Here is a 230,686-nt window from a genome sequence, read left to right as displayed (position 1 = left end):
GCATAGGGATCCACCAGCAGCTTGGAATCGTCAAACCGGTGACCTGCTTCTGGTTGCCAGGGACCTTTGGCGCGCAGCCCGTATCGCGCGCCTGCCATCATACCCGGCACGAAGGCGGAAAAACTCCCGTTGTCAGCGCTTTCAAGTTCGTGGCGGGCGATTTCGGTGTCGAGGTTATCGAACAGGCAGAGTGTGACGGATGAGGCCGAGGGAGCCCGTACCGTAAACCGGGCACCATCAACAGTCAGTACTGCGCCGGGAGTTCCCGGAATGCCGAGATCCATGGTTCCGCCCATCAAGTGATGACGGACGGAGCTTCGCGCCCAGTGCGCTTGCGGATGTCTGCAAGCGCTTCAGCGGCATCGATGAGCGGCCTGAGAGCGTCCTGGGTTTCCTCGCCAAGATGCGCGGGATCGGGTTCGTAGCGCTCCATGTAGATCCGCAATGTCGCTCCCGACGTGCCGGTGCCCGACAATCTGAAGACAAGGCGCGATCCGCCTTCGAAAAAAATCCGGAGGCCCTGATTGTGGCTGACCGATTGGTCGATCGGGTCGTGATAGGTGAAACTGTCGGCCTTCTCGATTGTCAGCGACCCGGTCTCAAGTCCCGGCAGACGATCGAGTTTTTCTTCAAGCGCCTGCATGAGAGCATGGGCCGTATCGGTCTCGATGGCCTCGTAATCATGCCGCGAATAGTAGGTCCGGCCATATTCAGCCCAGTGTTCCTGAACGATCTCGGCCACGCTCTGGCGCCGGACTGCGAGTATGTTGAGCCACAGCAGCACGGCCCAGAGCCCATCCTTTTCGCGCACATGGTCGGAGCCGGTGCCGGCACTCTCCTCGCCGCATATGGTGCAGCGTCCGGCATCAAGCAGGTTGCCGAAGAATTTCCAGCCGGTCGGTGTCTCGTGCATCTCGACACCGAGCTTGGCTGCGACCCTGTCGGCAGCACCGCTGGTGGGCATCGATCGGGCAATGCCCTTGAGCCCGTCCTTGTAGCCCGGTGCAAGATGGGCGTTGGCAGCGAGCAGGGCGAGCGAGTCCGACGGGGTGACAAATATGCCCTTGCCGATGATCAGGTTCCTGTCGCCGTCTCCATCCGAAGCGGCGCCGAAATCCGGTGCGCCTGGTCCCATCATCAGATCGTAGAGTGCCTTGGCGTGAACAAGATTCGGGTCGGGATGATGGCCACCAAAATCCTCGAGCGGTGTGGCGTTGAAAACCGACGCTCGATCTGCACCCAAACGCTGCACGAGGATTTCGCTGGCATAGGGCCCGGTGACGGCGTGCATGGCATCAAAGGCAATATTGAAGCCATCCTTCAACAGCGCGCGGATGGCGTCGAAATCAAACAGTGTTTCCATCAGTTCGGCATAGTCGGCGACCGGGTCGACGACTTCGATGGTCATGCCGCCTGCTTCAGATACGCCTATCTGATCGAGATCCACCTCCCCGAAATCGGCGATCTTGTACTGATCGATGACCTGCGAGCGGGCGTGGATTGCCTCGGTGATCTTCTCCGGCGCAGGGCCGCCATTTGCGATGTTGTACTTGATGCCGAAATCTTCCGTCGGGCCGCCGGGATTGTGGCTGGCGGAAAGGATGAGCCCGCCGAAGGCCTCTTTTTTGCGGATGAGATGCGAGGCGGCAGGCGTCGATAGGATGCCGCCCTGGCCGACCAGGACGCGGCCAAACCCGTTGGCGGCGGCCATGCGGATGGCGGTCTGTATGACCTCGCGGTTGTAGAACCGGCCGTCACCGCCGATGACCAACGATTCGCCTTCAAACCCGTCCAGACTGTCGAAGATCGACTGGATGAAAGCTTCGGTGTAGCCCGGCGTCTGAAACACAGGGACTTTCTTGCGCAGCCCCGAAGTGCCGGGTTTCTGATCGGGAAAGGGGGTGACGGAGACGGTCCGGTTCATGGCTTTTCACTCATTGGAACAAGAAGTTCGGCATAAAGATTGGCATAACTCAGGGCGCTGCGATCCCAGGACACATCGGCTTTCATACCGCGGTTCTGAAGCCGTTCCCACACCTTGGGTTCGCCAAAGGCCCGTATCGCGCGGCGCAACGCCTGGCGCAGGGCATCGGGTGAGACCGGAGAGAACTGAAAGCCGGTCGCCACTTCGGCAGCAAGCGCTGCCTCGTTGGCATCGATGATCGTGTCGGCAAGCCCGCCGGTGCGCGCCACCACCGGCACATTGCCATAGCGCAGCCCATAGAGCTGGGTGAGGCCGCAGGGCTCGAACCGGGACGGGACCAGAATCATGTCGCCACCGGCCTGCATGAGATGTGACAGCGTTTCGTTGTAGCCAAGGACCAGCCCGACGTCGTCCGGATGACGTTCCGCCGCCGCCTGCAGCGCGGTTTCGAGCGTCTGGTCGCCGGAGCCGAGTACTGCCAGCCTCGCCCCCATGGCGACAATATCGTCGGCAAGCTCGGTAAGGACATCAATGCCCTTCTGCCAGGTCAGGCGGCTGACTACGGTGAAGACCGGCTTGTCGGAGTCTGGGAACTTGAAACAGTCGGCGAGCGCCTTGCGGTTGGTCTGGCGCTTCTTGGGTTTCGCGAGGCTGTAACTGGCGGCAATGAACGGGTCCGATGACGGATCCCAAACGTCGGTATCAATGCCGTTGACGATGCCGTGCAGGCTGTCGGAACGGGCATTGATCAAACCTTCCAGACCCATGCCGAAAGCGGATGTGCGGATTTCCTGCGCATAGGTCGGGCTGACGGTGGTGATCGCGGTCGCCATTTGCAGGCCGCCCTTGAGGAAACTGACATCGCCGTAATATTCGATGCCGTCCATCGAGAAAACCGGGGCCGGCAAGTCCAGCTTCGGAAAGATATCCGGGCCGAACTGGCCCTGGAACGCAATGTTGTGGATGGTCATGACCGTCGGCATGGCTGCGGCCGGGCCCTGCTTCATGTAGACCGGCGTCAGGCCTGCCTGCCAGTCATGGGCATGCACGATGTCAGGCGTCCAGTCCTCCAGCGCGCCTTCGGCAATGTTGGCCGCCGCGCGGCACAAGGCAGCAAACCGAAGCCAGTTGTCGGGGTGATCGGCGTTGTCCGCGTCGGTGTAGGGGCCGCCCTTGCGGTCAAACAATTCCGGAGCGTCAAGGACGAGGTAATCCACACCGTCGAGAACGCTGGCGAGGATTGTTGCGCGAACGTCCAGCAGATCGTCAAACCTGGCATGCGGCACAGGGTTGCGGAGCTTCGCCATGACCTGCTGGTAGCCCGGAAGCAGCACCCGCATGTCCACGCCATGCGCCGACAGCGCCGCGGGCAGGGCACCCGCGACATCTGCCAGGCCACCGGTCTTGATCAGGGGATATACCTCGGAGGCGACGGAGAGTACTTTCATTCGTAGATCAGCCCCGCACGGTCCAGCATGTCCTGGGTGATCAGAGATATCCCCGATTCGGTGCGATGGAAACGGCTGGCATCGAGTTCAGGATCTTCCCCCACGACGAGACCTGCCGGAATCTTGACGCCCCGGTCGATCACTACCCTGGAAAGGCTGGCGTGACGGCCGATGACGCATTCGGGCAGAACAACCGCCTCGTTAAGGTTCGAATAGGAGCGGCACAGAACGCCCGAGAACAGCAGCGAGCGATGAATTTCCGAGCCTGAGATGATGCAGTCGCCCGATACCAGCGACGACAGCGCCATGCCGCGGCGCCCCTCTTCATTGTGCACGAATTTGGCCGGCGGCCGGATTTCGGCATAGGTCCAGATCGGCCAGGAGCGGTCATAGAGGTCAAGTTCGGGCAGGATGTCGGTGAGGTCGATATTGGCCTGCCAGTAGGCGTCGACGGTGCCGACATCGCGCCAGTAAGCTTCCTTGTCCGGCGTCTCGCGGACGCAGGATTCAGAAAACCGGTGGGCGACAGCTTTTCCGTGCTCGACGATATAGGGGATGATGTCCTTGCCGAAATCACGGCTCGAGCCAGGGGTGGCAGCATCGCGGCGCAGCTCGTCCATCAGGAAATCGGTGTTGAAGACATAGATCCCCATTGAGGCCAGAGCCATGTCAGGCTTGTCGGGCATGGCTGGCGGGTCGGCGGGCTTCTCGACAAAGGCGACGATCTCATCCTGGTCGTTGACATGCATGACGCCAAAGCCGGTCGCTTCCATGCGCGGCACTTCGAGACAACCGACGGTGACATCGGCACCTGAATTGACATGCTGCTGCAGCATCAATTCGTAATCCATCTTGTAAATGTGATCACCGGCCAGAATGACCATGAATTTGGGCTCATAGGCCTCGATGATGTCGATGTTCTGAAACACTGCATCGGCGGTGCCGTCATACCATTGGGTTTCGGAGACGCGCTGACTGGCGGGAAGAATGTCAAAGCTCTCGTTTCGCTCGGGCCGCAGGAAATTCCAGCCGCGCTGCAGATGCCGGATCAGCGAATGCGCCTTGTACTGGGTAGCGACGCCGATGCGGCGGATACCGGAATTGAGTGCGTTGGAGAGTGCAAAATCGATGATCCTGGTCTTGCCGCCAAAATAGACCGCAGGCTTGGCGCGACGATCAGTGAGCTCCTTGAGGCGGCTGCCGCGACCGCCGGCGAGAACATAGGCCATGGCGTCTCGCGCCAGTGGCTGAACCCTTTTATTCTCCATTTTTCCCTCCCGTTCTGCGTCGATCCGGACTAGCCGGGTATGAACATCAGTGTGGCAAGCGGCGGCAGCGTCAGTTCGGCGATCGCGCAGCCATCCTCCTGCCGCGTCGTCACCTTGCCAAGGTTGCCCTTGCCGGACCCTCCGTAAATGGTGGAATCAGAATTGAATATTTCAAGCCACGAGCCATCCTCGGGCATCGGGACCCGGTATCCGGTCAGAACCATTGGGGTGAAATTGGATATGACAACGACAGGCTTTTCACCGGGGGCACTGCGAACCCAGGCGAAAACCGAGTTGGCGTCATCATCGGCGATCAGCCACTCAAAACCTTCCGGTTCGCAATCCCGGGCATGCAGGGCAGGTGTCTTGGTGTAGAGACGGTTGAGATCCCGCACCATGTCCTGCATGCCATGATGGCGCAGATCATCGAGATGATCCCAATCGAGCTGCCGCGCCTCGCTCCATTCACCGCGCTGGGCAAATTCCTGGCCCATGAACAAAAGCTTCTTGCCCGGATATCCCCACATGAAGCCGTAATAGGCACGAAGATTGGCAAATTTCTGCCATTCGTCGCCGGGCATCTTGGTCAGCATCGAGCCTTTTCCGTGGACGACTTCGTCATGTGAGATGGGCAGAACGAAATTCTCGGAAAAGGCGTAGAGCAGGCCGAAGGTCAGATCGGTGTGGTGGTGCTTGCGGTAAATCGGGTCACGCCGCATGTAGGCCAGTGTGTCATGCATGAAACCCATGTTCCACTTGAACCCGAAGCCGAGACCTCCCTCGTGGACAGGGGCCGAGACCTTGGGCCAGGATGTGGATTCCTCGGCGATGGTGACTATGCCGGGATGGCTGCCATAAACTGCCTTGTTCATTTTCTTGAGGAAATCGACAGCGTCGAGATTTTCCCGGCCACCTTCCCTGTTAGGGATCCATTCGCCTTCCTTGCGCGAGTAATCAAGGTAGAGCATCGAGGCCACCGCATCCACCCGCAGGCCGTCAATGTGATAGGTCTCGGCCCAGAACAGGGCGTTGTTGACCAGGAAGGAGGAGACTTCCCGGCGGCCGAAATTGTAGATCGCGGTGTTCCAGTCCGGGTGAAAGCCCTGGCGCGGGTCGGCATGCTCGTAGAGCGCGGTGCCGTCGAAGTGCGATAGGCCGTGGGCATCTGTGGGGAAATGTGCCGGCACCCAGTCGAGAATGACACCGATACCAACCTGGTGCGCGCCGTCGACAAAACGGGCAAACCCTTCCGGCTCGCCGAAGCGGGCGGAGGGGGCGTAGAGTCCGGTGGTCTGGTAGCCCCAGGACGGGTCGTAGGGGTGCTCGGAAACCGGCAGGAACTCGATATGGGTAAATCCCATCTCGACGCAATAGGGGATCAGCTCACCGGCCATCTGGTCCCAGGTCAGGAAGGTGCCATCGGCATGCCTGCGCCATGATCCGGGATGCACCTCGTAGATCGACACCGGCTGGCGGCGGGCGTCGACCTTGCTCCAATGGGCCCGGTGGGCGCTGTCGCCCCAGTCATGATCAAGGGTTGATGCCACGATAGACGCGGTCGCCGGCCGCAGTTCCGCCCGCCGGGCAAAGGGGTCGGCTTTCAGCGGCAGCCTGTCGCCGTTCGGTCCTATGATTTCATATTTGTAAGCCGCACCGGCGCTGACGCCGGGGGCAAAGATTTCCCATATGCCAACATCGCTGCGCAGGCGCATGACGTGGCGGCGTCCGTCCCAGTCGTTGAAATCGCCAACCACCGAGACCCGGCGGGCATTGGGCGCCCAGACAGCAAAATGGACGCCTTCGCTGCCTTGATGCTGGATTGGATGCGCGCCCAACTTGTCAAACAGCCGCAGATGCGAACCTTCTGCGATGAAATAGTCATCCATCGGCCCCAGCACCGGTCCGTAGGAATAGGGATCACCGACTTCCCAAGTGTTGCCATCGGAACTTGCCGCCTTGTACCGCAGCGGCTGGCGTTCGGTTAAGGCTACCAGGCCCTCGAACAGGCCGGCCGCGGCACCGGGCTCGAGCCGGCCAGCGGACTGACCGTCCAGCGTCACGGCAATAAGGGTGTCGGCACCGGGAACAAAGGCGCGGGCCAGAAAGTCGCCATCAAATTCCTGCAGGCCCAGAACGGAAAAGGGATTTGCATGCGTACCGGAAGCTATCGCTTCTGCTTCTTCAGCCGAAAGGAGAGGTACCCTGTTGTCGGCGTCTGGCACGTTTCCCTTTTGGGTCATGGGCCGGCTTTCCAAATTTCCTTTGCATACTGGCGTATGGTGCGGTCCGAGGAGAACCAGCCGACGCGCGCCGTATTGAGGATAGTACGGCCATACCACGCCTCTTCGTCAACCCACAAACTGTCAACCTGGCGCTGGGCCCTGGCATAGGCATCGAAATCGGCAGCGACCATGAACCAGTCGTGGTCATAGAGCCCGGCAATGAGATCGCTGTAGCGATTGCGGTCCTCCGGGCTGAAGACGCCCGAGGAAATGGCGCTCAGGGCCTGGGAGAGTTCCGGCGACGCCTCGATGATGCCGCGCGGATTGTGGCCGGTGGCACGCCGTTCGGCTACTTCGGACGCGGTCAGGCCGAAGATGACGATGTTGTCGTCGCCGACGCATTGCTTGATCTCGACATTGGCGCCATCGAGCGTGCCGATGGTCAGTGCGCCATTGAGCGCGAACTTCATGTTGCCGGTTCCGGATGCTTCCATTCCGGCTGTAGATATCTGCTCGGAGAGATCGGCTGCCGGAACCATCACTTCGGCGAGCGAGACATTATAGTTCGGGATGAAGGCGATCTTCAGAAGCCCGTGCACGGCCGGGTCGCTGTTGATCACCCGGGCGACGTCATTGGCAAGCTTGATGATCAGCTTGGCATTGTGATAGCTCGGCGCCGCCTTGCCGGCGAAGAATTTTACCCGCGGTACCCAATCGCGTTCGGGGTGCGAGCGCATCTGGTCATAGAGCGCCACCGCCTCGATGATGTTGAGCAGTTGCCGCTTGTATTCATGGATTCGCTTGATCTGGATATCGAACAGCGCCGAGGGGTCGACCTTGATGTCCATGCGGTGCGCGACCAGATTTGCCAGCCTGATCTTGTTGTCGCGTTTGACGGCCGCGAAACGGGCGCGGAACTCGGAGTCGGTGGCATAGGGAACGAGGGCTGAAAGCGCCTCGGCATCGTCCATGAAATCATCACCGATGGCTTCGCGGATCAGAGAGAACAGGCCAGGGTTGCACTGCATCAGCCAGCGGCGCGGGGTAATACCATTGGTCTTGTTGTTGATGCGGTCGGGGTAAAGCCCATGCAGATCGGAAAACACCGTCTGCTTCATCAGGTCTGTGTGCAGCGCCGAGACGCCATTGATCGAATGGGAGCCGATGAAGGCCAGGTTTCCCATTCGGACTCGACGTTCGCCGCCTTCGTCGATCACCGAGACGGACCTGATCTGGTCCTCGTTGTAGCCGCGTTCCTTGCGTGCCTGGCGCAGAACCTTGGCATTGATGGCATAGACCAGCTGCATGTGACGCGGCAGAAGGCGTTCGAACAATGGCACCGGCCAGCTTTCCAGGGCTTCGGGCAGAAGCGTGTGGTTGGTATAGCCAAAGGTTGCGCGCGTAATGTCCCAAGCTTGATCGAACTCCACGTGGTGAACGTCGATCAGAAGCCGCATCAGTTCTGCCACGGACACTGCGGGGTGGGTGTCATTGAGCTGGATGGCCACCTTGTCGGGGAGGGTGGCAAGGTCTCCATATTGCTGAATATGGCGGCGCAAAATGTCCTGCAGCGATGCCGAGGAGAAGAAATACTCCTGGCGCAGCCGCAGTTCCTGGCCTGCCGGTGTTTGGTCGGCAGGGTACAACACCTGTGTCAGGGCTTCAGCCTTGTTGCTTTCGTGCAGCGCGCCGATGTGATCGCCGGCATTGAAAGCGTCGAGCAGAATTGGATCGATCGGCTGGGCGGTCCAGAGCCTGAGCGTGTTGACACGGTTGGCGCGCCAGCCGACGACCGGCGTGTCGTAGGCCACGGCCATCATGCGTTCCTGGGGTTTCCAGACGAATTGCTGAGCCTCGCCGGTCTCCGCGCCGATGGTCTCCACCGTTCCGCCAAAGCCGATTTCATAGGCGCTTTCGTGGCGGGGGAATTCCCACGGATTGCCGTGGCTGAGCCAGGTTTCGGGCAGTTCCACCTGCCATCCATCGCTCATCTGCTGCTTGAACAGGCCATGGACATAGCGGATTCCGTAGCCATAGGCTGGGATGTCCACCGTTGCCATCGACTCCATGAAGCAGGCGGCGAGTCGGCCCAGTCCGCCATTGCCGAGGGCCGCATCCGGTTCGAGCGCGGCAACGGCATCGAAATCGACACCGAGTGAGTTCAGGGCCTGCTGAACCTGTTCCAGCAGGCCGAGATTGGTCACCGCATCGCGGGTCAGCCGCCCAATCAGGAATTCGAGCGACAGGTAATAGACCCGCTTGGCGCCTTCCTCGTAGGTCTTGCGGGTCGACGCCATCCAGCGGTCGATCACACGGTCGCGGATAACCAGGATAGTGGCTGTCATCCAGTCGTGCGGCTTGGCGACCTTTGCATCCTTGCCGATCGAATAGGTCAGACGGGTGATGATGTCGGCAGCGAGGGTTTCAGGATCATTGCCGAGAGGGGCCGGGGCGGGAAGGTTGGCAGTGGCGGACTTGGATATCATCTGATGTCCCATCAGGCTTGGGGCGGGACCCGGCGGCGGAAAGGGCGCAGCGAGTCATCATGAAAGCGCGTGTATTCCAGCAATGAATGATATTGGCGGCAATTTCCAGCAATTAAATCCATTAGAATGGCAGATGTCGTCATTACATTTGTCAAGCAGCCAATTTGGCTCGTGCAGATCGTGACCGTCCAAGTGTGAAGTATTACCGTTTGCCGCGACAGCTAACGGCTTTCGACGGCACCTGCATCAGGGTCTAGGATGACTTTGCCTATCTGGCCGTGGTCATTGATCTGTCCCAACGTAGAGTTATCGGCCCCCTCTCGGCCTTGCAAGGCAATGACTGCCGGGCAGTGGGTCAATGCAGAACCGCCAGATAACCGATGTCGTGTTGCAGGCAAAATTCATGGCTGTGGGGCGTCAAAACCCGAGCGCAAGGACCTGATCCATTCCGATCAGGGGCCCCAGCTCACCAGCATGGACTGGGCAACACTTCCTCATGCATCCCAAACTTGGACCTTCTTAGCCATCCTACGCATCGCTCACCGGGCAACGAATGAGCCGATGAGGGAACTGCCACCACATCGCTGTGGTAGAAAGCTTCGTCAATCTGCTCAAGCGTGAGCGGGTATGGCGCAGTGCCTGGCGAACACTTAAAAAAGGCGAGGCAAGACGTGGTCGACCACATCGAGATGTTCTGCAACCCAAAACGGAAGCACGTCAGGAAAGCGCTGCTGTCGCCCGTCGAGTTCGAACGGCGGCAGGAAAATTATCCCGAGGGTGTCCACAAAAAATCCGGGCTATTCAGGCCAGTGGCGCTGAGCAATCGCGGTTGCGGAGCATGACCAACACGAAGGTTTGTTCGCTTTGGTCGACATATTGTGTTATCCGCTCGAACATCTGGTCGATCATGGGCCGCGGACAAGCCTTTTTGAGTTTTTGTCGAAATGGACAAGCTTTCTGTTATGCGGGCCTTTCGCCGAATCGTCGAACGCGGCAGTTTTGCACGGGCGTCGGAGGATCTCGGCGTTTCGCCGGCGCTGCTGAGTCGCGAGATCAAGCTGCTCGAAGAAAGCCTGGGCAGCACGCTGCTCACCCGCACCACTCGATCGATGTCACTCACCGATGCTGGACAGCTCTACTACGATGAAACCAGCGGTATTCTAGACGCTGTTACCAATATCGAGAATCGCATTCGAGACGGGGCAGGAGCCGTGCGCGGTCACCTGAAAGTGAACGCTTCCAACTCCTTCGGCCAGATGGTCATTGCGCCTCTTCTCCCTGGGTTTCTCGACGCGTATCCCGACCTCAGGCTCACGCTCTCGCTTGACGATCGGGTCGTCGACATGGTCGAGGGCGGTTTCGATATTTCGATACGCATCCGCGCCACGATGCCGGACTCAGGTCTGGTCGCGCGCAAGGTTGGTAGAATGAGCCAGCGGATATTTGCTGCACCCGCCTATTTGGGACGGGCTGGAGTGCCAGCGACACCAAATGACATCTTGCATCACCGCGTGATTGGCTTTTTGTTGGCGGACCATCTGACCTCCTGGTGCTTGAAGGGCCCATCAGACACGGTCACTCTTGAGCTCGACCCGAAGGTTCGTGTTGGTAACAGCATTGTCTTGCGCGATCTTCTGATTGCGGGCCAGGGCATCGGCACGCTTCCGGACTTCGTCTCGAACGAGGCCGAAACCCGCGGCGACCTGGTGCGGGTCTTGCCAGGCTGGGAACTCCCGGCGCCGGAGATTTTTGCGGTTACCGCCTCCCGGCTGGGCATGGACGCAAAGGTAATTGCGTTTTTCGATTATCTCCGCGCGGCGCTCCGCCGCTGACATTCTTCAACCAGCGTAAAGAATGAAATCAAATCGGGCCGGTTATTCCGGCACGTTGCATACGCGATCCTCCGAGGCATTGAAATCCACAGCCCCAAGAGGATCCCATGACCCGCGTTCTTGTTCTCTACTACTCCAGCTATGGCCATGTCCGCGCTCTTGCTCAGGCGGTGGCCGACGGCGCCCGCAGCGTGCCCGGCACGTATGTCGAGTTGCGCCGCGTTCCCGAAACTGTCCCTGCCGACATTCGTGCAAAGGCGGGCTTTGTGGCCGACGATACTCCCGTCGCGACGGCTGCCGACCTGGAATCCTACGACGCAATCATTTTTGGCACGCCGACCCGCTTCGGCATGATGGCCGGGCAGATGAAGTCCTTCCTTGATCAGGCAGGCGGGCTCTGGGCAAGAAACGCACTGGTCGGAAAGGTGGCTGCTGTCTTCGCCTCCACCGGGTCGCAGCACGGCGGCCATGAGGCGACGCTGTTATCTACCCAAATCCCGCTTCAACACTTTGGGATGATCATCGTTGGCATGCCCTATACCTTCGCCGGGCAGACTAACGCCGATAGTATCGTCGGTGGTGCCCCTTATGGTGCCGGTACCATCGCCGGTGCGGACGGATCGCGTGTGCCTTCTGAAACGGACCTGGCCGGTGCGCGCTTTCAAGGAGCACATGTGGCGCGGATCTCCGCGCGACTCGCAGGAATCAACCTGCGTGGGGAGGCCGCGTGATGGCGTCCCTCACCATCGACTTCTTTCACGACGTCGTCTGCTGCTGGTGCTTCAACATCTCGTCGCGGATGCGCGGTCTTTCCGGCGAGTTCGACCTCGACGTGCATCATCGCACCTTCGTGTTACAGGAGAGCCGTTCCGAAATGGCTGCGCGTTGGGGCGCTCCCGAGGAAGCGCGGGACACCATCCTCGGGCACTGGTCAGTCTGTCGGCAAGTGAGTGATCGCCCCGAACTCATCGACGTCGATGCCATGCGGGTAGCTCCGTTTGACTATCCGCACGGAATGACAGCTGCGCTTGGTTGTAAGGCCGCGGAACGGCTCGGCGGACAGGTCGCTCACTGGGACATGTTCGACCGGCTGCAGCGCTCGCACCTTACAGAAGCCCAAAACATTGCTGACCCCGACATCGTGCTGCGGATCGCTCGGGATCTGGGCTTTGGGGCTGCGGCCTTCGCAAGAGCTTTCGACGACCCGTCCACTGCAAGTGCCGTTGCAGCAGATCGGCAGCATGCCCGTGCGCTCCAGGTTCGTTCAGTCCCCACTCTCATCGTCCGCGAAACAGGTGCCCGTCTCGTCAATGGACCGCGCGAGGACCTTGCTGCGCAGTTGCGCACGGCTGTCCGGCTTGTTGCCTGAAAGAAAGTCCCATGTCGTTCCCGTACTTCCGTTTCCTTAGCGAGCGACCTCACATCCGAGACGTGCCGCAGGAGCTATGGCCCCACCTAATGCGGGATATCGGCCTCGATCCCTGGTCGAGACTCCCGCCCATTCCCCCTTGGCGACTCTGGTGAGCCAACGGAAAGGAGATGCATTATGCACGACAAATCGCCCTTCCTTTGGATGCCGTGCGGCAAGACAACAGCGGATGATGCGGCTCTACCCAGCCGATGCCGGACGCGCGCTCGTCGTTCCTTCATCTTTTCCAGTCCCCTAAGAATGCGAAACGCCATGTCACGCACCACCGATATTCTTCTCACGTCGCTCGCCCCGGCGATCTGGGGCAGCACCTATCTCGTTACGACCGAGATGCTTCCTGCTGGCCATCCCCTTACTCTTGCGATGCTCCGCGCGTTGCCAGCAGGGTTGGTCCTACTTGCCTTCACACGGTGTTTCCCTCCACGCGCCTGGCTTGGCCGCGCATTCTTGCTTGGGAGTTTCAACTTCGCACTGTTTTGGGTGCTGCTATTCGTGGCTGCTTATAGACTACCCGGAGGTATCGCGGCGACACTGGGGGCGCTGCAGGCGCTCATCGTCATCGTTATGGCGCGGGGATGGCTCGGCACACCGATAAAGGCGGGGGCGGTCGCTGCTGCTGCGACCGGCGTCCTGGGCGTTGCGTTACTGCTCATCGGCCCGGAGGCCACTATTGATCCGGTCGGTATAGCTGCCGGATTGGGCGGCGCCGCCTCTATGGCGGCCGGCACCGTGCTCAGCCGGAAGTGGCAACCGCCGGTTTCGGCGCTCAGCTTCGCCGCGTGGCAGTTGACGGCCGGAGGCTTGATTCTCTTGCCGCTCGCCCTCATCGTCGAACCTCCGTTGCCAGCCCTCTCGGCTACGAACCTCGCCGGTCTTGCCTGGCTCGGTCTTGTTGGCGCCGCTGTGACCTACGCCATCTGGTTTCGCGGTGTTGCCCGGCTAGAACCCGGGGCGGTTTCCATGCTCGGAATGATGAGCCCGGTGACGGCGGTAACGCTCGGCTGGCTCTGGCTAGACCAATCCCTTTCACCGCTACAGCTTCTCGGCGCCGCCATCATCCTTGGCTCGGTTTGGGCCGGTCAGCGCGTGAACCGCCCTCGCGCGGAAAGCACTCTTGCGCGTTCTGTCACACAGCAGGCGAATGCCGCCCGAACCCATTCAGGAAAGGTGGCTCCTCAATAGCGAGATCATGTTTCTTGCGGCCCGTTCAAGCCAAGCCAGCTAACTGCTCCGCAGTTTCCGGCATCCTCCTCAGGCTCGCATCGATCCGCTCCCGCCATCCACGCGACAGCGCATCTTCATAGGCTTCTGCAAGCTCATGCGGCCGGTCCTCGACCAGAACCCTTACAAGAAACTCGGCCTGGGCCCGGTCCTTTCTTGCTTTTAGCTGATCGGGGCCGCCTTTGCGCCGGACAGCCACGATCAGCTTGTGGATGGCAAAGCGCTCGGGTCGAGGCACCTGGATCAGAACGCCCGAACGGTAAAGAGCCACGGCCTGGATCGGGTCGGCTATCAGGAAGTTGAGATAGTTCAGACCCTGCGCGCTTATCCCCAGAGCTGGCAGTGGCTTGACGGTTTCATCGCCGAAGGCCGGCGTCAGGAATTCGACCATCGCTTCGGAATGGCTTTGTCGCCATCTCCAGACCTGCCGATCGTTAACACCGGGAACGGGATCGAACTTGAGCGACTTGAGGTTCTCGTCTGGGTTTTCGTCGGCCTGGTCTTCCAGAGCGACGGAGAGTGGTTCGAAGCTGGCGAGATCCATGTCGCCGGTCTGGGCCAGCTCCTCGTAATCCATGCGGACGCCGAGCTCGCCTTGATAGAGGCTGTACGCCGATGTGCCCACCAGGGTGCCACCAAGCCGGAACACGCCGGCCCGGGAGAACGCCAGAAGCAGTGAACCTGTTTCGCGGTCGGTCGTGATGAAGCCCTCGGCGCGCAGCACTCTGGCGAGCCTGGTCATCTGTTTCTGCCGGTTTTCGGATTCGGCCTTTGACGCCTCGGCGCGGTCCAGGCGTGCCCGCAGCTCCGGCTTTTCCTCGCCGAGGTATCGGCTGACCATCTCGGTGCCGATACGAAACTTCTCATAGAGATAGGTGCGTCCGTTGCGCTTTCGCTCTTCAATGGTGCCAATCAGACGGGATGCCCTTTCGTCGAGATGAAGGCGCAGCAAGTCCTGGTAGGCGACGACGGCAGCTCGGCTTTGAGCGACGTTTTCCATCTGCTTCGTCCCCAGCATTGTGTGCATCATTTTAGTTTTTGCTGCACATCAACGCAAGTGTGCATCGGAAAAACAATGATGCACACACTAGAAATAGGAGAAGCCACGCAGCGGGCTCGGCCGGAAGCTCATGGACAAGCGAAATCGCAGGGCATCAAAACGTCCGGGAAATCCGTTCGGTTCGTGAATTGAGGAGCTTGCCGTAATTATGGGAGTAGTAAGCGAATCTAGCCAAGGTTCAGTGAACCTGTCGCCCACTACGTAAACCAGGCCTAAGTGCTTGAAAGGATGGTGGGCGTAACAGGGATTGAACCTGTGACCCCTACAATGTCAATGTAGTGCTCTCCCGCTGAGCTATACGCCCATCCGATGGGCCGCATACACCACAGAACCCCCAGTGCCGTCAATACGCAAATACCGGGTTTTTTCATGCGCCTTGCCGATGCGGTGCGGAGCTTGGCTGCAGGAGTGAAAAATAGCGGTTGCAACGACAACAACCCGGACAAATCTGTCCGGGTTTTGGCAGGCTATCGGCTCGCTGAGGCTGCCCAAGGGCAGGGGGAATGTCAGGCGGCGAGAATCATCTTGTTGACCTCGTCGACGAGGTCGCGGAGATGGAAGGGCTTGGAGAGGACCTTGGCATCCTTGGGGGCCTTCGAATCCGGGTTCAGCGCGACGGCGGCAAAACCGGTGATGAACATGACTTTAAGGTCGGGATCGAGCTCAGTGGCCCTGCGGGCCAGTTCGATGCCATCCATTTCCGGCATGACGATGTCTGTCAGCAACAGCGAAAACGGCTCTTCGCGCAGCCGGTCATAAGCGCTGGCGCCATTGTCGAAGGAGCGGACCTCGTAGCCGGCTTTTTCAAGCGCCTTGACCAGGAACCGGCGCATGTCGTTGTCGTCTTCAGCGAGGAGGATTTTCGGGTTCATTCGTTTTCCAGACCTGTCAGCGTGCTCTTTGAGCTATATCTGCCCTATCTATGGATTGCGCCAGTAAATATCAGGTGAATATAGACGATTTTGCGACGGCTTTTGTCCCGGTCTGGACAGGTGTGGGGGCAACTGGCAAGGTGATTCAAGCTGTTGCGTGGATAGAGGGATAAATATGCACGAAGCCGAAAGGCCCGGCACGAAAGGCACAGAAGATGCCGGCGCCGAGGCGGTTGCTCCATTCGAGATCCGTCGCCCGTTGCAGCAGACAGAGCCATTCGTGTTCAACTCACCGCATTCCGGCCGGATATACCCCGAATCGTTCCTGAACATGTCGCGGCTTGACCGGATGGCGATTCGGCGTTCGGAAGACCATTATGTCGATGAATTGTTCGCTGATGTGGTGCAAATGGGCGCGCCGCTGCTCGCGGCGCAGTTCCCTCGTGCATGGCTCGATGTGAACCGCGAACCCTATGAGCTCGATCCGCGTATGTTTGACGGCCCGTTGCCGCCGTTCGCCAATATCGGCTCGATGCGGGTGGCCGGAGGGCTGGGGACGATTCCGCGGCTGGTGGCAGAGAACATGGACATCTACCGGGGACGGCTGAGCGTCGAAGAGGGGCTTTCGCGGATCGAGCGGGTTTACCGCCCCTACCACGCAAATCTGCGCCGGTTGATCGCCCAGACCCATGTCCGGTTCGGCAAGGCGTTCCTGATCGATTGCCATTCGATGCCGGCCAATGTGCGGGTGGCCGGCGGCAATCGCAGGCCGGATATCATTATCGGGGATCGCTACGGTGCAAGCGCCGCGCATGACGTCTCCCGGGCCGCGGTTTCGTTCCTGTCGGGGCTCGGCTACCACGTGGTCCGCAACAAACCCTATGCTGGCGGCTTCATCACCGAGCACTACGGCCGTCCGGGGCGTGGGCTGCATGCCCTTCAGATCGAGATCAACCGCGGTCTCTATGTAGATGAGGCAAGCCTCGTGAAAACGCGGGGTTTTGAGCTTCTCAAGGCAGATCTGGCCGCGTTTGTCGGTGAGATGATGGCCTATGTTCGCGATGGAATGTCCGACGATCGCCTGGCCGCGGAATAGAGTGCCGTGCTTTACCCAAGGCGCATTGCGCAATCGCTGCTTGAAAGGACTGCGTGGGGCAACAGCGGCAAAAAAAACCGCGCTCGTGGCGCGGTGAAATCTAGGGAGGAAACGCCCAAGGAGGGCATTTACAGTCCGGAGACTGCAAACAAAGACTAATGCTGCATTGCACAAAAGTCAACCGCCGCGTTGTTTGCCCTGTGTGTATTGCAACGGGACGATTGCCGACCCTTCTATTGCAATTCGGGTGCTGCCGGGTCAGGACTCTGTGAAATCTGGAATCGACCATCCCGCCATCCTTGTTGCCCACGGAATTTCCCATGCTTCCTGACATCAGTTTCCTTGACGCCATCGCGGAAGCGGCTGCCGCTGAAACGCTTCCCCGCTTTCGCATGTCTGTTGCCGTCGATAACAAGCAGGCAAGCGGATTCGATCCGGTGACCGAGGCGGACCGCGCTGCCGAAAAGGCGATTCGTGAGCTCATTTCCGAGCGTTATCCCGAGCATGGCATTCTGGGCGAAGAGCATGGTGATGTCGGCCTCGACCGGGACTATGTCTGGGTCATCGATCCGATCGACGGCACCCGGGCCTTCATTTCCGGCCTGCCGGTCTGGGGAACGCTCGTGGGGCTCTATCACAAGGGCAAGGCGGTGATGGGAATGATGGATCAGCCCTTCACCGGCGAACGTTTCATCGCGAAGCCCGGCGAGGCCATGGTCAGGCGCCACGGCCTCAACTCGGGAATCAGCACTCGAAAAGGTGTCTCGCTGGGCCAGGCGATCATGATGACCACTTCCCCCAAGATATTCTCCGAGGCCCTGGCGCCTGTCTATCAGCGGGTAGAAGACCAGGTGCAACTGGCGCGTTACGGCTGTGATTGTTACGCTTATGCAATGGTGGCTTCCGGGCACATCGATCTGGTCGTGGAGGCTGACCTGAAGCCCTATGATGTTGGCGGACTGATCCCGCTGGTCGAGCAAGCGGGTGGCGTTATGACAACCTGGACAGGGGATAGCGCGGAAATGGGCGGCACCATTGTTGCCAGCGGATCCGCCGCGCTGCATGAGGAAGTTCTCGAACTGCTCAACCGGAACTGACCGCAGCCTCCGGTTCCCATGCCTGATCCGGCGGTATGAAGGCATCTATTGCAGCCAGAGTGGGGATGCGGTGGCGGTCGGCTTCCTGCAGCAACTCGTGACGTGCGCCGTCAATGATAATTGCGCGGCCGGCGCGAAACCGGTTGCCCAGCCTTTCGATCGCCTGCGCGGCCACGATACTGTCGTTGCCGGCGCCGATCAGTAATGTCGGAACCTTGATCTGGTCGAGATGCTCGAAGCGGTTGACCCGGGCGATCGCATTGAGCATCTCATTGATCCAGCTGGCGCTGGGCGTGCCCAGCCTGAGTTCGGGGTGCGCCGCGTAAAGAGCCTGATTGCGGGCATAACGCTCGAAATCTGTCGTCAGAGGATTGCCGGCAAAGGGTTTGGGGAAACTGTCCCTGCCGGAGCCGACCCAACCCAGGCCGGTGAGCCGCAGGATCCTTGTCGCCAGACGGATGACCCAGGACGGCAAGGGCTGGTCGGACAGTTCGACAAAGGGAGCCACCAGTGCCATCCGCTCAATGCGGTTGGTAAGCTTCGGCGCCAACGAAAGAGCGACCAGCGCTCCCATCGAATGGGCTACTAGGCAGAACGGCAGCCGCGCCTCGGGGAGGACAACGGTCTCGAGGAAAGCGGACAGGTCTGCTTCAAGATCACGAAAGCGCCGGACGTGCCCGCGCAACGGGTTTTTGGTCAGGCGATCGGAAAGTCCCTGGCCGCGCCAGTCGAAGGTCGCGACCCATAGACCCCGGTTGGTGAAATGGCGGATGGTCTCGTAGTATTTTTCGATACTTTCGTTGCGGCCCTGGAGCAGCACCACCGTGCCGCGCGCCACCGGCACGTGAGATTTGAAAATCGCATAACGCAACCGCTTGTCGCCAGCGCTCTTGAACCAGCCGGTGACATGATTGCCCGGGACCGGATTGCCATCCGTTTCGATCAGCAGGGGGAGATCATCGCTCATGGTAACCGGGATTAGTGCTTCGGCCTTATTTGGTCAAAAGGAAAAAGACCGGAGCCACATAAGGAGCGGCTCCGGTCAGGCGCCTGGGAGCAGAAGGGACGGGATGCCCCCGGCAGGTTCAGACTGTTTGTGTCTGATGACCAGGAGCATAGGCGGGTGCAGCTGAACCAGCGCCGAACGGGCAATTCATCTGCAGTTCAGGCGCCAACACCCGCGTTTTCGGTGCGGATAAAGGTCTTGAACAGGCTTGAAGCAATTCCCACATTGTTGCTGCAGGCGCCAGAAACCGGGTCTGCTGGCCGGGATGCCGCCCAATGCGGGGCAGCCCAATCGCCACAACGCAAACACCAGTCGCTCTGAAGGAGGACACACATGCGTCACGTTGATTTTTCACCCCTGTACCGTTCCACTGTCGGTTTCGACAAGTTGCTGACCATGCTCGATGGTATGGCACCTACCGATCAGTCGCAGTCCTATCCGCCCTATAATATCGAACGCACCGGCGAAAGCACCTACCGCATCACCATGGCGGTGGCGGGCTTCGACGAAGCCGAGATCTCGATCGAAGCACGGGAACATGTGCTGACCGTCAAGGGCGAGAAGGCTGAAGACACCGAAGCCGAGACCACGCAGTATTTGTATCGCGGCATTGCCAAGCGCGCCTTCGAGCGTCGCTTCCAGCTCGCAGATCATGTCGAAGTGACCGGCGCATCGCTGCGCAACGGCTTGCTGCATATCGACCTGGTTCGCGAGATCCCCGAGGCGATGAAGCCGCGGCGCATCGCCATCACCAAGGATGCCGGCGCCAGCACGAAGCAGATCGAAGCCACGCAGGCCTGATCCTGCCCTCCCGAAATGGAGCAGGCCTTATGGCGCCCAGGAAACTGGGCGCCTTTTTCGTTCCACACAAGGAGGTGCCGATTACCGGCTCAGGCCCTGTGTTTGACCGGTTTAAATCGGCTCAGCAGGGCATCAACGGAGAGCAGTCCCGGGCCCTTGAGGATGATCACGGTCAAGGGCACGAGCCAAAGCAATCGCTGGTCGGCGATGACGGCGTCGGGAAACCTGTCAAACCAGCCGCCGATGGCCTCGGCCCCGATCTGGTGAACCGTGATGTCGACGAAGGTCTGCACGGCGATAAATCCGATCATGCCGAGCGCTGCCAACCGGGAAAAGAGGCCAATGACGATCAGCAGCGGCAGAATGAATTCAGAATAGGTGCCCATCGCCACAATGAAGCCCCAGGGCAGGAAGGCCACCGCATCGACATCCCCGCCGGCTGCTTCAACCGCCGGAAGTGCGATCTGGTAATAGGCGCCGGGCGAGATCGAGAAAAACCCGAGAATCCCTTCCCCGACTTTCGTCCTGGCCGAATTGAGGAAGTAGATCCAAAGTACCGCGGCAAATGCGAACCGGGCGATCAGCCCGAGCAACCAGGCGTCACCGATCCGTTCGAAAAAGGCAAAGACACGGTCGTGGAGGCGGGTCAGAAAATCAACGGCTGATCTCATGGGGTTTGCTCCGTGGTTGGCTGGCCGGCAAAACAGTCAGAAAATGCACCGGCCTCCAGCATGGCTGAAATCGCCGCCGGCAGATCGAAATCGGGATAGCCGGTCATGGTCAGGCCGGCGGCCTCTCCGAATGTTTTCCCCGCAATCAACGCGCTCAGGAAGCTCGCTGCGCCCGGCGGAAGTTGCCGCACCTCGACCGCGTCGAAGGGACGGGTGATGAGGCCGTCTTCGGCGATGGCCGGTCTGATTCCGTCGAGTGGCCGTTGTTCGCGGCTAGCGGAAAAGATCGATACGGCGGCAAATCGACTTCGAATGATGCGTGTTGCCGGGTGGGGGGTGAAGCGTGTGTCGGCAAGCTGTTCGGCCGGGATCGCTGCAAGGGTGTCGGGCGGCAAGGGGGGCGCATCGGCTGCATGAAAAGCTGCAAGCCAGGCCTTTTCCATGCGCGCAACATCCGCCAGGTAGGGGTAGCGGGAAAGCGGTTCGAAATCTTCGAGGAAGGTTGCAAATCCGCCGCCATATTCGAAGATGACTGCTGAAACCGGCGGCTCCTTGGCGACGTAGAACCTCGCCATATCCCGGAAAAATCCCTCGCAGACCAGCCGCTGCACAGCCGGGAAAATATCGGCGAGCGCATTGACGAGGCTGACAGTGACATTGTTGCGGTAGACTGCAAAGCGCTTTTGCGCTTTCTTGCCGTGCGGGCCGACGATGCCTTCGGGCAGCGGCAGGTCCGGATTTAGCAGGGCTGCACCGAAATAGTGCTGCTCGCCTGCGGTCGATGTATCACTCCGCGGCATGACGGGATCCGAGCAGAGAGGTAGGCCCGAGCCGGGCCAGAATGGCGTCGGCGAGGCGTGCCTCGCGACGCAGCACCGGCCATTCGGGCACGTCATTGTCCCATTCTACCAGTGTCGGAAGCGCGCCGGCCTGGCTGATGACGATCTCATAGAGTTTCCACACTGCGTCAGAAACCGGGCGGTCGTGGGCATCGATCAGCAGCGGATCGCCTTCGTCGTCGGTGTCTTCGGCGTGGCCCGCAAGATGGATCTCCTCGACCAGTTCCAGCGGGAAATCGCGCAAGTAATGCAACGGCTTCCAGCCATGGTTGGTGGCGGAGACGAAGACATTGTTGACGTCGAGCAACAGGCCGCAACCGGATTTCTGCGCGATTTCGCGGATGAAATCGGTCTCGCTCATGGTGGTCTGTTCAAAGGCTACGTAGGTAGACGGGTTTTCCAGCAGGATTGGCCGCTTCAGACGATCCTGGATCTGACCGATATGGGCCACAACGCGGTTGAGGGTCTGGTCGTTGTAGGGTACCGGCAAAAGGTCGTTGAAATAGCCTGCGTCATGGCTCGACCAGGCGAGGTGCTCGGACACCATTGCCGGCTCGTAGCGCTCGACAACCCTGGCGAGGCGTTCGAGATGGTCCGGATTGATGCCGCTTTCGGATCCGATCGACAGGCCCACACCATGGACGGACAGGGGGAATTCTGCCCGAATGGCTTCAAGTCCGCGGTGCGGAGGGCCACCGTCGCCCATGTAGTTTTCGGCATGGACCTCGAGAAAGCCGATACGGTAGTCGTCGGCCAGGATGGCATCAATGTGCTCGGTCTTCAGGCCCGCCCCCGCTCGGGGCGGAAGCGGACCATCGGGGAAACGGGACGCCGCGACAATCGGCGATGTGGGGGCGGACTGCGTCATCTTCAGGGTCCCGTTTCCTGGTGTTTCTTCAGATCAGGCCGGCAGGTCGCGGTCCAGCGGCTCGAGAGAACCCATGCGGCCACCTTCAACGCTCATCGTGGTGCAGGTGCCCGCATCAACAGTTTTCCAGGCGTTGCCCTGGTAGTCGACCGTGGATGTACCAGCACAAGTGGTGCCGGGCCCGGCGGCGCAATCATTCTTGCCTGCCATGGCAACACCATAGCATTTTTCCGTGGCGGCTGCTGCGCCTTGTGTGGAGCCGAGGAATGCGGTGCCGGAAATAGCCATGGCTACTGCGCCTGCAAGAGCTGACGCGCCGACAATCGTTTTATGTGACATGATGTTCTCCTTGGATGTTCTGAGACCTTGTTCCGAACTATTCCCGTCCGGCAGAACAACCATGACAACTTCAACCATCACTTGGAAATCAAGCGCACGTTATCCCGCATCACTTGAGCGTGAGCCAGGTGTGAAGCAGATTTGTCTTGCTGGGGAAGGCAAGGCGCTTCCCTGCGCTGTCAGCCAAGCATGGCTATGAACTGGTCGACGTGCTCCTGAGTGGTGGCGAAGCTTGTCACCAGCCTGATCATGGTCTCGTCCGGGCCGACCAGGTGGGCTGCCGAACGCGGCGCTGCCCATTCATAGAACATTGCTCCCTTGTCGGCGAGCTGCTTGGACAGTGCTTTCGAGATAATGGGGAAGGTCTCGTTTGCAGGGCTCTGCCAGGCAAGGCGCGCATTCGGCGAACTGTTGATGCCCGCTTGCAGACGCGCCGACAAAATGTTTGCGTGCCGCGCGATGTCGAGCCAGAGATCGCCCTCGAAATAGGCGTCGAACTGGGCAGCGATAAAGCGGCTCTTGGAAAACAGCTGCGCTGCACGCTTGCGCAGGAAGGGTGCCTGCTCGGCCATCTCGGGCTTGAGAAAGACCAGGGCTTCGGCACACCAGCATCCGTTCTTGGTGCCGCCGAAGGAAACCATGTCAATGCCCAGATCCACCGTCATCTGCGCCGGGGTAAGGTCAAGGGCGACAAGGGCATTGGCGAAACGGGCGCCATCCATGTGCAGCGGCAGGCCATGGGCCCTGGCAATGGCGGAAATCGTACGGATTTCGTCCGGGCTATACACAGTTCCCGATTCAGTCGCCTGGGTGAGCGTGATCGCCATCGGCTGTCCGGCATGGACAAAGCCTGCGGGGAAACGCGCGATCTGCGCTTCCAGACTGGCTGGATCCATTTTTCCCTCCGGCCCTTCCACCGGTGCAAGCCTCGCGCCATGGCTGAAGAATTCAGGTGCGCCGCATTCATCGGCAATCACGTGGGCTTCGCTGTGACAGAAGGTCACGCCACCTGGCCGGTTGACCGCAGACAGGGCGAGCGAGTTGGCGGCAGTCCCGGTGCCGACAAAGAACACTGCTACTTCTCGTTCGAACACCTCGTTGAACCTCTGCTCGACCTTGCGATCGAGATCGCTGGCACCGTAGGCCGGAGCGAAGCCGGTCGAATGGGCTGTCAGCGAGGCAGCGATTGCCGGGTGGGCGCCTGCCCAGTTGTCCGAAGTGAAGATCATGAAGGGGGTCTCCGATAACGTATGGAACTGTGTCGGCTATTGCATGATTTTGCAGGCATTCAAAGGGGAAGCCCTCGTGAGCATCGAAACTGAAGCCGCGGTAGAGGAAAAGTCTGAAAAGAGGGCTCTGCGCTGACTCCGCACCGCCGACAGCAAAACACCGGAAAGGGATTGGTAGGCGTAACAAAGTTGCGTTGAGTGGACCCATTCGATCATTTTAGGTCGTGAAGGTGTGGTTTTTTGAGTCGGGCATCTTGCGCAACGCCCTGCATTCTGTCATAGAACAATCGAAATAGGACAGCCTTGCTGTCCTATTTGTGTCTGACATGCTCGACTGGCAAAGGCCTGATTGGACGCAAGGGGCTGAGAGCGGTATCTGCCGCATTTGCGATGCGGCGGTTCAAGGTGACCGTACTACCCCTTCATGATACAAACCACGCTGCGTGCCCGCACACACCGGGTGAACCTGAGAGGCGCGCATGGCCAGACGACAATTGTATCCGGAACGCAAGGCGCCGCCGCACCCGGCGGGGGCGTAGGATGGGCCGGGATCAACCGCTACGGCGGCCATGAAGGAGGAATGAAGATGGCAGACCTTTCACCATCTCTGACGGACGTTACCGCTTGCGAGGCTGTTGCCGTGCGCAAGGCGACCACCGCGCAGACCTTTGGATTGCCGCCCAAACAGGGGCTTTATGACCCCCGCAACGAGCATGATGCCTGCGGCGTCGGATTTGTTGCGCACATGAAGGGCAAGAAGTCGCACCAGATCGTGCGCGACGGCCTGTTCATGCTTGAGAACCTCACGCACCGTGGCGCGGTCGGCGCGGACCCGCTGATGGGCGATGGCGCCGGTCTGCTGGTGCAGATTCCCGATCGCTTTTTCCGCGAAGAGATGGCCGAGCAGGGCGTCACCCTGCCTGCTTCCGGCGACTACGCAGTGGGTTTCATCTTCATGCCGCAGGACGATGCGCTCTGCGATCACCTCAAGGGAATCATTGCCGAGGTTGTTGCCGACGAAGGCCAGATCTTGCTCGGCTTCCGCGATGTACCGGTCGACAATTCGTCGCTGTCCAAGGCGCCCGAGATTGCCGCAACCGAACCGCGCCATGTCCAGGTGTTCATCGGCCGGGGCGAGGGCGTCGACGACCAGTCCGATTTCAAGCGTCAGCTGTTCGTGCTGCGCAAGGTGATCTCGAACCGGGTCTACAACGAGATCGATGATGGCGATGACGGCTTCTATTTCGTCTCGCTGTCGACGCAGACCGTGGTCTACAAAGGCATGTTCCTTGCCTACCAGGTCGGCGCTTATTACAAAGACCTCAGCGACCCGCGGTTTGAATCTGCCGTCGCGCTGGTTCACCAGCGGTTTTCGACCAACACGTTTCCGTCATGGAAGCTTGCCCACCCCTACCGGATGGTGGCCCATAACGGCGAAATCAACACGCTGCGCGGCAATGTCAACTGGATGGCAGCGCGTCAGGCGTCGGTCTCGTCTCCGCTGTTCGGCGATGATATTTCAAAGCTTTGGCCGATTTCCTACGAAGGCCAGTCCGATACGGCGTGCTTCGACAATGCGCTCGAATTTCTAATCCGCGGCGGCTACTCGATGGCGCATGCGGTGATGATGCTGATCCCGGAAGCCTGGGCCGGCAACGCGCTGATGAGCGAGGACCGCAAGGCTTTTTACGAGTATCACGCTGCCCTGATGGAGCCCTGGGACGGGCCGGCCGCAGTTGCCTTTACCGATGGCGTCCAGATCGGCGCGACGCTCGACCGCAACGGGCTTCGTCCGGCGCGCTACATCGTCACCGATGACGACCGGGTAATTATGGCCTCGGAAGCCGGTGTCCTGCCGGTGGAGGAAAGCTCGATCGTCAAGAAGTGGCGGCTGCAGCCTGGCAAGATGCTGCTTATCGACATGGAAGAAGGCCGGATCATTTCCGACGCCGAAGTCAAGTCGGGCCTGGCCGCCAAGCACCCCTACCGCGAATGGCTCGAGCGGATACAGCTGATCCTCGAGGATCTGAAGCCGGTTGAACCGCGGGCGCTGCGCAAGGACGTCTCGCTGCTCGACCGCCAGCAGGCGTTCGGCTACAGTCAGGAAGACACCAAAATCCTGATGGCGCCGATGGCGACCACCGGACAGGAAGCCATAGGCTCAATGGGCACGGATACGCCGATTTCTGCCATGTCGCAGAAGTCGAAGCTGCTCTACACCTATTTCAAGCAGAACTTCGCCCAGGTCACCAACCCGCCGATCGACCCGATCCGCGAAGAGCTGGTGATGAGCCTGGTCTCGTTCATCGGGCCACGGCCGAACATCCTCGACCATAAGGGGGCTGCGAAGAAGAAGCGGCTCGAAGTGCGTCAGCCGATCCTTACCAATGGTGACCTCGAGAAGATCCGCTCGATCGGTCATACCGAAGACCGTTTCGACACCAAGACGCTCGACTTCACCTATTCGAGCGACAAGGGCTCGGATGGTATGAAGGCGGCCCTTGACCGGCTGTGCGACCGGGCCGAGGAGGCTGTGACCGGCGGCTACAACATCATCATCCTGTCCGACCGTCAGCTCGGTCCGGACCGGATCGCGATCCCGGCATTGCTGGCGACCGCCGCCGTCCATCACCACCTGATCCGCAAGGGGCTTCGTACATCTGTCGGCCTCGTGGTGGAATCTGGCGAGCCGCGCGAAATCCATCATTTTGCCTGCCTGGCCGGTTATGGGGCGGAAGCGATCAACCCGTATCTCGCTTTCGACACGCTGCTCGACATGCATGCGCGCGGCGAGTTCCCGCCGGAAGTCGACCGGTACGAGGTCGTCTCGCGCTACATCAAGGCGATCGGCAAGGGCATCCTCAAGGTGATGTCCAAGATGGGGATCTCGACCTATCAGTCCTATTGCGGAGCGCAGATTTTCGACGCGATCGGACTGTCGAGCGAGTTCGTCAAAACCTACTTCACCGGCACGGCAACGACCATCGAGGGTGTCGGACTGGCCGAGGTGGCATCCGAAACCGCCGAGCGCCACCGGCTGGCGTTTTCCAGCGATCCGGTGCTCGCCACCTCGCTGGAAGTGGGCGGCGAATATGCCTACCGGATGCGTGGCGAGGAACATGCCTGGACTCCGGATGCGGTTGCCACCCTGCAGCATGCCGTGCGCGGCAATGCCAAGGACCGCTATCGCGAGTTTGCGGACATGGTCAATGAGTCGACCCTGCGGATGAATGCGATCCGTGGCCTGTTCGAAATCCGCACCGCCGAGAATCTCGGCCGCAAGCCGGTTCCGCTCGACGAGGTAGAACCCGCAGCGGACATCGTGAAGCGGTTTTCCACCGGTGCGATGTCGTTCGGATCGATCAGCCGTGAAGCGCACACCACGCTGGCGATTGCCATGAACAAGATCGGTGGGAAGTCGAACACCGGCGAGGGCGGCGAGGAGCCGGATCGCTATCTGCCGCTCTATGGCGGTGGCCGCAATCCCGAGCGCTCGGCGATCAAGCAGGTGGCCTCAGGCCGGTTTGGCGTGACGACGGAGTACCTGGTCAACGCGGACATGATCCAGATCAAGGTCGCGCAGGGCGCTAAGCCGGGCGAGGGTGGTCAGCTGCCAGGCCACAAGGTCGATGCGACGATCGCGAAGACACGGCATTCAACACCCGGTGTGGGCCTGATCTCGCCGCCGCCGCACCACGACATCTACTCGATCGAGGATCTGGCACAGCTGATTTTCGACCTGAAGAACGTCAATCCAGAAGCCGACATCTCGGTCAAGCTGGTTTCGGAAGTGGGTGTGGGCACGGTTGCTGCCGGCGTCGCCAAGGCGCGTGCAGACCACATCACCGTGTCCGGCTATGACGGCGGAACCGGCGCATCGCCGCTGACTTCGCTCAAGCACGCCGGCGGTCCATGGGAAATCGGGCTGGCCGAGACCCACCAGACGCTGGTGCTCAACGGCCTGCGCTCGCGTATCGCGCTGCAGGTCGATGGCGGTCTCAAGACCGGCCGCGACGTGATCGTGGGTGCCCTGCTGGGTGCCGACGAGTTCGGCTTCTCGACCGCCCCATTGATCGCGGCGGGCTGCATCATGATGCGCAAGTGCCATCTCAACACCTGCCCGGTGGGTGTCGCCACGCAGGACCCGGTTCTGCGCAAGCGTTTCAAGGGCACGCCTGAGCATGTCATCAACTACTTCTTCTTCATCGCAGAGGAAGTGCGCGAATGGCTCGCTGCCATGGGCTACCGCAATCTCAATGAGATCATCGGTCAGTCGGAGCTGCTGGCGAAGGATGGCATGATCGAGCACTGGAAGGCCAAAGGCCTCGATTTCAGCCGGATCTTCTACAAGCCGGATGCGCCGAAGGAAAAGATCTACTGGACTGAACGCCAGAACCATCCGATTGCCGATATTCTCGACAGACAGCTGATCGAGAAGGCGATGCCCGCACTCGAAGCCAAGGAAAAGGTCGAGTTCGACGTCGAAATCAAAAATGTCGACCGTTCGGCCGGCGCAATGCTGTCGGGCGAGGTCGCCAAGCGGTTCGGCCACAAGGGATTGCCGGAAGACACCATTACCGTGAAAATGACCGGCACTGCGGGGCAGTCTTTCGGGGCCTTCCTTGCACATGGCGTCACCTTCGATCTGGCTGGCGACGCCAACGACTATGTCGGCAAGGGGCTTTCGGGTGGCTGCATCATCGTGCGCCCGCCGGAAAACTCACCAATCATGGCGGAAAACTCGATCATCGTCGGCAACACCGTGCTTTACGGTGCGATCGAGGGCGAGTGTTATTTCCGCGGTGTCGCCGGCGAGCGCTTTGCCGTGCGCAACTCGGGTGCCATCGCGGTTGTCGAGGGCGTTGGCGATCACGGTTGCGAATACATGACCGGCGGCCTCGTGGTGGTGATCGGCGAGACCGGCCGCAACTTCGCAGCCGGCATGTCCGGCGGTGTTGCCTATGTGCTGGATGAGGCAGGCGACTTTGCCACCCGCTGCAATATGGCGATGGTCGAATTGGAGCCGGTGCCCGAGGAGGACGATATTCTCGAGAAGCTGCATCACCATGGCGGCGATCTTGCCCACAAGGGCCGGGTGGATGTCTCGGGCGACATGACAAGGCATGACGAGGAGCGGCTGTTCCAGCTGATCTCCAACCACATGCACTATACCGGGTCGACCCGCGCCAAGGAGATCCTCGACAACTGGGCTGATTACCGTCCCAAATTCCGCAAGGTGATGCCGGTGGAATACCGGCGTGCGCTTGAGGAGATGGAGCGGATGCGCATGGGCGTGGCGGCGGAATGAGATCGATGATCACATCCACCACACACACCATTGAAGGCCGTGAAATCGCCGAGTACCGCGGCATTGTCACCGGCGAGGCGATTCTCGGAACCAATATCTTCCGGGATCTCTTCGCCGGAATTCGCGACATCGTCGGCGGACGCTCGGGTGCTTACGAGAAAGCATTGCGTGAAGCGCGCGAGATCGCGCTCCAAGAGATGCAGGATGAGGCTGCGAAACTGGGTGCGAATGCCGTCATCGGCGTCGATCTCGACTACGAAAATATTTCAACCGGATCCAGTGGTTCGATGCTGATGGTTTCAGCTTCAGGGACTGCGGTCGTCATCCGGTGAGGGAGTAGAATATGGGTAAGGTAACGGGTTTTCTCGAAATCGACCGGCAGACGGCGAAATATCAGCCGGCGTCTGACCGGATTCGCCATTTCCGCGAGTTCACCATCCGGATGAGCGACCAGGAAGTCCAGAAGCAGGCGGCGCGCTGCATGGATTGCGGCATCCCCTATTGCCATGGTCCAACCGGCTGTCCGGTCCACAACCAGATCCCCGACTGGAACGATCTGGTCTACAACAACAACTGGGAAGAGGCGATCCGCAACCTGCACTCGACCAACAACTTCCCCGAATTCACCGGCCGCATCTGTCCCGCGCCGTGCGAGGAAGCCTGCACGCTCAACCTCGAGGATGCGCCCGTCACCATCAAGACGGTGGAACAGGCGATCGCCGACAAGGCCTATGAGATGGGCTTCATCGTGCCGCAACCGGTAACAAGCAAGTCCGGCAAGACGGTCGCCATCATCGGTTCGGGACCGGCCGGTCTGGCAGCGGCACAGCAGCTTGGCCGCGCCGGACACGAGGTTCATGTTTACGAGCGGGAAAGCCGGCCGGGCGGTTTGCTGCGTTACGGCATTCCGGACTTCAAGATGGAGAAGCACTTCATCGATCGCCGCATCGAGCAGATGGAAGGCGAAGGCGTCACCTTCTTCTGCAACGTCAATGTCGGCGTCGACAAGAGCATGGACGAACTGCTCGCAGCCTATGATGCGGTGCTTTACACCGGCGGCTCGGAGAAGCCGCGTGACGTGGGTATCCCGGGTGCGGACCTTGTTGGCGTGCATGATGCGATGCCTTACCTTGTGCAGCAGAACAAGCGGGTTGCGCGCGAAAGCATCGACAATGTCGGGTGGCCGTCCGATCCGGTGCTTGCCGGTGGCAAGCATGTGGTCGTGATCGGTGGCGGTGACACCGCATCCGACTGTGTCGGCACCGCATTTCGCCAGGGCGCGGTCAAGGTCACCCAGCTCGACATCCGGCCGCAGCCGCCGGAGAAGGAAGACAAGCTCGCCGTATGGCCATACTGGGCCACAAAAATGCGCACCTCCTCCTCCCAGGCGGAAGGTGCTGTTCGCGAGTTCCAGGTCGGCACGCTCGAACTGGTCGGCGAGAACGGCATTCTGACCGGCGTCAAATGCTGCCATGTGGATGAGAAGCGCCAGCCCCTGGCCGGCACCGAATTCGTCATCAAGGCAGATCTGGTGTTCGTGGCGATTGGCTTTAACGGGGTTCTTGAAACCGGCGTGGTGAGCGATCTGGGCGACAAGCTGAAGATTGATATTGACCGCCGTGGTTCGACCAATGTCGCGGCCAATGATAAGGACTATCGCACCTCGGTGGACAAGCTCTGGGCAGCTGGCGATGTGCGCCGGGGGCAGAGCCTGGTGGTCTGGGCAATCCGGGAAGGCCGTCAGGCCGCACGCGAAATCGATCTGAGCCTGATGGGTGCCACAGATCTGCCGCGGTAAGTATCGGACATGAACTGGCCGTGCTCAGTCAAGTGTATCTGAGCACGGCGCCAAGCGGGGATCAGGGCTCAACACGTGGCCAGCTGAAATTGTCCACCCGCCCCTGGGGCGCCTCAGGCAACAGGCCATCTATCACCAGCTTATCGCGCGGGGAGCGGACCAGCCCCGCCGTTGCCGGCATCTCACCCAGCAATGCCGTTCCGCCGTCAAGAGCCGGATCTGTCATGGCCACCGGCAACGTTCGCTGGATCGCGGCAGCGTTTTCACCCGGTGCGGGGGGCATGAATATCTCCGGGAAATTGGCGGAATCGAGCGCCGAGATGCCTTCTGCAGCGGCGTCACCCAGTAACCTCCGGATCGATTTTTCGGCATAGAACGCGATCTTGCGGCGACCGGCCTTGGTCACGTTGATGCCGTCGGAGCCACGAAGCCTGACCTGCTGTCCATTGATGTCGGACCCGGTGTAGATGAATTTGCCTTCCTCATCGACAAAACCATCCCAGATGTCGATAAATTCGCCGCCGGCCATTTCGACCTGCTTGCGGACGATACTGTTGAGGGCGACCATGTCCGTAGTCATGGATGGGGACTTGAAGGCTGGAAGCCCGATCCACAGCAGCGGGGTCTTTCCACCCCCCAACGCGTCGATCAGCGCGCGGGTCCGGCGCTCATATTCTGCGACCCAGCTCGGCGATCGGACGGGCTCACGATTGCCGTCAACAAGGAGCTGCTGGCGGTCGTTGGAGCCGAGCTGGACGACAACGATGGAGGGTTGCACCTCTTCAAAGATACCACGGGCCTGTTCCGGCCAGTTGTAGTAATCATCGCGCACCAGGCCGGATGACCCGTTCGTGCGTTCAATGACAACAACACCGGGAGCTTGAGCAAACGCCTCGGAGAGACCGTCAGCTGTCCCGTTTGCAAGGAAATCGCCGACGACGAGGATCTTGCGGGCGTTGTCCAGCTTTTCGACGACCGGCTCCGGTGGTGGCGCAATGGCTTTGGGCGAACGAGCCCTGTTAACCCGGCTTGTGCGAGCCGGCGCCGGCGCAGAAGCCGAAGCTTCCTCCTTCTTGCTGCTTTGCTTGCTGCCAAACAACAACTGCAGAAACGACTTCCGTTCCACCCGTTCCTCAGCTTGTGCAGGCTGAACCTGCTGCAAAACAGCTAATCCGCACATCGTCAACAGGACTGTGAGTGCAGCCAGGCGCAGCAGGTGGCGTATTTGGAACGCACCGGTGCACTCTCCCGGGGAGCACTTCGTCCGGGAGAGGCGGTGGGTGTCTTGGATTTTAATTTCGGCGGATCGCATCCAGTATCTTCTGCGATGGAACTGCCTCGCCGGTCAAGCCGGTGCGCGATTGAAAGGCTGCGATGGCTGCTTTGGAGCCCGATCCGAAATTGCCGTCGATGTCACCATCGTAATAGCCCAGTTGCTTGAGCCGGGTCTGCAACTCGAACTTTTCCTTGACGTCAAGGGTACCGGCCGGCCGCGGCCAACGCTGATCCACACCGCCATATCCGGCGATTTCATCGGCGAGAACACCCACACCGAGGGCGTAGGAATCGGAGTTGTTGTAGCGCTTGATGACGAAGAAATTCTTGGTCATGAGGAAGGCCGGTCCATTCGCGCCACCTGGCATTTTGAGCTCGGCACGGCGGCTGCCGACCGGGAAGCTCTTGCCGCTGGGGCGGGTGAAGCCAAGTGCTGCCCATTCCGCCAGCGTTTTGGTCTGGCCGTTGTACTTGGCGCCACCCCTGGGTGCCACGGATTCGTAGCCCCAGGTTTCGCCGGTTCTCCAGCCATTCTTCTTGAGCAGATTTGCAGCGGTTGCCAGTGCATCGGGAATGGAATTCCAGATGTCGCGGTGGCCGTTGCCGTCGGCATCGATCGCATAGGCGAGATAGCTGGTGGGAATGAACTGGGTATGCCCCATGGCGCCGGCCCAGGAGCCGGTCATTTCGCGGGTGGAAATGTCACCTGTCTGCAGGATCTTGAGTGCAGCCACCAGCTGCTGGCGGGCAAACTTCGCCCGCTTCGGGTCGGCATAGGCAAGCGTTGCAAGCGCTTGGGGTACATAGTGCAGCCGGTCGGTCTTGGTGAGGATTTCACCGTAATTGGACTCCATCGACCAGATCGCCAGGAGAACCGAGGCGTCGATGCCGAAGTGACGTTCGATCGCCTCGAGAGTCCTTTTGTGCCTGGCCTGCATCTCGCGGCCCTTGGCGATGGTGTAGGGATTGACGCGCGAATCGAGATAGTCCCAGACCTTGGTGGTGAATTCGGGCTGATAGCGTGCCTTTTCCAGCACCACCGGATCCGGTGCAGTGACGCCACTGAATGCCTTTTCATAGGTCGAACGGGAAATCCCCGACTTTGCGGCAGTGCTGTAAAAGCCCGAAACCCATTTCAGAAAACCTGCATCGGCCTGGGCCGGCAGCGGAGACAACACTGTTGCAAAGAGGCAGAGGCTGGCGGCGCGGACGAATTTGCTGGGTGATCGGATCATGTTCCAAGCATCCTGTTGATGAGGGCTGTTTCGGGTGACTGATCGGCAATCATATCCCGGAGCCGTCAACAAATCGTTTACCATAATCTATCCCCTGACGGTTGGATCGAAGGGCACGGCGGGTTACGCTAAGGGCTGTAAGCGGTACTGATTTCGGTCCGTGAACCGCTTACCGGACATACGGAAAGCGGGATATTCACCGCAGCGCCGCGCCCGTATTGTGGACCGGCTGATTTTTGCCGCCGATTTGCAGTCGACTGATTGAACGATACACTGGCAACTGCGTTGGTCCGTTTCTAACAATCGGTGCCTGCTGATCCGCGATCGACTGAATGCACCGGGGCGATAATCTATCAGAAATGAGGAAAATACATGACGATGACGATACGCAAGGTCAGAAAAGCGGTGCTGCCGGTTGCGGGACTGGGAACCCGTTTTCTCCCCGCAACCAAGGCCGTTCCCAAGGAGATGCTGACCGTGGTCGACAAGCCCGTGGTTCAGTATGTCGTTGAAGAAGCCATGGCAGCGGGTATCGAGCATTTTGTGTTTGTCACGGGCCGCAACAAGGCGGTCATCGAGGATCATTTCGACATTCAGGTTGAGCTCGAAGCGACGCTGCGCGAACGCGGCAAGACAGTCGAACTCAAATCGCTGGAAGACATGCTGCCCAAGGCCGGCGCCACCAGCTTCACCCGGCAGCAGGCACCGCTCGGCCTCGGTCATGCAGTGTGGTGCGCACGCGACATCGTCGGAGACGAGCCCTTCGCCCTGTTGCTGCCCGACATGGTGATGCATGACGAGACCGGCTGCCTTGCCGGCATGGTCGACCTTTACGAAAAAGTCGGCGGCAACATCGTTGCGGTCGCGGAATGTGATCCCGAACTGGCGCACAAATACGGTATCGTCGGCAAGGGCGAGGAACTCGACGGCGGATTTCGCATCACCGAGATGGTTGAAAAGCCGGAAAAAGGCACCGCACCGTCGAACTATTACATCAATGGCCGGTATATTCTGCAGCCGGAAATCTTCGACATCCTGGCGCGGCAGGAGCGCGGTGCCGGCAATGAAATCCAGGTCACCGACGCGATGCTGAAACTGGCGGAAGACCAGCCATTCTCGGCCTATGCCTTTTCTGGAGAGACATACGATTGCGGCTCCAAGGAGGGTTTCATTCTCGCCAATGTCGCCTTCGCACTTGGCCGTTCGGACATCAAGCCACTGGTTGCCGACGGGCTGAAAAACCTGATCTCACAGGCTTGAGGCGATCAGGAGCAGACAGAGACACGGAGGACGGGCTTGATCCCGTCCCCTATCTGCGGAGCTTGAGACCCAGTCCGAGGCGCATTGTCTCCTCGTCGGTGCCGCCGGTTTCCCTGGTTCGTTCGTAGCTCGCATCTGCTTCCAGGTCGAGATAGCGGTTGACGCTCCAGGTCAGGCCGGCTGAGGCACCGTAGCTGCGCTGGTTGCTGCGGCCGCTGCCGGGATCATAATCCCGGAGGCTTGCCGTCGCGCCAAGGCGGGCGACGAGATTATTGCGGATCTGCTGCGTCAAAGTGGAATCAAGCTCATAGACAATCGCGCCCGACTGGCCTGCCGTGGTTGCGGATTCGAGTGTGGTGGCCAGACCGAGATTGAGATCGGTGCCCCGCAAGGGCGACCAGTTGAGCTCTCCGTCGACGGTCAGTCCGGATATGTCGGAAAGGTTGGCGTCATCAAGCTCGCGCAACACGTAGCCCGCTGCGAACTCGCCCGAGAGTTTCTCCCCCAGGTCTACCTCCGCGCCGGCGCGGACGCCCCAGGTCTTGGAAGACCTTTCGGCTCCAGTGGAGTCCAGTCGCTGATCGTATTTTTCACGACCGACATAGGCTTCGAGAAATGGAACCAGGGCTGGGGAAATTTCGTAGCCGATCCGGGCGGTGACCTGGGTGCCCAGCGTGTCACGGTCATCGAGCTGCACGCTGGTGCCATCGGCGAGCGTGGCGTCACCATAGAGGGTGCGGGTGATGTCGAGTGTGGTCGAGCCGCGGAGCAACCCCAGGCTTTTCTGCAGCCCGGCACTTGCCCGAAGTTCGTGGATGCCGGCCTGGGTTGTGGCCCCGGAAATGGCATTCGGATCGGTGCGGCTTTCCTGCGAGTAACTGTAGCCAGTGCCGAACAAGGCGGTGATGGCATTGACGAGGTCGAGGTTGAGCTGCGCATTGAAATCCGCACTTGGGGTCTCCGTACCGGTGCCGGATAGGTTTTTCTGCAGGGTGCCCGTTCCGTCGGCACGAAACTGATGCCGGGACCAATCGGACTCGAGCGTCCCGGACAAAGTGGTCTGGCTGTAGGTGCGCCGGGGCCGGTCGCTGCCATAGCGGACCGATTCATGCACCACTCTCTGGTCAAGAGTGGGGCGCAGCGTCAGGGTGCCCAAGGAAATCCCGGGCACCGCAGCCTCGTCGGTCGAGGTGTCGAGAGGCAGATCATCAATTGTGCCGACGCGGGCGTTCTGGCGTGCAAGACCTGCGGCATAGTCCTGGTCTGCCTGGCTGAGATCGGAGGGTGACGGGATGGTTCCGGTGATGTCTTCCCCGGTCTGCAGACCGAATTCCGTGGCAGAACCTGGCTCGCCTGTCGCAACTGTTGTTCCGAAAGTTCCCGTACCGCTTGCCGGAACTGTCCCGCCCGTGGCAGGGCCTGGAAGCGCGCCATAAAGTGTCGAGGCGGCGGGCTGGTTGGCGGGGAGAGGCGCTTCGGAGGTGCCGCGAAGCTGGTAGAACCCGTCCGAGGAGCTTGAACCGGATGCCGATTGTGCATTTGCTGCGGGAAACGCTGCCAACAGGCAGAACGCCGACACGGTGAGACGAAGTCCGCCACGACGCACAGCTATACGTGTCTGTATGGTCTCAATGGGGTCGCGCATGCGGCTTGGGTTCCGGCCTCGTCCAAATCTTGTCAAACCGTAAACACTTGTGGTTAACGCAAGGTTTCGATCTGCCGTTTTGCGCTTCCGAGATGTGGTTGATGGACATGGGCGCAGCAAAGCGATATTGCCGCCTGATGAAGAAGATTTTGCCAGATTACCCACGCAGCGAGATGCTGAGTTCGGCGGGGCGAACGATCCAGACCGAAAAGGCCGGCTTGGACGCGCTGGCCGCAGCTCTGGAAAACGGGTTGGCGGACCCTTTCACACGGGCAGTGGAGGCCATCGGAGCCATATCCGGACGCGTCATCGTCACCGGTGTCGGCAAGAGCGGGCATATCGGGGCCAAGATCGCCGCAACCCTGGCGTCCACCGGTACCCCGGCGCATTTTGTCCACCCGGCAGAAGCCAATCATGGCGACCTCGGCATGATTGCCAAGGATGATGCGATTGTCGTTTTGTCCTGGTCCGGTGAGACCGCCGAACTCAAGGGCATCCTCGCCTATTCCCGGCGCTTCAGCATTCCGCTTGTCGCCTTCACGGCGGGCGGCGAGTCCGCGCTTGGACGGGAGGCCGACATCGTGCTGCTGCTGCCGCGCGAGCAGGAGGCCTGTCCGCATGGGCTGGCGCCAACGACCTCGACGCTGATGCAACTGGCGCTTGGCGACGCCCTTGCGGTGGCGCTGCTCGAGGCCAAGGGTTTTACCGCCGGCGATTTCCACACGTTTCACCCGGGCGGCAAGCTGGGAGCCACCCTGGCGCATGTGTCAGATGTGATGCACACAGGCGAATCTGTTCCGCTGGTTCCCTCGGGCACGCCGGTACCTGAAGCGATCATGACGCTGTCGTTGCGCAAGTTCGGCTGCGTCGGCGTGACTTCGCCGGACGGGCGTTTGATCGGCATCGTTACGGATGGCGATGTCGCTCGCAATCTGGGGCGAAACCTGGTCGATCAGCCGATCGATGCAATCATGACCAGCCAGCCCAAGACAATTGCACCGACCGCCCTGGCCAGCACCGCAATGGCAATCCTGAACAAGAACTCCATCGGCGCGCTGATGGTCACCGATCAGAATCTCTCGCCGATCGGGATCGTGCACTTCCATGATTTGCTGAGGATCGGGGTGGCCTGAAATCAGGCGCGTTCGACCGTCAAGCCGCCGGCCTTGGCGGTCGTGATGCGAACCTTTGCACCCGCCGGCATGTCCGGACCCTGGACAATCCATGTGGTGTCATCAAGCCTGACACGCCCTCTGCCGTCGACGATGGGATCTTCGAGTGTCGCCGTTCTGCCCACCAGACCTTCGACGCGCCTGTTGAGCATGGGCTGATCGCTCTCGGCGCTGGACGCGGTTAGCCGGCGACCGAGCAGCGCCATTGCAACGGCCAGCACGGCGAAGACCAGCAGCTGCACCTGCCAGCCCCAGAAAGCGGTGCCCCAGAGCGGAATAGAGACCGCGCCGACGACAATCGCGGCGAGCCCGATCCACAACAGGAAAACACCCGGAATCAGGATCTCCAGGCCGAGAAACAGCAGCCCCAGGATCCACCAGCTCCAGGGGCCGAGTTCGGTGATCAGGGCGGCGATCATGAATCCTGCTCTCCCCTGGCTTCGGGCGTATAGCCCGGTGTCGTACTGGTGCGCGGCGGCTGGCTAGGGACGCGTTTCTGCGCCGCCGGGCCATTGCTGCCGTCCTTGCCGAAGACCTCCTGTGCGATGGCGCCGATGCCGCCCAGCGAACCGATGAGCGACGAGGCTTCCAGTGGCATCAGGATGACTTTCTGGTTCGGTGCGGAGGCGATCTGGCCGAGAGCTTCGGTGTATTTCTGCGCGACGAAATAGTTGATTGCCGAGGTGTCTCCCTCGGCAATCGCGACCGACATCATCTGGGTGGCCTTGGCCTCGGCCTCGGCGAGACGCTCGCGGGCTTCGGCATCTCGGAATGCGGCGTCGCGGCGGCCCTCCGCTTCCAGAATGGCGGATTGCTTGGCGCCCTCTGCTCGCAGGATCTGCGAGTTGCGTGCGCCTTCGGCTTCCAGGATGTCGGCGCGTTTCTCACGCTCGGCCTTCATCTGGCGGCCCATGGCCTCGACCAGGTCAGTGGGCGGTGCAATGTCCTTGATCTCGATACGAGTTATCTTGATGCCCCATGGCGCAGCGGCCTGGTCGACAACCTTGAGCAGGCGATCATTGATCGCGTCGCGGTTGGACAGGAGTTCGTCGAGGTCCATCGAGCCCATGACCGAGCGGATATTGGTCATGGTCAGGTTGAGCAGCGCCTGCTCGAGATTGGAGACCTGATAGGCCGCCTCTGCGGCGTTCAGCACCTGATAGAAGGTGACTGCGTCGGCGGCAACGGATGCGTTGTCGCGGGTGATGACCTCCTGTGTGGGAATGTCGAGCACCTGCTCCATGATGTTGATCTTGCGGCCGATGCGGTCGATGAAGGGGACGATGATGTTCAGCCCCGGCGTCAGCGTCCTGGTGTAGCGGCCAAACCGTTCAACCGTGAAGGCGAACCCCTGCGGCACCGTCTTGATGCCGGAAAACAGCAGCAAGATCGCAATGACGACAATGACAACGACCGTGACGTCCAGTCCCAACATGGCCAGTGGCCTCCTCAACCCGCCTTAAAGATGCGGAGTTTCACCGCCTGCCTGAAAACAGGTAGTTGGTCTTAAGTGGGCATGCAATCGCCGGGGCGTATTATCTGCGCCCTCGGCTTGAAGAATCGCTGCTTCGAAAAGCCGGGTTCATACCCAGCCCTGGAGTTCGCGGCGGACGATGGTCTCGAGCACCTTCATCCCGCCTTCGCTGTCGTTCAGGCAGGGAATGTGGGTAAACTTCTCGCCGCCATGCTCGTGGAAGATTTCGCCCGCTTCGCCGGCAATTTCCTCAAGCGTTTCGAGACAGTCGGAGACAAAGCCGGGATTGATCACAGCGATGCGCTTGACGCCGTCCTTGGCGAGCTTCTCGACGGTCTTGTCGGTGTAGGGCTGGAGCCATTCCTCCGGACCGAAGCGGGACTGGAAGGTCGGCATCAGCTTCTCCTTCGGCCAGCCCAGCCGCTCACGCACGAGGCGTGCGGTCTTCATACACTGGCAATGATATGGATCACCCTTGAGGAAATAGGATTGCGGGATGCCGTGGAACGAGGCAAGCACGATCTCCGGTTCCCAGTCGAGGCTTTGGAGATGGGTTTCGATTGACTGCGCGATGGCCTCGATATAGGCGGGATCGTCGTGATAGGGCGGGACCGTGCGCAAGGCCGGCTGCCAGCGCATGTCCATCATCGCCTTGAAGGCCTTGTCGTTGACGGTCGCGGTGGTGGCTGCCGCATATTGCGGGTAGAGCGGGAACAGCACGATGCGATCGCAGCCGGCGTCTTTGAGCGCCTGCATCTTGTCGGGGATTGAAGGCTGGCCGTAGCGCATCGCCCAATCGACCATGACCGAGGGGTGATCGGCGAGGATGGCGCCAAGCCTGTCGGACTGGTTGCGGGTGTAGGTTCTCAGATAGCTCTCATCGAGATCCTTGTTCCAGATTTCCTCATAGGCCTTGCCGACGCGGCCGGGGCGGGTGTTGAGAACAATGCCGAACAGGATCGGATACCAGAAGACGCGCGACCACTCGATCACCCGCTTGTCGGTGAGGAATTCCTTGAGATAGCGCCGCATCGACCTGAAATCTGTGCCGTCGGGGGTGCCGAGATTGACGAGCAGCACGCCGACTTTCTGGATCTTGACCGGCGGATGTTCGGCGGGCAGTTCCCCCACAGGCCGGCAGGTTTCATCAGTCAGGGGCATGGTTCTGTTCACGGGGCGCGGTCCAATCCGGTGTTCATCTGCTCAATCTGTCGGCGGAGGCTATAGGTGCGTTCTTGCGGCCTGTGCGCCGTCTGCTCAACCGTCGAACGGAACATAGAGAACTCAATCGACAAATCAATCTTCTGCGGATGCGGCCTTTTGCCAGCGGCCGAAACAAAAAAGGGCCCGGTGAACCGGACCCTTTTTCTGTTCAAGACGGTTTCGACATCACTTGGCCGGGATGGTCAGTGTTTCTCCAACCACCAGGTCCTTGGGGTCCATAGAAGGATTGGCTTGTGCAATCTTGTTCCACATTGTCGCGTCGCCGAGATAGGTTCTGGCGAGATCCCAGAGCGTATCACCGGAGGCCACGACATGTTCCTTGCCGGCCATGGCGGCAGTGTCGGACGCCGGGGCTTCCTGTCCCATCTCCGCCTCGCCGCTCGCGGCGGCTTCTTCAGCGATCATCGGTGCCGAGGTGGTCAGATCCTTGAAGCCGGGCAGCGGCTCGGGAACTTCGACTGCGGCTTCCGCTGCAGGCGCAGCTTCGGCGGCAGGTGCGGTTTCCTCTGCTGCCGGTGCTGCGTCCTTGGTGGCCGCTGCGGATTCGGCCATCGGCTTTTCAGCTGCAGCCATCACGCGCCCGTCTGTGTAGGGCGTGTAGGGATTGTTCTTGGCCAGGTAGTCGGCGACAACCTGTTCGAGACCGGGACCGTAGTCGTAGGCGTTCATGCCGGCAGTGTTGAAGACGGAATAGCCGTCACCGCCACCGCGCATGTAGTTGTTGGTTGCAACCATGTAGGTTGCTTCCGTGTCGATCGGCTCAAAGCCGTCGCCCTTCTTCACCTCTACCGAGACAATGCGCGAACCGGGTTCGGCATTCTTGTCGAATGTGTAACGGAGGCCTGCGACCTGTGCGAAGCGACCTGCACCTTCCTCGATCTTGCTGGCGCCGTTTTCAAGGGCTGCAATCACATCGGAGCCCTTCAGCTCGAAAGTGGCAAGCGTGTTCTGGAATGGCAGGACGGTCAGCACCTCGCCCATGGTGATTTCACCGGCGTCGATGGATGAGCGCAGGCCGCCGCCGTTCTGGATGACAATGGAAACACCCTGGCTGGCCGTCCGGTCGAGCATGGCATCGGCGACCAGATTGCCCATGGAGCACTCGCCTGCGCGGCACACATCGCGGGAGCCGTCAATGATGTCGGTCGACGCGGAGACGACCTTAGTCTTCAGCTCCTCGATCGGGGCGCCGAGTTCGGTCACCCGTGCAGCAAAGGCTTCATCCGGGGTCACCGACGCATCGAGCAGGTGAGGGTCGCCTTTCGCGCTGATCACCTTGCCGTCATCGTCAAAGGTGACCTGAACTTCGCCGACATATTTGGAATAGGCGTAGGCCTGGACGATCGGGACCTCGACGCCAGATGGATTTGCCACCATAGTCGGATAGGGGCTGGCCGCGTTTTCGTCGGTGTTGGAGAGGAGCGTATGGCTGTGCCCGCCCACGATCACGTCGATGCCGTCGACCTGTGCGGCAATCTCTTCGTCTTTTGTAAGGCCGACATGCGAGATCAGGATGATCTTGTTGACGCCTTCGTCTTTTTCGATCTGGCTGACCGCACCCTTGAGATACTCGATCTCGTCGAGAATGAGAACCGAATCTCCTGGCGAAGAGGTTTCAACCGTGTCTGCGGCGAGCACAGACAGAAGGGCAATCTTTTCACCGCCGACTTCCTTGATGACATAGGGCTTGATCCGATCGCCGAGGACGGAATTGGCGCCGGCGATGGTGTTGCCGGAAATCACCGGGAACTCAACCATGTCGATGAAGTCGCGGAGCCCTTCGGGGCCGTCGTCGAATTCATGGTTTCCAACAGCCATCGCATCGAAGCCGATACCGTTCATAAATTCGGCCGCAGCCTCGCCCTTGTAGGTCGAGTAAAACAGCGAACCCTGAAACTGGTCGCCCGCGTCGAGCACCAGCACATTCGCGTTCTCGCCAGTCAGAGCCTCGCGGCGTTCGTCGATCTTGGTCTTGACCCGTGCAATGCCGCCGAAGCACTTGTCTTCGGCCTCATCCTCCGCCGAGCAGGTGGAATCGTACTTGTTGATGGATTCAATGCGCGAATGCAGATCGTTGATGTGCAGAATGTTGAGTGTGTAGTCGGCAAGAGCCGCTCCTGAAGTCAGGCCGAGAACCGACACTGACAACAAAGCGCGCTTTACAAATATGTTCATGGAATAGCTCCCTGTTTCGCTGCTCACTGCGTGCCTCGTGACGAATTCAGAGTGCGTCCGGGCAGGCTTGAACGAATGGTTTCACTAACCGCGGGGAACTTCAAGTGCAGGTTTCGCGTCGCACTGAAAATAGACAGGAATCAGGCGGTGTAGTCGCGTTCGTCGGCGATTACCTTGCCATCATTTGGCAGGCTGCCGGGAGGCGCAAGCTCCACCGTTCCGCGCAATTTCGCGATCGCCGCAAGCGTTGCCTCGATATCGTCGACCTCAAGACCCGCTCCTGCGGCCGGTTCAACCTTCAGCGTCATCACGTCGGCATCAGACGCGCGGCTGACAACGAGCCGAGCCCTGGCGATTCCGGGGTGCGCCCTGAGGATTTCAGCAACCTGTTTGGGGTCGACGAACATGCCCTTGATCTTGGTGCGCTGGTCGGCGCGGCCCATCCATCCCTTGATGCGGAGGCCGCTGCGGCCGCAGGGAGACTGGCCGGGCAGGATCGCAGAGAGATCTCCGGTCCCGAAACGGACCAGCGGATAGCCCGGATTGAGCGTGGTGACCACCAGTTCGCCGACTTCACCTTCGGGCACGGGGTCATCTGTTCCGGGGCGGACGACTTCGACAATCATGTCCTCATTGACAATCATGCCGGGGTGCGGCGCGCCCTGTTGATCAGCACTTTCATAGGCAATCACGCCAAGATCGGCGGTGGCGTAGCATTGCAGAACGGACACCCCGCGGTCGGTGTAGTACTGACGCAAGGAGGGAAACAATGCCCCACCCGATACCAGGGCCCGCTTGATACACGACAGATCCCGGCCCATCTCATCGGCCTTTTCAAGAATGGTCTTGAGGTAATCCGGCGTTCCGGTGAAGCCCGACGGCTGCAGCTTTGCGGCGGCGTCAACCTGGGCTTCGGTGTTGCCGACACCGGCCGGAAATACCAGGCATCCCAGGGCACGGGCGCCCTCGTCGAGAATGAAGCCGCCAGGGGTCATGTGATAGGCAAGGCTGTTGTGGACAACGTCACCGGAGCGAAACCCGGCCGCAAACAGCGCGCGTGCCGAGGCCCAGGGATCGATACCCAGACCCTGTGGTTCCCAGACCGGACCGGGCGACATGAAGACCCGGTTGCCGGTCAGTGCGTCCGGGTCGGCAAGGCCGCCGAACGGTGGATTGGCTTCCTGCATCTGCATCAGGTCGGGTTTTCGCAACACCGGCAACGCAGCGAGCGCCGTGCGGTCCGTCAGAGCGGCGGGATCAGGATGACCAAGCCAGGAATCGAGTGCCGGAAGCCGTTTGAGGCTGCGGCTCAGCAATGCCTGCAATGCCCCGAATGTTTCCTTCTCGCGAGCCTCGGAACCCCGCGTCTCGCGCTCATCGAAATGGCTGGTCATGGTCGTGCTCGTGCTTGCTTAGATGCGGCGTACCAGGGTGAACTGCGACCCGCTCGAAGAGGTGCAGTTGAGCTGGGACTGGGTGACAAGCGCGCAATTGACCCGTGACTGTGTCTGCCGCAGCAACGAGGTCAGCTCGATTTCGACGACTTGAGGCGAGACCTGGGTATAGGTGCCTTCGGCCAGCAATGAATTGGTGTCCGTGGTGCGTGTTTCAAAACGCCCGTTTGCAAAGCTTGAAATGATGCCGTTGGGATCGGTCCACTGGCCTTCGATGCCCTGCGGCTGTGGCACGGCGATCGGGCGTGGGGAGTAGGTTGCCGACTGGCAGGCAGCCAGCAGGCTGGCGAATGCGCCAATGGCGATGATGCGGTGGAGGTTCATGGCGCGGTGGTCCCCTTGAGCCGACGTCGATAGGATTCTGATAGTGAAACAATGCAGTGCCAGCGCGGCGAAAGCAAGGCAGCTGCATCCCGGCCGGCGCGGACGCCGGTCGGGTTTGGTGCAAGTGTTGTAAACCTAGCGCACAAGAACGTTGCGGAACTGCCAGGGGTCGCTTTCGTCGATATCCTCGGGAAACAGGCCCGGACGTCCGGTCAGCGGTGTCCAGTCGGTGTAGTGGCCTTCCACCGGACCAAGGTAAGGTGACTGCACCTCGAGGCAGCGCTTGTAGTCGACCTCGTCTGCTTCGACGATGCCAGCCTTCGGGTTCTCCAGTGCCCAGACCATGCCGGCCAGAACTGCTGAGGTCACCTGCATGCCGGTGGCGTTCTGATAGGGCGCGAGGCGGCGGGTTTCCTCCAGCGAAAGACGCGAGCCGTACCAGTAGGCGTTCTTGTCGTGGCCGTAGAGCAGCACGCCGAGTTCGTCGAGTCCCTCGACCAGCTCGTTTTCGTCGAGCACATGCTGGACAGGTTGCGCGTTGCCACCATTGCCGAACATCTCGTGCAGCGACAGGACTGCGTCGTTGGCCGGGTGATAGGCGTAATGGCAGGTCGGGCGGTAGCGGACATCGCCCTTCTTGTCCTTGACGGTGTAATAGTCGGCTATCGAAATCGACTCGTTGTGGGTGACGAGAAACCCGTATTGAGGACCCGGTGTCGGGCACCAGGTGCGCACGCGCGTATTGGCACCAGGTTGCTCGAGATAGATCGCCGCCTTGCAGCCCTTCTTGTGCTTCCTGGCGTTTTTCGGCATCCAGTTTTCGTGGGTGCCCCATCCGAGTTCGGCTGGCTGCAGGCCTTCGGCGATGAAACCTTCGACAGACCAGGTGTTCCAGAACACGTTGAGCGGCTTGGGGTTTTTGGTCAACTGGGTGTCTCGCTCGGCGATGTGAATGCCCTTGACGCCGACCTTCTTCATCAGCTTCGCCCAGGCCTCGCGGTCGTGCTGGTCCGGCTCTTCGAACCTGATGCCAAGGTCGTTGGCGAGGTTGACCAGCGCCTGCTTGACGAACCAGGACACCATGCCGGGATTGGCGCCGCAGGTGGAGACCGCGGTGGTGCCGCCTGGGTTCTTCCTTTTCTCAAGGCGGAGAGTCTCGCGCAGCGCGTAGTTGGTGCGCTCGGAATTCTTCATGTCCTTGTCGAAATAGAAACCGAGCCAAGGCTCGATCACGGTGTCGATGTAGAGCACGTCGAGCTTGCGGCAAAGCTTGATCAGATCGACCGAGCCTGTATCAACAGAGAGGTTGACGCAAAAACCCTGTCCTTCGCCTTCCGACAGAAGCGGCTTGAGCAACTCCTTGTAGTTTTCCTTTGTGACATGCGCCTTGATGTGGCGGATGCCGTGCTGGGCGAGGATTTCCATGTCCGCAGCATCATCGCGCGGATCGATGACGACCATCCGGCTCTTGTCGAACTTGAAGTGCCGCTCGATCAGCGGCAACGTGCCGCGGCCGATCGAACCAAAACCGATCATGACGATCGGGCCGGTGATGTCGCCATAGACTGGATAATCCTGCTGTGTCATGTCTTTCGCTCCGTAAAGGCGCTGCAGCCGTCTGCGGCGTAGCGGCGCTAAACCATACTTCATTGTTACAATAAAGCGAAATCAGACGCTCAGCTCTCCATGGCCTCCAGTTCGTCAATCAACCCTTCGATCATTGACAGGCCCTGGTTCCAGAATCCCGGATCCGAGGCGTCAAGGCCGAAAGGGGCAAGCAGTTCCGAATGGTGCTTGGTGCCGCCGGCCTTGAGCATGTCGAAGTAGCGGTCGCGGAAGCCTTCGGGTGTGTTCTCGTAAACGGAATAGAGCGAATTCACGAGGCAATCGCCGAAGGCATAGGCATAGACATAGAACGGCGAGTGGATGAAGTGCGGAATGTAAGCCCAGAAGGTTTCGTAGCCTTCTGACAGCTCGACCGCGGGCCCCAGGCTTTCCGATTGTACCTCGAGCCAGAGCGTGCCGAGCCGTTCGGATGTCAGTTCGCCTTCCCGGCGCGCGGTGTGCACACGGCGTTCAAACTCGTAAAATGCAATCTGGCGGACAACCGTGTTGATCATGTCCTCGACCTTCTGGGCCAGCATGGCCTTGCGCTCGCGACGGTCGGTGGTTCGCTCGAGCAGGGCGCGGAAAGTCAGCATTTCGCCAAACACCGAGGCAGTCTCGGCCAGGGTCAGCGGTGTCGACGACATCAGCGTGCCTTGCGCGCCCGCCAGCACCTGGTGCACGCCGTGCCCCAGCTCGTGCGCCAGGGTCATCACATCGCGCGGCTTGCCGAGATAGTTGACCAGGACATAGGGGTGAGCCGACGGGACCGTCGGATGGGCAAAGGCGCCGGAAATCTTGCCTGGACGGCTCGGTGCATCGATCCAGCTGCGGTCGAAGAAACGCCGGGCGATATCGGCCATTTCCGGAGCAAAGCCGTGATAGGCTGACAGGACGGTGTTCTTGGCTTCGTCCCAGGCGATGGTCTCACGCGGGGTTTCGGGCAGGGGGGCGTTGCGGTCCCAGAACTCGAGCTTCTCCAGACCCAGCCAGCGGGCCTTCATGGCGTAGTAGCGATGCGAAAGCCGCGGACAGGCTTCGCGCACCGCCTGGGCCAAAGCGTCGACGACGGGCCGCTCGACCCGGTTGGCCAGGTGACGGCTGTCGGCGATATCCTCGAACCCGCGCCAGCGATCGGAGATTTCCTTGTCCTTGGCAAGCGTGTTGGTGATCAGTGTGAAGATGCGCAGATTGTCCTTGAAGGTCGCAGCCAGTGCCTGGCCGGCCTTCTTGCGCTTTGCCCGGTCGGCATCCTGCAGCATCGACAGTGTCACTTCGAGCGAGAGTGTCTCGCCTTCGACATCGAATTCGAGGCTGCTCATGGTCTCGTCGAAGAGCCGGTTCCACGCAGCGTGGCCGGTCATCGATTTCTCGTGGAAAAGCTGTTCGATCCGGTCCTCGAGCTGAAACGGCCGGTCGAGCCTGAGGTCGTGGATCCAGGGAGTGTAACGCGCCGCGCGCGGATCGCGTTCCAAGCTGTCTTCGATCACCGCATCGTCAATGCGATTGAGTTCGAGGGCGAAAAACAGCAAATGCGCGCTGGTGTCGGTCATCTCGCTCTGGACGTCGCCGTAGAACTTGGCAATGGCGGGATCGGTCGTATTGGTGAAGTAGGAAAGGCCTGCATAGGAGATAATGCGGCCGAGCAGTTCCTCAAGTTTTTCATAGGCTTCGACAGCAGCACCGAGGCCGTCGTCGCCGCTGCTTTTGGCCGCTTCGGCAAGCCGGCCTTTCCAGCGTGTTTCGAACTCCTGTGCGCCAGCCCGCGCAGCGGCGAGATCAGCATTGAATTCGGCAGAATCCCTGCCGGGATAAAGGTCATCGAGGTTCCAGCCTGGCAGCGTCCCGAGATTCTTGTCGGGCCCCGGGGCGGTTGCAGGTGCGCAAACAGCTGCGTGGTCCAGAATTGATTTCGGCATCGGGGCACTCACTTTCAAAAACGGAACGGCCTTGGCAAGGCAGGCGAAGCGACAGCCCGTTTTACTGGCAGCTACGATTAAAATGCAATCATTTCCCGCAATCCGATTTTCAGCCTTTGCTGGCAGTCTCCGGCAATGACAAAAAGTCTTCTCCGCACCACCGGAAACGAGGGAACAAGATCCGTGTCCAAACGAATTTTGATTGTCGATGACGACCCTGTTCAACGCCGCCTGCTCAAAGCGGCGACCGAAAAGGCCGGTTACGAAACTGAAATGCTGACCGAGGGACGCTCAGCCCTTGCCCGATTGATCGAGCCGGATCACGATATCAGTGCGGTGGTGCTTGACCTGATGATGCCGGAAATGGGCGGACTGGAAGTGCTTGAGCGGCTATCGGCAGCCGGAAGCTCGGTTCCCGTCATCGTCCAGACCGGACAGGGGGGGATCGAGACAGTGGTTCAGGCGATGCGTGCCGGAGCTTTTGACTTCGTCGTCAAACCGGTGTCGCCGGAACGGCTGACCACGGCGCTTGGCAACGCGCTCAAGGCCGCCCGCGCCAAATCATCTCCCATCCCCGTAACCCGGCATGCCGGCTTTAGCGGCATCGTCGCCGCCAGCCCTTCCATGGAACGGGTAATTTCGCTCGGCAAGCGCGCCGCCGCCTCTACAATTCCGGTGGTTCTCGAAGGCGAGTCCGGGGTTGGCAAGGAGATGGTTGCGCACGCAATCCAGGCCCAAAGCGCGCGCCGCAACAAGCCCTTCGTTACGGTCAATTGCGGGGCGATCCCGGAGAACCTGGTCGAGAGCATTCTGTTCGGCCACGAAAAGGGAGCGTTCACCGGCGCGAGCGAACGCCATGCCGGCAAGTTCACCGAAGCCGATGGCGGCACGCTGTTTCTTGACGAGGTTGGCGAACTGCCTCTTGAAATACAGGTCAAGCTGTTGCGGGCGGTCCAGCTGGGCGAGATCGAAACCGTAGGATCGCGGATGCCCAAAAAGGTGGACATCCGGCTGATCTCGGCCACCAACAAGGACCTGATCCAAGAGGTCAAGGCAGGCCGGTTCCGCGAAGATCTTTATTACAGGCTCAACGTCTTTCCGATCCATGTCCCCGCGCTGCGCAAGCGCAAGGAGGATATCCCTCAACTCGTGCGCCATTTCACCGAGCGCTATGCCAGCGTGATCGGAGGCAAGCGTGTGCGCAGCATTGCACCGGACGCGATGGCATTGCTGACGGCCCATGACTGGCCCGGCAACATCAGGGAGCTGGAAAACGCAATCCATCGGGCCATCGTGCTGTGCGATGGCGACAAGCTGACCAGCGACCTGTTTCCTCAGATCGCAGCGCAGATTCCCGGTTACCGTCTTGAGGCGGCCGAACAGGTGGACACGGCAGGGTCCGGTGCGGAGCTGACAGATACCGCGCTCGACCTTAGCCCCGGCCCGGAGGCTGCCCCGCCGCACCATGCTGCCGGATTTCCTGCGGAGCAGCCTGGTTATCCGGTCGAAAACAACCTGCCTGCGGTTAACGCGATCACGGCCGAGGGCGAGGTGCGACGCCTCGCCGAAGTGGAGGAAGAGTTGATCCGTTTTGCCCTGTCATTCTATCGCGGGCAGATGAGCGAAGTGGCCCGGAGACTCGGGATTGGGCGGTCTACGCTTTACCGCAAGCTCAAGGACTATGCGATCAATCCCGACGATCCGGAACGTGAAGCAGCATGAGATCACGATTCACCCAGTGAGAGAAAATATTGTTTCTTGCCTGATCTGCTTCATTCCCTGTTAAGGGAAGATTCACTATAAGTGTCCCTGCGGCGATACATGGCACCGGTTGCCATTGTGTCACCGCATTTGAGCACCAAATGGTGTTCAACAACGGTTTTCCGGCGTCCGGGGACAGCATTGGCGACTTTGAACACAGTTTCAGCACTGGCATTTGCACAGGTCACCCGAAACACTGGTGTGCGTTTCTGGCACATGTCACGTTTGGCCGTGGTCCGGATTTTCTTGCTGGCGATCATCACCGCATCCGCCGGGCTGCTGACAGCAGCTGAAGCGGTTGCAGAGACGCGCTCTCTCAAGCTCTACTACATCCACACCAAGGAAAAAGCCGAGATCGTCTTCAAGCGCAACGGTCGTTATGACCAGTCGGGCCTGAACAAGCTCAACCGTTTCCTTCGCGACTGGCGCCGCAACGAGCCGACCAAGATGGACCCGAGGCTGTTCGATCTGGTGTGGGAAGTCTACAGGCAGGTCGGGGCGCGGGACTATATCAACGTCGTCTCGGCCTACAGATCGCCGGCCACCAACGATATGCTGCGCCGCACCCGTGGTGGCCAGGCCAAGAAAAGCCAGCACACGCTCGGCAAGGCGATGGATTTCTACATTCCGGGCGTGAAACTCAGCAAGCTTCGCGCCGTCGCCATGAAGCTGCAGGGTGGCGGGGTCGGCTACTATCCGAAATCCGGATCCCCTTTCGTACATCTTGATGTGGCCGGTGTGCGTGCCTGGCCACGCATGAGCCGGCAGGAGCTGGTGAGCCTGTTTCCCGATGGCAAGACCCTGCATCTGCCGCCGGACGGGAAGCCCTTGCCCGGCTACAACACCGCAATGGCGGAATATAAGAAGCGCGGCGGAGCTATTGTCTCCAGCGGCGGTGGTTCCAGCTCGAGCTCGAAACGTTCCGGCGGATTGCTGGCCGCGCTGTTCGGTGGCGGGGACGAGGATGAAGAATCAGTTGCAATCGCCGCTGCTCCAGTACCCAAGGCCGCACCCCCGCAGACTGAAATCGCCGCCTTGCCTGGTGTGCTCGACGCGCCGGCAGAGCCTGCTGCACCAGCTTTTGCCTTGCCAGCGCAACCGCCGCTTCCAGTCGCCCGGCCCGTGATCGAACCACAGCAACCCATTGTTGTGGCAGCGCTTGCGCCGCCCGAGCAGGTTCTGCCGGCGCAAGGTGAAATTGACGCCTTTGCCGCCGCTGCCAATGCCGAGGTCGTGGAGCCGGCCTCTGCAGGGATCAGCCTTGAGAACATTCGTGCGCCAATCCCGCAATTGCTTGCCGAGCGGTCTATGGAGCAGCCCGCCGAGACGGAAGCCGCTGCCGTGGAAGTGGCCGCATTGCCGGTTCCCAATCTGATAAAGGCACGCATGCAGGTGGATGCTGCGGAGCAGCCCGAACAAGATCTGCAGATTGCTGCCGCACTGGTCGATCGCGCTGCCGAGGCCGCGTCGAGCCTGGCCGCACAGACACCGCTGCCAGACGGCAATTCCGTAAACTTGCCAACGGCCGAGGACTTTGTCCCGTTGCCGATCCGCAGGCCGGGTGACAGGGCCAGCGACAAGGCGCCGACACTCCCCGCGCAGGAGAAGGTGGAGCTGGCCTCGCTGGGGGCACCACAGCGTGGTGGGCGTGTTCCGGCCTTTTCGATGAGCAGTTCGGCGTCACGCAAGGGCGACCGGCCGACGAAGTCTTCGGCAGCAGAGCAGGCTCAGCCCAGTTCAACCCGTACGGAACCTAAGCTGACGGAAACGATCATCTCGAAATGGGCCCTGGCCCAGAACAGGGTGAAGACAATGGCGACCCATCCGGGACAGGCGCGGAAATTCGTCGGTGCGCAACTGCGCGAAGCTCCAAAAACGGTCTATGCCAATGCGTTTGTGCCCGGTGGCGACCTGCCGCACAACCAGTTCACCGGGTCGGCAGTGAATTTCATAAACGTCGCGCGCTTTGGTAACTGAAACTGCCGGTGCTGATCTGAACAGATCTCCCGGAAATGCCGCTCAAAATGTCATGAAAATGCCGCGCGTCGGATAGACGCGCGGCATTTTGATTTTCGCTGGAGGCGCCAGTCTTGCTTTTGGACAGGCAGCCCGGTTGCGGCGCTCAGCTTGCGTCTTCGGGTTCCGGCGCCATGCCGAGGGCATGAAGGTAGGTGTCGAGAATGGCCTCCTGCTCGAGACGGTCGTTCTGGTCCTGCTTGCGGATGGCAATGATCTTGCGAAGCACCTTGACGTCGTAGCCGTTGGATTTTGCTTCGCCGTAGACATCCTTAATGTCGTCAGCGATGGTTTTCTTTTCTTCTTCCAGCCGTTCAATGCGTTCGACAATCGAACGAAGCTGGTCGCGGGCAACTGCACCGGAATCAGACATGAGGTCTCTCCTACAAGGACATTGGGGGTAAAATGCGTGAGGCTCCAAGTGCCCAAAGCCAGGCTTCGGGTCAAGGGCATAAGCGCGATGGGTGGGGATTAATCCCGGCTGTCGACCGCGGTCAGATCACACGGGAGCCGTGGAGCTCGACTTCGTGCAGTTCCGGTTGAGCAGCCATCGTGGCAAGGATCGGTGCGAGCCGGTTGACCCAGTCATCGACGCCGGCGGCGTCCGCAATCAGGTCCTGGCGGATCTCAAGCAAGGCATGGGCAAGGCCCGTCGTCGAGCAATGCCGGTGCATGGTGTCGCCCCGTAGCGCACCGTCATAGGGTTCGTTGTCGCCCACAACCAGGGCCGGATCCGCGCCCAATGCCTTGAGCAGGGGCTGGACCGCCCTGGGGTCGGTGTCCCAAAGGACTCCTGCATGCCACGGCCTGGCGACACCTTTCCAGGCGTGGGTGAAGGAATGCAGCGAAATGACCAGCGGAGGCTTGCCGGATTTGCGCCAGGTCTCTGCGATGGTCGAGGCGACGGCATCATGGTAGGGCCTGTGGAAGAGTTTGAGCCGGCGCTCGCGCTCCTCCTCCGTGAGAGGGTGATTGGCGGGGATCACCATTCCGTCCGAAAGCTTCATGATCAGGGTCGGATCGTCTTCGCCACGGTTGGGGTCGATCAGCAGACGCGAGAAGCATCCCATCACCGCCGGGACGCCCAGGCGCGCGGACAGCTTGCGGGTCACATCCTCGACACCAATGTCATAGGCGATGTGACGGGTGAAGGCAGAAGCCGGCAGACCCAGATCACCATATTCAGATGGAAGCCGGTTCATGGCGTGATCGCCAAGGATGACCAGGGACTGGCTCGGATCGCCGGGGATGATTTCGAAGGGCTGAAAGCCGGACATGCGAGTTCTGGTGCCGATTGGAAGATCGTTCTTGGACCCGGATCAATTGCATAGGCGCGCTTTATGAGCAACCATTCGAATCGGGCTGTTCGTCACAGATGAGGGCTTTCAATGGCGTTGCCTCGTTAAAGCTTGCCTTTGGACCGGTGTCTTTCGTTGACTTTCATGGCCCCCCGGCGCAAAAAGCAAAGCACAAATTGAAAGCGGAGACTGACCGAAATTGTTGTTTCGCAAGTTGCCAAATTCCTGTTTTGCCATCGTTAGATCTGTCACGTTCACCGCCCTGGCCACCGGGGCGTTGATACTTGTCTCGGCCCCGGATGCGAAAGCGGATTTTAGGGTCTGCAACGGGACGCAGTCACTTGTCGGCGGCGCTATCGGATACCGGACGGCGGAAGGCTGGGTGACGGAAGGCTGGTGGCAGATTCCGGCAAATTCCTGCGCCACGCTGATCGAGGGACAGCTCGGCTCCCGATATTATTACCTTTACGCTGAGGATGCCGGTGGCGGTGGCCGCTGGGCTGGCAACATCAACATGTGTGTCGCCGACAATGAATTTCGCGTTGTCGGGGTTGACGACTGTTTTGCTCGCGGTTTCCAGCGCGTGGGGTTCAAGGAATACGATACCGGGAGACAAGGCAGCTGGATGGTCCAGTTATCGGATGCCCCGGAAACGCCAGAAAGCCAGAATTGATGAAGCGGCAACGCAATGTAAAAATCCTCGCAACACTCGGACCGGCGTCGTCGGAGGAAGCGATGATCCAGAAACTGCATGAAGCGGGCGCCGATCTGTTCCGTATCAACATGAGCCACTCGAGCCATGAGCTGATGCGTACGCTGGTTGGACGGATCCGGGCGGTGGAGAAGAGATGCGGGCGGCCGATCGGCGTTCTCGCAGACCTCCAGGGGCCCAAACTGCGTGTTGGCAAGTTTGCGGAAGGATCGGTCACGCTCAAGGCGGGGCAGACCTTTACGCTCGATGACCAGGATACCCCGGGTGACGCGACACGGGTATACTTGCCGCACCCCGAAATTCTCGAGGCGGTGCAGCCCGGGCACCGGTTGCTGATCGATGACGGCCGGCTGAACCTGCTTGCGGTCAAGTCCAACAAGACCTCGATCGAATGCACCGTTGTCAGCGGGACCAAGATTTCCGACCGCAAGGGCGTCAGTCTTCCCGACACCACGCTCGGCGTCAGCGCGCTGACCGAGAAAGACCGCAGCGACCTCGAGGCGGTTCTCGCCGTCAATGATGTCGACTGGGTGGCGCTGTCATTCATCCAGCGGCCCGAGGACCTTGCCGAAGTGCGCAAGATTGCCCGTGGCCGCGTTGGTCTGATGTCGAAAATCGAAAAGCCGCAGGCGCTCGAGTGCATCGACGAAATCATCGAATTGTCGGATGCGCTGATGGTTGCGCGTGGTGACCTCGGTGTCGAGATGCCGATCGAATCGGTACCCGGCATACAGAAGCAGCTGACACGCGCCTGCCGCAGGGCCGGCAAGCCGGTGGTCGTCGCAACCCAGATGCTGGAATCGATGATTTCCGCACCGGTTCCGACCCGTGCGGAGGTCTCTGACGTAGCCACGGCCGTGTTTGAAGGTGCGGATGCCGTGATGTTGTCAGCGGAGTCAGCAGCCGGAAATTACCCGGTGGAAGCGGTTGAAACGATGGCGGCAATTGCGCGCAAGGTGGAGCGGGACCCGAATTATCCCGGCATCATCTATTCCCAGCGTCCCCAACCCGATGCCACCGGCGCAGACGCGATCTCGCTGGCTGCGCGCCAGATTGCCGAGACGCTCAACCTGTCGGCGATCGTCTGTTACACCTCGTCGGGCAACACCGGCCTCAGGGCCGCGCGCGAGCGGCCGCAGGTGCCGGTGATTGCCCTCTCACCGGTGATCCAGACAGCGCGACGGCTGTCGGTGGTCTGGGGGTTGCACTGCGTTGTCACCCAGGACGCGACCGATCTTGACGACATGGTCGATCGCGCCTGCCGGATTGCGTTCCGCGAGGAATTTGGCAAGCCGGGCGACCGCATCATCATTTCAGCAGGGGTTCCGCTGGGTACACCCGGCTCGACCAACATGTTGCGGATTGCCTATATCGGTTCCGACGGTATGACGGGCATCTGACCTTATGCTCTGCGTGTTAGCCTTGGCAGACGGCGTTGTCGTCTGCCAGGGAAGCTTCCGCCATATCTGACGCGGATTTCAGATCAATTTCGAAGCCGGCAACTTTCTCAATGGCGCGGACGGCCAGATCTGTTGTCACATGGTCGGGCTTGTGGCCGAGATTGCGGATCCAGAGCAGTTCCGCACCATCGATGTCGCGGGCCAATCCTTCCGAATGGATGTGGGCGAGAACCACCGAATCACTGTCGCCGGTGACAATCACTGTCGGGGCCTTGATCTCCGGATAACGTGATGCGACGCGGCTCACATAGGGCTTGAGATTCGCAACGTCGATGGCGTTGTTGCGGAACGCGCCGGGCCTGAGCACCAGTGCAGGCGCCGTGGACGTAAGGTAGTCTTCGGGCTTTGGATTGGGTGCAAAGACGCAGGCCGATCCGCTTTCGAGCCGGGTCAGACCGGCAGGCAGGGCAAGTGTGTTGGCAAACAGCGAGCCGATTACCGGCATCCGGGTCAGGCTGTAGTACCAGGCTATACCACCGGGCCAGGAGTGGGTGGCGGGAGCGAGGAAAACCAGACCGGATGTCATTTCTGGGTGAGCGAGCGCGAAACTGGCAGCGATCGCGCCGCCGAAGGAATGGCCGATGATGATGGCACTGGAGATACCCTTGGCCTTCATCGCCGCGGCAATCGCATCGGCCTGCCCGTCGGGTGTTGCATTGGCCTGACCGCCGCGCTCCGACCAGCCGTGACCGGGCCGGTCGATGAACAGCATTTCGGCACGGCCTTGGAACTTGGGGCGGAACGGGACAGATTGATCGAGCAGATTGCCACTGGCGCCGTGGATGAACACGAGTGCCGGCAGATCGGCATCGGCCGGGCGCGGAACGTGCACGGCATGAAGCTTGTAGCCGCCGACATCAATCATCTCTCCGCTCGGCGGGAAGCGAGCTTCGATCTCGCGGGTTTTCAGGCTGGTCCAAATGGCCAGGCCTCCAAGCACCAGAACAAGGATGATGATCAGATAAAGCATGACAGTAAGGACCGGTCTTTGAGCGAGCATGAGGACTGATTGCCAACGGGTTGCCAGGTAGCAGGGCCAGCCTGCCATCTTCTATACGGAGATGGTCCGGGAAAGTTTCAGATTCTGCGGCCGGCCAGTTTGTCTGCCAGTTCCCCAAGCCTCGTCTGGGCCTGCCGGTTGGCGGGGTAGATCTCGAGCACCTGTTCCCAGGCCCGCATTTCCAGTTCGTCGTTACCGGATGCTGCAAGGATCGCGGCCATGCCCGAGATCGCCCCGAAATGGCGCGGTTCGAGCGCCAGGACACGGCTGATGTCAGACATGGATTTGGCGTGCCTGCCCATGGCGTAATTCAGCGTCGCCCTGCGATTCCAACCTTCTGCATAATCGGGCATCAGCACCACGACCTGATCCAGCAGATCGAGCGCCAGTCCGTTGTTCTTCTCGGAAACGGCCTTGTCGGCCCACTGCATCAGCAGGTTCGCTGTGGCGCTGCCGGAATCGCGCCACTTGGCCCAGATGCGTTCGCTGATTCGCCTGGCCTGCTTCTCATCGCGTTCCCGCTTGAGGTCGGCGAACAAGGAATCAAGAGTGTTGGTTGATTGGGTGGAGGCGGCCGGGCTTGCAGGCGAGGTCTCGGCAACAGCCGGGGCCGCCGCGGCGCTGCCGCAGATGAACGCTGCAACAAGGCCGGGAAGTAATTTGAAATACGAAAAATGGCGCATAACGGAAAACTAGTCCGCCTGCGCCAAATATCAAATGCAAATTTCGTTGAAGGCCAGGCGGCCTTCGGCTTCAGCCCTGACGAGCCTTGAAGCGTGGGTTCTGCTTGTTGATGATGTAAACCCGGCCCTTGCGACGAACCAGACGGTTGTCACGGTGACGAGCTTTGAGCGCCTTAAGCGAATTCTTGATCTTCATTGTTCTGATCCGCGAGTTTCGGGCGACGAAGCCGCCTATTCAGTCAAAAGCGCGCCAGCCATGGGGCGCGCTCATCGGTTGGCACGGCATGTACCGTTTCGGGCATTTGCTGTCAACTCCGGGACCGCTTTTTCCCGTCTCATTCCTGCTCAGGGCAGCTGTGAACGAGCGCTTATCCGGGTGATGTGGCCCATTTTGCGTCCGGGCCGGGCTTCTGCCTTGCCGTAAAGGTGCACAACCGCATTTGGTTCGGCGGCAAGATCGGCGACCTTGTCAGCTTCCGAGCCGATGAGATTCTCCATGACGCAATCGGAATGCCGCTCAGTGTTGCCCAGCGGAAGCCCGGAAATGGCGCGTATATGCTGCTCGAATTGAGATATGGCGCAGGCAGCCTCGGTCCAGTGGCCGGAATTGTGAACCCGCGGCGCAATCTCGTTGACCAGCAGCCGGTGCTGATCTCCATCACGGACGGCAAAGAACTCGACCGCGAACACACCGACATAATCGAGGTGTGCCGCGATGGCGGACGCAATTTCCAAGGCTTTTGACTGCGCCTCGGGCCCTAGGCCCGAGGGGACTGTGGAGGTGTGCAGGATGTGGTTGCGGTGGACATTTTCCGAAACCTCAAAAGCGCGCACTTCACCCGACAGGCCACGCGCTGCGATCACCGAAACCTCGCACTCGAAATGGACAAAGGATTCCAGTATCGCCATCTTGCCCTGCATGGCGGCATAAGCCGTGTCGGCATCTTCGGGCCGGACCAGCTTTGCCTGCCCCTTGCCGTCATAGCCGAGGCGAGTGGTCTTGAGCACTGCCGGCAGGCCGGTGGTCCTGATCGCCGCGTCGAGATCGGGCCGCCTTGCGACGGCAGAAAACAGCGCGGTTTCTGCACCGAGCTCGCGCGCCATGGCCTTTTCCATCAGGCGGTCCTGGGCGACTTCCAGCGCCTTCGAGCCGGGCCTGACGGGAAGACGGGATTCGAGCCACTGAACGGCCTTCACCGGAACATTCTCGAACTCGTAGGTGACGACGTCACAGAGATCTGCCAATTGCTGCAGCGCGGCCGGGTCATCATAGTCGGCAACGATCTGGGTGTTGGCGACCTGGGCTGCCGGGGCATTGCTGTCCGGTTCCAGAATGATGGTTCTGTATCCGAGCCGGGCGGCGGCCATGGCGAGCATGCGTCCCAGTTGACCGCCGCCGATGATGCCGATGAAGGATCCAGGTGCCAGCGCTTCGGTGTTCATGGCTGGTCCACCGGCTGCTCTGCGACCGCGTCGGTGCGGGCCTGGCGCCAGGCATCGAGGCGCTCGGCCAGGGCATCGTCTGTGAGCGCCAGCACGCTGGCCGCAAGAAGGGCTGCGTTGATGGCGCCGGGCTTTCCGATGGCGAGGGTTCCGACCGGAATGCCGCCCGGCATCTGTACGATCGAAAGTAGGCTGTCCTGCCCCGAAAGCGCCTTGGATTCAATGGGGACCCCAAACACCGGCAAGGGGGTGAAGGCGGCGGTCATGCCTGGCAGGTGGGCTGCGCCGCCGGCGCCTGCGATGATGATCTTGTAGCCTTTGGAGCGGGCCGATTTGGAAAAGGAAACCAGACGGTCTGGAGTCCGGTGGGCCGAGACGATGAGCGAATTGTGCGCAATCCCCAGCTCGGACAGGATCTCGGACGCATGCTTCATGGTTGGCCAATCAGACTGGCTGCCCATGATAACCGCGACCTTCGGTGATTCGGAGTGGCTCATGGGTCGCTCCCTGATCAGGCAATGATGTCCGGTATAATCTGGTCTTCGATCTCGATGATCTTGTCCTTGATCGCCAGTTTCTTCTTTTTCATCCGCTGGATGCGCAGTTGGTCGCAGCCAACTTGAATCATTGCATTGATGGCGGCGTCGAAGTCTTCGTGCTCATGGCGTAGACGCGCCACCAGCATGCGAAGCTCCGCCTGTTCCTGATTGGACATGCAGTTATCCCCGTTAAATGCACCCGGCCGGCGCCTCGCCCGACCAGGTGTCTGGGCGGGCTCGTAGCATAAAAACAGGTGTAACGGGAAGTTATCCCTGTTGAAGAAATGATCTTCGACAAATCGGAAAAGCCGTGGCACACTCATTAGCGTCCACTAACGATTTGCACCGGCGTTCCGGCGCCGGCGCATTCCAACAAAGGAGTCGCTTATGTCGATTGATGCTCACCTTGCCACACTTGAGAAAAAGCATGGCGAACTGGAGGCCGAACTCCGCACGGTGCAATCCCAACCCTCTGCTCATGACGAGATGATTGTGGATATCAAACGACGCAAGCTCCGGCTCAAGGATGAGATCAATCGCCTGAGAGCCGAGACCCAACACTAACCGGAATTGCGTGACACGAGGATGACAGGCGCGGGAACCTTTCCCGCGCCTTTTTCGTTCGGCACGGCCTGGCTACGGGAACAGGGGGCAGATGCAAAGGGCAAAAGGTACAGGAGCGGACGCGCGACGGTTTTCAGGCGTTTTTCAGACGCCATCGCCGCATCACCACGATGATCAGGACCAGAACTGGTCGACCCAAAGATTGAGATGCGTGAAACCATCGGTCCGAACCGTGTAGATCCGCCGGGTTCCCTGGGTCTCAACGCTGACGAGCCTGCTTTCCAGCAGCGCCTTGAGATGCTGCGAAACCGCGGGCCTGCTGATCGGCAGGCCTTCCGCCAATTCGTTGACCGTTCGAGGCTGGCGGCGCAACTCTTCGAGAAGGTAGCGTCTGTTGGGATCGGCAATGGCCTGAAAAGCATCCATGGTCATGCTGGAAAGCTAGTTAAAATGTTTCAGAGCGGCAAGTCTTTTGTCTGTACTGCGACCGCCAGGTTGCTACTGCTCTCCTGCACCTGTTGCTGAGTCCGGGTGAGGAATATTCAGTACTCTTCCTCGGGTCCTGAGCGCCATATGTGTGCAATGCCTGTCAGGATGATTTAAGGGTCTTTGCCTGATCGCGGAGCAGGAATTTCTGGATCTTGCCGGTCGATGTCTTGGGAATGTCGTGGAAAATCACCGTGCGGGGACATTTGTAGCGTGCCAGCAACGTACGGCAATGCTCGATCACCTCGTCTTCACTCAGGTCGTAACCGGGCCTGAGTTCGACGAAAGCGCAAGGGGTTTCACCCCATTTGTCGTCCGGCTTTGCCACCACGGCAGCAGCCACAATGCCGGGATGCTTGTAAAGAACATCCTCGACCTCGATCGACGAGATGTTTTCGCCACCCGAAATGATGATGTCCTTGGACCGGTCCTTGAGCTGCAGGTAGCCGTCGGGATGCATAACGCCGAGGTCGCCGGAGTGGAACCAGCCGCCGCGGAAGGCTTCGCGACTGGCGGCAGGGTTCTTCAGATAGCCCTTCATGACAATGTTGCCGCGGAACATGACTTCGCCGATCGTTTCGCCATCGGCCGGCACCTTCTCCATCGTTTCGGGGTTCATAACGGCCAGGTTTTCCAGTGCCGGGTAGCGCACGCCCTGACGCGCCTTCTTGGTTGTGCGGGCGCCGGGATCAAGGTCCGACCATTCCCTTTTCCACTCGTTGACAACGGCGGGACCGTAGGTCTCGGTCAGGCCGTAAAGATGCACCACCTCGAAGCCCGCATCGGCCATGCCCGCGAGAACCGCTTCCGGCGGGGGGGCGGCCGCAGTGTTGAAGCTGACGGTCTGGGAGAACTCGCGTTTTTCGTCGTCGGGCGCGTTGAGAAGTGTCGACATGACAATCGGCGCGCCGCACAAATGGGTCACGCCGTGATCGGCTATGGCGTCATACATCGCCTTGGCGCGGACCCATCGCAGACAGACATGGGTGCCTCCCACCACTCCGAGGGTCCAGGGGAAACACCAGCCGTTGCAGTGGAACATCGGCAGTGTCCACAGGTAGACCGGATGACGGCCCATACCCGACGCAATCACATTGGAATAGCCCATCAGCGCTGCACCGCGATGATGATAGACCACACCCTTGGGATTTCCTGTGGTGCCGGAGGTGTAATTCAGCGACACTGCCTCCCACTCGTCATCCGGCAGGCTTCGCGTGAAATCCGGGGAGCCCGACTGAACGAACTCTTCGTAGTCATGCTCGCCGATGCGGTCGCCCTTGGGGAACGGCGCGTCGTCGGGATACTCGGTGTCGTCATAATCGATCACCACCGGCGCGACCCTTGCAAGGCTCAACGCTTCGGCGATAACCGCCGAAAACTCGCGGTCGACAATCAGCAGCTTGCAGTCGGCGTGATCCAGCTGGAAGGCGATGGCCGGGGCATCAAGCCTGGTGTTGATCGAATGCAGGACCGCGCCAATCATAGGCACCCCATGATGGGCTTCGAGCATCGCCGGGGTGTTCGACAACATGACCGAGACGGTGTCTCCCTTGGCGAGGCCTTGATTCGACAAGGCATTGGCCAGTTGCTTCGAGCGCTCGAGAAACCGGCCATAGCTCATCCGCATGGCGCCATGAATAATGGCCACATGATCGGGATGGATCAGGGCTGCGCGCTCGAGATGAGCAAGAGGTGTCAGCGGCTGATAATTGGCAGGGTTAGGGTCGAGGTCGGTTTCGTAGGGGTTGGCGCTCAAGGTCGAATTCCCATGCAGGATGTCTCACATACTATCCGGCATCAAACCACCTGAATGCGAACTTGTCATCACGCCATTAGGTGAACAGCCCCATCCCAGATCAGCTTCAACGCCGCCAGCAACACCATGAAATACATGAACGGGTAGAAGACATCGGGTTTCATGCGCCGGACAATGTAGGCCCCGGCGAGGGTCGCGACCGGCGCCAGCGGCGCAAGAGCCAACGAGGTGGACAGATTGGTCGCGTCGAACTGGCCAAGTGCAAAATAGGGCACCAGCTTGATCGCATTGATGATGGCGAAGAAGCGGACGCTGGTTCCGGTGTAGGTTTTGGGATCCTGGCGCAGTGGCAGAGCATAGATCTGGTAGGGCGGCCCACCGGCGTGAGAGACGAAGCTGGTGAAGCCGGCAAGGGTGCCCCAGAACATGCCTCTGGTGGTGTTGTGGCCATGCGGTTGCCGCTCGCCGCCATTGCGGGCATCGGCGAGGCGTTGCACCACATAGCGCCAGACGAACCAGAGCGCGACGGCACCGACGACGAGCCGGATCATCGGGGCAGTCACCCATGCGGCTGTCGCCCAGCCGATGGCGATGCCGATCAGGGCGCCCGGTACCATGACGGTCAAGGTGCGAGTGTCTGAATGGCTGCGCCAGGTCCAGAGGCTGACAATGTCCATGACGATGAGAATCGGCAGCAGAATTGCCGCGGCCTGAACCGGAGATATGGTCAGTGCCATCAATGGCACACCCATCAACGCCATGGCACCGCCGAAGCCTCCCTTGGAGAGGCCAACCATGATGACAGCCGGGATGGCGGCGGCATAGAAGATAGGGTCTGTCATCATCGCGGCTGTTGATCCTTGTGCCGCGCCGGTCTATCCCGTTTGCAGCGAATTGGCCATATCGGCTTTCAGCGCTGGCCCTGACAGGAAATCTTCCGATGACTGATCCGATCGACCGTTGCCGTCTTGTCCTCGTGACACCCGATGTTTCAGACGCGAGCCACCTTGCCGCGGTGGTGGGAGACGCGCTTCGCGGCGGCGATGTGGCATCTGTCATCATTCCCCAGCACGGCCTAGACGACAAAAGCTTTCAGAAGCGTTGCGAGGCGCTGGTCCCGGTGGTCCAGCATGCTGGCGCTGCGGCTCTGGTGGCGGGGGATTCGAGGGTTGCCGGACGGGCGCGGGCTGATGGTCTGCATCTCGAGGTTGGCCCCGCGGCGATGGCTGAAGCGATCGGCAAATACGCTCCCGGCCTGATTGTCGGGGGCGGCAATGCGCGTGAACGTCATGCGGCGCTGTCGATCGGTGAAGCCCAGCCGGATTACGTGATCTTCGGCTCGATCGATGGCGACATCAAACCGGAGCCGCACGCCAAGAATGTGGCGCTGGCGGAATGGTGGGCCGACATGATCGAGATACCCTGTGTGCTGATGGGCGGTACAAGCACGGCATTTGTCGAAGAAATGGCCGAGACGCGGGCAGAATTCATCGCGTTTTCCAAAGCCGTTTTCGCAGATCCGGCGGACGCAGCGCGAATTGTTGCGGAAATCAATGCCGTGCTCGACGAAAAAGCGCCACGGTTAGGACAATAATCGGTCGAGATCCGAGTCCGACATATTGATGCGCTGGAGCATGGTTCCCTTGATTTTTCGATCATCCCGATTGTTGTCCCTGATACTGCTCCTTGCATTGCCGGGAGAAGCTGTCCTGGCGCAAAGCGCAAAGAGCGAAACCGGAACGACCGTTGAAGCAGCGGATGCTGACGCAGCCAATGACGCTACCTTGAGGGCCTTCGGCGCGTTTCAACGCGGGTATTACCTCACGGCAATGGATCTGGCGGTGCCACGCGCACAGCTGGGCGATCCTGCCGCACAGACCTTGGTGGCGGAGCTCTTTGCCAATGGCCTCGGGGTGGCACGGGACATGGACAGTGCAGCCTTCTGGTACAAGCAAGCGGCGGAAGGCGGAGACGCTTCGGCGCAGTTCAAATACGGGCTGATGCTTCTTGAAGGGAAACATGTCGAAGCCGACCAGGAGAAGGCCGGGGAACTGATGAAGAAGGCCGCGGATGCGGGCAACGCGTTTGCGCAGTTCAATCACGCCCAGTTCCTGGTCTCGCAAAAGCCTGGTGATGCCGGGATTTTCGAAGCGCTGCCTTATTTCGAAAAAGCTGCTGAGCAGGGCGTCGCGGATGCGCAGTATGCGCTGGCCCAGATCTACGCCAACACGGACGGGGTCTCGGACGCGAAGCGGGCCCGGGCACGGGAGCTGATGGAGAAGGCGGCGCGGGCGGGGTACGACACCGCGCAGCTCGACTATGCCATCTGGTTGATCGACGGCATCGGCGGCCCGAAGGATTATGAAGCCGGGTTTCGCTGGATGGAGGTTGCCGCGACTAGGGGCAATGTAGTTGCGCAGAACCGGATGGCTGTGCTGCACATCAACGCGATTGGTACGAGCGGTGATCCGGTCGAGGCGGGCAAGTGGTACGTTCTGTCCCGCCGGGCCGGGTATGATGACCGGGCGCTTGACGATTTCTACCAGGGTCTGACTGAAGACGAGCAAAAGCAGGCGCTCGAGGCCGCAAACAGGTTTGCAAAGCAATGATTCGGCGCATTGAGGCGGCTGGGCTGCGGCTCAGACTTGAAAAGCTGCGCCATTTGTGGTCTTGAGGCCGCCAAGCGGGGCCGAATGCCGGCCCCGGACAAAGCTTGACGCGGAACGCTCTCATGAAAATCAACGGAAACGAAATTCGCCCTGGCAACGTGCTTGAGCACAATGGCGGCCTGTGGGCAGTGGTCAAAACCAACGCTGTGAAGCCCGGCAAGGGCGGCGCCTTCAACCAGGTCGAGATGAAAAACCTCATCGACGGCACCAAGCTCAACGAGCGCTTCCGGGCCTCGGAGACGGTTGAACGCATCCGGCTCGAGCAGAAGGACTTTCAGTTCCTCTACGAGCAGGGTGAAGCCCTGGTGTTCATGGATCTGGAAAGCTACGAGCAGCTTGAACTGCAGAAGGACTTTGTCGGCGATCGCCGCGCCTTCCTGCAGGATGGCATGATGGTCACTGTCGAGCTGCACGAAGAGCGGCCGATCGGTATCGCCCTGCCGGACCACGTCACACTGGAAATCGCGGAAGCCGATCCGGTGGTCAAGGGCCAGACCGCTGCGTCGTCCTACAAGCCCGCAACGCTGGAAAATGGTGTTCGTATTCTGGTGCCGCCGTTCATTTCGGCCGGTGAACGGGTGGTCGTGGATACCAACGAACTGACCTATCTGCGCCGGGCTGACTGAGCTTGATGCACGTCGCGGTTCGTTTCGAGCCCTGAGACACCGGCGCGGGTCGGCCATGGCCGCCGCGCAACCGACACCAAGGAATAAGACAGATGGCGCGTTCAGCCCTTCTCAATGTAATGGTTCAATCGGCGCTGAAAGCCGGTCGTTCGCTCGCGCGCGATTTTGGTGAAGTGCAGAACCTGCAGGTCTCGCTCAAGGGGCCAGGCGACTATGTCAGCCAGGCGGATCGCAAGGCTGAGACCATCATCAAGACCGAATTGATGCGGGCACGCCCGACCTATGGCTTCATGGGCGAGGAGAGCACCGAAGAGAAGGGCACCGACGGCGCGCACCGGTGGATCGTCGATCCGCTGGACGGCACCACCAACTTTCTGCACGGAATGCCGCATTTTGCGGTGTCCATCGCGCTCGAACGCAATGGCGAGATCGTGGCTGGCGTCATCTACAATCCGTCGACAGATGAACTCTACACCGCCGAACGCGGCGGCGGGGCGTTCCTCAATGACCGCCGTCTCCGGGTCGCCGGCCGCAAGGCCATGTCGGATGCGGTGATCGGCACCGGTGTTCCGCATCTCGGACGCGGTCATCACGGCAAGTTCCTGGTGGAGCTGCGCCACGTCATGGGAGAATGCGCGGGCATCCGCCGCATGGGCGCCGCGGCGCTGGACCTGGCTTATGTGGCAGCCGGAAGGCTTGACGGGTTCTGGGAAACACCGCTGGAGCCATGGGACATGGCGGCGGGCATCCTGTTGATCCGCGAAGCTGGCGGCTTTGTTTCCGACACCAAGGGCGGGACCGACATGTTCGGCAGCCGGTCGGTCGCGGCGGGCAACGAATATATCCTCAAGGGCCTTCTCGAGCTTGTTCAAAGGCCTGTCCCGAAAGCCTGACACCAAGCTCACTGCGTTGTTTTGAAAGCACGCTTTCATTTCCGCTATATTATCGGTTAGTCTCCGCCTGACCTTATGATTTGGAACCTGATTTGGATCAGGAACAAGGGCCGGGACGGATAACGCATGGCAAAACTGACGATGTCTGGTTGGGGTATTTCTGAGGACGGCAGCGGTGCGGATCCGCACAAGCTGTCCAGCCCGCTGGTCTTCTTCTGGAGCATGATGATCTTTCTCATCCTCTCCGGATTCGTGGCAGCCATCCTCTACCGGCAGATCCAGACGGCGTTCCTCGCCAATCCTGGTCTGAACGGGCTGATCGTCGGTGTTCTGGCCGTTGGTGTTTTGCTGGTCTTCACCCATGTGCTCAGGCTGCGGCCGGAAGTGCGCTGGGTAAATTCCCTGCGCGCGACGGGTGATGCCGAAAAAGTCGGGCGCGACCCGGTGCTGCTTGCGCCGATGCGGGCGCTGATCGGCCGCCGTCAGGAAATGGCGCTGTCGACCTCGTCACTGCGGTCAATCCTTGATTCGATCGGGACACGGCTCGACGAATCCCGGGACACCTCGCGCTATCTGATCGGACTGCTGGTGTTTCTCGGCCTGCTTGGCACCTTTTGGGGCTTGCTTGGCACGATCGGTTCGATCAACCAGGTGATCCAGTCGTTGGATCCGGGCAGCGGCGGCACGGAGGATGTGCTGTCGACCTTGAAAAGTGGGTTGTCGGCACCGCTGGACGGGATGGGTACGGCCTTCTCCTCATCGCTGTTCGGGCTTGCCGGTTCGCTCATCCTCGGTTTCCTCGACCTGCAGGCGGGCCGGGCGCAGAACAGGTTCTACACTGAACTTGAAAACTGGCTGTCGACGATGACGGATCTGGATTCGGGCGTCGTGGTGCCGACCGAGAGCTCCGGTACGACGGAAGAAATCCGGATGCTGGCCGAGCGGATGCAGACCCTTTCCCAAGATTCGGGCATGACTCCGAGAACCACGGCGGCGATGGCCAGCCTGGCGGAAGGTATTCAGGGCCTGGTTAAGAACATGCGCAACGAGCAGCAGATGCTCAGGGACTGGATCGAGGCGCAGCAGGTCGAATCGCGCCGGCTGCGCGAGACGCTCGACAAGCTTGCCGACAAGATCGAGGGCAAATAGGCCATGGCGCTGGCACGCAACCGGCGGCGGGAGCGCTCGGTCGATTACTGGCCAGGATTTGTCGACGCGCTGTCGACCCTGCTTCTGGCGATCATGTTCCTGCTCACCGTGTTCGTGCTGGCGCAATTTTTCCTGTCGCGCGAAATCTCGGGCCGGGATCAGGTGCTCAACCGACTCAACAGCCAGATCAACGAGCTGACCGAGCTTCTGGCGCTTGAGCGGTCGGGCAATCAGGACCTCGAGGATACGCTGGCCAATCTGCAGGCCTCGCTTGCGGAGTCGGAATCGGACCGCTCGCGACTGCAGGAACTGCTCGCCAGCGGATCGGGGGCCAGCAGTGCGGCGGAAGCCAGGATCGGACAGCTCACCGACACTCTTGATGCAGAGAAGAAGGTTTCGCAGCGGGCACTCAATCAGGTCGACTTGCTGAACCAGCAAATTTCTGCGCTGAGAACGCAACTTGCCGCGCTTGAGGATGCGCTCGATGTGTCGGAGAAAAAGGACCGCGAGACCCAGGCCAAGATCGCCGATCTCGGACGGCGGCTTAACGTGGCGCTGGCGCAGCGGGTGCAGGAGTTGAACCGCTATCGTTCCGACTTCTTCGGCCGCCTGCGTGAGATCCTTGCGAGCCGTGAAGATGTCCGGGTGGTAGGGGACCGCTTCGTGTTCCAGTCGGAAGTCCTGTTCCCGTCCGGTGGCAATGAGCTTAATCCTGCCGGCAAGGAACAGATGACCAAGCTTGCTGCCGCCATCATAGAGCTCGCACGCGAGATTCCTGACGAAATCAACTGGGTGCTGCGTGTGGATGGCCATACCGACAACGTTCCGCTGTCGGGAACCGGCCGCTATGCCGACAACTGGGAGCTTTCGAGCGCGCGCGCCACATCTGTGGTCAAACATCTGATCGACGAGGGAGTGCCGGCCAACCGGCTTGTAGCAGCAGGCTTCGGCGAGTACCAGCCGATTGCGGAAGGCGATACCGACGAAGATCGCGCCACGAACCGGCGAATCGAACTGAAGCTGACCGAGCGCTGAAGAGAAGAAGCCAGTCCGGATGGCTGCCGTATCAGGCGAGGGCCGGGAAGACTTGCCTTACAGGGAGCGGTGCTGCCAGCGGTGTGTAATCCTGGGGCCTTGAGCGCCTCATTCCGGTGACCAGCACGGCATCGCGGGTCTGTTGGTCCAGTCCTGCGATAGCAGCCTCGAAAGCATCTGCGATGATATCCGCCCGGCCGGCATGTTGAAGGCTGGTGATCAATGGCAAGGCCGGCGTTTGCGGCGTTGTGGCAAAGACCGTCAGGTGCCGTAACGCCGGCTCGTGACGCTTGGCCAGTTCCCAGGTCACGGCGTCAATCGCAGCCCAGTCTGCCTCGCCCTGCGCAACAGCCCATATGGAAGCGCGGTGCGCACCGGTTTCGAGCGGCGCGGGCTGGGATGCCTGACCCGCTTGGACAAGAAACCGGACCGGGGCTGCAAAGCCGGATTGCGAGTGGCGCATGTTGAAGGCGAAGCGCTTGCCTGGCAGGTCGGCCAGATGCCGTGGCGCTTCATTTTTGCGCGCCACCAGCACGCTGAAATATCTGCCGGGGTCCGCGCGGGTGACAGCATGCGCAGGGGTGCCGACGAGGGTCACTTTGTCCGCCAGCATGGTGGCATAGGGATAGCCGCAGGTCTGGGACAGCAGCAAGTCGGGCGCTGTCCACAATGTTTCGGGATCGGCGTGCCGGTCGAGAGCTTGGGGGGCTTCAACTCCCCGTTCCCTCAATTGCTGATGCACTGCCTGCCACAGGCTGTCGGTGGCTTCGCGGATTTCCGGCCAGTCATACATGGGCAGCGAGGCGGCGCCAGTGGCAGCACCGCCCGCGCGTTCTGGAGGTGGCGTCACGTGGTGTCGCCACGCCGCCTGCGCACGGCTTCAATCGGCCAGGCCACCGGCTCCTTCGGCCGGAACGCAAATCGGCGGAACACCTCCCAGTAGCTTTCATAGCGGTAACCTCCATTCATGCGCAGGAAGCGGACCCTGTTTTCGCGGAAGAAACCGGGGATGCGGTACCAGGCGAGCGACGGATAGGCGTGGTGCACGGAGTGATAGTTGTTGTTGAGAAACAACCAGCTCAACGGTCCCCGTGTCTCGATGATCACCGAGCGCTGGTTGGCCTTTTCCACCGCCTGATGTTCGATAAAGGACCGCACCATCAGCAGTCCCATGCCGAAATAGGCGGCAACAAAATAGGCCCATGCATCAAGGTTGCCGCAGGCGCCGATCAGCCAGAACAGCACGGCTACGGCCAGGAGATGACGCAACCATGTGGCAAGAATGCCTTTGTCACCGCCTCTGATACGACGAAGCTCACTGCGGAGAAAACCGATCGTGGCCAGAGCCGGGCCCAGCGTGACGCGGCCCGTGAGCGTGTTGTTGGCGACCAGCAGCTGTTTCAGCCAGGCTGGAACGGCTGCCCAGACGTTGCGGTCGAGGTAGTAGCTCTCCGGATCGTCATAGGGATCGGTAATGTTTTCGTTGATGTGATGGGTAAGATGGCAGTATTTGAAGCGCAGATAAGGCACAAGCACTCCAATTGGCGGTGAGATCAAGAGATCGTTGAGATTTTGGTTCCTGAATGGATGGCCGTGCAGGAATTCATGTTGAAGAGAGGAATGCAGTGTGATCGCGGGGATCAGCAGCAGGACACGTAACATATCCGGCAAGTCAGCCCATCCGAACACCAGCAACAACCACACAGCATAGCAAACGCCTGCCAGAAGCAGGGTTCGCCACTCCGCGTCATTCCGCATTGTGGATACACCTTCTGAATGTTCCCGTTATAACCCGCGGACAGAGGTCCCACCCCCCGCGTGGCTTCCAGACGAACGCCGGATAATTACTCCGATTTGGCGGTTTTCACAATATCGCAACCGGCAACGCGTGAATTTTCTGCCGGCTATCAATCAGAGGCCAGCCGCGGTTAGCGCTTCGGCCCCGTGCTCGAATTGCAGCCGCGCAAGGCGGGCATAGAGCCCGCCACGGGCGACCAATTCGGCGTGGCTGCCTTCCTCGACAATGCGTCCCTTGTCCATCACCAGAATGCGATCGGCACGCAGCACGGTTGCGAGACGGTGGGCGACGACGATTGTGGTGCGATCGAGCATCAACCCTTCCAGCGCCTTCTGCACCAGGGTTTCGTTCTCGGCGTCGAGCGCCGAGGTGGCTTCGTCGAGCAACAGGATCGGGGCATCGCGCAAAATTGCGCGTGCAATTGCTACCCGCTGGCGCTGGCCGCCGGACAGGGTGATGCCACGTTCGCCGACCGGCGTGTCGTAGCCGTAGTCGAGCGCCATGATGAAGTCATGCGCCTGGGCAGCCTGCGCGGCGGCTTCAATGTCAGCCTGGCTGGCACCGTCGCGTCCGAAGGCGATGTTGTCGCCCACAGTACCGGCAAAGATGGTGACATCCTGCGGGACCAGTGCGATGCGGCTGCGAACCTCGGCGGGATCGGCTTTCCGGACATCGACATCATCGACGAACACCGTGCCGCTGGTGGCGTCGTAAAACCGCAGGATCAGCGAAAACAGGGTCGATTTCCCGGCCCCGGATGCCCCGACCACAGCAACCGTTTCACCAGGGCGGACGTGGAAGCTGGTGCCGTTAAGCGCGGATGTTTCGGGCCTGGCGGGATAGGCGAAATGCACATTGTCGAAGCGGATGTCGCCAATCGCCGGCGATGGCAGTGACTTGGGAGAGTCTGGTACCCGGATCTCCGGGATCTCGTCGAGCAGTTCGCTCAGCCGTTCGGCGGCGCCGGCAGCCTGGGACAGCTCGCCCCAGACTTCGGAAAGGGCGCCGAGGCTGCCTGCGGCAAAGACCGAATAGAGCACGAACTGGCCCAGAGTACCCGGCGTCAATTCGCCAGTCAGCACCGATTGTGCGCCATACCAAAGAACGGCGACCACAGAGCCGAAAGCCATCGCGATGGCGAAACCGGTGAGGACCGAGCGGGCGAGAATGGACTGACGCGTGGCGGAGAAGGCGACTTCCACCGCGTGGCTGAAGCGGGCGCGGGCGCGGGGTTCGGTGTTGAACGCCTGTACCGTGCGGGTCGCGCCGATGGATTCGCCGGCAAAGGTCATGGCTTCGGCCAGCTTGTCCTGTGCCTTGCGGGATCGTGCCCTGACCTTGCGGCCGAAACCGACCATAGGGAACACGATGACGGGGATTGCGATGAGAACCAGCGCGGACAGCTTGGGTGACGTGATGAACATCATCACGCCGGCGCCGATGCACAGGATCGTGTTGCGCAAGGCAAGCGAGGTGGTGGCACCAACGGTCGACTTGATCTGCGTTGTGTCGGCAGTCAGGCGCGAGACAATCTCGCCGGAGCGGTTGGCATCGTAGAATGCGGCGGACAATCCGGTGACATGGTCAAAGACGTCGCGGCGGATATCGGAGACCACGCGCTCGCCCAGCGTGATGACGAAGTAGTAGCGGCAGGCCGACGCCAGCGCCAGCATGATGGCAATGGCTGCCAGCATCGAGAAATAGGTGTTGATAAACCCGGCATCCTGGGCCGAGAAGCCGTTGTCGATCATCCGGCGCACCGCCATGGGCAGCGTAAGGGTCGTCACGGCCGCCAACGAGAGAAAGGCGAGAGCGCCGATCACCAGATGCGGGTAGCGTCCAACATAGGGAAAAAGACGTGCCAGGGGGCGCATAGAGAAGCGGGCCTTTTTGGGGGTATCTGTTGGTTTGGCCACGTCTACTCCTGGCACGCGCATCCCAAGTCATGGGCAATGAAGCCGCGATGCTGCAAAAACCGCTGCAGCCCTTGTTATCAGTCATGCCTTCATGTATAGGCTCGCCATCGAATTGGGAAGTCGTTGTTCCTGGGGACATCGGCTTCATTTACGTGTTTGGCCAAAATGCCGCATGCTTTGCAGCGCAGGGCCTCCCAAAGGCAGGACAAAGAAGATGAAGTCGAACATCCACCCCGACTACCACATGATCAAGGTCGTCATGACCGATGGCACAGAGTATATGACCCAGTCCACCTGGGGTGCCGAAGGTGATACCATGAACCTCGAAATCGATCCGAAGTCGCATCCGGCTTGGACCGGCGGCAACCAGCAGATGCTGGACCGTGGCGGTCGTCTTTCGAAGTTCAAGAAGCGCTTCGAAGGCCTCAGCCTGTAAGTTTTGCGGCAATCGCCGAAACTTGGAACCCGCCGGCTCCGGCGGGTTTTTTGTTGCCAGCGGACTGTGCCACCAGCGGAGCTTACGAATAAGCCCGCGGTTCTGTTCCCGCGGGCTTTTCAAATCTGGTGATTTCAAAAAGGGATCAGCGCTTGCTGAACACCGTCTGCAGAAGATGTTGCTGGGCCTGGACGGAGTTTTCATTGTCAGGCTTGAGGGCTGCAGCTTCTTCGGGGCGATAGATCTCGCGGTCAAGCAACGCCACCCGGTTCTGAATGCGCAGCGAGCGTTCGACAAGGTCCTTGAACTCGTCCGGCAGATCACTCCAGCCTTGGGCGCTGCGATCGCACTGGAAACTGTCGAGGCGCACCTTGTTTTTTTCGGCAAGGACCTGGTCGCGGTTCATTTCGCCGTTGTTGACGGCGCGCTGCAACAGCAACCATGACGCCATCTGCATCAGGCGGGTTGTCAGCCGCATCGATTCCGCAGCGTAGAGTACACCGGCCAGGCGTGGCAGGTCTTTCGAGGCAGCCCGGCCCGGTCCATCAAGATAGTTTGCAGTTTCCTCAACAAGCCCCATTCCCTCGGCGTAAAGTGCCTTGAACTGGCTCGAGTTGGCCATGCGGTCCGCGAGGTTGATCGGGTTGAGACTTGTTTCAGACATGGCCGGATATTCCTGGTTACAAACTACTGAGTAGGCGGCATTCGTTGGCGGCGGGTGTCCCTGCCAACGGGCGCAGAATGAACCGGAGCCCTGGTTCCGGCAAGACTATTCTTAAGAAAGGGTTAACGTCAAAAACCTGGTGAAAACGCTGGTTTCGCGCACCGGAATGACCGGCTGCGTGAGCGAAATCAACACTGGTCAGTCAGGTCACTGACGCCATGCTCCCAAGGGCACTTGCGTATATGAGATATAGCACAGAGCACGCGTTCGGACAGGAGCCGGCTCAAAAAAAAGAGCCGCATCAGCGGCTCTCAAGAGTTTAACAGGGAGGCGTCAAACAGTCTGGCCGAGGGCCAGGCTGTCAAATCCAGCAATCCTGGATAACTTTAGTAATAACTCGTAAAGCTTAACTGAGGCTTAACAGTAAAGTCCAATTTAATAAGTTGTTGTCTTGCTTGTTTTATTTCGACTTGAAAAACTGCTCGGCGGCGTTGCGGCTTGAGGTTTTCGACAATTTGTCTGCTTCCAGGCGCTCGATTTCTTTATGCAACAAGGCGATTCGTTGCTCGATTTCAGCGACGGAAAGGAACGACAGATCACAGCCGATCTCATGCAGCTTTTTCGGCGTCGGGCGATCATCATCTGCAAACATGGTCTTGCTTTCCTTATGTCCAATGCTCACGGCGCGCTGTGCCGGCCAGAGCGACTCGGGCTGTTTCGCAATGATGCAAGCGGTCAACCGGCATTGCCGTAATCCTAGCGTGTCCCTAAGTTGTGGAAAAGTGTCACGAGGAGAATGATCAGATGCGCAGTATTGAAATTCGTCAGCCCGGCGGTCCTGAGGTTCTGACACTGACCACCCGCGACAAGCCTGCTCCAGGTGCCTCCGAGCTGCTGATCAAGGTGGCGGCTGCCGGCATCAACCGGCCGGATTGCCTGCAAAGGCAGGGAGCCTATCCGCCACCGCCGGGCGCATCGGATATTCCCGGGCTTGAAGTTGCCGGTGAAGTCGAGGCCGTCGGTGCAAGTGTCGAGAACTTCAAGCCGGGCGACCAGGTCTGTGCCCTGGTTCCCGGAGGCGGTTACGCTGAATATTGTACCGTGGACGCATCCAATGCGCTCATCGCGCCGGCTTCCCTGACCATGACCGAGGCTGCGGCGATTCCCGAGACGTTCTTTACCGTCTGGCACAATGTGTTTCAGCGCGGTGGCCTCAAGGCTGGCGAGACATTCCTGGTGCACGGCGGAACATCTGGCATCGGAACAACTGCGATCCAGCTGGCCAAGGCGTTTGGCGCGAAGGTATTTGCGACGGCCGGCTCGGAGGCGAAATGCGCAGCCATGCGCGACCTGGGAGCTGACCTGGCGATCAATTACCGTGACGCGGATTTCGTCGAGGCTGTGAAGGAGGCTACAGACGGAAAGGGTGTCGACCTGATCCTCGACATGGTGGGTGGTGACTATATCACCCGCAACTACAAGGCAGCGGCAGTCGAGGGGCGGATTGTCCAGATCGCGTTTCTGAGAGGGAAAAAGGCCGAGGTTGATTTTTCACTTCTGATGATGAAACGGCTGACGCATACTGGATCGACGCTGAGGGCGCGGGACATCGCGTTCAAGGCCGGAATTGCCAGGGAGCTTCGCCAGCATGTCTGGCCGTTGCTGAGCGAGCGCAGGGTGCTGCCGGTGATGGATTCGATCTTCCCGCTGGAGCAGGCCGCAGCAGCACATCGCCGGATGGAGGATGGCGATCATATCGGCAAGATCGTGCTCGACATGAGCTGAACGGCCCCCAGTTGCGGCAAGGCCGCGAACAGGACACTCGTGATTTGCACACCAACGCCCGCTTCCAATTGGAAGCGGGCGTTGGTGTATGCTGACAGGCCGTTCATGCACAGACAGCGGCGCTGTTGATTTAAAGAGCGGTCAATTCTCCGGTGCGGCGCGTGGGTCGAGATTGATCGATTCCGGCGTTGCTGCGCGGGCCGAGGGAACGGAGGCAAAATTTTCGCGCTCTTCAGCGGGAATAGCGGCCCGCATGCGGGATCGTATCAGCGCATAGCCCGCGACGGCCAAGTGAGCGATTGCGGTGACTGCGAACAGGAGATAGGGGCTGTAGCCCATGGTGATGCCGCCTACCAGCGGGCCGATGATCGTGCCTACACCATAAAGAAGCAGAAGACCGCCGGACACGGTGACGAATTGATCGCTGTCGGCGTAGTCGTTGGCGTGGGCGACAATGATTGAATAGAGCGTGTAGGACATCGCGCCGTACAAAGCGATCAGTCCGTAGAGAACCGTGATGCCTGAAGGCTTGAGCAGGGCGATGGCAAGGCCCGAAACGCCGGCGATGGCTGCCAATGCAGCGAGAACGTAGCGCCGGTCCATGCGGTCGGACATGCGGCCTGCCGGCAGTTGCATGACTGCGCCGGAGAAAATGGTGATCGACATCATCGTCGCAATCGTGAATGTCGTCAGGCCGACATCGGCGCCAAAGACGGGGGCGAGGGTGCCGAAGGCGCCATTGGCAATCCCGATCAGCAGCATCGCGACGAAGGAGACCGGCGAGTTGCGGTAAATCATCTTGAGATCAAGCTTGACCTCCTTCAACGGAGCTGGGCTGGAAGCGGTGGAGACCGCGGTGGGCAGCAACGCCAGACAATAGAGAATACCGGCGATGATGAAGAAGGTCGGTTGGGTGACGTCCCCGGCTGCGATGCTCATCTGCCCGGCGACGATGGCAACATAGGTGACTGTCATGTAGAGCGAGAAAATGAGGCCGCGGGTCTCGTTGGTCGCGCGCTCGTTTAGCCAGCTTTCGATAATCATGAAAGCGGCGGCCAGCGAGAACCCGGTGACCACGCGCAGCAGAATCCAGCTGATCGGATCAACCAGCAAGCCTGTCAGCAGCGCGATAATGGCAATCGTCGCGGAGAACGCTGAAAATGCGCGGACATGGCCGATGCGCCTGACCAGGCGCTGCGAGAAGACGCAGCCGAGCACGAACCCCGCCGCCCAGGCCGTCCCCAGAAGACCCAGCGATGTGGGCGAAAAGCCTTCGGCCGACCCACGCATCGGCAGCAAAAGGCCATGAAGCCCATTGCCGGCCAGAAGAAACGCGGTGCCCAGGAGCAATGACAGGACGGGAAGGAGATTGCTGCGCATGAGGAACCGGTGTGCAAAAGTGTTAAGGACCAAGCTTGCCGGGAATCATCGCCCGAACCTCGATAAGCCTAGCTGATCGGTCAGGATCATGACAGGTATGTGGCCAAAAGCAAAAAAGGCGTGACGAATGTCGACTAAGATACTGCTGGTCCTGGTCCTGGTGGCCATGGTGCTGCATCTCATCAAGCCGTTTGGCCTGCCCGGGCTGAAGCGGCGCAGCGATGTCTGGAAAATTGCGTTCATTCTGGTGTTTGCGATGATGATGGCACTGGTACTGCGTCCGGAATGAAGCGGGCGACATGTTGGGCCCAGTGATGGTAGCCGGCGGCATTGGCATGGAAACCGTCGACGGCAAAACCCTCGGGACCTACCACGGGCAGCGGGTCTATTGCAGTGGCATTGCGTTCCCGGCACAGCTGAACGCCCATGGAATTGATGATCTGTGCGCGCAGGCCGAGGATGTAGCCGAGTGAGCGGGGCAGCGCGGGCACATCCGGCAGGGCCACGACAGGTGACCAGAAGACCGCGGCATCGGGCCAGCGGGCGTGGACGGCGTAAAGCAGTCCACCGAAACCTTTCTTGAAGGCTGAGCGGGTCTTGAAATTCTTCGCGTCATTGGTGCCCACGGTGATGACCACATGGGTGAAATCGCGCTCTTCGATATGCGGAACCACGAAATCGCGCACCTGGGAGGCGATGGCGGAATTGGCGCCGGCACTGCGCCAGGCGACCGGCTTGCCTGTGGCCTGGTTGATGCGTTCGGCGAGCTGGGGGCCGAGCGTGTCTTCAATCCTGTCGGCACCGACACCGGCGGCTGACGAATCGCCGATGACCAGCAGGCGTGCCTCGGCTTCGCCATCCCCGACCTGGCCCTTTGGCCGGCCACGCGGTGGCGGCAGGCGCGGCACGATTCTGCGTACGCCAAGTCCCTTGAACAGTGCGATCGGCACCAGCATCCAGCTGATGAGGCCGGCAAGTGTGTTGTTCATGGCAGCTATCGTCTCTACGTGTCCGGGTCGTCGGTGCTTGGGTACGCGGCCCACGATAAAGCGAAACCCGCCGTGGTGCCACGGCGGGTTGATGCAGTTTCAACAGCTTGATCCTGTTCAGCCTGCGCGCGAGGCCTCGAAAATGCTGTCGATTGTCGCGGCAAGCGTCGCATCGAAGTCAGCATCGCTCTGGCCGTGCGACAGACCCTCGGTCAGCGCGCGCGAGAAGGATGCAATCACGCCGGCATTCGCGCCGAGCAGGCGGTTGGCTTCCTCACGCGAATAGCCGCCCGAAAGCGCGACGACGCGCATGACACGGGGATCGTCCACAAGCGGCTTGTAGAGATTGGCGGCAGACGGCAGCGACAGTTTCAACATCACCTGCTTTCCGGCCGGCAGGGTGTCGAGATGGCGCTGGATTGCCTCAAGCAACAGCTCTTCCGCCTCGGCCTTGTCGGCGATCTTGATGTTCACTTCCGGCTCGATAATCGGCATCAGGTCATGGCCGAGAATCTGTTTGCCGATTTCGAACTGCTGGGCGACGATGGCTTCGATGCCGTCCTTGCTGGCGGCATTGATGACCGAGCGCATCTTGGTGCCGAAAATGTTCTTAGCGACGGCGCGTTCGAGCAGCGCATCGAGATCGCCCATCGGCTTCATCAGCTGCACGCCGTTTTCTTCCGCCGCCAAGCCCTTGTCGACTTTCAGAAAAGGAACGATGCTGCATTTGTCCCAGAGATAATCTGCAGTCGGGATGCCGTCGATTTCACCATCCATCGTGCGCTCGAACAGGATGGCGCCGATCACCTTTTCTCCGGAAAATGCCGGCGACTTGATGATGCGGGCCCGCATTGCGTGGATCGCCGCAAACATTTCCTCATCGCCGGAATAGGCATCTTCGGCAACGCCATAAAGGGCCAGCGCCTTGGGCGTGGAACCGCCGGACTGGTCGAGCGCGGCGATAAAGCCGTCCTTGTCCGCCATCTGTCGCGCCATGGTTTCGTTCATCATGCCATAATCCCCGTTGTCTGTGTCTCGCCGGCTGCTTTTACAGATGCGGCAAGGCGGAGAAAATAGGCATCGGCCCGCTTCAATCGATTGAAAATCTTTCAATCGATTGAAGATTCAGGTGTTTTTTCGTCATGCTTAACAGCGACCAGTAGCGGGCAATGCAGCCCTCGTCCCAAAGGCATTTCGCCAGAATGGTCCTTGGCCGCGGCCTTCGTCATCGAGTATGCCCCAGCATGCCCTGCTTCCTCAGGCCACGGCAAGAAACCATTCTGACCAAACCAGCACCACGACACTTATCCGTCCACAGGACCTAGCGCTTGAGAACGTCGACGCCGGGCAGGGGCTTGCCTTCCATCCATTCCAGGAACGCGCCACCGGCGGTCGAAACATAGGTGAAGTCGTCTGCTACATCGGCATGGTTAAGCGCTGACACGGTGTCCCCCCCGCCGGCGACTGAAACCAGCAGGCCTTCACCGGTGCGCCGTGCGGCGTGCTGGGCGGCGGATACCGTTGCTGCATCAAAGGGCGGGATTTCAAAGGCGCCGAGCGGGCCATTCCATACAAGGGTGTCGGCCTTGGTGATCCAAGCGTTGATATCTTTAATGGATTCAGGCCCGACATCGAGCATCATGGCGTCGGCCGGGATGGCGGACACAGCCACGGTCTCGTTGTCGGCGCCGGCCTTGAATTCCCGTGCCACGACACCGTCTACCGGCAAGACGATGGTGCAACCTGCTGCAAGGGCCTCGGCTTCGATCGCCTTGGCGGTGTCGGACAGATCGTGCTCGCACAGCGATTTCCCGACATCGATACCGCGGGCAGCGAGAAACGTGTTGGCCATGCCGCCGCCGATCACCAGCGCATCGACCTTTTTCACCAGGTTCTGAAGCAAATCGATCTTGGTCGAAACCTTGGCTCCGCCGACAATGGCGACCACCGGTCGGGCCGGATTGCCGAGGCCTTTCTCAAGCGCCACCAGTTCCGCCTGCATGGTGCGTCCGGCATAGGCCGGCAACAGATGCGCCAGTCCCTCGGTGGAGGCATGGGCGCGGTGGGCTGCAGAAAATGCGTCATTGACGAAAATGTCGCCGTTCTCAGCCAGCGCTTTGGCAAAGTCGGGATCGTTCTTTTCCTCGCCTGAATGAAACCGAGTGTTTTCCAGCAGCAGGATGTCGCCATTGACCATTGCCCCGACTGCCTTTTCTGCCTTGTCGCCGATGCAGTCAGCGGCAAAATGGACGCGATGGTCGAGGACGCTTTCGACAATTCCGGCAATCGGATCGAGCGACATCGAGGGAACAGCCTGGCCTTTCGGACGGCCGAAATGCGCCAGCAGGATCACCCGTGCACCCTTGCCGGACAGTTCCATGATCGTGGGGGCGACCCGTTCGATGCGGGTGGTGTCGGTCACCTTGCCATCCTTGACCGGCACGTTCAGATCGACGCGCACCAGGACGCGCTTGCCGGAAAGGTCGGTGAGATCATCAAGTGTCTTGAATGAGGTCATGAGGTGTTCCGTTCGTCAAGTTGATGCTGCGCGGTTTTGCCTGCGCTAAGATGGTAGCGCTGTTGTAGCGAGGCAAGGCGGTGAGGGAAACTGGCAACCGGCTCTTTCATCACTCATTTTCGCCGTGCGCGGGCAAAATCGCGGATCATGTGAACGATCTCGCGCAGATTGAGGAACAGCGGCAATCTGGTCGCCGGGGCGACGGGTTCGAGCGAAATCCCGACCATCTTGATGAGGCCGTGTTCGTCGGTCTGGCGCACGATCAGGACAATGCGCCCGATCTTGACCCGGTCCGCATAGTCGGGCTTTCCGCCCAGGCGCTGTTCCATCAGTTCGGCGATGGTCAGCGACTTCTCCGTCTCACTGAGCAGGCCGGGACCATAGGCACTTTCGAGCTCCTCACAGCTTCTCGACGGGTCGATGGTGAAGGTGCCGAAGAACTCGTTGTCGTTTTCGTCGACGGCCAGCCTGGATGCAAACAGCCGGTCGAGAAGGCGCGAAAACCCGGGCGCGATGAACAGATAGACCTGATCGTTCTCACGCAGCCGTCCGGCGTATTGATAGCGCATGGAATTGCCGTCGCGAATGACCAGCGAAGGGCGTGCCCAGCGCGGAATCCGCTCGCCGCGCAGGACCGGGCTGTCGGCGACCACGCGGTAAGCCAGCAATTCATGGTTGGCGGTACCAGGCAGATCGACCTCGAGCTTGTCGATTGCGCCGATCTGCGGCGGGATGATCAGGCCCAAACGCTTGGCCACCGGCTTGACGGTCCAGCCCTGAATGGCAAGCGAGACCATCACAACAATGAAGGTGGTGTTGAAATAGAGCTGGCCGTTTTCAAGATTGCCGAGGATGGGCAGGATGGCGAGCAGAATCGAGACGGCTCCCCGCAAGCCGACCCAGGCGACGAAGCCGGTTTCACGCTGCGTCAGGTCGAAGGGCAGCAGGCAGAGCCAGACCGCCAGCGGGCGGGCGATGAACACAAGAAAAATTGCGAGGCCTACGGCGGGGAGCACGATCTGCGGAAATTGCGATGGCGTTGCAAGCAGGCCGAGGACGAGAAACATGATAATCTGTGCCAGCCAGGTCATGCCCTCCTGAAAGCGGTTGATCGATGTCTTGGCCTGGATCTTCTTGTTACCGGTGTAGATGCCGGCGACATAGACCGCCAGAAACCCACTGCCGCCGATGGCCGAGGTATAGGCGAAGACCAGCAGCGCCAAGGCGAGAACGAAGATTGGGGCAAGCCCGCGCTCGACGGGAACCCGGCGCATGATCTGGACAATGAGAACACCGCCGATAAGGCCGAGCAGCAGGCCGAGTCCGATCTGCTTGATGAACAGCAGCAAGAGCTCCACGCCGGCACTGTCGAGGGCCTCGCCACTGGCCACGATGCCGACCAGGGCAACGGTGAGAAAGATCGCCATCGGGTCGTTGGTGCCGGATTCGACTTCCAGCGTCGAGCGGACCTTGTCGCGGATATTGATGCCGCCTGTGCGCAACAGGAAGAACACGGCTGCGGCGTCGGTGGAGGCAACGATGGATCCCAGCAGGAAGCTTTCGAGCCAGGTAAAGCCGAGCAGAAAGCGGGCGGCCGCGCCGAACAGCACCGCTGTCAACAGCACGCCGACGGTGGCAAGCGTCAGCGCTGGGACGGCCGCCTGCCGAAAGGACTGCAATGACGTGCCAAAGCCGGAATCAAACAGGATGATGGCAAGTGCGATCGAGCCCAGCATGTAGGCGGCGGAATTGTTGGAAAAATCGATGCCCAGACCATCGACACCGGCAACCAGTCCGATGAGCAGGAAGAGCAGCAGCAAGGGGGCGCCAAAGCGCTCTGCCAAGAGACTGGAGAAGGCAGCAATGAGAATGAGTGACATTGAAGCCAATGTCACGACGTAGAATGTGTCCAACCGTCGGCCCTTGTCCGGATCGCTAAATAAAACAGCCGAATATGCTTTGACTGCAAGTATGGGAGGCGGCTGCGATCGGATCAATGATCGCAAGGCCGCGAAGCGATATTTTCCTTAAAACAAGGTGACAGTTGGACCAAAACCGGCGGCAAGGCAGACAAGGAAAGCCCGGTAGCATCGGTACCGAAAACAGCAACGCCACCGCTCGTTAGAACGGTGGCGTTGCCGTATTGCGCGGTCTTTCACATGCCCGCCGGCAGGCGGGCTCGTGCCAGGAACTAAATGAGCTTTGCCATCGCCACGGCGGTGTCGCCCATGCGGTTGGAAAAACCCCATTCATTATCGTACCAAGTCAGGATCGAGCACAGGGTGCCTTCCATGACCTTGGTCTGGTCCATGTGGAAGACCGAGGAGTGCGGGTTGTGGTTGAAGTCGATGGAGACATTCGGCTCGTCGGTGAAGCTGAGAACGCCCTTCAGCGGGCCGTTTGCGGCGTCGCGGATGGCTTGGTTGATCTCTTCAGCCGAAGTCTCGCGCTTGGCAATGAACTTCAGGTCGACAACCGAGACGTTCGGGGTCGGAACACGGATCGACATGCCGTCAAGCTTGCCGTTGAGCTCGGGGAGCACGAGGCCAACAGCCTTGGCGGCACCGGTCGAGGTCGGGATCATCGACATGGCGGCGGCACGGGCGCGATAGAGATCCTTGTGCATCGTGTCGAGCGTCGGCTGGTCACCCGTGTAGGAGTGGATCGTGGTCATCATGCCCTTTTCAATGCCGATGGCGTTGTGCAGGACATGGGCGACGGGAGCCAGGCAGTTGGTGGTGCACGAAGCGTTGGAGACCACCAGGTCGTCCTTGGTCAGCACGTCGGTGTTGACGCCATAGACGATGGTCTTGTCGGCACCGGCCGAAGGCGCCGAGACGAGAACCCGCTTGGCGCCGGCTTCGAGATGGATGGCAGCCTTTTCCCGCGCGGTGAAGATGCCGGTGCATTCCATCACGATGTCGATGCCGAGATCGCCCCAGGGGAGGTTCTTCGGATCGCGCTCCGAGAACACCTTGAAGGAATCGCCGCCTTCAATGCGGATCGTGTCGCCGTCGACCTCGACGGTCTTGGGGAACTTGCCGTGCACCGAATCCCAGCGCATCAGGTGAGCGTTGGTATCGACCGGACCGAGATCGTTGATGGCAACGATGTCGATGTCGGTGCGCCCGGATTCGTAAATGGCGCGCACAACATTGCGGCCGATGCGGCCAAATCCGTTGATGGCAATCCTGGTCTTCATTCTATTCCCTCCGTCCTGGGTCCGATTGCGCCTGTCTCTGCGAGTTCAGGCTTCGTCATGTAACCTGGCTTCGACCGCTTTCACCGCAGCCTTTGCAGTGATGCCGAAATGCTCATAGAGCTCCTTGTAGGGTCCGGAAGCGCCGAACCCGCTCATGCCGATGAACAGACCGTCAGTGCCGATGAAGCGATCCCATCCCTGCCGTATGCCGGCCTCGATGGCGATCTTGACCCTGGAGTCTCCGATGATGGCCTTCTTATACTCCGGGCTTTGCTCTTCGAACAGTTCGAAGCTGGGCACGGAGACTACGCGGGTGCTGTGACCATTCGCCTCAAGCATCCGGCGTGCCTCAAGAGCGATCTCGATTTCCGAGCCGGAAGCAAAGATCGTCACCTCTGCATCGCTTGCCGAAACCAGATCATAGGCACCATAGGCGCAGAGGTTTTCCTCGGTGAAATCGGTGCGTACCGTCGGCAGGTTCTGGCGGGTGAGGGCGATGCCGCTCGGGCGCTTGCCCTGTTCGAGCGCAATCTGCCAGCATTCCGCAGTTTCGACCGTATCGGCCGGCCGGAACGTCAAAAGATTGGGAATCGCGCGGAGTGCAGCCATATGCTCCACCGGCTGGTGGGTCGGTCCGTCTTCCCCAAGTCCGATCGAATCATGGGTTAAAACGTGAATGACACGGATGCCCATCAGAGCTGCAAGGCGGATCGAAGGACGGCAGTAATCTGAAAAGATCAGGAAGCCGCCAGAGTAGGGGATCAGGCCACCATGCAGCGCGATGCCGTTCATCATTGCCGCCATGCCGTGTTCGCGAATCCCGTAATGGATGTAACGGCCTGAGAAATCGTCCGGCGTGATCGCCTTGGTCTGGCTGGTGCGGGTGTTGTTCGATCCGGTCAGGTCGGCGGATCCGCCGAGCGTTTCGGGGGCAACGCCGTTGATAACCTCCAGCGCCATTTCGGATGCCTTGCGTGTGGCGACCGTCGGCTGGTCATCGGCCAGCTTCTTCTTGTAGGCGGTGATTGCCGGTTCCAGTTCACCAGGCAGGTCGCCGTTCATCCGGCGTTCGAAAGCCATGCGGATGTCATTCTCGGCCTCGGCAAGGCGGGATTCCCAAGCCTTGCGGTCCTTGACCGAGCGCAGGCCCGCCAGGCGCCAGGCGTCGAGAATATCGGACGGAACAACGAAAGGTTCTTCGTTCCAGCCGAGCGCTTTCCGGGTGCCGGCAATTTCCTTGTCGCCGAGCGGTGAGCCGTGGGCGCCGCTGGTTCCGGCCTTGTTGGGTGCGCCGAAACCGATCACGGTCTTTGCGGCGATCAGGGTCGGGCGGTCGGATTTCTGCGCCGTCTCGATGGCCTGGGCGATCGCATCGGGGTCATGACCGTCAATGTCGAGCGTGTTCCAGCCCGAGGCTGCAAAGCGGGCGAGCTGGTCGGTCGAGTCGGTGAGCGACACCGGACCGTCGATGGAGATCGAATTGTTGTCCCAGAACACGATCAGCTTGTCGAGCTTGAGATGACCTGCCAGCGAGATCGCTTCCTGGCTGATGCCCTCCATCAGGCAGCCGTCGCCTGCCAGCGCATAGGTGTAATGCTCGACCAGATCGGAGCCGAATTCCTGGGCGAGCTTGCGCTCAGCAATTGCCATGCCGACCGCATTGCCGATGCCCTGACCGAGCGGGCCGGTGGTGGTCTCGATGCCTGCGGCGTGGCCATATTCGGGATGCCCGGCAGTGGGGGAGCCCAGTTGGCGGAAATTCTTGATGTCTTCGAGCGAGATATCGTCATATCCGAGCAGATAGAGCAGCGAATAGATCAGCATCGAGCCGTGGCCGGCGGACAGCACGAAGCGGTCGCGGTCGGGCCAGTCCGGTTTCTTGGGATCGAAGCTCAGATAGCGCGAAAACAGCACCGTGGCGATATCGGCTGCGCCCATTGGCAGGCCGGGATGCCCGGATTTCGCTTTCTCTACAGCATCAATGGACAGAAACCGGATTGCATTTGCCATCCGGTCGTGTTTTTCGCGTGAAATCATGATGGTTCCGCCTGGTCGCGTTCATGTCAGGTCCGGGCTGGATATAGTCCGGATCGAAGGCCGCGCACACATAGCAGTTGCTAGGCGGGAGTCAACAAATGCCTTGGCTGCAAACGCCTGGGGATGCACATCTGGTTTTGTTGACGGCCGGTTCGGCTAATGCGTAAAGTCGCGCCCACAAGTGTCCGGAATTCAAGCGATTCGGCTTGTGGTACAGATCCAGGGAAGCTGACAATGCCGGTTGAAAGAACAGCACAATCCGCACTTGAGGCGTTGAAAAAAGCCCTGAATCAACTCGACAATGAAGTCGATCGTCAGGTCGAGACGAGCCGCAGTTCGACCGAAGCGACGGCTGAACTGAGCCGGATGATCGAGGATCGATCACGGCTGGCGCTCGAGCTCGACCAGTCGCAAGACCGGGCCAACCGTCTGGAGGAAGCCAACCGGGAAGTCTCGCGCAGGCTGGTGACGGCCATGGAAACCATAAGGGCGGTTCTCGATCGCTGAGACTGACAGTATCAATCGCATTTGCCTTCGATCACCCGGGGTCGTGCAAAACAGGACGTGTTGAATGGCTCAGGTAACGGTTACCATTGACTCAAAGACCTATCGGATGGCCTGCGAAGAAGGCCAGGAAGAGCACCTGAGCGAGCTTGCCGGGCGGTTCGACCGCTACGTCGGTCACCTCAAGGGGCAGTTCGGCGAGATCGGTGACCTCAGGATCACGGTCATGGCCGGCATCATGGTGATGGATGAGCTGCACGAGCTGCAGCGCCGCATGCGGGGTCTGGAAGCCGAAGTCGAGACGCTGAAGAAGACCCGAGACACTGCGTTGAGCAAGGTTGACAAGACCGATCATGATCTCGCCGAGGCCCTGTCTGAGGTGACCGGCAAGATCGAGCAGATCGCCGGCAAGCTCTCCGGGCGGAGCTGAAATCCGGGCCGGGAGCCTGGTGCGACCGTGTTCAAAATGCTTGCCTGTGTACAAGGCCGGTCTGTGGCCCATCCAGGTGTCGCCGGTTGTCCTGGGCGAGGGTGATTTCGGTCGCCCGGCACGCTAGCGCCGGATTATTTGCTGACTTGCAAATTGCTCATTGGAGTTAAGCACGCGATGACCTATATGGGGCATGCGGTCTGCGCCTCTCGACAGGATACTCGAACCCTGGGGCCTTAATTGATCCAAAGGGAGCTGTCCCTGACCGGACCCGTGGGTCCGGACATATGGCGCCCACCTACGTTGTAGGTTCCCAGGATCAATAAAATCCATCGGTTGCCGTGGATCGCACTCTTTCCCCAAAAATCCTCCATTCGGTTCACCCGCTGCGCCGCCTGTCGCAGCGCCCGGCAACTCAGAGGTTTGGGCAGGGCCGGGCCATCAGATCAGGGGTCTACCAGTTTAGCACGTCTTTCGCTGTGGCCGTCGTCTCTGCGAGTATGGCGAGGTGGATGGATCCATGCGTTGGAGACAGTCAACCGTTCAATATTTTCCTGCACTGACTTCTTGGTGTATAGTATCTGCAAAATTCAACTGGCTGTCCTGAATTGCTATTTCAAAACATAGGCAATGTTTTGTTTCAGGGTTGAAGCATTCTTATCTTCATTGAGGGGGTGGAAATGTCAAATACAACAGCGCGCAGCGATGATGTTTCAGTTTTACATCCGGCCATACGTGAAAAAGTCACTGCGATCAGGGATCAACTGCATCAGGAAGATATTCCGTTTGAGGTTTTTGAAGCGTTTAGAACCCCTGAACGCCAGGCAAAACTGCAGGCGAAGCGGCCAAAGGTGACTTGGGTAGGCCCCTGGGGATCGATCCACCAGTATGGCTTGGCGGTCGATTTTGTCCTGAAGATCAACGGGAAATGGTCATGGGATGATCGCGGGCCTGAGGCAGCCTACTGGACCAGAATGCACGAGCTGGCTTTGGAAAACGGCATGACACCGCTCTACAACAAGGCCGGAGCTCTGATCGAAAAGCCTCACATCCAGTTGAAGGGTGTTTCGGCCAGAGATCTGTACAAAGGGCACTACCCTGAAGGAGGTGATGAGGCCTGGGCGGAGTATCTGGGCAATCTGATCGACAATTGGACCGGCAGTCCTGCTGCCCCGGTCAAGCCGCAAAATGTCGCCGAACGGCCGCCGCTTGCGCCGGATGTCATCGCCGAGATGGAGGATCTGGTTCGCGGCGATACGCCAGGTCCGGAAGACAAGGCCTCGACGGATCCTCGGTTTCAGAAGCTGCACGAATTCATCAAACGCTGGGAGGGCGGTTTCGTCGATCATCCGGATGACCCGGGTGGTGCAACCAATATGGGCATCACCATCGGCACACTGGCCGAGTGGCGCGGGACCAAGGTTACCGTGGAAGACGTTCGGGAGCTCAGCAGATCCGAGGCCGACAGCATCTTTCGCGCAAATTACTATAGCGCCAATCGCTGCGGTGAGATGCCGGAGCGGATGGCGATGGTGGTCTACAATTGTTCGGTCTTGTCGGGGCGCGAGCGCGCAATCGAATTTGTGCAACAAGCCTTCAACAATCTCGGACTGCTGGTTGATGGCAAGCCGCTGGTCGTCGACGGAGTTCTGGGCCGCATGACCATGAGCGCGATCCGGGGGGCGGACCCCTCCATTCTGGCGGAAGCTTTCATGGATCGGCAGGAGGACTATCTGCGCCAGCTCGACACTTTCCCGGTTTTTGGCAAGGGCTGGCTGAATCGCATGGCCGCATTGAGAGAGTTCGTCAATACACTGCAAAAGGGAGCGGGCGCTCGTCCGGCGATCAAGATGTCTGTGACAGATAAACAATCCGACCTCGAACTGCTCATCGAGAAACTTATTCCCGGGCAAGATTCCGGGTCCCGGGAGGCGATGATCAGGTTGCTCACTGAAACGGTGCGGTCCGATGCCGGAGCGAAGACACCGCGTTCAGCGGTAGGCACTTTGCTGGGCCTTTTGACCGGCGCTGCGCGGGAAAGAATGGGCGCTGACACTCCGGTCTATGATGCGGCCACCACGATCTCCAAGGGGCCGGATGGCAAACCTCCGTTGACGCCGATCAACGCGGCCCTTGGTGAAACATTCGGAAGGGCCATGAATGGGAAGAAATCTGTGACCGGTATCGCCGGACTACTGCTCACTGCGTTTCTGCCGAAACTTGGTGTCTCCGGTGACATTGTCAATTTCGTTGGGCAAAACTCGGAAGCGCTGCTGACACTGTTTTCCCTGATTACGGGATGGGGAATGTTCGGAAAACTCGACAAGGCCATTCGCCTTATGGGGATGATCGACGCGGTGCGGAAGTCCTGACATATCCTGACTCTCAGCTGGTCCAGGTGGATGCCAAGCGTGATTGACCACAAACCAAGTCGTCGTCACATCCGGCTGGTGGGCGGTCCTGATCACCGACTATTCGATCAAGCCCATCTTCATTGCGCGGGCGACGGCCTCTATTGTGGTGCTTGCCAACAGCTTCCTGCGGGCCGAGGCGAGATGATCCTTTCCTGATTTTCCAGGAGTGTTGACGGTTTGGGCCAAGGCTTCAGGGGGCTGCCCTCTTGCCACCGATTGGAGAATAGCCCTTTCCGGATGGGTCAATCGCTCCGAATTTTCAGTCATGGATTCCCGCAAATCTGTTTTTTGAAGCCGTATCGATGTGCCTTAACGATGGGCATGACATCCGGTGTGATGGCGCAAGCTTCCGCCGGCGGCAAATGATTGTCCGGATTGTCGTAAATGGTCCGTTTCAGGGAGGAGTGTCGTAATGAAACGGCCCTCTCAACCACCGACTGAGCCAGGCCGTGCTTGAATTCTGCCAATTGAGCGCTTACCCCCATTTACAGGCAGAATCCGCACGGAGAGCAAGATGGACAACAAGGCAGGCATTCGCGCTGCGGTTCTGGCGCGACGGGATGCACTCGCTGCGGCCGACCGGATCGAGATGAGCCTTGCCATGGCCGAGATCGGCGAACAGCTGCAATTCGATCCTGGTACCGTGATTGCCGGCTATCTGCCGATCCGGTCCGAACCTGACCTGCGGCCGATGCTCGCGCGCTTTCGTGAGCGGGGAGCCCGGCTTTGCCTGCCGGTCGTGCTTGACCGGGAAACCATCGTCTTCCGCGACTTTATCCGCGGCGCCGAGCTCGTCAGCACCGGGTTCGGAACCTCTGGGCCAGGTGCAGAGGCGGAACTGCTTGATCCGGACGTGCTGATGATGCCGCTGTCGTCTTTTGATGCGCAGGGCAACCGGCTGGGGTATGGCGCCGGACACTACGACCGGGCGATTGCACGGCTTCGCGCCAAGGCTCGGATGCCGCTCTTGATCGGCACCGCGTTTGCGATGCAGGAGGTCGAAAGGTTGCCGGCCGAAGCGCACGACGTCCCTCTTGACATGATCCTGACGGAGCGAGGCTTGCGCTCGCTTTCGCAAGCCTTATAGAGAGCAAATGCGCCTGTTATTTCTTGGAGATCTGGTCGGACGATCCGGCCGCACCGCGGTCTGGAGCCGCCTTCCCGGCCTGATCCGCGATTACAAGCTGGATTTTGTCATCGTCAATGGTGAGAACGCCGCCGGCGGTTTTGGCATCACCGAGGAAATCTTCCTCGAGACGCTCAATGCCGGCGCCGATGTGGTGACCACCGGCAACCATGTCTGGGACCAGCGCGAGGCGCTGGTCTATGCCGACCGACAAGATCGGTTTCTGAGGCCGGCAAACTATCCGGCAGGAACGCCGGGTCGCGGTTCCAATCTCTACATTGCCCGCAACGGCGCGCGGGTGCTCGTTGCCAACGTGATGGGCCGGGTGTTCATGCATCCCGATCTCGACGACCCGTTTGCAGCTGGTGAAGCGATCCTGGAAGCCTGCCCGCTCGGCGAGCAGGCGGATGCGGTGGTGTTCGATTTTCACGCCGAAGCTACCAGCGAGAAACTGTGTTTCGCACATTTTGTCGATGGCAGGGCAAGCTTCGTGGTGGGTACGCACACCCATGTGCCGACTGCCGATGCGCAGATCCTGAATGGCGGTACGGCCTATATGTCGGATGCCGGCATGTGCGGTGATTATGATTCGTCGATCGGCATGGACAAGGAGGAACCGGTGAGCCGGTTTGTCTCCAAGATTCCAAAAGGGCGTTTTGAAGTGGCATCGGGCCCGGCGACGATCTGTGGTGTTGCCGTCGAGATTTCCGATCGCACTGGGCTGGCAGAGAAAATTGCGCCGCTCAGAATCGGGCCGCGGCTTGCCGAGACCCTGCCTGATTTCTGGAACTAATGTTTACAGGTCCTGCTGCTTCCCCTTGATCAAGGGTCGTTTGGCATCGGGATCGGGTGGCAACAGACCTCGCTCCTTGATCCAGGGATGAATGGTAACCGCGCGGCTGAGAGCCGAGGCGGCCACTTGGGGCCGGCCCATGCGGGTGAGCACGTGATACATCCCCGACCAGGCGCCGAAGTGATCCGGGTCGAGCTCGACCGCCTTTTCGAGATCCGACAGCGATCCGTCGATATTGTCGCGCAGGAAGCGCACGAAGGCGCGCTGGTTCCAGCCTTCCGCGTAGTTCGGTGCTTGGTCCACAACCATGTCGAAGGCTGCTTCGGCGGCCTCGAAGTCATAGGCCTCGCGCCTCTCCATGCCATGGTCGATGGCGTCACGCACCTTTGCCGTCGGGGCCTGATCAAGCCACCAGTTCCAGATCGCGTTTTCTGCAAGTCGCCCTTCACGCTCGCTTCTCGCGGTCTTCAACGCTTTGAACAGTCGCTCACGCTCGGTATCGGCATTGGCCTGCAATCTACCGGGGATACCAAAAGCGCCAGCGATTGCCGCCATACCGACCAACAGGGTTCTGCGGCGCATGGTCAAACTCCCTTCAGGACCAGAATTGTCGGACGTCGAGGCAAGCTACGGGCGGAGACGGTGAAACTGTCGGCGTTGACGAAGTCGGTTGTGAACTTGTCACCCATCATTTCGATGAAGCTTGAAAGGGGTGCGCCACGGCGGTGCATTGGCAAAAGGATCGAGGACTGCAGCCGCTGGGCAATCCCGGTCATGGCCACGTGGCTGAGGGTCAGGCCACCATCGACGGGAACCATGACGATATCGAGCCTGCCGATCTCAGCGAAATGACGGTCTTCCAGCGGGTGGTGCAGATGACCGAGATGGCCAATGCACAGATCCGCAACCTCGAAGATGAAGATCGAATTCCCATCGGGCTCCATGGCGCCGAAGTTGCGGATGTCGGTTGTGACGTTGCGGATATAGACGTCCTCGACCACCACGTCGTGATCGGCAGGAGTGCCGTCAAAGTTCCAGCCGCGAAGCACCTCGCCGATGCGCTCGTCCGGGGACAGCGTGAAATGCGAGGAGTGCGCTTTATTCATGGTGACAATATCGGGAACGGTAACCCGGCCCGACCATCCGTTGTAATCGGTCGCGATGGAAATGCCCGCCGGGGTGGTGATGACATAGGTCGAATGACCCGCAAACATGATCTCGACCTCGCCTGATCCCTCGGCAATGCGGTCGAGCTGGACCTCAAGTTCAGCGGGGGTGAGATTGGCGTAGGAAGCGCCGGGTAGCGTTTGAGCCACCGCAAGACATTGACTGTAGGGTCGGGTGGATTCCTGGGCTTTCGCCGGAAGTGCGAAGGCAAGGATTGTAAACCCAAGGACGAAGGTGCTCAAACGGTGCATGCTGGCGGCTCCGCAAACAGTCTCACGACAGGAAGTTTAGAGCGCCATGACGCAACGTAAAGGACTTTTGAGCAGGGTTTGTCGTTCTTGTCGCTTGAGCGACACTCCGGTCCCGGCTTAGCCAGTCATGGCCTGCCAGCGCAACTTCATGGCTTCATACCCGTCTGTTGGTTGGGCGTCGTAGCTGAGTTCATCATCAGCGATATGGATGAACGGCTGTTTGGATCCGCACCAGATATGTCCGGCGGGCACCAGCCAGGAGGTGTCATCAAGTGTGCCGGCCTTGATGTTGAACTCCGGCGAACCTTCGGTGCCATGCCAGATACGGACGCCGCAATCGGGGCAGAACCATCCGTGGCGCAGTTTGCCGGATTCGCTCATGCGGCTCATGCTGACCAGCCCCGGGTCGACATCGAGATCCTCCCGTCTGAAGCGCAAGCTTTCTCCGAAGGCCGAGGAGGTATGTCTCTGGCATTCGGTGCAGTGGCAGAGGTAGAAGACCAGAGGCCTGGCGTTGAGCCGGTAGCGGATCCGGCCGCATTGACAGCCGCCGGTCAGCGGCAACACGGGAACTGAGGTTTTTCGCATGAACTGAACCTTCTGGACGAAATGGAACAAGGACCTTATAACGCGGCAATCCAGAATCCAGAGCAAAGATCAGGGGCGTTATGGCCGGCCATTCACAATTCAAAAACATCATGCACCGCAAGGGACGGCAGGATGCCGTCCGTTCCAAGATGTTCTCCAAGCTCGGACGCGAAATCACCGTTGCAGCCAAGATGGGCGCACCTGACCCGGCGATGAACCCGCGTCTGCGCCTGGCGATCCAGAATGCCAAGTCACAGTCGATGCCGAAGGACAATATCCAGCGCGCCATCAACAAGGCATCGGGTGGCGACAGCGAAGCCTATGAGGAAGTGCGTTACGAGGGCTACGGCCCGGGCGGCGTGGCCGTGATCGTCGAGGCGCTGACCGACAACCGCAACCGCACAGCCTCGAGCGTGCGTGCGGCGTTCACCAAATCCGGCGGCGCCCTGGGCGAAACCGGGTCGGTGGGCTTCATGTTCTCGCGTGTCGGGGAAATCATCTATCCGGCAGAGGCTGGCGACCCGGACACCATCATGGAAGCCGCCATCATGGCCGGTGCAGAAGATGTGACCAGCGGCGAGGAAGAGCACACCATTATCTGCGCCTTTGAGGATATTGGCGAAGTTTCGACAGCACTTGAAGAAGCGCTTGGCGAGGCAAACTCCGTCAAGGCCGTGTGGAAGCCGCAAACCACGGCACCGGTGGACGAGGACAAGGCGGTCTCCGTGCTCAAGCTGATCGCGACGCTTGATGACGACGACGACGTGCAGAATGTCTATGCCAACTTCGAAGTTTCCGACGAGATCATGGCCAAGCTCTCTGCCTGATCGACCCAGTCACTTCGTATTGCAAGCCGCCGGCCTTTTGACCGGCGGCTTTTTTCATATCTCAGAGCGCGTCTCGCATGTCGCCGAACAGTTTGACCGATTTCAACCGGGCATCGATGGAATGGATCGGCATCGAGATCATGATTTCGTCAGCTTTTGTGGCCTGGATAAAGTCATGCATCTTGGTCTTCGCCGTGTCGGGGCTGCCGACAACCGCATAGCGCAGGGTATGTTCGACGGCGATCTTTTCCATCTCGTTCCAGTAGTCGTCCATGCTGTCGATCGGTCTTGGCATCTTCCCGCGTGCATTGCGGCGCATGTTGACGAAAGTCTGTTGCAGGGTAGTGAACAGATAGTTTGCCTCTGTGTCCGTGTCGGCCATCACACCCATGGTTGCGGCCATGACGTAAGGCGAGTCGAGCTGGGCCGAAGGTGTGAACTTGCTGCGGTAGATGTCGAGCGCTTCCAGCAGCATGTCCGGAGCAAAATGCGAGGCAAAGGCGTAAGGGAGGCCCAGTGCTGCAGCGAGATGGGCGCTGTAGATGCTGGAGCCCAGGATCCACAGCGGCACATGCGAGCCTGCGCCGGGGACGGCGATCAGCATACGGTCATCGGGTTCGCCGAGCCAGTGCTGCAACTCGACAATATCATCGGGAAAACTGTTGGCGCCGGTTTCGAGATTGCGGCGTAATGCCCGGGCAGTGTTCATGTCGGTGCCGGGGGCACGGCCGAGGCCGAGGTCGACACGACCGGGAAACAGGGCTTCGAGAGTGCCGAACTGTTCGGCGATGACCAACGGCGAATGATTGGGCAGCATGATGCCGCCCGATCCGATGCGGATGGTGCTGGTTGCATGGCCGGCTTCAGCTATCACCAGCGAGGTGGCCGCACTTGCAATGCCCTTCATGCCGTGGTGCTCGGCCAGCCAGAAGCGGGTAAAGCCCGCATCTTCTGCTTGCCTGGCCATCAGCCGGGTCGAGGATAGAGCGTCGCTGATGGTGCCGCCCTCGACGATGGGGCAGAGATCGAGAATGGAAAACGCTGTCATGGATATTCTTTCGGGTCGGAATTGATTTTCTCCCCATGTAGGTAGCCGCAGGCTGGATGCAAAAAGGCTGTGTGGCACTGCACGTGTTTGTTTTTGGTTTGTTCACATTTTGATGGAATGGTCCGGCACATCGGGATAGGGTTTTGCATGGCGGAAGCGATTCGAATTATCGGGATTGATCCCGGGCTGAGGAACACGGGCTGGGGCGTGATTGACAGCCTTGGCAACTCACTGCGATTTGTCGCTTCGGGCACGGTGAAATCCGACAACAAGCTAGATCTCGCCTCGCGGCTGAACCAGCTTTATGAAGGGCTGGAGAGCATCCTGCATCAGTACCAGCCGTTTGAGGCGGCGGTGGAAAACACCTTTGTCAACAAGGACGCCACGGCGACGTTAAAGCTCGGGCAGGCGCGTGGCATTGCCATGCTGGCGCCGGCCCGGGCCGGGCTCAGGGTCGGCGAGTATGCCCCGAACGCGGTCAAGAAGGCCGTGATCGGTGTCGGGCATGGTGACAAGAAGCAGATCGTGATGATGGTCAAGATGCTGATCCCGAAGGCATCCTTCGACAGCGACCACGCGGCGGACGCCTTGGCAATCGCGATCTGTCATGCACATCATCGCACATCACCGGAATGGCGGATGGCGGCGGAATGAGGATCTTTCAATGATCGGCAAGCTCAAGGGCACTCTCGAGGAAATCGGCGAGGACCATGCCCTGATCGATGTGCATGGGGTCTGCTATGTGGCTTTCTGCTCAGTGCGGACCCTGTCGCGGCTCGGTTCGGTCGGGGAAGCTGCGGTGTTGTTCATCGAGACCTATGTGCGCGAGGATCAGCTCAAGCTTTTCGGGTTTGAAACTGCGCTCGAACGAGAGTGGTTCCGGCTGCTGCAGAGCGTTCAGGGGGTAGGCGCCAAGGTGGCTCTGGCGGTGCTGTCAACGCTTACCGCCTCCGAGCTCGCCAATGCGATCGCGCTGCAGGACAAGGCGATGGTGGCGCGCGCCCCAGGCATCGGGCCGAAAGTGGCGCAGCGGATCGTGGCAGAGCTGAAGAACAAGGTTCCGGCGCTGGGCGGTGAAGCCGGCGAGGCGATGGGGCTGAAACAGGAACTGGGCGAGGGCGTCGCGTCCGCTCCGGTTGCCGATGCAGTCTCGGCCTTGTCCAATCTCGGCTACTCGCGCGACCAGGCTGCCAACGCAGTCGCAGCAGCGATGAAAAGTGCAGGTGAGAACCCTGATTCGGCCAAGCTGATACGCCTCGGGTTGAAGGAACTTGCCAAGTAGGCGGTCCCTTGTGTTGATCGCAAATCCTTACTATAGTTCAATGTAAGGATTTTTGCTGCAGGTAAGGAAATGGCGATCGAGTCGAAGCTGACAACCAAGGGCCAGACCACAATCCCACAGGAAGTGCGCGAGTTTCTCAAGGTGGGGGCGGGCGATCGTCTCGGGTATGAGTTCGTGGACGGGAAAGTGGTGCTCGTACCGAAAAATCGCAGCGCGCTGGATTTCGCCGGCGTGCTGCATGAGCCGGATCGCAAGCCGGTTTCGGTCGAGACGATGAACGAAGCGCTTGATGAAGCGGTTTCGGAGCGAGTTGAGCTGTCTCGTGATCGGAATTGACACCAACATCATCGTCCGTCTTCTCACTCGGGACGATCCAGTCCAGTTCGATGCGGCCGTTTCGCTGGTCAAGGCCAGCAGTGCTGCCGCGCCATTGTTCGTCAACCCGATGGTGATTGCCGAAACCGTGTGGGTGCTGGAAAAGGCCTACAAGGTGGATCCGCCGGTGGCGCGGCAGCAGGTGGCAGGACTGCTCGACACGGTGGAAATCAAGGTTCCCGAAACTTTGCGTGTGGAGAATTGGGGGCAATGGTTTATGTCATCACACCCCGGCTTTTCCGATGTCATCATCGCCGACATCAACCGCGCCAATGGATGTGAAAAGACAATGACGTTTGACCGCAAGGCCGCCAATTCTGTTCCTGGCATGGAGCTCCTGGCATGAGTGATGGAGATCGTCTGATTTCCCCAGACAAGCGCGGCGAGGACATCGATACGTCCTTGCGGCCGCAGACGCTGGACGAGTTCACCGGCCAGGCGGAAGCGCGGGCAAATTTGAAAGTGTTCATCGAGGCGGCCAAGGGCAGGGCCGAGGCTCTCGATCATGTGTTGTTCGTCGGGCCTCCCGGGCTTGGCAAGACCACGCTGGCGCAGATCATGGCAAAGGAACTGGGCGTCAATTTCCGCTCCACCTCTGGCCCGGTGATCGCCAAGGCCGGCGATCTGGCAGCGCTTTTGACCAATCTCGAAGACCGCGATGTCCTGTTCATCGACGAAATCCACCGGCTCAACCCGGCGGTCGAGGAGATCCTCTATCCGGCGATGGAGGATTTTCAGCTTGACCTGATTATCGGCGAGGGACCGGCGGCACGTTCGGTGAAGATCGACCTGTCGCGGTTCACGCTGGTCGCCGCCACCACACGGTTGGGGTTGCTGACAACGCCGCTTCGTGACCGCTTCGGCATCCCGGTGCGGCTCCAGTTTTACACTGTTGAAGAGCTTGAACTGATCGTGCGGCGCGGGGCGCGGATCATGGGGCTCGGCATGACCGATGACGGGGCGCTGGAGATCGCCCGCCGTGCCCGGGGCACGCCGCGTATTGCCGGGCGCCTGCTCCGGCGGGTGCGGGACTTCGCAGAAGTCGCCAAGGCCGAGGCGGTGGACCGGAAAATCGCTGATGAGGCGCTGACGCGTCTGTCGGTCGACAGCATCGGACTCGATCAGCTCGACCGGCGTTACCTCGACATGATCGTGCGGAATTTCGGCGGCGGACCGGTGGGGATCGAGACCATCGCCGCTGGCCTCTCGGAGCCGCGCGATGCCATCGAGGATATCATCGAACCTTATCTGATCCAGCAGGGCTTTCTGCAGCGGACACCGCGCGGCCGGGTGCTGACCGCACGGGCTTGGGACCATATGGGGCTCAATCCGCCCAGGGATCTCGCTGCGACACAGGCCAGCCTGTTTGAAGAAGACTGAATCACCCGAGAACAGGTTCTTGCATTCGCTCGTACGGGTCCGCTTCCTGTGATGCGACGCGGCAATTTGGCTGCTCGGTTGCTCATGGCGCGCGCACCAGCCAGCTTGCGTCGATATCCGAAGGCCTGGTCCCGCCGGCCAGTCGCAGGTTGAGTTCAAAGTCCGAAAGCAAGCCGCGGATCACTTCACTCACACCGTCCTCGCCCGCCAGCGCCAGCCCGTAAGCATAGGGCCGGCCGATAGCCACTGCGGAGGCGCCAAGCGCCATCGCCTTGATCATGTCCGCCCCGCTCCGTACCCCTGAATCAAGGATCAATGGGATGCGCCCCTTCACCGCGCTGGAGATTGCCGGGAGGGCGGAGATTGTCGAGACCGCACCGTCCACCTGCCTGCCGCCGTGGTTTGAAACGATCAGCCCGTCCACACCCTCATCGACGGCGCGTACGGCTTCCTCGGGGTGCAAAATACCTTTCAGGATGATCGGCAGCCGGGTGTAGCTGCGCAGCCGCGCAATGTGCTCCCAGTTGAGCGTCGGGTTTGTGTAAATGCCGGTGAAAAGCTTGACCGCTTTCTGCGCCCGTCCGGAGCGCAGATTGTCGAGCGGACTTCCGGGGTGGGCGTTGAGCATCTGCCAGAGGGTTGCGAGAGACTTGAGGTTTATCCTCGGTTTAGGTGCCTGCGGATCCTCGGGCATTTCATCAACGAGCCGCTGGAACACCGGGTCGGAGGTGTATTGCGCAATTCCCTTGCCGCGCAGGAACGGCAGATAAGCGAGGTCGAGATCATTGACACGCCAGCCCAGCATCTTGGTGTCGAGGGTGACCACGATGGCGCTGCAGCCGCAGTTTTCGGCGCGGGACACGAAACTCTTGACCAGTTCCTCCTCGCGTGACCAGTAGAGCTGGAACCAGCGCGGTGCGTCGCCCATGGCTTTCGCCACCTCTTCCATCGGACGGCTCGCCTGGTTGGAAATTATCAACGGCACGCCGTGTTTCGCCGCCGCCCGGCCGATTGCCAGATCGCTCTGAGGATGCGCCAGTTCCATCACCCCCAGCGGCGCAAGCAGAAGGGGCGCGGGCAGGTCGAGGCCGATCAGTCTGGTCGAAAGGTCGACCTCGCTCACGTCGTTGAGCATGCGCGGCAGGATGCGCCAGCGGTTGAAATCAGCACGGTTGGCAGCCACGGTTTGTCCCGCACCGGCGCCACCTGCGATGTAGGCATAGGCCTGTGCCGAGAGCCGTTTCTCTGCCTCTTGCTCGAGAGAGGTGATATGGAAGGGAACGCGGGGCCGCTCACCCGAGACACCGGCAAGATAGATGGACCGCTGGTGTGTCAGCGCTGACGGCGGTACGGACATGGCAAGCTCCTCCCCGGGAGAGCCTATTCGAGTTCCTGTCTGCTTCCAACAACCTCCGGCACTGATATGAGCGCGTTATTCACAAGTTGCCCACAAGCCGCGCCATGGTCTCCGTCAACAAGGGCTTGCCACCCGGCTGCCAGCCTAGTGCCCGTATTTTTTGCGTGTCCATTCTGGCGACCGCTGTCTTGTCGGCTGCCTGTGGCAGGTGCGGCGGGTTTTGCAGGACCCGTCTCAGCGGAGCGAGGATTTCCCGGGTATCGGCAACCAGATCCGAGACGTTGAAGACCTCGCCTCCGATCCGGTCCGGATTGGCTACCAACATCAGCCGCACGGCCTGGCCGGCATCGCGGCCATGGACTTCAGAGCCTGCACGCACCGGCACCGGGCGTCCCGCCAGATAGTCGGCAAACAGCGTGTCCCACTTGTTCGGGCGCAACTCGCCATAGACCCCGGTCAGGCGCAGGCTTGATGTAATGAAATGCGGTGCGTTCATCGCTGCCAGGGCCTGCTCGGCGGCAAGCTTGATCTCGCCGTAAAGCGAGGTTGGTTGCAGTGGAAGATCTTCTGTCAGGGGCGTGCCGGGCGGGACCCCGTCATAGACTGCGCGGCTTGAAAGAAAGACCACCCGGTGGGACCCGGCATTTCTTGCTGCGTTGAAAAGCCCGACTGGGCCGTCGAGATTGGACCGCCGGAAGCCGTCCGGATCATCGCCTTCGCCGCCACGATAGCGTCCCGGCAGGTGTTCGAAGGCGGCATGAATGAAGGCGTCGATCCCGTCGAACAAATCCCCCGGTTTCCAGTCTGGATCAAGCCGTGCGGGACGAAACTCGACAGGCTGGGAGAACAGGTCCTTCGCCGGTTTCGTCCGTCCAGCGACAACCACCTCGTAACCTGCAGCCAACAGCGTTTCGACGATATAGCGCCCGACAAGGCCGGTGCCGCCGGTGACCAGGGCTTTCATCCTGCCTTTGATCCCGGCGGGTTGGGCAGTAATGAAATGTCCGGGATCGATTTCCCATCAAGGTAGGCATGCCAGAGGTCGATCAGCGGCTTGAGCTGCACAGACCGGGGGTGGCCCTCCTCCCAGGGCTTTTCGTATTGATAATGCAGTACGCCAATCTGATTCCACTCCCACAGATCGGGCAGGTTGAACCAGACATATTGCAGCATGTTCATGAAAACCGGCAGTCCATGCCAGTCGGGGAAGAATGTTTCCAGAAAGGTCTGGTCCGTGCGCCGCCAGAAGGCGTCCGGCTGGTCCAGTACCCCGAGCATGGTGCTGAAGGTCGTGACCGAGGGCCGGGCCACGAACACGCCGGAATTCAAGCGATGGAAATCCTTCAGGGTCTCGTACAAATTCGGGGCAGCGGAGAATTCGGGATAGTCGAACAGCTTGTCGATGTTGCGCAGGACCAGTGCATCCGCGTCGATGAAAACGCAAGACTCGTAGTCGGTCAGCTGCCAGAGTCGAAGCTTGCAGAAATTGTCGAGCGGCGAATGGAAGGCCGGTTTTCGGCCCTTGGTGAAGGGCGCGTTGGCGTGCAGCTTGCCGCGGGCGTGGCGCTCGTTGAAAGCGTCGGATGTGTCCAGCAACTCGGTCCGGATCAGCCGGCAGCCGAGCGCTGACAGCGGCTCCAGCGCCGCAGCATCGACACCGCCTGTGTGCAGCACCGTGATATCGGCTTGTGTGCCCGTGAGCAGTATCGACCGGGCCAGCGCCGTCGCGCCCATTGCGTAGTCCGCATTGGTGACAAGTGTGACATAGGCGCGATGGCTTGCTGCCGGTCTGCTGGCGCTGAGACCCGAGGGCAGGGGGGACGGGGTGCTCATGACACGGATTTGAGCGCCTTGCCTTCCGGGTCGCGGTTGATCGAGGTGGCGATGTCCTTGGTCCAGGCCGATACTGCGGGTACGCGCGAGCGGTCGACGCGGTAGGCGTATTTCTTCGCCACGTCGACAACCTCTTCCAGGAGGCCTTCCTTCAGCGTAGTCGGCTCAAGCCCCAGTCCAATAAATTTCTCGTTGCGGACGACGAGATCATTCTCTGCCGCTTCCTTGCGCGGGTTGGGCAGCCAGGCAATTTCGGCGCCGGTCATCTCCGAGATTATCTTCGCAAGATCGCGCACCCGGTGGGTCTCGGTCATCTGGTTGAAGATCTCGACCTTGGCGCCACGGGCGGGCGGGTTTTCGAGCGCGATCTCGATGCAGCGGACCGAATCCTGGATGTGAATGAAGGCGCGAGTCTGCCCACCTGTGCCGTGGACGGTCAGCGGATAGCCGATCGCGGCCTGGATCAGGAAACGGTTCAGAACGGTGCCGTAGTCGCCGTCATAATCGAAGCGGTTGACCAGCTGCTCGTGACGCCGTGTCTGGTCTGTGTGGGTGCCCCAGACGATGCCCTGGTGCAGGTCGGTAATGCGCAGATTGTCGTTCTTGGCGTAGAACTGGAAGATCAGCTGATCGAGGCACTTGGTCATGTGGTAGATCGAGCCGGGATTGGCCGGATAGAGAATATCCTGCTTTGCCGTTTCGCCTGACATGGTCTCGATACCGACCGGCAGATAGCCTTCCGGGATGGCGGCTCCAACCGTCGAATAGCCGTAAACCCCCATGGTGCCCAGATGCACCAGATGCGCGTCAAGCCCTAGCTCCACCATGGCATTGAGCAGATTGTGGGTGGCGTTGACGTTGTTGTTGACGGTGTAATTCTTGTGCCGGTCGGTCTTCATCGAATAGGGCGCTGCGCGCTGCTCGGCGAAATGCACGATCGCGTCCGGGCGCTCCTCGCCCAGCCAGTTTTTCAGCACGTCATAGTCCCGTGCCATGTCGATCAGATGAAAATGGATCTTGCGGCCGGTCTCGGCGTGCCAGATACGGGTGCGCTCCTGGATCGAATCCATCGGGGTCAGGGACTGAACTCCGAGTTCGGTGTCGATCCAGCGGCGGGACAGATTGTCGACGATGTGGATTTCATGCCCGGCATTGGACAGATGCAGCGATGTAGGCCAGCCGACAAAGCCGTCGCCGCCCATGATTGCAATCTTCATCCGTGATTCTCCTGTGCCTGCATGGTTTTAATCCTGATAGTTCGGTTTTATGACAGAAACACGATTGTCTCAAATGCCACGTTGATGCTGTGGAAAAATGAGCTGGAATGTCACGCAGGTGAGGCGCATGGACCGATCACTTTCAGGATATCTGCAGGATGGCGGCCATGTGCTGAGCCAGCGGGTGTATTACGAGGACACGGATTTCTCCGGTTTCGTCTACCACGCGCGCTACCTGCATTTCTTCGAGCGTGGCCGGACGGATTACATCCGGCTTTTGGGGGTCTCACAAGGCGCCCTGCATGCCCAAAGCGATCCTGCGGATGCGGTCGCCTTTGTGGTGCGGCGGATGGAGATCGAGTTCAAGTCTCCAGCGCGGATGGATGATGTGCTGACCATCATTACCAGACCTGGCGAGGTGCGAGGCGCGCGGATGCTTTTGCAGCAAAGCATTCTTCGCGGAGACGACGTGCTGGCAACTGCTGCGGTCACCGTGGCCGTGGTCAACGGGCTGGGCCGGGCACGTCGATTGCCGGATGAATTGCGGGCGCGCTTTACGCGCGGCGCTGACTGAAGCGAGGATAAAGGACTGCCGTCATGGTGATCACAACGGAAGACGAGCTGGACAAGCTCAAGCATATCGGAAAGATTTGCGCCAACACGATACAGGTCATGGCGAAAGCCATGGAGCCGGGGATGTCGACCCGTGAACTTGACGAAATCGGCAGGAAACACCTGGAGGCCAACGGAGCGCAGTCGGCGCCGGAATTCTGCTACGAATTTCCCGGGGCGACCTGCATCTCGATCAACGAGGAAGTTGCCCATGGCGTTCCCGGGGACCGGGTCATCGCAGCCGGGGACCTGATCAACATTGATGTTTCGGCGCTCAAGGATGGGTACTTTGGAGACACCGGTGCGTCGTTCGGGCTTGCACCGGTTGCCCAGAAGACCACGCGCCTGCTGCGTGACGGCAAACGGGCGCTGAACGCGGGTCTGGCGCAAGTGAAAAGCGGTGCCCGCTATGCAGCGATCGGTGAGTCGGTGGGCAAGTTTGCCAAGAAGAACGGCTATACGTTGATCCGCAACCTTGCCAGTCACGGGATCGGGTTGTCGCTGCACGACGAGCCCGAGGAGATTGCGACCTGGCCCGACCGGCGCGAAAAGCGGCTGATGCAGGATGGGCAGGTGTTCACAATCGAACCATTCCTGTCGTTTGGCGCAACCTTTGCCGATGACGCGGATGAGGGAACCTGGACGCTTTACTCGCACCCGCGCGCGCTAACCGTGCAGTTCGAACATACGGTTGTCGCCAGCCGTAATGGACCGATCATTCTCACTTATCCGGATTGAACGGTTGCACGGGCCTGCAGCTGCGGTGATGAGGCCAAGAATCCTAACCAAGCCTTAACCATAATGAACTATTACCGAAACCATTAGGATTGTGCGGGTATTCGCGCCATCCTTTTACCAAAATTGGCCGTGAGAAGACTAGGCAAGTGAAAAGGCGGCAATCGCGCACTTCTGGTCTCCCGGCAAAAGTGACGTCTTGGCCGCCCGGTACTAATGCCGGGCGTTTGGATTCGAGGGTTTATTGAATGGAACAGGTTGGACTTGCAGCAACCAGCGACGTGACTCTGTGGTCACTTTTCATGGAGGCAGGTTTTGTCGTCAAGCTCGTGATGCTTGGCCTGGTCGGCGCGTCGATCTGGACCTGGGCCATCGTTGCCGACAAATGGATTTCGTTTGGCAAGTTCCGGCGCCAGCTCGATCAGTTCGAGCAGGTGTTCTGGTCGGGACAATCGCTTGAGGAATTGTACCGGACACTGTCTGACAGGAAGACCTCCGGCATGAGCGCGATCTTTGTCTCGGCGATGCGTGAATGGAAGAAATCCTTCGAGCGCGGCGCCAAGTCGCCGATCGGACTGCAGATGCGAATCGACAAGGCCATGGATGTGAGCCTGGCGCGCGAAGCCGACGGGCTGGAAGCACGCTTGAGTTCGCTGGCGACCATCGGCTCGGCTGCTCCGTTCATCGGCCTGTTCGGCACCGTGGTCGGTATCATGACCTCGTTCCAGGCGATCGCCGGGTCGAAATCGACCAATCTCGCAGTGGTGGCGCCCGGTATTGCCGAAGCGCTGCTCGCCACCGCCATCGGCCTTCTGGCGGCTATCCCAGCGGTTATTGCCTACAACAAGTTCTCCTCCGATGCCGGCAAGCTGTCGGCCCGGATGGAAGGTTTCGCCGACGAGTTTTCCGGCATCCTCTCGCGCCAGATCGACGAGCGTTCGAATGCTCGTCAGGCAGCGGAATAGGAGGGCGGTATGGGCATGTCCGTACAGGGTGGCCGGGGCGGCGGCTCGCGCCGCGGACGCCGCGGTGGCCGCAAGCAGCTCTTGAGCGAGATCAACGTCACGCCTTTCGTCGACGTGATGCTGGTGCTGCTGATCATCTTCATGGTCGCGGCCCCGCTGTTGACGGTTGGGGTGCCAATCGACCTGCCCGAAACCGAGGCCAAGGCGCTCAATTCCGAGACCCAGCCAATCACAGTTTCGGTGAATTCGACCGGTCAGGTGTTCCTGCAGGAAACCGAGATCGCGGTCGACGAAGTGGTGGCCAAGCTCGAGGCGATTTCGACCACCGGCTACAATGAACGGATCTATGTGCGTGGCGACACCAATGCCGATTATGGCACCGTCATGAAGGTGATGGCGCGTATTTCGGCAGCCGGATTCAAGAATCTCGGTCTGGTGACGCTTCAGGAACAGGATAGCTGACGGCGCGCTGATGAGGGCAAGTCTAGCGACATCAACGGTTTTGCATGCGCTGGTGCTGGGGGTGGCGCTGTCGTCCTTCACTGCGCCGCGCACGCTTGAGGTCGAGGATGTGGAATCCTTTCCGGTCAGCATCGTGCCGGTCGAGGAAATCACCCAGATCCAGCAGGGCGAGAAAACAGCGCCTATTTCCGAGAAAGCAGCACCGACACCAACATCGCGTCCGGAACCCGTGCCGGATGCTGAGAATGCCGGCGACAACTCGGTCGACCTGAAGTCGAGCGAGGCAGCCAAGCCAAGCCCCAAGGAGGTGGTGTCAGAGGCGCCGCCAAAACCAGCGGAAAAGCCCGCGCCAAAGCCGGATCCGGTCCCCGAGACCCCTGAACCGGTCAAGGTCGCCGAGCCGAAGCCAGAACCGGAGCCAGCGCCCAAACCCGCTGCGGAAAAGCCCGCAGAACCGAAGCCGGCACCGGTTGAGGTCGCCGCACTACCGGCCGAGCCTGCTCCAGATCCGGTGGCTGAAGCCATCACCGAGGCGGCACCAGCAGAACCGCAGTTTGCGTCCCTGCCGAGTGCCGGACCCGTGCCACAGACACGGCCCGAGCCGCAGAAAACAGTATCCGAGCCGGAAGCCACGGAGACACCCTCGACCAAGGAGAGCGATTTCAACGCCGATCAGGTGGCGGCATTGCTCAACAAGCAGGATGCGGCGGGTGGTGGCGCCAGGCGCACGACCGAAACTGCCTCGCTGGGTGGTGCCCAAACCACCCGCGGCAACACGCTCAGCCAGAGCGAGATGGATGCCTTGCGTGGCCAGATCCAGAAATACTGGAATATCATTCCAGGCATGGCAGATGGCGGAGACGTGCGGGTAACGGTCAAGATGCGGCTCGATCCGTCCGGCAACATCATCGGCGAGCCGGATGTGACGGCTTCAGGTGGATCGGCGGGCACGCGCAGCACGTTGTCAGGCAGCGCGCGGCGTGCTGTGCTGAGGGCGCAGCCCTACCAGTTGCCGAAAGAGAAATATGATTCATGGTCGGACGTGATCGTCAATTTCGATCCGAGCCAGATGTTCTAAGCGCTGAAAGGCTGCATGATGAAAATGATCAAACGTACTCTTTTCCTGCCACTGGCGATGATGGCCGCAGTCATGCTGCTGGCATCCAGCCCGGCACGGGCGGTTGTCGAGATCGATATCAACAAGGCAAATGTCGAGCCGTTGCCGATCGCCATCACCGATTTCATTTCCAATGATGAACTGGGTGCGCAGATTGCCGCGGTGGTTGCCGCCGATCTCAAGCGGTCGGGCCTGTTCGCGCCGATTGACAAGGCTGCGTTCATCGAGAAGATCTCCAACCCGGACGCCGCGCCGCGGTTCCAGGACTGGCAGGTCATCAATGCCCAGGCGCTGGTGACAGGGCGGCTGGCGCGCGAGGCCGACGGCCGCCTGCGGGCGGAATTCCGTCTCTGGGACACGTTTGCCAATCAGCAGTTGTCGGGCGAGCAGTTTTTCACCCGGCCTGAAAACTGGCGCCGTGTGGCGCATATCATCGCCGATTCGATCTATGAGCGACTGACGGGCGAGAAGGGTTATTTCGACAGCCGGGTCGTGTTCGTGTCCGAAAGCGGACCCAAGACCGACCGCAAGAAGCAATTGGCGATCATGGATCAGGATGGCGCCAACATGCGCATGCTGACCAATGCCAACGATATCGTGCTGACGCCGCGGTTTTCGCCCAGCCGCCAGGAAATCACCTATATGTCGTTTGAGGGCGGCCAGCCGCGGGTCTATCTGCTGCAGCTTGAAACCGGACAGCGCGAACTGGTTGGAAATTTCCCTGGCATGACCTTTTCCCCCAGGTTCTCGCCGGATGGCCAGAAGGTGATCATGAGTCTTCAGCAGGATGGCAACGCCAATATCTACACGATGGATCTGCGCTCGCGTCAGACCACGCGGCTGACCAATACCGCGGCCATCGACACCTCGCCCTCCTATTCGCCCGATGGCAGCCAGATCGTTTTCGAAAGCGACCGGGGCGGACGTCAACAGCTCTACATCATGGGTGCAGACGGCTCCAACCAGCGCCGTGTCTCATTCGGGGACGGATCCTACTCGACCCCGGTCTGGTCTCCGCGTGGCGACCTGATCGCTTTTACCAAGCAGTCGGGCGGCAAGTTCTCGATCGGCGTGATGAAGACAGACGGATCCGGCGAGCGCATCCTGACCACCGGATTCCACAACGAAGGCCCAACCTGGGCGCCCAATGGCCGCGTGTTGATGTTCTTCCGTCAACCGGCGGGTTCGGGCGGTCCGCAAATCTATTCGATCGATCTGACGGGCTATAACGAACAGCTGGTGGCGACGCCGTCCTATGCCTCAGACCCGGCATGGTCGCCGTTACTTGAATAGCGGACCAACTTGAAAAAGGCAGAATTCTGCCGTGTTTGCGCCGCATTGTGCGTTCAAACGCGCCCAGAAATTCGAAAAACAGACAAAATTAACCGTCTTTCTTCAATGCCGATTAACCGCGAGCGGTTACAAATGGTCAACCAAACAATCCCAAGGAGTCCGGCCATGCGCCGCATGCAAGAATTTGCCCGCAACCCGGCAATGATCGCGCTTTTCACAGCGCTCGTGCTGACAGGCTGCGCCTCGAAGAAGAACAACCTGCCAAACAATGCCGCTGATCTTGGTCTCGCCGGAAATGCTGCACCGGGCAGCCAGCAGGATTTCACCGTCAATGTCGGCGACCGGATCTTCTTCGACACCGACTCGTCGGTCGTGCGGGCCGATGCAGCTGCAACGCTGGATCGCCAGGCACAGTGGCTGAACCAGTATCCTAACTACCAGATCACGATCGAAGGTCATGCCGACGAACGCGGTACACGCGAGTACAACCTTGCACTGGGTGCGCGCCGCGCGGCAGCGACCCGGGACTATCTTGCCACTCGTGGTGTCGCAGCCAACCGTATCCGGACCATCTCGTTCGGCAAGGAGCGTCCGGTTGCAGTCTGTGACGATATTTCCTGCTGGTCGCAGAACCGGCGCGCGGTCACCGTGCTTGGCGGTGCAGGCAGCTAAAGGCAGATGTAGTCTTGAAACGTTGGATGGCGGTCTTCGGGCCGCCATCTTTGTTAGGCGGGTCCGTTTGACCATAGTTTGGCCGGTTTGTGCGTTGATTTGATGTCCCGCCATGCGTTATCCAGATGTCAGGGCGAGTGCCCGTGTAATGAGGTCAGGCCGATGAAAAGTATTTCCAGACTATTCGCTGCGGCGGCGATCAGCATGATTGTAATTCCTGCCAGTGCGGCACCGCTGCTTTCCGGGTTTTCGCAGGGTTCGCTGGTGCCGCCCGCGAGCATTGAAACCCCTGAGACAAGCCGTGCTCCCGTGATCCTGGCGCAGACCGGAGATCCGGTGTTCCGCATCGGGCAGCTCGAGGAACAGGTTCGCGGGCTCAATGGCCGCATCGAGGAGCTCGGTTTCCAGCTGCTGCAAATGCAGGAACAGATGCGCCAGATGCAGCAGGACAACGAGTTCCGCTTCCAGGAGCTCGAGAAAACCGGCAATCAGCGTGGCGACGCAGGCTCGTCGGTCACCCAGCCGGGGATCGAATCGTCGACCACGGCATCAACCACTCAGGCCGGGCAGGGAACGGGCGCGCCTGCAAGCGATCTCGGCACGATCACGTTCGATGAAAAGGGCGATCTCATCGGCGGCATCATCGAGCCGATGGATGGCAGCGACGACATTGCTGCCCTGTCCTCGCCGGACGATCTGTATCAGGTTGGCTACAACCACATGCTGGCGGGCGACTATGCCCTGGCCGAGCAGGTGTTCCAGGATTATGTCGCCAATAACCCGGAAGACCCGCGGGCGTCGGACGCGATGTTCTGGCTGGGCGAAGCACAGTATTCACAAGGCAGGTACCAGGAAGCGGCAAAGACCTTTCTCGATGCCCACAAGCAGTATCCGCAGGCCGACAAGGGCGCTGACACGCTGCTCAAACTCGGCATGTCGCTGGCCAAGCTCGACAACCGCGAAACCGCCTGCGCGACCTTGCGCGAAGTCCTGATCCGTTACCCTGGCGCCTCGGCCGCAGTCCGCGCCAAGGTGAGCGAAGAACAGCAGCGCACAAGCTGCTGACCAGTTGCTGCGCCCTGTGGAGCTCGATGTTTCCGGCGTTTTGACGCAAGAGCCGCAGCCCCTTCTGGAATGTCTTACTGATTTCCACTCAAATCTCTGCGACCGCCGTCCGCTGGGTATCGCGGTCTCGGGAGGCTCGGATTCGCTCGGCCTGCTCTACGGGCTCGCTGCCATCTTGCCGCCGCACAAGCTGGTCGCACTTACGGTCGATCACGGTTTGCGTCCCGCATCGGCCGATGAAGCGCGCTGGGTGAAGGCTCAATGCAAGCGGCTCGGGATACGGCACGAAACGCTGACGTGGCAGAGCGGTCAGCCGGCAACAGGTCTGCAGGCAGCGGCGCGCGCGGCGCGCTACCGTCTGCTGGCGCGGGCCTCGACCCGGCTGGGCCTTGCAGCGATGGTGACCGCACACACGCATAACGATCAGCTTGAGACCCTGGCAATGCGCCGGGCACGTAGCTTTTCAGATGCAGCGCCGGGGCTCGCCGGTATTCCCGCTGCAACGCTGTTTGAGGAGCGGATGTGGGTTCTGCGCCCGTTGTTGGAGGTCTCCCGCGAAACCATCCGGGAGTTCCTTCGCAGTCAGCGCGTTGTGGGCTGGATCGAGGATCCTTCGAATGCCGACACGCGCTTTGAACGGGTCCGGGTGCGGCGGGAGCTTGAGAACAACACCCCGGAACAAGAAGGTCAGGATTCGGCGGAGATCGCCATGCGGCGATTTCGACTTGCCAGTGAAGCAGCTGCGCTGCTCGATTCAGCCTGCAGTGTGAAGGGGGATGCTCCGGTCAGGATGCGATTCGATACCACCGCCTCCGCGGGAGTGGTGACAGCGGCACTGGAGGCCTTGATTGATTGGCAGGGCGGGGCTTCGCGTCCGCTTGACAGGCGCGGCAAAGCAGCGCTTAGGGATTTCCTGTCATCGATCCCCGGCAGTAAGAGCGGCTCCGTCGTAAGCCTGGGGAGAACGCTTGTTCGCCACCGGGGCTCCTTTCTCACGGTGGAACGGGAGCGCCGGGATGTCGCAGAGCTGATGATGGCTCCCGGCGCATGCGGCGTCTGGGACAGACGGTTCGAGATCTGCAACCGCTCGAAGACCTCTTCGCTACATGTTTCTGGAGGTGAGGAGACGGGCGTTCTGCCTTGTTTCACCCGAGATAAGCGAGAAAACTCTACTCGGGTCCATAGAAATGACGGCGTAATTGGAGGATTTACCTGCCGCCCCCTGCTGGGGCGCAGCTCCCGTATTTTGCCGGTTGATCAACTGCCTATCGCCCAGGCTCTGGCACGGCTGGCAGGACGCGGGTCGTTTCCGGAGTGCCCCTGGACCAAATTACACCGTATTCCGGCGTTAACTGCGATGAAAGTGCAATCACAAACGCCGGTCTGAGCCTTGGCAATGCCACACAGGGCTCCTATGTTAGAGACTGAGTTTACGAAATACGGTTATGCGCCGGTGGCTGCAGGCCCTGATCCCCGAGGAAGAGTATGAATCCCAACTTCCGCAATTTTGCCCTGTGGGCAATCATCGCGCTTTTGTTGATCGCGTTGTTCAACATGTTTCAAAGTCCGACGGATCGGACTGCTGGCCGTGACATCGCCTATTCCCAGTTTCTCCAGGATATCGATGCCGGCCGCGTGCGCGATGTGACCATCGTTGGCGAGCGGATAACCGGCAATTACACCGATACGGCCACCGGATTTCAGACCTATTCACCCGGTGATGCGGGTCTGATCGAGCGTCTGAACGAGCGCAACGTATCGATCACCGCCAAACCCGAAGTCGACAGTTCCAACACGCTCGTTGGCTACCTGATTTCATGGCTGCCGATATTGCTCATTCTGGGCGTCTGGATCTTCTTCATGCGGCAGATGCAGGGCGGATCACGCGGTGCCATGGGGTTCGGCAAGTCGAAGGCCAAGCTTCTGACCGAAGCGCATGGCCGGGTGACGTTTGCAGACGTTGCCGGTGTCGATGAAGCCAAGCAGGATCTGGAAGAAATCGTCGAGTTCCTGCGCGACCCGCAAAAGTTCCAGCGGCTCGGCGGCAAGATCCCGCGCGGCGTGCTGCTCGTGGGCCCCCCCGGTACCGGCAAGACCCTGACAGCCCGCGCCGTTGCCGGCGAAGCCAATGTGCCGTTCTTCACCATTTCCGGCTCCGACTTCGTTGAAATGTTCGTAGGCGTTGGCGCCAGCCGCGTTCGTGACATGTTCGAGCAGGCGAAGAAGAACGCGCCGTGCATCATCTTCATCGACGAAATCGATGCGGTTGGCCGTCATCGCGGCGCCGGTCTCGGCGGCGGCAATGATGAACGCGAACAGACGCTCAACCAGTTGCTGGTCGAGATGGACGGCTTTGAAGCCAATGAAGGCATCATCCTGATTGCCGCCACCAACCGCCCTGACGTGCTTGACCCGGCGCTGATGCGTCCGGGCCGGTTTGACCGCCAGGTCGTGGTGCCGCTTCCAGACGTCAATGGCCGCGAGAAGATCCTCAAAGTGCATGTGCGCAACGTGCCGATGGCACCAAATGTCGATCTCAAGGTCCTCGCCCGCGGCACGCCCGGCTTTTCCGGCGCCGATCTGATGAACCTGGTCAACGAAGGGGCGCTGCTTGCTGCCCGGCGCAACAAGCGTCTCGTGACCATGGCCGAGTTCGAGGATGCCAAGGACAAGGTGATGATGGGTGCCGAGCGGCGCTCGACTGCCATGACGCAGGAAGAAAAGAAGCTGACCGCTTATCACGAGGCCGGTCACGCCATCGTGGCACTCAATGTTGCGGCGGCCGATCCTGTGCACAAGGCGACGATCATCCCGCGCGGCCGTGCGCTGGGCATGGTGATGCAGCTGCCTGAGGCCGACCGCTACTCAATGAGCTACAAGTGGATGGTGTCGAGACTGGCCATCATGATGGGTGGTCGCGTCGCCGAGGAACTGACCTTCGGCAAGGAGAACATTACCTCCGGTGCGTCGTCCGATATCGTTCAGGCCACAAAGCTGGCGCGCGCGATGGTGACCGAATGGGGGTTCTCCGACGAGCTGGGACAGGTTGCCTATGGTGAGAACCAGCAGGAAGTCTTCCTTGGTCATTCTGTGGCGCAGCAGAAGAACGTGTCCGAAGCGACTTCCCAGAAGATCGACAGCGAGATCCGACGGCTGATCGACCAGGCCTACGACGAGGCCCGCGAGATCCTGACCAAGAAGAAGAAGGAATTCATTGCCATCGCCGAAGGGCTGCTCGAGTATGAGACCCTGACTGGCGAGGAAATCAGTGCCCTGATCCGTGGCGAAAAGCCTTCACGGGACAGCGGAGACGACACGCCTCCAAGCCGTGGCACAGCGGTTCCGACCGCGGGTGCAAAGAAGGGCGGTTCCGGCAAGAAGGATGAGGGCGACGAGCCTGATGCCGGACTTGAACCGCAGCCTCAATAGGCCGCGGCGTTGTAAACCATACTGACCAAAATACTGTAGACAGCCGCCGACTGGCGGCTGTTTTGTGTGTATTGCAACGATTTGTAACAAAATCTGATTGTATTCTGGCGCTGATGTGTTGGATCAATCAGGCTCAAAGATAAAGATCTGCACTTCTGGGGGCTTCTATGAGCAGGCGGTATTTTGGCACGGACGGTATTCGTGGGCAGGCCAACAAGGCGCCTATGACGCCCGATCTGGCGATGCGCGTCGGTATCGCGGTAGGAAATCTGTTCCGCCGCGGCGATCACCGGCATCGGGTGGTGATTGGCAAGGATACACGGCTCTCGGGCTACATGATCGAAAACGCTCTGGTGGCGGGCTTTACTGCTGCGGGCCTTGACGTCTTTCTGCTTGGCCCGATACCGACACCGGCGGTGGCGATGCTGACCCGGTCGCTGCGTGCCGACATCGGCGTGATGATTTCGGCGTCCCACAATCCCTATCAGGACAACGGCATCAAACTCTTCGGCCCTGACGGCTTCAAGCTTTCCGACGAGCTCGAGCACCGCATCGAGGCGTTGATGGACGAGGACATCCACCTGCAGCTGGCGCGTCCGGATGCGATCGGGCGGGCGAAGCGCGTGGATGGTGTACATGACCGCTACATCGAGTTCGCCAAGCGGACGCTGCCCAGGGATATCACGCTTGCAGGCATGCGCGTCGTCATCGATTGCGCCAACGGTGCGGGTTACAAGGTGGCGCCTGCCGCGCTGTGGGAACTTGGCGCGGATGTGATCGCCATCGGCGAGGAGCCGAACGGAACCAATATCAATCTCAATTGCGGTTCGACCCATCCCGTCGCCCTGGCGCGCAAGGTGCATGAAGTGCGCGCCGATATCGGCGTTGCACTGGATGGAGATGCCGACCGGGTGCTGATCGTCGATGAAACAGGGGCCGTCATCGATGGTGACCAGCTGATGGCGCTGATCGCGGAATCCTGGGCCGCCGACGGCTTATTGCGCGGAAATGGCATCGTGGCGACGGTGATGTCCAATCTGGGCCTTGAGCGCTTCCTCGAAGGCAATGGCTTGACGCTGGAGCGAACGAAGGTGGGTGACCGCTATGTGGTCGAGCACATGCGCAAGCATGACTTCAATGTCGGCGGCGAGCAGTCCGGACACATCGTGCTGTCGGATTTCGCCACCACCGGTGACGGACTTGTTGCGGCACTGCAGGTCATGGCGTGCGTGCAGCGGATGGGACGGCCTGTATCGGAAGTCTGCCGGCGGTTCGAGCCAGTGCCGCAGATCCTCAAGAATGTCAGACACTCGGGCGGCAATCCGCTCAACGATGCGCTGGTAAAGACAGCAATTGCGGATGCGGAATCGACGCTGGGAAGCTCGGCACGCCTGGTCATCCGGCCGTCGGGTACCGAGCCGCTCATCCGTGTGATGGCCGAAGGCGACGACCGGGATCAGATCGAGTCTGTTGTCGACCAGCTCATCAATGTGATTTCGGGCGTACGCAACGCCGCCTGATTCCGGTAGAATGAGCCCGGGCGGCAAATACTGCCCGGGCCAACCGGCTCCTGCCCTTGCCGTTCCTCGGTACTTTGGCTGTTGCTCCGGCAACAGGCTTCAATGCACATTGTTGATGGCCATCCTAAGGCCTGCCGTTCCCAAGGACCTGTCCGCGTTGCGGTCGGCTGTACTTGCCTGACTGCCATTCGGCACGCGATGATTTCGCTGCCTGACAGTATTGCGCAACCGATTTGCTTCGAATTTTCGCAAGTCTTGGTAAAGAGGCGTGGTTAAGTGCGCTTTAACGTTTGTGCTCCATTATCCATCTCGAACCAATAACCGTGTTGTCACCATAGCCGGCGACAGCGCACGTCTCGACGATGGAGTCTGTCATGAAAAAGATATTCCTGGCCGGTACGGCCATGCTGCTTGCCGGTGCAGGTGCAGCAATTGCTGCCGATGCGCTGCCGGCCCCCTATGTTGAAGCTCCGGTTTACGAAGCCCCGGTTCAGACAGTTTCAGCCGCGGGCGGCTGGTATCTTCGCGGTGACGTCGGTTATTCCTGGAACAAGATGAAGGGCGCCGAGTTCTTCCAGGGCGGCCTGGGCACCTACGCACCCTTTGCAACAGCCTCGCTGCGCAACTCCTACAGCATTGGCGGTGGTGTCGGTTACCAGATCAACGAGAAGCTCCGGACCGACGTGACGCTTGACTATTTCGCCAAGGCAAATTTCCGCGGCTCGACCATCGGCAGCTGTGGTGTGGCAACCGCCTGTACCTCTACCGACATCACCTCGGTCTCAGGTCTGAGCCTGCTGGCAAACGCCTATGTCGATCTCTACAAGAAGGGCCGTTTCACCTTCTACGCCGGTGGTGGCCTCGGTGGCACCCGCGTCAAGTGGGATGACCTCAACAACACCTCGTGCTCGACGGCTACCCCGACACTGTGCGATCCATCATTCAACCATGGCGGCGCAGCCGGATGGCGCTTCACCTACGCGCTGATGGCCGGTGCCTCGATTGACGTTACCTGCGCGGTCAAGGCCGATGTCGGCTATCGCTACCGCCACATCTCCGGTGGCAACATGTTCAAGAGCCTGACCAGCAATGGCTACCAGGGCCAGCACAAGGCGATCACCTCGCACGAGGTTCGCGGTGGTCTGCGCTACGGCTTTGGCGGCTGTGAACAGGAAGTCTATGTCGAGCCGGCTCCGATCATGCCGGTGGTCTACAAATAAATTCCGCCGCTCTCTCAGCATTGAGCAAGACCTTGACCGTCCGGCTGAACAGCCGGGCGGTTTTTTTTGTGCCGCGACGTGCGAAGCCCATGAAACTGCCAATGAAGTGATAAAAAACACGGTTAACGAACATGATTAACCGCGACTTAACCAGCCCTGTTCATAGTGACCTTCACGCGGCCTGCATGCGCCATCGGGCGAAGGCAGACCGGATCTATCGAAGGGAACTCGGTCATGTCTATGCGAATTGCAGTGGCGTCCAGCATTGCTGCATTGATGGGAATTGCCGCGCCGGCCCAGGCAGCGGATCTTGATGAAATCATCTACGCCAAGGAGCTACCGGTAACCCAGCCTGTCGAGATCGGGTCCGGATGGTATCTGCGCGGCGATCTTGGCTATTCGACCAGGACCAGCGGTGCTGCCACCAATTATTCGGTCTTCAGCGCCGGGCCGCCGGCAACCTATACCACCACCCCATTCGACAGTTCCACGCTGAACGGCGATTGGTCGGGATCCCTGGGCGTAGGCTACAACTTCACCGACTATCTGCGCGGCGACCTGAGCTTCGATTACGCCAGGGGCCGGTTTGCCGGCACCACCAGCTCGACAGCCGCCTGCGCCGGGCTCACGACGGGCCAGTGCGCCAGCGCGGACGGCCAGTCCTATGAGCAATACGGCTTCATGGCCAATGCCTATGTCGACCTTGGCACCTTCGTCGGGTTCACGCCTTATGTCGGTGCCGGCGCCGGTGTCACGAGGGTGGGATGGAAGTCCTACCGCAATGACCAGACCTGCATATCGGCTGCCGGAAATCTCTGCGGCGCCACTCCTGCGACCGACAGGGACCGCCCGGGAACCGAGAGCTGGCGCTTCACCTACGCGCTGATGGGCGGCCTGTCCTACGACCTGAGCAAGGATCTCAAGCTGGACCTCGGTTACAAGTACTCGAAGATCAAGTCGGGCAACCAGGCGGGCTTCGATTCCACCAACGTGGCCGCAGGCGCAACCGGTTTCCAGGTGCGTGACAACGGTTTCGAAAAGCACGAAATCCGCGTCGGCCTCCGCTATAATCTCTGGTAGGCGCGGCCGACCGAAGGGTTGCAAGAGGGCGGATCATCTCCGCCCTTTTTCACATGGTGCAGCGCATGATGCCGCTTGACTTCGGATGGCCGCGGGATTAACCCCGTCAGTGGGCCACCCCTCCCCAACGAGGGGCCACTATCTGGAAGGGTAGCATTATGACGACTGTTACGAAGCCGGACCTGCGTCCGGCCAATCCCCGTTTTTCTTCTGGTCCCTGCGCCAAGCGTCCCGGCTGGACGCCCGAAGCGCTCATCGATGCGGCGCTCGGCCGTTCGCACCGGGCCAAGATCGGCAAATCCAAACTCAGCCAGGCCATCGAGCTGACCCGCGAAGTCCTCGGCGTGCCGGATGACTACCGCATCGGCATCGTTCCGGCGTCCGACACCGGCGCCGTCGAGATGGCGATGTGGTCGATGCTCGGCGCCCGCGGCACCGACATGGTTGCCTGGGAGAGCTTTGGCGAAGGCTGGATCACCGACGTGGTCAAGCAACTCAAGCTCGACGACGTGCGCAAGATCACGGCCCCTTATGGCGAGCTGCCGGATCTTTCGACGATCGATTTTGACCGCGACGTGGTGTTCACCTGGAACGGCACCACCTCCGGCGTGCGTGTTCCCAACGCCGATTTCATTCCCGCCGACCGCAAGGGGCTGACCATCTGCGACGCGACTTCGGCGGCATTCGCGCAGGATCTGGACTTCGCCAAGCTCGATGTCGTCACCTTCTCCTGGCAGAAGGTGCTGGGCGGGGAGGGCGGCCACGGTGTGCTGATCCTCAGCCCCCGCGCCGTCGAGCGGCTGGAGAGCTACGTGCCTTCCTGGCCGCTGCCAAAGATCTTCCGCATGACCAAGGGCGGCAAGCTGATCGAGGGTATCTTCAAGGGCGAGACCATCAACACGCCGTCGATGCTCTGCGTCGAGGACTATCTCGATGCGCTCACCTGGGCCAAAAGCGTCGGTGGTCTCAAGGGCTTGATGGCCCGGGCCGATGCCAATGCCGACGTGCTGCATCGCTTCGTCGCCGAGAACGACTGGATCGGCAATCTCGCCAAGGTGGAGGCGACCCGGTCCAACACCTCGGTCTGCCTGGTGATCACCGACCCGCAAGTGTCGGCTCTGGCGCCCGATGCGCAAGCAGCCTTCGCCAAGGCGCTTGTCTCGCGGCTCGACAAGGAAGGCGTGGCGCTCGATATCGGCGCCTACCGTGATGCGCCGGCCGGTCTGCGGATCTGGTGCGGCGCAACCGTCGAGACCTCGGATCTCGAAGCGCTGATGCCGTGGCTGTCCTGGGCCTTCGCCCAGGAGAAGGCCGCGCTCAGCCAGGCTGCCTGAGACCAGGCCGATGGCTGCACCGGATCCCCTCCGGTGCGGCCCACATGCCCATTCCCCATAATCTGACCTAAGCAATGGAGGCCATCATGGCACCTCGCGTACTCGTATCCGACGCCCTGTCGGAAACCGCCGTCCAGATCTTCCGCGATCGCGGCGTTGAAGTGGATTTCATGCCGAAGCTCGGCAAGGACAAGGAAAAGCTGCTCGAAATCATCGGCCAGTATGACGGCCTGGCGATCCGCTCGGCCACCAAGGCGACCGAGAAGCTGATTGCGGCTGCCGACAATCTCAAGGTGATCGGCCGCGCCGGCATCGGCGTCGACAATGTCGACATTCCGGCCGCCTCGCGCCGCGGCATCATCGTCATGAACACGCCCTTCGGCAACTCGATCACCACCGCCGAACACGCGATCGCGCTGATGTTCGCCGTCGCCCGTCAACTGCCCGCAGCCGACGCCTCGACCCAGGCCGGCAAGTGGGAGAAATCGAAGTTCATGGGCGTCGAGATCACCGGCAAGACGCTCGGCGTCATCGGTGCCGGCAATATCGGCGGCATCGTCTGCAAGAAGGCGATCGGGCTCGGCATGCATGTGGCCGCCTATGATCCGTTCCTGTCCAAGGAGCGGGCCGAGGAAATGGGCGTGACCAAACTCGAGCTCGACGAGCTCCTGGCGCGCGCCGATTTCATCACCCTGCATGTGCCGATGACCGACAAGACCCGCGGGATTTTGAACGCCGAGGCGCTGGCCAAGACCAAGAAGGGTGTCCGCATCATCAACTGCGCCCGTGGCGGCCTGGTCGACGAGGCAGCCCTTGCGGAAGCCATCAAGTCGGGCCATGTCGCCGGCGCCGGCTTCGACGTGTTCGAGACCGAACCCGCCACCGAGAGCCCGCTGTTCGGCCTCGAGAACGTCGTCTGCACCCCGCACCTGGGCGCCTCGACCACCGAAGCGCAGGAAAACGTGGCGCTGCAGGTGGCCGAGCAGATGTCGGATTACCTGATCAAGGGCGCGGTCTCAAACGCCATCAACATGCCCTCGATCACGGCGGAAGAAGCGCCGATCCTCAAACCCTTCATCCGGCTGGCCGACGTGCTCGGCTCCTTTGCCGGCCAGGTCACCGAAAGCCCGATCAAGGAGATCGAGATCCTCTATGACGGGGTGACCGCGGGCATGAACACCAAGGCGCTGACATCCGCGCTGCTGGCCGGCCTGATCCGCAACCAGGTGGCCGACGTCAACATGGTTTCGGCGCCGATCATGATCAAGGAAAAGGGCATCATCCTGTCCGAGGTCAAGCGCGACAAGTCGGGCGTCTATGACGGCTACATCAAGCTGTCGGTGACCACCGAGCGGCAGACCCGCTCGGTCGCGGGCACCGTGTTCTCCGACGGCAAGCCGCGCTTCATCCAGATCAAGGGCATCAACATGGATGCCGAAGTCGGCCAGCACATGATCTACATCGCCAACACCGACGTGCCGGGCATGATCGGCTTCATGGGCTCGACGCTGGGCGATGCCGGCGTCAACATCGCCAACTTCCAGCTCGGCCGCGACAAGCAAAGCGGCGACGCCATCGCGCTGCTCTACGTCGACGATCTGGTCAGCCAGAACGTGCTTACAAAGCTCACCTCGCACGAGGCCATCAAACAGGCCAAGCCGCTGGTGTTCAACGTGGACTGAGGGTTGAGCACCGGTGCCTGAACGATGCGCCGCCTCCCGGAGCCTGAGGGCATTGGGGGGCGGTTAGCCATGGTTCTGTAGAAACAAAACCGTAAGCGTAATTTCAAGCGTCCATCCATTCGCTTTTCAAGCGCACTAGCTGGGCAGTACGCTCCCGTGTCAACTCAGCTTTTTCGGAAGCCCAAATCATTGCATACATTGAGCCTCCATGAAATTGCGAGGCTACGAGATTCGTCTGTGCATCAGCCCATTCCGTCCAACGAGCTTGCAGCGCACGCAAGTTCTCCTTGTCGATGCCCTCCAAAGCTGTGACTTCAATTAGCGCTTCCGCAAGCTTTGTCTCTTCTTCAATCAGAACATCTCTGGCCCCAATGTTCATCGATATTTGCGTCTTCGGAATGGCACCATGCAGTGACTCGACAACCACCCAGTCTGTTGCCTCAATAAAACATAGTACAGCCTCAGTAAGACTATCAATTTCGGACGGATCGAAGACGGGCAATGATGGAAGTTCATGTGTCAAAATGTGGCGGACACTATAGAGCTTAGAGAGCGAGCCTATCACATTGTTATAGTTTTTGATAATCGGAGGGAGTGGCCAGCGTTCCCGTTCCTCTAGCCATCTTGGGTGTGCTAGCTTAAGCTTTTCGGAAAAATCGACAACCAGAGTTTCGAGCACGTTTAGAACTGCTTCGATGCTATTCAAAGAAATTGAATGCGCAACAAAATCACCTAAGGTGAGTTCATGCCGATCCACGTGCGCTGCGAAGGTGAGGTCAACTTTGGCGCCTTTTGTTAGCTTTTCGCCTCGCTCAAAATAAGCCTCACTACTATCTACTAACTCTGAGACGATTCCGCGAATAAACACCTCTAACGTAGTCACATACCGAATAGGAATGAATTCAAAGAATGATGACCTTAGGGTTGAAACCGAAACGGCATCTGCACGAAGTGCAGTGATTTGAGAAACAAGTTCCATCCCGAGGCGATGGTGATCACCCCGACGCAGGCGCTGTTCAATTATCTGTTGATAGGAAGTACGCCGCATTATTAATTCCTCCGCACACAGGTCATCCTGTATCGGGATTGTTCACAACAAACATCTCAAAGCTAGAGATGTTGGTCATACATTTCGAGGATCCTAGGCAGACAATTGGGAAAATCGGAGATATCGTACATTACTTTGGAAAATTTTATACGCCCTTTCAAAGGTGGAAAATTTGTTTCGAGGTTGGTTTTGGCGAAATCAAATTACGAAATTCTCTGAGGTGATCACTTGGTCAACTCTCTCAAGGGTTGGGCGTTCGGCGCCAATGCGGTTGACTGCAATAATTCCATTGCTAGGCGTCGTTCTTATTTTCAATGATAATACATCCAAAATATTTTCATTAGCGCCATATTTTCTGGAAGATATTGGTCAATTAAATGGAAATCAATTTTCTCTTAATACATTATATTTTACATATTTTGGCTTATGCTCTCTTGGTTTTGGTTCGATAATATTCTCCCTTGCGTGTCCAAGCGATATTCAAACGCAACCTAACCAGCTTGAATACGTTTCATCGACACCAATTGGAGATTCGAAAAATCTTGCAAAATCACATCTGAGATATGTAGTGCAGGCATTTGCAAAAGCGCACGAATATGATTTTGATAGAGAGGATTATCGAGCAAACTATTCATATCCAGATACTTTGATTGGAGAAATGAACGGTCTCCTTGAGGAGTTATACAATGCCGCCGAATCGGCTGATATTGCAGAGAGCGATGAAAGCGCTGAAGTAGGTGCGACGCCTGATGGCAGCGCTGAGGTGGAGTATGAAGACATACCCGATTTTATGGAAGTTATGAATGGTGCAGGATATTATGATTTTACAAAATATGGGATAGCCATGGCTAATGAGGTAAGGATAAACTGGGTCTATACAGTACCATTTTACGGGCAGGCTCCTAATTTTTCGAGAGATATTGCATATATAAAATATCAAACTGATGAGTATAGTCGTTTTTCGGCTCGAATGCTGACACTTATATTTTATATTTTTGGGTTAATAATTCTATCAATTCCTACTGTTCAGACATTTTACCTTCTGTCGGTAAATGTATTATATCGTGCACTCTGAGATTTGTCGGTTCGTTTTGAGCTCAATTTATATATACTAAATACCTATCCCTTCCCCCGCTCCGACAGCCATATCCCGCCCAGCACCAAGCCGAGCGCCACGACATGATAGAGATGCAGCATCTCGCCCAAAATCATCACGCTGAGCAGGGTGCCGAAGATCGGGACCAGGTTGATGAAGATGCCGGCGCGGTTGGAGCCGATGATCTCGTTGCCCTTGATGAACAGCACCTGCGCGACGAGCGCGGGGAAGATGGCGGTGAAGGCAGCGACCAGCCAGCCGGTGGTGTCGGGCCAGATCACGGTCTCGCGCGCCACCTCGAAGGCTGAAAAGGGCAGCGAAGTAAGGAAGGCGGAGGCTGCCATCACGGTGATCATCGATTGCCAGTGCAGCTGCGGCTTGTAGCGCAGCGCCACGGTGTAGCCGCCATAGCAGAGGACTGCGAGCAGCATCAGCGCGTCGCCGCGGTTGAGCTCGAGCCCGATCAGCCGGTCGAGGCTGCCGCCCGAGGCGGTGATCGCCACGCCTGACAACGTGAGCAGAAAGCCCACGATCTGCGCCGACGTCACCTTGATGCGGAACAGGATGAAATTGGCCAGAAAGATCACCATCGGCATGCCCGCCTGCTCGATGGCGACATTGATCGCGGTTGTGTATTGCAGCGCCGAGTAGAGCAGATTGTTGAAGAAGGTGAAGCCGATCGCTCCATAGGCCATCAGCAGCGGCAGGTTGGCGCGGATCACTTCCCTGTCGCGGCGCAGCTGTGGCAGGGTGAAGCTGATGAGGATGGTCAGGGCGATGGCCCAGCGCAGCGAAGTCAGCAGCATCGGCGAAATGTGGCCGACGGCCATCTTGCCCGCCACGGCATTGTCGCCCCAGGACAGGGCGGTGATGACCAGAAACAGGTAGGCGCGGATGATCAAGGCGAGGCTTTCGGGCTTTGTGGCGGTTCGGGTGGACGTGGCGGGGGGCAGCCGTCACACTGTCTATCACAGGGATTTCGCCGGGCCACAGGCAATTTCTGAAAGTCATCCGTGCAGGGAGTGCGCCAGGGCTGGCACAGCGGTTGCCGGAATTTCGCTGCCGGTTGCCGCGCTGACCCGGGTTGATTGCCGGTCAGGCGTGAAATTGTCGCGTAAAAACGCCGGATTGCCCCGCCCGAGGGTCGATTTTGATGACCCAAGTCTGTATGCATGCGCGGGTTTTGTTTTCCGGGCCCCTGTCAGGGGCCGCTTTGCAAGGGGTTGTCATGGCCAACGTAGTTGTCGTCGGGTCGCAATGGGGTGACGAGGGTAAGGGCAAGATTGTCGACTGGCTGTCGGAGCGCGCCGATGTCGTCGTGCGCTTCCAGGGCGGTCACAATGCCGGCCATACGCTGGTCATCGACGGCGTCAGCTACAAGCTGTCGCTCTTGCCCTCGGGCGTCGTCCGTCCGGGCAAGCTCGCCGTCATCGGCAATGGCGTGGTCATCGATCCGCATGCGCTGGTCAGCGAGATCGACCGGCTGGCCAAGCAGGGCGTCGTCGTCAATGGCGACAATCTTCGCATCGCCGACAACGCCACGCTGATCCTGTCGCTGCACCGCGAGCTCGACGCGCTGCGCGAGGACGCGGCGTCGAATTCCGGCACCAAGATCGGCACCACGCGGCGCGGCATCGGGCCGGCCTACGAGGACAAGGTCGGCCGCCGCGCGATCCGTGTGATGGATCTGGCCAATCTCGATACGCTGCCGGCCAAGGTCGACCGGCTGCTGACCCACCACAACGCTTTACGCCGCGGGCTGGGTCAGCCGGAGTTCTCGGTCGAGACCATCCTCGAGGAACTCACCTCGGTGGCCGACCGCATCCTGCCGTTCCGCGAAACCGTGTGGCTGCTTCTCGACAAGAAACGCCGGGCCGGCGAGCGGATCCTGTTCGAAGGCGCGCAGGGCACGCTGCTCGATGTCGACCACGGCACCTATCCGTTCGTGACGTCCTCGAACACGATCTCGGGCCAGGCGGCAGCGGGTTCGGGCATGGGGCCGGGGTCGCTGAGCTATGTGCTCGGGATCACCAAGGCCTATACCACGCGCGTCGGCGAGGGACCGTTCCCGACCGAGCTCAACGATGACACCGGCCAGTTCCTGGGCGAGCGCGGCCATGAATTCGGCACGGTGACCGGGCGCAAGCGGCGTTGCGGCTGGTTCGATGCCGCGCTGGTGCGCCAGTCGGTCGCCGTCAACGGCATCACCGGCATCGCGCTGACCAAGCTCGACGTGCTCGACGGGCTGGAGGAGCTCAAGATCTGTGTCGGCTACGATCTTGACGGCACCCGGATGGACCATTTGCCAGCCAGCCAGGGCGCGCAGGCCCGCGTCAAGCCGGTCTACGAATCCATCGAGGGCTGGACGGGAACGACCGTGGGCGCGCGCAGCTGGGCCGACCTGCCGGCACAGGCGATCAAGTATGTGCGGCGGATCGAGGAACTGATCGGCGCACCGGTTGCGCTGTTGTCCACAAGCCCCGAGCGGGATGACACCATACTTGTGACAGACCCGTTTGAAGACTAGGTTAGCGCCAAAGCGTGATTTGCAACGCTTCGAGGCACCAAACCAGGGTAGATCATGGCGGATTTTGTAGCAGTCATCCGGAAGGCGGTCGACAACCTTTCGGAGAACACTCCGGAGAACCGGGCCAAGGTCTATGACAAGGCGCGCGCCGCCATCCGCCGCCAGCTCGAGGCGATCAATCCGCCGCCCTCGGACGAGGTGATCCAGCGCCAGCTCAACAAGCTCGGCGCTGCGATCGATGAGGTCGAGCTTGAACACGCCGAAGCCCTGCCTGCCGACGAGGACGAGACCGACGCCCTGATGGCGGAACTCGAATCCATGGTGGAGAAGAGCCCGGTGCTTGCCGAGCCGGAGCCAGAGCCTGAGCCCGAGCCGGAACCCGAACCAGAGCCGGAAGCTAAACCGGAGGTGGTGTCGGCGCCGGAGCCTGAGCCGTGGCCCGTTGCCGCCCCCGCGCCCGTCCCGGCGGGCCTGGTCGAGCCGGCGGTTTACCCGGAACCCGACCACGCGGCGGAGCCGGAGCACGCGTTTACATCCGACCCCCGTTTCGAGCACGATCCCTATGCGAAGCCCGAATCCCACCTGGAGCCGGAGACTTACGAAGAACCCGAGCCCTATACGGAGCCGGTGGAGTATGACGAGCCGGAGCCGTTTGTCGGGCCGGCGCACTACGATGAGGACAAGCTCCGCACAACGGAAAAGCCGGCCGGTGCGATTCCTGCTGCTGCGAGCATCGATGATATACTGGACCGCCCCGCAGCAGGATCCCGGTCAGACGACCCGGTTGGCGAAGCGCATGACGAGATTTTCGGTCTCGACACGGCGCCGCGTGAGCCCGCGGCAGCCAGGCCTATGCGCCGCGCGACCCCCTCGAAAGGCGGCAAGGGCGGCCTGATGGCACTGTTGATCATTCTTGTTTTTGTCGGGCTGGTCGCGGTTCTGGGCTGGAGCTACAAGGACACGTTGACCGCAATGTTCTCCGCTTCGCCCGTCGACACGCCGATCACAAGCGAAGACACGGAGCCGGCGGTCATTGATACAGCTACGGACACCGCACCTGAGACCGCCCCGGAGACTGCTGAACCCGAGCCGGTTGAAACCGCGCTGGCCGTTCCGGAGACAGCGGATGACGGCGGTAAATTCACCCAGCGTCTCAATCCGGACGGCACCGAGACCGATCCAGGTCCCGCACCGGGCCCAGCCGTAGATGGCACTATCGAGGGCCGCTCGGTGGCGGAACTCACCGATGCCGCCCCGGCTGACGCAGCAGGGGCGGAAACTGCCACGGGCGATACGGAGGTTCAGCCCGAAGACGCCGCAGCACCTGCCGAGCAGCCGCTTGGCGTGGCGCAGAAGATGATCCTCTACGAGGAGCGCCTCGGCCAGCAGTCGCTCGAAGTCAAACCGGGCACAGTGGTCTGGACCCTGGTCAGCGAGCAATCGGGCGACGGACCGGACGAGCAGGTCATCCGCGGCGAGATCAACAATCCCGATACCGGCCTCTCGGCGCTGCTCACGATCAAGCGGAATACTGATCCGTCGCTGCCGGCCAGCCATCTCGTCGAGATCGTCTTCGCGGTGCCGCCGGATTTCGACGGCGGCTCTATCGACCAGCTGCAGCGCATTGCCTTCAAGCAGACGGAGGCCGACGAGGGCTCGCCGCTGATCGCGGTGCCTGCCAAGATCACCCAGGATTTCTACATGGTGGCGCTCAATGATCTGGACGAGGCCCGAACGGCCAATATCGACCTGATGCGCCAGCGCAACTGGATCGACATTCCGCTGGTCTATTCCAACGGGCGCCAGGCCTTGATCACGCTGGAGAAAGGCGCCAGCGGCACCGAGGTGTTCAACCAGGCCCTGGACGCCTGGGGCCGGGCCGGCGGGTAGGTAGGGCTCCATCCCCCGCGGCAATCTTTTCGCTAAGGGGAGAGAGGCCACCCCATGATCCCGCACGCGAAAAAGCCCCGAAAGCGTCTCCGCTTCCGGGGCTTTTTCATGTATCTTAGGTTTCAGGGTTACTCTTCGACCGTCACCAATGCCTTGTCGCGGGCGGAGGCGGCCTTCTGCACAGCATCCTGAACCTTTTCAAAGGCCCGGACCTCGATCTGGCGGACGCGCTCGCGGGAGATATCGAACTCGGTGGAGAGATCCTCCAGCGTGATCGGGTCGTCGCGCAGGCGGCGGGCCTCGAAGATGCGCTTTTCGCGTTCGTTGAGCACGTCGAGCGCGCTCTTGAGCATGGCGCGGCGGCTATCCAGTTGATCCTGCTCGACCAGCATGTCTTCCGGGGTTTCGGATTCGTCGACGAGCCAATCCTGCCACTGGCCGGATTCACCTTCACTGGCGCGGATCGGCGCATTCAGCGATGCGTCGCCGGCAAGCCGGCGGTTCATCGAGACGACTTCCTCTTCCGTGACGTTGAGCTTGGTGGCGATCTCGGCCACCTGGTCGGGGCGCAGATCGCCTTCTTCGACGGCCTGGATGCGGCTCTTTACCTTGCGCAGATTGAAGAACAGCCGCTTCTGGTTTGCGGTGGTGCCCATCTTGACCAGCGACCAGGAGCGCAGAATGTATTCCTGAATCGACGCCTTGATCCACCACATGGCGTAAGTGGCCAAGCGGAAACCGCGCTCGGGGTCGAATTTCTTGACCGCCTGCATCAGGCCGACATTGCCTTCGGAAATGACTTCACCGATCGGCAGGCCGTAACCGCGATAGCCCATGGCAATCTTGGCGACCAGACGCAGATGGCTGGTGACGAGCTTATGGGCAGCCTTGGTGTCCTCGTGTTCGAGGAAACGCTTGGCAAGCATGTATTCTTCCTGCGGTTCCAGCATGGGGAACCTGCGGATTTCGGCGAGATAACGGTTGAGACCGTTCTCGCCGGAAGAAATGGACGGCAATTTAACTTGGGCCATAACAGCACCCCCTTATCCCGAATTCCGGCTTCCTTACGGCAAGCTGGCAGGCTCGGACCGAACATCGCATCCGAGTTATCCTAGTTCGCACTTAATTGTGGCGAAAGCCGGGATCAAGGTGTAGCCGCCATCACGGTCGCGTGAAGTGGCCGGCCGGCCCGGTTTCAAAGGGTTGCCAGTGCCGCGCGCATGGTTTCCATGTCGGCAGGCAGAGCCGCCTCGAAGCGCAAGGTTTCGCCACTTGTGGGGTGTTCGAAGACCAGCAGGAAGGCATGCAGCGCCTGGCGGGGAAAATCACTGACGACCGCACGGATCTCATCGGGCAGACGGTTGGCTTTGGTTCGGTAGGCGCCGCCATAATCGAGGTCGCCGATCAGCGGATGGCCGATATGGGCCATGTGCACCCTGATCTGGTGAGTGCGTCCGGTTTCAAGCCGGCATTCGACGAGACTGGCAGCACAGGTGCCGTCGGGTTTCTCGTCATAGCGTTCGCACACCAGGTAATGGGTCACCGCGTGGCGAACATCGTCGCCGTGATCGGTACGCACGGCACGGCGAATGCGGTCGCGGGCGCGGCCGAGACTGGCGTCGATGGTGCCCCTGAGCCCCTGCGGCTTGCCCCAGACAATGGCCTGGTAAGCGCGTTCGAGCGGACCGGTGAGGCCGTGATCGGCGAATTGTTCGGCCAGGTGGCGATGGGCGATGTCGTTCTTGGCCACCACCATTACCCCGGTGGTGTCGCGGTCGAGCCGGTGGACGATGCCGGGGCGACGTACACCGCCGATGCCCGACAGACTGGCACCGCAATGGTGGATCAGGGCGTTGACCAGCGTGCCGGTCCAGTTCCCGGCCCCTGGATGCACAACAAGGCCTGCCTGCTTGTTGATGACGATGAGGTCGTCGTCCTCGTAAAGGATCTCGAGCGGGATATCTTCGCCTACCGGGTCGGGATCTTCCGGTGCGGGCATTTGCAGTTCCACCCGGTCGCCGGGATGGATCTTGTGCTTGGCCTGTTTCGTCACCTTGCCGTTGACGGTGACAGCCCCTGCCTCGACCAGCGCTTTGATGCGGCTGCGTGACAGGTCGGGCTCCAGTTGTGCGGCCAGCCAGGCGTCGAGGCGGCCGTCGGCGTCTTCGCCGGCAACAAGGGTTTGCGGCCCTGACTGATCTTCATGGCCGTCTTGGGCTTCCCTATCGGTCTCGGCTTCGTTAAACGGTGTCGCGTTCTTCACTATCAGGGTCCGCCCGGCAAGGAATACATATGTCGAAAATCAATGACGACGATCTTGATGAAAAGCCGCTTGATCCTGAAATGGAAAAAGTCCGGCGCAAGATGGTACGGCTGCTGGCCGTGTCGATCGGCATCATGTTCATCGGTCTTATGACCGTGCTGGGCGCGATTGTCTATAAATTCACGAGCGCGGATGACAGTGAGGCGCAGGTGGCTGCTTCCTCTGCCAGCGTGCCGTCCGATGCACCGATCGAAGGCGTCGCCGCGCTACCGGCGGGATTCAGCGTTGAAGACGTGACGCTTGATGGCAATCGGATCGGCTTTTACGGGCGCGCGTCTGATGGTTCCATGCGGCTGATCGTGCACGACATCTCGGTGGGCCGCATCGTCAGCGATATCGTCGTGATCAATCGCTGATCATGGAGCGGAGCGGGCAGGCGCGGCTGATCAGGATTGAAGATCCCTCGGACCCGCGCATTGCCGAATTCACTGCGATGCGGGACCGGGACCTCGCGGGGCGGGGTGACCTGTTCATCGCCGAGGGCAAGGTCGTGCTGCAGGCGCTGCTTGACGCGGAAGCCGGCTCCCGGCGTTTCAGAATTGAAAAGGCACTGATACTTGAGAACCGGATCGATGGTCTGGGCAATCTGCTGGACCGGGTCGATCCCGGCTGTCCGATCTATGTCGCCGGACGCGTGGTTCTGGACGCTGCGGTCGGTTTTGCCATGCACCGGGGTATCCTGGCGGTCGGCCGGCACGTGCCGGCCACCTCGTTTACCGATTTTTTGTCGCATTTGCCGGAGCAGGCGCTTCTGGTGGCGGCCTGCGGCATTTCCAACCACGACAATCTCGGCGGAATTTTCCGCAATGCCGGGGTGTTCGGCGCCGATGGCGTTGTGCTCGACGAGACCTGTTGCGATCCGCTCTACCGCAAGGCGATCCGGGTTTCGGTCGGAGCTGCCTTGAGGGTTCCATTCTGCCGGGCAGGCGGGATCGGTGAGCTCATAGCGAGCCTGTCGGCGCATGGCTTCGAGGTTGCCGGCCTGTCTCCGCGCGGAACAGAGCCGTTGAGCAGCTACGTACCGGGCAAGCGTCTGGCGCTGCTTGCGGGCACCGAAGGCGAGGGGCTCCCGGCCGAGATCATCGAGCGCATCAAGACGTTGAAGATCGAACAGGCTCCGGGCATGGACAGCCTGAATGTTGCAACCGCAAGCGGGATTGCGCTGTGGCACGCAGCGGCACGCATGGGGCGGGCGATTTGATGGCGGTTGCCGGCCGATCAGTCTGAGTGTGAGGCATCAGTGATTGGCGAGCATGTCGCGGGCGCGGGCAGCCAGGCTTGGCTCGGTGCTGCCGGGTTGCGCCAGGGCTTCGCGGCCCTTGAGAATCCTGAACACCGGCGAAGAACTGCCGTCACGGCTGGCAGTCAGTTCCACCATCATGGCAGCAACCACGGCGATTTCACGGCGCAAGGCAGCGTCGTTGCTACTCTTGTCGGCCTTCAGCAATCTTTCGATAAGGGCCGCCTGACGGGCGCGGAGACGGTCGATTTTCTCGTCTTCAGACAGATCTTCCAGCTCCTCCAGGGTTTCGGGCGCGGCCCGAGCTTCCTGTTTGCCTGCCTTGCTGGCAGCCTGCTCAGGGCGGGCCTTGACGGCCGGCTTGCTGTCATCGGCCTCTGCAGCCGTCTCAGCCGGAGCCTCGGAGCTTCCGCCGGGGAGGTCGGCCTGGGCCTCGGATGGGACCTCCATTGGGTCATCTTCGGAGGCGGGCTCAGCGACATTCTGTTGTGAAGCGGTGTCACGGCCGTGGACCGCAGCCTTGCGGGCCAGATTGGCGGCCTCCCTGGCCGCGGCCTTGGCGGCGCGGAGTTGGTCAGAAAGTTCGCGGTTTTTCTTCTTGAAACGGTCAACTTCGGCCATCCGCCGGTCCAGCGCGTTTTCGCGGTCGGTCAGTGCGATGATGGATTTCGACAGCTTTTCCTCGGTTTGAGCCAACCGTTCTTCGGCGCTCTTGAGCCTGTTCTCCAGGTCCCGATTGGTGGTTTCGGTATCCTTCAGTGTGTCGCGCAAGGCAGTACGCTCTGTGCGCAGCTCGCGGATCTGGGACTTGAAGTTCTCCGCTTCGGTGTCGAGCGTGACCAGATCTATGCGCAGTTCCTCGATCTCGGTACCGAGGCGGTTGATCTGGTCGTCGCGAACCGCGATCTCGTGTTTGCGGGCTTCAGCCAGCCGCGCGGCGTCGCTGAAGTTGCCGGTCAGGGTGGTGATCTTGGCGTCGCGGTCATTGACCTGGGAGTGGAGGTCGCGAACTTCGGCTTCGCGCTCCTCGAGAAGCTTCTCTGAGTTGATCTTTTCGGCACGAAGGGCGACCAGCTCGTTGCTAAGCCGTGTCCCTCGGGCCACGCTTTCGGTGAGCTTCTCGCGGTTGTTTTTCAGGTCGACTGACAAACGCGCGTTTTCCGCGGCGAAGGAAGCCTTGGCAAGATCCTTCTCGGCGCGGATTTCAGCGGCAGAAAGGGGCACGCTGGCGCGGATTCTGCGTTCGGTCAACCGCATCACGCGACGCTGAATGATCGGGGCCACGATCAACGCCACGAGGACAGCGGCCAGAAAACCCAGCGCAAATAGCAGGACAAACTCGATCACTACACATCCACATGGTTGCGTTCAGGGCCCATGATGTGCCCGGCTGAAACATGGGAAGCATTAAGCATGACCGGGCCGGATCAGCAAGCTAGAAGCGGTAAATGCGAGGGACGGCAAGTAGATTTATCAGCACTAGCGCAATAAAAAAGGCGGCCGCTCCGGGCCGCCGTTGACAGTCGGGGTGTGCCCTCCAGCCTAGAACGGGTTCCAAGTCGGGGCCGGCGTCATCTTGAGATAGCCGACATTGATGCCAAGGCGTGCGCCGACGCCAGTGCGGATCGGTACCACCAGGACACCCTGTCGCTTGAGCACCGTCATGCCGAGACCGGCGACGGCAAAAGCAGAGCCGGAGACGCCGCCGAAACGGCCGTAGACACCTTCGACGCTTGGCAGGTTGTAGACCAGCATCATGGTCCTGTTGCCGTTGCCGCCGTAATCCCAACCCAGGGAGGGGCCCTGCCAGAAGACTTCGTGCTGGCCGGCATTCTTGGTGAACAGCTCACCCTCACCATATGTCAGGCCGCCGATCAGGGCGCCGGAGGCTTCCTGGCCCAGGACATATCCATTGGGCAGTCCGTAGGATTGGAAAGCCTTCTCGACAAGCTTGGCGAGACCACCGGAGGTCGAGCCAAAGAAACCGTGCCCGGCGTCGACAATCTCCTGCATGTCATAATGCGAAGAACTCGAGGTCTGTGCGTTCGCGCCCAGGGACGCGGCTGCCATAAACAGCACAGAAAGGCAGAAAGTGGCAAATGCACGAAGGCAAAAGCGGGACGTGATCATCGGGTCCACTCCGTTGATAGACGGTAGATACCGCAGGAAAGATTGATCACATTGTGGCGCTTCGATCTTAATAAGCGGTTTACCAAATGTGGTGTCTTTAGGGTGATATCTTTTTGGTGACTGTTGGCGGTTGGTCCATTGGGGGCATCTGGCCGGCAGCGCTTGCGATTAAGGGCACCTGGTGCGATTTTGCTGCCCAGCCGATTCGACGTGCGGGCACAAAAGGGAGATTTCTGATGTCGAAGAACCATAATTTGACCCTGGCGGGTCCTGACCTGGCTGCACTGCTGTGCAGCCGTGTTTGCCACGACATCATTTCGCCCGTGGGTGCGATCAACAATGGCCTCGAATTGCTGGACGAGGGCGGTGCGGATGCCGATGCGATGGATCTGATCCGGACCAGTGCGCTCAATGCCTCGGTGCGGCTCAAATTCGCCAGGCTCGCCTTCGGCGCCTCGGGTTCGGTCGGGGCGTCGATTGACACCGGAGAGGCCGAGAAGGCGGTTCTCGATTATGTCTCGGCGGACAAGAAGACCGAAGTGACATGGAATGGGCCGCGCGCCATCATTCCCAAGAACCGAGTGAAGTTGCTGCTCAACCTGTTCCTCGTCGCCTATGGTGCTATTCCGCGCGGTGGCGAAATAGATGTGACGATCGAAACGCCCGAAACCGAGCCAAGGTTCCGCCTTGTCAGCAAGGGGCGCATGGTGCGAGTGCCACCGAAGTTTCTCGAGATCTATTCCGGCGATGTTGACGAGGCGATCGATGCGCACTCGATCCAGCCCTATTACACCGTGCTTCTGGCCGAGGAAGCCGGGCTTGTCCTGAGCTGCTCCGCCAATGCAGAGGAAGTGGTTTTCACCGCAGAGCCCAAGCCTGCGGCGTGATACGCAATGGCTACAGGCTGCAACGCTCCGTTAAGCCTGTCTGATTACCAAATCTTCGCTCCCTTGGGCTAGTCTTCCTCATATCGATGGCGCATTCGCATCAGGGTGCGTCAGGAAGTAGCCAAAGGAGAAGCGCCATGCGCCGCTTTATGATCGCCGATGATTCCGCCGTAATCTGCAAGGTTGCCAAGCGCATCATGACCGGGCTGGATTACCTCGTCATCGAGGCCTCCAACTCCGGCGAAGCGATGATCATGTGCGATGCGGAGCTACCTGACATAATTTGTGTAGATGCGGGAATGACCGGGGCACTGGACCTGATTTCATCCATCCGCCAGATGGAGGGTGGCAAGGATGTGCGCATCTACTATCTGATGATCGAGAAAGAATTCAAACAGATGATGGCGGGCAAGCGGGCAGGGGCGGATGACTTCCTGCTCAAGCCGTTTGATCGCGGCAGCCTGACCGAAGCCTTCGCGCCCTACGCGGCGGCGGCCTGAGCCTTCCCCGCAAGATCAGCCTGATATTGGCAAAGCTTCGTGATCGGCAGCGACATCGAGCCTGCAGACAGCAAAGAACCCGCCGCAAGGCGGGTTCTTTGTATCAGGAGTTGCCTGCCTGACAGCGGGCTTGCAAAATCAAGCGCTTTCGAGGATCTCGTTTTCGTCCGGCTCGCGCAGCACATAACCGCGGCCCCAAACAGTCTCGATATAATTCTTTCCGCCGGCCGATGTCGCGAGTTTCTTGCGAAGCTTGCAGATGAAGACGTCAATGATCTTCAGTTCCGGTTCGTCCATGCCGCCGTAAAGATGGTTGAGGAACATTTCCTTGGTCAGGGTCGTCCCCTTGCGGAGCGACAGCAGCTCCAGCATCTGGTATTCCTTGCCAGTCAGATGAACCCGCTGCGAGCCGACTTCGACAGTCTTGGCATCGAGGTTGACGACCAGGTCGCCGGTGGTGATGACCGATTGGGCATGACCCTTGGACCGGCGTACGATCGCATGAATGCGTGCGACCAGTTCGTCCTTGTGGAACGGCTTGGTCATGTAGTCGTCAGCGCCAAATCCGAGACCGCGTACCTTGTCTTCGATTCCAGCCATACCGGACAGAATCAGGATTGGTGTCTTGACTTTGGAAAGCCTGAGCGTTCGAAGAACCTCATAACCGGACATGTCCGGCAGGTTGAGATCCAGCAATATTATGTCGTAGTCGTAGAGTTTGCCGAGATCGACGCCCTCCTCGCCCAGGTCCGTGGTGTACACGTTGAAGCTTTCAGACTTCAGCATCAATTCGATGCTCTGAGCTGTCGCGCTGTCGTCCTCGATCAGTAGTACCCGCATATTTATCCCCTTTTCCGCCGCCGCAAGGTTTTGAGATCCACTTACGCGATACGGATCCAGTCGTTGCCTGATTTGGAGGCTGCCACGAAATGGTTAACAAATTCTGATCAGGTTATGCAACCACTATCCGAATGTTAATTATCACTGGCATACTCTTGAAATTGTTCCAAAAAAATCGCCTGACTATCTTGATGTTTCACATCAAGAATCGACGCCAAGTGATTCAAAGGACTCCGGAAAGACGGACAGAAAAAATCATGTTTTCCGTTTACCCCGCCTTAAACCATGAGGGGTAGTATTAACGATGCCCGTAAACGAATGGTTACCACGATGTGCCAAAAGTTAACGTCGCGGTCATGAATCGCAAAACGGGACTGGCAGGGTTGCCAGTGTAACGAATTTCATTAACCGGGGTCTCGCATCACGGGAGTATTGCGTATGAAGTCGCGTGAAAGCCATGTTCGCCTGAAACAGTTTCAGGTCAACGAGAAAACCCGTCAGCTCGGACAGATCCAGCTGATGATGGCGGAAATGGAGAAGATGGCAGCGGAGCTGGAGTATCAGATCACTGCCGAGGAGAAAAAGGCCGGTAACACCGACCCCTCCCATTTTGCCTATCCCACCTTCGCCAAGGCTGCGCGCCAGCGGTCTGACAATCTGCAAACTTCGATCAAGGAGTTGAAAGTGCAGCTTGATGCGGCCGAACTGGCGCTCGAGGAAGCGCAGGCCGAGTATGACAAGGCAGCCGCACTTGAAGTGCGGGACGCCGGCCATCGAACAAACCGCGCAGTCTGAGCTAACGTCAGGCTGGGGAGATATCGAAATGGCCTTGGGGCCAGGCGCGGGTGGTTGCCCCGCGCCGTCAGCTTTTGTTCCTTCGTGAATTATCCCAATGACTGTGTCGATTTCGCCGCCTGTGCTGGATGTCCGTCTTTCAGCGGCAGCGGCCATCAGGTCACGACATCGCTCCAGTCTGCATGGCGCTGCGCCTGGGCCTTGAAGAACGGGCAGAGCGGTATGATTTTCCATCCGCCGGCGCGGGCGGCGGCAACTGCATGCAGCGCGAGCGCCTGGCCGACCCCCTTGCCGCGCAGAGCGTCGGGCACGCCGGTGTGGTCGATGATGACGAGCTGAGGCGAGGCGCGTGAATAGGTCATTTCCGCCTCGAAGCCGTCGAGACTTGCAACATAGCGACCACCGGTCGCTCCATCCTGCTCGGTAATCTGCATGGCCGCTCCTGTTTGCCAATCCCGGCCGCACTCGGATATGGACATCGGTGCGGTTGTGCAAATTTAGCGGATTGCCGGGTTTGACGGAAACGGATTTGGTGGCTCCGGATCAAAACGGTGCAGCTTCGCCCGGTCTTCGCGCCGGGTGCGGGAGCAGGCAGACAGCCACCGAGGCAGGAGTATTGCGATGCGTTTGATGCTGGCACTGGCGCTGGTTCTGGGGCCGCTGTTCTTCGGACTTGGGATCGTTCTGCCGCTGATGCGATTTGAAACGCTGTATATATTTGATACGTCGCCGTCGCTGCTGGAGATCATCGCAACATTGTGGAGCGGCGGCGATCCGGCGCTGGCCGTCGTGGTGGGACTGGTCTCGGTGCTGTTCCCGGTGGTCAAACTGATGGCGATTTCGGCTGAAGCGCTTGGGCTGGCGCGTGAAACCGGGCTTGTGATGCGGCTGCTTCCGCATTTGAGCCGCTGGTCCCTCATGGATGTGGTTCTCGTCGCCCTGGTGATCGTGGCGGCGAAGACCGGTGGGGTCGCGCAAGCGTTTTCACAGCCCGGGCTCTGGTTCTATGCTGGCTCGGCGTTGACCGCTGCGCTGGCGCATGGACTGAACGGTCAGTCCGGCCATGCGCCCAAACCATAAACAGGCGACCCCTCTCAGGCGGACATCCACCAGGTGCGGGGCGTCTGCGGGCAGAATCGCGATAGGCGCGGCAGTGTAGCTGCACAGTATCGGGCGATACCGGTCCGGCTGATCGTGATTGTAAACTGATGTGTCGAAACGTCTGACATGAACCGCTTCCGGCTCATGCCAGCGGGGGTCAGTGCCGGTACTGCTGGATGCGCGTCGTACGCAGGCCGGCAAGTCCATGATCGCTGATTGAAGACTGCCAGGAGAGGAATTCCTCAACTGTCAGCGTGTAGCGCTCGCACGCCTCCTCGAGGCTGAGAAGGCCACCGCGAACTGCGGCCACCACTTCAGCCTTGCGCCTGATCACCCAGCGGCGGGTGTTGGCGGGGGGCAGATCGGCAATTGTCAACGGGCTCCCATCGGGGCCGATGACGTATTTGACGCGGGGTCGTACCATTTCGGTCATTGGACTCTCTTACATACTCAAGACCTATCGAGCAGAGACTACAGGCGGGGGTTTAAAAATTGGCTAAGGGGCTGGAAAGGGTTTGGTAATTTTTGGCACAATTCGGGCGGGCTGCGGCGATTTGGGCCGGTACCACTCAGACATCTTGTTGGAGAGCGCCGCAGGCCCTATAAAGACGCGGTCCGGAAGGACATATTTGCAACCGCTTGATCAGCGCCTTGAACGCTGTTGAATGCCGGGGAATACAGTGAACAGTCTCGATTTTGACAAGGACCCGCGTGATACGCGGGTGGTGGTCGCCATGTCCGGCGGCGTTGACAGCTCGGTCGTTGCGGGTCTTCTCGCGCGCGAGGGCTATGATGTGCTGGGCGTGACGCTTCAGCTTTACGATCATGGTGCCGCGGTACACCGGGCCGGCTCCTGCTGCGCCGGCCAGGACATCGACGATGCGCGCAGGGTTTGCGAAACACTTGGGATTCCGCATTACGTGCTCGACTACGAGAAGCGGTTTCGCGATGCGGTGATCAACCCTTTCATGGAAAGCTATGTTGCCGGGGAAACGCCGATCCCGTGTGTTGCCTGCAATCAGACGGTAAAATTTGCCGATCTGCTGGCAACTGCACGGGATCTGGGCGCCGATGCCATGGCGACCGGACACTATATTCGTTCCCGCGCCAACCCGTCGCCGGATGATCCAGGGCGAAGGGCACTTTACCGGCCGATCGATTCGGATCGGGACCAGAGCTATTTCCTGTTCGCCACGACCCAGGAGCAGCTTGACTATGTCCGGTTTCCGCTCGGTGAGCTGCCCAAGAGCCGGACGCGCGAACTGGCAGAGGAAATGGGGCTGATCGTTGCCGACAAGGCCGACAGCCAGGACATCTGCTTCGTGCCGCAGGGCAAGTACGCCAACGTGATCACCAAGCTGAAGCCGAACGCGGCTCTGGCCGGTGACATCGTCCATATAGACGGCACTGTGCTGGGCCAGCATCCGGGCATCGTCCACTACACCATCGGCCAGCGCAAGGGACTTGGCGTGGCCACCGGCGATCCGCTTTATGTGGTGCATCTGGATGCCCGCTCGCGGCGGGTCATCGTCGGTCCGCGCGAGGCGCTGGATACGCGGCGGGTGATTCTGCGGGACATGAACTGGCTTGGAGACACGGCGCTTGCCGATATCGGCCCGGATGGGCTCGCCTGCTTTGCCAAGGTGCGTTCGACCAAGCCGCCAAAACCGGCCATCATCCGTGTTGCGGCAGATGGCGAAGTCTCCGTCGAGCTGGTCGAAGGCGAAGCCGGCGTGGCGCCGGGGCAGGCCTGCGTGCTCTATTCCGCACCGGGCGACGAGGCACGCGTGTTCGGCGGCGGGTTCATCGACCGTTCCGAGCGGTCCGCTGCTGCCGAGGCGATGCTGTCCGATCTGTTGCAGCCTGCGGCCTGACCCGAAAGCTTCAACGCCTCGATACGGTCCCGCGACGGCTCAGTCGTGCCGGACGGTGCCTTCCGACAGGATCTCGATCACCGCCAGGCCATCGGATACCGGGGTCCGTGGTGCCGTGCCGCTGCGGATGCAATCGAGGAAATGGCTGCACTCGCGCGTCAGCGGCATGCCGTCGGGAAGCTCGACATAGCTGGGATCGACCATCTCGGACTGCCAGCCATTCTCGTCCTCCCAGAGCTTGTGGTGGTAGACTGCGAGCTTCTGGTTCCAGTCCGCGACGTCGTCGAACACCGCCATGGCCTTTGAGCCGATAACGGTCAGGCGGCGCTCGCGATAGGGGTTGAGCCGGGACGCGAAGACGTGGCTGCGCACACCGGAACTGAACTGCAGGTGCAGATGGGCGAAATCCGAGAGCCGGTTGAGCATGGCCGAGCCGACACCGCGCACGCTGAACGGCTTTTCCCCGGTGAGCGCCAGGATGAGCGACAAATCATGCGGCGCGATGTCCCAAAGGGCATCGTTTTCGGCGTGGAACTTTCCCAGTCCAACGCGGTGCGAGTGGATGTAGCGAACCGAACCAAGATCACCGGCCGCGACCATCGCCTCGAGCGCCTCGAAAGCCGGGTGGAAGCGCAGCACATGGCCGGTCATGGCGACGAGCCCGGATCTCTGTGCGGCCTCGTCCACCCGCCGTGCATCGGCAACCGAAAGCGCGATCGGCTTTTCCACCAGCACATGCTTGCCGGCCTCAAGCGCTGCAATGGCCTGATCGGCATGATATTGCGGCGGCAAGGCCAGAACCACGCCGTCGATCTCCGGGTCGGCAAGGACATCCTCATAGGCCATGGCGCGGCCGCCGTGTTGAGCAGCAAGCGCCTCGGCGCGGTCCGGATGCCGGTCCGAGACGGCATGGAGCGCACCGAGCTCGGAAAAGGTGCGGGCGTGATTGTTACCCCAATAGCCGCATCCGACAACGGCGATCTTCGGGGAGGGGGCAGATGTCATGAGAGGCGCAGGTCCTGTGTCATTCTTGTCGTGTTCTTTGACCGAGGGGATTAGACCCGTTGGCCAGACAAGGCAAGGCAGGGCGCCCGTCAGATCCGGACCCGGGGTGCGGCATGGCGTCCTTGCATACCCTAACCAATCTGGCCATGATGCAGCCCGCGCCGCAAATGTGGGCCATCGATCCGGAATACGATGCCGGATGCCCTGCGGAGAAAGCCGGTGCCCTGGAGCCGCTGCCAGGCCCTGCAACATGGCCCGGCCGTAGCTCGCGGCGTGCTTGTCCAACGGAAGCGGGTGAAGCGGAAAGAAAAGCCCAAACCACGCTTGACAGCAGAGCAACCCGCATCCTATATGCCGCCCGTCCGGCCCGATAACAATCGGCGGCTGGCGGCGGGGTAGCTCAGCTGGTTAGAGCAGCGGAATCATAATCCGCGTGTCGGGGGTTCAAGTCCCTCTCCCGCTACCAAATTTTTCCAATATTGCAGGTGGTTAGGTCTCGCGCGTCGCGGGCCGACCGGCGCGTGGAGCGCCCGGGGTTGCATTCTGCGTGACGAAAGCTTGGGCTTATACCTGACGGGATGCGGTAGATCGGGTGGAACCCAGATCGCATGGCTCTTTGGCGAAACCGGCAGGTGTGTGGCGACGGCCGGCAAGCACTGACAGCCGGTCCAGACGATCGAGCGCAGGAATGGCGAGGCGGTGGCAGCCGGAGTGGGGCGGACGATAGCCGGTGGCTTCGCAAGAATTTCCAGCAGGCACATGTGAACTGCGGCCTGAGAGCCTGGGCGTTACAGTCTTATCAAGGCGCCGCGTTCGGAAATCACGCGGGCTGCCAGGGTGGCGCCGGCGGCCATTGCGGCGTTCAAATCCGCGGTTTCGAGATAGCTGGCAAGAAAACCTGCGTTGAAGCTGTCGCCTGCGGCTGTGGTGTCGACAACGGGATCGACCCGGGCCGGGGAAAAGCGGCTGATCTCTCCCTTGGCAAGACACACGGCTTCATCCCCGGCGTTCTTGACGACCACGGTGCCGACACCGGCGCCGGCATAGCGCCGTGCGGTGTCGTCTGGTGTTTGGTCACCGAAGAAGGTCGCTTCATCGTCAAATGAAGGCAGGACGATGTCGCTATGGGCTGCTGCCGTCATGATGGTCTGCCGCATCGTGTCCTGGCTGTCCCACAGGCGGGGTCGCAGATTGGGATCGAATACCACTGTGGCGCCACTTTGCCGTGCTGTGGCAATGGCATCCACCAGCACTGACCGGTGCCCAGGTGCCAGTATTGCAAGCGTGATGCCGGAGAAATAGACCACGTCTGCCGAGCTGAGGGCGGCATCCAGCCGGGCCGGGTCATTGGCCAGACGCCGTGCGGCGGAATCCGATCGCCAGTAGGCAAAACTGCGCTCGCCGTTTTCGAGCTGGATCAGGTACAGCCCGACGGTGCATCCCTTCAGATGCTGGATGAAGCCCGTGTTGATGCCTGTATCGGCGATGAAGCTCACCATCTGGCCGGATATCACGTCCTCGCCGACGGCGGTGAAATAGGCGATATCCCAGTCCGGGTTGAAAAGCTGGCGCGCATACCAGGCCGTGTTGAACGTATCGCCGGCATAGCCGAGCTGGTAATCGCCCTTTGCAGTGGGCGCCATTTCGACCATGCATTCGCCGATCGAAAGAAATCTCTGTGTCATGTCTCGGTCTCGTTGTCGAAGTAGCGGCTGTGATCTGCCCGGATCCGGACAATCTGTTCCTTGATCCGCGAAAGGTGGATCCGCATGTGATGCATGGCGCGTTCCTCGTCTCGTGCCCGCATCGCGGCCATGACCTCGACGTGGTCGTTGAAGGCGTCCTGAGAGGCATAGGAAAGTGAAAGGAACCGCACCCGGTCCATATGTGCCTTGTATTCGCGGATGATGTCCCAGGCAAAGTCGAGACCTGCGCGTTCGCAAATTTCCTTGTGAAACTGGTCGTCGAGTCCGTGAAACATGACTCGTTCCTTGTCCTTCACCGCCTTGCGCTGCTGCTCGATGAGATCCTCCAGGGCATCGAAGTCTTCCGTTGTCAGTACGCGAGAGGCGGTGCGGACGGTTTCGGCCTCAAGCGCGTTTCGCACGAACTGGGCCTGGAGAACGCCGGTTGTTGAAATCTGCGACACCAGTGTCGCCCGCTGAGGCCGGATCGACAGGAAGCCGAGCTTGGACAGGCGGTAGAAAGCGTCCCTGACCGGCTGCCGCGAGACGCCGAAAGCCTTGGCCACCTCGACCTCCGACATCTTGGTTCCGGGCGGGAGCTGAAGCAGCAGGATCTGGTTGTGCAGGGTGTCGAAAACTGTGTCAGCCACGGAGGGACGGTTCAAAGGTTCCAGGGCCCTCAAGGGCGACGGTACGGACATGCGCTCACTCCGTTGACTTGATGTGCATACTAGAATATTACACTGCTAGCATGTTGGGAAGGCCCCGTAAAAGCGGGCTGATTGTGGAGGGTTAGGGTGACAATGTTGATCCCCGACAGGTTGTTTCCGGTAGATCCGCAGACGCGCGGAATCGCGCGGGAACTATACCAGACAGTTGCTGATAAGCCGATCATCTCCCCCCACGGCCACACCGACCCGCGCTGGTATGCGGAAAACCAGCCGTTCACCGATCCAGCGCAATTGTTCATCACGCCCGACCATTATGTTTTCCGGATGCTGTTCTCGCAGGGCGTCAGTCTCGAGAGCCTCGGCGTGCCCCGGGTGGACGGCGGGCCGACAGAAACTGACGGCCGCAAGATCTGGCGGCTGTTTGCCGAGAACTATCATCTGTTTCGCGGGACGCCGTCACGGCTCTGGCTCGATCATGCTTTCGAGGACGTGTTCGGCATGACAACGCCGGTGTCCGCTGCAACCGCTGACCAGAGCTATGATCACATCGCCGAGTGCCTGACCAAGCCGGAATTCCTGCCGCGGGCTCTGTTCGAGCGGTTCAATATCGAGGCGATCGCCACGACCGAGAGCCCGCTCGACGATCTCGGCTGGCACAGGATGATCCGTGACAGTGGCTGGCAAGGCAAGGTGGTGACAGCCTACCGGCCCGATGCCGTCGTTGATCCCGAATTCGATGGTTTTGCGAAAAATGTAGAGCAGCTGGGGCACATGACCGGCGAAGATTGCTCGACCTGGGAGGGCTATCTACAAGCCCATCGTATCCGCCGGGCCTATTTCAAGGAGTTTGGGGCGACCTCGTCCGATCACGGCCACCCGACAGCGCGCACAGAGAACCTTTCGGCTTCCGATGCGGCGGCGCTGTTTGCCAAGGCGCTCAAGGGGAGCTGTACCGCCGGTGAGGCCGATGCCTTCCGCGGTCACATGCTCACGGAAATGGCGCGCATGAGTCTCGAGGACGGCCTCGTGCTGCAGATCCATCCGGGCAGCTACCGCAATCATTCCGGCCCGATCATGTCGGCATTCGGACGCGACAAGGGGTTCGATATCCCGACCCGCACCGATTATGTCCGCGCGCTGAAGCCGCTGCTGGATGCGGTCGGTCTCGAAAAGGACCTCACGATCATCGTCTTCACGCTCGACGAAACAAGCTATGGGCGTGAGTTGGCGCCGCTGGCGGGTGCCTATCCGGCGCTGAAGCTGGGGCCGGCCTGGTGGTTCTACGACAGCCCTGAAGGCATGCGCCGCTTCCGGGAGATGACGACGGAAACCGCCGGCTTCTACAACACCGTCGGCTTCAATGACGATACCCGCGCTTTCTGTTCAATCCCGGCGCGCCACGACGTGGCGCGGCGCGTGGATTGCGGATTTCTCGCCACGCTGGTCGCCACTGGGCGGCTTTCGGAGGGAGATGCCTATGAGGTCGCCAATGACCTTGCTTATCGGCTTGCCAAGCAAGCTTACCGGCTCTGAGAGCCATTTCTGGGAGGAGAATGACCATGAAACTGATGAAAACCCTGACCGGCGTGCTGCTGGCAACCGCAGCCATGGCGGTGACCGCCGCAGCCTGTGAGACCACACTCAAATCATCCGACACCCATCCCGATGGCTATCCGACGGTTGAAGCCGTCAAGCACATGGGCAAGCTTCTGGAAGAGCGCACCGATGGCCGTCTCTGCATCGAGGTGTTCCACTCCGCCCAGCTCGGCCAGGAAAAGGATACGATCGAGCAAACGAAGTTCGGCGTGATCGATCTCAACCGTGTCTCGATGGGTCCGTTCAACAATCTCGTCGAGGAGACCAAGGTCGTCTCGCTGCCTTACGTCTTCAAGGGCGTTGACCACATGCACCGGGTCATGGATGGGCCGATCGGCGAGGAAATCCTCAAAGCATTCGAGCCGCATGGCTATGTCGGCCTGGCATTTTATGACGGCGGCTCGCGCAGCTTCTACAACAAGGTCAAGCCGATCAAGTCGATCGAAGACCTTGAGGGCATGAAGATCCGCGTCATGCAGTCCGACATCTTCGTCGACATGATGTCGGCGCTTGGCGCCAACGCGACACCGTTGCCCTATGGCGAAGTCTACTCCGCCATCCAGACCGGCGTCATCGACGGTGCGGAAAACAACTGGCCGTCGTTTGAATCTTCGGGCCATTACGAGGTCGCGGGCCATTACACGCTCGACGAACACCTGATCGTGCCGGAAGTGCTGGTCATGTCGAAAGCATCCTGGGACAAGCTTTCGGCCGAAGACCAGGCCGCAGTCCGCCAAGCCGCCAGGGACTCCGTGCCGTTTATGCGCGAGATGTGGGCGGCACGTGAGAAGGCTTCCGAGGAAAAGGTGCGGGCAGCGGGTGTCGAAGTCGTCACCGAGATCGACAAGGAGCCGTTCATGGCGGCAATGGACAGCGTCTATGAAAAGCACGTCACCTCCGACAAGCTGAAGGATCTGGTTGCCCGCATCCGCGCGACCGACTGATTTCGACTTGAAGACCATGGCGGAGTGTCCGCCATGGTCCTTTGCTTCCGGGGGGTAAGGTGCAGGACATTATGACATCCGTCGCGCGGGCCTTGCGCCACGTTGCGCGCCTTGCGCTCTGGCTGGCGGCCGCGGGGCTGATCCTGATGACCGTCTTCATCACTGCACAGGTCGTCGCCCGCTACATCTTCAACGATTCACTGGTCTGGAGCGAACCGGCGGCCGTCATCCTGATGGGCTGGTTCATCTTTCTGGGCGCCGCAGTGGGCATCCGCGAAGGCTATCACCTGAGCTTCGACGTGCTGCTCTATTTCCTGCCGAAAAAGGCAAAACTCTGGCTTTACAGCATCTCCGACCTGGTGGTGGTGGGCTTCGGGGCCGGGATGCTCTGGTTCGGCTCCCAGCTGGCGCTGTCGGCCTGGGACGTGAAACTGCCTTCGCTGGGGATCTCCGGTGCCTACGACTTCCTGCCGATCGTCGGCGGCGGCGTGCTGGTCATCCTCTTCTCGCTGGAACGGCTGGCTCGCAGGGCAGCCGGACTGCCCACCGCCCGTTTTGGCGAAACCGACCCCTTGGAAGATTGACAATGGAAGTCTGGGTTCTCTTCGGAACATTCGTGTTCCTGCTTCTGATCGGCACTCCGGTGGCCTTCTGCCTGGGCGTGGCGTCATTCGCGACGGTTCTCTATATCGGCCTGCCGCCGGTGGTCGTGTTCCAGCAGTTGAATTCCGGGGTGTCGGTGTTTGCGCTGATGGCGATCCCGTTTTTCATTTTTGCCGGCGAGCTCATGGTGCGCGGAGACATCGCGCGGCGGCTTGTGGCACTTGCCGGGGCCATGGTCGGACACATGCGCGGCGGCCTGGGCCAGGTCAACATCACCGCATCCGTCCTGTTCGGCGGCATCTCCGGCTCGGCTGCCGCCGACGCGACTGCAATCGGCGGCCTGATGATTCCGCAGATGCGGGAAAAGGGCTACAGCGTCGAGTACGGCGTCAACGTGACAGTGGTCTCCTCGATCATCGCACTTATGCTGCCGCCGTCGCACAACATGATCATCTACTCGATTTCGGCCGGTGGCCGCCTGTCGATCGCGGATCTGTTCACAGCCGGTATCATCCCCGGCCTTCTGCTTGCGGCGTCCTTGATGGTCACCGCCTGGTTCGTTGCGCGCAAGGCAGGATATCCGACCGAATCCTTTCCCGGCTGGGCGATGCTGGGGGCGATCTTCTTCAATGCCATTCCCGGCATTCTACTGATTGTCATCATCTTCGGCGGTGTGCGGTCCGGCATCTTCACGGCGTCCGAGAGTTCCTGCATCGCTGCGGTCTATGCGCTGCTTGTCACCACACTCGCCTACCGCACCATGAATTGGGCCAGCTTCGTCGAAGCGACAAAGGCTGCCGTTCGCACCACCGCGATGGTGCTTCTGGTGATCGGATGTGCAGCATCCTTCGGCTGGCTGCTCGCCTTCCTTCGAATTCCGGCCGAGCTGGTCGAGCTGATGAAGGCTGTCTCCAACAACCCGATCATTATCCTGCTGATGATCAACCTTGTCCTGCTGATGCTCGGCACCTTCATGGACATGTCGCCGCTGATCGTGATCACGACGCCGATCTTCCTGCCGGTTGCAACCGCTTTCGGTGTCGACCCTGTCCATTTCGGGGTCATCCTGGTGCTTAATCTCGGGATCGGGCTGTGCACGCCGCCGGTGGGTACGGTTCTGTTCGTCGGGTGCGCAGTGGGCCGGATTTCGGTCTGGGACGCGATCCGGACGATCTGGCCGTTCTACGGGGCGGCGGTCTTCACGCTGCTGCTCGTCACCTACATCCCGTCGCTGTCACTCTGGCTGCCATCCCTGTTCCGCTGAGGTGTCCATGATCAAGCATTTTCCCGAGGTCCAGGCCGATCCCGGCGTTACGCGGCAGGTGCTGAGCGACAGTCCGGACCTGATGGTCGTGGCCTTCCGGTTCCAGGCCGAGGGTGCGGAAGGCAAGTTGCACAAGCACCCGCATGTTCAGTCGACCTATGTCGAATCCGGACACTTCGTGTTCTCTGTTGACGGCAAAAGTTTCGAGGTTTCGCCGGGCGAAAGTTTCGTCATTCCCTCCAATGCTGTGCACGGCTGCAAGTGCCTTGAGCCTGGAATCCTGATCGATACGTTTGCGCCCCGGCGCGATGATTTTCTGATGTCCAACCCTTGAAGGGAGACTTTTCATGCTGACCGTTGAAACCCGGCACGCCATAGACCCGGCCACCGCCAAGGGGCTCGACACCGCGGGACTGCGTTCGCATTTTCACGCCAGCGGGATTTTCGCCGATCGTGAGATCCGGCTTGTCTACACCCATTACGACCGGTTGATCCTGGGCGGAGCGGTGCCTGGCGCGGGCAAGCTGACACTCGATCATGTCAAGGAATGCGGCACTCCCTCGATCCTCGACCGGCGCGAGATGGGAATTCTCAACATCGGCGACAGCGGCATGGTGTCTGCCGGCGGCACCGATTACACCGTCAACAAGGGCGACGTGCTCTATCTCGGAATGGGATCGGGGCCGGTGACGTTTTCCGGACCCGGCAGATTTTACATTCTGTCGGCCCCCGCCCACCGGAGCTGTCCCAGCAAGCTGATCCGCATCGAGGATGCGCGGCGGGTGGAGATGGGCTCCGCCGAGACGTCGAACGAGCGCGTCATCCTGCAGTTCCTGCACCCGGAAGTCGCCGAAAGCTGCCAGTTGCTGATGGGCTACACGCAGTTTGCGCCGGGCTCTGTGTGGAACACGATGCCGGCGCATTTGCACGACCGGCGGATGGAAGCCTATCTCTATTTCGAGCTCGGACGGGAGCAGCGGGTCTTCCACATCATGGGACAGCCGGATGAAACCCGCCACATCGTGATGGCCAACGAGGAAGCGGTGATCTCGCCGCCGTGGTCGATCCATTGCGGCGCGGGCACGGGCGCCTATACCTTCTGCTGGGCGATGGCCGGCGACAATGTCGATTTCACCGACATGGACATGGTGGCGATGGGAGATCTGCGGTGAGCCCATTCTCGCTTGCTGGCAAGACCGCGCTGGTGACCGGCGCCAATACCGGCATCGGACAGGCGATCGCCCTGGCCATGGGCCGGGCGGGCGCAAACGTTGTCTGCGCGGGGCGGCAATCCTGCGCCGAGACCGTCGGCCAGATTGCTGGCGCGCGCGAACTCATCCTTGATCTTGCCGATCCGATGGCCGCGCGTGACGTCTTTGCAGATGATCCTATCGACATCCTGGTCAACAATGCCGGTATCATCCGGCGCAACGATGCCGTCGATTTCACCGAGAGCGACTGGGACGATGTGCTGGATGTGAACCTGAAAGCAGTTTTTTTTACCTGTCAGGCTTTCGGGCGGGCGATCCTTGATCGCGGCGGTACCGGCTCCATCGTAAACATCGCCTCGCTGTTGTCACTGCAGGGCGGAATCCGGGTGCCTTCCTACACGGCGTCCAAGCACGGCGTGGCCGGCATCACCAAGCTGCTGGCCAACGAATGGGCGGCAAAGGGCATCAACGTCAATGCGATCGCGCCGGGCTATATTGCCACCAACAACACCGCGGACCTGATCAGGGACGAGGCCCGCAACAAGGCGATCCTAGAGCGGATTCCCGCCGGGCGCTGGGGCGAACCGGATGATATCGGCGAGACGGCGGTGTTCCTGGCCTCACCGGCCGCAAAATACATCCATGGCGCAATCCTAAATGTCGATGGAGGCTGGCTTGCACGCTGATGCGCAAAAGCTTGAACGGTCGGGGCTGGTGAAACCGGCCGCCGGGATCGTGCATCTCGGTCTCGGGGCTTTCTTCCGGGCCTTTGGGGCGATTTATGTGGAAGACGCCGTCCGGATTTCCGGGGGCGACTGGGGGATCATCGGCGTCAGCCTGCAGAGCCCGGGAACGCGAGACCGGCTTGCGCCGCAGGATTTCGCCTACACGGTGGTGACGCAAGACCCTGATGGTGGCGAAAGCTCCCGCAGGGTCGAAATCATTCAAGACGTGCTTGTCGCACCGGAGGATCCGGAAGCCGTGCTCAGTGTCATGTCCGATCCGGGGATCCGGATCGTCACCCTGACGGTGACCGAAAAAGGCTATTGTCATGACCCGGCGACGGGCGCGCTGAACTTCGATCACCCCGACATTGTTCATGATCTGGAGGCCGCATTGCCCAGATCGGCGCCGGGTTTTCTGGTCCGTGCGCTTGAGCGGCGCCGGAATGCAGGGCACCCGCCGTTTACCGTGCTCACCTGTGACAATCTTCCCGAGAACGGCAAGCTGGTTCGGCGGGCAGCGCTGGATCTTGCGCGGAAATTCGACCCGGCACTTGCCGGCTGGATAGCGGATGAGGGCCGGTTCCCCTCTACGATGGTCGACCGGATTACTCCGGCGACAAAGCCTGAAGATATCGACCGGCTGGCGCAGAAGACCGGCTACCGGGATGACGCGCCGGTTCTGTGCGAACCGTTCCGGCAATGGGTGGTGGAGGATGATTTCGTTCCCGACTATGGCCCCGATGCGCGGCCGGATCTTGCTGCCGCCGGTGCAGAGATGGTGGCCAATGTCACGCCCTACGAGAACATGAAGCTGAGGATGCTCAACGGCACGCACTCGTCGCTTGCCTATCTGGGTTATCTCGCCGGCCATGAGACGATTGCGGAAACCGTGACCGATCCGGTTTTCGCAGACTATGTGAAGCAGCTGTGGCGGGACGAGATCATACCGTCCTTCACGCCACCAGAGGGTGTTGACCTTGAGGCCTATGCGGATGCGCTGTTTACCCGCTATACCAATCCTTCCATCCGCCACAGGACCTGGCAGATCGCCATGGATGGCAGCCAGAAGCTGCCGCAGCGGATCCTGGCGACGATCGCCGACAATCTTGCGGCCGAGCGCGCGTGTCCGGGACTGATGCACGCTGTTGCCGGCTGGATGCGCTATGTCGGTGGTGTCGATGAGAAGGGACAGCCGATCGAGGTCAAGGATCCTCTGGCGACCAGGTTGCGGGACCTGTCCGATGCAGCCGGGACGGCGGAGCAAAAGGTTGCCGCGCTGCTTGGGGTGCGCGAGGTTTTCAGCGCGCGCCTCTCGGCTCAATTGGCCGAGCCGGTCACTGAAGCCTACGCGCGTATCGCAGCACGCGGGTCGCGCAACGCAATCGAGGATATGCTGTGAGGGAAAGCTGGCGCTGGTACGGACCGCTCGACAAGATTTCACTTGGGGAAGTCGCCCAGACCGGGGCCTCCGGCATCGTCACGGCCCTGCATGAGGTGCCCTATGGCGAGGTCTGGAGCCGGGAGGCGATCGCGGCGCGGAAAGCCGAAATTACAGCCGCCGGCTTCGACTGGGTGGTGGTCGAAAGCCTGCCGATCCATGAACGGATCAAGCGCAACGAGGGGGACCTGAGCGCGCTGTTTGCAAACTACCGGCAGTCAATGGCCAACCTCGCAGCCGAGGGGCTGCATACGATTTGCTACAACTTCATGCCGCTGCTCGACTGGACCCGGACGGATCTGGCAGCACCGGTAGCGCGCGGCGGCACCTGCCTGCGGTTTTCCGCACCGAAGATGGCGGCACTGGAACTGTTCATGGTGGGTCGCGGCGAGGCGCGGGAAGACTATATTCCGGAGGTCATCGCAGAGGCCGAAAGCTGGTTCCGGGCATCCTCGGAGAATGACCGGGCAGATCTGATGCGCGCGGTAATGGCCGGCTTGCCGGGAGCCTATGACCGCTATGACGCGGACGGGCTGAAAGCCGCGCTAAAGCTCTATGAAGGAATCGACAGGGCGGCGTTGCGGCGGCATCTGCGACGCTTTCTCGAAGAGGTTGTTCCGGTGGCCGAAGAGCTCGGCATGCGCTTCTGCATCCACCCGGATGACCCGCCGCGCGATATTCTCGGCCTGCCGCGGATTGTCTCCAATGCCGAAGACATCGCCTGGCTGCTGGATGCGGTCGACAGCCGGGCGAACGGCCTGACACTCTGTGCCGGATCACTCGGCGCCAATCCAGGCAACGACGTTCCGGCGATTGCGCGCCGGTTTGCCGACAGGATCCACTTCGCCCATCTGCGCAATGTCAGGAAGGACACGGACGGATCTTTCGAGGAAGCCGCTCACCTGACCGGCGATACCGACATGGTGGACCTCGTGGCGGAGCTGCTCGCAGAAGAGGCACGGCGCGGGCAGGCCGGGATGGCAGACTGGGAAATTCCGTTTCGGCCTGACCATGGTCATGATCTGCTCGACGATGCCGGCCGCAAAACCCATCCCGGCTACCCGTTGATCGGCCGCATGCGCGGCCTGGCCGAATTGCGCGGCGTCATTGCCGGTCTGTCACACGCCGGAAACCGCTGAACATAAGCCGACTGACCGGCAAGTCCCTACAGGTTATACGTGCAAATCGCTTTTCAGTACGTCAGCTGCGCAGTTCGATCATGCCTGTTTCCTTGACCAGTTCCATCACTGCGAAGGAGTGGGTCTGCATGACCGAAGGCAATTGGCTGATGCGCTCGCCGAGCAGTTCGCGGAACTCGGTGATGTCGCGCGTGCGTACCTTCAGCATGTAATCGAAGGGTCCGGCGATCATCAAACAGCTTTGCACCTGCGGAATCCGCCTGACGGCGCGGTTGAAATCCTCGAGCGAGCTGTCGCTGGTCTTGGAAAGATTTACATGCACAATCATGACATGCCCCATGTCGACCTCGACGGGATCTATGGTTGCACTGTAGCCGGTGATCACGCCTTCGCGCTCAAGCCGCTTGACGCGTTCGGAGCAGGGGGTTTTGGTAAGATGCACCCGCTCGGCAAGGTCAACGATCGACATGCGCCCATGGGCCTGAAGTTCGTTAAGAATGCGCTTGTCGACTGCGTCCAAATTCCTTCTCATTCAGTCCTTTTTCCTTGTATTTCCTGCTTTCTGGTAAATTGTTTCGAATGTATACCAATTAGAGGTCCAACGGCTAGTCTTTTGGACTAAAGTTGATATGCGGGATTTGCCCGGACTGCATCCGAATTTCGGTGCCGGAATTTGTTGGTGTTGGGTTTTTAAGGTTGTTTCCGGCGGCGGGCATGTTTTGAAAACCATAAGAGGGGACTTGAAATGACGACAAGACTGGTTGTTGGCCTGGATGGCCACGGTTCGGGCGAGCGGGCCCTGGCCTACGCGGAGCGTCTGGCCAAGCTCATCGGGGATTGTGAACTGATGATCGTCTACGTGGTGGAGTGGTCACCTTACTCATTCCAGACGGCGGAAGAGAACGCGCAGCGCCACAAGCGCCGCGAAGAGGAGATTTCAACGGCGACGCAGCGGGTCATCGATCCGGCGGTGGCCAAGGTGAAGTCCTCCGGAATCACGGCGAGGGGCAAGGTCCGGCATGGCGACGTGGCATCGATCCTCATAGCCGTAGCGGAAGAGGAGAAGGCTGAACAGATTATCGTCAGCCGGTCTTCCGAAGGCGGATTTGCCAAGCGCATCTTCGGCAGCGCGACCTCAAACCTTGTCATGCACGCATCCGTGCCTGTGACTGTCGTCAACTGAGGGGGACTATCATGAGATTTCTCAAAACACTGATGCTGTCGGCCATTGCGACGACTGGTTTCGGCACGATGGCAGCGGCGCAGGAAGCCATGACCATCGACCAGAGGGTCAACGAGGCCTTTGCGGCCACCACCGGCCCGTTTGTCAGCCTTATCTTCGCACCCATTCCCGGGACCAGCTTTCCCTGGATCGTGATGTGGCTGGTGATCGCGGCCTCCATCTTCACGATCTATTTCGGCTTCGTCCAGTTCCGCTTCTTCGGCCATGCCATAGGCCTGGTCAAGGGAGACTATTCCGACCCGGAGGACGCCGGTGAAGTCAGTCATTTCCAGGCACTTGCAACCGCGCTCTCGGGAACAGTGGGGCTCGGCAACATTGCCGGTGTGGCCGTTGCCGTGGGCATTGGCGGGCCGGGCGCGACATTCTGGATGATCCTTGCCGGTCTGCTCGGCATGGCGTCGAAATTCACCGAATGTACACTCGGGGTGAAATACCGCAACGAGTATGAGGACGGCACGGTTTCGGGCGGTCCGATGTATTACATCTCAAAGGGATTCAAGGAACTGGGGCTGCCGGGTGGCAAATTCCTGGCGATCATGTTTTCGATATTCTGTATCCTCGGCGCGCTTGGCGGCGGCAATATGTTCCAGGCCAATCAGGCACATGCCCAGATCTCCGGCATCGTCGGCGACTATCCGGGCTGGATCACCGGCATCATCTTTGCCGGGGTGGTCTATGCGGTGATCGTCGGCGGCATCAAGTCGATCGCCAATGTGACCGAGAAAGTGGTGCCGTTCATGGGCGTTCTCTATGTTGGCACGGCGCTGGTGATCCTGCTTGTGAACTACGACAAGATCGGCTGGGCCTTCGGCCAGATCTTCGCCGGCGCCTTCACCGGGCTTGGCGTTGCCGGCGGCTTTGTCGGCGCATTGATCCAGGGCTTCAAGCGGGCCGCATTTTCAAACGAAGCCGGCGTCGGCTCCGCGGCGATTGCCCACTCGGCGGTGAGAACCAAGGAACCGATCACCGAGGGCTTCGTGTCGCTGCTCGAGCCGCTCATCGATACGGTCGTGATCTGCACCATGACTGCCCTGGTGATCACGATTTCGCAGCAGTTGATTATCGATCCCGCAACTGGGCTCTATGTGCTCAATGAAGCAGGCTCCGCGATTGCCACCGTGAACGATGTCAGCGGTGTTGCCCTGACGTCTGCGGCCTTCGGCTCAGCCATCGGCTGGTTCCCCTATGTGCTGGCGATCGCAGTGGTGCTGTTTGCCTTCTCGACGATGATCTCGTGGTCCTATTACGGGCTGAAGAGCTGGACCTATCTGTTCGGCGAAGGCAAGAATGCCGAGCTTACCTTCAAGATCATCTTCTGCATCTTCATCGTCATCGGTGCGGCAGCCAGCCTCGGGCCGGTCATCGACTTCTCCGATGCGGCGATCTTTGCGATGGCAGTGGTCAACATCTTCTGCCTCTACTTCCTCATGGGGCTGGTGAAGAAGGAACTGAACTCCTACGCCACCCGGCTTCAGGCAGGAGAAATCCGGAAGTTCAAGAACTAGCTTGATTGCAAGAACAGGATGGGTGCGGAAACGCGCCCATCGGGCAGGCGGCGTCAGTGCGAAAGTGCTGGCGCCGTTTGCCTGTCAGCGCCCCGACAGTTGCTTGCGGACGCTGTCGAGCAGGCGGCGGTGGACATGCGAATGACGGTTGCGCAGATGCATGGCGACATAGACCGACTGGGGGATTGCCGGAGCGTCTCCGACGTAACGGAACCGGCCGGTGCCGACCATCTCTGCGGCTGAATCTTCAAGCACGTAGGCGGTGCCGCCAAGTTCCGAGAGCAGGCCGCAGACGGTAATGTTCTGTCCGCTCGACAGGGGAGCCTCGGCGAGCTTTGCAACCACTTGACGGTGAACCTTGTCAAAGGCTGGCGAGTAATGGGTGAAGATGTAGCTTTGCGGCTCTATGTCGGCGATGCGCTGCACTTTCGAACTGATCATCCGGTAGGCCAACTCGCCGATGAGTTCATGATGCAGATCGGGCAGGTTTTTCGGCGTAAACATGATCGACAGATCGATCTCGCCGGCCAGCAGGTCGATGCTCATCTGGGTGGAGAAATCGAGTTCAATATAAAATGATGCGTCGGGCAGCACCTTGCGGAAACCGGCAACCCAGTCGGCAATATGGCTGGAGGCGAGATCGTGCTGCATCCCAATGCGCATCGATTCCGAGAAGTTGCCGGTGTTCTGCACCGAGCGCCGGGCTTGCGCCCATTGATGACGTAGTGTGCGGGCGTGATCCAGCAGTCGGTAGCCTGCATGGGTCGGTTCGGTTCCGGCGCGGCTGCGGGTAAACAGCTTGCGCCCGAGCGAGGCTTCAAGCGCTGAGATACGCCCCGACACGGTTGACTGGGTCAGGTTCAGACGCTCGGCTGTCCGGTTGAAGCTTTTCGTCTCCATCAGATCGAGGAAGGTTTCCAGGTGCTCGATTTGCATGAGGCGCTCCCGCAAATTGTTGCTTTGCACCCTAATCGGATTCTCCGATTAATAAAGCGGTTTCGGCACAATTGCGCATCTCCAGAGCCGGTCTGATACTCGCACCGATCATTGATGTTCAGGAGATTGGTGTGAGTGAGATTGCGGGGCATGCGCGGGTAGTCATCATCGGTGGAGGCGTGGTCGGGGTCTCGGCGCTCTATCATCTGGCCAAGGCCGGCTGGACCGATGGCGTGCTTCTGGAAAAGAACGAACTGACGGCCGGGTCCACCTGGCACGCGGCGGGCAATGTGCCGACCTTTTCGTCGTCCTGGGCGATCATGAACATGCAGCGCTATTCGGCGGAGCTGTATCGAGGGTTGGCCGATGCGGTTGATTACCCGATGAATTATCATGTCACCGGGTCGATCCGGCTGGGGCATTCAAAGGAGCGCTTGCAGGAATTCCAGCGGGTGGCCGGCATGGGCCGCTACCAGGGCATGGATCTCGATATCCTGGCGCCCGACGAGATCAAGTCGCGCTATCCCTTCGTCGAGACCCATGACCTGACGGGCGCGCTTTATGACCCCCATGACGGCGACATTGATCCGGCACAGCTGACCCAGGCGCTGGCCAAGGGGGCGCGGGATCTAGGAGCGAAGATCTACCGCTTCTGTCCGGCGACCGGCGTTCGCCGCGAAAACGACGAATGGGTGATTTCGACGCCGAAGGGTGAGATCCGCTGCGAATATGTTGTCAACGCGGCGGGCTACTACGCCCGCGAGGTCGGCAAGATGTTTGGCCGCGACATGCCGATGATGGTGATGAGCCATCAATACATGCTGTTTGACGAGGTGCCCGAGGTCGAGGCCTGGAGCAAGGAGAACAGGCGCAAACTGCCGCTTCTGCGTGACGTCGACAGCTCCTACTATCTGCGGCAGGAAAAGAACGGCTTCAACCTCGGTCCCTATGAGCGCAACTGCAAGGCGCACTGGATCACGCCCGACGATCCGATGCCGGAGGACTTCTCGTTCCAACTCTATCCGGATGATCTCGAGCGGCTCGAATGGTACATTAACGATGCAGTCGAGCGGGTGCCGCTGCTGGGCACCGCGGGGCTGACCAGGACCATCAATGGTCCGATCCCCTACACGCCTGATGGCAACCCGCTCATCGGGCCGATGCCGGGTGTGCCGAATGCGTTTGAAGCCTGTGTCTTCACCTTCGGAATCTGTCAGGGCGGCGGTGCGGGCAAGGTGCTGGCCGAATGGGTGATGGAAGGCGAGACCGAATGGGACATGTGGGCGTGTGACCCGCGGCGTTTTACCGGCTTCTGCGATCAGGATTACGCGATCGCCAAGGGCATGGAAGTCTATGGTCATGAATACGGCATGCATTTCCCGCACCACGCCTGGCCCGCCGGCCGCAAAAAGAAACTCTCGCCGGTGCATGACCGGATCGCGGCCCTTGGTGCCCAGTTCGGCGCCTATAACGGCTGGGAGCGGGCCAACTGGTATGCACGCCCTGGCGATGACACAAGCGAAGAGGCAACCCAAACCTGGGCGCGCGCGGGTTCCTGGTTCGAAGCGGTGCGGGAGGAATGCCTGGCGGTGCGTGACGCCGCCGGCATTCTTGATCTTCCGGGGTTCTCGCGGTTCAAGGTTCAAGGGCAGGGTGCGCGGGACTGGCTCAACACACTGATCACTGGCATGGCGCCGCGACCGGGCCGGATCGGTCTGGGCTATTTCGCCGATGCCAGAGGCCGGATTGTCACAGAGATGTCGCTGATGGCACTGGACGAAGATGTCTTCTTCCTGATCACCGCCGCCACGGCGCAATGGCATGATTTCGAATGGCTGATGAAGCATCTGTCCGAAGGTTCGGGTATCGTGGTGGAAGACGTCACCGAAGTGTTTTCCTGCCAGATTCTGACCGGCCCGAAATCGCGCGAGATCCTGTCGGGCATCACCGATGCAGATTTAAGCAAACCATGGCTGACGCATCAATCGGCACAAATTGACGGAATCTGGTGCCAATTGGTGCGGGTGTCCTTTGCCGGCGAGCTTGGCTGGGAAATCCATTCCAAGGTCGAGGACACGCCGAAGATCTTCGATGCGGTGATGAAAGCGGGTACGCCGCTCGGCCTCAAACCCTTTGGAATGTTCGCGCTCAACTCGCTGCGGCTGGAGAAAGGGTACCGGGCGTGGAAGGGCGATCTCTCGACCGATTACACGATCCTCGAAGGTGGCCTTGGCCGCTTTGTCAAATGGGACAAGCCGGGTTTCCTCGGCAAGATGGCGCTCGAGAACGAAAGACAACGGGGCAGCAAGCGGCGCTTCGTGACGCTGACTGTCGAGGCCAGTGACTGCGACGCGCCTTACATGTCGACGATCTGGCACAATGGCGAGGTCGTCGGGGAAACCACCTCCGGTGGCTGGGGTCACCGGATCGGCAAATCCATTGCGCTCGGCATGCTGCGCACGGATCTGAGCGAACCCGGGACGAGGCTTGACGTGGAGATATTCGGTGAACGCTACCCCGCCAGCGTGCAGGCCGACGAACCGCTCTGGGATCCGGCGAACGAAAGATTGCGCGCATGAGCCAGGCGGTTCCGGAAAACGCCCGCGTCGTCATTGTCGGAGGCGGTGTCTCGGGCTGCTCGGTGGCCTACCATCTGGCCAAGCTCGGCTGGCGCGACATCGTGCTCTTGGAACGCAAGCAGCTGACTTGCGGCACCACCTGGCACGCTGCCGGGCTGATCGGGCAGCTGCGGGCTTCGATCAACATGACGCGGCTGGCCAAGTATTCGGCCGATCTCTACGTCAAGCTCGAGGAAGAAACCGGCGTTGCCACCGGCATGCGGCAATGCGGATCGATCACGGTGGCGCTGACCGAGGCGCGCAAGGAAGAAATCTACCGCCAAGCCTCGCTGGCCCGGGCCTTTGATGTTGATGTCCATGAGGTTGGGCCAGAAGAGGTGCTGAAGATGTATCCGCATCTCAACATCTCCGACATCACGGCGGCGGTGCATCTGCCGCTCGACGGGCAATGCGACCCGGCCAACATCGCCATGGCGCTGGCCAAGGGCGCGCGCATGCACGGGGCGCAGGTCATCGAAGGGGTGAAGGTCACCGCGGTAACCAGCGCCGATGGCCGCGTGACCGGCGTTGACTGGCAGCGAGGCGAAGAGACTGGATCGATCGCGGCGGATCTTGTGGTCAATTGCGGCGGCATGTGGGGCCGGGATCTCGCAGCGCAATCGGGCGTGACGCTGCCCCTGCATGCCTGCGAGCATTTCTATATCGTCACCGAGGCGATCAAGGATCTGCCGCGGCTGCCGGTGCTGCGCGTGCCCGACGAGTGTGCCTATTACAAGGAAGACGCCGGCAAAATGCTGCTGGGCGCCTTCGAGCCGGTCGCCAAGCCGTGGGGCATGAACGGGATTTCCGAAGACTTCTGTTTCGATCAACTGCCGGAGGATTTCGATCATTTCGAGCCCATCCTCGAGCAGGCGGTCAACCGGTTGCCGCTGCTGGGCACAGCCGGCATTCACACCTTCTTCAACGGCCCGGAGAGTTTTACGCCGGATGACAGCTATTACCTCGGCGAAGCCCCGGAGATCAAAGGCTACTGGGTGGCCGCCGGCTACAACTCGATCGGCATCGTCTCTTCGGGCGGCGCCGGCTTTGCGCTGGCGCAATGGATGAATGACGGCGAGCCGCCATTCGATCTGTGGGATGTGGATATCCGCCGGGCGCAGCCGTTCCAGAAAAACCGGCATTATCTGCGCGAACGTGTAAGCGAAACGCTCGGCCTGCTTTACGCCGATCACTTCCCCTACCGGCAGAAGGCAACAGCACGCGGCATTCGCCGGTCGCCGATCCATGAGCAGCTCAAGGCCCATGGTGCGGTGTTTGGCGAAGTGGCCGGGTGGGAGCGGGCCAACTGGTTTGCCGATGAAGGCCAGAAGCGCGAATACGAGTATTCCTGGAAACGCCAGAACTGGTTCGGCAACCAGAAGCGCGAGCACATGGCCGTGCGCGAGGCCGCCGGATTGTTCGACATGACCTCGTTCGGCAAGATCCGGGTCGAGGGCCGGGACGCGTTGCCGTTCCTGCAGAAGCTCTGCGCCAACGAGATGAATGTCGAGCCGGGCCGGATTGTCTACACCCAGATGCTCAACCGACGTGGCGGCATCGAAAGCGATCTGACCGTGACGCGGCTGTCGGAAACGGCATTCCTGCTGATCGTGCCGGGCTTCACGCTGCAGCGCGACCTGGCCTGGCTGCGGCGGCATCTGGGTGATGAATTCGTCGTCATCACCGACGTCACGGCGGCGGAATCGGTGCTTTGCCTGATGGGACCTAACGCCCGCAATGTGCTGCAGGCGGTGAGCCCGAATGATTTCTCCAACGATGCGCACCCGTTCGGGATGGCGCGGGAGATCGAGATCGGCATGGGGCTCGCCCGCGCCCACCGGGTTACTTATGTCGGCGAGCTCGGCTGGGAGCTTTACATCACCTCCGATCAGGCCGCGCATATATTCGAAACGCTGATGCAGGCAGGTGCGGATCACGGGCTGAAATTATGCGGACTGCACACGCTCGATTCCTGCCGCATCGAGAAGGGGTTCCGGCATTTCGGCCATGACATCACCGATGAAGACCATGTTCTCGAGGCCGGCCTTGGTTTCGCGGTAAAGCCGGGCAAAGGCGAGTTCATCGGCCGCGAAGCGGTGCTTGCCAAACGCGAGCAAGGACTCTCGCGGCGACTAGTGCAGTTTCAGCTGAAAGACCCCGAACCGTTGCTGTTCCACAACGAAGTGGTTGTCCGCGACGGCGAGATCGTCTCGATCATCACCTCGGGCAATTACGGGCATCACCTCGGTGGCGCCATCGGTCTCGGCTACGTGCCAAGCAAGGGGGAAAGCGCCGAAGAGGTGCTCGCCTCAACCTATGAAATCGAGATTGCCGGGGTGCGCCATTCCGCGATTGCGTCCCTCAAGCCTCTTTACGACCCCGGCTCGCTGCGAGTCCGGATGTGATCTGAAACCTGCTTCCTTTCAACGGAGACCAGCATGGAAATCGCAATTGACCCCAGTGCCGACATCGAGTCTCCGGTATTTGAAAAGAAGGGTCGCCGTTCGGGCGGTCGAGCTAACCGGGTTCTGGTCCGAACCTCGCCACTTGCGGAGAATCTGAGGCCGATCCGGGCAGGCATGAGTGGTGGGCAGTACGCGCCCTTGTCTGAGGCCAATGTGCTGCGCATTCACGAAGCAGCACTGGACGCGCTCGAAACCATCGGCCTGTCACAGGCGCCGGCGTCCGGCGTCGAAATCCTGACAGGTGCCGGGGCTGTTCTGGGCGATGATGGCCGCATTCGGTTTCCCCGCGCGCTGGTCGAGGACATGCTGGCAATCGCCAACAAAACTGTCGTTCTGCGCGGGCGAGATCCCAAGCATGATCTCGATTTGTCGGGTACTCGGGTTCATTTCGGCACAGCCGGTGCTGCGGTGCATGTCGTCGATGTCGAGGGCAGGGACTACCGCGAATCCACCGCGCAGGATCTCTACGATGCGGCGCGCATCACCCATGCGCTCGACAATGTACATTTCTTCCAGCGCGCCATGGTCGCCCGCGATGTACTCGACAATTACGAGATGGACATCAACACGATCTATGCCTGCTGCGCCGGCACAACCAAGCATGTGGGAACAAGTTTCTCCGATCCGTCGCATGTTGAGAGCTGCATGGATCTTCTGCACATGATCGCCGGTGGCGAGGAAGCCTGGCGTGCCCGCCCCTTCGTCTCCAATTCCAACTGTTTCGTGGTCCCTCCGATGAAATTCGCTGAGGAAAGCTGCGTCACCATGGAAAAATGTATCCGTGCCGGAATGCCGGTATTGTTGCTGTCTGCCGGGCAGGCGGGGGCCACGGCGCCGGCGCCGCTGGCAACCGCGATCGTGCAGGCTGTGGCCGAGTGCCTGGCTGGTGTCGTCTATGTCAACGCCATGGCCCCCGGCCATCCGGCGGTGTTCGGTACCTGGCCTTTCGTGTCCGATCTGAGAACCGGCGCCATGTCGGGCGGCTCGGGCGAGCAGGCATTGCTGTCAGCGGGGTGTGCACAGATGCATCGGTTCTACGGTCTGCCGGGCGGGGCTGCCGCAGGGATTGCTGATTCCAAGCTGCCGGACATGCAGGCGGGATGGGAACAGGCGATCTCCAATACCATGGCCGGGCTGAGCGGTCTCAACATGGTCTATGAAGCGGTCGGCATGCACGCTTCGCTGTTGGGCTTCTGCATGGAATCTCTGGTGCTCGGCGACGATCTTCTGGGGCAGGTGCTCAGATGCGTCCGCGGCATCGATGTGACTGAGGACAGCGTCAGCATCGAAGCGATGCGGGAGGTCTGCCTTGAAGGGCCCGGCCACTATCTGGGCCATCCGCAAACGCTCAGCGTGATGCAGACCGAATATGTCTATCCGGCTGTAGCAGACCGGACCAGTCCGAAAGAATGGGCGGAAATCGGCAAGCCGGACCTTGTTCAAAAGGCGATAGCACGCAAGAATCGGATCCTGGCCGAGTCAACCACGCCGCAGCTCGACCCGGCTGTCGATGCAGCGATCCGGGCGGCGTTCAATATCCATATCTAGGGACTGATTCATGACCATCGAGCAGAATATCGGGCGCTTCTACATCAACGGGGCCTGGGTCGATCCTTCTGCGGGTGCTTCACTTATTGATGTAATCAATCCGGCCACCGAACAGATCGTCGCCACAGTGGCGCTTGGATTGCGAGCTGATGCGGAGAAGGCGATTGCTGCGGCAAGGGCAGCCTTTCCGGGGTTCAGTGCATGGAGCGCTGCCGAGCGGCTGGCGCTGCTGGGCCGTATCCGTGATGTCTACGAATCGCGGATGGACGAGATTGCCGAGGCAATCAGCACCGAAATGGGTGCGCCACTGGCGATGGCAAAATCCGATCAGGCTTGGTCGGGGCTGGGTCACATCGAGGCCACCATGACGGCACTTAAGAACTTCGTCTTCGAGGAGAAGCGCGGCTCGACGCTAATCGTCCACGAGGCCATTGGCGTGGCGGGGCTGATCACGCCCTGGAACTGGCCGATGAACCAGATCGCCTGCAAAGTGGCGCCGGCGCTTGCCGCGGGCTGCACGGTCGTGCTCAAGCCGAGCGAGATCGCGCCCTTGAGCGGTATCCTGTTTGCAGAGATCCTCGACGAAGCCGGTGTGCCTGAAGGCGTGTTCAACCTGGTCAATGGCGACGGGCCCGGTGTCGGACAGGTGCTTTCCGGCCATCCGGACATCGACATCGTCTCTTTCACCGGGTCGACGCGGGCGGGCATTTTGGTGGCCAAATCCGCAGCCGACACGGTCAAGCGGGTGGCGCAGGAACTGGGCGGCAAGTCGCCGAACATCATTCTGGCGGATGCGGATATTGAGACGGCGGTTTCCTCCGGTGTCGAAGCCTGCTTTGCCAACAGCGGCCAGTCCTGCGATGCGCCGACACGCATGCTGGTGCCGCGCGACCGGCACGAGGACGCGCTGGCGATCGCGAAGGTGACAGCGGAGAAGCTGGTGACCGGTGATCCGCGCGATCCAGCCACCGATCTTGGACCGGTGATCAGCCAGGTGCAGTATGACAAGATCCAAGGCCTGATCGCATCGGGCATTCAGGATGGCGCGCAGCTTGTGACCGGCGGCCGCGAGCGGCCCGAAGGGCTGGCGCATGGCTACTACGTCAAGCCGACGGTGTTTGGCGGCGTGACGCCCGAGATGCGGATTGCGCACGAGGAGATTTTCGGGCCGGTGATCTCGATCATGCCCTATGACAGTGAAGAGCAGGCAGTCGAAATTGCCAACGACACGGTCTACGGCCTTGCCGCCTATGTGCAGTCGGGCGAGATCGAACACGCGCGCCGGATTGCGCGGCAGCTGCGTGCCGGGCAGGTCCATATCAATTCTCCGGACTGGGATCTGTTTGCGCCGTTTGGCGGCTACAAGCAGTCCGGAAATGGCCGCGAATATGCCGACTGGGGCCTGCGCGATTACCTCGAAGCAAAGGCACTGATCGGCCACGGCTAGGTCCTGTCGACAGGACCCAGGCCGGTCTCTCCCTCGTCTCATACACATATTCAGGAGTATCACCATGCGCTATGGATTTATCGGGCTGGGCAATCTCGGCGGTCATCTGGCTGCAAGCCTGCTCAAGGCAGGCTTTGAAGTCACGGTCAACGATTTGGACCCGTCGCTAGGCAAACGCCATGTCGACATGGGCGGGGTCTGGGCTCAAACGCCGGCGGACCTTGCGCGCGATTGCGACGCCATCGTCACCTGCCTGCCGTCGCCAGCCGTCTCGGAAAAAGTTCTCGGAGAGGTGCTGACCACGGCGAAATCCGGCGCGACATGGATCGAGATGTCAACATTGGGCCGTGACGAGATCCTGCGGCTTGGGAAGATCGCCGCCGAGAAAGGCGTGCGCACCATGGAACTGCCGGTGACCGGTGGCGTGCATCTGGCAGCACAAGGCAAGATCACCATGCTGGCGGGTGGCGACAAGGACCTGTTCGACCTGCACCTGCCGGCGTTGCAGGCAATGGGGAACCAGATCTTTCACATGGGTCCGCTCGGCAATTCCTCGATCATCAAGGTGATCACCAACATGCTGGCCTTCATCCATCTCAAGGCCTGCGGCGAAGCGCTGATGCTTGCCAAGCGCGGTGGACTCGACCTCGGCCAGGCCTGGGCTGCGATCAAGGCGTCCTCGGGCAATTCCTTCGTGCACGAGACCGAGGGTGCGCTGATCCTGAACGGCTCCTACGATGTTGCCTTCAACATTGACCTGGCGCTCAAGGATCTCGGCTTTGCGATGGAATTCGGCCGGGAATTCGGCGTGCCGCTGGAACTGGCGTCGATGACCGAGCAGACCTATGTCGAAGCCAAGGCGGCTTACGGCGGAGACGCGGAATCGCCGATGATTGCCAAGTTGCTCGAAGATCGTCTCGGCACCGACCTGCGCGCGCCCGGCTTCCCCGCCAGGCTGGAGTGACCTTGGCCAGCATCGGCAGCAGCTTCCCGGGTCAGGCTGAGTTGCGCGGGGCGAGCTTGTGTTGGCGAGGTAATTGTGCCGGCTGAGCTATGCCAGCGCTTCGCGCAAGCGGTCACGGTGGGACAGGACTGCAGCGGTTGCGGAGGTGGTGTCGAGCGCATGCATGGCGACAACGCCGATGCAGGCTTCTGCCCCCGGCACGGAACGGCCGGTGGCGCCTGTCTTTCCCAAGGGTGCTGCAACCCCGATCGCGCCTTCCTGCAATTGTCCACGCGTGAGCGCAAAACCGTTTTTCCTGGCGGTTAGCAGATCGTCTGAATCGCCGGGTCGGGGCGGCCGTTGCATGGCGATGGCTAGGCCCGCCGCGCCCCTCGTTACCGGGTGCCTGCTGCCAACGCGGTAGGAGACTTTCAGCAAGGGGGCTTCAGGTTCGGCCACCTCGATGGCGACGCATTCGTCGCCTTGGCCGACGCAGAGAAAAGCGGTTCCGCCGCTGGCTTCCGCCAGTGATCGCAGAACCGGCAGGGCCTTGGCCCGCAGCTGTGGCTGATAGCGGTCGCTGAGCGCGACGATACCGCCTCCGATCTGGATGCGCCCCTGCTGATCGCGGGTGACCAGCAAATGCTCCTCGAGCGTTGCCACCAGACGGTAGGCAATCGCCCGGTGGACGCCCAGTATGTGCGCGATCTCCGCAATCTGCAGCCCGGAGGGGGTGCGCGAGACAATCTCCAGAACCTGGATGCCGCGGGACAGGGTTTGCAAGCTGCTCATTCAAGCACCGGGTTCACGGGGTTCATTGACTGCAAGTGAAGGGCTACGTTACATTTATAGAACATATTGTGCATTATTAGTAAATGAGGTTGAGCATGTCGGATCAACAGCCACGGACGGATAATGATCTACAGGTGTTACCGGGCTGCCCCGTTCATCCCCGTGCTGGGGCGGGCGCTTGCCCCGTTTCGGCGCAGGCCCAGGCGTTTGATCCATTTTCCGCCGAGTACCTGGCCAATCCGGCAGAGGCGTTGAAATGGTCCCGCGATCAGGAGCCGGTGTTTTACAATCCGGAGCTCGGCTATTGGGTGGTCAGCCGCTACGAGGACGTCAAGGCGGTGTTCCGCGACAATGTCACCTTCTCACCGTCCATCGCGCTGGAACGGGTCGTGCCTCCCAGCGAAGAGGCGATGGAAACCCTAAAGCGCTACAAGTACCAGCTGAACCGCACCCTGGTGAACGAGGATGAACCGGCGCACATGGAGCGGCGGCGGGTGCTGATGGAGCATTTCCTGCCGGGCAATCTCGCTGCCAAGGAAGAGATGATCCGCGAACTCACGCGCGAGAAGGTCGATGCCTTTGTCGACAGCGGCCGGGTGGACCTGGTCGAGGCGATGTTCTGGGAGATCCCGCTGACGGTGGCGCTGCACTTTCTCGGCGTGCCGAAGGAGGACATGGGGGCGCTGAAGGAGTTTTCCGTCGCGCACACGGTCAACACCTGGGGCAAGCCCTCGCCGGAACAGCAGGTAAAGGTGGCCGATGCCGTCGGACGTTTCTGGCAATATGCCGGGCAGGTACTCGACAAGATGCGCAAGCAGCCCGATGGCACCGGGTGGATGCACCATGCCATCCGCATGAATGCGGAAATGCCGGACGTGGTGACCGGCTCCTATCTGCATTCGATGATGATGGCGATCATCGTCGCCGGGCACGAGACAACGACCCTGGCGAGCACCAATGCGCTGAAACTGCTGCTGTCCAACCGCGTGGTCTGGGAGCGGATCTGCAAGGACCCCGAGCTTATCCCGAACGCCGTGGAAGAATGCCTCCGTCTGGAAGGCTCGGTGGTGGCCTGGCGCAGGCGCGCCACCTGCGATACCGAAATTGCCGGAGTGGCGATACCGGCGGAAGCCAAGCTGCTGATCGTCAGCGCCTCGGCCAATCATGATTACCGGCATTTCGAAAACGGTGATCTTCTCGACATCTACCGCGACAACGCGGCGGAGCACCTGACCTTCGGCTATGGCAGTCACCAGTGCATGGGCAAGAATTTTGCCCGGCTGGAAATGCGGATCTTCATCGAGGAATTGAGCCGGCGGCTGCCGCATATGCGGCTGGCCGAGGATCAGGACTTTACCTATCTGCCCAATCTCGCCTTCCGCGGTCCCGAAAAGCTGATCGTGGAGTGGGACCCGGCAGACAATCCGGAGCGCGCCGACCCTTCGATACTGAAGCGAAGCGTCTCGTTTCCCGTAGGCGCGCCGTCGGGCAAGGAGATTGCGCGGTCCGTGCGGGTTGCGGAGATTTCAGAGGCAGCCTCAGGGGTCAAGACCATACGCCTGGAAGACCCGGACGGCCTGCCGTTGCCGGCCTGGACGCCCGGCGCGCATGTCGATCTCCTGGTCGGCGATTTCTCGCGGAAATACTCGCTGTGCGGCCACCCTTCTGATCCGGATTACACGATCGCGGTGTTGCGGGAGCAGGAGGGGCGCGGCGGTTCGCGCTTCATCCATGAGCAGCTTTCCGCCGGCGCGGTCATCAGGCTGCGCGGACCGAAGAACTATTTCCGGCTTGAGCATGACGCTCCCCGTCATGTTCTGATCGCCGGTGGCATCGGCATTACACCGATCATTGCAATGGCGGATCATCTCAAGGCGCTCAATTGCGAATACGTCGTGCATTATTGCGGCCGATCGCGCGCGGCCATGGCATTTGCCGAGCGGTTACAGCAGGATCATGGGGACCGTGCGGTGCTACATGTGTCGGAGGAAGGCAGCCGTGCGGACCTTGCGGCTATCGTCGCGGGGTGCAGCACGGACGGCGCCCGGATTCACGCCTGTGGACCTGCCCGGCTGCTCGAGGCGCTGGACGGCCATTGCGTCGATCTGCCTGAGGGCATGCTGCGCACGGAAGTGTTTTCGACCGATCGCTCGGGCGCATTGCAGTCAGGTGATACAGCATTCGACGTCGAACTCGAGGATTCCGATCTCAACCTGACCGTGGCTGCGGGGCAGACATTGCTGGATGTCGTGCGCGCCGCGGGGATCGACGTGCCGAGTGATTGCGAGGAGGGGCTTTGCGGCAGTTGCGAGGTGCGGGTTCTGGATGGCGAGGTCGATCATCGCGACCGGGTGCTGACATCGGCGGAACGGGCGGAAGGCGGGCGGATGATGGCCTGTTGTTCGCGGGCTGTGGGATCCAGGCTGCGGCTGGCATTGTGATTTCTCTCAAAGCGCTGCCTTGAGGGGTGTTGCCAGGTCTCGAAGCAAGCTTCCGCCCAGCCGGCCTGATCAGCACGACCATGATCTCGGGCTTTTCCAGCCCGGGCTCGTGCGACCCGGGGGGAGATGCCATCGCGAAGGTTTCCATGAAACCAATCGCAAAGGAGATGCATTGGGCTTGGGGTCGCCGCAGTTGAGCCGTCGGGTTGGAGCGGACCTGCCGGGTGAACAGGACAGGAGTTTTGATCCATGCGGATGACTGGCTGGCGAGCTCCCCTGATTACCTACGCCATTGCGGTTCTCGGCGCCGGGTTGATGCTGCTCTTCTCGTTTCCGGCTCCCTTTCTGACGGGGCCTGCCATGGCGGTAACGCTGGCGGGGCTTGCCGGGGTCAAGACAGAAGCCCTTCCCATGCGGTTGCGCGATGCGGTCTTTGTCATTCTCGGGCTCACCATCGGGCAGGGCGTGACACCAGACGTGCTCGGTGCAGTGCAGGCCTGGCCGGTCACGCTGGCAGCACTGGCCGGCAGCCTTTCCGTCATCATCCTGCTGACCCCCTCCATCCTGGTGAAGTTCTGGTCAATGGACCCGGTCACGGCCTTTCTTTCCTCCGCTCCCGGGCATCTGAGTTATGTGCTCGGCCTTAGCGAGGGCGCCAAAGCTGATCTCAAGACCGTCAGCATCGTGCAATCCATCCGCGTGCTGGCACTGACGCTTCTGGTGCCTGTCGCGGTTACGCTGTCGGGCCAGCTGCCCGCGAGCGTAGCGGAGCCCCCCACCGCGACGGCAGCTTTGCCGCTCCTGGCAATGATCGGTTGCGCCGGGCTGGCCGGGTACCTGCTGCAGCGGCTGCGCCTGCCCGCGGCCTACCTGATCGGCGGCATGCTGGTTTCCATCGTGGCGCATGTCACCGGGCTGGTTGGCGGAGTTATGAATGTCTGGCTTGCAGCAGCGGCGTTTGTGGCTCTGGGGGCGCTGATCGGATCGCGGTTTTCAGGCGTCAGCTGGGCACAGTTGCGCCGGGCGTTCAGCGCCGGAGTGTTTGTCACGGTGCTTGGGGTGACGCTAGCGGCAGTGTTCGCGATTCTTGCCCATTGGCTGACCGGGATGGATATGATCGCGGTGCTGATCGCCCTTGCGCCCGGTGGTCTTGAGACCATGGCCGCGATGTCCGTCATGCTGGGAATCGATCCGACCTTTGTCGCCAGTCACCATGTCGCGCGGCTCTTGATGCTGACAGTGATCGTGCCGATCTTCGTTCTGCGTGGCCGCCGCGGCAGCTGATCCCGGGCGTCCCGTTTTTCACATCCCAGGCCATTTTATTGCGTTGCCACGTGCATTATGTGAAGGGTGTCTGAAACGACAAATTGCGGAGTGCATCGTGAGCGTGACCAAGGAAGAGGTTCTGGCCAAGTTGAAATCGGTCAAGGGACCGGATCTCGAAGGCAATATCGTCGATCTGGGGCTGGTGTCCGAAATCTTCATTGCCGACGGCAAGGTCTATTTCTCACTGACGGTGCCAGCCGCCCGCGCCCAGGAACTCGAGCCGCTGCGGGAAGCCGCTGAGCGTGCCACCAAGACCGTTCCGGGCGTGCAGGGCGCCATGGTGGCGCTTACGGCGAGCAAGGAGCCTGGCTCTTCCTCTCCGCCGCCACGGCCGGCAGCGCAGCCTGCGGCGCAGGGACATGCACCGGCCAAGCCTGGCCAGCCCGGCCAGCCCCAAGGCAAGCCGAAGGCGGATGTGCCGGGTATTGCAACCATCATCGCAGTGGCCTCGGGCAAAGGCGGCGTCGGCAAGTCGACCACCTCGGTCAATTTGGCGCTCGGTCTGCAGGCCACCGGACTCAAGGTCGGGGTGCTTGATGCCGATATCTACGGTCCTTCCATGCCGCGGCTGCTGGGTATCTCCGGCCGCCCCGAGCAGCTTGAGGGCCGGCTGCTCAAGCCGATGGAAAACTTCGGCCTGAAGGTCATGTCGATGGGCTTCCTCGTCGATGAAGACACGGCGATGATCTGGCGCGGGCCGATGGTGATCTCCGCGCTCAACCAGATGCTGCGCGAAGTGGCCTGGGGGGAGCTCGACGTGCTCGTCGTCGACATGCCGCCCGGGACAGGTGATGCGCAGCTGACGATGGCGCAAAACGTGCCGCTGGCCGGCGCCGTCATCGTTTCGACGCCGCAGGACCTGGCACTGATCGACGCGCGCAAGGGGCTCAACATGTTCAACAAAGTCAATGTCCCGGTTTTGGGCATTGTCGAAAACATGAGCTATTTCATCTGCCCCGATTGCGGCGGACGGCATGATATCTTCGGCCATGGCGGTGCCCGTGACGAAGCGGCCCGTATCGGCGTTCCGTTCCTGGGCGAGGTGCCGCTGGCGATGCCGATTCGCGAGACATCCGACGCCGGTCGCCCGGTGGTGGCGACGGCCGCCGAGGGCGCGCATGCCAAGGTCTATCTCGAGATTGCCGCCAAGGTGCGCGCTCGTCTGGAAGAACTTGCCGGTGATGGCAAACGGGCAATGCCCGATATCGTCTTCGAATAGGACCAACCGGGACCCGGAGCTGATCAGGGCCTGATGCTGCTCACGCCTCGGTACAGAGACTTGCAAACATTGCGAGAAGCGGCTGATCGATCGCGTCGGTTTGCGGCTCGTGCTGCGACGAGGTGCAGACGATCACGGTTCCGGAATCGGGGTCGCAATAGAGAAACTGGCCGTGAATGCCTGCAGCGAGAAAGGCATTCGAATCACCGCCAACCTGGTACCAGTTGTTGCGGTAGCGGCCGGTTGCGAGGAAATCGGCCTGGCTTCCGCGCGCCCAGACACCTTCATCTCCTCTGGTCTGCATGTCAGCAATCCATCGCGGCGAAACGATCTGATTGCCGTTTGCGGCGCCGCCGTCGATCAGCATCTGTCCAAGCGCCAGCAGGTCATGCGGACGGCAGGAGATGCCACCGGCGGTGCGTGGTGCGCCCTCGGTATCGACCGTGATAAAGGCATCGGAAGAAGCGCCGAGGGGTTGCCAGAGCAGGCGGGAGCAGAGGTCCGGGAAGCGTTCGCCGGTCACACGCTCGAGCACGATGCCGAGCATGTCGGAATTGGGCGAGAGATAGCGATGGTCGGTGCCATGCGGGCCGTCGGCCTTTTTCAGGCTGCACAGGAAGGACAGCATGGCTTCGTCGCCGCCCGTGCCGGACGGCGGGTTCCAGGACATGGCGCGGCGGTAGCGGGCATAGTCTTCTTCCGACAAATAGGATTCGTCGAAATCCAGGCTGACCCGCATGTCGAGCAGATGCTGCACCGTGGCGTCGGCATAAGCACTGATGCGCGCCTCGGGAACCAGATCGCCAACAGGAGTTTCGGGGTCGAGCAGCCCCTGGTCCTGCAGAATACCGGCAATCAGCGCGGTGATGGACTTGGAAATCGAGAAGATCAGATGCGGGTCGCTGCGGTCGACATTTTCGGCGTGCCACTCGGCAATGATGCTGCCATGCTTTGAGATCAGAAAACTGTCGGCCTGACTTTGTGACAACAGCTCCGCAACGGTGAGGCTCGCACCTGCCGAAGCGGGGCGGGACAGCAGATCGGGGTTCCCGACGGCGGCCGGCAACGCGGCAGGGTGTGCTGCGCGAATGCGGGCCGAGCGCACCATTTCCGCCACATTCCGGAAGCTCCAGAAGCTGTAGGGGCGGGTGCGCCAGTTGGCGAGCGTGACGGTTTCGCGCGAAAAGCCGTTGATAGTCTCGAATTTGGTCGCACGGGCCATGATTTTTCTCGATTTGGACTTGCTGCGCGGCAGGCGCGAAAAACTTGAATGAAAGGGTTTCCTTTTTCTGGAAGCATTCTAAACTATCAGCTCTTGCGAATGGAAGCGCAGCATCAGGTCCGGAGCGAAAAAATGCGGTTAACACGCCAAACCAACTACGCAGTGCGGATACTGATGTATTGTGCCGCCAATGACGCGCCGTTGAGCCGTATCGGTGACATTGCCAAGGCCTATTCCGTCTCCGAACTGTTCCTGTTCAAGATCCTGCAGCCGCTGACCAAGTCCGGATTGGTCGAATCTGTGCGTGGACGCAATGGCGGTATCCGTCTTGGCCGCGATGCCGCCGAGATTTCCCTGCTCGATGTGGTCAAGGTGACGGAAGACAATTTCGCCATGGCGGAGTGCTTCGAGAATGACGCGACCGAATGCCCTCTGGTGGATTCCTGCGGCCTGAACGCGGCACTGAGAAAGGCCCTCGGAGCCTTTTTCGAAGTGCTGTCAACCTATTCGATCGAAGACCTTGTGAAGTCGCGGCCGTCGATCAACTTCCTGCTCGGCCTCGAAGAGCATTCGGCAGTGCCCGCGGCCTGACTCCAGGACCCATCAATATCCAAGGACGTGTACCGGAGTAGTCGCGTTCGTATATAAGCCACTCATAGCTCATCAGCCGTCGCGAACAGCTTGGCGGACGTCGTCATCAGCTGTTCAACTTCTGCCCCGCCGTTTCTCCGGCTTGCATGCAGATCCTGCCTAATTTAAACGATTAGCATGGCACTTCGCCTGAGGACGCCACCCTCCCAACATTGGAGCCAGCCGTGAGCAAGACACAATCCTCCGACTGGTGGCGCGGCTGCGTCATCTACCAGGTCTATCCACGCTCCTTCCAGGACACCTCCGGCGACGGTATCGGCGATATTCGCGGCATTATTCAAAGGCTCGACCATATCGCTTCTTTGGGTGTCGATGCGATCTGGCTGTCGCCTTTCTTCAAGTCGCCGATGGCCGATTTCGGCTATGACGTGTCGGACTATTGCGATGTCGATGCGATGTTCGGCACACTGTCGGACTTCGACGAACTGATCGAACTGGCCCATGCCAAGGGGCTCAAGATCATCATTGACCAGGTGATCTCGCATTCATCCGACCAGCATGCCTGGTTCAAGGAAAGCCGATCGAGCAGGGACAACCCCAAGGCCGACTGGTACATCTGGGCCGATCCCAAGCCCGACGGTACTGCGCCCAACAATTGGCTGTCGATCTTCGGCGGGCCGGCCTGGGAATGGGACACGGTGCGCCGGCAGTACTACATGCACAATTTCCTCGCCTCGCAGCCGGATCTGAACTTTCACAATCCCGATGTGCAGAATGCGATCCTGGACACGGTGCGGTTCTGGCTCGATCGCGGGGTCGACGGTTTCCGGCTCGACACCGTCAACTTCTATGTTCACGACAAGCAGCTACGGGACAATCCGGCATTGTCGCTGTCGACCGAAGACGGCAACTTCATGGGTGTGGATGCGCCCGACACCAATCCCTACGGTTTCCAGGACCACCTCTACGACAAGTCGCAGCCCGAGAACATCGTCTTTCTGCAGCGGCTCAGAGCCCTGCTCAACGAGTATGACGGCCGCACGACTGTCGGCGAAGTGGGCGATGGCCGGCGTTCGCTGAAGACGGTGGCCGCCTATACAAATGGCGGCGACAAGCTGCACATGTGCTACACGTTCGACATGCTCAGCGGCGAGTTCTCGGCCGAACATTTCCGCCGCAGCATCTCCAATTTCCAATCGGTTGTGCAGGATGGCTGGGTCTGCTGGGCCTTTTCCAACCATGATGTCGAGCGGCACGTGTCGCGCTGGAAGCGCGAGGGCGACGATGTCGAACATCTGGCGCGCTTTGCCATCACCCTGCTTTCCTCGTTCCGCGGGTCGATCTGCCTGTACCAGGGCGAGGAACTGGGACTTGAAGAAGCCGAAATCGCGTTCGAGGATCTCGTTGATCCCTACGGTATCCGCTTCTGGCCGGCCTACAAGGGCAGGGATGGCTGCCGCACGCCGATGGTCTGGGAAAAGGACGCGGCCCATGCCGGTTTCTCTGCTGCGCCGCGCACCTGGCTTCCGGTTCCGGAAAGCCACCTGCGGCACGCGGTCGATCAGCAAGACCATCTCAGCGGCTCACTGCTGAGCCACTACCGTCAGACGCTTGCCTTCCGCAAATCGCATCCGGGCCTTGTTGACGGGCCGATGCGTTTTCTAAACACCAATGGCGACCTGCTGGCCTTCATAAGGGGGGAGGCGCACGAACGCTTCCTGTTCGTCTTCAATCTGGACCGTCAGCCGGTCGAATGGACGCCGCCATCAGACTTGTCGATTGCCGAGCCGGTTCGGCTGCCCGGTTTTGCTGCCGGTCACGAAGGGGACGCCATCATGCTGTCGGGGCTTGATGTGTTTTGTGCCCGGCTTGCCTGAGCCCGGTTGAGCCCCATCTCTCAAGCCGTCCGACGCAGTGGACAACCACGTTTCAGCCAACCCGTAGGGCCGCATGCTTTCAAGTCCTGAGACGATTTTTCGCCTTGAACGTACCAGCAGATATGCCCTTCGCCGAAAATCCGTCTCAGCCCATAAAATCAAAGCGGCAGAATGCGTCTTATCAATCGAACAACGCGCTAAACTTAAGGATCGATGATCTCGAAGGCATCGACATCGATCATGCCGCGGTCGGAGATCTTCAGATGCGGGATCACCGGCAGCGGCAGGAAGGCCAGTTGCAGGAACGGCTCATCGAGGGTGCCGCCCAAAGCCTTGGCCGCCTTGCGCAACGGGATCAGCTTCTCGCGCACATGCTCGTAGGGCTGGTCGCTCATCAAGCCCGCCACCGGCAGCGCGATTTCCGCCACCACCTTGCCGTTCTCTGCCACGACGAAACCGCCACGGATCTCGCTCAGCCGATTGACGGCCACGGCCATGTCGGCCTCGGTCGCGCCGACGACACAGATATTGTGGCTGTCATGGCCGACGGTCGAGGCGATGGAGCCGCGCTTGAGACCAAAGCCCTGCACGAAGCCGGTGGCGATATTGCCGTTCTTGCCGTGGCGCTCGATCACCGCGATCTTGAGAATGTCGCGGCCCAGGTCGATCTTCTTCTCACCATTGTCGATCGCAAGATCCAGATCCCGCCGTTCGGTGATGATCTTGCCAGGCACAATGCCGATCACCGGTGTCTGGCTGCGGTTCTTGCGCACGGTGAAGCCACCGGCGTCGACATTTGGGGCCCGGACGCTGTCGGTGCCTACAGGGTCGGTGTGGCTGCGGCTGGCGAACAGCTCGTCGGTGACACGGCGGCCGGCGGAGAACACCATCTGGGCGTTGCAGTTTTCGAGACTGTCGAGCACCACCAGATCGGCGCGCCAGCCCGGCGCCACCAGACCGCGATCCTTCAAGCCAAAGGCGCGGGCGGCGGAGATCGACGCGGCGCGGTAGATCGCCAGCGGCTCGACACCCTTCGAAATGGCGTGGCGGATCATGTAGTCGAGATGGCCGTGTTCGGCGATGTCGAGTGGATTGCGGTCGTCGGTGCACAGCGCCAGAAAAGGCGAATTGCGCTCGGTGATGATCGGGATCAGCGCGTCGAGGTCGCGGCTGACCGAACCCTCGCGGACCAGCACATGCATGCCTTTTGACATCTTCTCCAGCGCTTCTTCCGGAGTGGTCGATTCGTGCTCGGTGCGGATGCCGGCGGCGAGATAACCGTTAAGGCCCAGGCCGCGCAGCAAGGGGGCGTGGCCGTCGATATGGCCGCCCTGAAAGGTTTCAAGCTTGGCCATGCAGGCGGGATCCTTGGCCAGCACGCCGGGAAAGTTCATGAACTCGGCGAGACCGATCACCTGCGGATGGTCGCGAAAGGGCAGCAGATCCTCGATGTCCAGCCGTGCGCCGGCGGTTTCGAGATGGGTGGCGGGAACGCAGCTCGAGAGCTGCACCCGGATATCCATGATTGTCTGCTCCGAGCAATCGAGGAAATAGCGGATGCCGGTGGCGCCGATGACATTGGCAATTTCGTGCGGGTCGCAGATCGCCGTGGTGATGCCGCGTGGCAGGACACAGCGGTCGAATTCATGCGGGGTGACGAGCGAACTCTCGATGTGCAGATGGGTGTCGATAAAACCCGGTACGACGATCTTGCCGGAAATGTCGATTGTCTCGAGACCCTCGTAGCTTTCCAGCGTGCCGACGATGCGGTCGCCGCAGATTGCGATGTCACCTTCGCGCAACTCGCCGGTGGTGAGGTCATACAGCCTGCCGCCCTTGAGAACGATGTCGGCAGGCTTGCGGCCCGTGCCCTGATCAATCATGTCGCCAAGTCTGTCCGTCATGGAGGCTCCGTATCGTTGTGACTGCGTATCAAAAAACCGGCCGGCATGTCTGCCGGCCGGTCGAGTTTAGCCGAAACGGCTGATTACATGGACTTCATCTTGTCGGTGACGACAGAGGTCCAGGCGCCTTCCGGTTCCTTGGTGATCACCGGGTCGGAACCGCCCTGGAGCAATGTGTCGACGGTGCGCCGATAGTCGGCTTCGTCAAGTGTGCCGTCGGAGCCGGCGGTCAGCTTGGCGATTTCGCCCATCATGCGCTTCTGGTGCTCTTCGGTCTGGGCGCCGCTGGCGTCATTCTCGAGAACGATCTCGGCGGCTTCGTCCGGATTTTCCTCGGCCCATTTCCAGCCTTCCATCGAGGCCTTGACGAAGCGGGCAAGCTTGTCGACCATTTCAGGGTCTTCAAGGCTCGACTCGAGCACGTAGAGGCCGTCCTCGAGAGTTGCCACGCCTTCTTCTTCATACTTGAAGGTGACCAGGTCGTCGGCGGAAATGCCGGCGTCGATCACCTGCCAATATTCGTTGTAGGTCATGGTCGAGACACAGTCGGCCTGCTTCTGAATCAGCGGATCGACATTGAAGCCCTGCTTGAGAACCTCGACACCATCTTCTCCGCCCTGGGTCGGAATGCCCAGCGTGCTCATCCACGACAGGAACGGATACTCATTGCCGAAGAACCAGACACCGAGGGTCTTGCCCTTGAAATCGTCGGGCGACGTGATGCCAGTCTCCTTGAGGCAGGTCAGCATCATGCCCGAGGCCTTGAAAGGCTGGGCAATGTTGACAAGCGGCACACCCTTTTCGCGGCTGGCGAGCGCCGAAGGCATCCAGTCGACGATGACGTCGGCGCCACCACCGGCGATGACCTGCGGAGGCGCGATATCAGGGCCGCCGGGCTTGATTTCGACATCGAGACCGGCTGCTTCATACATGCCCTTGTCCTTGGCAACGTAATAGCCGGCAAACTGGGCCTGGGTCACCCATTTGAGCTGCAGCGTCAGCTTGTCGGCCGCAAGCGCCGAACCGGCCATCAACGAAAGCGCCAGCCCCATTGTAATCGAGATCGTCTTTTTCATGCCATTCTCCTCTGGTTGCGGCTCCGTCTTGTTATGAACCGGCTCGGCGCCGGTAGGACGGATGCCAGAAAGTTACGGCCCTTTCCGCGAGCGCAATAAGCCCGTAGGAAAGTGACCCGGCCAGGGCCGCGACAAAAATCGTGGCCCAGACCATATCCACATTCATGCGCCCGACTTCGGTGGAGATCCTGAAGCCCATGCCGACGATCGGGGTGCCGAAGAACTCCGCAACAATGGCCCCGATAAGCGCCAGAGTCGAGTTGATCTTAAGTGCATTGAATATGAAAGGCATAGCGGCGGGAAGCCGCAGTTTGAACAGGGTCTGCCAGCGCGATGCGGCATAGGTGCGCATCAGGTCGCGCTCCATCGAGCTGGTCGCGGCGAGTCCCGCAACGGTGTTGACCAGCATCGGGAAGAAGGTCATCACGACGACAACGGCGGCCTTTGACTGCCAGTCGAAACCGAACCACATCACCATGATGGGAGCAACGCCGACGATCGGCAGCGCTGCGACCAGATTGCCGACCGGGATCACGCCCTTTCGCAGGAACGGGCTGCGGTCGACCAGAATGGCGGTCAGGAAGCCGATGCCGCATCCCATCACGTAACCGGCGATCACCGCCTTGAGATAGGTCTGCTGGAAATCCGCCCAGAGGATGTGGGTGGAACTCAAAATCCGGTCCCAGATCATCGACGGGGCCGGCAGCAGCACGCTCGGCACGTTGAAGCCGCGTGTCACCCCTTCCCAGAGCGCAATCAACGCAGCGCCGAAAAGCACCGGGATCAGGATATTGATCAGCCTGGCGAGTGCTGCGCTTTTCGGTTTGAGCCGGGCAAGCCAGGCATTGGCCGCCCATGCGGCGAGCCAGAAGACAATAGCGGTCAGAAAGGGCCCGTTCATGCCGGTTTCACTCCCATGCGCCGGTTGACCCGGTTTCCGATGATATCAACCGTCATGACCAGAAGACCTGCCAGGGCTGCCGCCATCAGCAGCGCCGACCAGATCTGCACGGTCTGACCATAGTAGGATCCGGCCAGAAGCCGTGCGCCAAGTCCTGCGACGGCACCAGTTGGCAATTCGCCGACGATCGCACCGACCAGTGCAATGGAAATGGCAACCTTCATCGAGGTGACGAGAAACGGCACCGCCGCGGGCAGGCGAAGTTTCCAGAAGGTTTGGGATGCCGTGGCGGAATAGGTGCGCATCAGATCGAGATGCATGACTTCCGGCGAGCGCAGCCCCTTGGTCATGCCGACAGCAATGGGGAAGAAGGAGAGATACATCGAGATCGTCGCTTTCGGCAACAACCCGGAGATGCCGACTGCGTTGAGCACGACGATGATCATCGGTGCGATCGCCAGGATGGGGATTGTCTGCGAAGTGATAATCCAGGGCATCAGCGAGCGGTCAAGCGTCTGGAAATGGACAATGCCGACTGCGAGCGCGACACCAAGCACGGTGCCCATGGCGAAGCCGAGCAGGGTCGAGGACAGCGTGATCCAGGAGTGGTAGATCAGGCTGCGCTTGGACGTGATCTTCTTGCCGACGGTGGTATCCCAGAGCTCGGCGAAGACCTGGTGCGGCGCCGGCAGCACCGGCCGGTCCTGGGCCATGGTGCGCGGCAGGATTTCAAAAAAACCGACTGCTGTGCCGGCACGTTCGGCCTGGTCGCGTTCAAACGGCGTGTTGAGGACCACCGCTGCGGCGTACCAGATCGCGATGATGGCGAGCACCACCGTTCCGATCGGCAGGATCTTGTCTCTGAAGAGGCTGCTGTCACTCATGCCGAACCTCCGGGCCAGCGCATCCACAGCGTCGGAATGCCCTCCTCGGTGGCAGTGTCGCGGCGGGAGACATCCTCATGGAAACCCTCACGCTCGTAAAAGCGCAGCGCATCAATGTTGCGTTCGAAGACGGTGAGCTCGAGGCCGTCCGGGTGCGCCGCCTTCGCCGCATCAAGCAGCATCTTGCCAATGCCCTTGCCGCGCGCATCGGGTCGCAGATAGAGAGCGGGGACAAAGCCGTCTTTGCTCATCGAGAGATAGCCAAGGATCTCGCCATCATCTTCTGCCACAAACAGCGTGCGGGCTTCCAGCAGGGCCGGAACGAACAGCGCCTCGACAGCGGCGTGGTCGATCGTTCGCGGAAGCCAGTCCGTGGCATCGATATAGTCATTGATGATGGCCGCGCAGACCGGCAAGTCGGCCACGGTGGCGTAGCGAAGCAACAGCGCGCTGTCCTGTCGTGGTCTGGGCGCGCTAGTCATCGTAGCTGTGTCCCGCTTTCAAGCCTTCGCGCACCTGATGTGCGATCCTGAGAAATTCCGCGCTTTCGCGAATGTCGAGCGGCCGGTCAGTGCCCAGTGCGCTGCAGTCGATGATCTGGTGAATTCGGCCCGGGCGCGGGCTCATGACCACGATTTTGGTCGACAGGAAGACGGCTTCCGGGATCGAGTGCGTGACGAAGACAACCGTCTTTTTCGTCTTGGCCCAGAGTTTGAGCAGTTGCTCGTTGAGGTGATCGCGGACGATCTCGTCAAGCGCGCCAAAGGGTTCGTCCATCAACAGCATGTCCGGTTCGACGGCGAGTGCGCGGGCAATGGAGGCGCGCTGCTGCATGCCACCGGACAGCTGCCAGGGGAACTTCTTCTCGAAACCGGCCAGATTGACCAGTTCGAGATTGCTCCTGATCCGTGACGCACGCGTGGCCGCATCGAGCCCCATGACCTCAAGCGGCAGCGCGATGTTGTCCTCGATGGTGCGCCAGGGCAAGAGTGCCGCCTGCTGGAACACATAGCCATAGGCGCGGGCGAGGCGGGCTTGTTCCGGTGTCATGCCATTGACCGAGACCGAACCTCCGGTCGGCTGCTCGAGATCGGCGATCACCCGCAGAAGCGTGGTCTTGCCGCAGCCCGAAGGCCCGATCAGCGAGACGAATTCGCCTTCGGCGATGTCCAGCGTGATGCCCTTGAGTGCATGCACCGGACCGTCATTGGTCTCGAAGGTGAGGTCCAGATTTTGGGCAGATATCACTGTCTCAGGCATGGGTCGCCGCTTTTTTGTTTCATTGCATTCCCCAGGAAAGTCCATTGTATCGATCCTTGCCGGCACCATTGATGATGCGGGCAAGGACCATGCCATTATACCCCGGTCGCCGGGATGCCGGTGCGTTCAACCTTGCGCGGGGAGGAGACTTCCTTCCAGGTCGACAGCGCCTTGTTGATCGGCGTCACCGGTTCGCGCTTGACGAACTCGCCATGGCCTTCCTGCGGCTTGACCTCGCCATCGTCGACGGCCACCCGCCCACGGGTCAGCGTGTAGCGCGGCAGTCCCTTGAGCTGCTTGCCCTCGAAGACGTTGTAATCGATCGCCGACTGCTGGGTGCTGGCGGAAATGGTCTTGGATTTCTCCGGATCCCAGACCACCAGATCGGCATCGGCACCAACCAGCACCGCACCTTTTTTCGGGTAGCAATTGAGGATCTTTGCGATGTTGGTCGAGGTGACGGCGACAAACTCGTTCATGGTCAGACGGCCGGTGGTGACGCCATAGGTCCAGAGCATCGGCATGCGGTCTTCCAACCCGCCGGTGCCGTTCGGGATCTTGGTGAAATCGCCGACGCCAAAGCGCTTCTGTTCGGTGGAGAACGCGCAATGGTCGGTGGCGACCACCTGCAGCGAGCCTGCAGAGAGGCCGGCCCAGAGCGATTCCTGATGCATCTTGTTGCGGAACGGCGGGCTCATCACCCGGCGGGCAGCGTGGTCCCAGTCGGGATGGGCATATTCGCTCTCGTCGAGTGTCAGATGCTGGATCAGCGGTTCACCCCAGACGCGCATGCCCTTCTGGCGGGCACGGCGGATGGCTTCGTGGCTCTGCTCGCAGGATGTGTGCACCACATAAAGCGGGGTGCCGGCCATGTCGGCAATCATGATGGCTCGGTTGGTGGCTTCGCCCTCGACTTCCGCAGGCCGCGAATAGGCGTGCGCCTCGGGCCCGTTGTTGCCCTCGGCCAGGAGCTTGGCCTGCAATTGCGCCACCACATCACCGTTTTCGGCGTGGACCATGGCGATGCCGCCGAGTTCGCCAACGCGGCAGAAGGATGAGTACATCTCGTCATCATCAACCATCAGCGCGCCCTTGTAGGCCATGAAATGCTTGAAGGTGGTGATGCCCTTGTCCTTGACCACGGTCTCCATCTCGTTGAACACCTGCTCGCCCCACCAGGTGATCGCCATGTGGAAGGAGTAGTCGCAATGGGCGCGGGTCGACTTGTTGTCCCACATGGTGATGGCTTCCAGCAGCGACTGGCCCGGCGCGGGGAGGGCGAAATCAATCACCATGGTGGTGCCGCCCGAAAGTGCTGCGCGGGTGCCGCTTTCGAAATCATCGGTCGAATAGGTCCCCATGAACGGCATTTCGAGATGGGTGTGCGGGTCGATGCCGCCGGGCATGACATAGCATCCGGTGGCATCGAGCGACTTGTCGCCGACGAGGTTGGGTCCGATGGCGGTAATGACGCCGCCCTCGATCATCACATCGGCCTTGTAGGTCAGATCGGCGGTGACGATGGTTCCGTTCTTGATGACGGTGGTGCTCATGATGCACGTCCTCTTGCTGTTCCAGTTTGGTTTGATCAGCCGTCTTGGCGCGGCCTTTTCAAAGATTCAGTTGGCCTAGTCGGCATAGCCGGGGTTCTCCCGGTCGAGTACAAGTTTCATTTCCTCGAAATGCGAGAATTCGGCGTCCTTGTAGACTTCCCATTCACGGGCGACGGATTCGGCCAGCTCGTCGTTCATGACATTGAGCGGCTGGCCGGTCGAGTAGGCCAGAACCATGGTCCGCGCCGCGCGCTCTAGGTGGTACATGGCGTCAAAGGCCTCGGCCACCGTCCGGGCCACGGTGGTGACACCGTGATTGGCCATCATGACGTTGGAGTAATTGCCGATGGAGGCCGCGATGCGCTCGCCCTCGGCTTCGTCATTGGCGATGCCGCCGAAACTCATGTCCATTGCCAGCCGGTTGAAGAACCGCGCAGTGGTCTGGTCAATCGGCTTGATCGAGGGGTCCTTCAGCCCGGCAAGTGCCGTGGCATGCGGCGGGTGCAGGTGCAGCGCCACCCGGGCATGGGGCACGCGGCGGTGAATGGCGCCGTGGATCGACCAGGCCGAGGGATCGGGCGCATCCGGCCGGTTCATTGTTTCGGGGTCATCAGCGTCAATGAGGAGCAGTTCACTGGCCCGGGCGCGGGAGAAGTGTTTCCAGCGCGGGTTCATCAGAAACTTTCTGCCGTCGGGCGAGACGGCGGCTGAGAAATGGTTGGCGACACCTTCGTGCCAGTTGTAATAGGCGGCCAGGCGAAGCGCGGCTGCGAGGTCTATGCGAAGTTGGCTCTCGTCAGTGCTCTCAAGCGGCACGACTTTGGCTGATGTGGTCAAGGCACTAGCTCCGTCTTGGGTTAGACAGTCCCCCTCCCCCTGGAGGGGAGGGGATAGGGGTGGGGGGCATATTGATCATTTCATCAGCCCCAGTTCATGCAGTATTTTTTCGATGCAGGCATCATAGGACTCTGCCAGTTCACCGGTGTTGAATCGGATCACGCTGTATCCTGCTTCCGCCAACCACGCATCGCGCTTCTTGTCCCGGGCAGTTCCCGCCGCAGTAAAATGATGCTCTCCATCCACCTCTATGACAAGCTTGGCTGAGTGGAATGCAAAGTCTGCAACACACGGTCCAATCGGGCTCTGCCTGCGGCCGTGAATTCCATAGAGTTTTCTGAAGTCCTTCAAGGCCTGCCAAAGCCGCTTTTCGCCATCGGTCATAGCTCGGCGAAGCTGTCGCGCCCGAGCCAGGGATCTGGGTGAATTCAAGCTTGGTGACACAATGAGCCCCCCACCCTCGATCCCTCCCCTCCAGGGGGAGGGAGGATTGCCTGGTGCGCCTGGCGCTATCACTCAACCACCCCGGCCGTCTCGACCACCGCATGCATGAGCACGTCGGCGCCCGCGCCGGCCCATTCCTTGGTGATCTCCTCTGCCTCGTTGTGGCTCAGCCCGTCCACACAGGGGCACATGACCATGGCGGTCGGGGCGACGCGGTTGATCCAGCAGGCATCGTGGCCGGCACCGGAGATGATGTCCATGTGCGAATAGCCGAGCCGTTCGGCGGCGTCGCGGATCGCCTTGACGCAGCCATGGTCGAATTCCGGCGGGTCGAACTGGCCAACGATCTCGGCCTCGAAGCTGACGCCGAGCGCGTCACAGAGTTTCGGGGCTTCCGCCATCAGCCGGTCGACCATGCCGTTCAACGTGTCGAGTTCGTGGCTGCGGAAATCGATGGTAAAGACCACCTTGCCCGGAATGATGTTGCGGGAGTTGGGATAGACGTCGATATGGCCGATGGCGCCCACCGCATTGGGGGCGTTGTCCATGGCGATGTCGTGCACGAGCTCGGTGATCTGGGCGAGGCCGCGGCCGGCGTTGAGCCGCATCGACATAGGGGTGGAGCCGGTGTGGCTTTCCTTGCCGGTGACGGTGCATTGCACCCAGCGCAGGCCCTGGCCATGGGTGACGACACCGATATCCTTGCCCTTGGCTTCCAGGATCGGCCCCTGCTCGATGTGCAATTCGAACAGCGCGTGCATCTTCCGGGCACCCACTTCCTCGTCGCCCTTCCAGCCGATGCGCTCGAGCTCGTCGCCGAAGCGCTTGCCCTTGGCGTCGACCTTGTCATAGGCCCAATCCTGGGTGTGGACGCCGGCAAACACGCCCGACGCCAGCATGGCCGGTGCAAAGCGGGTGCCTTCCTCGTTGGTCCAGTTGACCACGACGATCGGGTGCTTCGTCTTGATGTCGAGATCGTTGAGCGTGCGGACCAGTTCGAGGCCTGCGAGCACGCCGAGCACGCCGTCATACTTGCCGCCGGTGGGCTGGGTGTCGAGGTGCGAGCCGACATAGACCGGCAGCGCATCGGGATCGGTGCCGGGCCGGGTCATGAACATGTTGCCCATGGTGTCGACACCCATGGTCATGCCGGCCTGCTCGCACCATTTGCGGAACAGATGCCGGCCTTCGCCGTCCTCGTCGGTCAGGGTCTGGCGATTGTTGCCGCCGGCCACGCCGGGGCCGATCTTGGCCATCTCCATGAGGGAGTCCCACAGCCTGTCGGCGTTGATGCGAAGGTTGGCGGCGGGTGCGGACATGGTCGGTTCCTCTGGTCTGTTCCGTTTTCGGACCACCCCGGAACCGCCCGGGGTGGTGGTTCGTAAGTGCTGCCTCAGCTCGGGAAGGTGAACACCGCGCCGGACTTGATGCCGTTGGGCCAGCGCGAGGTGATGGTTTTCAGCCGCGTGTAGAAGCGAACGCCTTCCGGGCCGTAGATCGAGTGATCGCCGAACAGCGAGCGCTTCCAGCCACCGAAGGAATGATAGGCCACCGGCACCGGGATCGGCACGTTGACGCCGACCATGCCGACCTCGATGGAATCGGAGAAGGCACGGGCCGCGTCGCCGTCGCGGGTGAAGATGGCGGTGCCGTTGCCGTATTCGTGGTCGTTGATCATCTTGACGGCGTCGTCGAAGGTTCCGGCGCGGACGACCGAAAGAACAGGTCCGAAGATCTCTTCCTTGTAGATGCTCATGTCGGTGGTGACGCGGTCAAACAGCGTGCCGCCGACGAAGTAGCCGTTCTCGTAGCCCTGCAGCGAGAAACCGCGGCCGTCGACCACCAGCTCGGCGCCTTCGTTCACACCCTGATCGATGTAACCGAGCACCTTTTCCTGATGCTGCTTTGTAACCACGGGGCCCATCTCCGCCGTGTCGTCGCTGGCCGGGCCGATCTTGAGCGCCTCGACGCGGGGCTTGAGTTTTTCTACCAGTGCGTCCGCGGTCTTCTCGCCGACGGGGACGGCAACGGAAATCGCCATGCAGCGCTCGCCGGCCGAGCCATAGCCCGCGCCCATCAGCGCATCGGCGGCCTGGTCCATGTCGGCGTCGGGCATGACAACCATGTGGTTCTTGGCCCCGCCGAGCGCCTGCACGCGTTTGCCGTTGGCGGTGCCGCGCGAATAGACATACTCGGCAATCGGGGTGGAGCCGACGAAGCTGACCGCCTTGATGTCGGGATGGTCGAGCAGCGTGTCGACGGCGAGCTTGTCGCCATGAACAATGTTCAGAACCCCTTCCGGAAAACCCGCTTCCTGGAACAGTTTCCAGGCCAGCATCGGGGCGGAAGGATCGCGTTCGGAAGGCTTGAGCACGAAGGTGTTCCCGCAGGCGACCGCAATCGGATACATCCACATCGGTACCATGGCCGGGAAGTTGAACGGGGTGATACCGGCGACGACGCCGAGCGGCTGGCGGTCGGCGATGGAATCGACCCCCGGTCCGACATTGCGGGAAAAATCACCCTTGAGCAGATTGGGAATGCCGCAGGCGAATTCCACCACCTCGATGCCGCGGGCGACCTCGCCGAGGGCGTCATCGTGGGTCTTGCCGTGCTCGCGCGAGATTTCGCGGGCGATGTCGGCGGCGTGCTTGTCGAGCAGTTCCTTGAACTTGAACATGAAACGGGCGCGCTTCAGAGGGGGCATGGCGCCCCAGGCCGGTTGCGCTGCCTTGGCGTTGGCGACGGCCGCGTTGATTTCCTCGACGGTGGACAGCGGAAGTTCGGCAATCTGTTCGCCGGTGGCCGGGTTGAAGACAGCGGAACGGCGATCCGAGCCGGATTGGGTGAGCTTGCCGCCAACGGCGTTTTCGATGATCTGCATGGTCAAGCGACCCCCATGAGTACTTTGCGCAGTTTTTCGAACAGTTCGTCGATCTGTTCCTTCGAGATGATCAAGGGCGGTGAAAGCGCGATGATGTCGCCCGTCGTGCGGATCAGCAAGCCGTCATCATAGGCCTTGAGGAAGGCGGAGAAGGCACGCTTTGTCGGCTCGCCGGCAATCGGATCGAGCTCGATGGCGCCGATCAGGCCGGTGTTGCGGATGTCGATCACATGCGGGCAGTCTTTCAGTGAATGCAGCTGCTCTTCCCAGTAGGGCGCCAGTTCCGCGGCACGGGTCAGCAGGCCCTCTTCCTTGTAGGTGTCGAGCGTGGCAAGGGCCGCGGCCGAGGCAATCGGGCTGCCCGAATAGGTGTAGCCGTGGAAGAACTCGATCATGTGCTCGGGGCCCTGCATGAAGGCATCATGAATTTCCGAGGTCACGAACACCGCCCCCATCGGGATGACGCCGTTGGTCAGTCCCTTGGCGGATGTGATCATGTCGGGCATGACGTCGAAGTGCTGAGCGGCAAAGGGCGAGCCGAGACGGCCAAAGCCGGTGATGACCTCGTCGAAGATCAGCAGGATGCCGTGCTTGGTGCAGATCTCGCGCAGTTTCTTGAGATAGCCCTTCGGCGGGATCAACACGCCGGTGGAGCCGGCGACCGGCTCGACAATGACCGCTGCGATGGTAGAGGCGTCGTGCAGGGTGACGATGCGCTCGAGTTCGCTCGCCAGATCGCCGCCATGCTCGGGCTCACCCCTGGTAAACGCGTTCTGCTTCGGCAAATGGGTATGCGGCATGTGGTCGACACCGGTCAGCAAGGTGCCGAACATCTTGCGGTTGGTGACGATGCCGCCGACCGAGATGCCGCCGAAATTGACGCCGTGATAGCCGCGCTCGCGGCCGATCAGGCGGGAGCGGGACCCGTCGCCCTTCACCCGGTGATAGGCGAGCGCCACCTTGAGCGCGGTTTCGACCGACTCGGATCCCGAGTTGGTGAACAGCACATGGTTCATGCCCTCAGGCGCAATGTCGACCAGCCGGTTTGCGAGTTCGAACGCTTTCGGATGGCCCATCTGGAAAGCGGGGGCGTAGTCCAGCTCACCTGCCTGCTGGGCGATCGCCTCGGTGATCTTCGGGCGGCAGTGACCGGCATTGACACACCACAGGCCGGCGGTGCCGTCGAGGATCTGGCGGCCGTCGGAGGAGGTAAAATGCATGTCCTTGGCGCCGACCAGCATGCGCGGGTTCTGCTTGAACTGGCGATTGGCCGTAAACGGCATCCAGAAGGCGCGCAGATCGTTGGGGGTGGTGTTGAGCCGGTTTGACATGGCTGGTGCGCCTCCTGACGCAATGAGTTCCCGATCGTTGGTCAATAGCCCCTTGCCAGGCTTGTATTTCGCACAACAGCTGAAGGACGAAAATATTGACTGTTTGATAAAACTCTAGCAGGGTCAATATTCCGGTCAAGGCAAATTCGGCCATATCCGTAACAGCTCTGTCGGGACAAACTATGGCCGGACCAGGGGATGACATGGAGCGCACAACTTGAAGGCTAGAGCCACGGAAACCCAGCGCAAGACCCGCATCCAGATGGAGAATGAAGAACGGATTCTCGATGCGGCGCTTGAGGAGTTTTCGGCGCATGGCTTTCGCGGCGCCACCATCGACCGGATCGCCGAGCATGCCGGCATGTCAAAGCCCAACCTGCTGTATTATTTCCGCCGCAAGCAGGACATGTACGAAGCGCTGATCGCGCGTTTGCTCAAGACATGGCTCGAGCCTTTGCGGGAGCTTGATGCAACCGGTGACCCGTTGCCGGAACTGCAGTCCTACATTCGCCGCAAGCTTGAAATGGCGCGTGATTTTCCGCGCGAGAGCAGGCTTTTCGCCAACGAGATCCTGCAGGGCGCACCGCGCATCAAGCGCCTTCTCGAGAGCGAGCTCAAGCCCTTGGTCGACGAGAAGGTCGAAGTCCTGCATGGCTGGATGAAAGACGGGCAGATCAACCCGGTTGATGCCCGCCATCTGATCTTCTCGATCTGGTCGACCACCCAGCATTATGCTGATTTCGACACCCAGGTGCAGGTCATCCTGGGGCCGGACCGCGGCTCGGAGGGCCGGTTCGAGGACGCCGCGCGCTATCTCGAAACGCTGTTTCTCGACGGGCTGCGACCCCAGGCAGAAAAAGCGGAAACGCCGCGCGTACGGGTCCCTTGAGCTTGCGGATTGTCAGCTGATCAGGCCGACCGCGCGGCGGCCTTCCTCGGTTTTCAGCGAGAAGTCATCGCCGTCATGCGCACGGCCGGCATCGGTCGCCAGCCAGGCGATCGCCTCGCCGACCCATTCGGGGGAGATGTGCTGCGACCAGTTGAGCTGGCTGACCGGATTGACGCCGGAATCCTTGATCTTGCGCTGCATGTCGGTGGCCACGGTTCCGGGAGACAGGCCGACGATACGGACATTGTCGTCAGCGTTCTCCTTGTGCGCATTGCGGGTGAGCGAGAGAACTGCGGCCTTGGTGGCGCAATAATGGCTCCACCCTTCCAGCGCACCGGTCGCCGCACCTGACGAGATGTTGATGATGACGCCGCTGCCCTGCTTTTTCATGACGGGGATTGCCGCACGCAGACCGTGATAGACCCCCTTCAGATTGACATCGACCACCTGGCCCCAGGCTTCGGGGTCGGACTCCTCGATGCGGGCAATGGGATCTATCAGACCGGCATTGTTGACGAGAATGTCGAGACTGCCAAAATGGGAGACAGCCTTGCCGATGGCCGCTTCGACATCGCTGTAGCGGGCAACGTCGCAGGCGACGGCCAGCGCCTTGCCGCCGATCTCAGTGGCGATCCGCTCACAGTCTGACGTCGAGCGCGCCGCCAGCACGACATTGGCGCCGTATCCTGCCAGGATTCGGGCCGCGGCTTCGCCAATGCCGCGGCTGGCGCCGGTGATCAATGCTGTCTTGCCGGTGAGATCGATGCTCATTGGGTAATCCTTCGTGTCGTAAGTTTTCAGCCACCGATAGCGCAGGATGCTGCAATGGCCAAGCGGTGGACGCCAACCGTCTCTCAACTCGGTGTAATCCGATTCAGGTGAGAAGATCAGAAAGAAGCCAAGCGAGCACCTCTCGCGGATTATAAATCAAGAAATCTTGATATAATGCTGGCAATGGGTTCAAGCATGCGCTAAGCGAGGCAAAAGATCAGGGCGAAGGAGTCGACCATGAGCATCGTCATTCATCACAATCCGGGATGCGGGACCTCGCGGAATGTGCTCGAAATCATCCGGGCATTTGCAGAGGAGCCGGTGATTGTCGAGTATCTGCAGACCGGCTGGACCCGTCCGCAGCTGCAAGCGCTGTTTGCGGCTGCGGACCTGACACCACGCACGGCGCTGCGGGTGTCGAAATCGCCGGCCGAAGAGCTGGGCCTCACCGATCCGTCGGTCAGCGACGAAGCCATTCTGGATGCGATGCTCGAACATCCGGTGCTGGTCAACCGGCCGATCGTCTGCACGCCCAGGGGTGTGGCCCTGTGCCGGCCGTCGGAAGCCGTGTTCGCGCTTCTCGATGTTGCTTCCGGCACGCGCTACACCAAGGAAGACGGCGAGGTTGTGGTTGCACCATGAGCAAGGACATGCCCAATATCGAGCCGGAAAGCTTCCTGCGTCCCGACGTCGAAAGACTGGCCTCGCCCGGCGAGCCGGATCATCCGCCGCGGGTGCTGATGCTTTACGGATCCTTGCGGGCGCGGTCCTACTCCCGGTTCCTCACACAGGAAGCGGGACGGGTTCTCGAAGCGCTCGGGGCTGATGTGCGGGTGTTCGATCCGGCAGGGCTGCCGCTGGTCTCCGACGATGCCGAAAATCATCCGAAGGTGGCGGAGTTGCGCGAGCTCTCGCTCTGGTCGGAAGCCCAGGTCTGGTGCTCGCCGGAGCGGCACGGTGCCATGACCGGGGTGATGAAGACCCAGATCGACTGGCTGCCGCTGGCGCCGATCGGCGGGGTGCGGCCGACGCAAGGCCGGACGCTGGCGTTGATGCAGGTCAGTGGAGGATCGCAGAGCTTCAACACGCTCAACCAGATGAGGGTTCTCGGTCGCTGGATGCGGATGATCACCATTCCCAACCAGTCCTCGGTGCCCAAGGCCTTTGCCGAGTTCGACAAGGACGGCCGCATGAAGCCGTCACCATTCTACAACCGCATGGTCGATGTGATGGAAGAGCTGATGAAGTTCACGCTGCTGACGCGGGGCCGGGCGGAGTATCTCGTTGATCGCTACTCGGAGCGGGTGGAAAGCGCCGAAGCGCTTTCCCAGCGTGTAAATCAGCGCTCGATCTAGCGCGCCCGGAGAGAAAGCCCGGTTATCAGACCGCGCCGGTGTATTCGCCGCGTGCCGGGTAGTTGTTCTTGATGGCGAAGTCGAGTGCGCCGACCAGTTCGGAAAAATGCGGGCGTACGAAGGGCATGGTCTGCACCGAACCGTAATACAGGGTCTGTTCCGGCGTGACCATGAACAGGCCGGGTTCCGAGAACAATGCCGGCTCCTCGATGCCGATCGAGGTGGTGCCGCGCGAGGTGGAGATGTAAAGCCCCCATTCACGCGCCTTGGCCAGAGAGAGGTCGTAGCCGAAGCGCAATGTGTCGGCGCCGATCTTCTCGGCCATCTGGCGGGTGCGCTCCTCGCCGTCGGAACTGATGGCGATGGTGGCGACGCCGCGTTCGGCAAAATCAGCGACACGCTTCTGGAATTCGGTGAGATAGTTGGCGCAGATCGGGCAATGCAGTCCGCGATAGAAGCAGATGATGGTTCCGCGCTCTGACGCTTCTGTTGTGAAATCAAACGTCCCGTGATCAAGGGTCGGGAGTTTGAGATCCGGGGTTTTCTGGCGGGGCAGGAGCATCGGGAGACCTTTCGTTTGGGGTTGTTCGGGCACACTACAGGAATTATTGTCTGGAAAATCCCAATTAACTGACGGAAAATCCGATATGGCGCGTATCGACAGGCTCACAGCATTGATGGAGCGATTCACCTTGCAGGTGAGACCGGCGCCCTTGGAGACCGCCACGATGGTGGTGACAACAGGCCATGGCGGCAGGTTGGGCGAGATCTGGTTCGGGCGGGCCGGGGTCGGGGCAGAGCTTGCGGCCGAGAGCGTGGTGTTTGCGGCAGACGTCGACTGGGGCGGGGCGTCCAACCCGCTGCTTGCGGGCCTGCCGGAGACGTTCCGTTACGATCTGGCGTCTGACCCGGAGGCCGCAAGCCTCGTTGCCCTGATGCATTCGGAACTGGCCGCGGCGCGCTGTGGATCGGGATCGGTCATCAACCGGCTCGGCGAGGTCATGGTGGTGCGGTTGCTGCGGGCTCGAATCGAGGCAGGATCCACCGAGCCCGGGCTTTTGGCGGGGCTTTCCGATGCAAGGCTGAGCCGGGCCATCGTCGCCATTCACGGCAATCCGGGCCGCAACTGGCGAAATGATGACCTGGCGGAGGTCGCGGGGCTCTCGCTCAGCCGGTTTGCCGAAACCTTCGCCGGCGTCGTCGGTGAGACCCCGGCTGCATATCTGCGGCGGTGGCGGCTGCTGGTGGCGCGGCAGGACCTTCAGAACGGGGACCGCGTCGACGCGGTGGCGCGCCGCTATGGCTATCAGTCGGCGGAAGGGTTCGCACGTGCGTTTCGCCAGCACTACGGACAAAATCCGCTCGCCATGCGGGGCAGCGCGCCGGGTTAGGCGGTGCGGGAGAGGGAGGCGCTTTCTAGCTGATGCGAAGCCCTGTGGAGTGTCGGCGGATGCGGTTTGTCAGGCCGGTTATCGTGCGCCGGTTCCAGCCGATGGGGGTGCCGGTGAATGAACGATCTCCGGCAAAACCGGTTTTGCCTCTGTAACGCCCCTCACTGCGACAGCGGCGATACACTGTAGCGGAAATCCTGCATCTCGTCCTCGATAAGCCGCAAATCGGATTGCTGACGGCCGATCTCACGCTCGATCTCGCGGATGTCACGGCGGTTGTTATCGATCCGGCGCTCCACAGTGCGGCGGTCGTCGGTGCCGTCGCTGAGCAGTTTTTCATCCTCGCGGATCGACTGCTCCAGGCTGCGAATCCGTGATTCAAGCGAATTGATCTGGCTTTTCTTGCTGTAATGGGTGCGACCGAGATCGTAACCTTCCCGGAAGCGCGGCTCCAGGTTGGCCGGGCAGACATTGGCGTAGGACTTGCCCTGACTTCCGACGCTGAGGCCGTTGAGCGGGGTGCAAAAGCGCGGAATGCCCTGCTGGTAGCCCTGGTACCAGAGAGTCTGGTTGGCGGAGACACCTGCCTTGGCGCAGGCCTTGGCGTGGCGGGCGAAGCGGCTTTGCGGCTCATAGCCGGCCGCGCCGTCCTGTTCGCCAATGACGCGCCAGTCGGCGACGGCGCATTCTTCTTTCGACATGGTCTGGCAAGAAGCAAGCACAAGACAGGCAAGAAGAACCAGTACGGAATACAGCTTCATGATCATCCCCCGGACAATGAACAGACCCCGAAGCCTGATAGCAACTCGACGCAGGGGAGACAAGCAACAAGGCAGAGAGGTGACCGACCTGCGGACAGGATGACGGTGTCGGACGCCGTGTCCGCGACCATCGTCGTCGCACAAAAAAACCGGCCGTCGGAAAACGGCCGGTTTGTTGCGCAGATGTCTTGCAGGGGGACGCGAGTTACTCGGCAGCCTGTTTCGACATCGGGTTGTTGGGGTGCGAGGTCCAGTTGGCGTAATCATGATCGATAGGCTTGCCAGTGCGCGGATCGGTGCCTTCGGTCATCTCCACCATGGTGATGCAGTCATCAACGGGGCAGACATTGACGCAGAGGTTGCAGCCGACGCACTCGTCGTCCATCACCTCGAAATGGCGCTGGCCGTCGACCATGGAGGTGATGGCCTGGTGCGAGGTGTCCTCGCAGGCAATGTGGCAACGGCCGCACTTGATGCAGAGGTCCTGATCGATCCGGGCCTTGGTGACGTAGTTGAGGTTGAGGTACTGCCAGTCGGTGACGTTGGGCACTGCGCGGCCCTGGAAGTCGGCGATGGTGGCGTAGCCCTTCTCGTCCATCCAGTCGGACAGGCCTTCGGCCATTTCCTCGACGATCTTGAAACCGTAGGTCATGGCCGCGGTGCAGACCTGCACGGTACCGCAACCAAGAGCGATGAACTCAGCCGCGTCGCGCCAGGTCTGGACACCGCCGATGCCCGAGATCGGAAGCCCGTGGGTTTCCGGATCGCGGGCGATCTCGGCAACCATGTTGAGCGCGATCGGTTTGACCGCCGGGCCGCAATAGCCGCCATGGGAGCCCTTGCCGTCGATGGTCGGCACCGGCGCGAAATTGTCGAGATCGACTGAGACGATCGAGGAGATGGTGTTGATCAGCGAAACCGCATCGGCGCCACCGGCCTTGGCGGCACGCGCCGGGTAGCGGATGTCGGTGATGTTGGGCGTCAGCTTCACGATGACGGGCAGTTTGGAGTAGTGCTTGCACCACTCCGCCACCATCTGAATGTATTCCGGCACCTGACCGACAGCTGATCCCATGCCGCGCTCGCTCATGCCGTGCGGGCAGCCGAAATTGAGCTCGATGCCATCGGCGCCGGTGTCCTCGACGCGCGGCAGAATGGCTTTCCAGCTTTCCTCGTCGCAGGGAACCATGATCGAGGCAATCAGGGCGCGGTCGGGCCAGCGCTTCTTGACCTCGGTGATTTCCCTCAAGTTGACTTCGAGATCGCGGTCGGTGATCAGTTCGATATTGTTAAGACCCAGAAGCCTGCGGTCCGGACCCCAGATGGCGCCGTAGCGTGGCCCGTTGACGTTGACGACCGGAGGGCCGGCCTCGCCAAGGGTTTTCCAGACGACGCCGCCCCAGCCGGCCTCGAAGGCGCGCTCGACATTGTAGGCCTTGTCCGTCGGCGGCGCCGAGGCGAGCCAGAACGGGTTGGGTGATCTGATACCGAGAAAATTGGTGGAAAGGTCAGCCATGATATCTCTTCCTCCCTCAAGCCATCAGGGCTTTGTGAATGCTTTCAGCAGCGACCTTGCCGTCTTCGACGGAGGCCACGGTGAGGTCCTCGCCACCGGCGACACAGTCGCCGCCGGCCCAGATCTTGCTGTGCGAGGTGCGGCGATGCTCATCGACGCGGATGCGGCCCTTCTCCAATTCGATCGCGCAGCCGGCGAGTGGTGCCGGATCGGGCGTCTGGCCGATGGCCTTGAACACCTGGTCGGCTTCGATGGTGACCATTTCGCCGGTCCCGACCAGCTTGCCGGAAGCATCGAGTTCGGTCTTTTCCAGGGTGACGGCCTTGACGGCCCCGTTTGAGACCGCGAGGCCTTTCGGCATCATCCAGTGACGGATCGTGATGCCATTGGTCTGGGCCAGTTCCTGCTCATAGAGCGAGGCATTCATGTGTTCCTGGCCGCGCCGGTAGGTGATGGTCACTTCCTCGGCGCCAAGCAGCTTGGACTGCATCGCCGCATCGATTGCGGTCATGCCACCGCCGATGACGACAACCCGGCGTCCGACTTCCAGCTGGGAAAGATCTTCCGCCTGACGCAGCACCGCAATGAAATCGACGGCATCGATAACGCCGTCTGCATTCTCACCTTCAAGGCCCAGTGCGTTGACGCCGGGAAGACCGACACCGAGGAATACCGCGTCGAATTCAGCCGAGAGCTGGTCGAGGGTGATGTCGCGGCCGAGCGCCTTGCCGTTTTCGATGGTGATGCCGCCGATCTGCAGGATGAAGTCGACCTCGTCCTGGGCAAAATCATTGGTCGTCTTGTAGGACGCGATGCCATATTCGTTGAGACCGCCGGCCTTCTCGCGGGCCTCGAAGACGGTAATGTCATGGCCGTAAGTGGCGAGGCGGTGGGCGCAGGACAGGCCGGCCGGGCCGGCGCCGACGACGGCGATCTTCTTGCCAGTGGGGGCAGCGCGGGTAAACGGATGCGGCTGCTCGCGCTCCATGAAGGTGTCGGTGGCATAGCGTTGCAGCAGGCCGATCTTGACCGGCTTGCCTTCGGCCACCTCGCGCACGCAGACCTCTTCGCACAGGGTCTCGGTGGGGCAGACGCGGGCGCACATGCCCCCCATGATGTTCTGCTCGAAAATCGTCTTGGCCGAACCGACCGGGTTGTCGGCCTGGATCTTGCGGATGAACATCGGAATGTCGATCGATGTCGGACAGGCTGTCATGCAAGGCGCATCGTAGCAGAAATAGCAACGGTCAGCCTCGACCAACGCTTCGTGGTGCGTCAGCGGCGGATGGATGTCGGAAAAATTTTCGATGTAGTCATCGGCGGAAAGGCGGTGCGCCTTCACATCGTTTGTCTCGGATACAGTCATCAGGACCCCTCTCGTTGCGAGAACCTCTTTTGCGGTCTTTTGTACGGGGCTACTCCTCAGCGCCCCATTTCGCCGCCATTTGATGAGAATGAAGCGGTTTTATCAAAAGGTCAAATTTTTTATCAAATGATCAAAAATTGACTTTTTCGGTCAACATTGCGCTTCCCGCAAAGCCGGTTAAAACTGCTTCCAAACAAGGAGCATGCAGTGACCGACTACCCGATTACCGACTACGACGATGCCTATGCGAACGGTGCCCACATCGACGGGGCCGCAGAGTTTCCACCCCGCTGGACCGCCCAGGCCGAGACTTTCCGCGCGCAGCTCGGCCAGGCGGGCAGGGCGCGGCTCGATCTGAGCTATGGGCCGGCGCCGAGCAACCATCTCGATCTGTTTCTGCCCGAGGGGAGGCCAAAGGGATTGGCGGTCTTCGTGCATGGCGGTTACTGGAAAGCCTTTGACAAGTCCTACTGGTCGCATCTGGCGGCAGGTCCGCTGGCTCATGGTTTTGCGGTGGCGATGCCGAGCTACACGCTGTGTCCCGGCAACCGGATCTCCGGCATTGCGCGCGAGATCGCCGCGGCAATCAGCCTGGCGGCAGGCGAGGTGGACGGTCCGGTTCGCCTGACCGGTCACTCGGCCGGTGGCCAGCTGGTAACGCGGATGATCAGCGGCGCGGCACTGCTCGCCGGTGACGTGCTCGACCGCATCGCGGGCGTGACCTCGATTTCCGGCGTCCACGATCTCAGACCCCTTCAGCGAACCGGGATGAACGATGTTCTGGCAATCGGTGCAGCCGAAGCGCAAGCGGAGAGCCCGCTGCTGCTGGTGCCGCTGGCCTCCATTCCGGTCATGGCCTGGGTGGGCGCTGACGAGCGACCGGAGTTCGTGCGGCAGAACCGGGCGCTCTACGAGGTCTGGCGCGGCTTTCCCATGCCCGTTCAAATGCACGAAGAAGCGGGCAAACATCATTTCGATGTCATTGACGGCTTGGCGGATGCAGATCATCCGCTTTGCCGAGCGTTTCTCGGGCTTGAGGGCTGATCTGCGGCGGCTGGGAGAGAGGGCGGGGACGGCAGGTTAAGCCTTTGTTTATGGCAGCATTCTAACCTGATTGCTTCAACACATGCATTTCGGCCATCAGGGCCGCCGTCCTTCCCGATCGAGCAATCCGGAAACAGCCATGACGCACCATAAGGCCATGATCGGCCTCATTGCCCTGCTGGCAGTCCATGTCCTGCCGTCCCGTACCGCGGCAAGTGAGATGATGCCTGATCCGGCGATTGCTCAAGCGGCAATGGCTGGCGAATGGTGGGCGACCCCCAATATCGCGTTGGACTACCAGGCCGGTGCGCTGTGCGCGCGTGTGGCCGGCGGCACGGCGGATCCGTGGGACGCGATCATCGGCTTCGACGGCCTGGCTCTGACAAGGGGCGAGCGATACCGGATGACGGTCACCGTGTCGGCGGAGCCGGGCGGGCCGATGCGTGCGCTGGCGCAAGAGGGTGTCGAGCCCTGGACGCCGGAGGGCGAGATCGTCAGGCGGCTCGGTCCCGGCAAACAATCTTTGACCACGGATTTCACCGCCGAGGCGTCCCACGCAAAGGCGCAACTGGTCTTCCAGCTTGGCGGTTCGGAGGAAAGCTGGCGCTTTTGTGTACATGCGGCATCACTTCAATCCGGCCAGGCCCCGGTGACACAGTCGGTTGCTGCTGCGCCTTCGGCAATACGGGTCAATCAGGTGACCTATTTCCCCGATGGACCGAAGCGCGCGACGCTGGTGCGCAAGGACCGTGCCCGCGCCGAGTGGAAACTGCTGACGGCCTCGGGCGAGACAGTTGCGTCGGGCATGAGCAAATTTCTCGGTTTCGATGCGTCGTCGGAGCTTACCGTGCACGGCATCGATTTCGGTGGATACCGCAAGCCTGGTGATGGCTACCGGCTGGTTGTCGACGCCGAGACCAGTCCGCCCTTTTCGATTTCGGGCGATGCCTATGAAGAGTTGCGGGCTGATGCGCTGGGTTATTTCTACAAGGTGCGCAGCGGCGTCGAGATCCGGGAAGATCTGGCCGGCAAAGGCTATGGGCGCCCGGCCGGGCACCTCGGCAGACCGCCCAATAAGGGCGACACCGCTGTGGGCTGCGTCGACACCCGCACAGCCCGCAAGGTCTACGGCAAGGCATGGAGCTGCGGCTACAAGCTCGATGTTGCCGGCGGCTGGTACGATGCGGGCGATTTCGGCAAATACGTCGTCAATGGCGGCATCGCCACCGCACAGCTGCTTGGCGTCTATGAGCGGGCGCTGCATCAAACCCGCGGCACGTCTCCGGCGCTTGAGGATGGTCTGGTTCGGATTCCCGAATCCGGCAACGGTATCCCGGATATTCTTGACGAAGCGCGGTGGGAGCTTGATTTCCTGATGTCGATGACGGTTCCCGAGGGGGAGCCTTTTGCCGGAATGGCGCATCACAAGATGCACGGCAATCGCTGGTCGGCCTCGCCCAGCCTGCCGCACCGTGACCGCGAACTGCGGGTGCTGCATCGTCCCTCGACGGCTGCAACGCTCAATCTGGCCGCTGCGGCAGCACAAGGCGCGCGGCTGTTTGCGCCGTTTGACAAGGCCTATGCCGACCGGCTGCTCGCCGCGGCCGTCCGGGCCTATCGCGCGGCCGAAGCCAACCCGGCGCTCTATGCCCCCTACACCGACGGCAGTTTCGGCGGCGGCGATTATCAGGATGACGATGTCAGCGACGAATTCTACTGGGCGGCGGCGGAGCTGTTTCTAAGCACCGGCGACCAGGCCTGGCTGGAGCGGGCCAAGGCTTCGCCGCACTGGGCCGGCCCGGTGTTCCGTTCCTCCGGGTTCGACTGGCGTTCGGTGGCAGCGCTTGGCCGGCTTCATCTGGCCTCGGTTCCGTCGAAACTGCCGAAGCGCGACCTGAAGGCGGTTCAGTCCTCGGTCAGAGACGCCGCTGAAGCCTATCTTCGGGACCAGCAGAAAGAAGCATTCGGCTTCTTGTACCACAACTCGCATTTTGGCTGGGGCTCGAACCATTTGCTGATCCAGAACATGATCGTCGTGGCGACGGCCTACGACATCACCGGCGACAGACGCTATCTGCAGGCGGTGCGCGAGAGCATGGACTATATTTTCGGCCGCAACGCACTGGGGATTTCCTATGTCACCGGCTATGGCACCACCTATGCCTATCGGCAGCACTCAAACATGTTTGCGGCCTCCATCGATCCCTACTACCCGGCGGTGCCAAGGGGCGCGCTTGCGGGCGGACCGAACAGCGGCCTTGCTGACGACTATGCCATTTCCAGGCTCGAGGGTTGTGCGCCGCAGGCCTGCTATGTCGACGATCCGCGTTCTTTCTCGACCAACGAAATTGCCATCAACTGGAATGCGCCGCTGGCGTGGATGGCCTCGTTTCTGGCCGATACGCACTGAGTAACGTGGCGGTGCTAGGCCGCGCTGGGCTGTCACCAGGGCAGTGGGTTTCCATTGTAATCGAAGAAGCCGCCTGTCTGTGTTGGCGTCAGGCTGTCGAGTACGCCCATCAACAGGGCGGCTGCTTCCTGTGGCTGGCGGACGGTCAGGCCGTTCTTGGCAAAATCCGATGACAAGCCGGTGTCGACGGTTCCCGGGTGCAGGGCGACGCAAATGGCCGCGGGCTTTCGACGGGCCAGTTCTATGGCGGCGGTGTGGACAAGCTGGTTGAGGGCTGCCTTGGAAGCGCGATAGCTGTACCAGCCGCCAAGCGTATTGTCGCCGATCGAGCCAACCTTGGCCGACAGCGTGGCAAAGACCGATCTGCCTGTTTTGGGCAGAAGCGGCAGGAAGTGCTTCATCAGCAATGCCGGACCGATGGCATTGACGGCAAAGGCGCGGGCCATGTGTTCGGGGGTGATGGCGGAAAGCGATTTCTCGGGCGCGAAACCATCACCGTGCAGAAAACCGGTGGCATCGAACACCAGCCGCAACTCGGCCTGCCGCGCCTTGAGACCATTGGCGGCGCGGATGATGCTTTCCTCGTCGAAAAGGTCGAGCGCGGGGTCCGATCGCCGCGACAGACCAATCACCTCGGTGAAGGTCCCGGATTGCTCCAGGGCTGCCACCATCGCGGCACCGATCCCGCCGGTGCCGCCGATGACGACTGCTGTTCCACCTGTTTCATTGCTGTCCATGCGGCAGCTCCATTGTCCCGGTCGCCGCAGGCTGGTCCTTACCCGGCGTGGCGGGTCATCACCATCATGTAGTCTGCCAAAAACATCTGCGGATCGGTGTCGACCATGACCATATGGTTCGGTCTTCCGTCAAAGCAACGGGCGCGGCTTGCCGTGCCGCCGGGCTGGAACAGGGTCTGGCCGATGGAAGCACCGTCGGTGACCACGCAAAGCGCGCCTTTCTGCAGGCGGAACGCTCCGGGGACAGTAAGCCAGGAAAGAGCCATGACGTCATGCGGAACACACCCGGCCAACCCGAGGTGAGAACGGTAGAAGCGGGCGTAGAATTCCGCCATGGCTGCCAGAGGTGTGCCGAGTGCGGGGTTTTCCTTTGCCAGCGCCTGCATGAAATCGGGCGTGAAGACCACCGGCATGGTGCAATCGAGCGGGGCCAGAACCAGCGGCCACGAAGCTGCGAAAACCAGGTCGGCGGCGTGGGGGTCATTCCAGATATTGGCCTCGGCGACCGGGGTGACATTGCCCTTCTTATGCACCGCCCCGCCCATGACGATCACCGCCTTCAGGCGCGTTGCCACCTCCGGGTCGCGTTCGAGCAGTCTGGCGAGGTTGGTCAATGGTCCGACGGCGCAGAGCGTGATTTCGCCCGGGTAACGTTTCGAGGCTTCGATGATGTAGTCGGCAGCATCGAGCGCATGCTTGCTGCGGGACGAGGCTGGAATGTCGACTTCGCCAAAACCGTTGCGGCCGTGGACCAGGTAACTGGGTTCATTGCCCGGGATCGTCAGCGGCGCGGCTTCGCCTTCTGCGACATCTGCATCACAGCCCCAGTGGTCGAGAAGGGCGAGCGCGTTGCGGGTTGCTTCATGAGTCCGGACATTACCAAAAATCGTTGTCAGCGCCAGCAGCTCTATATCCGGATGGGCAATGGCATAGGCGATGGCCATTGCGTCATCGATCCCTGGATCAGTGTCTATGATAACTTTGTGCTTCATCGCGATTTCCTTGTTGCTGTCGGACCTCCAATGGCACGGCGGGAGCGTCGTCACAAGAAAACTGAGTAACAAGGTAAGGCCGGAGCAAGATTACTTGTTCATTTTCCCCAGCGACCGGCGGCATGGCAGGTTTTCCTGCCGTCGCTTGATGGGCGTTGTTCTCGCCGGATGACGCCCGTCAGCTTTCAGAGCCGCTGAGTGGTGCTCGGGCCACATTCGTGCACAAGCTTCCGTCCCGCTTCCCGCACCAGATCTTTGCGGTGGCAACCTTGTGGCGTCCCGTCTTGCCGGAATTTTCTGGCAGTCAACGATTTCGCGCCCTGTTTGCCGGGGCTGGCACTTTCAAGTGTATTTCCCTCATGAATTGCAGGCTCATCTTGTGCAGCTGCGATTAATTCAGTGATGCCTCTGTTGTTAACGGTGCCTTAAAAACATTTCTCCAATTTTTGGCAAAAAGGAGAGGAAGATGGCCCTGATGAGAAGCATACTCGCCGCCGCAGCTTTCGGGGGCGTGATCATGTCGCCGGCGTCTGCACAGACGATTGCCCCGGACGTCGACAGCCTGATCACACCTTCGGTGATTGAAGACATGCGCGAGTGGATCGAGACCGACATCGTGCGGATTTCGATCGGTGCACAGAACGCGCGGTTGCAGAAATTGCCGCAGGACCAGATCGATGCGCTGGACATTCAATGGCAAGAGGAGCGCGAAAGCGACGACAAACCGCTGATTGCCGCAACGCTGTCCAACCCGCTTTCTGTTTATCTCACTCGTCTGCAGGGCAAATCACTCGGTCTTTACGCCGAGATCTTTGTCATGGACCAGAATGGGCTGAATGTCGGCCAAAGCTCGATCACCGGCGACTTCTGGCAGGGTGACGAGGCCAAGTTTCAGAAAACCTATGATGTATCCGGTGATGCCTTGTTCATCGATGAGCCCGAATGGGACGAGGACAACAAGATCTGGCGCGGGCAGGTGAGCTTCACCATTACCGACGAAGGCAAATCAATCGGTGCCGTGACGATGGAAGTCAATCTGACTGAACTCGAGCGGCGCACAGCTGCTGGTGCATGACGCAAGAGCAGCAATCAGCGTCGTGAATGGCTTCATGCATGAGGCCGCGACCCGGCAGACCTAACAGGACGTCCAATATGCTCAAGAATTTATCTGTCAGCAAAAAGGGCTTTGCGGCCTTTGCCATTCTCGCCTTCATTGCCATCGGAGCTTCCAGCCTGATCTACATGCGGGCAACGACCGCAAACGAACTTGCTCGAAACAGCCAGACGATGGCGGATTTGCTGGCACAAACCGCCGGTCTCAATGCCGATGTCAGCAAGGCCAATCTTCAGGTCAAGAATTTCCTGCTGACCGGCAACCGGGAGTTCGTCGCAGCGTATGAGCAAACAAGTGCTGCCGTTGATGCGAGAATTGAGAAGCTGGAAGGGCTTTACGCCGCCCATGCAGCCAGCGAAAGCGCGGTCCTTGGCGAAGCCGCTGCGGTGTTGGGCGAATGGCGGAGCAGTGTGGTCGACCGTCAGATCAAGTTGATGCGCGACCCGATGACCGTGGAAACGGCTCGCGTGCTGGAACTCACCGGCGAGGGGCAGGCGTTGCTGGGTGAATTCGGCAACAAGGTTGGCGCGCTGATCGGCAGCATCCAGCAAAAGAGCGCGTCTGCATCAAATGAACAGATGCAGGCCCTCTCCGCCGTCGAGACGATCAGCCTTGTCGCTTCCATTATCGTCGCACTGGTGGCGGCCGGCATGGGACTGCTGAACTTCCAGCTGGTTTCCCGTCCGCTTGGCCGCCTGGCCGACGCCACGCAACGGCTTGCCAATGGCGATCTTGATGTGAGCATCGACAAGGGCGGCAAGGACGAGATCGGCAAGATGGCAGCGGCCATGCAGATCTTCCGTGAAGCCGGGATCGCCAATCAACGGCTGCAGGCCGAAGCCGAAGAAAACCGCAAACAGGCTGAATCGGACCGTATCGCGGCCCAGGAAAAGGCCGAAGCGGATGCAGCAGAGCGGCTCAGGATCGCGACATCGGGCCTTGCGACCGGCCTGCAGCGGCTCGCCGCAGGGGATCTTTCCTTCCAGCTCGAAGAAGCCTTTGCGCCGGACTTCGAAGCACTGCGTCATGACTTCAACACCTCGGTCAAGCAGTTGGGCTCGACCATGGCGTCGATCACGGAAAGCGTCGCGATGATGGAGACCGGCACCCGCGAAATCGCCAACGGCACTGATGACTTGTCCAAGCGCACCGAGCGGCAGGCCGCGGCGCTTGAGGAAACAGCCGCGGCTGTGGAGGAGATCACGTCCAATGTGGTCAACTCGACCCAGCGGACCGAAGAAGCGCGCAATGTTGCCTCCCAGGCCAACACCTCGGCCAACCAGTCCTCCGAGGTTGTCGGCCAGGCCGAAGAGGCGATGCGCCGGATTGAGGAGAGCTCGAAGCAGATTTCCAACATCATCGGTGTGATCGACGAGATCGCGTTCCAGACCAATCTGCTGGCGCTCAATGCCGGCGTAGAGGCTGCGCGTGCCGGTGAAGCAGGCAAGGGTTTTGCGGTCGTCGCCCAGGAAGTGCGCGAGCTGGCCCAGCGCTCGGCCAATGCCGCCAAGGAAATCAAGGAGCTAATCGAGAACTCCTCGACGGAAGTCTCCAGCGGTGTGGATCTGGTGCGCAAGGCCAGCGAAGCACTTCGCACCATCGGCGGGTTCATCACCGACATGAACACCCACATGGATGCGATCGCGATTTCTGCCAAGGAACAGTCGACCGGGTTGTCGGAAGTCAACCAAGCCGTCAGCTCGATGGACCAGACCACGCAGCAGAACGCGGCCATGGTGGAGCAGTCCAATGCTGCATCGTCGGAACTTGCCGCCGAGGCGGCAAAGCTTCGGGAACTGATTTCACAGTTCACCATCGATGGCTCTGCGATGGTTCAGTCGCGCGCCCTGCGCTCGACAGCACAGACAATGGCCAGGGCCGTCGCGGTCGAGGCTCCCCGTCCCACCGCCAGACCGAAGCAGCCGCCGGTCATGCGAAGCCAAGGCAATGCAGCCGCGGCTGCGGACAGCTGGGAAGAGTTCTGAGGCGGCCGCTGAAAGCTCTGAACACCATCCGCACATGCAAAAGCCCGCTTCTTACGAGGCGGGCTATTTCTATCGGTTGGCAGAGGAATGTCTGACCCAACTCATCCGCGGGAGAAACTTGGTTTCCAGCGTGCCATCAGTGCGGAATTGGTGACAACGCTGACCGATGAAAAGGCCATGGCCGCGCCGGCAAAGACCGGGGGCAGAATTCCAAACGCTGCAAGCGGGATGCCGATGACATTGTAGACAAAGGCCCAGCCGAGGTTCTGCCGGATGGTACGCCGCGTTCTGGCCGCAACATCGAGAGCCGCGGGCACCAGCCGCAGGTCGGGGCGCATCAGGGTGATGGCGGCCGCCTCGCGGGCAGCGTCTGCGCCGGTGGCCATGGCAATCCCAAGATTTGCTGCGGCCAGCGCCGGGGCATCGTTCAAACCATCCCCGACGAAAGCGACATGCCCGCCGGTGCTTTTCGTCAGCTCGCGGATGATCTCCAGCTTCTGGTCTGGAAGCAGGCCGGTACGGACATTGCTCACTCCGGCTTCGGCCGCGATCGCCATGGCTGCCGCCTCGTTGTCCCCGGTCAGCATGACGCTATCCAGGCCCCTGGCGGAGAGGTCATCGAGCGCCGCACGGGTTTCGGGGCGGATCCTGTCAGCCAGCCGGATGACGCCGAGCAACCGGTCACCTTTAGCCACCCATGCCAGTGTCCCGGCTGCGTCGCGGGCGTCCGTGGTTTCCGCGGCGGAAGTGTCGACCCCGGCGTCGGTGAGATAGCACTCAGTCCCCACCATGATCTCGACCGCGCCATTCATGCCCTGCAACCCGCGTCCCGGCACTGCACGGATCCGGGTGGCCGGCTCGATACTGACGCCCTGCCGTGCGGCATGGTCGAGAATGGCCCGGCCGAGCGGGTGTTCGCTGCCGGTTTCGACCGAGCCGGCCAGGGCCAGCAATTCGTCCGCAGTCGTTGTGCCGACCGGATGAACGCCAACGACTTCGGGAGCGCCCATGGTCAGCGTGCCGGTCTTGTCGAAGGCGACAAGCTTGATGTCGGTGGCGCGTTCCAGGGTCTCGATATCACGGATCAGAATGCCCGATCTCGCGGCGGCGCCGGTGCCGGCCACGAGCGCGGTCGGCGTGGCCAGCCCGAGGGCACAGGGGCAGGCGATCACCAGCACGGCTACGGCTGCGACCATTGCGGTTTCGACACCCGCGCCGGTGAAGAGCCAGCCGGTGAATGTGACCAGGGCGATGACAAGAATGAGCGGAACGAAGACTGCGGAAATCCGGTCGACGAGCTTTTGCACCGGCGCATGGCCGGTCTGGGCCTCCTCGACCAGCCGGGTCATCCTTGCCAGTCGTGTGTCGGCACCGGCGGCGCTGACTTCGACCTCAAGAACGCCATCGGTGTTGGTTGTTCCGGTGATGACCGGATCACCGGGCCCACGCGATACCGGCATGCTCTCGCCGGTGACCATGGCCTCGTCCAGCGCAGAGCTGCCGTTGCGGATGATGCCATCGGCCGCAACCCGCATGCCGGGCCGGATGATGATCACATCCCCGGCTGCCAGGCGCTCGACCGGGATGGTGCGGACGGATCCGCTCAGCGTGACCAGTTCAGCAGTGTCGGGCTGCAGCCTTCCAAGCGCGCGCAAGGCCCCAGCTGCGCCGGACTTGGCGCGGGCTTCCAGGTACTTGCCAAGCATGATCAGGGTGAGCACGACGGCGGCCGCTTCAAAATGCAGATGCGAGGCCATCTCCGTTTCACTGCCTGAATGGTTGCCCATCCAGCCATTGACCATGATCCATAGCGACCAAAGGTAGGCGACACCGGTGCCGAGGCTGACCAGCACGGCCATGTTCGCCGAGCCGCCACGAAGCGCGCCGGCGGCCTCGCGCAAGAAGCGGCTGCCCGAAACCGCCATCACACCGGTGGCAAGCAATGCCTGCCAGAGCGGCGATATCCATGCCTCCCCCAATCCGGTCATCATCGGCAACATGCCGATAACGATCGGCAGGGTGAGCAGCGCTGAAATCACCAGACGCACAAGGGTCTGGCGTTCATCGGCACGGCGGGTGGCCGCCTGTGCCTCATCGGCATCACGATGGGCCGCAAAATCATTGCGGCGCAAGACGGCACCGAACCCCGCCCGGCCGATCGCTTCGGCGAGCTTCTCCGGGTCGAGGTCGGCACCTTTGATGTCGGCGCGCTCAAGCGCGAGATTGACCTCGGCTTGCTGCACACCGGGCTGGCGGCCGAGAACCTTTTCCACGCGCGCCGAACAGCTTGCACAGGTCATGCCCGTGATGTCGAAAGTCACATGTTCGGGGCTAAAAGTCACTGTTTGGCTTCAGGACGTCACACGGGTGACGTCAAAGCCGCAATCCTCGATCGCGCCCTTGAGCATTTCGGTGAGCCCGGACCTGCTGACATCAGCTGTCAGCTTTCCGTTCTCCAGATCGACAGAAAGGTTGGAAACGCCCTCAATGGCGTTGCCGGCCTTTTCCACGGAACGCACGCAGCCACCGCAATGCATCCCGGCAATTTGCATCGACACAATCATGACAAGTATCCTTCCGTCCCTTCATATGGGGAGGCGGAGGTGAACGCGTCAAGCTCTGCGGCTCCCTGTTGCAATTGAAATCGGGACGGCGTGAATGTCTCAGTTGCAATAGATGGTGGAGAGCGTCCGCAGCATCTGGAGAACCGGCTCGGAGTTGATCGAATAATACACCGCTTGCGCTTCGCGGCGGGTCTTGACCAACTGGCGGGTTCTCAATTTGGCAAGATGTTGAGACAGGGCAGATTGGCTAAGCTCCACCTTTTCAGCAAGCGTTCCAACCTGCATTTCACCGTTTGCAAGGTTGCACAGGATCATCATCCGTTTTTGATTGCCCATCGCCGAAAGCAGGTCGGCAGCTTCTTCAGAGTGGGTTTCAAGTCGGCTAGCATCGATCATTGGTGTCATCCGTAGTCACCGCGCGGGGCGGGCATCAAGCAATTTATGCAAATACACAAAAAAGTCGTTGGCTATATTTCGACTATAAAAGGGTCAATGTACACCCCTATTTTCTCATAGCGTACGCTTGAGTTCGGTTAGTTTTGCACGCAGGCTGCCCGCATCCTTTAACGGCGAGGCAAATTCGATGCGCATCAGTTCATCGTGATTGGCCAGATCGATCCCCGCGCAATCAATACCGCAGACTTTCCAGCCGGCCCTCTTCGACTTTCCATGCAAACGGGCATAAGTGTCGACCGCATCAGCATGATCGGCATTCATCTGGGCGATGGCCCCGGTCTCGATCGCTTCAATATCTGCAATCGCCGGCGAGGTGATCAGGAGGTCGGCTGCATCGAGCACGAAGGCCTTGCCGAAGCCACCGTTCAGGCTGGCTGATTCGGGCAGCATTCTGAAGAATGTGAAATCGGGGAAATCGGCGTAAAGCGCTGCCTTCGGATGCCGTGCAATGAAGCGCGCGCGCAACCGCGAATGGGAGGTGTCATCCCTGTCGATCCGTTCGGCCCTGGTCCGCACGGTGATCCGGGGGTGGGCAAGCGGATCGCCTTTTCCCGGTTCGCCGAACAACAGCGAGGCCCGCGGATCGGCGGCCAGCGCACCGGTGTGCACCGAGAGCGCCGAGACGAGGATCAAGGGGGTGCCGTCGACATCGGTGCCGGTCAGCACCCTGCTGGCAAAGGGAAAGCCGGTGTCGGGCTCAAGCACACCGATTGCTGCAAACCGCGCTCCACGGATGAGGCGGCGCGCCAGGCGGCGTGCCTCCTCATCCGTTTCGCGAATGGTCTTGACCGGCTCCTTCATCGCGGCCGCCTGATCCTTACTTGGGCGCCATACGGATGGCGCCATCAAGCCGGATGGTCTCGCCATTGAGCATGGCGTTGTCGATGATGTGCATGGCGAGGCTGGCATATTCCTCCGGCTGCCCCAGCCGCGAAGGGAAGGGGACGGATGCGCCGAGGCTGTCCTGGACTTCCTGCGGCATGCCGAGCAGCATCGGCGTTGCGAAGATGCCGGGAGCAATGGTCATCACCCGGATACCGAAGCGGGCTATCTCACGGGCGATCGGCAGCGCCATGGCGTGGACACCGCCCTTGGAAGCCGAGTAGGCGGCCTGGCCGATCTGTCCGTCGAAAGCTGCGACGGAAGCGGTCGAGATCACCACGCCGCGCTCGCCGTCAGCCAGCGGCTCGAGCTTGGAGGCGCGGTCGGCAAACAGCCGCAGCATGTTGAAGCTGCCGATCAGGTTGACCTCGATGACCTTGCGGAACAGGTCAAGATCATGCGGGCCCTCGCGGCCGACGACGCGGACGGCCGGTGCAATGCCGGCGCAGTTGATCAGAATCCGGGCTTCGCCGTTGGCCTCTGCAGCTTCGGTGAGGGCTGCTTCGGCTGCCGCGGCGTCGGAGACGTCGCAGGCGACCGCCTTGCCACCGATTTCGGCAGCCACCTTCTCGGCCTGTTCAAGGTTCACGTCCAGCAGCGCAACCTTTGCCCCGGCCTTCGCCAGTGCGCGCGCGGTGGCGGCGCCGAGGCCGGAGCCTCCACCCGTTACAATGGCGGCCTTGCCTTTAACGTCCATATTCCGATCTCCCTAATGCACTGATTGCTTGTCCTTGTTCGTCGGTCTCAGCGGCGATGCCGCGTCAGACCCCGAACAATATCGTCGGCAGTGATGGACCCCGCCACCGCGCCTTTGTCAATAACGCCGATTGTCCCATCGCGGCGCGAAAGCGCTTCCATGACCTCTTCCAGCGGCGTTTCGGGCTTGACCGATGCCGACAGCGGCGATTGGCCGCGCAACGCGTCTGGCTTGCCCGGCGTCATCACGTCGCGGGCCGTGAGCATGGCGATCGGGTTCATGTTGGCCACGAAATCGGCGACGTAGCTGTTTTCCGGCGAGTTGACGATCTCGCGCGGTGTACCGCACTGGATGATGCGTCCGCCTTCCATGATGGCGATGCGGTTGCCGAGCTTCATGGCTTCGTCAAGATCGTGGCTGACGAAGACGATGGTCTTGCCCAGGCGGGTCTGGAGTTCGAGCAACTCGTCTTGCAGCCGGGTCCGGATCAGCGGATCGAGGGCGGAGAAGGGTTCGTCCATCAGGAGGATCGGCGCGCCGGTGGCAAAGGCGCGGGCGAGGCCGACGCGCTGCTGCATGCCGCCGGAGAGTTCGGCGACCATGCGTTCGGACCAGTCGGACAGTCCGACCAGTTCGAGCTGTTCCGCCACCCGGCGATCGCGTTCCTTTTTCGCAATGCCTGCGATTTCGAGCCCGAAGCCGACATTGTCGGCCACCGACCGCCAGGGCAACAGGCCGAATTGCTGGAACACCATCGAGACGGTGTCCATGCGCAGCTGCATCAGTGTCTTGTCGTCGCAAGCACCGACGTCGAAGGTTTCCTCGCCGCAATGAACCGTCAGGGTTCCGCGGCTGATCGGGTTGAGCCGGTTGATGGCACGCAAGAGCGTTGACTTGCCGGAGCCCGACAGCCCCATGAGGACAAGGATCTCGCCCTCATTGATGTCGACGGTACAGTCGTGCACGCCGAGAACGTCACCGGTTGCTTCCTGGATCTCGGTGCGGGACTTGCCGGCATCGGCAAGCGCCAGGCTTTCTGCCGTGTTGTCACCGAAGATGATCGAGACGTTGTCGATGCGGACCGAGCCGCGATGCTGATCCTGGCTCATGGGTTTGCTCCGATGCGCACGCGGCAGATGCGGTCGAGGATGATGGCCAGGATCACGATGGCGATACCGGCTTCAAGGCCGAGCGGAATGTTGACCGTGTTGAGCGCGCGGACCACAGGCTTGCCAAGGCCGTTTGCGCCGATCAGGGCCGCGATCACAACCATCGACAGCGACAGCATGATGCACTGGGTGAGGCCAGCCATGATGGTCGGAAGGGCCGCCGGCAATTCGACCTTGCGGAGCAATTGCTGCGGCGAGGCGCCGAAGGCCTGCCCGGCCTCGACCATTGGCCGGGGAACGGAGGTGATGCCGAGATAGGTAAGCCGGATCGGAGCCGGCGAAGCGAAGATGATGGTGACCAGCAGGCCCGGCGCAAGGCCGAGGCCGAACAGGATCAGCACCGGGATCAGGTAGACGAAGGTCGGCATCGTCTGCATAAGGTCGAGAACCGGCTGCACGAGGGTGTAGGCTTTCGGCCGGTGTGCCAGCCAGATGCCGATCGGCACGCCGATGAGCATCGACATGAAGGCGGCCGAGATCACCAGCACCAGCGTTTCGACGGTTTCCTCCCACAGGCCCTGATTGATGATGAAGGTCAGGCCAAGAACGATGCCGAGCGCCAGTTTCCAGGATCTCTGGATGCGCCAGCCGATCAAGGCAATGGCAAAGACCAGCAGAAGCGGCGGCAACCACAGCAACCCGTCGATCATGCCGTCGAGCAGGAATTTCAGTGAATCTGCAATGGCGTCGAAGGCGAATTCGAAATTGTCGGTGAGGAAATTGAAAAAGTTCTTGCCCCATTTCCCGACCGGGATTTTCCACGCGGTGATAAAATCCGCCAATCCATCCATACCCTGTCCCCCGACACACCTCGGATCCGGGGCCGCGCCATGGCCGCCCCGGATCGTATTTCAGATAACCAGTATTACATGCCGAGCTTGGCTTGGACAGCGGCAGCCGCGTCGCCGCCGTCGAAGGTGGTCACGCCTTTAAGCCATGGCTTGACCGCATCCGGGTTCGCCTTCAGCCACGCCAGTGCCGCATCATTGGCGTCTTCACCCTTGAGGATGTCATCCATGATCTTGTTTTCCATGGACAGCGAGAACTCCAGGTTCTTGATCAGCGTTCCGACATTCGGGCACTCCTCGGTGTAGCCTGCGCGCACGTTGGTGTGCACGGTTGCTGCGCCAAAGCCGGAATCTCCCATGCCGTCGAGATAGGTGATCGACATCTCACCCATGATCGGATGCGGGGTCCAGCCGAGGAAGGCGATCCACTCTTCGTTGCGCAACGCCTTCTCGGCCTGCGACAGCATGCCGGCTTCCGAGCTTTCAACAAGTTCGAAGCCATCAAGGCCATTGGCCGGATCCTCGATCATTTCCAGCACGATGCGGTTGCCGTCATTGCCGGGTTCGATGCCGTAGATCTTGCCGTCGAACTCGTCCTTGAACTTGCCGATGTCGCTCAGGCTCTTGACACCGCCCTCGGCAGCATAGGTCGGCACGACAAGGCCGTAGCCCGCACCTTCGAGGTTCTGGGCGACGGTTTCAACCGAGCCGTCGTCAAGGAAAGGCTGCACGTCGGCGGCCATCGAGGGCATCCAGTTGCCGAGAAAGACATCCATGTCCTTGTTCTTGAGCGACTGGTAGGTCACCGGCACGCTGAGCACCTGTACGTCCTGCTCGTAGCCGAGGGCGTCGAGAACGACGCCGGCGACGGCGGTGGTTGCCTGGATGTCGGTCCAGCCAACATCGGCGAAGCGCACGGTCTTGCAGGAGGCGTCGTCAGCGGCCTGAACGGTTGCGGTGGTGGCCAGAAGAAGGGCTGCGAATGTGAGGGTCATTTTTCTTGTCATTGTCGGTATCTCCCGTGTTCAAGGTGCAGAAACAACCACCTATGGGCTGCGAACTCAAGCCGCAATGCGGTCAAAATATGCATTGCAACGGAAATCGGCTGTTGAAAGCGGCGCGCCAGGGGTGGAATTCGACCACCCCGACCGGCAAAAGATATCACATCGGCGGCGCTTTGGCAGACGGACAATGCCGGTCCGGGAAACCGGCAACAGACGACAATCGGGAGCCCAGCGTGGCCAAGCTCTATTTCAGCTACTCAACCATGAATGCGGGCAAGTCCACGCTCTTGCTGCAGGCGTCCTACAACTATCGCGAACGCGGCATGCGAACGGTGCTGTTTATCGCTGCCTTCGATGACCGCGGGGGGCATGGGCGCATCGCTTCGCGCATCGGGCTCGACAGCGAAGCGCATACCTTCCGTCCGGATGACAATCTCTATGAAGTGATCGAGAGCCTGAAAGCCGAAGGTGAGATTGCCTGCGCCTTTGTCGACGAAGCACAGTTTCTCACCGAAGACCAGGTCTGGCAGCTGGCACGGGTTGCCGACCGGCTCGGCATTCCCGTCATGACCTATGGGCTGCGCACCGATTTCCAGGGCAAGCTGTTTCCCGGCTCTCAGGCGCTGCTGGCACTTGCTGACGAGCTGCGCGAAGTCCGGACAATCTGTCATTGCGGACGCAAGGCGACAATGGTGGTGCGCACCGACGACAACGGACAGGTGATCCGCGCCGGCGCGCAGATCGAGGTCGGCGGCAACGAGAAATATGTGTCCTATTGTCGGCGCCACTGGGACGATGTGATGAACCCGGAGGCATCGAAATAGCAGCTTCGCGCCATTTCAGGTGTGGTTTCAGCATGGCATTGCGGCGTGTCCCGGGTTTTGTCCGGCCGAGCACGCATTGCCCCGATGCGGGACTGCGCTATAACAGCGGTATCTGACTAACGTGAACGGAGACGAATTATGCGGTTTTCCTTATCCTTGATGTTTGGTGCTCTACTGGCGACCGGCGTTTCCGGAGCAACCATGGCGGTTGCTGCCGAAGAGAAGACGGCAGCCGAAGTGGCGATCACAGGCGATGCAAAAGCCGGTGCCAAGGTGTTCCGAAAATGTGCTGCCTGCCACAATGTCGACGAGGCCAAGAACAAGGTCGGCCCGCATCTGGTCGATATCATCGGCCGTGAGATGGCCTCGGTCGAGGACTACAAATACTCCAAGGCGATGGTCGAGTATGCAACTGAAGTCCCTGCCTGGACCGTGGAAGCCCTGGACGCCTATCTGCGCGATCCGAAGGGTGTGGTGAAGGGCACCAAGATGGCCTTTGTCGGCCTGAAGAAGGACGAGGATCTCGAGAACGTCATCGCCTATCTCAACGATCCTGCCGCCGCAGAGTAATCCCCGTCGGCTGCTTGAGGCAAAGGCCGCTTCTTAGGGAGCGGCCTTTTTTTTCGCCGCCATTGTGCCTACCTGTGATTGGCTTGCGGTTTGCGGTACGGATAACCGGTGCTAAAAGCAGTATCGCAAACTTTACTGCGACGACAAGGATATGCGCCGGTTCTCAGGCGCCCCAGAACAGGAAACCGGGCATGGCCAACATCAAGAGTCTAGACGCTGAAATCGAAAAGACACGCGCTTCGGTTGAGGAAATGCGGTCAAAAATCGACGCTTCGAGCGGGATGCTGGAAAAGATGTCCGAGGCCGATGCGCAACTCGGTGACCCGCAGTTCGATATCGAAAATGCCCGTATCCAGGACGTGTTGCGCCAGCAGCGGATGATGGAATCCAACATCGCCGACCTGATCATTGGGCTCGAAGACGCCACCAATGTGTTCGGCGCCGAGTTCGAAAGCATGAAGGGCTATTCCGGGATGGAAAAATTCATCGCCGTATTCTCCAAGGCCCGGGCGCAGCGGATGCGCAGTGACCGCGTGCGCAACATGTCGCTGTCGGGTAACCTGCAGGAACTGTTGCGGAAATCCGACAAGATCACGATGATCCTGAAAGACCAGAAGGACATTCTTGAGAGCCGCTACAAGACCTCGGAAGCCAGTCTGATCAAGGTGATCGAGCGGCGCAAGGCAACGATGGCCGATCTCGAAGCCACCCAGCAGCGGATCGAAGAGCTCAATCCGCAGCTGATGGACATCGAGAACAGGATCGCCGCCTCGACGGATCAGAAAGAACGCACAGAACTTGAAAGCGACCGCTCGAAGCTAGCCACCGAGTACAACGAGCGGCAAGCCAAGGAGCAGGAACTGCTGGCCGAAAGCCAGACGCTGGAACGCTACACCTCGATGTTCCAGACCTTCGTGGATTCGCTCAACAACCAGATCGCCGCGCAGAACACGCTGATCAACAAGCTGACGATCGATACCGAACAGCGCATCGTGCTCTACAAAGCGCTTGAGGATTCCCTGAAGACAGCGGCGCAGCAGGATGTGGCGCACAAGATCAACACGCTCGGCAGCCGGGTCGACACGGCGGCGGAAGAGACGATGGCCGGCATCGGGGCTGCGGCGCAGAGCCATATCGGAGACCTTCTGGAAATGCATGAGAAGAACATGCTTTCGACCAAGGACATCCAGCGCCGCAAGCAGCTGGCCGATGATGCATTTGCCAGGCGGTTCGCCGAGGTTCTCGAAAAGCACAATTCCGCCGACTACGTGAAGCCCTGAGCCGGCATGTTCATGTCGAGGGGACATCATGCGCGCTGACACCGGTGCTGCCGGAGCCTATTTCAGGTCGATGCGAGCAGCCTTGAAAGGCCTGCGGGTCTATCTGGCCGATGACAATTCGCCGCTCTACGCGCATGGTCTGGTCGGTCAGGTGATCATTCCCTATGTCGACCGGCTGGAGGCGACGTTTTCGGCCTGGGAAAACCGGGTCGGCTTTCTCGAGCGCTTCCGCATCAGCCAGGCCGACAGCGGGTTTCCGGCGTTTCAGCACGTGCTGACGTTGGAGAATGACCGCGCGACCGCCAGGGAACGGCTGGCCGCCATTCCCGGCGTCGACACGCTGAAGGCGGAGATGGCCGACTTCATCCTGCGGCACAAGGAATTTCCAACCGCATTGCAGGAACGGATCGCCGAGCGCCTCTATCTCGAAGACATCGGGAAGGACGCGGTGTTTGCGCCATTCATCCTGCCCGAGACCATCCGCGTGTCGGTCAATCCGAAGAACGGCCGGCCCTATTATGTCGTCCACTGGGGCGTGTTTGACGGCAGCCAGACGCTGCCGATGGTCTATATGGCGACGATTGAGGATTCGAGCGAAAGCATCGCGAAGATGCTGGTCACCAAGGACGGCAAGCTCAATCCCGATGTCGAAATCCCGCTGCCGGTGGGGGGGCTGCTCAATCCCGAGTTTGCCCGCGCCTTTGATGCCTCGGCCGAGAAGAACGGCGCCTATTCGCTGTCGCCGGTGACGATCGCGCAAAATCTCGACGCGGATTTCCAACACCTTCATCCCAAGCAGTTGCGGCGTTTCGTGCTCGGACCGTTTTATTCGGCGGGCGTGACCGAGAACTCCGACCGGATCTCGGCCATCCTGTCCAGGGTACGCAAGGACGAGAATGCCTGGCTGTTGACCTGGACCATGCAGGAAGTGTTTTCCAAGGCCGAGCGTCCGGCCAAGCGGGGGCTCTGGAGCTCGGAGCCGGCACGCGACGAGTACCACATCGACACCGATGATCTTGAAGCGACGCGGCAGGGCGTGAGCGCCTATCAGAAACACGCGCTGGTTCCGCATGAAGCCTACCAGGCGCTCTATGCATCGGGCGAGGCGGAGAGCATATTCTCCGGCTTCACCGTGCATGTGATATCGGGCAACCAGGTCATCAGCGAGGTATGAGAGCATGAGCCAGACGACGGGGCTGACGACTATTTCCGAGGAAGACATCGCAAAGCATCAGTCGGTGGCACATTCGATGGTGACGCGCGTCGTCGTGCTTGTTGCGCAAGACGGGACGTCCTCGACACCGCTTGCGGGCACCAAACGGCGGTTCGTATCGACGGTCTCGACCCGGGGCATGCGCAAGACCCGCGAGATCGAGCTTGCCAGGGCCATCCAGTCGGTGCGCGCCGGTGACCAGATGCTGTCGATCCCGCAGCACACGCTGCTTTACCGCACCCGCCGGGGGATCTCGGTGGCGCTGGCAGTGGCGGAGATGTTTGCGCAGCAGACAGATCTCGAAAGCCTGCAGTCGCGCAATGCCGGGGCGCCGTTGCAGGGCGAGGAGGCGGACCGGTTCAAGCGCCTTCTGTCGGCCTCGGCCTATGTCGCCGCCTTCACGCTCGCGGCCTACATACTGCAGACCGTCGATGGAGAGAGCGAACCGGCCAATGATACGCAAGAGCCGGATTTTGAGTTCGACACGCCCCAGGATGCGCTGAAATCGATCATCGCGGCCCTTGATCAGGCGATTGCCGGCGCGCCTGACGAGGCGGCGATGACCGCGCGCGCCCGCGCCCTGGCACGTGTTGCGATCGAGGGCCTGATCAGCCGTCGCGCCCGCTTTGACGCCCTGAGCGCTTTTGCGCAAACCCATCTCAGGCTCGAGAGCGACAATTTCACCCTCGATGGTTTCGACGTCGCGCCGGGACAGCGCCGCAAGCCGCTGGTGATGAGCTTCAAGAAGCCCAACGAGATCATCGGCAACCATCTGGCCAAGCACCAGGCGATGCGGCTCGCGCGCATGATCGTCGCCTATGACTTCGACCGCCAGCTCAATCCGTTCGTCGAACTCGGCGGCTTCCTGTTCACCTTCATTGGCGACGGCGCACCGGGCACCGGCAAGACCATCCTGATCCAGATGCTGGCCGGCATGATCAACGACTACTGCCAGGTCGCCGGCTACCCCTTCCATTACGAGAATTTCGGCGTCGACCAGATCTCCTCCTACCAGGGCAAGTCGGGGCAGAACTGCAAGGCCTTCGTCGACAATGTCATCAATCCACGGGCCATCGGCTTCGGAACCATCGACGACATCGACCAGGTCGCGGCCAAGCGTAAGGACGACAGGGCATCGGCCGGCCAGCAGGAAGTCACCGCGGTTCTCATGGAGGCCTTTGCCGGAGCGTCCACCGTGGTGCGCGGCAATTGCAGTTTCGGCATGTTTTCAAACTATCCGGAAAATGTCGATGACGCGCTCAGGCAACGCGCCGGCGCCCGCTGGCTGGTCGACGGGCCGCAGACGCTCGACGACTATATCGACATCTTCGCGCTGCTGGCGGGCAAGAATCATTCGATCCCGCTCGGATCGCACGAGCTGTTTGCCAGCCAGGAAATCAGGCAGGCGGTGGCACGTTCCTATGACGGGCACGATCAGCCGCAGGAAGAGGGGCTGCTGTCGGTCTGGGAGCGGTTCGAGAGCGAGCACGGCAAGGTGACGACAATTGCCGACATCGGCGCCTATCTGCACCGGATCAAGCTGGCCGAACCACGCTTCACCGGCCGGGCGATCAAGAACATCACCGATGCGATCAAGATGCGGGCGATGGATATCGATCTGCCGGATGAATGGTTCGAGACGCCGGACGCTTTCATGCATAAATCCTACGACGACAAGGTGGCGATGATCTCCGAGCTGCGCAAGCCGTTCACGGTCGAGATGGTGCTGCAGGAGATCAACCGCTACGCCGATTCCGAATTCCGCTACACCGACCGCTCCGACGCGAGCGCCGTTGACGACATCATCCGGCGCGAGCGGCAGCGGGAACGCGCAATCCGCGAGATCGAGGCCATGAAGCGGGATGGGCGCTGGATCCAATGAAACGGCTGGTCGACAATGAACTGATCTACGGCCGCCTGCTGCCGGTGGCGGAACCGCATCTGGTTGCGCGCTACAACAAGGCGCTCCGGGCGTTCGGGCTTCGGGAGACCAGGCTGGAGGAATTCCGCATCGACATGACCGGGTTTTCGCCGGAAATCGCCGAGGAGCTCGGCGATGTGCAGTATCTTGATCCCAATGGCGTCAACCGGCGTTTCGTCGTGCTGACGCCGGGGCAGGAAAACCTGCCGGTGGTGCACACGCAGTTTTCCAACACCGCCGGGCTGATGCACCAGTTCTTCGACAACAACCGTCGCGCGGTGCATGCCGTGACCATCAAGGATGCGTTGTTCGGGGAAATCGAAGAGCCGATCGATGTGGTCACCGGGGTCGAGGACCTGTTGCAGATCGAAGAGATCCGCTTCCGGGTGATGTCGGCCGAGAACATGCTCGGCAAGGCCACCGAACTGCGCAGTCTGGTGGACCGGCTCAAAACCTCCCGGGATGGCTGGCGGGATGACGCGATGCTTACCCGCATGGTCGAGCTGGCCCGCGAGACAGGAGACATCCGGCAAAACGCGCTTGTGCCCGACAAGCTGGTGTTTGCGCACAAATCCTTCTGGGCCAACCATTTCGGTGGCGTGTTCGTGTTTCGCGACGACCGCAGCACCACCGTGATCTGCGATAGCCACGCCCCCGGCTTCCGGCGGTCGCGCCCGTGGGAGGTCAGCTATATCGACATTGCCGATCATGCCCGGATCTTTGACTTTCTGAGCAAATCCGGACGGCTGCAATTGCCGCGTGCTTCTTGGGTCGAGCCGTCCGGCTTCTTTGCGCACCGGGCGGAAATGGCGGTGGATGATCTCATCCGCCGGGCTGATCCTTCCGTGGATCTGGCCGGGACCGACCGGATCTGGTTGCAAACCTGGATGCATCGGAACGCGGCGCTGCTCGCCGAGGAGGGGACCTATCCCTTCCTGCAGGAGGCGATGCGCGAGCTGTCTGCCACCGGTCAGGTGAAGATGAGGGAAGTGCGCAACGACCGGAAGCTGATGCTGTGCCGCGCAATCCCCGATCATCCCGAGCAATGGCTGATCAACCGGCTCCTGGCGCGGCTGGCGCCATTTGACTTTGTCAGCCGCTTCATCTTTGACAAGCACGGGTTTTACGAAACCTATGAAGGCTATTCCGAAAGCTTCCGCGCCCATGTGGTAGATGTTCTCGGGACAACCTATCTGAACAACAAGGCCGCTCTGAGAGCCCGGCTGTACGGACTGGAAGGATACCAAGACGATGCTTGACCCGGTGATCGCGTTTTTCGAACGGATTTTCCACGCCATCGGCCGCGGCATCGGCATGGTCATATCATTCATCCTGTGGCCGTTCGTGGCGGTCGGGCGATGGTTCCAGGGCCGCACCTGGCTGATCAAGGCACCGATAATTCTCCTTCTGGTCCTGCTCATCTTCGGCTATGGCCAGTTCCTCTGGGTCGCGGAGCGCTGGGTCAACTGGAACCCGGACTACCCCGCACAGTATGAGGTGAATGGGGGCACTGTCGGCGAACCGGTGAGTGCCAGTGATCCGAACAGCTGCGTGCCGTCGCAAATCGTCCAGGTGACGCGTGATCTCATCGATTTCAACGTCAACCAGAACACCTGGATCCCGTCGCATCCGCTGTCGAAGGCCGGGCTGTTCGGCATCGAGTGGAAGAATACGCCGTTCATGGACAACAAGGCCGCGTTCCAGCTCGGGATCAATACGGTGATCCGCCGCACCACGATCGAGCTGGCCGACAGGCTTGGGCGGGTGCGCGGCACTTCGCAGATCAACCAGAACCTGCAGGATGCCAAACAGGCCATGTCCTATAATGAGGACGCCTGGTGGCTGACGTTTTCGCCGCCCTTCATCCAGCCATCGACGGCGGAACGGCATCGCACCGCGATCGAAGCGCTTGATATGTTCAATGCCGAGTTGGCCGACTGCAAGGGCCAGTTCGACGTCCGCACGGACAATCTGTTGCAGTTCCTCGATCGGGTGACCGGGGATATCGGGTCGACATCCGATATTCTGCGCAGCCGTATGGAGGCCAGTGATCTTGGCTGGTTCGACACCCGCGCCGATGACCGGTTCTGGTTCACCTACGGACAGCTCTACGCCTATTACGGCATTCTGATTGCGACCGAGTCCGATTTCAGCGACATTTTCGACGACCGGCGCATCGGCAGCGTCTGGAATGTTGCCAGGGAGCAGCTTCGGCAGGCGCTGGACATGACCCCCTTCATCATTTCGAACGGCAACGAGGCAAGCTGGATCATGCCGTCGCACCTGGCGACCATGGGCTTCTACCTGTTGCGGGTTCGCTCCAACCTGGTGGAAATGCGCGACATTCTCGATCGCTGAGAGTAGGTCAGAGCACATTGTCCGGACTGGGCCCGTGCGGGCCTCGCATGTGCGGTGCGCCCTGCTCCAGGCCTGATCAGGAAATCAGATGCAGGCGCATGGCCTTGGCAACCAGCTGAATCCGGTTGACGCAATCAAGCTTGCGGATCGCGTTGTTGATGTAGGTGTTCACGGTGTGCTCGGACAGTGACAGGATGGCGGCGACTTCGCTGGAAGTCTTGCCGTTTGCCACCCAGTGCAAGGCTTCCAGTTCGCGAATGCTCAGGATGCCTTCCTTCTCAACTTGGCCGTTCTTCAGGCTCGAATAGATATTGTAGGCGTGTGCTGCGTAAACGCCGAGCTCGCCGAGTTCGGCATGGGACAGTTGCGTTCGGTCGCCCAGGAACCCGAAGGCGGCGCGGCAGCCGCCGTGATCATGGACGGGGAAAAACGCGGCTGTTGTGATGTTGTATCTGGCGAAAAACTGGAGGGCCCGCTCGGCTTCATCGGACGGTCGGCTGGTGTGTACCGTATCGGTGTCGAGGGTGAGGGGGATGGTCGATCGCCGCAACATCTGAAAGATCTGCGAGTTTTTCAGCAGTCCAAGCTCATCATAGGCCTCGATCATCCCGTCGGGCAGGCCCGACAGTTCGACCCGCGGCAACAGGGTTTCATCGGCGACTGCAGGTATGTTGAACAGCAGGAATCCGGCGAAGTTGAAGTGTTTGGCAAGCCTTCGCAAGAAAGCCATCAGGTCGACTTCGGATCGAATGAGATCCAGGCTCTCAAGCAGTGGCGGCAAATTGGTCATCAGCTGCCATTCTCCATGCGAATGCAGCCCATGGCAATCGTGCTGCCGGCGCCGCTTCTGCCAGATACGGGTTTCGTCCGCGCCATATCGTCTTTCCCGGGCATGCAAATCGATAGTTCTCAATCTCACGAAGTCTTGAGATAATCAAACGGCAAGCTTTCCGGTGTTCTTGACCTCCTCCATCACCGGGTAGGTATGGGTTTCACGCACTCCGGGCAGGGACAGGATAACTTCGGAAAGAAAACTCCGGTAAGCCTCCATCCCCGCAACCCGGGCCTTGACGAGATAGTCAAATCCACCGGCGACCATATGGCATTCCATGACATCGTCGGACTGGCGCACTGCCTTGGAAAACGCATCGAATATGTCCGGCGTGGTGCGGTCGAGTTTGACCTCGACAAAAACCAGCATGCCCCGGTTGAGTTTCTCGGGTGACAGTCTGGCCGCGTAACCCTCAATGAAGCCGTCACGGGTGAGGCGTTTGAGACGTTCGGCCGTTGCCGTCGGAGAAAGGCTGATCTTGTCCGCCAGTTCGAGATTGGTCAGGCGGCCGTTGTCCTGCATGGCGCGGAGGATCTTCCGGTCAATGCGGTCGATTTCCTTCATATAATCGGCCTCAGTTCCAGATCGAAGAGAAAGTCGCACTCTGAGAGGTAAATTATGGCGAGAAATGCGGTCAATCAAGAGTTATCGTGCTTCATTCACGGGGAGATTGCCATGACCGCCGACACGATGCCAGTTCTCACAGCCTTTCATGCTCCACACGCTCCGGACGACGATCGCCTGATCGGCGCATTCAGTGAGCGGCTTTCGTTCACCGGTGCCCAGGAGCGGGCCATCGATGCGCGCGCGACCAGACTGATCCAGGCAATCCGGTCCGATTCCGGCCAGATCGGTGGGGTCGAGGATTTCCTGCGCGAATACGGTTTGTCGACCCGTGAAGGGCTGGCCCTGATGGTGCTGGCCGAAGCTCTGCTCAGGGTGCCCGACGCGCGGACCCAGGACCGGCTGATCGAGGACAAGCTCAAGGAAGGCGGCTGGAGCGATCATGAGGCGCACGGAGACACCTGGTTCGTCTCGGCGTCCGCCTGGGCGCTGGGGCTGTCGGCCAAGGTGATCAAGCCGGGCGAAACACCCGAAGGCGTGATGCGCGGGCTGGTCAAGCGCATGGGCATGCCGACGGTCAGAACCGCGACGCGCCAGGCCATGCGGTTTCTCGGCCATCATTTCGTGCTCGGCGAGACAATCGAAGACGCGCTTGGCCGGGCTGCCAAAAACGAAGGCCGCGGCTACCGCCATTCCTATGACATGCTCGGTGAAGGGGCGCGGACCCGGGCCGACGCGAAACGCTATTTCAAATCCTATGCCGATGCCATCACAGCCATTGGCAAATCGGCCGACAAGCTCGCCGCCGGGCGCAAGCTGCCGGACCGCCCCGGCATTTCGGTGAAGCTGTCGGCGCTGCATCCGCGTTATCTCGCGACCCATCGAAAGCAGGTGCTCGAGGAGCTGGTGCCCGATCTCATCGAGCTGGCGCAGATGGCCAAGGCGCACGATCTCAATTTCACCGTCGATGCAGAAGAGGTCGACCGGCTCGAGCTGTCGCTCGATGTCATCGATCATGCCTTCGCCGATCCGTCGCTTGCCGGGTGGGACGGTTTCGGGCTTGCGATCCAGGCCTATCAGAAACGCGCCCCGCAGGTGATCGATCACATTGCCGGGCTTTGCCGCAAGCATGGCCGCCGGATGATGGTGCGGCTGGTCAAGGGCGCCTATTGGGACACCGAGATCAAGCGGGCGCAGGAACGCGGGCTCGAAGGCTATGCGGTGTACACCCGCAAGGCTGCGACCGATCTGTCCTATCTCGCCTGTTCGCGCCAACTGCTCGAGCTGCGCGACGTGATCTATCCGCAGTTCGCCACCCACAATGCGCTGACGGTTGCCACCATTATCGAGATGGCCGAGGACCGCAGCGGCTTCGAGTTCCAGCGCCTGCACGGCATGGGCGAGGTGGTCTATGACAGCCTGAACAAGAGCAATGACCGGGTGCCGTGCCGCATTTATGCGCCGGTCGGCGGCTACCGGGACCTGCTCGCCTATCTGGTCCGCCGGCTTCTGGAAAACGGCGCCAACTCCTCCTTCGTTGCGGTGGCTGGCGACAAGAAAATTCCGATCACCTCGCTGCTTGAGCGTCCGGATGTGAAACTGGGGCTGGCGCGCGGACAATCGGCGCGCAACAGCCAGATTCCGCTGCCGCTGGCGATCTATCCCGACCGTCCGAATTCGCGCGGCGTGGAATTTGGCGACCGGTTGCAGCTTGCCTCGCTGATGGAAGGCATGGAGCGTTCATCGGCACCTGTTGCGGCCACTCCGCTTGCCCCGGGCCTGAAAGGTGGTGGCGAGCAAGAGATCTTCTCGCCTTCCGATCCTTCACTTCATGTCGGAAGCGTGCGGTTCACCGACCCGAAGGATGTCGACAAGGCAGTTTCCACGGCGCTTCAGGGGTTCAAGAGCTGGTCGCGCACCGATCCGGGATTGCGCGCGGCAGCACTCGAGAGGGCCGCGGACCTGATCGAGGACCGCCGCGACCGGTTCATGGCCTTGCTGTCAAACGAAGCCGGCAAGACGCTCGATGACGGAATTGCCGAGATCCGTGAAGCCGTCGATTTCCTGCGTTACTACGCGGCGCGGTCACGCGAGATGTTCAGCCAGATGCAGCCGATGCCGGGCCCGACCGGCGAGGAAAACCGGCTGGGATGGCGCGGCCGCGGGGTCTTCGTCTGCATCTCGCCATGGAACTTCCCGCTGGCGATCTTTCTCGGCCAGGTTTCAGCCGCACTGGCCGCAGGCAATGCGGTCATCGCCAAACCGGCGGAACAGACATCGCTGGTTGCGCATGAAGCGGTTTGCCTGCTGCACGAGGCGGGCGTGCCGAAAGATGTGCTGCTGTGCCTTCCCGGCGAGGGCGACGTTGGTGCTGCACTGACCTCACATCCGAAGATCGGCGGCGTGGCCTTTACCGGATCGACCGAGACCGCGCGCGCCATCAACCGGACGCTGGCTGCCAAGGACGGGCCGATCGTGCCGTTCATTGCCGAGACCGGCGGACTGAATGCGATGATCGTCGACGCCACGGCGCTGGCCGAACAGGTGGCCGACGACGTGGTGATGTCGGCGTTCCGCTCGGCAGGACAACGCTGCTCGGCGCTCAGGCTGCTGTTCGTACAGGACGATGTTGCCGATCACATGCTCGAAATGATCGAAGGGGCCGCGCGCGAGCTCAAGCTTGGCGATCCGTCAAAACCATCGACCGATATCGGGCCGGTGATCGACGAGGCGCAGCGCGAAATGCTGGCCGGGCACATCGCGGCGATCTCGAAGACCCAGAAGCTCGTCTACGCCGGAGAGGCTCCCGGTGAGGGGCTGTTCTTCGCGCCGCATATCGTCGAACTGAAGGAGGCCAGCGCGCTTGACCGGGAGATCTTCGGGCCGGTGCTGCACGTGGTGCGCTACAAGGCGAAGAAACTGGATGCCGTGCTCGACGCCATCGATGCGACCGGATTCGGCCTCACTCTCGGCGTGCATTCCCGGATCGAAGCCACCGTGCGCAAGGTCATCGACCGGCTCGACACCGGCAATGTCTACGTCAACCGCAACATCATCGGCGCGGTTGTCGGCACCCAGCCGTTCGGCGGCTCGGGCCTTTCGGGCACAGGTTTCAAGGCCGGCGGCCCGCATTACCTGATGCGCTTTGCGGTCGAGCAGGCGGTGTCGGTCAACACGGCGGCCGCGGGCGGCAATGCCAGGCTGATTGCCATGGGCGACGGATAAGGCCGCAGTCCCGGCGCAGCCGCATGGTGGCAGCCGGGCCGGGCAACAGCCTTATCGACGGTATTGCGGGCGTGGTTCCGGGGTGAACTCGATCGAGGCTGTGACGCCTCTGGCCGCGATCCGCAGATCGAGCTCGCATCTGAGTTCCATGCAGGCGATCTCGGCGATCTTCATGCCAAGACCGCCAGACTGAGTGGTGACATCCGGTGTCATGCCGGCACCATCGTCGGAACAGGAGACGGAAACGATGCCGGGGGAGGGCACGGCCAGCTCGATCCTGACCACGCCTTCACGCTGGTCCGGAAAGGCGTGCTTGAAGGAGTTGGCGACGAATTCATTTATCAGTGTTCCCACCGAGACCGCCTGCTGGGAGCCCACCTCCACAGAAACCGGCGCGTACTCCATGGTGACGTGCGGTGGCGCTGTTTCGGTAAGGTAGTCGACGATGTTGGAGACATAGACGCCGAGATCGACATTCGATCCGGCATCGGTCTTGTAAAGATATTCGTGCAGCTTCGACACCGCATCGATGCGGGTCGTGATTTTCGAGACCGCCAGTTTCGCCTCCTCGGATTGCAGCCTGCGTTCCTGGATGCGCACGAATGCGGAGAGCGACTGAAGCGAGTTCTTGACCCGGTGATCGGCCTCCTGCCGCATCGTCGACGCTGAACCAAGGGCCTTGCGCATCTCGAGCTGCGCCATCACCTGGCGGGCCAGAACCTTGATCGCGTCGCGCTGCAAGGGCGTGAGTCTGCGCGGTTCGCGGTCCAGCACGCACAGTGTTCCGATCGGCAGCCCGTCCGGTGTCTTGAGCAGCGCTCCTGCATAAAACCGCAGACCCGGTTCGGAACAGCACAGCGGATTGTCGACCATCCGCTCATCCTGCAAGGTGTCCTCGACTTCGAGGAACTCCTCCTCCAGAATGGCGTGCGAACAAATCGCCTGTTCGATCGGCGTCTCGCGCAGCTCGAGGCCCACCGAGGCCTTGAACCATTGACGTTCGGAATCAACCAGGCTGACCAGGGAAATGGGAGTCCCGCAAATCGAAGCGGCGAGCTGGACGATGTCGTCGAAATCCTTCTCCGGATCGGTGTCGAGCACCTCGTAGGCCTGCAGGGCTTTCAAGCGTTCGTCCTGACGGGGATGCAATGGTGCCTTCATTTCAATGCCTTTCGGGAAAACGACCTTGGCTCGGTCAGATCGATTTCCGGTAGTATGGTTTGATGAGCAATGCGGGGCTGGCTTGACGTACCGTTTGCTGATCGTTTTCAGATCGGGTCACAGCGTCGTGGCTGGGCAGTATGGGGTCGGCTGTTCACAGGGCCCGCGCGGGGAATCGGGAGAACAGAATAAACTGTCTGGTCTCTGGGGTCTTTAACCTGTCCTGCGTTTTCGGTTTTTTCCCCCAACGGGCAACCCAGGCTGCCTGGAAGGTTGCGCCGCCTCATCGTGTCGCAAACGGCGCATTGGGCGTCCCGTTTCATGCAAGCATCGATCCTTCTTTCGGTCTCTATTCACTGCTTGACGCCGTGCGGGAGACACGGCTGCGACGGGAAGAGGAAACCACACCATGGCTGAGTACAAATCCGATATCGAGATTGCCCGCGCGGCGAACAAGAAACCGATCATGGAGATCGGCGGCAAGCTCGGGATTCCTGAGCTGGATCTGGTTCCCTATGGCCACGACAAGGCCAAGGTTTCAGCCGATTTCATCGCCCTGCAGAAGGACAGGCCGGACGGCAAGCTGATCCTCGTGACTGCGATCAACCCGACGCCGGCCGGTGAAGGCAAGACCACCACGACAGTCGGGCTGGGTGACGGTCTCAACCGCATCGGCAAGAATGCCATGATCTGCATACGCGAAGCCTCGCTGGGACCGAATTTCGGCATGAAGGGCGGGGCCGCGGGAGGCGGCATGGCGCAAGTCGTGCCGATGGAAGAGATGAACCTGCATTTCACCGGCGATTTCCACGCCATCACCAGCGCCCACAATCTGCTCTCGGCAATGATCGACAACCACATCTACTGGGGCAACGCGCTGGAGATCGATGCGCGCCGGGTGGTCTGGCGCCGGGTGATGGACATGAACGACCGGGCGCTCAGAGATATCGTGGTCAATCTCGGCGGGGTCGCCAACGGTTTTCCGCGTCAGACCGGGTTCGACATTACCGTCGCCTCCGAAGTCATGGCGATCCTTTGCCTGGCGCGGGATCTCGAGGACCTGCAGCAACGGTTGGGCGCGATCGTCGTGGCCTACCGCCGCGACAAGACGCCGGTCTATTGCCGCGACATCAAGGCTGACGGGGCGATGACGGTGCTGCTCAAGGACGCGATGCAGCCCAACCTGGTGCAGACGCTGGAAAACAATCCGGCTTTCGTGCATGGCGGTCCGTTTGCCAACATTGCCCATGGCTGCAATTCGGTTGTGGCCACCACGACGGCGTTGAAGCTTGCTGATTACGTGGTCACGGAAGCCGGCTTCGGGGCCGATCTGGGTGCTGAGAAATTCTTCGACATCAAGTGCCGCAAGGCCGGGCTCAAGCCCGACGCGGCGGTGATCGTGGCCACGGTTCGGGCGATGAAGATGAATGGCGGTGTGAAGAAGGAAGATCTCGGGCCGGAGAATATCGCTGCGGTCGAGAAGGGCTGCGCCAATCTCGGCCGGCATGTGCAGAACGTGAAGAAATTCGGCGTTCCGGTGGTGGTGGCGATCAATCATTTCGTCACCGATACCGAAGCCGAGGTGCAGGCGGTCAAGGACTATGTCGCGACCCTCGGGGTCGAGGCGATCCTGTGCAAGCATTGGGCGCAAGGTTCGGCGGGTATCGAGGATCTGGCGCACAAGGTGGTCGAGCTTGCCGAATCCGGCCAGGCGCAGTTCGCACCGCTTTATGCCGACGACATGCCGTTGTTCGAGAAGATCGAGACCATCGCCAAGTCGATCTATCACGCTGGCGAGGTGACAGCGGACAAATCGGTGCGTGAGCAGCTCAGGCAATGGGAGGCGCAGGGCTATGGCAATCTTCCGGTCTGCATGGCCAAGACGCAGTACTCGTTTTCGACCGACCCCAATCTGCGCGGCGCGCCGACGGACCACAGCGTCGCAATTCGCGAGGTCCGGCTGTCAGCAGGGGCAGGGTTCATCGTCGTCATCACCGGCGAGATAATGACCATGCCGGGTCTGCCCAGGGTGCCATCGTCGGAGAAGATCTTTCTCAACGAGCAGGGCCAGATCGAAGGCCTGTTCTGACCGGGCCGATACTCTGGCGAAAATCCGGCGTAAGGGCTTGCGCCTACTCGCAAAGCCGGTAGCCGCGCTTCCGCTCGATGATGTCGAGATGCAGATGGTCGGCATGGCTGGCATTCGAGCCGGGGCCGAGCACGGTGGTGAAATGCAGGCAGGCACCGCCGCGAACGGCACGCTGGAAAGCCTCCTCCAGGGTGCCGTCGCCTGCCTTTGGTGACACCGGAATCGGGTCATGGCCTTCGAACTCGAAGCTCATGACATCGACTGCATTGCCGATGGCGTGTTCAGACATCTTGCCGGTCGCGGCATTGTTGCGGCGGCGGCAGACATAGGTGGAGCCGTGATTGATTGCGGTCAGCGTGGCCTCGTCGGACAGGGCCTCTGTCGCCGGCAGGACCACGGTGTCGGTCCAGCGGGCTAGCGCGAGGGCGGTCTCGCAGCGAACTTGCGAGGCGGGGGCCAGGGTCACGCCGGGAACGATCTGCTCGAGACTGTAAGGCGCCTCGATGCCGCAGCCGTTCTTGCCGCGCAGGGGGTCGTGCCGCTCGAAAACGGCACCGAGCTTGCGAAGCTCGGCTTCGCAATGGGCAAGCGCGGCTTCGGTTGGCTCGGGTGCGGTTATGGCCGGTGCTGGCGCGGGTTTTTTCATAACCTTGGCGGGTTTCGACGCAATGTCTTTGTCTTCGGCTTCGGTCTCGTCCGATGTTGCTGCTCCCGCCTTGTCTTCCGGCCGGGCTTCCAGAACGGGAGCGGTATCCCCGGCTGGCGACTCCGCACGCGGGTTCTCTAACGGGACCGGGCCTTCGTCAGGCAGAGTAAGCCCCAGAGCAACAGCGGCGAGCACGGGCAGGGCAATGAGACGACGCATCGGCTCAATCCCTGAATTCCACGGTCACGCCTTGGCTGACCATGTGGGCCAGTTCTTGCGCATCCCAGTTGGTCATGCGCACGCAGCCGTGACTGCTGGTCTTGTCGATCTTGGAGGGATGCGGTGTTCCATGGATGCCGTAGGTCGGCTCCGACAGATCAATCCAGACATTGCCGACCGGCCCGTTCGGCCCAGGCGGCAGGGTCAGTGGTTGGGTGTTGTCACCCTGAACGAAATTGGTTTCGGGATCATAGCTGTAAGTGGGGTCCATGGCGACAGCTTCGACTGTGTGGGTGCCGGAGGGGGATGGCGTGCTCGAACTGCCGATGGTCACCGGGTAGATACCGATCAGGGTCTTGGAGGCATCATAGGCCAGCAGCCGCGCCTGGCTTTTGTCGGCAACGAGGCTTGCGACTTCGGCTTTTTGATTGGCGCCGGGGTCGGCCACAAAAATGCTTTCTCCTGCGGTGAACTGCGCACCGGGATTGAGATCGGAGAGAAAGTCCTCGTCCATGTGGAAGCGCTCGGCCAGTTTCTCCCGGACGCTGGTAAAGCCCAGCCATTCGAGCTTGGCGAGCTCGGAATAGTCCTCCGGCAGCTCTGCGGAGAGTCCCGAGGTGTCTTCTGCGGTGATGGTGTAGGAGACGATGACATCGTCCCCCATCGCCTGCAGCGTGTCCCAGACCAGCGGATCCATCAGGCCGTCGGCCTCGATGCCGTTTACCTGCTCGAACCCGCGGATTGCCTTCTCGACATTTTCACCGGAATAGCCGTCGATCACGCCGGGGGAGGCTCCGGCACGGTCGAGCAGGATTTGCAGACGGACGGCCAGCGGGCTCTGCCCGTCCGGCAATTGCTCTCCGGTGAAGGTTGCAGCGTTGATGGCGGCCGGGTCCATCGCCGCGGCCTGGGCCTTGCCGAACGTCACAACAGCCGCAAAGGTAGCAGCTGCGATGGCGAGCATGATCTGGATGGTGTCCATCGAAACCTCTTCCCCGTTCCACAATGCATCCCGTCTGTGCATCACGAAGGGGAAACGCGCGACAAGCCAAAAAGATGCATTGCGGCTTATCGGAAGCGGTATTTTCTGCTGGTGCAGCTGTCTGGCGCACGGCTTACCGCTGCGTTGATGATGCGGCAGGCGCGTCGCTTGAAACCGGCTGTGGCGCTGCAATCCAGCTCCTGATCCGGTGGTCCTTACACCCCCGTTCGTTGCCGGCCGGGTCCGGACCGCTAACGGGCCCGGACCGCCATTGACCTGGTCAGAGCCTGTTGAAGCCGCGGCTCACCCTGCCCCAGACACAATGCGGCAGATAGGGATAGCTGTCGGTGATGAAATAGACGAACTTGCTGTTCAGCGTGCCACCGTTGCATTTGTCGAGCTTGCCCGATCCGCCGGTGTACTGCCAGTCCTGCACATAGGTGCCGTCATGCCTGCCGCCGGGCCCGCCCTTGCGATTTCCCAGCTTGAGCGTGTAGCCGGACTTCGCCCTTGATCCGACGTAGTGGATTTCGAAACCGTCTGCGGCAAAACCGACATGGCTCGACTTGGCACGTTTGAGCATGCCCGTCGGCTTGGCATGGTAGTGGTAGAGGCCGCGCTGGTCGACATGGGCATTGTTCCTGTCGAGGCCCAGCAATTCGGCAGCCCCCTTGCCATCGAGCAACCAGCCGGATGCGCGGTTGCGGCTGAAGCCCCTGCGGGAGGACGGGTCATAATAGTCGGCAGTGCCGGGACGCAGCATCACGCCATTCAGGGCAAAGCCGGTGGAACCGCGAAGCATGGTGGCACGGCCGGTCTTTTTCGGGTTTTCCGGAACACAAACCTCGATGTGCTGCGCCCTGATCCGGTGCGGGTTGCCGGCGTTCGGAAACTTGCCGGTTGCGTGGTCGGGCAGGCCATTTGAAACCATGCAGATCTGGCCGCGGCTCTTGGTGATGGACACCGATCCTGATGCGGCATCGGCAGCGGTGGCGCTTGCAGCGATGCCGGCAATGACGAGGCCCGCAGTTACAGGACGGGGTGCTGAACCGTCCATGATATCTCCTCCTTTATAGTTCCCAACTGTCTGGACGGTTACAGGGTGAAAGACGCCACCTTTCCGTTCGGTGGCCGCCAGATTACGAAACAGTAATGCGCGGCGCGCGTGATCCGCAAATTTTGGAACGAAGACGCGGCTAGCGTGTTCATGTTAGTGACGAGACAACGGGCTGGCAAACTTGATGGCTGACAATAAAATTTCGGGAACACTGAGAGACTGGCTGGTGCGCGGGCTCAAAACCGGCAACGCCAACCGTCTCCCGGTGTTCTTGCTCGGCATCGTGACGATGGGCGTTTACGGCTTTATCGAGATCGCCGATGAAGTGGCTGAAGGTGAAATCCGCACGTTCGATAAAACGCTGTTTCTGATGTTCCGGGCCGCCGGTGACCCGTCCCGCATGCTGGGGCCGGGGTGGCTGCAGGAGACGGCAGTCGAGGTGACTGCGGTCGGGGGATATCCGTTGATCGTGCTCACGCTTGCTGCGGTGTCGGGCTTCTTCGTCGTGACCAAGCATTACGGCGCAGCGCTTTACGCCGTGATATCTGTCGGCTGTGGCGCTCTTATCAGCTACAGTCTCAAGCAATACTATTCCCGGCCGCGGCCTGACCTGGTCGACCACCTCGATACGGTTCATACCGCCAGTTTTCCCAGCGGTCATGCGCTGGTGACGACCGTGGCCTATCTGACGCTGGCCGCCATCGTGATCGGTTTCCTCGACAACCGGCGGGCGAGGGCCTACGTCCTGGGTGTCGCCATGTTGGTTGCGGTGATAGTCGGCGTCAGCCGTGTCTATCTGGGTGTTCACTGGCCAAGCGACGTGGCAGCCGGCTGGGCGCTGGGTGCTGCATGGGCCAGCTTTTCCTGGCTTGTTTTCCACATGATACAACGACGAAGCGGAAGGACTGTGTGATGGCGGTTTCAATGGCTGACGACACGACTTGGCACGACTGGTTCAAGCCATTCGCGCGGCTGGGCTACGGTGCACGCGGGCTGGTCTATCTGGTGCTGGCATTTTTCATTGTCAGTGCGGCCTTGACGACGGGCAGTGGCGGCGATTCCAAGGATGCAGTGCGCTTCATCACCCAATCTACGGCAAGCGCCATCCTGGCGCCGCTGCTGATCGTCAGTCTGGCAGGCTATTGCCTGTGGCGTCTCGTGCAGGCGGTGTTCGACACCGATGATCATGGGGTAAAACCGTTCGGCCTGGCGGTGCGCGCCGGTCTGATCGGGTCGGCGGCCTCCTACGGCTTTCTGATGGCCTATGCCTTCTCGCTGTGGTGGGGCGGAAGTTTTTCCTCTGGAGGAGGTTCCGGAGGCGGCTTTGCCGAGACAGCAGCCCGTTTCATTGGCGCAGGTCCGGTCTCGCTCACTCTGAGCGCCATTTTCGCCATCGTCGGAGGGGCGCATATCTGGAAGGCTATCAGCCGCAAGTATCGCGATCATATCGAGGCTTCGCCAAAGGTAGCCAAATGGATCGATGTTGCGGCCATCGGCGGATTGTGTGCCCGCGGCGTGATCTTCCTGATCATCGCCTTCCTGCTGCTGCGGTACGGCTTGCAAGGCGACGGCGCTGGTGCGGGACTTGGTGATGCGCTCGACTTCATCGCCGGCCTGCCTTTCGGCGTCTGGCTGCTGGCTGCAACCGGGGCGGGGTTCTTCCTGTTTTCGGTCTATTCCTTCGCCGAAGCGATCTGGCGGCGCATCAACGTCGAAAACGCCTGAAACCGTTATCGCACTTGATGCTTTGCGCCGCCTGCGCTAAGAGCTTGGGCATGACGATGCACGTGGCACAGAACAATTGGTGGTGGGTTCGCTTCTAGGCGGCCCTGACCACGCATGCGCGTTTAAGATCAACAAGCCGCCCGGGACCCCAAGGTCCGGCGGCTTTTTGTTTGCCCCGCCGGATCAGGTTGCTGGACCGGTTCAAACGGAGTTTTGAAATGGGCACGACGGTAGTTTCAGACAACGCGGCACAGTATACGACGCGCGGCGGTGTGACAGTGACGCGGCGGCGGCGCGAAACGCCCTACGCGGATGCGATCTCGAGTTATATCGACGCGCTCGACAGCCGGCGCGGGGCGGTGTTTTCGTCAAACTACGAGTATCCGGGCCGCTACACCCGCTGGGACACCGCAATCGTCGATCCGCCGCTGGGGATTTCCTCGCAAGGGCGGAAGCTCAAGGTCGAAGCCTATAACGGGCGCGGCGAAGCGCTGCTCGACATTCTGGCAGTCCGGCTTGACGGGCATGCGGAATTCGCGGTCTCGAGCCGGGAGCCGAAATTCATCCATATCGACATCGCCGAGCCCGACCGGGTTTTCTCGGAAGAGGAACGGTCGCGCGCGCCGACCGTGTTCTCCGTGCTGCGGGTGATTGTCGATCAGTTCCATTCGGCGGAAGACGGCAATATCGGGTTTTACGGCGCCTTCGGCTACGATCTGGCGTTCCAGTTCGACCCGGTGCCGCAGTCGCTCAAACGTCCCGACGACCAGCGTGACCTGCTGCTGTTCCTGCCCGATGAAATACTGGTGGTCGATCACCACGCCGCCAAGGCCTGGATCGACCGCTATGATTTCGCGCTCGACGGCGTGACCACGGAAGGCCGCGACGCGACGATAGCGCCGGAGCCGTTCAAGCATGCCGGCAGCATCCCGGCACGCGGCGACCATACGCCGGGCGAATATGCGGAGCTGGTCAAACGTGCCAAGGAGAGTTTCAAGCGTGGCGACCTGTTCGAGGTGGTGCCGGGCCAGACCTTTCTGGAGCGTTGCGAAGCGCGGCCATCGGAGATCAGCCGGCGGCTCAAGGCCATCAACCCATCGCCCTATTCCTTCTTCATCAATCTGGGCAACCAGGAATATCTCGTTGGCGCCTCGCCGGAGATGTTCGTCCGGGTCAACGGACGGCGGATCGAGACCTGCCCGATTTCCGGCACCATCAAGCGCGGCGAGGATGCGATCTCGGATTCGGAGCAGATCCTCAAGCTGCTCAATTCGAAGAAGGATGAATCCGAGCTTACCATGTGCTCGGATGTCGACCGCAACGACAAGAGCCGCGTCTGCGAGCCGGGATCGGTCAAGGTGATCGGGCGGCGTCAGATCGAGATGTATTCGCGGCTGATCCATACGGTCGACCATATCGAGGGCCGGCTGCGTGACGGCATGGATGCCTTTGACGGGTTTCTCAGCCACGCCTGGGCGGTGACGGTAACCGGTGCGCCCAAGCTCTGGGCGATGCGTTTTCTGGAGAAGAACGAGAAGAGCCCGCGGGCCTGGTATGGCGGCGCCGTCGGCATGGTCAGCTTCAATGGCGACATGAACACAGGGCTGACACTCAGAACGATCCGGATCAAGGACGGCATTGCCGAAGTGCGGGCCGGGGCGACGCTGCTGTTTGATTCCGATCCCGAGGAAGAGGAAGCCGAGACCGAATTGAAGGCTTCGGCGATGTTGTCGGCGATCCGCGATGCGCGGCTGGGCAATGCCGGTTCATCTGCCCGCGAAACCGCCAAAGTGGGCGAGGGGATCTCGATCCTGCTGGTCGATCACGAGGATTCCTTCGTTCACACGCTGGCCAATTACTTCCGCCAGACCGGGGCCAAGGTGACCACGGTGCGCGGGCCGGTGGCTGATGATGTCTTCGACCGGGTTTCGCCGGATCTGGTGGTGCTGTCGCCCGGGCCCGGAAGCCCGAAGGATTTCGACTGCGCGTCCACCATCAAGCAGATCCGGGCGCGTGAACTTCCGGTGTTCGGCGTCTGCCTCGGGTTGCAGGCACTGGCCGAGAGCTTTGGCGGTGCCCTGCGCGAACTCGCAGTGCCGGTGCACGGCAAGCCGTCGCGGATCCGGGTGTCGTCGAATGGCGTCATCTTCTCCGGGCTGGGGAGGGAAGTGACGGTCGGGC

The 230,686-nt window shown here is 60.7% G+C and carries 209 protein-coding genes, 2 tRNA genes, 1 other RNA gene and 1 pseudogene (2 of these 213 running past the window's edge); 107 read left to right on the top strand and 106 right to left on the bottom strand.

The window, feature by feature from the left end:
- The 6 genes in view from glgX to CRO46_RS06180 are tightly spaced (at most 29 nt apart) and all read right to left on the bottom strand, a layout consistent with a single transcriptional unit that may run on beyond the window.
- On the bottom strand, positions 1-284 hold the 5' end (the start) of the coding sequence (gene glgX / locus CRO46_RS06205; RefSeq protein WP_097106559.1) for a glycogen debranching protein GlgX. Its footprint begins 1,684 nt before the window's first position; only the first 284 of its 1,968 coding nucleotides appear in the window; its start codon is at positions 282-284; its stop codon lies beyond the left edge, outside the window.
- Between the two features lie 11 nt (positions 285-295).
- Entirely contained in the window at positions 296-1,924 is a 1,629-nt protein-coding gene (locus tag CRO46_RS06200) for an alpha-D-glucose phosphate-specific phosphoglucomutase (RefSeq protein ID WP_097105983.1), read from the bottom strand.
- Positions 1,921-3,372, bottom strand: coding sequence for a glycogen synthase GlgA (gene glgA, locus CRO46_RS06195; RefSeq protein WP_097105981.1), 1,452 nt, complete (start codon positions 3,370-3,372; stop codon positions 1,921-1,923). The genes CRO46_RS06200 and glgA overlap by 4 nt, the downstream gene beginning before the upstream one ends.
- On the bottom strand, positions 3,369-4,640 hold the full coding sequence (gene glgC / locus CRO46_RS06190) for a glucose-1-phosphate adenylyltransferase (RefSeq protein ID WP_097105979.1): 1,272 nt from the start codon (positions 4,638-4,640) through the stop codon (positions 3,369-3,371). Before glgC ends, glgA begins: the two co-directional genes overlap by 4 nt.
- Positions 4,641-4,669: 29 nt before the next feature.
- Positions 4,670-6,880, bottom strand: a complete 2,211-nt coding sequence (gene glgB / locus CRO46_RS06185) for a 1,4-alpha-glucan branching protein GlgB (protein ID WP_097105977.1) — start codon at positions 6,878-6,880, stop codon at positions 4,670-4,672.
- Positions 6,877-9,348: a glycogen/starch/alpha-glucan phosphorylase gene (locus tag CRO46_RS06180; RefSeq protein WP_097105975.1), complete on the bottom strand. Its 2,472-nt coding sequence runs from the start codon at positions 9,346-9,348 to the stop codon at positions 6,877-6,879. The genes glgB and CRO46_RS06180 overlap by 4 nt, the downstream gene beginning before the upstream one ends.
- A gap of 361 nt (positions 9,349-9,709) precedes the next feature.
- Between CRO46_RS06180 and CRO46_RS20125 the strand changes: the two are divergent.
- The 5 genes and pseudogenes from CRO46_RS20125 to CRO46_RS06160 all read left to right on the top strand — a co-directional run.
- Positions 9,710-10,130, top strand: a pseudogene (locus CRO46_RS20125) (IS3 family transposase); the annotation flags it as partial.
- Between the two features lie 162 nt (positions 10,131-10,292).
- Complete coding sequence (locus CRO46_RS06175) at positions 10,293-11,180, top strand: LysR family transcriptional regulator (RefSeq protein ID WP_097105972.1); 888 nt, start codon at positions 10,293-10,295, stop codon at positions 11,178-11,180.
- 107 nt (positions 11,181-11,287) lie between these two features.
- The gene (gene wrbA / locus CRO46_RS06170) at positions 11,288-11,911 is read left to right on the top strand and encodes an NAD(P)H:quinone oxidoreductase (protein WP_097105971.1); all 624 of its coding nucleotides are present in this window, start codon (positions 11,288-11,290) and stop codon (positions 11,909-11,911) included.
- Positions 11,911-12,549 carry a DsbA family oxidoreductase gene (locus CRO46_RS06165; RefSeq protein ID WP_097105969.1) on the top strand — a complete coding sequence of 213 codons (639 nt, stop codon included), beginning with the start codon at positions 11,911-11,913 and terminating at the stop codon, positions 12,547-12,549. The genes wrbA and CRO46_RS06165 overlap by 1 nt, the downstream gene beginning before the upstream one ends.
- Positions 12,550-12,849: 300 nt before the next feature.
- Positions 12,850-13,791, top strand: coding sequence for an EamA family transporter (locus tag CRO46_RS06160; protein ID WP_425479235.1), 942 nt, complete (start codon positions 12,850-12,852; stop codon positions 13,789-13,791).
- Between the two features lie 25 nt (positions 13,792-13,816).
- Here the strand turns inward: CRO46_RS06160 and CRO46_RS06155 are convergent, their stop codons facing one another.
- From CRO46_RS06155 to cpdR, 3 genes are all read right to left on the bottom strand, one after another.
- A complete protein-coding gene (locus CRO46_RS06155) occupies positions 13,817-14,830 on the bottom strand; it encodes a nucleotidyltransferase family protein (RefSeq protein WP_097106557.1) in 1,014 nt (337 codons plus the stop codon).
- A 289-nt stretch (positions 14,831-15,119) separates the two neighbouring features.
- Positions 15,120-15,194, bottom strand: a tRNA-Val gene (locus tag CRO46_RS06150).
- A gap of 202 nt (positions 15,195-15,396) precedes the next feature.
- Complete coding sequence (gene cpdR, locus CRO46_RS06145; RefSeq protein ID WP_097105965.1) at positions 15,397-15,762, bottom strand: cell cycle two-component system response regulator CpdR; 366 nt, start codon at positions 15,760-15,762, stop codon at positions 15,397-15,399.
- A 175-nt stretch (positions 15,763-15,937) separates the two neighbouring features.
- Between cpdR and CRO46_RS06140 the strand changes: the two genes are divergently transcribed.
- Both CRO46_RS06140 and hisN read left to right on the top strand, forming a co-directional pair.
- Positions 15,938-16,858, top strand: coding sequence for an N-formylglutamate amidohydrolase (locus CRO46_RS06140; RefSeq protein ID WP_097105963.1), 921 nt, complete (start codon positions 15,938-15,940; stop codon positions 16,856-16,858).
- A 320-nt stretch (positions 16,859-17,178) separates the two neighbouring features.
- Positions 17,179-17,955 carry a histidinol-phosphatase gene (hisN, locus tag CRO46_RS06135; RefSeq protein WP_097105961.1) on the top strand — a complete coding sequence of 259 codons (777 nt, stop codon included), beginning with the start codon at positions 17,179-17,181 and terminating at the stop codon, positions 17,953-17,955.
- On the opposite strand, the gene CRO46_RS06130 is transcribed toward hisN, so the two are convergent.
- Positions 17,942-18,922 carry an alpha/beta fold hydrolase gene (locus CRO46_RS06130; RefSeq protein ID WP_097105960.1) on the bottom strand — a complete coding sequence of 327 codons (981 nt, stop codon included), beginning with the start codon at positions 18,920-18,922 and terminating at the stop codon, positions 17,942-17,944. The genes hisN and CRO46_RS06130 overlap by 14 nt on opposite strands.
- 372 nt (positions 18,923-19,294) lie before the next feature.
- Here CRO46_RS06130 and CRO46_RS06125 point away from each other — a divergent pair, with 372 nt between their 5' ends.
- On the top strand, positions 19,295-19,762 hold the full coding sequence (locus CRO46_RS06125) for an Hsp20 family protein (protein ID WP_097105958.1): 468 nt from the start codon (positions 19,295-19,297) through the stop codon (positions 19,760-19,762).
- A gap of 89 nt (positions 19,763-19,851) precedes the next feature.
- Here the strand turns inward: CRO46_RS06125 and CRO46_RS06120 are convergent, their stop codons facing one another.
- The 5 genes from CRO46_RS06120 to CRO46_RS06100 all read right to left on the bottom strand — a co-directional run bounded on the left by CRO46_RS06120 (position 19,852) and on the right by CRO46_RS06100 (position 23,708).
- Positions 19,852-20,433: a DoxX family protein gene (locus CRO46_RS06120; protein ID WP_097105957.1), complete on the bottom strand. Its 582-nt coding sequence runs from the start codon at positions 20,431-20,433 to the stop codon at positions 19,852-19,854.
- Entirely contained in the window at positions 20,430-21,233 is an 804-nt protein-coding gene (locus tag CRO46_RS06115) for an HvfC/BufC N-terminal domain-containing protein (protein WP_097105955.1), read from the bottom strand. Before CRO46_RS06115 ends, CRO46_RS06120 begins: the two co-directional genes overlap by 4 nt.
- Positions 21,220-22,140 carry an MNIO family bufferin maturase gene (gene bufB / locus CRO46_RS06110; RefSeq protein ID WP_097105953.1) on the bottom strand — a complete coding sequence of 307 codons (921 nt, stop codon included), beginning with the start codon at positions 22,138-22,140 and terminating at the stop codon, positions 21,220-21,222. Before bufB ends, CRO46_RS06115 begins: the two co-directional genes overlap by 14 nt.
- Before the next feature lie 33 nt (positions 22,141-22,173).
- Complete coding sequence (locus tag CRO46_RS06105) at positions 22,174-22,479, bottom strand: BufA1 family periplasmic bufferin-type metallophore (protein ID WP_097106556.1); 306 nt, start codon at positions 22,477-22,479, stop codon at positions 22,174-22,176.
- 179 nt (positions 22,480-22,658) lie between these two features.
- A complete protein-coding gene (locus CRO46_RS06100) occupies positions 22,659-23,708 on the bottom strand; it encodes a threonine aldolase family protein (RefSeq protein ID WP_097105952.1) in 1,050 nt (349 codons plus the stop codon).
- A 586-nt stretch (positions 23,709-24,294) separates the two neighbouring features.
- Here CRO46_RS06100 and gltB point away from each other — a divergent pair.
- From gltB to CRO46_RS06085, 3 genes are read left to right on the top strand one after another with little or no spacing between them, the layout of a single operon-like run.
- Positions 24,295-29,016, top strand: a complete 4,722-nt coding sequence (gene gltB / locus CRO46_RS06095; RefSeq protein WP_244577777.1) for a glutamate synthase large subunit — start codon at positions 24,295-24,297, stop codon at positions 29,014-29,016.
- A 5-nt stretch (positions 29,017-29,021) separates the two neighbouring features.
- On the top strand, positions 29,022-29,348 hold the full coding sequence (locus CRO46_RS06090; protein WP_097106553.1) for a heavy metal-binding domain-containing protein: 327 nt from the start codon (positions 29,022-29,024) through the stop codon (positions 29,346-29,348).
- Between the two features lie 11 nt (positions 29,349-29,359).
- A complete protein-coding gene (locus CRO46_RS06085) occupies positions 29,360-30,814 on the top strand; it encodes a glutamate synthase subunit beta (RefSeq protein WP_097105950.1) in 1,455 nt (484 codons plus the stop codon).
- A 61-nt stretch (positions 30,815-30,875) separates the two neighbouring features.
- On the opposite strand, the gene CRO46_RS06080 is transcribed toward CRO46_RS06085, so the two are convergent.
- Together CRO46_RS06080 and CRO46_RS06075 are read right to left on the bottom strand one after the other, a co-directional pair.
- A complete protein-coding gene (locus CRO46_RS06080; RefSeq protein ID WP_097105948.1) occupies positions 30,876-32,126 on the bottom strand; it encodes an SGNH/GDSL hydrolase family protein in 1,251 nt (416 codons plus the stop codon).
- Complete coding sequence (locus tag CRO46_RS06075; protein ID WP_097105947.1) at positions 32,107-33,324, bottom strand: lytic murein transglycosylase; 1,218 nt, start codon at positions 33,322-33,324, stop codon at positions 32,107-32,109. Before CRO46_RS06075 ends, CRO46_RS06080 begins: the two co-directional genes overlap by 20 nt.
- A 378-nt stretch (positions 33,325-33,702) precedes the next feature.
- On the opposite strand from CRO46_RS06075, the gene galU reads away from it, so the two are divergent.
- Positions 33,703-34,584 carry a UTP--glucose-1-phosphate uridylyltransferase GalU gene (galU, locus tag CRO46_RS06070; RefSeq protein ID WP_097106551.1) on the top strand — a complete coding sequence of 294 codons (882 nt, stop codon included), beginning with the start codon at positions 33,703-33,705 and terminating at the stop codon, positions 34,582-34,584.
- Positions 34,585-34,633: 49 nt separating this feature from the next.
- On the opposite strand, the gene CRO46_RS06065 is transcribed toward galU, so the two are convergent.
- Complete coding sequence (locus tag CRO46_RS06065; protein WP_097105945.1) at positions 34,634-36,229, bottom strand: outer membrane beta-barrel protein; 1,596 nt, start codon at positions 36,227-36,229, stop codon at positions 34,634-34,636.
- 137 nt (positions 36,230-36,366) lie between these two features.
- Here CRO46_RS06065 and CRO46_RS06060 point away from each other — a divergent pair, with 137 nt between their 5' ends.
- Positions 36,367-37,362, top strand: coding sequence for a KpsF/GutQ family sugar-phosphate isomerase (locus CRO46_RS06060; RefSeq protein WP_097105944.1), 996 nt, complete (start codon positions 36,367-36,369; stop codon positions 37,360-37,362).
- 2 nt (positions 37,363-37,364) lie between these two features.
- Here CRO46_RS06060 and CRO46_RS06055 read toward each other — a convergent pair whose 3' ends face one another.
- The 8 genes from CRO46_RS06055 to CRO46_RS06015 all read right to left on the bottom strand — a co-directional run bounded on the left by CRO46_RS06055 (position 37,365) and on the right by CRO46_RS06015 (position 47,576).
- Positions 37,365-37,820: an NfeD family protein gene (locus CRO46_RS06055; RefSeq protein ID WP_097105942.1), complete on the bottom strand. Its 456-nt coding sequence runs from the start codon at positions 37,818-37,820 to the stop codon at positions 37,365-37,367.
- Positions 37,817-38,836, bottom strand: a complete 1,020-nt coding sequence (locus tag CRO46_RS06050; RefSeq protein WP_097105941.1) for an SPFH domain-containing protein — start codon at positions 38,834-38,836, stop codon at positions 37,817-37,819. The genes CRO46_RS06055 and CRO46_RS06050 overlap by 4 nt, the downstream gene beginning before the upstream one ends.
- Positions 38,837-38,983: 147 nt before the next feature.
- A complete protein-coding gene (gene hemH / locus CRO46_RS06045; RefSeq protein WP_097105940.1) occupies positions 38,984-40,036 on the bottom strand; it encodes a ferrochelatase in 1,053 nt (350 codons plus the stop codon).
- A gap of 228 nt (positions 40,037-40,264) precedes the next feature.
- Positions 40,265-42,274, bottom strand: coding sequence for a 5'-nucleotidase C-terminal domain-containing protein (locus tag CRO46_RS06035; protein ID WP_097105937.1), 2,010 nt, complete (start codon positions 42,272-42,274; stop codon positions 40,265-40,267).
- Between the two features lie 140 nt (positions 42,275-42,414).
- Positions 42,415-43,668 (bottom strand): phenylacetate--CoA ligase family protein, encoded by a 1,254-nt coding sequence (locus tag CRO46_RS06030; protein WP_097105936.1) that lies wholly within the window; start codon positions 43,666-43,668, stop codon positions 42,415-42,417.
- Positions 43,669-43,686: 18 nt separating this feature from the next.
- Positions 43,687-44,052: an outer membrane lipoprotein Omp10 gene (gene omp10 / locus CRO46_RS06025; protein ID WP_097105934.1), complete on the bottom strand. Its 366-nt coding sequence runs from the start codon at positions 44,050-44,052 to the stop codon at positions 43,687-43,689.
- Between the two features lie 135 nt (positions 44,053-44,187).
- The gene (locus tag CRO46_RS06020) at positions 44,188-45,639 is read right to left on the bottom strand and encodes a homospermidine synthase (RefSeq protein WP_097105932.1); all 1,452 of its coding nucleotides are present in this window, start codon (positions 45,637-45,639) and stop codon (positions 44,188-44,190) included.
- Positions 45,640-45,728: 89 nt separating this feature from the next.
- On the bottom strand, positions 45,729-47,576 hold the full coding sequence (locus tag CRO46_RS06015; protein ID WP_097105931.1) for a M3 family oligoendopeptidase: 1,848 nt from the start codon (positions 47,574-47,576) through the stop codon (positions 45,729-45,731).
- 183 nt (positions 47,577-47,759) lie between these two features.
- Here CRO46_RS06015 and CRO46_RS06010 point away from each other — a divergent pair, with 183 nt between their 5' ends.
- Both CRO46_RS06010 and CRO46_RS06005 read left to right on the top strand, forming a co-directional pair.
- Complete coding sequence (locus CRO46_RS06010; RefSeq protein ID WP_244577776.1) at positions 47,760-49,298, top strand: sigma-54-dependent transcriptional regulator; 1,539 nt, start codon at positions 47,760-47,762, stop codon at positions 49,296-49,298.
- 255 nt (positions 49,299-49,553) lie between these two features.
- Entirely contained in the window at positions 49,554-51,314 is a 1,761-nt protein-coding gene (locus CRO46_RS06005) for a peptidoglycan L,D-endopeptidase MepK (RefSeq protein WP_097106550.1), read from the top strand.
- A 145-nt stretch (positions 51,315-51,459) separates the two neighbouring features.
- On the opposite strand, the gene CRO46_RS06000 is transcribed toward CRO46_RS06005, so the two are convergent.
- Complete coding sequence (locus CRO46_RS06000; protein WP_097105928.1) at positions 51,460-51,726, bottom strand: DUF2312 domain-containing protein; 267 nt, start codon at positions 51,724-51,726, stop codon at positions 51,460-51,462.
- Between the two features lie 121 nt (positions 51,727-51,847).
- Positions 51,848-52,630 carry an N-formylglutamate amidohydrolase gene (locus CRO46_RS05995; protein ID WP_097105926.1) on the bottom strand — a complete coding sequence of 261 codons (783 nt, stop codon included), beginning with the start codon at positions 52,628-52,630 and terminating at the stop codon, positions 51,848-51,850.
- A gap of 283 nt (positions 52,631-52,913) precedes the next feature.
- Between CRO46_RS05995 and CRO46_RS05990 the strand changes: the two genes are divergently transcribed.
- The gene (locus CRO46_RS05990; RefSeq protein WP_244577811.1) at positions 52,914-53,324 is read left to right on the top strand and encodes a DUF1036 domain-containing protein; all 411 of its coding nucleotides are present in this window, start codon (positions 52,914-52,916) and stop codon (positions 53,322-53,324) included.
- On the top strand, positions 53,324-54,763 hold the full coding sequence (gene pyk / locus CRO46_RS05985) for a pyruvate kinase (RefSeq protein ID WP_097105924.1): 1,440 nt from the start codon (positions 53,324-53,326) through the stop codon (positions 54,761-54,763). The genes CRO46_RS05990 and pyk overlap by 1 nt, the downstream gene beginning before the upstream one ends.
- Before the next feature lie 16 nt (positions 54,764-54,779).
- On the opposite strand, the gene CRO46_RS05980 is transcribed toward pyk, so the two are convergent.
- The 6 genes from CRO46_RS05980 to CRO46_RS05955 all read right to left on the bottom strand — a co-directional run bounded on the left by CRO46_RS05980 (position 54,780) and on the right by CRO46_RS05955 (position 58,664).
- Positions 54,780-55,793, bottom strand: a complete 1,014-nt coding sequence (locus CRO46_RS05980) for an alpha/beta fold hydrolase (protein ID WP_097106546.1) — start codon at positions 55,791-55,793, stop codon at positions 54,780-54,782.
- 107 nt (positions 55,794-55,900) lie between these two features.
- Positions 55,901-56,506 (bottom strand): tetratricopeptide repeat protein, encoded by a 606-nt coding sequence (locus tag CRO46_RS05975; RefSeq protein WP_097105923.1) that lies wholly within the window; start codon positions 56,504-56,506, stop codon positions 55,901-55,903.
- A gap of 70 nt (positions 56,507-56,576) precedes the next feature.
- Positions 56,577-56,702, bottom strand: coding sequence for a type B 50S ribosomal protein L36 (gene ykgO, locus CRO46_RS05970; RefSeq protein ID WP_003497670.1), 126 nt, complete (start codon positions 56,700-56,702; stop codon positions 56,577-56,579).
- A gap of 149 nt (positions 56,703-56,851) precedes the next feature.
- Positions 56,852-57,949 (bottom strand): 5-(carboxyamino)imidazole ribonucleotide synthase, encoded by a 1,098-nt coding sequence (locus tag CRO46_RS05965; RefSeq protein WP_097105921.1) that lies wholly within the window; start codon positions 57,947-57,949, stop codon positions 56,852-56,854.
- On the bottom strand, positions 57,946-58,446 hold the full coding sequence (gene purE / locus CRO46_RS05960; protein WP_097105919.1) for a 5-(carboxyamino)imidazole ribonucleotide mutase: 501 nt from the start codon (positions 58,444-58,446) through the stop codon (positions 57,946-57,948). Before purE ends, CRO46_RS05965 begins: the two co-directional genes overlap by 4 nt.
- A gap of 14 nt (positions 58,447-58,460) precedes the next feature.
- Positions 58,461-58,664, bottom strand: coding sequence for a YdcH family protein (locus CRO46_RS05955; protein WP_097105917.1), 204 nt, complete (start codon positions 58,662-58,664; stop codon positions 58,461-58,463).
- Positions 58,665-58,875: 211 nt separating this feature from the next.
- On the opposite strand from CRO46_RS05955, the gene CRO46_RS05950 reads away from it, so the two are divergent.
- On the top strand, positions 58,876-59,052 hold the full coding sequence (locus CRO46_RS05950; RefSeq protein WP_097105916.1) for a YdcH family protein: 177 nt from the start codon (positions 58,876-58,878) through the stop codon (positions 59,050-59,052).
- A gap of 174 nt (positions 59,053-59,226) precedes the next feature.
- On the opposite strand, the gene CRO46_RS05945 is transcribed toward CRO46_RS05950, so the two are convergent.
- The 3 genes from CRO46_RS05945 to CRO46_RS05935 form a co-directional block, all read right to left on the bottom strand.
- On the bottom strand, positions 59,227-59,484 hold the full coding sequence (locus CRO46_RS05945; RefSeq protein WP_097105914.1) for an ArsR/SmtB family transcription factor: 258 nt from the start codon (positions 59,482-59,484) through the stop codon (positions 59,227-59,229).
- Positions 59,485-59,641: 157 nt separating this feature from the next.
- Positions 59,642-61,294 carry an acyl-CoA synthetase gene (locus CRO46_RS05940; RefSeq protein WP_179758966.1) on the bottom strand — a complete coding sequence of 551 codons (1,653 nt, stop codon included), beginning with the start codon at positions 61,292-61,294 and terminating at the stop codon, positions 59,642-59,644.
- Positions 61,295-61,362: 68 nt separating this feature from the next.
- A complete protein-coding gene (locus CRO46_RS05935) occupies positions 61,363-62,139 on the bottom strand; it encodes a sulfite exporter TauE/SafE family protein (protein WP_097105910.1) in 777 nt (258 codons plus the stop codon).
- 95 nt (positions 62,140-62,234) lie between these two features.
- Here CRO46_RS05935 and CRO46_RS05930 point away from each other — a divergent pair, with 95 nt between their 5' ends.
- The 6 genes from CRO46_RS05930 to CRO46_RS05905 all read left to right on the top strand — a co-directional run bounded on the left by CRO46_RS05930 (position 62,235) and on the right by CRO46_RS05905 (position 67,666).
- Complete coding sequence (locus tag CRO46_RS05930) at positions 62,235-62,888, top strand: thiamine phosphate synthase (protein WP_097105909.1); 654 nt, start codon at positions 62,235-62,237, stop codon at positions 62,886-62,888.
- A 70-nt stretch (positions 62,889-62,958) separates the two neighbouring features.
- On the top strand, positions 62,959-63,903 hold the full coding sequence (locus CRO46_RS05925) for a tetratricopeptide repeat protein (RefSeq protein WP_244577775.1): 945 nt from the start codon (positions 62,959-62,961) through the stop codon (positions 63,901-63,903).
- A gap of 122 nt (positions 63,904-64,025) precedes the next feature.
- Positions 64,026-64,589 (top strand): elongation factor P, encoded by a 564-nt coding sequence (gene efp, locus CRO46_RS05920; protein WP_097105907.1) that lies wholly within the window; start codon positions 64,026-64,028, stop codon positions 64,587-64,589.
- 92 nt (positions 64,590-64,681) lie between these two features.
- The gene (locus CRO46_RS05915) at positions 64,682-65,482 is read left to right on the top strand and encodes an inositol monophosphatase family protein (RefSeq protein WP_097105905.1); all 801 of its coding nucleotides are present in this window, start codon (positions 64,682-64,684) and stop codon (positions 65,480-65,482) included.
- A 126-nt stretch (positions 65,483-65,608) separates the two neighbouring features.
- Positions 65,609-66,631: a MotA/TolQ/ExbB proton channel family protein gene (locus tag CRO46_RS05910; RefSeq protein ID WP_097105903.1), complete on the top strand. Its 1,023-nt coding sequence runs from the start codon at positions 65,609-65,611 to the stop codon at positions 66,629-66,631.
- 3 nt (positions 66,632-66,634) lie between these two features.
- Positions 66,635-67,666, top strand: coding sequence for a peptidoglycan -binding protein (locus CRO46_RS05905; protein WP_097105902.1), 1,032 nt, complete (start codon positions 66,635-66,637; stop codon positions 67,664-67,666).
- Positions 67,667-67,697: 31 nt separating this feature from the next.
- Here CRO46_RS05905 and CRO46_RS05900 read toward each other — a convergent pair whose 3' ends face one another.
- The 3 genes from CRO46_RS05900 to CRO46_RS05890 all read right to left on the bottom strand — a co-directional run bounded on the left by CRO46_RS05900 (position 67,698) and on the right by CRO46_RS05890 (position 71,401).
- The gene (locus CRO46_RS05900; RefSeq protein ID WP_143438965.1) at positions 67,698-68,516 is read right to left on the bottom strand and encodes a phosphate/phosphite/phosphonate ABC transporter substrate-binding protein; all 819 of its coding nucleotides are present in this window, start codon (positions 68,514-68,516) and stop codon (positions 67,698-67,700) included.
- Positions 68,513-69,328, bottom strand: a complete 816-nt coding sequence (locus tag CRO46_RS05895; RefSeq protein WP_244577810.1) for a fatty acid desaturase — start codon at positions 69,326-69,328, stop codon at positions 68,513-68,515. The genes CRO46_RS05900 and CRO46_RS05895 overlap by 4 nt, the downstream gene beginning before the upstream one ends.
- Before the next feature lie 249 nt (positions 69,329-69,577).
- Positions 69,578-71,401: an ABC transporter transmembrane domain-containing protein gene (locus tag CRO46_RS05890; protein ID WP_097105896.1), complete on the bottom strand. Its 1,824-nt coding sequence runs from the start codon at positions 71,399-71,401 to the stop codon at positions 69,578-69,580.
- 193 nt (positions 71,402-71,594) lie between these two features.
- On the opposite strand from CRO46_RS05890, the gene rpmE reads away from it, so the two are divergent.
- Positions 71,595-71,816, top strand: coding sequence for a 50S ribosomal protein L31 (rpmE, locus tag CRO46_RS05885; protein ID WP_097105894.1), 222 nt, complete (start codon positions 71,595-71,597; stop codon positions 71,814-71,816).
- Between the two features lie 145 nt (positions 71,817-71,961).
- Here the strand turns inward: rpmE and rcdA are convergent, their stop codons facing one another.
- Together rcdA and CRO46_RS05875 are read right to left on the bottom strand one after the other, a co-directional pair.
- Positions 71,962-72,480, bottom strand: a complete 519-nt coding sequence (rcdA, locus tag CRO46_RS05880; RefSeq protein ID WP_097105892.1) for a protease adaptor protein RcdA — start codon at positions 72,478-72,480, stop codon at positions 71,962-71,964.
- A 460-nt stretch (positions 72,481-72,940) separates the two neighbouring features.
- On the bottom strand, positions 72,941-73,132 hold the full coding sequence (locus CRO46_RS05875; protein ID WP_097106544.1) for a DUF1192 domain-containing protein: 192 nt from the start codon (positions 73,130-73,132) through the stop codon (positions 72,941-72,943).
- A gap of 152 nt (positions 73,133-73,284) precedes the next feature.
- On the opposite strand from CRO46_RS05875, the gene CRO46_RS05870 reads away from it, so the two are divergent.
- A complete protein-coding gene (locus CRO46_RS05870; RefSeq protein WP_097105891.1) occupies positions 73,285-74,265 on the top strand; it encodes an NAD(P)H-quinone oxidoreductase in 981 nt (326 codons plus the stop codon).
- A gap of 141 nt (positions 74,266-74,406) precedes the next feature.
- On the opposite strand, the gene CRO46_RS05865 is transcribed toward CRO46_RS05870, so the two are convergent.
- Positions 74,407-75,645, bottom strand: coding sequence for an MFS transporter (locus CRO46_RS05865; RefSeq protein WP_097105889.1), 1,239 nt, complete (start codon positions 75,643-75,645; stop codon positions 74,407-74,409).
- Positions 75,646-75,772: 127 nt separating this feature from the next.
- On the opposite strand from CRO46_RS05865, the gene CRO46_RS19935 reads away from it, so the two are divergent.
- Entirely contained in the window at positions 75,773-75,934 is a 162-nt protein-coding gene (locus CRO46_RS19935; protein WP_097105887.1) for a hypothetical protein, read from the top strand.
- Here CRO46_RS19935 and CRO46_RS05855 read toward each other — a convergent pair.
- The 6 genes from CRO46_RS05855 to tkt all read right to left on the bottom strand — a co-directional run bounded on the left by CRO46_RS05855 (position 75,885) and on the right by tkt (position 84,391).
- The gene (locus CRO46_RS05855) at positions 75,885-76,634 is read right to left on the bottom strand and encodes an SGNH/GDSL hydrolase family protein (protein WP_097105886.1); all 750 of its coding nucleotides are present in this window, start codon (positions 76,632-76,634) and stop codon (positions 75,885-75,887) included. The genes CRO46_RS19935 and CRO46_RS05855 overlap by 50 nt on opposite strands.
- A 117-nt stretch (positions 76,635-76,751) precedes the next feature.
- Complete coding sequence (locus tag CRO46_RS05850; RefSeq protein WP_097105884.1) at positions 76,752-77,645, bottom strand: fructose bisphosphate aldolase; 894 nt, start codon at positions 77,643-77,645, stop codon at positions 76,752-76,754.
- 310 nt (positions 77,646-77,955) lie between these two features.
- The gene (locus CRO46_RS05845; RefSeq protein WP_097105882.1) at positions 77,956-79,152 is read right to left on the bottom strand and encodes a phosphoglycerate kinase; all 1,197 of its coding nucleotides are present in this window, start codon (positions 79,150-79,152) and stop codon (positions 77,956-77,958) included.
- 113 nt (positions 79,153-79,265) lie between these two features.
- Positions 79,266-81,065: a potassium/proton antiporter gene (locus CRO46_RS05840; RefSeq protein ID WP_097105880.1), complete on the bottom strand. Its 1,800-nt coding sequence runs from the start codon at positions 81,063-81,065 to the stop codon at positions 79,266-79,268.
- Between the two features lie 278 nt (positions 81,066-81,343).
- Entirely contained in the window at positions 81,344-82,354 is a 1,011-nt protein-coding gene (gap, locus tag CRO46_RS05835; RefSeq protein WP_097105879.1) for a type I glyceraldehyde-3-phosphate dehydrogenase, read from the bottom strand.
- A gap of 45 nt (positions 82,355-82,399) precedes the next feature.
- On the bottom strand, positions 82,400-84,391 hold the full coding sequence (tkt, locus tag CRO46_RS05830) for a transketolase (RefSeq protein WP_097105875.1): 1,992 nt from the start codon (positions 84,389-84,391) through the stop codon (positions 82,400-82,402).
- 234 nt (positions 84,392-84,625) lie between these two features.
- On the opposite strand from tkt, the gene CRO46_RS05825 reads away from it, so the two are divergent.
- From CRO46_RS05825 to CRO46_RS05800, 7 genes are all read left to right on the top strand, one after another.
- A complete protein-coding gene (locus tag CRO46_RS05825) occupies positions 84,626-84,898 on the top strand; it encodes a DUF4164 domain-containing protein (protein ID WP_097105872.1) in 273 nt (90 codons plus the stop codon).
- Between the two features lie 64 nt (positions 84,899-84,962).
- Positions 84,963-85,325 (top strand): cell division protein ZapA, encoded by a 363-nt coding sequence (locus CRO46_RS05820; RefSeq protein WP_097105869.1) that lies wholly within the window; start codon positions 84,963-84,965, stop codon positions 85,323-85,325.
- Between the two features lie 194 nt (positions 85,326-85,519).
- Positions 85,520-85,677, top strand: a non-coding RNA gene (gene ssrS, locus CRO46_RS05815) — 6S RNA.
- A gap of 499 nt (positions 85,678-86,176) precedes the next feature.
- Complete coding sequence (locus tag CRO46_RS05810) at positions 86,177-87,697, top strand: glycosyl hydrolase 108 family protein (protein WP_179758965.1); 1,521 nt, start codon at positions 86,177-86,179, stop codon at positions 87,695-87,697.
- Between the two features lie 43 nt (positions 87,698-87,740).
- A complete protein-coding gene (locus CRO46_RS19930) occupies positions 87,741-87,884 on the top strand; it encodes a hypothetical protein (RefSeq protein ID WP_179758964.1) in 144 nt (47 codons plus the stop codon).
- A gap of 369 nt (positions 87,885-88,253) precedes the next feature.
- Positions 88,254-88,826 (top strand): 5-formyltetrahydrofolate cyclo-ligase, encoded by a 573-nt coding sequence (locus CRO46_RS05805; RefSeq protein ID WP_097105865.1) that lies wholly within the window; start codon positions 88,254-88,256, stop codon positions 88,824-88,826.
- A 7-nt stretch (positions 88,827-88,833) separates the two neighbouring features.
- Positions 88,834-89,658, top strand: coding sequence for a TIGR00282 family metallophosphoesterase (locus CRO46_RS05800; protein WP_097105863.1), 825 nt, complete (start codon positions 88,834-88,836; stop codon positions 89,656-89,658).
- Positions 89,659-89,661: 3 nt separating this feature from the next.
- Here CRO46_RS05800 and CRO46_RS05795 read toward each other — a convergent pair whose 3' ends face one another.
- The 3 genes from CRO46_RS05795 to CRO46_RS05785 all read right to left on the bottom strand — a co-directional run bounded on the left by CRO46_RS05795 (position 89,662) and on the right by CRO46_RS05785 (position 91,664).
- A complete protein-coding gene (locus CRO46_RS05795) occupies positions 89,662-90,240 on the bottom strand; it encodes a tetratricopeptide repeat protein (protein WP_097105861.1) in 579 nt (192 codons plus the stop codon).
- Positions 90,241-90,242: 2 nt separating this feature from the next.
- A complete protein-coding gene (locus tag CRO46_RS05790; protein ID WP_097105860.1) occupies positions 90,243-91,076 on the bottom strand; it encodes an MBL fold metallo-hydrolase in 834 nt (277 codons plus the stop codon).
- Positions 91,077-91,193: 117 nt separating this feature from the next.
- Positions 91,194-91,664, bottom strand: coding sequence for a GFA family protein (locus CRO46_RS05785; protein ID WP_097106543.1), 471 nt, complete (start codon positions 91,662-91,664; stop codon positions 91,194-91,196).
- 80 nt (positions 91,665-91,744) lie between these two features.
- Here CRO46_RS05785 and CRO46_RS05780 point away from each other — a divergent pair, with 80 nt between their 5' ends.
- Positions 91,745-92,491 (top strand): YebC/PmpR family DNA-binding transcriptional regulator, encoded by a 747-nt coding sequence (locus CRO46_RS05780; RefSeq protein WP_097105858.1) that lies wholly within the window; start codon positions 91,745-91,747, stop codon positions 92,489-92,491.
- 61 nt (positions 92,492-92,552) lie between these two features.
- On the opposite strand, the gene CRO46_RS05775 is transcribed toward CRO46_RS05780, so the two are convergent.
- A complete protein-coding gene (locus tag CRO46_RS05775) occupies positions 92,553-93,539 on the bottom strand; it encodes an LLM class flavin-dependent oxidoreductase (protein ID WP_097105856.1) in 987 nt (328 codons plus the stop codon).
- Between the two features lie 147 nt (positions 93,540-93,686).
- On the opposite strand from CRO46_RS05775, the gene ruvC reads away from it, so the two are divergent.
- The 5 genes from ruvC (at position 93,687) to ruvB (ending at position 96,576) form a co-directional block, all read left to right on the top strand.
- A complete protein-coding gene (gene ruvC / locus CRO46_RS05770; protein WP_097105854.1) occupies positions 93,687-94,193 on the top strand; it encodes a crossover junction endodeoxyribonuclease RuvC in 507 nt (168 codons plus the stop codon).
- A 10-nt stretch (positions 94,194-94,203) separates the two neighbouring features.
- Positions 94,204-94,821 (top strand): Holliday junction branch migration protein RuvA, encoded by a 618-nt coding sequence (ruvA, locus tag CRO46_RS05765; protein WP_097105852.1) that lies wholly within the window; start codon positions 94,204-94,206, stop codon positions 94,819-94,821.
- A 69-nt stretch (positions 94,822-94,890) separates the two neighbouring features.
- Positions 94,891-95,157: an AbrB/MazE/SpoVT family DNA-binding domain-containing protein gene (locus tag CRO46_RS05760; protein ID WP_097105850.1), complete on the top strand. Its 267-nt coding sequence runs from the start codon at positions 94,891-94,893 to the stop codon at positions 95,155-95,157.
- On the top strand, positions 95,144-95,542 hold the full coding sequence (locus tag CRO46_RS05755; RefSeq protein WP_179758963.1) for a type II toxin-antitoxin system VapC family toxin: 399 nt from the start codon (positions 95,144-95,146) through the stop codon (positions 95,540-95,542). Before CRO46_RS05760 ends, CRO46_RS05755 begins: the two co-directional genes overlap by 14 nt.
- The gene (ruvB, locus tag CRO46_RS05750) at positions 95,539-96,576 is read left to right on the top strand and encodes a Holliday junction branch migration DNA helicase RuvB (RefSeq protein WP_097105846.1); all 1,038 of its coding nucleotides are present in this window, start codon (positions 95,539-95,541) and stop codon (positions 96,574-96,576) included. Before CRO46_RS05755 ends, ruvB begins: the two co-directional genes overlap by 4 nt.
- A gap of 82 nt (positions 96,577-96,658) precedes the next feature.
- Here the strand turns inward: ruvB and CRO46_RS05745 are convergent, their stop codons facing one another.
- From CRO46_RS05745 to CRO46_RS05730, 4 genes are all read right to left on the bottom strand, one after another.
- Positions 96,659-97,933 carry an alpha-hydroxy-acid oxidizing protein gene (locus CRO46_RS05745; RefSeq protein ID WP_097105844.1) on the bottom strand — a complete coding sequence of 425 codons (1,275 nt, stop codon included), beginning with the start codon at positions 97,931-97,933 and terminating at the stop codon, positions 96,659-96,661.
- 79 nt (positions 97,934-98,012) lie between these two features.
- Complete coding sequence (locus tag CRO46_RS05740; RefSeq protein ID WP_097105841.1) at positions 98,013-98,897, bottom strand: NAD-dependent epimerase/dehydratase family protein; 885 nt, start codon at positions 98,895-98,897, stop codon at positions 98,013-98,015.
- Positions 98,894-99,766 carry a glycosyltransferase gene (locus CRO46_RS05735; RefSeq protein ID WP_097105839.1) on the bottom strand — a complete coding sequence of 291 codons (873 nt, stop codon included), beginning with the start codon at positions 99,764-99,766 and terminating at the stop codon, positions 98,894-98,896. Before CRO46_RS05735 ends, CRO46_RS05740 begins: the two co-directional genes overlap by 4 nt.
- Positions 99,763-100,983: an NAD-dependent epimerase/dehydratase family protein gene (locus CRO46_RS05730; RefSeq protein WP_097105837.1), complete on the bottom strand. Its 1,221-nt coding sequence runs from the start codon at positions 100,981-100,983 to the stop codon at positions 99,763-99,765. The genes CRO46_RS05735 and CRO46_RS05730 overlap by 4 nt, the downstream gene beginning before the upstream one ends.
- A gap of 127 nt (positions 100,984-101,110) precedes the next feature.
- Here CRO46_RS05730 and ybgC point away from each other — a divergent pair, with 127 nt between their 5' ends.
- The 15 genes from ybgC (at position 101,111) to serA (ending at position 118,169) form a co-directional block, all read left to right on the top strand.
- Positions 101,111-101,557 carry a tol-pal system-associated acyl-CoA thioesterase gene (ybgC, locus tag CRO46_RS05725; RefSeq protein WP_097106540.1) on the top strand — a complete coding sequence of 149 codons (447 nt, stop codon included), beginning with the start codon at positions 101,111-101,113 and terminating at the stop codon, positions 101,555-101,557.
- 23 nt (positions 101,558-101,580) lie between these two features.
- The gene (gene map, locus CRO46_RS05720; protein ID WP_097105835.1) at positions 101,581-102,333 is read left to right on the top strand and encodes a type I methionyl aminopeptidase; all 753 of its coding nucleotides are present in this window, start codon (positions 101,581-101,583) and stop codon (positions 102,331-102,333) included.
- Positions 102,334-102,578: 245 nt separating this feature from the next.
- The gene (tolQ, locus tag CRO46_RS05715; RefSeq protein WP_097105833.1) at positions 102,579-103,295 is read left to right on the top strand and encodes a protein TolQ; all 717 of its coding nucleotides are present in this window, start codon (positions 102,579-102,581) and stop codon (positions 103,293-103,295) included.
- A 9-nt stretch (positions 103,296-103,304) separates the two neighbouring features.
- Entirely contained in the window at positions 103,305-103,757 is a 453-nt protein-coding gene (gene tolR, locus CRO46_RS05710; RefSeq protein ID WP_097105831.1) for a protein TolR, read from the top strand.
- 10 nt (positions 103,758-103,767) lie between these two features.
- Positions 103,768-104,835 (top strand): hypothetical protein, encoded by a 1,068-nt coding sequence (locus tag CRO46_RS05705; RefSeq protein WP_097105829.1) that lies wholly within the window; start codon positions 103,768-103,770, stop codon positions 104,833-104,835.
- 24 nt (positions 104,836-104,859) lie between these two features.
- Positions 104,860-106,167, top strand: coding sequence for a Tol-Pal system beta propeller repeat protein TolB (gene tolB / locus CRO46_RS05700; RefSeq protein ID WP_425479217.1), 1,308 nt, complete (start codon positions 104,860-104,862; stop codon positions 106,165-106,167).
- A gap of 132 nt (positions 106,168-106,299) precedes the next feature.
- Positions 106,300-106,839, top strand: coding sequence for a peptidoglycan-associated lipoprotein Pal (pal, locus tag CRO46_RS05695; RefSeq protein WP_097105827.1), 540 nt, complete (start codon positions 106,300-106,302; stop codon positions 106,837-106,839).
- Between the two features lie 204 nt (positions 106,840-107,043).
- Positions 107,044-107,904, top strand: coding sequence for a tol-pal system protein YbgF (gene ybgF, locus CRO46_RS05690; protein WP_244577774.1), 861 nt, complete (start codon positions 107,044-107,046; stop codon positions 107,902-107,904).
- 16 nt (positions 107,905-107,920) lie between these two features.
- Complete coding sequence (gene tilS, locus CRO46_RS05685) at positions 107,921-109,291, top strand: tRNA lysidine(34) synthetase TilS (RefSeq protein WP_179758961.1); 1,371 nt, start codon at positions 107,921-107,923, stop codon at positions 109,289-109,291.
- Positions 109,292-109,389: 98 nt separating this feature from the next.
- The gene (gene ftsH / locus CRO46_RS05680) at positions 109,390-111,333 is read left to right on the top strand and encodes an ATP-dependent zinc metalloprotease FtsH (protein ID WP_097105820.1); all 1,944 of its coding nucleotides are present in this window, start codon (positions 109,390-109,392) and stop codon (positions 111,331-111,333) included.
- 167 nt (positions 111,334-111,500) lie between these two features.
- Positions 111,501-112,853, top strand: a complete 1,353-nt coding sequence (gene glmM / locus CRO46_RS05675) for a phosphoglucosamine mutase (protein WP_097105818.1) — start codon at positions 111,501-111,503, stop codon at positions 112,851-112,853.
- Positions 112,854-113,227: 374 nt separating this feature from the next.
- Entirely contained in the window at positions 113,228-114,073 is an 846-nt protein-coding gene (locus CRO46_RS05670; RefSeq protein ID WP_097105816.1) for an outer membrane protein, read from the top strand.
- A gap of 234 nt (positions 114,074-114,307) precedes the next feature.
- Positions 114,308-115,153: an outer membrane protein gene (locus CRO46_RS05665; protein ID WP_097105814.1), complete on the top strand. Its 846-nt coding sequence runs from the start codon at positions 114,308-114,310 to the stop codon at positions 115,151-115,153.
- A gap of 158 nt (positions 115,154-115,311) precedes the next feature.
- Positions 115,312-116,487, top strand: a complete 1,176-nt coding sequence (locus CRO46_RS05660; RefSeq protein WP_097105812.1) for a phosphoserine transaminase — start codon at positions 115,312-115,314, stop codon at positions 116,485-116,487.
- A gap of 86 nt (positions 116,488-116,573) precedes the next feature.
- On the top strand, positions 116,574-118,169 hold the full coding sequence (serA, locus tag CRO46_RS05655; RefSeq protein ID WP_097106538.1) for a phosphoglycerate dehydrogenase: 1,596 nt from the start codon (positions 116,574-116,576) through the stop codon (positions 118,167-118,169).
- Between the two features lie 103 nt (positions 118,170-118,272).
- Here serA and CRO46_RS05650 read toward each other — a convergent pair whose 3' ends face one another.
- Positions 118,273-119,217: a lysozyme inhibitor LprI family protein gene (locus CRO46_RS05650; protein ID WP_097105810.1), complete on the bottom strand. Its 945-nt coding sequence runs from the start codon at positions 119,215-119,217 to the stop codon at positions 118,273-118,275.
- Positions 119,218-119,482: 265 nt separating this feature from the next.
- Between CRO46_RS05650 and CRO46_RS19815 the strand changes: the two genes are divergently transcribed.
- Positions 119,483-120,292 (top strand): hypothetical protein, encoded by an 810-nt coding sequence (locus tag CRO46_RS19815; protein WP_143438963.1) that lies wholly within the window; start codon positions 119,483-119,485, stop codon positions 120,290-120,292.
- A 44-nt stretch (positions 120,293-120,336) separates the two neighbouring features.
- On the opposite strand, the gene CRO46_RS05640 is transcribed toward CRO46_RS19815, so the two are convergent.
- Positions 120,337-121,215 (bottom strand): DMT family transporter, encoded by an 879-nt coding sequence (locus CRO46_RS05640; protein ID WP_097105806.1) that lies wholly within the window; start codon positions 121,213-121,215, stop codon positions 120,337-120,339.
- Positions 121,216-121,541: 326 nt separating this feature from the next.
- Here CRO46_RS05640 and CRO46_RS05635 point away from each other — a divergent pair, with 326 nt between their 5' ends.
- Both CRO46_RS05635 and CRO46_RS05630 read left to right on the top strand, forming a co-directional pair.
- A complete protein-coding gene (locus CRO46_RS05635) occupies positions 121,542-122,840 on the top strand; it encodes an adenylosuccinate synthase (protein ID WP_097105804.1) in 1,299 nt (432 codons plus the stop codon).
- Positions 122,841-122,894: 54 nt separating this feature from the next.
- Positions 122,895-124,730, top strand: coding sequence for a hypothetical protein (locus CRO46_RS05630; RefSeq protein ID WP_097105802.1), 1,836 nt, complete (start codon positions 122,895-122,897; stop codon positions 124,728-124,730).
- Between the two features lie 128 nt (positions 124,731-124,858).
- Here CRO46_RS05630 and rpoH read toward each other — a convergent pair whose 3' ends face one another.
- On the bottom strand, positions 124,859-125,761 hold the full coding sequence (rpoH, locus tag CRO46_RS05625) for an RNA polymerase sigma factor RpoH (protein WP_097105800.1): 903 nt from the start codon (positions 125,759-125,761) through the stop codon (positions 124,859-124,861).
- A gap of 164 nt (positions 125,762-125,925) precedes the next feature.
- Positions 125,926-126,993 carry an RluA family pseudouridine synthase gene (locus CRO46_RS05620; RefSeq protein WP_097105798.1) on the bottom strand — a complete coding sequence of 356 codons (1,068 nt, stop codon included), beginning with the start codon at positions 126,991-126,993 and terminating at the stop codon, positions 125,926-125,928.
- A 29-nt stretch (positions 126,994-127,022) separates the two neighbouring features.
- On the opposite strand from CRO46_RS05620, the gene CRO46_RS05615 reads away from it, so the two are divergent.
- Complete coding sequence (locus CRO46_RS05615) at positions 127,023-127,409, top strand: hypothetical protein (RefSeq protein WP_097105796.1); 387 nt, start codon at positions 127,023-127,025, stop codon at positions 127,407-127,409.
- A gap of 2 nt (positions 127,410-127,411) precedes the next feature.
- A complete protein-coding gene (locus CRO46_RS05610) occupies positions 127,412-128,254 on the top strand; it encodes a TrmH family RNA methyltransferase (RefSeq protein ID WP_097105795.1) in 843 nt (280 codons plus the stop codon).
- 36 nt (positions 128,255-128,290) lie between these two features.
- Here the strand turns inward: CRO46_RS05610 and CRO46_RS05605 are convergent, their stop codons facing one another.
- Both CRO46_RS05605 and CRO46_RS05600 read right to left on the bottom strand, forming a co-directional pair.
- Complete coding sequence (locus tag CRO46_RS05605) at positions 128,291-129,640, bottom strand: coiled-coil domain-containing protein (RefSeq protein WP_097105793.1); 1,350 nt, start codon at positions 129,638-129,640, stop codon at positions 128,291-128,293.
- Between the two features lie 195 nt (positions 129,641-129,835).
- Positions 129,836-130,420 (bottom strand): DUF1134 domain-containing protein, encoded by a 585-nt coding sequence (locus CRO46_RS05600; protein WP_425479234.1) that lies wholly within the window; start codon positions 130,418-130,420, stop codon positions 129,836-129,838.
- Positions 130,421-130,659: 239 nt separating this feature from the next.
- Between CRO46_RS05600 and chpT the strand changes: the two genes are divergently transcribed.
- Positions 130,660-131,310: a histidine phosphotransferase ChpT gene (chpT, locus tag CRO46_RS05595; RefSeq protein WP_179758960.1), complete on the top strand. Its 651-nt coding sequence runs from the start codon at positions 130,660-130,662 to the stop codon at positions 131,308-131,310.
- Between the two features lie 137 nt (positions 131,311-131,447).
- Positions 131,448-131,810 (top strand): response regulator, encoded by a 363-nt coding sequence (locus CRO46_RS05590; RefSeq protein WP_179758959.1) that lies wholly within the window; start codon positions 131,448-131,450, stop codon positions 131,808-131,810.
- Between the two features lie 138 nt (positions 131,811-131,948).
- Here the strand turns inward: CRO46_RS05590 and ctrA are convergent, their stop codons facing one another.
- Positions 131,949-132,650 carry a response regulator transcription factor CtrA gene (gene ctrA / locus CRO46_RS05585; RefSeq protein WP_097105788.1) on the bottom strand — a complete coding sequence of 234 codons (702 nt, stop codon included), beginning with the start codon at positions 132,648-132,650 and terminating at the stop codon, positions 131,949-131,951.
- 438 nt (positions 132,651-133,088) lie between these two features.
- On the opposite strand from ctrA, the gene CRO46_RS05580 reads away from it, so the two are divergent.
- A complete protein-coding gene (locus tag CRO46_RS05580) occupies positions 133,089-133,445 on the top strand; it encodes a flagellar export protein FliJ (protein ID WP_097105787.1) in 357 nt (118 codons plus the stop codon).
- Between the two features lie 155 nt (positions 133,446-133,600).
- On the opposite strand, the gene CRO46_RS05575 is transcribed toward CRO46_RS05580, so the two are convergent.
- Positions 133,601-133,879 (bottom strand): GNAT family N-acetyltransferase, encoded by a 279-nt coding sequence (locus tag CRO46_RS05575; RefSeq protein ID WP_097105785.1) that lies wholly within the window; start codon positions 133,877-133,879, stop codon positions 133,601-133,603.
- A 187-nt stretch (positions 133,880-134,066) separates the two neighbouring features.
- Here CRO46_RS05575 and CRO46_RS05570 point away from each other — a divergent pair, with 187 nt between their 5' ends.
- Positions 134,067-134,525 carry a paraquat-inducible protein A gene (locus CRO46_RS05570; RefSeq protein ID WP_097105784.1) on the top strand — a complete coding sequence of 153 codons (459 nt, stop codon included), beginning with the start codon at positions 134,067-134,069 and terminating at the stop codon, positions 134,523-134,525.
- Between the two features lie 178 nt (positions 134,526-134,703).
- Here CRO46_RS05570 and sciP read toward each other — a convergent pair whose 3' ends face one another.
- Positions 134,704-134,979, bottom strand: coding sequence for a CtrA inhibitor SciP (gene sciP / locus CRO46_RS05565; protein WP_097105782.1), 276 nt, complete (start codon positions 134,977-134,979; stop codon positions 134,704-134,706).
- 247 nt (positions 134,980-135,226) lie between these two features.
- Between sciP and mnmA the strand changes: the two genes are divergently transcribed.
- Positions 135,227-136,420 (top strand): tRNA 2-thiouridine(34) synthase MnmA, encoded by a 1,194-nt coding sequence (gene mnmA, locus CRO46_RS05560; protein WP_097105781.1) that lies wholly within the window; start codon positions 135,227-135,229, stop codon positions 136,418-136,420.
- A gap of 39 nt (positions 136,421-136,459) precedes the next feature.
- Here the strand turns inward: mnmA and CRO46_RS05555 are convergent, their stop codons facing one another.
- Positions 136,460-137,425 carry a Gfo/Idh/MocA family protein gene (locus tag CRO46_RS05555; protein ID WP_097105780.1) on the bottom strand — a complete coding sequence of 322 codons (966 nt, stop codon included), beginning with the start codon at positions 137,423-137,425 and terminating at the stop codon, positions 136,460-136,462.
- Positions 137,426-137,814: 389 nt separating this feature from the next.
- On the opposite strand from CRO46_RS05555, the gene CRO46_RS05550 reads away from it, so the two are divergent.
- Positions 137,815-137,891, top strand: a tRNA-Met gene (locus CRO46_RS05550).
- Between the two features lie 322 nt (positions 137,892-138,213).
- Here CRO46_RS05550 and CRO46_RS05545 read toward each other — a convergent pair.
- Both CRO46_RS05545 and CRO46_RS05540 read right to left on the bottom strand, forming a co-directional pair.
- Positions 138,214-139,110: a sugar kinase gene (locus CRO46_RS05545; RefSeq protein ID WP_097105778.1), complete on the bottom strand. Its 897-nt coding sequence runs from the start codon at positions 139,108-139,110 to the stop codon at positions 138,214-138,216.
- On the bottom strand, positions 139,107-139,760 hold the full coding sequence (locus CRO46_RS05540) for a GntR family transcriptional regulator (protein ID WP_244577773.1): 654 nt from the start codon (positions 139,758-139,760) through the stop codon (positions 139,107-139,109). Before CRO46_RS05540 ends, CRO46_RS05545 begins: the two co-directional genes overlap by 4 nt.
- Positions 139,761-139,913: 153 nt before the next feature.
- Here CRO46_RS05540 and uxaC point away from each other — a divergent pair, with 153 nt between their 5' ends.
- The 9 genes from uxaC (at position 139,914) to uxuA (ending at position 148,701) form a co-directional block, all read left to right on the top strand.
- Positions 139,914-141,314 carry a glucuronate isomerase gene (uxaC, locus tag CRO46_RS05535; RefSeq protein WP_210421500.1) on the top strand — a complete coding sequence of 467 codons (1,401 nt, stop codon included), beginning with the start codon at positions 139,914-139,916 and terminating at the stop codon, positions 141,312-141,314.
- Between the two features lie 26 nt (positions 141,315-141,340).
- Positions 141,341-142,321: a TRAP transporter substrate-binding protein gene (locus tag CRO46_RS05530; protein WP_097105773.1), complete on the top strand. Its 981-nt coding sequence runs from the start codon at positions 141,341-141,343 to the stop codon at positions 142,319-142,321.
- A gap of 71 nt (positions 142,322-142,392) precedes the next feature.
- Positions 142,393-142,905, top strand: coding sequence for a TRAP transporter small permease (locus CRO46_RS05525; RefSeq protein WP_097105771.1), 513 nt, complete (start codon positions 142,393-142,395; stop codon positions 142,903-142,905).
- Positions 142,906-142,907: 2 nt separating this feature from the next.
- Positions 142,908-144,188 (top strand): TRAP transporter large permease, encoded by a 1,281-nt coding sequence (locus CRO46_RS05520; RefSeq protein WP_097105769.1) that lies wholly within the window; start codon positions 142,908-142,910, stop codon positions 144,186-144,188.
- Position 144,189: 1 nt separating this feature from the next.
- Positions 144,190-144,522 (top strand): cupin domain-containing protein, encoded by a 333-nt coding sequence (locus CRO46_RS05515; protein ID WP_425479212.1) that lies wholly within the window; start codon positions 144,190-144,192, stop codon positions 144,520-144,522.
- A 13-nt stretch (positions 144,523-144,535) separates the two neighbouring features.
- Positions 144,536-145,360, top strand: a complete 825-nt coding sequence (gene kduI, locus CRO46_RS05510) for a 5-dehydro-4-deoxy-D-glucuronate isomerase (protein WP_097105765.1) — start codon at positions 144,536-144,538, stop codon at positions 145,358-145,360.
- Positions 145,357-146,085, top strand: coding sequence for a 2-dehydro-3-deoxy-D-gluconate 5-dehydrogenase KduD (gene kduD, locus CRO46_RS05505; RefSeq protein WP_097105763.1), 729 nt, complete (start codon positions 145,357-145,359; stop codon positions 146,083-146,085). Before kduI ends, kduD begins: the two co-directional genes overlap by 4 nt.
- Entirely contained in the window at positions 146,075-147,523 is a 1,449-nt protein-coding gene (locus CRO46_RS05500) for a mannitol dehydrogenase family protein (protein ID WP_342170793.1), read from the top strand. The genes kduD and CRO46_RS05500 overlap by 11 nt, the downstream gene beginning before the upstream one ends.
- Positions 147,520-148,701, top strand: coding sequence for a mannonate dehydratase (gene uxuA / locus CRO46_RS05495; protein ID WP_097105759.1), 1,182 nt, complete (start codon positions 147,520-147,522; stop codon positions 148,699-148,701). Before CRO46_RS05500 ends, uxuA begins: the two co-directional genes overlap by 4 nt.
- A 61-nt stretch (positions 148,702-148,762) precedes the next feature.
- Here the strand turns inward: uxuA and CRO46_RS05490 are convergent, their stop codons facing one another.
- The gene (locus CRO46_RS05490; RefSeq protein WP_097105757.1) at positions 148,763-149,233 is read right to left on the bottom strand and encodes an Lrp/AsnC ligand binding domain-containing protein; all 471 of its coding nucleotides are present in this window, start codon (positions 149,231-149,233) and stop codon (positions 148,763-148,765) included.
- 213 nt (positions 149,234-149,446) lie between these two features.
- Here CRO46_RS05490 and CRO46_RS05485 point away from each other — a divergent pair, with 213 nt between their 5' ends.
- Both CRO46_RS05485 and CRO46_RS05480 read left to right on the top strand, forming a co-directional pair.
- A complete protein-coding gene (locus CRO46_RS05485) occupies positions 149,447-149,884 on the top strand; it encodes a universal stress protein (RefSeq protein WP_097105755.1) in 438 nt (145 codons plus the stop codon).
- A gap of 68 nt (positions 149,885-149,952) precedes the next feature.
- Complete coding sequence (locus CRO46_RS05480) at positions 149,953-151,449, top strand: alanine/glycine:cation symporter family protein (protein ID WP_425479233.1); 1,497 nt, start codon at positions 149,953-149,955, stop codon at positions 151,447-151,449.
- Positions 151,450-151,533: 84 nt separating this feature from the next.
- Here the strand turns inward: CRO46_RS05480 and CRO46_RS05475 are convergent, their stop codons facing one another.
- The gene (locus tag CRO46_RS05475) at positions 151,534-152,385 is read right to left on the bottom strand and encodes a LysR family transcriptional regulator (protein ID WP_097105750.1); all 852 of its coding nucleotides are present in this window, start codon (positions 152,383-152,385) and stop codon (positions 151,534-151,536) included.
- A 131-nt stretch (positions 152,386-152,516) separates the two neighbouring features.
- On the opposite strand from CRO46_RS05475, the gene CRO46_RS05470 reads away from it, so the two are divergent.
- Genes CRO46_RS05470 through CRO46_RS05450 form a run of 5 tightly spaced genes read left to right on the top strand, consistent with a single transcriptional unit; the run spans position 152,517 to position 161,427 of the window.
- Positions 152,517-154,964, top strand: coding sequence for a GcvT family protein (locus tag CRO46_RS05470; RefSeq protein WP_097106533.1), 2,448 nt, complete (start codon positions 152,517-152,519; stop codon positions 154,962-154,964).
- Complete coding sequence (locus tag CRO46_RS05465) at positions 154,961-157,408, top strand: GcvT family protein (RefSeq protein ID WP_097105749.1); 2,448 nt, start codon at positions 154,961-154,963, stop codon at positions 157,406-157,408. The genes CRO46_RS05470 and CRO46_RS05465 overlap by 4 nt, the downstream gene beginning before the upstream one ends.
- A gap of 33 nt (positions 157,409-157,441) precedes the next feature.
- Complete coding sequence (locus CRO46_RS05460) at positions 157,442-159,016, top strand: trimethylamine methyltransferase family protein (RefSeq protein ID WP_097105747.1); 1,575 nt, start codon at positions 157,442-157,444, stop codon at positions 159,014-159,016.
- A 10-nt stretch (positions 159,017-159,026) separates the two neighbouring features.
- Positions 159,027-160,463: an aldehyde dehydrogenase family protein gene (locus CRO46_RS05455; protein WP_097105744.1), complete on the top strand. Its 1,437-nt coding sequence runs from the start codon at positions 159,027-159,029 to the stop codon at positions 160,461-160,463.
- A gap of 58 nt (positions 160,464-160,521) precedes the next feature.
- Complete coding sequence (locus tag CRO46_RS05450; RefSeq protein ID WP_210421498.1) at positions 160,522-161,427, top strand: NAD(P)-dependent oxidoreductase; 906 nt, start codon at positions 160,522-160,524, stop codon at positions 161,425-161,427.
- A gap of 87 nt (positions 161,428-161,514) precedes the next feature.
- On the opposite strand, the gene CRO46_RS05445 is transcribed toward CRO46_RS05450, so the two are convergent.
- The gene (locus CRO46_RS05445; RefSeq protein WP_097105740.1) at positions 161,515-162,198 is read right to left on the bottom strand and encodes an IclR family transcriptional regulator; all 684 of its coding nucleotides are present in this window, start codon (positions 162,196-162,198) and stop codon (positions 161,515-161,517) included.
- A 95-nt stretch (positions 162,199-162,293) separates the two neighbouring features.
- On the opposite strand from CRO46_RS05445, the gene CRO46_RS05440 reads away from it, so the two are divergent.
- From CRO46_RS05440 to CRO46_RS05430, 3 genes are all read left to right on the top strand, one after another.
- Positions 162,294-164,639, top strand: a complete 2,346-nt coding sequence (locus CRO46_RS05440) for a cytochrome P450/oxidoreductase (RefSeq protein WP_097105738.1) — start codon at positions 162,294-162,296, stop codon at positions 164,637-164,639.
- Between the two features lie 249 nt (positions 164,640-164,888).
- On the top strand, positions 164,889-165,923 hold the full coding sequence (locus tag CRO46_RS05435) for an AbrB family transcriptional regulator (protein WP_097105736.1): 1,035 nt from the start codon (positions 164,889-164,891) through the stop codon (positions 165,921-165,923).
- A gap of 94 nt (positions 165,924-166,017) precedes the next feature.
- Entirely contained in the window at positions 166,018-167,184 is a 1,167-nt protein-coding gene (locus CRO46_RS05430) for an Mrp/NBP35 family ATP-binding protein (RefSeq protein WP_097106530.1), read from the top strand.
- A 40-nt stretch (positions 167,185-167,224) separates the two neighbouring features.
- Here the strand turns inward: CRO46_RS05430 and CRO46_RS05425 are convergent, their stop codons facing one another.
- Entirely contained in the window at positions 167,225-168,406 is a 1,182-nt protein-coding gene (locus CRO46_RS05425; protein ID WP_097105734.1) for a serine hydrolase domain-containing protein, read from the bottom strand.
- A 132-nt stretch (positions 168,407-168,538) separates the two neighbouring features.
- On the opposite strand from CRO46_RS05425, the gene rirA reads away from it, so the two are divergent.
- Positions 168,539-168,997 (top strand): iron-responsive transcriptional regulator RirA, encoded by a 459-nt coding sequence (gene rirA / locus CRO46_RS05420; RefSeq protein ID WP_097106529.1) that lies wholly within the window; start codon positions 168,539-168,541, stop codon positions 168,995-168,997.
- 224 nt (positions 168,998-169,221) lie between these two features.
- Positions 169,222-170,874 (top strand): beta-galactosidase BglA, encoded by a 1,653-nt coding sequence (bglA, locus tag CRO46_RS05415; RefSeq protein WP_097105732.1) that lies wholly within the window; start codon positions 169,222-169,224, stop codon positions 170,872-170,874.
- A 203-nt stretch (positions 170,875-171,077) separates the two neighbouring features.
- Here the strand turns inward: bglA and ade are convergent, their stop codons facing one another.
- The 12 genes from ade to aptA all read right to left on the bottom strand — a co-directional run bounded on the left by ade (position 171,078) and on the right by aptA (position 183,948).
- Positions 171,078-172,778: an adenine deaminase gene (gene ade / locus CRO46_RS05410; RefSeq protein ID WP_097105730.1), complete on the bottom strand. Its 1,701-nt coding sequence runs from the start codon at positions 172,776-172,778 to the stop codon at positions 171,078-171,080.
- Positions 172,779-172,861: 83 nt separating this feature from the next.
- Complete coding sequence (locus CRO46_RS05405; protein WP_097105728.1) at positions 172,862-173,854, bottom strand: ABC transporter substrate-binding protein; 993 nt, start codon at positions 173,852-173,854, stop codon at positions 172,862-172,864.
- 31 nt (positions 173,855-173,885) lie between these two features.
- A complete protein-coding gene (locus tag CRO46_RS05400; protein WP_097105726.1) occupies positions 173,886-174,755 on the bottom strand; it encodes an ABC transporter permease in 870 nt (289 codons plus the stop codon).
- Positions 174,752-175,639, bottom strand: coding sequence for an ABC transporter permease (locus CRO46_RS05395; protein WP_097105724.1), 888 nt, complete (start codon positions 175,637-175,639; stop codon positions 174,752-174,754). Before CRO46_RS05395 ends, CRO46_RS05400 begins: the two co-directional genes overlap by 4 nt.
- Complete coding sequence (locus CRO46_RS05390) at positions 175,636-176,121, bottom strand: GNAT family N-acetyltransferase (RefSeq protein WP_097105721.1); 486 nt, start codon at positions 176,119-176,121, stop codon at positions 175,636-175,638. The genes CRO46_RS05395 and CRO46_RS05390 overlap by 4 nt, the downstream gene beginning before the upstream one ends.
- On the bottom strand, positions 176,114-176,899 hold the full coding sequence (locus tag CRO46_RS05385; RefSeq protein WP_097105718.1) for an ABC transporter ATP-binding protein: 786 nt from the start codon (positions 176,897-176,899) through the stop codon (positions 176,114-176,116). The genes CRO46_RS05390 and CRO46_RS05385 overlap by 8 nt, the downstream gene beginning before the upstream one ends.
- A gap of 95 nt (positions 176,900-176,994) precedes the next feature.
- Positions 176,995-178,452: a dihydropyrimidinase gene (gene hydA, locus CRO46_RS05380; RefSeq protein ID WP_097105716.1), complete on the bottom strand. Its 1,458-nt coding sequence runs from the start codon at positions 178,450-178,452 to the stop codon at positions 176,995-176,997.
- Between the two features lie 75 nt (positions 178,453-178,527).
- Positions 178,528-179,289 (bottom strand): class II aldolase/adducin family protein, encoded by a 762-nt coding sequence (locus CRO46_RS05375; protein WP_097105714.1) that lies wholly within the window; start codon positions 179,287-179,289, stop codon positions 178,528-178,530.
- Positions 179,290-179,364: 75 nt separating this feature from the next.
- Positions 179,365-179,733 (bottom strand): DUF559 domain-containing protein, encoded by a 369-nt coding sequence (locus CRO46_RS05370; RefSeq protein ID WP_097105712.1) that lies wholly within the window; start codon positions 179,731-179,733, stop codon positions 179,365-179,367.
- A gap of 68 nt (positions 179,734-179,801) precedes the next feature.
- Entirely contained in the window at positions 179,802-181,052 is a 1,251-nt protein-coding gene (locus CRO46_RS05365; RefSeq protein WP_097105711.1) for a Zn-dependent hydrolase, read from the bottom strand.
- 74 nt (positions 181,053-181,126) lie between these two features.
- The gene (locus tag CRO46_RS05360) at positions 181,127-182,617 is read right to left on the bottom strand and encodes a CoA-acylating methylmalonate-semialdehyde dehydrogenase (RefSeq protein ID WP_097105709.1); all 1,491 of its coding nucleotides are present in this window, start codon (positions 182,615-182,617) and stop codon (positions 181,127-181,129) included.
- Positions 182,618-182,619: 2 nt separating this feature from the next.
- The gene (gene aptA / locus CRO46_RS05355) at positions 182,620-183,948 is read right to left on the bottom strand and encodes an omega-aminotransferase AptA (protein ID WP_097105707.1); all 1,329 of its coding nucleotides are present in this window, start codon (positions 183,946-183,948) and stop codon (positions 182,620-182,622) included.
- A gap of 262 nt (positions 183,949-184,210) precedes the next feature.
- Between aptA and CRO46_RS05350 the strand changes: the two genes are divergently transcribed.
- Positions 184,211-184,837 (top strand): TetR family transcriptional regulator C-terminal domain-containing protein, encoded by a 627-nt coding sequence (locus CRO46_RS05350; RefSeq protein ID WP_097105704.1) that lies wholly within the window; start codon positions 184,211-184,213, stop codon positions 184,835-184,837.
- A 12-nt stretch (positions 184,838-184,849) separates the two neighbouring features.
- Here CRO46_RS05350 and CRO46_RS05345 read toward each other — a convergent pair whose 3' ends face one another.
- Complete coding sequence (locus CRO46_RS05345) at positions 184,850-185,608, bottom strand: SDR family oxidoreductase (protein ID WP_097105703.1); 759 nt, start codon at positions 185,606-185,608, stop codon at positions 184,850-184,852.
- Positions 185,609-185,845: 237 nt separating this feature from the next.
- Here CRO46_RS05345 and arsC point away from each other — a divergent pair, with 237 nt between their 5' ends.
- Positions 185,846-186,250: an arsenate reductase (glutaredoxin) gene (gene arsC, locus CRO46_RS05340; protein ID WP_097105701.1), complete on the top strand. Its 405-nt coding sequence runs from the start codon at positions 185,846-185,848 to the stop codon at positions 186,248-186,250.
- On the top strand, positions 186,247-186,963 hold the full coding sequence (gene arsH, locus CRO46_RS05335; protein ID WP_097105699.1) for an arsenical resistance protein ArsH: 717 nt from the start codon (positions 186,247-186,249) through the stop codon (positions 186,961-186,963). Before arsC ends, arsH begins: the two co-directional genes overlap by 4 nt.
- A 25-nt stretch (positions 186,964-186,988) precedes the next feature.
- On the opposite strand, the gene CRO46_RS05330 is transcribed toward arsH, so the two are convergent.
- Positions 186,989-187,525, bottom strand: coding sequence for a peroxiredoxin-like family protein (locus CRO46_RS05330; RefSeq protein ID WP_097105697.1), 537 nt, complete (start codon positions 187,523-187,525; stop codon positions 186,989-186,991).
- A gap of 85 nt (positions 187,526-187,610) precedes the next feature.
- On the opposite strand from CRO46_RS05330, the gene CRO46_RS05325 reads away from it, so the two are divergent.
- A complete protein-coding gene (locus CRO46_RS05325; protein WP_244577771.1) occupies positions 187,611-188,354 on the top strand; it encodes a helix-turn-helix transcriptional regulator in 744 nt (247 codons plus the stop codon).
- A gap of 161 nt (positions 188,355-188,515) precedes the next feature.
- Here CRO46_RS05325 and CRO46_RS05320 read toward each other — a convergent pair whose 3' ends face one another.
- The 3 genes from CRO46_RS05320 to CRO46_RS05310 all read right to left on the bottom strand — a co-directional run bounded on the left by CRO46_RS05320 (position 188,516) and on the right by CRO46_RS05310 (position 191,997).
- Positions 188,516-189,115: a DUF2799 domain-containing protein gene (locus tag CRO46_RS05320; protein ID WP_179758957.1), complete on the bottom strand. Its 600-nt coding sequence runs from the start codon at positions 189,113-189,115 to the stop codon at positions 188,516-188,518.
- Positions 189,116-189,320: 205 nt separating this feature from the next.
- On the bottom strand, positions 189,321-190,631 hold the full coding sequence (preA, locus tag CRO46_RS05315) for an NAD-dependent dihydropyrimidine dehydrogenase subunit PreA (protein ID WP_097105692.1): 1,311 nt from the start codon (positions 190,629-190,631) through the stop codon (positions 189,321-189,323).
- 16 nt (positions 190,632-190,647) lie between these two features.
- Positions 190,648-191,997, bottom strand: coding sequence for an NAD(P)-dependent oxidoreductase (locus tag CRO46_RS05310; RefSeq protein WP_097105690.1), 1,350 nt, complete (start codon positions 191,995-191,997; stop codon positions 190,648-190,650).
- Between the two features lie 207 nt (positions 191,998-192,204).
- Here CRO46_RS05310 and CRO46_RS05305 point away from each other — a divergent pair, with 207 nt between their 5' ends.
- Both CRO46_RS05305 and CRO46_RS05300 read left to right on the top strand, forming a co-directional pair.
- Positions 192,205-193,041, top strand: coding sequence for an alpha/beta hydrolase (locus CRO46_RS05305; RefSeq protein WP_097105689.1), 837 nt, complete (start codon positions 192,205-192,207; stop codon positions 193,039-193,041).
- Positions 193,042-193,180: 139 nt separating this feature from the next.
- Positions 193,181-195,451: a glycoside hydrolase family 9 protein gene (locus CRO46_RS05300; protein ID WP_097105687.1), complete on the top strand. Its 2,271-nt coding sequence runs from the start codon at positions 193,181-193,183 to the stop codon at positions 195,449-195,451.
- A 32-nt stretch (positions 195,452-195,483) separates the two neighbouring features.
- Here CRO46_RS05300 and CRO46_RS05295 read toward each other — a convergent pair whose 3' ends face one another.
- Positions 195,484-196,188, bottom strand: coding sequence for an SDR family NAD(P)-dependent oxidoreductase (locus CRO46_RS05295; protein WP_097105685.1), 705 nt, complete (start codon positions 196,186-196,188; stop codon positions 195,484-195,486).
- A gap of 38 nt (positions 196,189-196,226) precedes the next feature.
- The gene (locus CRO46_RS05290; RefSeq protein ID WP_097105683.1) at positions 196,227-197,180 is read right to left on the bottom strand and encodes a nucleoside hydrolase; all 954 of its coding nucleotides are present in this window, start codon (positions 197,178-197,180) and stop codon (positions 196,227-196,229) included.
- Positions 197,181-197,646: 466 nt separating this feature from the next.
- On the opposite strand from CRO46_RS05290, the gene CRO46_RS05285 reads away from it, so the two are divergent.
- On the top strand, positions 197,647-198,255 hold the full coding sequence (locus CRO46_RS05285; RefSeq protein ID WP_097105681.1) for a hypothetical protein: 609 nt from the start codon (positions 197,647-197,649) through the stop codon (positions 198,253-198,255).
- A 77-nt stretch (positions 198,256-198,332) separates the two neighbouring features.
- Positions 198,333-200,279, top strand: a complete 1,947-nt coding sequence (locus tag CRO46_RS05280) for a methyl-accepting chemotaxis protein (protein WP_097105679.1) — start codon at positions 198,333-198,335, stop codon at positions 200,277-200,279.
- Positions 200,280-200,380: 101 nt separating this feature from the next.
- Here CRO46_RS05280 and CRO46_RS05275 read toward each other — a convergent pair whose 3' ends face one another.
- The 8 genes from CRO46_RS05275 to CRO46_RS05240 form a co-directional block, all read right to left on the bottom strand.
- Positions 200,381-202,621 (bottom strand): heavy metal translocating P-type ATPase, encoded by a 2,241-nt coding sequence (locus CRO46_RS05275; protein WP_244577770.1) that lies wholly within the window; start codon positions 202,619-202,621, stop codon positions 200,381-200,383.
- Positions 202,622-202,630: 9 nt separating this feature from the next.
- Entirely contained in the window at positions 202,631-202,843 is a 213-nt protein-coding gene (locus tag CRO46_RS05270; RefSeq protein WP_097105676.1) for a heavy-metal-associated domain-containing protein, read from the bottom strand.
- Positions 202,844-202,942: 99 nt separating this feature from the next.
- Entirely contained in the window at positions 202,943-203,239 is a 297-nt protein-coding gene (locus CRO46_RS05265) for an ArsR/SmtB family transcription factor (RefSeq protein WP_097105673.1), read from the bottom strand.
- Between the two features lie 114 nt (positions 203,240-203,353).
- Complete coding sequence (locus tag CRO46_RS05260) at positions 203,354-204,100, bottom strand: HugZ family pyridoxamine 5'-phosphate oxidase (protein ID WP_097105671.1); 747 nt, start codon at positions 204,098-204,100, stop codon at positions 203,354-203,356.
- Between the two features lie 16 nt (positions 204,101-204,116).
- Positions 204,117-204,878, bottom strand: coding sequence for an SDR family NAD(P)-dependent oxidoreductase (locus CRO46_RS05255; protein WP_097105669.1), 762 nt, complete (start codon positions 204,876-204,878; stop codon positions 204,117-204,119).
- 47 nt (positions 204,879-204,925) lie between these two features.
- Entirely contained in the window at positions 204,926-205,987 is a 1,062-nt protein-coding gene (choV, locus tag CRO46_RS05250) for a choline ABC transporter ATP-binding protein (RefSeq protein ID WP_097105667.1), read from the bottom strand.
- Entirely contained in the window at positions 205,984-206,838 is an 855-nt protein-coding gene (choW, locus tag CRO46_RS05245; RefSeq protein ID WP_097105665.1) for a choline ABC transporter permease subunit, read from the bottom strand. Before choW ends, choV begins: the two co-directional genes overlap by 4 nt.
- Before the next feature lie 74 nt (positions 206,839-206,912).
- The gene (locus tag CRO46_RS05240; protein WP_097105663.1) at positions 206,913-207,842 is read right to left on the bottom strand and encodes a choline ABC transporter substrate-binding protein; all 930 of its coding nucleotides are present in this window, start codon (positions 207,840-207,842) and stop codon (positions 206,913-206,915) included.
- Between the two features lie 230 nt (positions 207,843-208,072).
- Between CRO46_RS05240 and CRO46_RS05235 the strand changes: the two genes are divergently transcribed.
- From CRO46_RS05235 to CRO46_RS05205, 7 genes are all read left to right on the top strand, one after another.
- Positions 208,073-208,663: a thymidine kinase gene (locus CRO46_RS05235; RefSeq protein WP_097106525.1), complete on the top strand. Its 591-nt coding sequence runs from the start codon at positions 208,073-208,075 to the stop codon at positions 208,661-208,663.
- 201 nt (positions 208,664-208,864) lie between these two features.
- Positions 208,865-209,233: a c-type cytochrome gene (locus CRO46_RS05230; RefSeq protein ID WP_244577769.1), complete on the top strand. Its 369-nt coding sequence runs from the start codon at positions 208,865-208,867 to the stop codon at positions 209,231-209,233.
- A gap of 191 nt (positions 209,234-209,424) precedes the next feature.
- On the top strand, positions 209,425-210,513 hold the full coding sequence (locus CRO46_RS05225; protein ID WP_097105661.1) for a hypothetical protein: 1,089 nt from the start codon (positions 209,425-209,427) through the stop codon (positions 210,511-210,513).
- Between the two features lie 28 nt (positions 210,514-210,541).
- Entirely contained in the window at positions 210,542-211,687 is a 1,146-nt protein-coding gene (locus CRO46_RS05220) for a hypothetical protein (RefSeq protein WP_097105659.1), read from the top strand.
- Positions 211,688-211,691: 4 nt separating this feature from the next.
- On the top strand, positions 211,692-213,608 hold the full coding sequence (locus tag CRO46_RS05215; protein WP_097105656.1) for an AAA family ATPase: 1,917 nt from the start codon (positions 211,692-211,694) through the stop codon (positions 213,606-213,608).
- Positions 213,605-214,906: a DUF6638 family protein gene (locus tag CRO46_RS05210; RefSeq protein ID WP_097105654.1), complete on the top strand. Its 1,302-nt coding sequence runs from the start codon at positions 213,605-213,607 to the stop codon at positions 214,904-214,906. Before CRO46_RS05215 ends, CRO46_RS05210 begins: the two co-directional genes overlap by 4 nt.
- Positions 214,899-216,005 carry a DUF2333 family protein gene (locus CRO46_RS05205; RefSeq protein WP_097105651.1) on the top strand — a complete coding sequence of 369 codons (1,107 nt, stop codon included), beginning with the start codon at positions 214,899-214,901 and terminating at the stop codon, positions 216,003-216,005. Before CRO46_RS05210 ends, CRO46_RS05205 begins: the two co-directional genes overlap by 8 nt.
- 76 nt (positions 216,006-216,081) lie before the next feature.
- Here CRO46_RS05205 and CRO46_RS05200 read toward each other — a convergent pair whose 3' ends face one another.
- Both CRO46_RS05200 and CRO46_RS05195 read right to left on the bottom strand, forming a co-directional pair.
- Complete coding sequence (locus CRO46_RS05200; RefSeq protein ID WP_143438961.1) at positions 216,082-216,795, bottom strand: helix-turn-helix transcriptional regulator; 714 nt, start codon at positions 216,793-216,795, stop codon at positions 216,082-216,084.
- Positions 216,796-216,939: 144 nt separating this feature from the next.
- Positions 216,940-217,401: an Lrp/AsnC ligand binding domain-containing protein gene (locus tag CRO46_RS05195; protein WP_097105647.1), complete on the bottom strand. Its 462-nt coding sequence runs from the start codon at positions 217,399-217,401 to the stop codon at positions 216,940-216,942.
- A gap of 111 nt (positions 217,402-217,512) precedes the next feature.
- Between CRO46_RS05195 and putA the strand changes: the two genes are divergently transcribed.
- Positions 217,513-220,626, top strand: a complete 3,114-nt coding sequence (gene putA / locus CRO46_RS05190) for a bifunctional proline dehydrogenase/L-glutamate gamma-semialdehyde dehydrogenase PutA (RefSeq protein WP_244577768.1) — start codon at positions 217,513-217,515, stop codon at positions 220,624-220,626.
- Positions 220,627-220,677: 51 nt separating this feature from the next.
- Here the strand turns inward: putA and CRO46_RS05185 are convergent, their stop codons facing one another.
- The gene (locus CRO46_RS05185) at positions 220,678-221,787 is read right to left on the bottom strand and encodes a histidine kinase dimerization/phosphoacceptor domain -containing protein (RefSeq protein WP_097105646.1); all 1,110 of its coding nucleotides are present in this window, start codon (positions 221,785-221,787) and stop codon (positions 220,678-220,680) included.
- A 409-nt stretch (positions 221,788-222,196) separates the two neighbouring features.
- Here CRO46_RS05185 and CRO46_RS05180 point away from each other — a divergent pair, with 409 nt between their 5' ends.
- Positions 222,197-223,876, top strand: a complete 1,680-nt coding sequence (locus tag CRO46_RS05180; protein ID WP_097105645.1) for a formate--tetrahydrofolate ligase — start codon at positions 222,197-222,199, stop codon at positions 223,874-223,876.
- A 43-nt stretch (positions 223,877-223,919) separates the two neighbouring features.
- Here CRO46_RS05180 and CRO46_RS05175 read toward each other — a convergent pair whose 3' ends face one another.
- From CRO46_RS05175 to CRO46_RS05165, 3 genes are all read right to left on the bottom strand, one after another.
- A complete protein-coding gene (locus CRO46_RS05175; RefSeq protein WP_097105643.1) occupies positions 223,920-224,741 on the bottom strand; it encodes an extensin-like domain-containing protein in 822 nt (273 codons plus the stop codon).
- A 4-nt stretch (positions 224,742-224,745) separates the two neighbouring features.
- A complete protein-coding gene (locus CRO46_RS05170; RefSeq protein ID WP_244577767.1) occupies positions 224,746-225,723 on the bottom strand; it encodes a L,D-transpeptidase family protein in 978 nt (325 codons plus the stop codon).
- Between the two features lie 280 nt (positions 225,724-226,003).
- A complete protein-coding gene (locus CRO46_RS05165; RefSeq protein WP_097105641.1) occupies positions 226,004-226,780 on the bottom strand; it encodes a YHYH protein in 777 nt (258 codons plus the stop codon).
- Positions 226,781-226,964: 184 nt separating this feature from the next.
- Here CRO46_RS05165 and CRO46_RS05160 point away from each other — a divergent pair, with 184 nt between their 5' ends.
- From CRO46_RS05160 to CRO46_RS05150, 3 genes are all read left to right on the top strand, one after another.
- Positions 226,965-227,693, top strand: a complete 729-nt coding sequence (locus CRO46_RS05160) for a phosphatase PAP2 family protein (protein WP_097105640.1) — start codon at positions 226,965-226,967, stop codon at positions 227,691-227,693.
- Positions 227,693-228,505, top strand: a complete 813-nt coding sequence (locus CRO46_RS05155) for a DUF1206 domain-containing protein (protein ID WP_179758955.1) — start codon at positions 227,693-227,695, stop codon at positions 228,503-228,505. Before CRO46_RS05160 ends, CRO46_RS05155 begins: the two co-directional genes overlap by 1 nt.
- Before the next feature lie 218 nt (positions 228,506-228,723).
- Positions 228,724-230,686, top strand: the 5' portion of a protein-coding gene (locus CRO46_RS05150) for an anthranilate synthase (protein WP_097105637.1). The gene runs 227 nt beyond the window's last position; only the first 1,963 of its 2,190 coding nucleotides appear in the window; the start codon lies at positions 228,724-228,726; its stop codon lies beyond the right edge, outside the window.

Source organism: Parahoeflea halophila (genome assembly GCF_900220985.1).
Taxonomy (GTDB): Bacteria; Pseudomonadota; Alphaproteobacteria; order Rhizobiales; family Rhizobiaceae; genus Hoeflea; species Hoeflea halophila.
The sequence above is the reverse complement of the archived record's forward strand: the minus strand, read 5'-3'. Positions and strand labels throughout refer to the sequence as shown.

Coding starts and splice junctions, on each gene's coding strand:
- arsH (WP_097105699.1), top strand. CDS start 186,247: ATGAGCAAGGACATGCCCAATATCGAGCCGGAAAGCTTCCTGCGTCCC.
- CRO46_RS05425 (WP_097105734.1), bottom strand. CDS start 168,406: ATGGCCCGTGCGACCAAATTCGAGACTATCAACGGCTTTTCGCGCGAA.
- CRO46_RS05200 (WP_143438961.1), bottom strand. CDS start 216,795: ATGACCAATTTGCCGCCACTGCTTGAGAGCCTGGATCTCATTCGATCC.
- CRO46_RS05230 (WP_244577769.1), top strand. CDS start 208,865: ATGGCGGTTGCTGCCGAAGAGAAGACGGCAGCCGAAGTGGCGATCACA.
- CRO46_RS05265 (WP_097105673.1), bottom strand. CDS start 203,239: ATGATCGATGCTAGCCGACTTGAAACCCACTCTGAAGAAGCTGCCGAC.
- CRO46_RS05475 (WP_097105750.1), bottom strand. CDS start 152,385: ATGCAAATCGAGCACCTGGAAACCTTCCTCGATCTGATGGAGACGAAA.
- CRO46_RS06065 (WP_097105945.1), bottom strand. CDS start 36,229: ATGCGCGACCCCATTGAGACCATACAGACACGTATAGCTGTGCGTCGT.
- purE (WP_097105919.1), bottom strand. CDS start 58,446: ATGAGCCACTCCGAATCACCGAAGGTCGCGGTTATCATGGGCAGCCAG.
- CRO46_RS05950 (WP_097105916.1), top strand. CDS start 58,876: ATGTCGATTGATGCTCACCTTGCCACACTTGAGAAAAAGCATGGCGAA.
- CRO46_RS05955 (WP_097105917.1), bottom strand. CDS start 58,664: ATGTCCAATCAGGAACAGGCGGAGCTTCGCATGCTGGTGGCGCGTCTA.
- CRO46_RS05350 (WP_097105704.1), top strand. CDS start 184,211: ATGGAGAATGAAGAACGGATTCTCGATGCGGCGCTTGAGGAGTTTTCG.
- choW (WP_097105665.1), bottom strand. CDS start 206,838: ATGGATGGATTGGCGGATTTTATCACCGCGTGGAAAATCCCGGTCGGG.
- CRO46_RS06120 (WP_097105957.1), bottom strand. CDS start 20,433: ATGAGATCAGCCGTTGATTTTCTGACCCGCCTCCACGACCGTGTCTTT.
- CRO46_RS05435 (WP_097105736.1), top strand. CDS start 164,889: ATGCGGATGACTGGCTGGCGAGCTCCCCTGATTACCTACGCCATTGCG.
- CRO46_RS05850 (WP_097105884.1), bottom strand. CDS start 77,645: ATGATGAACGAAACCATGGCGCGACAGATGGCGGACAAGGACGGCTTT.
- CRO46_RS06075 (WP_097105947.1), bottom strand. CDS start 33,324: ATGATCCGATCACCCAGCAAATTCGTCCGCGCCGCCAGCCTCTGCCTC.
- CRO46_RS05460 (WP_097105747.1), top strand. CDS start 157,442: ATGGAAATCGCAATTGACCCCAGTGCCGACATCGAGTCTCCGGTATTT.
- pal (WP_097105827.1), top strand. CDS start 106,300: ATGGTCAACCAAACAATCCCAAGGAGTCCGGCCATGCGCCGCATGCAA.
- CRO46_RS06160 (WP_425479235.1), top strand. CDS start 12,850: ATGCGAAACGCCATGTCACGCACCACCGATATTCTTCTCACGTCGCTC.
- CRO46_RS06165 (WP_097105969.1), top strand. CDS start 11,911: ATGGCGTCCCTCACCATCGACTTCTTTCACGACGTCGTCTGCTGCTGG.
- CRO46_RS05180 (WP_097105645.1), top strand. CDS start 222,197: ATGGCTGAGTACAAATCCGATATCGAGATTGCCCGCGCGGCGAACAAG.
- aptA (WP_097105707.1), bottom strand. CDS start 183,948: ATGTCAAACCGGCTCAACACCACCCCCAACGATCTGCGCGCCTTCTGG.
- ykgO (WP_003497670.1), bottom strand. CDS start 56,702: ATGAAGATCAAGAATTCGCTTAAGGCGCTCAAAGCTCGTCACCGTGAC.
- arsC (WP_097105701.1), top strand. CDS start 185,846: ATGAGCATCGTCATTCATCACAATCCGGGATGCGGGACCTCGCGGAAT.
- CRO46_RS05455 (WP_097105744.1), top strand. CDS start 159,027: ATGACCATCGAGCAGAATATCGGGCGCTTCTACATCAACGGGGCCTGG.
- CRO46_RS05390 (WP_097105721.1), bottom strand. CDS start 176,121: ATGACTAGCGCGCCCAGACCACGACAGGACAGCGCGCTGTTGCTTCGC.
- CRO46_RS05290 (WP_097105683.1), bottom strand. CDS start 197,180: ATGAAGCACAAAGTTATCATAGACACTGATCCAGGGATCGATGACGCA.
- CRO46_RS05965 (WP_097105921.1), bottom strand. CDS start 57,949: ATGAACACCGAAGCGCTGGCACCTGGATCCTTCATCGGCATCATCGGC.
- kduI (WP_097105765.1), top strand. CDS start 144,536: ATGCTGACCGTTGAAACCCGGCACGCCATAGACCCGGCCACCGCCAAG.
- serA (WP_097106538.1), top strand. CDS start 116,574: ATGGCACCTCGCGTACTCGTATCCGACGCCCTGTCGGAAACCGCCGTC.
- CRO46_RS06125 (WP_097105958.1), top strand. CDS start 19,295: ATGCGTCACGTTGATTTTTCACCCCTGTACCGTTCCACTGTCGGTTTC.
- CRO46_RS05480 (WP_425479233.1), top strand. CDS start 149,953: ATGGCAGCGGCGCAGGAAGCCATGACCATCGACCAGAGGGTCAACGAG.
- CRO46_RS06105 (WP_097106556.1), bottom strand. CDS start 22,479: ATGTCACATAAAACGATTGTCGGCGCGTCAGCTCTTGCAGGCGCAGTA.
- CRO46_RS05980 (WP_097106546.1), bottom strand. CDS start 55,793: ATGCTTTATCTGATCATCATCCTTGTTCTGGTGCTTGGAGGCCTGGCC.
- CRO46_RS05800 (WP_097105863.1), top strand. CDS start 88,834: ATGCGCCTGTTATTTCTTGGAGATCTGGTCGGACGATCCGGCCGCACC.
- CRO46_RS05660 (WP_097105812.1), top strand. CDS start 115,312: ATGACGACTGTTACGAAGCCGGACCTGCGTCCGGCCAATCCCCGTTTT.
- CRO46_RS06055 (WP_097105942.1), bottom strand. CDS start 37,820: ATGATCGCCGCCCTGATCACCGAACTCGGCCCCTGGAGCTGGTGGATC.
- CRO46_RS06020 (WP_097105932.1), bottom strand. CDS start 45,639: ATGACACAGCAGGATTATCCAGTCTATGGCGACATCACCGGCCCGATC.
- ybgF (WP_244577774.1), top strand. CDS start 107,044: ATGATTGTAATTCCTGCCAGTGCGGCACCGCTGCTTTCCGGGTTTTCG.
- putA (WP_244577768.1), top strand. CDS start 217,513: ATGACCGCCGACACGATGCCAGTTCTCACAGCCTTTCATGCTCCACAC.
- ruvB (WP_097105846.1), top strand. CDS start 95,539: ATGAGTGATGGAGATCGTCTGATTTCCCCAGACAAGCGCGGCGAGGAC.
- preA (WP_097105692.1), bottom strand. CDS start 190,631: ATGGCTGACCTTTCCACCAATTTTCTCGGTATCAGATCACCCAACCCG.
- CRO46_RS05160 (WP_097105640.1), top strand. CDS start 226,965: ATGGCTGACAATAAAATTTCGGGAACACTGAGAGACTGGCTGGTGCGC.
- CRO46_RS05740 (WP_097105841.1), bottom strand. CDS start 98,897: ATGAAAGCCCTGGTCACCGGCGGCACCGGCCTTGTCGGGCGCTATATC.
- CRO46_RS19935 (WP_097105887.1), top strand. CDS start 75,773: ATGTCGACTAAGATACTGCTGGTCCTGGTCCTGGTGGCCATGGTGCTG.
- uxaC (WP_210421500.1), top strand. CDS start 139,914: ATGTTGATCCCCGACAGGTTGTTTCCGGTAGATCCGCAGACGCGCGGA.
- sciP (WP_097105782.1), bottom strand. CDS start 134,979: ATGACCGAAATGGTACGACCCCGCGTCAAATACGTCATCGGCCCCGAT.
- gap (WP_097105879.1), bottom strand. CDS start 82,354: ATGAAGACCAGGATTGCCATCAACGGATTTGGCCGCATCGGCCGCAAT.
- CRO46_RS05870 (WP_097105891.1), top strand. CDS start 73,285: ATGCGCAGTATTGAAATTCGTCAGCCCGGCGGTCCTGAGGTTCTGACA.
- rcdA (WP_097105892.1), bottom strand. CDS start 72,480: ATGTCTGAAACAAGTCTCAACCCGATCAACCTCGCGGACCGCATGGCC.
- CRO46_RS06115 (WP_097105955.1), bottom strand. CDS start 21,233: ATGCCGCGGAGTGATACATCGACCGCAGGCGAGCAGCACTATTTCGGT.
- CRO46_RS05935 (WP_097105910.1), bottom strand. CDS start 62,139: ATGATGACAGACCCTATCTTCTATGCCGCCGCCATCCCGGCTGTCATC.
- CRO46_RS05210 (WP_097105654.1), top strand. CDS start 213,605: ATGAAACGGCTGGTCGACAATGAACTGATCTACGGCCGCCTGCTGCCG.
- tkt (WP_097105875.1), bottom strand. CDS start 84,391: ATGATTTCACGCGAAAAACACGACCGGATGGCAAATGCAATCCGGTTT.
- glmM (WP_097105818.1), top strand. CDS start 111,501: ATGAGCAGGCGGTATTTTGGCACGGACGGTATTCGTGGGCAGGCCAAC.
- CRO46_RS05590 (WP_179758959.1), top strand. CDS start 131,448: ATGCGCCGCTTTATGATCGCCGATGATTCCGCCGTAATCTGCAAGGTT.
- choV (WP_097105667.1), bottom strand. CDS start 205,987: ATGAGCCAGGATCAGCATCGCGGCTCGGTCCGCATCGACAACGTCTCG.
- CRO46_RS06100 (WP_097105952.1), bottom strand. CDS start 23,708: ATGATCTTCACTTCGGACAACTGGGCAGGCGCCCACCCGGCAATCGCT.
- rpmE (WP_097105894.1), top strand. CDS start 71,595: ATGAAGTCGAACATCCACCCCGACTACCACATGATCAAGGTCGTCATG.
- CRO46_RS05915 (WP_097105905.1), top strand. CDS start 64,682: ATGGCGCGTTCAGCCCTTCTCAATGTAATGGTTCAATCGGCGCTGAAA.
- CRO46_RS05760 (WP_097105850.1), top strand. CDS start 94,891: ATGGCGATCGAGTCGAAGCTGACAACCAAGGGCCAGACCACAATCCCA.
- CRO46_RS05285 (WP_097105681.1), top strand. CDS start 197,647: ATGGCCCTGATGAGAAGCATACTCGCCGCCGCAGCTTTCGGGGGCGTG.
- CRO46_RS05795 (WP_097105861.1), bottom strand. CDS start 90,240: ATGCGCCGCAGAACCCTGTTGGTCGGTATGGCGGCAATCGCTGGCGCT.
- CRO46_RS06000 (WP_097105928.1), bottom strand. CDS start 51,726: ATGTCTGATTCCGGTGCAGTTGCCCGCGACCAGCTTCGTTCGATTGTC.
- CRO46_RS05855 (WP_097105886.1), bottom strand. CDS start 76,634: ATGAACAACACACTTGCCGGCCTCATCAGCTGGATGCTGGTGCCGATC.
- CRO46_RS05330 (WP_097105697.1), bottom strand. CDS start 187,525: ATGCTCCTGCCCCGCCAGAAAACCCCGGATCTCAAACTCCCGACCCTT.
- CRO46_RS06175 (WP_097105972.1), top strand. CDS start 10,293: ATGGACAAGCTTTCTGTTATGCGGGCCTTTCGCCGAATCGTCGAACGC.
- CRO46_RS06155 (WP_097106557.1), bottom strand. CDS start 14,830: ATGGAAAACGTCGCTCAAAGCCGAGCTGCCGTCGTCGCCTACCAGGAC.
- CRO46_RS05555 (WP_097105780.1), bottom strand. CDS start 137,425: ATGACATCTGCCCCCTCCCCGAAGATCGCCGTTGTCGGATGCGGCTAT.
- CRO46_RS05995 (WP_097105926.1), bottom strand. CDS start 52,630: ATGTCCGGCTTTCAGCCCTTCGAAATCATCCCCGGCGATCCGAGCCAG.
- CRO46_RS05490 (WP_097105757.1), bottom strand. CDS start 149,233: ATGAGAAGGAATTTGGACGCAGTCGACAAGCGCATTCTTAACGAACTT.
- CRO46_RS06085 (WP_097105950.1), top strand. CDS start 29,360: ATGGGTAAGGTAACGGGTTTTCTCGAAATCGACCGGCAGACGGCGAAA.
- CRO46_RS05155 (WP_179758955.1), top strand. CDS start 227,693: ATGGCGGTTTCAATGGCTGACGACACGACTTGGCACGACTGGTTCAAG.
- CRO46_RS05570 (WP_097105784.1), top strand. CDS start 134,067: ATGCGTTTGATGCTGGCACTGGCGCTGGTTCTGGGGCCGCTGTTCTTC.
- CRO46_RS06130 (WP_097105960.1), bottom strand. CDS start 18,922: ATGAGCGATGATCTCCCCCTGCTGATCGAAACGGATGGCAATCCGGTC.
- CRO46_RS06080 (WP_097105948.1), bottom strand. CDS start 32,126: ATGCGATCCGCCGAAATTAAAATCCAAGACACCCACCGCCTCTCCCGG.
- CRO46_RS05945 (WP_097105914.1), bottom strand. CDS start 59,484: ATGACCATGGATGCTTTTCAGGCCATTGCCGATCCCAACAGACGCTAC.
- CRO46_RS05745 (WP_097105844.1), bottom strand. CDS start 97,933: ATGTCCGTACCGCCGTCAGCGCTGACACACCAGCGGTCCATCTATCTT.
- gltB (WP_244577777.1), top strand. CDS start 24,295: ATGGCAGACCTTTCACCATCTCTGACGGACGTTACCGCTTGCGAGGCT.
- omp10 (WP_097105934.1), bottom strand. CDS start 44,052: ATGAACCTCCACCGCATCATCGCCATTGGCGCATTCGCCAGCCTGCTG.
- CRO46_RS05525 (WP_097105771.1), top strand. CDS start 142,393: ATGACATCCGTCGCGCGGGCCTTGCGCCACGTTGCGCGCCTTGCGCTC.
- CRO46_RS05845 (WP_097105882.1), bottom strand. CDS start 79,152: ATGACCTCATTCAAGACACTTGATGATCTCACCGACCTTTCCGGCAAG.
- CRO46_RS05360 (WP_097105709.1), bottom strand. CDS start 182,617: ATGCAGATCATCGAAAACGCCGTTGGCGGCAAGCTCACCCAATCCGGC.
- CRO46_RS06060 (WP_097105944.1), top strand. CDS start 36,367: ATGAAGAAGATTTTGCCAGATTACCCACGCAGCGAGATGCTGAGTTCG.
- CRO46_RS05205 (WP_097105651.1), top strand. CDS start 214,899: ATGCTTGACCCGGTGATCGCGTTTTTCGAACGGATTTTCCACGCCATC.
- CRO46_RS06050 (WP_097105941.1), bottom strand. CDS start 38,836: ATGTTGGGACTGGACGTCACGGTCGTTGTCATTGTCGTCATTGCGATC.
- CRO46_RS05805 (WP_097105865.1), top strand. CDS start 88,254: ATGGACAACAAGGCAGGCATTCGCGCTGCGGTTCTGGCGCGACGGGAT.
- CRO46_RS05385 (WP_097105718.1), bottom strand. CDS start 176,899: ATGCCTGAGACAGTGATATCTGCCCAAAATCTGGACCTCACCTTCGAG.
- CRO46_RS06005 (WP_097106550.1), top strand. CDS start 49,554: ATGTCACGTTTGGCCGTGGTCCGGATTTTCTTGCTGGCGATCATCACC.
- CRO46_RS05175 (WP_097105643.1), bottom strand. CDS start 224,741: ATGCGTCGTCTCATTGCCCTGCCCGTGCTCGCCGCTGTTGCTCTGGGG.
- CRO46_RS05365 (WP_097105711.1), bottom strand. CDS start 181,052: ATGTCCGCACCCGCCGCCAACCTTCGCATCAACGCCGACAGGCTGTGG.
- CRO46_RS05405 (WP_097105728.1), bottom strand. CDS start 173,854: ATGAAAAAGACGATCTCGATTACAATGGGGCTGGCGCTTTCGTTGATG.
- CRO46_RS05735 (WP_097105839.1), bottom strand. CDS start 99,766: ATGAGCACCCCGTCCCCCCTGCCCTCGGGTCTCAGCGCCAGCAGACCG.
- CRO46_RS05195 (WP_097105647.1), bottom strand. CDS start 217,401: ATGAAGGAAATCGACCGCATTGACCGGAAGATCCTCCGCGCCATGCAG.
- rpoH (WP_097105800.1), bottom strand. CDS start 125,761: ATGGCCCAAGTTAAATTGCCGTCCATTTCTTCCGGCGAGAACGGTCTC.
- CRO46_RS05780 (WP_097105858.1), top strand. CDS start 91,745: ATGGCCGGCCATTCACAATTCAAAAACATCATGCACCGCAAGGGACGG.
- wrbA (WP_097105971.1), top strand. CDS start 11,288: ATGACCCGCGTTCTTGTTCTCTACTACTCCAGCTATGGCCATGTCCGC.
- ctrA (WP_097105788.1), bottom strand. CDS start 132,650: ATGCGGGTACTACTGATCGAGGACGACAGCGCGACAGCTCAGAGCATC.
- CRO46_RS05345 (WP_097105703.1), bottom strand. CDS start 185,608: ATGAGCATCGATCTCACCGGCAAGACAGCATTGATCACCGGCGCCAGC.
- CRO46_RS05930 (WP_097105909.1), top strand. CDS start 62,235: ATGACTGATCCGATCGACCGTTGCCGTCTTGTCCTCGTGACACCCGAT.
- ftsH (WP_097105820.1), top strand. CDS start 109,390: ATGAATCCCAACTTCCGCAATTTTGCCCTGTGGGCAATCATCGCGCTT.
- CRO46_RS05240 (WP_097105663.1), bottom strand. CDS start 207,842: ATGACAAGAAAAATGACCCTCACATTCGCAGCCCTTCTTCTGGCCACC.
- ybgC (WP_097106540.1), top strand. CDS start 101,111: ATGGACCGATCACTTTCAGGATATCTGCAGGATGGCGGCCATGTGCTG.
- CRO46_RS06015 (WP_097105931.1), bottom strand. CDS start 47,576: ATGCCGAAATCAATTCTGGACCACGCAGCTGTTTGCGCACCTGCAACC.
- CRO46_RS05255 (WP_097105669.1), bottom strand. CDS start 204,878: ATGGACGTTAAAGGCAAGGCCGCCATTGTAACGGGTGGAGGCTCCGGC.
- tolB (WP_425479217.1), top strand. CDS start 104,860: ATGATCAAACGTACTCTTTTCCTGCCACTGGCGATGATGGCCGCAGTC.
- CRO46_RS05895 (WP_244577810.1), bottom strand. CDS start 69,328: ATGTTACGTGTCCTGCTGCTGATCCCCGCGATCACACTGCATTCCTCT.
- CRO46_RS05325 (WP_244577771.1), top strand. CDS start 187,611: ATGGCGCGTATCGACAGGCTCACAGCATTGATGGAGCGATTCACCTTG.
- pyk (WP_097105924.1), top strand. CDS start 53,324: ATGAAGCGGCAACGCAATGTAAAAATCCTCGCAACACTCGGACCGGCG.
- CRO46_RS05650 (WP_097105810.1), bottom strand. CDS start 119,217: ATGCGGCGTACTTCCTATCAACAGATAATTGAACAGCGCCTGCGTCGG.
- hydA (WP_097105716.1), bottom strand. CDS start 178,452: ATGAGCACCACCGTCATCAAGAACGGAACCATCGTCACCGCCGATCTG.
- glgC (WP_097105979.1), bottom strand. CDS start 4,640: ATGGAGAATAAAAGGGTTCAGCCACTGGCGCGAGACGCCATGGCCTAT.
- CRO46_RS05320 (WP_179758957.1), bottom strand. CDS start 189,115: ATGAAGCTGTATTCCGTACTGGTTCTTCTTGCCTGTCTTGTGCTTGCT.
- CRO46_RS05890 (WP_097105896.1), bottom strand. CDS start 71,401: ATGCGCGTGCCAGGAGTAGACGTGGCCAAACCAACAGATACCCCCAAA.
- CRO46_RS06090 (WP_097106553.1), top strand. CDS start 29,022: ATGATCACATCCACCACACACACCATTGAAGGCCGTGAAATCGCCGAG.
- CRO46_RS05530 (WP_097105773.1), top strand. CDS start 141,341: ATGAAACTGATGAAAACCCTGACCGGCGTGCTGCTGGCAACCGCAGCC.
- map (WP_097105835.1), top strand. CDS start 101,581: ATGGTGATCACAACGGAAGACGAGCTGGACAAGCTCAAGCATATCGGA.
- CRO46_RS05865 (WP_097105889.1), bottom strand. CDS start 75,645: ATGCGCAGCAATCTCCTTCCCGTCCTGTCATTGCTCCTGGGCACCGCG.
- efp (WP_097105907.1), top strand. CDS start 64,026: ATGAAAATCAACGGAAACGAAATTCGCCCTGGCAACGTGCTTGAGCAC.
- bufB (WP_097105953.1), bottom strand. CDS start 22,140: ATGACGCAGTCCGCCCCCACATCGCCGATTGTCGCGGCGTCCCGTTTC.
- CRO46_RS06035 (WP_097105937.1), bottom strand. CDS start 42,274: ATGAACATATTTGTAAAGCGCGCTTTGTTGTCAGTGTCGGTTCTCGGC.
- chpT (WP_179758960.1), top strand. CDS start 130,660: ATGTCGAAGAACCATAATTTGACCCTGGCGGGTCCTGACCTGGCTGCA.
- CRO46_RS05905 (WP_097105902.1), top strand. CDS start 66,635: ATGGCGCTGGCACGCAACCGGCGGCGGGAGCGCTCGGTCGATTACTGG.
- CRO46_RS05170 (WP_244577767.1), bottom strand. CDS start 225,723: ATGGACACCATCCAGATCATGCTCGCCATCGCAGCTGCTACCTTTGCG.
- ruvA (WP_097105852.1), top strand. CDS start 94,204: ATGATCGGCAAGCTCAAGGGCACTCTCGAGGAAATCGGCGAGGACCAT.
- CRO46_RS19815 (WP_143438963.1), top strand. CDS start 119,483: ATGCGGTTGACTGCAATAATTCCATTGCTAGGCGTCGTTCTTATTTTC.
- hisN (WP_097105961.1), top strand. CDS start 17,179: ATGCTTCCTGACATCAGTTTCCTTGACGCCATCGCGGAAGCGGCTGCC.
- CRO46_RS05260 (WP_097105671.1), bottom strand. CDS start 204,100: ATGAAGGAGCCGGTCAAGACCATTCGCGAAACGGATGAGGAGGCACGC.
- CRO46_RS05520 (WP_097105769.1), top strand. CDS start 142,908: ATGGAAGTCTGGGTTCTCTTCGGAACATTCGTGTTCCTGCTTCTGATC.
- CRO46_RS05215 (WP_097105656.1), top strand. CDS start 211,692: ATGAGCCAGACGACGGGGCTGACGACTATTTCCGAGGAAGACATCGCA.
- CRO46_RS06030 (WP_097105936.1), bottom strand. CDS start 43,668: ATGACCAGCCATTTCGATGAGCGCGAGACGCGGGGTTCCGAGGCTCGC.
- CRO46_RS05665 (WP_097105814.1), top strand. CDS start 114,308: ATGTCTATGCGAATTGCAGTGGCGTCCAGCATTGCTGCATTGATGGGA.
- CRO46_RS05300 (WP_097105687.1), top strand. CDS start 193,181: ATGACGCACCATAAGGCCATGATCGGCCTCATTGCCCTGCTGGCAGTC.
- ruvC (WP_097105854.1), top strand. CDS start 93,687: ATGGCGGAAGCGATTCGAATTATCGGGATTGATCCCGGGCTGAGGAAC.
- galU (WP_097106551.1), top strand. CDS start 33,703: ATGACGATACGCAAGGTCAGAAAAGCGGTGCTGCCGGTTGCGGGACTG.
- CRO46_RS06140 (WP_097105963.1), top strand. CDS start 15,938: ATGCACGAAGCCGAAAGGCCCGGCACGAAAGGCACAGAAGATGCCGGC.
- CRO46_RS05440 (WP_097105738.1), top strand. CDS start 162,294: ATGTCGGATCAACAGCCACGGACGGATAATGATCTACAGGTGTTACCG.
- CRO46_RS05225 (WP_097105661.1), top strand. CDS start 209,425: ATGGCCAACATCAAGAGTCTAGACGCTGAAATCGAAAAGACACGCGCT.
- CRO46_RS05465 (WP_097105749.1), top strand. CDS start 154,961: ATGAGCCAGGCGGTTCCGGAAAACGCCCGCGTCGTCATTGTCGGAGGC.
- rirA (WP_097106529.1), top strand. CDS start 168,539: ATGCGGTTAACACGCCAAACCAACTACGCAGTGCGGATACTGATGTAT.
- CRO46_RS05185 (WP_097105646.1), bottom strand. CDS start 221,787: ATGAAGGCACCATTGCATCCCCGTCAGGACGAACGCTTGAAAGCCCTG.
- CRO46_RS05670 (WP_097105816.1), top strand. CDS start 113,228: ATGAAAAAGATATTCCTGGCCGGTACGGCCATGCTGCTTGCCGGTGCA.
- CRO46_RS05705 (WP_097105829.1), top strand. CDS start 103,768: ATGAGGGCAAGTCTAGCGACATCAACGGTTTTGCATGCGCTGGTGCTG.
- CRO46_RS05790 (WP_097105860.1), bottom strand. CDS start 91,076: ATGCACCGTTTGAGCACCTTCGTCCTTGGGTTTACAATCCTTGCCTTC.
- CRO46_RS05630 (WP_097105802.1), top strand. CDS start 122,895: ATGGCGGATTTTGTAGCAGTCATCCGGAAGGCGGTCGACAACCTTTCG.
- cpdR (WP_097105965.1), bottom strand. CDS start 15,762: ATGAACCCGAAAATCCTCCTCGCTGAAGACGACAACGACATGCGCCGG.
- CRO46_RS06180 (WP_097105975.1), bottom strand. CDS start 9,348: ATGATATCCAAGTCCGCCACTGCCAACCTTCCCGCCCCGGCCCCTCTC.
- CRO46_RS05610 (WP_097105795.1), top strand. CDS start 127,412: ATGGAGCGGAGCGGGCAGGCGCGGCTGATCAGGATTGAAGATCCCTCG.
- tolR (WP_097105831.1), top strand. CDS start 103,305: ATGGGCATGTCCGTACAGGGTGGCCGGGGCGGCGGCTCGCGCCGCGGA.
- glgA (WP_097105981.1), bottom strand. CDS start 3,372: ATGAAAGTACTCTCCGTCGCCTCCGAGGTATATCCCCTGATCAAGACC.
- CRO46_RS06200 (WP_097105983.1), bottom strand. CDS start 1,924: ATGAACCGGACCGTCTCCGTCACCCCCTTTCCCGATCAGAAACCCGGC.
- CRO46_RS05310 (WP_097105690.1), bottom strand. CDS start 191,997: ATGACTGTATCCGAGACAAACGATGTGAAGGCGCACCGCCTTTCCGCC.
- CRO46_RS05775 (WP_097105856.1), bottom strand. CDS start 93,539: ATGACAGCGTTTTCCATTCTCGATCTCTGCCCCATCGTCGAGGGCGGC.
- glgB (WP_097105977.1), bottom strand. CDS start 6,880: ATGACCCAAAAGGGAAACGTGCCAGACGCCGACAACAGGGTACCTCTC.
- CRO46_RS05785 (WP_097106543.1), bottom strand. CDS start 91,664: ATGCGAAAAACCTCAGTTCCCGTGTTGCCGCTGACCGGCGGCTGTCAA.
- CRO46_RS05615 (WP_097105796.1), top strand. CDS start 127,023: ATGTCGAAAATCAATGACGACGATCTTGATGAAAAGCCGCTTGATCCT.
- CRO46_RS05575 (WP_097105785.1), bottom strand. CDS start 133,879: ATGCAGATTACCGAGCAGGATGGAGCGACCGGTGGTCGCTATGTTGCA.
- CRO46_RS05270 (WP_097105676.1), bottom strand. CDS start 202,843: ATGATTGTGTCGATGCAAATTGCCGGGATGCATTGCGGTGGCTGCGTG.
- CRO46_RS05295 (WP_097105685.1), bottom strand. CDS start 196,188: ATGGACAGCAATGAAACAGGTGGAACAGCAGTCGTCATCGGCGGCACC.
- CRO46_RS05445 (WP_097105740.1), bottom strand. CDS start 162,198: ATGAGCAGCTTGCAAACCCTGTCCCGCGGCATCCAGGTTCTGGAGATT.
- CRO46_RS05220 (WP_097105659.1), top strand. CDS start 210,542: ATGCGCGCTGACACCGGTGCTGCCGGAGCCTATTTCAGGTCGATGCGA.
- tolQ (WP_097105833.1), top strand. CDS start 102,579: ATGGAACAGGTTGGACTTGCAGCAACCAGCGACGTGACTCTGTGGTCA.
- CRO46_RS05820 (WP_097105869.1), top strand. CDS start 84,963: ATGGCTCAGGTAACGGTTACCATTGACTCAAAGACCTATCGGATGGCC.
- CRO46_RS05165 (WP_097105641.1), bottom strand. CDS start 226,780: ATGGACGGTTCAGCACCCCGTCCTGTAACTGCGGGCCTCGTCATTGCC.
- hemH (WP_097105940.1), bottom strand. CDS start 40,036: ATGCCCCTGACTGATGAAACCTGCCGGCCTGTGGGGGAACTGCCCGCC.
- CRO46_RS05635 (WP_097105804.1), top strand. CDS start 121,542: ATGGCCAACGTAGTTGTCGTCGGGTCGCAATGGGGTGACGAGGGTAAG.
- CRO46_RS05825 (WP_097105872.1), top strand. CDS start 84,626: ATGCCGGTTGAAAGAACAGCACAATCCGCACTTGAGGCGTTGAAAAAA.
- CRO46_RS05545 (WP_097105778.1), bottom strand. CDS start 139,110: ATGACACAGAGATTTCTTTCGATCGGCGAATGCATGGTCGAAATGGCG.
- CRO46_RS05280 (WP_097105679.1), top strand. CDS start 198,333: ATGCTCAAGAATTTATCTGTCAGCAAAAAGGGCTTTGCGGCCTTTGCC.
- CRO46_RS05580 (WP_097105787.1), top strand. CDS start 133,089: ATGAAGTCGCGTGAAAGCCATGTTCGCCTGAAACAGTTTCAGGTCAAC.
- CRO46_RS05910 (WP_097105903.1), top strand. CDS start 65,609: ATGGCAAAACTGACGATGTCTGGTTGGGGTATTTCTGAGGACGGCAGC.
- CRO46_RS05730 (WP_097105837.1), bottom strand. CDS start 100,983: ATGAAGATTGCAATCATGGGCGGCGACGGCTTTGTCGGCTGGCCTACA.
- CRO46_RS05395 (WP_097105724.1), bottom strand. CDS start 175,639: ATGAGTGACAGCAGCCTCTTCAGAGACAAGATCCTGCCGATCGGAACG.
- CRO46_RS05400 (WP_097105726.1), bottom strand. CDS start 174,755: ATGAACGGGCCCTTTCTGACCGCTATTGTCTTCTGGCTCGCCGCATGG.
- CRO46_RS05875 (WP_097106544.1), bottom strand. CDS start 73,132: ATGTTTGCAGATGATGATCGCCCGACGCCGAAAAAGCTGCATGAGATC.
- CRO46_RS05975 (WP_097105923.1), bottom strand. CDS start 56,506: ATGCGCCATTTTTCGTATTTCAAATTACTTCCCGGCCTTGTTGCAGCG.
- ade (WP_097105730.1), bottom strand. CDS start 172,778: ATGACGGACAGACTTGGCGACATGATTGATCAGGGCACGGGCCGCAAG.
- CRO46_RS05485 (WP_097105755.1), top strand. CDS start 149,447: ATGACGACAAGACTGGTTGTTGGCCTGGATGGCCACGGTTCGGGCGAG.